Here is a 230,686-nt window from a genome sequence, read left to right as displayed (position 1 = left end):
CTCCGCATCCGGTTTCAGAAACCCGGAAATGTCTATGTGGGTCTGGTGCATCGATTGGATCGGCCAGTCTCTGGCGTGCTTTTGCTGGCAAAAACCTCAAAAGCCGCCAGCCGACTCTCGGCTCAGTTTCGTGATCGGGAACCCGACAAGACCTATCTGGCATTGACCGAAGGGAGCATCCACCCGGAATCGGGGGAACTAGTGGATTGGCTGAAGAAGGATACGGCCCGCAATCAAACTCAGGTGGTCAGACAAACCGACCCGCTTGCGAAGATGGCTCGCTTAAAATACCGCGTGGTCGAGGAGTTCTCCGCCCGCGAAGCGACGACTCCTCCACGCGGTGGCGTTCGCGCTCTTGTTGAGGTGCAGCCTCTCACCGGGCGGAGCCACCAGATTCGCGTGCAGTTGGCTCACGCGGGCGCGATCATTGTCGGGGATGTTCGCTATGGCTCGCTTCAACCTCTTGGCCCAATGATCGCGCTACACGCCCACTCACTCATCTTCGATCACCCCGTGAAACACGAACCTGTCACAGTGCACGCCCCACTTCCCGACAGCTGGAAAGCTCTGTTAGGAGAATCCCGCTGGAAGAAATTTCAGAGCTGATGCCGCTCCTTACCGAGTCGCCCCGGTTGAAATTCTGATTTCTACCGGGGCCACCCTTCAGGGGATCACCACGGGCGCCCGCGTTTGGCTGGTTGGCTGAGCTTGGCCCGCTCTTCCTTCGAGAGCGCCTTGGCGATCAGCTCGCGGATCAATTCCGCGCGCGTTGTCTCTTTGGCGGTTGCCAACCTGCCGACCGCCTCCCACCAATCAGCCGGCATCGTCACGTTGTAGGTGAGGTTCGCTCCAGCCTTGGGCGCGTCCCTGTCGCCGATCCCGCTCATGACGACAGCCCCATCGCCGTGAATTGCTCGGCATCGATCTCACAGCGGATGACCTGCAGGCCGGCAGCGGCCAGCGTGGCATGGGCGCTGCGGATCGCATCCTCCAGCGACGACGTGTCACGGTCGAACGCGACAAAGTCCTGGCCGTTGCTGGTGCCAGCCGTCGTATCATCCCCGCCCGCCTCGTACAGGGCGTTCGCCCATTCGTCCAGGTCGCGTTCACCCGCGTCCACCCACATTGTGAACTCGTAAGTCATGCTGCCTCCTATTCAAATGGGTTTGGAGAATTATGTACGCACTTGTCAACGAATCGGACAATGCGACTGGCGTGCTTCTGGGGGTTCGCGGGAGTCGACCAGACGGACATCTTGCAGGCACCACGCACACCAGCCGGGCAGTAGATCACGCAGAACGCATGACTGTTGCTCATGCGGATTTCCCAGCCAAGGCTGGCTGCATGCTCGAGAGCGGCATTGATGTGTTTGTTCGGATGACGCACGCGACTGCTCCCAGTGTTGGCTGCGACGCAGGCCACGATACCCGGAATACTCGTGTGTGCCAAATATAAATCCGGGTAGAAATACAAGATTCTCGCTGGGTGGCACAGGTTGCCCGTCTTCGGGCTACCTGTGTGCCGCAGGCAGAGGAGGTTTCCTTGCCAGAAAACCAGCCTTGTGAGGTGTTGAAGGTCTGAGAGGAAACCGATCGGACTGGCGGCACGAACTGAGTCCTCCAGTGGCCTGCCACCCCGGTAGAAATCGGAATTTCAACCAGGGCCACCCTGCGATCTGCGAACACCGCCGCGGCTACGAGCGGCATGAACGAGTCGATGCCGACCTGGCTGAGCAATGGACGCTCGGCGAGGTCAATCACGCCATTCGCAATCTTGAAATTCTCGGTAACCCAACTCCCCAAGAGGAAGCAGACAATATGGCCACAACCACGAAGCCTAAGGCCAGCAAGAAGCCTAAAGCCACGCCCGCAGCAGATACTGCTCCTGTGAAGCAGGAAATGATTGACCACTTGCTCCAAAATTTCTGGGGCAAGAGCTGTCCAAAGTCGATCGTCGACGCGAAAGCGAAAGACGCTCAGGGGAGGTGGGATTGAAAACTGGGGGCAATTGTTAGGGATTCAGTTTTCTTGAGATGACCGGAGACGACTTCCGCTACTAGGGTTCCCAGGAACGGATCTTTGAAGTGGAAGTCAGGGACTGGCGGAGGAGCGTCCACCCCTGGTGAATTTGCATTCGATCCATCCATTGAGGGTTGGTATATACAAACAGGCCTTCAGCTTCAGTTTGTTACTCGGTGATTCTGAAGGTTAAAACAGCTTCAGGACGCTCATTATCTGGCCCCCTGACGCAATCTGGCCAACAAAGATCTGGGGGGATTGTGGCCACCCACTCAGGATCAATCACTACGGTTCCTTCAATTAGGAATGGATCACATGAGACAGCAGTAAGCGTAGCAACCCTACTGTTGATTCTCACAAACCATTTCCACGGTGGTGTCGCTCCTTCAGGCCAGCACTTTAAGTACACTTCTCCTTTACATGTATTGTCGATAAGACCAAGCCATCGATGATCATCCGGCCCTAAGGGATCTACACCAAAGTCTAGATCTATTGACCGACCATCCCACTGATTAAAAACTCCGTCACCATAAATACACCGAGCCATCGTACATTCAAATGTAAGCTTCCTGGGTATCGGATCTTCACAACACTGCGTCTCCACTGGCGATTCTGGCTCGGAACATTCCTCGCACGGAATAACCTCAATCGTGGGTTCAAAGTCGCAGTCGTTGCCCAGGAGGCTGACGTCGAAGCTGAAGCTGACGTTGCCAGAACCGGCGGGGGTGGTCAGGTTGGTGGAACCCAGCACAACGCCCTTGTTCACCAACCGTACCGTGACCGGGGAATCGTCACCCGGATCGCGCGTGACGGTGGCAGTGACCGTGATCGGGCCACTGGCCGGAAGAATGGTCTTTGGCATCTGAGCGCTGTTGCCGGACGGGGAGGAGCTTGACGGCTTAATCGTGCGAGACATGGCGGGACTCTTTCCAACGCAAAAACAGAAACGAACGGGGACATGATGAGCACAAGGCTCCTACCCCAGCACGCCTTGTTGCGCGGAAACTGAGAGGCGAAATCAGGCCTTGCCGATTCTTGTGGAGATAGAGTGCAGAACCGCTAAAAAAGCGGCCATCCCTGCGGGAATCAGAAGTGCCACAAAGTTCAGACTTTCAAATGCAATCGCTCCCATGGCCGTTCCGCTGAGAAACCCCAGAATAAGGAGCCACAGTAGAAATGCCTTTCTTCGATCAAATCCATGACCTCGGAGACGATGACCAATCATGGTTCCCAGATCGGTAAACAAACCAGAGACGTGAGTTGTACGAATGACTGCTCCGCTATAGGTGCTGACCATTCCGTTCTGCAGCCCACAGGCGGCTGAGGCGAAAAAGTGTCCTGCGGTGGAACCGGATTGGAGCAAGGCCATTGCGAGGACAAGCAAGAGGGCTTCGAGCACCAGGGCCTGACTGTCTCCACGCCCCAATCGCAGGCTCACATTTTCGATGATCAGGCCGCTGAGCATCGCCCCGATCAAGAACGAAACCAAAATCAGCACGAGGTGGATTCCTTCCCCAGCTCGCAAGCTGACGAAAGAAAGACCGAGCAGGGACAAAGTTCCCGTCAAGTGAGAAACGGCCTGATGCTCGAATCCCAGAAGACCAATGGCATTCACAGCCCCCGCGATCGCTGACATCCAGAACGCGCCAATTTCGACCCAGCGAGGCAACTTTGTGAACATGGAGACCAACCGCAGGAAATCCGAATTTGCAGAGACGGAGCGTGTTTATACCACGAGAGCTCTCGACGTCGATGCCACAAAGAGAAAGTCCCTGAAAAGGTTTTTCTAGCGTCTCGAAAAGTGAAAAAAAGGAGCGATTGCTCCTCATTTCGCTGAAAATTGATGGGTTCTTGGCGCAGAAGGTCTGGTGCCGCTTGCCGAGGCCTGCCGCCCTGTTTACTCTAAACTTCTCACCGGTGAGAATTCTGTTTTCACCTGAACCCGCCCAAAACACACAGGCATCACCCCGAGGATCGCATCATGAACACATCTTTCCGGTCGCTTGTCTCGTTCGCGTGGACCGCACTCGCCATTACAACACTGGGGGCTGCTTCCCAGGCGGCTGATTGGGGAAATCTGTCAGGGCAGATCGTCCTGGATGGCGCTGTCCCCGAAGTGAAGGTTCTCGTCCGCAAGGGAGACTCCACTGCCCGCGACGCGGCTGTCTGCGCCAAGAACGACATTAATGACGACAGCCTGGTGATTGACACCGACACCAAGGGGATCAGCAATGTGGTGATCTATCTCACCAAAGCTCCCAAGACGATTCATCCTGATCTGAAGGCCGGCAAGTCGGCAACTGTTGAATTTGACAATCAGGCCTGCACCTTTGTGCCTCGCGTGATTGCCGTCCAGACCGGCCAGCCCATCAAGGTGCTCAACACTGACGCTGTCGCTCACAACGTGCACACTTATTCCACAAAGAACACCGCAGTGAACTTCCTCGTCCAGCCCGGCAACAAGACCGGTGTCCCCCTCAAGGGAACGGAACAGGAACGAATCCCTTTCCGGGTCACTTGCGACATTCACCCATGGATGCTGGGACACTGGATGGTTTGTGATCACCCTTACTTTGCCGTGACGGGTAAAGATGGCAAGTTCACCATCGAAAACCTTCCCGCTGGTGAAGAGTTTGAAGTTCGCATGTGGCAGGAACGTTCTGGATACGTTCAGAAGCCAGCCAAGATGACACTCAAGCCAGGTGCCAATGACCTGGGCACCATTAAGGTTCCTCTGGCCAGCTTTAACAAGTAAGCCAACTGGCGAAACTTATGGACTTGCAACAAAACGCCTTGAGAAGATTTCTCAAGGCGTTTTGTTGCGCCAGACTGATTTTTCTTGGCAAGGTGGCCTGCTCAGAATTCAAGACTCTTCTTGCCATGCTCACGGCTCTGAGCTGTCTTTTATACATAAATTTCTTATCCCCCTGAGCAAGCGCCGGGGCATTTACACCATCAAGGGTGATGACCAGATCAACCCACGGGAGTTCCGGCTTGGGATAAACCTGCTCATCGGAATGCCCCTTTGCGTTCTTCGCGTCTTTGCGGTGAGACAAAGAGTTTTTACCGCGAAGAAAAGAAGAGCGCGAAGGAATTCGGAAGAGATCGAAGGGAGACGAACGGTATGGGGCGGGAGCCTGCCCTGTGACTTTTGGACAGTATCAATCCCTTGAATTCCCTCGGCTGTATGCCAGATATTGAGGTAAGGGCCGCAAGGTGGTATGGGCCACCCATGCCAATTTCGTGGTGCGGTTCAGGTGGCGAAAAGTTGTGTATAAAAGACAGCTCAAAGCCGTGAGCATGGCACTTTGCTACAAGCAGGAGACAGGCATTAATGTCCGACGAGTTGACATTCATGATGGGTCAATTCCCGGCGAAAATTCTCACCGACCGGAAATATGTCTCTACACATTTCTGGCTGCTTGAGCGGGAAGCAGGGCTGTACCGTGTCGGGTTCACCGCTTATGCCGTGAGATTGCTTCAGGATGTCTATTTTCTGGACTGGTCGATTGGTGACGGAAGCGTCGTCGCAAAAAAACAGGCCATCGGGGAGATTGAAAGCTCTAAAGCACTCAGCACGATGTACGCCGCTGAAGCGGGTGAGATTGTGCAGTTCAATCCTGTTGTCGCCTCTGACCCCAGCGCCATCAATGCCGATCCTTATCGTGACGGCTGGCTCTATGAAATGCGCACGCCCGCCGAATTGCTCACCCCGGCTGACTATGTCGCAGTGCTGGCAACCAGCTGGGAGAAAACCCAGTCGCTCATCAAAGGCCAAATGAACCGGGATGACGGTTAATCCCGTCACTTCGCCCACCGCCCCCTTGCCTGCCATGCTGTTTCGCCACAACCTTTCTTGCCGGGATCTCATGAAGTGAGTGGCTACGGTTGTTCACGAATTGCAGGAGCACCAGAACTCCGCCATGATGGAACATGGTTTTTAATCGTTGAAGAGTGATTTGGCAGGAGAGTCTCGAATGGCTGCCGGCAAATTGACTGTGGTCATCTCACAGGCGCCAGGAAAGAATCCGATCAAGCGGGCCTTGGAGGAGGAGATTGCCGTCCAGCTGATGCTGGGGGGAAAGGTGGATGTTTCTGTCATCCCCAACCTTTACGACCTAGCCGCTGATCACACCGGTTTAATGTTTTTGCGATCGCTGCCCGGCGATGTGGTTGTGCTTTCCTGGCTGTTCCCGCGCGCCGCCCACTGGATTCTTGACCGCCAGCAGATTTCAGGCAAAGTGGGAACAACGCTTCTTGTCGATGATGACGATGAGAGCGAAGACGACGATGACAACTCCCGGTCAGCAATCCGTCAGGAGATGACCACTGAGGAGTCAAGTCCGGAGGAGACCTCAAAAAATCTGGCTCGCCCGCGAAGAACGATCTGGTCAATTGATTTGCGGGTACGGGAGAGTGCCCAGCCTTTCGTGGACGAAATTCACAGGATCGCTGCTGAACTCTCTCAACCGGTGATTTCGTTGGGTCTTTCGTTCGGAAGTGCCTCAACAAAAATAAAGCCCCAATCCGCCCCGTCACTGCCTCCGGCAACAACGGAAACGGGAATGACCACACCCAGTGAGTCCCCCACGAACATCATCGATATTCTGCAGTTGGGAACGGAACAACCAACAAAGCGGCGATGGTATCCGGTGATTGATTATAGCCGCTGCACCAACTGCATGGAGTGCATCGATTTCTGTTTGTTCGGTGTTTACGGCGTCGATGCCCTGGATAAGATTCTTGTCGAACAACAGGACAGCTGTAAAAAGGGATGCCCTGCTTGCAGCCGTGTGTGTCCCGCAAATGCCATCATCTTCCCGGAGCATAAAACGCCGGCGATTGCCGGGTCAGAAGGAGATGGCCCCACAGCTTTCAAGGTGGATCTTTCCAAGCTGTTTGGCGGCGGCAATGACTCCGCAGAATCGGCCCTGGAAATGGCGATCAAAGAACGTGACCATGAGCTGGTGGCCGATGGTCGCGGGGCAGTAGGAATGACCGTGGGAATTCCAAAACGCCAGGAAGGAAAGACTTCTCAGCCAAAAGACGATCTCGATGATCTACTCGACAGCCTGGACAACTTCTAGAATTGACTGGTGGAAAAGTCATCGCGAGCGTTCCATCAGTTCCTGACAGTGTGCCTCTTGCGGCTGAAGCTATGCCGCTAAAACCGTTGCATCAAGCGGGTACGCCAAGTGCTCTCAACTCACGTGCTCTCAAGTGACCTGCCTTCAAGTGACGAAAGTGTGGCGGTGGTTAGCCACAGGCATGCGCCAACCGACCCATCTCTGCCGTTTAACGCGGGACAAAACCACCGCCACATCACCTGCAACGTTGGGAAATATCGACATCGTCAGTGACAGCAGCTTGTCACACCTAATCAAAGTTCTGAAAAAAAACTCCAAAACAACCATCTCATATAAAACTTTATTCATATCTCATCATTCATCCATCAAAGACTCCACCACAACCAGATCCGATCCAGCAAATCGTGAAACCAGACATATCCCAAAGGAGCCTGGCCGCAATAAACACGGGGAACCGCCGTGGCACCAGGTCGTAGTCCGTTCACCGTGGCCTGATCGAACAACAAAATGATGCGAAGAAATGGCTGCCCCATTTCGTCCCGCTCCGTGACATCACTGATCGTTTCGACCCGGGCATGACACATCTCCTCAGGGCGCGTGGCTAACACGAATTTCGCAGGCAAATCGGCCTGATTCCGGGCTGCTCTCAGAATGTGGCCTGCGGAAAGGTCATTCACCTTCATATCAACAATCCACGGCCCTAGTGGTTGCCCCAGGGACAAAAGCAATTGGCCGCGCTCGACCGGCCTGCCAGCCAGATTTTGCTGAGGATCCCACGTCGTCACTTCCCCATCGACGGGGCTGCGAATCTCCAGTTCACTTTGTGCCATTTTGACCAGAACCAGCTCATCACGTGATGAACGCAGATGCTGTTCAAGCGACAACTCCTGAGCTGAAAGCTCAGCGGCCTGGGACGCCTGCTCGTTGTTTCCCGCATTGAGTTGAACACGAGCTGACCGCGTGGCATCGATTTGCTTTTCCAGCGTGAGAATTTCGCCCTGCAAGCGTGTTGCTTCCAACTCCAGCTGAGGATTGCGGAGCGTCATCAGCAAATCCCCCGCTTTGACGATCGCTCCCTGTTGGAGATAAATTTGATCCACCCGACCACTATTGGGAGCAAAAATGTGCCGGCGCTCCTTAGGCCAGACAGCCCCCTGCCCCGTCATCTCAAGATCTGCCGGAATGAGCAGCAGCGCAGCAACGACGCCCAGAATCCCACCTGCCACAACCAGACGGGTGATCAATGTCCTCAGCGACGTCGTCCGAAGACTACGGCTAAGCCCCAGCCAGGTACTCGCAAAGGGAATACTTTCGACAAGCAGTGCATGTCTGAGCGAGGATTCCACGTTGGGCGCAAGTTGTTCCCAGCGTCCCTGAATCTCTTCCCAGGTCACCATTCCCGCCGATTCTGGCTTGAACTGCTCCATGAGGACCGCAGCCAGCGGGATCTGGGTCGTCACATCACGGATCACCCGCACCTGCTGCGAGTGGGCTTCGGGCACATCATTCCCAAGTTCTTCCATGGTCTTTGATGGCAACGTCCGGGGGGACATCAACGCCGCTGCCACATCGTGCTCAATCGCCTGAATGGTGGGTGCTCGCCGGTCAATCGTGGCTGTCCCGGAAACGGCCAGCACCCTGGCCTGTGTTCCTGTCAATCGAATAACACTTAATCGGTCACACCCCAGCAGGCTGCGGGCTTCTTGCGCAATGATCTGTGCGATGGAATCTAATCGTTCCGATGCAGCCAGCCGTTGAAAGAACGCGAATTGCCGTTGTCGACGCTCAGCCGCTTCTCGCAGCTGCCTCACCTCTTGATCGAGCAACAGTTCAGCCAGCAATTCAGAAATAATGGCCGTGAGCGGAAGAGGATCAAAGTCGGCTCGTTCTTTAATAATTTCAAGAACCGCCAGCGTCCGGTTAGATTTCCGGACGGGGACAAGCCAGCGGACAACTGAAGAATGCGCATAGTCAACAGCAGCACTGGAAGAGACTGGTGCCACTGTTTGAGGTGCCGAAGAAGCATCCAGAGAAGCGACTTGCTGAAGATCACTCGCAACCGGCTCAGGAAATCGGGCCAGTTCAGCACCTCCCACAACGGCCATCGCCAGCGGTTGCGAGAGGCTCGGCATTGGTGACGTCTGAGCTGTCTTCTTATCATCTGAGCCGGAAGATAATCGCCAGATCCAAAGCCTTGCCCCACGCGCGCCAGTTAAGGGAACCAGACTGGCCAGCAACTGTTGCACCGTTTGGGCCAAAGGTTGTGATTGATGAACGGCTTCCGCCAGTTGATCAATCAATCTTTCAATCTGTGCGCGATCTGTCAGGCGTGCGGACATGATGAATGCTTACCAGTACGAATCAACTGATCTTTCGGGAAGATGAGACGTGACAGGTTGACCATTCTTCAACCGCTCAGGGTTTCCGTGTAATCAACTCCGTGACATGCAATTATCGCGGCTGTCTGACCAGCATTTTCGGAACTCAAGCACGACGCCTCATCCCCCATTCATACATCATGATGGCCATAGCCGCATTAAACAGCAGCCACTTCAACAGCCATCGCTTGCAGATTTTCCAGACCCTGTCGAACGCAAAAGTCACCAAAGCCTTCATCGGCCAGTCGATCTGCTTTGTAAGCTGTCAGCAGCGGAACCAGCGTCGGCACCAGACTGTCCAGAGGCACCTGATCCTTTAACAGAAACGCCAGCCGGGAACCTTCCAGATTCCCGCCAACGAAGATGGTGTACTTCCCCAGCGAACGCCCCACAAAGCCAATATCAGGGGTATAAGGCCGGGCACAGCCGTTATTACAACCGGTCATATGAAGAGAGATCTTTTCCGATTGCAGGCCGAGCTTTGCCATCTCAATATCGAATTGATCAATGAGGCCGGGAAGCACCCGCTCTGATTCCGTCAGAGATAACCCACAAGTGGGGAGCGCGGGACAGGCAATGGCAAAGCGGCGGAGAATCGTCAATTCTTCAGCAGGCTTAATGCCATGCTGCCGGAGCATGGCCGTGATATCTGCACGATCAGCGGGATCGATATCACACAGGATCACCCCCTGCATGGCCGTGGTACGCACCGGCATGCGGTACTTTTCAATGATCGCGCGCAGCCCTGACTTCACCCGCAAATCGCCGGTGTCGCGCACCCGACCGCACTCAACATTAATCCCCACAAACAGCTTGCCATCCCCCTGGGGGAACCAGCCAATGTGATCTTCGACCCCTTTGACATCCAGCGATGTCGGAGGCGAGAGCGGGCTGCCATAATACTCTTCAACAGTCGACCGGAATTTCTCCAGGCCCCAATTGTTGATGAGATACTTCAGACGAGCCACTTTACGGTCTGCCCGATTACCAAAGTCTCGCTGCACTTTAACCACGGCTTCAGCCACAGGAATGACTTGCTCTGGTGTGACATAGCAAAGCTTTTTCCCAACCGCCGGGAAGGTCTTTTCAGCGCTAGGCGTGCGCCCCATGCCGCCGCCGACCAACATGTTGTAGCCCACCACCCGGCCACCCTGCACATCGGCAATCAAACCCAGATCGTTGGCGTAGACGTCAATACAATTGTCATCTGGTAGCGCGATGGCCATCTTGAATTTACGGGGCAGGTAATGAGCACCGTAAATCGGTTCCTCCACGGGAGTAAATTCCGCCGCGTTGTGCGTATTCCCTTCGTCATCAGTCAGCCAGAGTTCATGATACGCAGTGGTTTTGGGTTTGAAGTATTCGGCGAGATCATAGGCCAGCTTCTGAATGGTAGCGTGCGGCTCATCTTTGATGGGTGCAGGACAGGCCATCACGTTGCGGTTCACGTCACCACATGCAGCCAACGTCGTCAACATGGTGTCGTTGATGCCGCGAACGACGGCCTTTGTATCCGTTTTGGGAACGTAATGAAGCTGAATACCCTGCCTTGTCGTGAGCCGGATCGCGCCGTTGGCATACTTTTCACTCAGGTCAAGAATTCCCAGAAACTGGTCGGCTGTCAGATTACCGCCGGGAATTCGGGCGCGAATCATGACAATATGAGTCTTCCCTTTGGGCGTCCCATCAGGATTTTTAGCTTTACGAACGTCGCGATCGTCCTGCTGGTACATGCCATGGAACTTGATCAGCTGCTGGCTATCGTCCCCAAATTCCGGCGAATCCGAATTCAGGTCGGCAAGGATCTCCCCTCGCAATTGCTGGCTGTTTTCTTTGATGATCTCGTTCTTGCTGCGCTCAACCTGTTCGGACATTCCTGCATTCCTGATGACTGAATCTAATGATCGGTGATGAGATGTTAGGGAATGATCCTGCCCTGACATCCATTTCCAGCGTCCTCAAGAGGACACTTGTCGGCCCGGCCGGTTCTGGCCTGTCCGAAATTTCCCTCGCCTTTGAGCGATTACAACATTCTAAAGACCATTCCGCACCACAGTGATCTCACCGCGATTAACCATTGACGATTTACAACTGGCGATTAACGACAGAAAAAAGCTCAAATGGAAAACGATGTCTTTCCCTGAAACATAAGCGAAAACTCATTATATCCGGGGAGCGGAAATGTGAGTAGTGCATTGTCAAAGTCTTAAATTCTGGCCTCGTCTGCTGTTAAGTCCGACATCGGAGGACGCTGCGATGTCATCAACCTCAAAACAAAGCCGTGACACGGCAGTAGTGCATTGTCAAAGTCTTAAATTCGGGTCTCGTCTGCTGTTAAGTCCTACAGCGGCAGACGCTGCGATGACATCAACCCCAAAACAAAGCCGTGTCACGGCAGTAGTGCATTGTCAAAGTCTTAAATTCGGGTCTCGTCTGTTGTTAAGTCCGACAGCGACGGACGCTGTGATGACATCAACCCCAAGACAAAGCCGTGACACAGCAGTAGGCCGAGGTCTTTCTTGCGGACTGATGTTCTTGATCTTCTTTGTCAGTAATATCTTGCGAAAATTTCAGTTCTACCGGAAGATCACCGGGGATGTCGCTGGTGATCGACTTGCGATACGCTCGTAAGAATGCAGGCACCACTGCTCAAGAGCAGAGTTCAACTCATCTTCGATCATATCGGCTGAAATGGGAGTACAAGCGATGAATGTCCTGGTCATTGAAGACGATCCCACAATTGGCAGGACTCTTCAGCAAGGATTCTCAGAAGCGGGACATCATTGCACCTGGCAGCAAGATGGGATCACCGGCTACGAAGCCGCCGTTTCTCAACAGGCAGACGCCATTGTGCTGGACTTGCTGCTCCCTGGCGAAAATGGACTTGATGTTCTGCAAAAACTGCGGGCAGGCGGTGTCCTGGCTCCCATCGTCCTGCTGACGGCTCTGGGATCTGTGGAAGATCGGGTCAAAGGACTCAAGCTGGGAGCGGATGACTATCTGGTGAAACCGTTTGATTTCGCCGAACTGATGGCTCGCCTGGAAGCAGTCTGCCGTCGCTCGGGGAATAAGCCCTCCATGATCCTGCAAGCAGCCGGTCTGACGCTGGATCTGACCACCAGACGCGTCGTCGCCAGTGACAACGGCAAGGAAATTGATCTGACTCCCATTGAATTCAGCCTGCTTGAACTTCTCATGCGTTATGCCGGGCAGGTGGTCACTCGCAAAATGCTGTGTGAGCATGTCTGGGGATTTAATTGGGATGGGACAACCAATGTGATTGAAGTGCACGTCAATCGTTTGCGTGGAAAGCTCGACAAAGATCGCGACCAATCTGTGATCAAGACGATCCGAGGACGTGGTTATGCCATTCCAGCAGCTTAGCCGCCGGCTCTCTTCACTCCGTTTCCGCTTGATGGTCTGGAATACGCTGGTGGTGATTCTGGCAGTTCTGGCCGCACTGATCAGTGTTCGCGAAGGACTGCGATATTCGCTGCTGGATGAAACTGATCGCATCCTGCTGGATGAAGCGCGGGCCTTGGAACTGGCTGTCAAAGAAAACTGGCCAGACGAAGAAGCGATCCGCAGCGAGATGGAACGCAAGGCGAACAGCAGCCAGGAAGTCGGCTGGCATGTGCGCTGGCTGAACGCTGATCGCAAGACGATCTTCGCCAGCGAAAGTGCTCCTGCCGAACCACTGGGAAATCAGGTGCGGCAAATAGCCGACGGACTGGTCTGGTCAATGAATGGTGTTCGCTCTGTTGAAAGGCAGATCAATATCAAAAATGGCCCAACCATGTACGTGCGCGTGGGACTCAGTACAAGTTTCATCGAGATCGACGTCGCCCGCATGACGCGGGTCTTACTGCCGATTGCGTTAGCTTTGTGTATTCTGGCCCCTTTGGGTGGTTACATTCTGGCAACTCAGGCCGTGATCCCCTTCCAGAAAATCCTGGCCTCTGCCGACATCCTGCGACCCCGACGACTGGAAGACCGGCTGAAAATTCGTGGCGTCGGCGATGAACTCGATCTCCTGGCCTCAAAGATCAATGCTTTTCTCGACGAAATTGCTTCGCAGATCGACAGAAACAATTCGTTTCTGGCCAATGCCGCTCATGAATTGCGTTCGCCTCTGGCAGCCATGATCAGCCAGATCGATGTGGCTCTTTCCAAACCACGTGACACCGCGGAACATCAGGAAATCCTTGAAACATTACTGGAGGAGTGCCAGCACCTGGCCACGCTGGTTCGGCAACTCATGCAGCTGGCAGAATCGGATATTCGCGGCACGGATATCGAACGATTGCCGGTGGATCTGAAACAGGTTGCCACCCGCGCCATTGAAATGTTTACGGCTGTTGCCGAAGAACGCTCGATCCTGCTCCTGCTAAAAACACCTTCTTCCGTTCATCAGGACTCACAAGGGGAACTGAGCCAGGAGTCGCTCAGCTTTCGGGTCATCGGCATGGAACGGGAGCTGCGGCAAGTCGTTACCAATCTACTCGATAACGCGATTAAATTTTCACCCCCCGGCGGCGATGTGGTCATTGGACTGGATCATCTTCCCGAGAAAGGCATGCTGCGGATGACGATTCAGGATCAAGGCGTGGGAATCTCTCCGGAAGATCTGAAACATGTGTTCGACCGCTTTTTTCAAGCCGATCGGTCTCGCCAGCGAGTTGAATCCCGCGGGATGGGATTGGGACTGAGTATCTGCGAAGCCATTATTAAACAGCATCAGGGAACCATCTCGATGACCAGCGAATTACGTCAAGGCACGACCGTGACCGTTCTGCTACCGATGGCCATCTGACACATGTTCCCCACCATGAGGCGTTGCAGAGGCCGTTCATGCCGAGAATCTCTTTGACAGAGCAAGCGCACTCCCTGCTGGCCAGCCACCTTCAACCGGGCGATGTGGCGATTGATGCAACAGCCGGCAATGGCCATGACACCGCCTTTCTTCTCCGTTGTGTCGGTTCGACAGGAACTGTCTGGGCTTTTGACATTCAGCAATCCGCCATTTCGGCGACGCGAGAACGAGTCTCACAGCCAAATGAACAAGTTCATAAAAACCAAGAGGCCCTTCAAAAGAATCTGAAACATCAGCCAGAGAATGTGCATCTCTTGCAGCGATCACATGCGGAATTGAAAGAAGCAATCCCCGCCTCATTAATTGGCCAGGTGGCAGCCATCATGTTCAATCTGGGATACCTGCCGGGAGGCAACAAGTCCGTCACCACGCTCGCGGCGTCCACAATAGCCGCTCTGAATCAGGCGTTAGAAATTCTTTCGCCAACAGGAATGATGACCATCCTGGCCTATCCAGGGCACCCCGAGGGCAAAGACGAAGCCATGCATATCTCTCGCTGGATTCAAGCACTGGAGCCAGCATGGCAAGTACAAGCCCTCAATTCTTCAGGCACCCCCGAGAATTCTCCCAGGCTCTATGTGATCCAACAACCACCCACAACCCCACGGCCCATTCATCACACCGGCACCACTTGAAACAGCCCTCACTGTCACTGGCTCTAAGTCTCACAGAAGATTAAAAAGGAGCCATGCAGCGATGGCCTGGAAGATCAAAGTCCCAGGTAATGACTTCCCCAATCGACGTTCACTACATAAAAATGATCCTATACTAATGTCGTGAGCGTAAAACGCAGCGCAATGCACTCTACGTAGTAAATGCTTGGCGATAGTAGCCGGTGGTGGTGTTTACAAGCACAGAGTGAGGGATATTGAAAGTTCGGCTCGCCCTCACCCCGCCCCTTTCCCATCGGAATGGGCGAGGGAGCAAATTCCTTGTTTCACGCTATCGTGGGAGTGCGGTTGTGTTGAAAATCTATCATCTTTTTGGCGGCGTAAGACCCATTCGTAAATGAACGACTGACTCCCATACGCCGCCACAAACCCCGACAGGGGACGCCCCAAACCCCGCAAGGGGAGCGGCCACAACGGGGCCGCGGATCTTTAGCCCACGACCCGGCCGATAGGCCCAAGACCCGCAAGGGGGTTAGAAGCCGCGAGCGGTGCGGATGTCCTGGAAGTCGCGTATGCGGTAACCGATGCCGATGTAATCCAGTTGTTTGCAAAGTGCTCTGACAGCGACGCCCATTCCGTCAGGCCCGCTGAAACCGCCAAACTGGCCGCCCCCTTTGAGATGAGGTTCCAGTTCAAGGAATGTGCCTGGCAGGCCGAGTTTTTGCATCTTTTTGTTGATTTTGGGCAGGTGTTCTTTCAGGTCGCGCAGAATGCGTTCGTGGCCTGAGTCGCCGACATCGGCTGGAACAAAATTCTTGAGGCGTTCTTCGTCGACCACTCCGTTCCACTGAAGATGAGGATCGATCTTGTAGTCCTTGATATGCATGTAGCCATAGGCGTTGCGCATGGCGAGGTATTCGGCGAAGCAGGCTTCAGGAGGCAGGTTCTGACTGGAGAGGTTTCCACCGTCAAAGATGCAGACCAGGTTAGGTTGCTTCACAGCCTTGGCAATGGCTGCCAGTGTCTGGCCGTTCTGCCCGACCAGATTGGCTTCCACTTCCAGGCCATAAACCAGTCCGGCTTTGGCGCAAGCTTCCACCACTGGCCCCAGAGCGTCAGCAGCGGCTTGGATGTATTTCAGGGCGTCTTCGCCGCGTGGGTGATAGAACGAGAAGCCTCGCACGATTTTAGCGCCAAGAGCGCCTGCCGCCTTGATGGTCGCGGCGACTTCAGTGTCGAGATATTTTTTGGGGGCGACGTACTTGTTGTGAGAGCCATCTTCCTGATCGAAGAGTTTTACTTTGCCAAGACGCGAGCCGATACTGCAAACATTCATGCCATAGCGAGTTTGCAGCGTGGCCAGATCTTTGAGTTGGGCTTTGTCGAGTTCTGTCACATGCTGCACCTGTCCCGTGCCCGCCACATCGACAAAGCGTGGGCTGTAGTAGCTCAACCCGAGGGCAGAAAGGGCAGAAAACTGTTCAACAGCCGACTTGGTGTTAGCCGCTTCATCAGCAAACGCAGAGAGAATCACAGCAGGTTCAGACATGGTTTGAGATCTTCAAAAGTGGTGTTGATATTTCTTTCGCTTCGATAACACTCGCCCCTTCGTCAAATCAAGCGAAGGAGAGGAAACTTTTCCGGCGAGATTTCCTGAATTCGTAGGCTGGGTCAAGACCCAGCACTTTGAGCATCGCTCCATCAATCATTTCACTCTTTGCCAGAAATGAGATCCCGCTGGAGTTAATCGCCTTGTTATCCGTCGTGTGTCATTATTCGGCGGCATCAAATTCGTCAAACGAGTTGGACAGCTGGCTTCCCCAGTCAGGCAGGTAAACACCTTTCGCCACGTAACGGTGGAACGATGACCAGGGCCAGTCGATGATTCGGTTCACAATGCCATGCTTCATTGGATAGTAGTGAATGTATTCTAAACAACGTTCGGCATCTTTCTCATCACGGCAAGTATGTTCGTAGAACCGTCTCTGCCAGATAGACCGTTCACCTTTATCGCGACGACTTCTGGTACTGATCGTCTCCGAACCACCTTCCCGAATCCACATCTGACTGAATTGTGATTTGATCAAACGCCATCGAATGGAGTAATCGTGATCACCGGAAGGCAATTCCCAGATCGTATGAAGATGATCAGGGAGAAGGACGATGCCGACAATCACAAACGGGCGATCATACTGCACTTTTCTAATCGCCAAACGAAGCGCTTTGCGTCCAAGTTCAGTCGTGAGAATTGGACGACGATCCAGAGTCACTAAGGTAAAGAAAAACATCTGGCCCAGACGATTTCGTCGATAGTTTCCCACTGGATCATAACTCCGAGAAAATGTGATCGGAGTGCATCATATGCTATTTAAAAAGCGTAGCCAAAAATGAGCTGTTTGTGCTGGGTCGAGACCCAGCCTACTACTAAATGCGACAGATAAAAAGTAAAGACATTACGGTTTCTTCCTTCTCTCGGCGTAAAGTTCACGGAATGATTTCTTTGGCATTGGCGGAAGTTCTCGTCGCTTGCCCCATTTATTGAGGGGGTTATAGACCATAAATCGGGGGAGCCACGGCCAGATGGTACGGCCGACTTTTCCCGCCAGTTCATAAAGCCGGGGGCGGCTGAACAACTTGCCGGCAAACCACATCCCCCAACGCTTGTCAAAAGGCAATAACCCCAAGGCCGCAATTTGCTTGCGCCAGGTGAGAAGCTGTAAATGGAGATCGATCTTCACAGGGCAAACATCGCTGCATGAGCCACACAGACTGCATGCAAAAGGAAGCGTGCTGTGCTGGGCGGGATCGCGAGAGGGAGCGAGGATTGAACCGATCGGGCCGGGAACAGTCGTGTCATAACTATGGCCGCCGCTACGTCGATAAACCGGGCAGGTGTTCATGCAGGCGCCGCAGCGAATGCAGTAGAGCGAGCGACGGAATTCGGGCGTTCCCAGAATTTTACTGCGGCCGTTATCCACAATGACAATATGAAGTTCGCCCCCTTCCATTGGCCCATGAAAGTGTGACGAGTAGGTCGTGATAGGCTGGCCAGTGGCCGAACGAGCAAGCAGCCGTAAAAAGACACCCAGATCGGCAGCGCGCGGGATGATCTTTTCCATGCCCATGCAGGCAATATGCAGTTTAGGAAGCGAGACTCCCAGATCGCAGTTCCCCTCGTTCGTGCAAACCACAAAGCCGCCGGTTTCCGCGATCGCAAAGTTCACCCCGGTGATCCCCGCCTCAGCTCCGAGAAATTTCTGCCGCAGTTCGTTCCGAGCCGCATTCACCAGGTAAGGCGGGTCTGTGGCGCCTTTCTCTGTTCCCAGATGTTTATGGAAAAGCTCACCCACTTCTTCCCGCTTGATATGTATCGCTGGCATGACAATATGGCTGGGCGGTTCATGCAGTAGTTGCACAATCCACTCGCCCAGGTCGGTGTCGACGACATCCATGCCGTGCCGTTCAAGAAAGGGATTAAGATGGCACTCTTCGGTGAGCATGGATTTGCTCTTGACCACCTTCTTCACGCCATGCTGCTGTAGCAACTTCAGCACAATCTCGTTGTGCTCAGCAGCATCCTTTGCCCAGTGAACGACTGCACCGCGTTTTGTCGCTTCGGCTTCAAACTGCTCCAGATACCCCGCCAGATTCGAGAGCATATGCATTTTGATCTGCGAGGCCCGTTCGCGCAGCTCTTCCCATTCGGGCAATGTCCAGGCGGCTTTGTCTCGTTTGGAACGGACAAACCAGATGGCCTGATCATGCCAATGAGCGCGTGGTTCGTTGTCGGTGAATTTCTTCGCATTGGCGGGATGGTCGTGCGTGGCGGAGATCATGATTGTCTTACCTAAAACTATTTGTCAGCTGCGAGTAAGGAGATTTTCCATACCCATCTGCGTCCTGACGGCATACCAGCAATTCGCTTCCAAACAACTGACTTTCATGCGCCGCACCAACCCCCGCAAGGGGACGGCCTAAGACCCAAACGTGGATCAACTACCGACCAGCAGACCAACGAGCCTGCGGGTCTTCGCCCGCGTCCCGGCCGATAGGCCCAACCCCCGCAAGGGGCTGACGGCGTGCCAGCCATTCGTTTCTCAACAATTGACGTTCATACGCCGTCCGAAACCCCGCAAGGGGACGGCCGATAGGCCCAAACCCCGCAAGGGGTCAAGGGGATCGGCCAGCGAAGATCTGGGCGAGGTGCATCACTTTCATGGGTTTCTTTTGCCGCACGAGTAATCCTTGAAGATGCATCAGGCATGACATGTCTCCCGCAGTCATCACCTGCGTCCCGGCTTCCTCATGATCGTGAATCCGGTCATTCCCCATCATACAGGAGACCGCTTCTTCATTGATGGCAAACGTTCCGCCAAAACCACAACATTCATCAACCCGCTTGAGTGGCACCAGTTCCAACCCTGGCATCGTCTTGAGAAGCTGCTCGGCTTTGCTATAGGCAGGAGAGACCAGTTCGCTGCATTGGCCCAGACGAAGTTCGCGGAGGCCGTGGCAGCTCTGATGTAATCCCACTTTGTGCGGGAAAGGGACATCGAGCCGATCCACTTTGAGAACGTCGACGAGAAATTCGACCAGTTCCAGCGTGTTTTTGGTGACATGGTGGAAAGCGGCTTGATCCACGCGACCAGCAACGATTTCATCGTGCAGCAGATGTTCGTAGTGGCTGCGAACCATGGCGACGCAGCTTCCCGACGGACAGATGATGTGGTCGTATTTTGCAAAAATTTCGATGAATCTGCGGGCGACAGGAACCGCGTCGACCGTGCAACCGGTGTTGGCCATGGGTTGGCCGCAGCACGTCTGGTTGACGGGAAAATCAATATCACAGCCAAATCGTTCGAGAACCTCACACGTGGCAATTCCCACGTCAGGATAAAGTTGATCAACGTAGCAGGGGATGAATAAACCGACACGAGGCATATGCGAGTTCCTGAAGGCGGAATTTCAGTCACCCGGATTGTAGACCAGTCGCGCGTTCACTGCATCCATACCCGTTGATTCGTAAGAGATTGACTGGACGCCCTTTCCGATCAACAGGACGGCGAGCCTGGGCTTCTCTCGCTTTTGATGATCGAACGACGAACTCGCCCTCTTCCAACATCTCCCATCTGAACAGGCAAGGAGCAACTAACCCTCGCCCGCGCAGGCGGGAGAGGGTGGCACGCAGTGCCGGGTGAGGGATTTTCCCAGTGTGCGTTCCCCATCAAAAAGCGTGACTGGATCTCTCTTGGTGGGTAGAGAGAATGACCGTTGTTTGAACTACGGCCCGCCCTCACCCAGCCTCTCCCATCGGAATGGGAGAGGAGCCAATCCATCAACCCCACAACCGCCATCTGGCGGCGTAAGACCCATTTGTGGATAAACAACCGACCTTCATACGCCGCCACAAACCCCGCAAGGGGCGGGTGAGGGATTTTCCAATCGACGTTCTCAATAGAGAATCGTGCCGGGGACGCTATTGATGAACCGGGCGGTGAATCGCTATCCAACCTGCAACCCGCCCTCATCCTGCGCTCCCATCTGAATTGTCGAGGAGCAAACTCGCACGATGGAGGCATGAACCGCCAGCAGGCGATCAGGGGCAAGATCGCTTTCAAAGACTGTTCAACCGGGACTTCGGAAAAAGAAAATCGCCTGTTGATTTCTATCAATCGACAGGCGACCAATCTTTAATGCCCGAAATGTGAAACAGCTCATTCATCACTGCTTGATCACAGCGAAGTGAGCGTTCCACTCCTGACTTCAACCCGGCTTTTCATGCCGAATCAAGCGGCTTCGGAAAGCTCTTCTTCGTCTTCATCGTAGACGAGGTAATAAACCGTATTTGAGACATCTTCGAGGTGAGCACGAATCGTTTCGCTAGTGAGGGAACCCATCAATTCCTCAAGAGCAGCCACGACACGATCAACTTCTTCGCTCGAGATTTCCTCGAATTCAAGATCTTCCGACACAGCTTTCTCCCTCCATTGAGACCACTGGCACTGGCCAGACCCCTTGACGGTGTCACTTGATTCCTAAGGGATCACGACCTGACGTAACACGGGTATCGGCAGGAATTTTTCCGGCCATCCATGCGAAACTCACCAGAAAATGACCTGCGGCAGAAATCCGGGGGAGTTCCTGTTTCATCTGGCAAAACAGTTTTAATTTGCCACAGACTGCGAGAGTTTACCGCTTATGTCGATTTTATTGACAAAGTTGAGGCAGCAGGGCTACTTCGACACCTTCGTCCCTTTTTTGCTAACGGCTTTCTTAGTCAATGGGGTTGTGGCTGATTTCTTCGTGGCTGCTACCGGGGGAGCTTGTTTTGCTTGCGCAGGTGAAGCGGAGGCTGCGGCCTTTTTCGATGCCGCCTTGGGTTTAGCGGGCTGGCCAGAGGCGGTTTTCGAGCCAAAAATCCGATCCCAGCCGTCAGAAAACCCTTCCGTGGAACCTGTGTGAACTGTGTAACCGGTCATGCAAAACTCTTTGAATCGTTACCAGGAGCGAATAGTTAAAGTGAGAACGCTCACAGCATAATCATCGTCTTGGGGGATGATCAACAATCCGGGAGGAAGACATGAATCGCCATTATTGAGACGGCGCTTCCAACGGCGCCATCTGCCGTAAATTCTGCCCAATATTGAGACGGTATCGCTGGTCGTTCACTCGCAGGATCACGTGTTGCCCTGCCGCTTCCTCCACAACAAATTCCACATCCCCCACCTGTTGCAGCGTTCCCGGTGCTACGGTGATTCTCAGGTTGCGGATGCGATCAAAGAACCAGACTTCGCTAGTGACAGGCTTATTCACCAACGGCGTCAAGCTGACCGCTTCCTGGGTCGTTCCTTCAACCGAGGCCGCTGAATTCACCAGACCGGTCGGACTTTCCCCAGCGCTGGCAGACGAATTGGCCTCAATGATCGCGATCAGGAACGTGAACTGGGGAAGATCCTCCACCAGTTCAAAGCGAAAGACCTGGTTGGTTGCCAGAGGAGGTGACGAGTCGTCAGTGACACGCAGTTCGATCGATTGAGATCCCGGTTCAATCGACGCGGGCGGCGTCCACTCAATACTTCCTGTAGAGGAATTGAGAATCATCCCTTCAATCAGCGAGACCGCCGACCAACGCAGTTTTTCACTGGAAGTCTCTTGATCGCGAGCCTTCGGCTGGAGTTTCCACTGTTTACCAACCACAGCCACAGGCATTTTTGCCGGTGGAGTCATCGTGGGAGCGGTGTTCGGGTCTTTCACCGTGAAACGCACTTTTCGCTGAACTGTCGCGTAGGCATCACCATCGGGCACGACATCAAACTCAAGCGTCAGTTCGTTAGAACGAGTTCCTTCTGATGAACCACGAGCGGGCAACGCGCCGCTGATGGTGCGGGATTGTGGATCGAACGTAATTCCTTCGGGCCAGGTGCCAATGGGTTTCATGACGGGTTGGGTACCGGCGGTTCCAGAAAGCTCAATCGTTTTCTTGAAAGCCGTTCGTGTCAGCAGTGTGCTTTCCCCTTTCAATTCCAGCCGGGGATCATACTTGGCAGGGGGAACGGGTTTAAGAAATCGCCATTGGCTCTGAATTTCCGCCGCTTTAGCGGTAATCACAGCAGAAGTCGGCCCGGAGGGAATCTCCACCGTGGTGCCCAGCGCATGAGAACCGGCTGTGGCTCCCCGTTCTACTTTCCACACGCCGGTGGTGGTGTTCACCGCCGTCACATTCACTCGTTCTTTTCCAATGAGAACTTCAAAAGGAAGAGGGCTACGAATGGCGAGAGGATCAGCCACGGTCAACTCTTTGGAAGCAGGTGTCATCGCCACCTTCAGAGTGGTTTCAGGAAAGAGCGTGTTTCGTGGCCGGCTTTCAGGGAACACAATCCCTTCTAATTCGATATCGATTTTAAACGGCGGGTTACCGGTGAGTTCTGTCGAATCGACGCGAACGCGATTGACGCGATGCAATAGCGAAGAAAGTTCAATTCGAGCCAGAAAATCAGCGATTTGTGCTGGCGTTCCTTCGCCCGTCAGCGAGACCGCGACACTGATATATAGCCCCGGCTTGGATTGCCGACGTTCAGGTGACGTTTTAACATTCTTTAGCTGACTGGCTTCCGCCACACTGGAAAGCCAGTTGAGATACAACCGCTGAGCATTGAGAGCATCAGGGCGTTTGGTATTAGGAGGATCAGCAGGCAGGGAAATCGCCTTCCATTGTCCTAACTGCTTACGTTCCTGAAGCAGTTGCATGACGGACTGCTGACTTTTTTCAATCTCTTCGCTAACGGAAGCAATCTCATTCTGTCGGCTGGTGATAGGCTCGATGAACGCTGGCAAGACATACATATAAGCCGCATAGAGAAGTGCCGTGCTTCCCAGGCCTATGACAAGATTCCGTTCGCGGGTATTCATGAGCGGCCTCCTTCCGTGAGAGACGACTCAGAGGACGTGGTCTTCACTGGTGGAGTCCCTGTTCCTTTGGCTCCAGAAGCTGAGGGTTTAAGGCCGCTTGAGTTTTTGGGTGGTGGCGCGGGGGGTAACAGCGTGGCGTCAATTTCAAATCGCTGTTTGTATTCAGGGTCTTTGCTGATCCCGGAAAGTTCACGAGGAACGAGACGATATTCTTTGCTCTCCGCCATGCGATTGCCCAAATCAGTCACATCAGCACCACTGCGAGCCAACCCTGAGGCCTGAAAACGACCAAACGCCTCACCGCTTCCAGCGGCAATCGACCAGCTGGTCCAGAGCAAACGCTGCGTATCAGGTAAAACTCGCGTCTGTCGCCCTAACTCCGTGGAGATTTGCGGTGCATGCTTTCGCCAGTCATCAATGGCGGCAAAAATCTTCTGGTCGGGAACCCCTTGCTTGATCATTTGGTTTGTCTCAACCTTCTGCACGTTGAGAGCCGTTAATTCGGTATCCAATTGGCTGACTTGATAGTTTTGCCAGGCGAGAATCAACGATGCAGCAACCAGTGCCGCACTTCCCCCGGCCACAATTTGAACCTTGCGATAATCCTGCTTCGGTGCCGGTTTTCTTGGATGCAGAAAATCGATGCGGCACTGTTCAGACAGCCCTCGCACAACACCAAGACAGCCGATCAGTCGCCAGATCGACTCCTGATCTGAAATCATTTGATAGAACGCTGGCTCCAGATTCGCACCGGCCAGCATCTCGCCAACTTCTTCAACCTGACATTCAAACTGAGAAGCCAGCGCGTCTTTGAGTTCCTCGCCAGTTTCACCAAGACACGCGGGCGAGGAGATGATCAGACGACGAGGTTGAAATTGTGGCGCGATTCGCCGAGCGGCAAATAGGCCACGGGTGATCTCGGCACCCATCGCCAATGGAGAGACCACACCCTGTTCATTCTTGGCGGCATGAGGGACACGAGCCGAATGGGCAAACAACAGTTGCCCATCCGCGATGGCTGTGGTTTCAATACGTCCGTCACGTTCGACCACAAATGCGACTTGGGCCGAGTTGCCAAGGATCGCTTGTGAGAGGTTCGCATGCCCGCAACTGGACAAGGTGACCTGCGTGACCTCAAGTCCCACTCCCTCCAGTAATCGGCTAGCGGTGTTCGCCAGATGAGATGGGATTGTCGCCACCAGCACATGGAGCGTGTCACTGGGAGGAGCCACAACGATCTGTGCCGCTTCGGCATCAGAAATCGCACGCATTTTCCCGCTGGCCGATAATTCGTCGACCAGAGGAAGCTTCACATGGAGTGGCAGGTAGTCGAGCATCACCTGATCAAGTGAGACCGACGACCGCATCGTGGTCTGCAAACGGACAACGTCCAGCACCTCTTCAGGAGGTGTCGGGGGTAACTCAAGATGACGCAGAATGGCGTCCTCTCGGGGGATCACCAGAATCGCTTTCTTTTCCTTTGACAGGAATTCTGACAATTCGGCTTTAAGCCAGGACACATGCCCGACATCAAACCCGGTCGGTCTTTGTCCATCTGTCCACGCCACGACTTTCGACGAATTTCCGTCGGTCGACAGGGCCGTCAGGTGGAATCGATCCCATTCAATAATCAGCACAACAGTCTCACATTTCCCGATGATACAACGAAAATATCAAGTGGCTCAGGCAAGAGAAAATCGACATTAGTCGTATTATAAATTCATGTTACGCTTGAGCCTTACCTTCTTTTTTTAGAGAATTCCAGCGGTTTCAATCTGGTCTTAAATCTGTTCTTTAAGAGAGGCAGACACGAATCAAACCCCGTTCTCGTCACCCATGTAACGCCAGACCTGCCTGTTTCGTGAGAACGGGCAAACTTTTGGAACAACGGAGGGTGAGAACCAGCCAGGCATGGCCCTGTGGATTGTATCGATCTTGCCGGGCAGATTGTTCGTGGAATTGTTTGTGGGAAAACAGGGAAATCGTCTGGAACTTGATGGCCCCCTGAAAGCCACCTGGTGGCCCGCTGATAGCTCCCCTGATGGCTCCACAGTGCTTCTGGATAAATCAATTAATGAGTCCTGCCGGTAGTCACTGTTGGTCAATAGTCCAAAATCGTATGCTACTACCCTTCGATTCATGCTCACCTCGTTCTGGAAAGTTTTGCCGTGCGTGCTCAGATTGCTCTACTGCCTGGGGATGGAATTGGTGTTGAAGTTGTTGCCGAAGCGGAAAAGCTGCTGGTAGCCGTGGCCCAAAAGTTTGGCCATGAGTTCACGTTTGTCACTGGGGCCATTGGTGGCTGTGCGATTGATGCCACAGGGGAAGCCCTTCCCGATGCGACGCTCGACCTCTGCCGAAACAGCCAGGCCATTCTGCTGGGAGCAGTCGGCGGCCCCAAGTGGGATAACCCCAACGCCAGGACTCGCCCAGAAGCGGGTCTTCTCAAGATTCGTAAAGAACTGGGGCTGTTTGCCAATCTCCGCCCGATCAAGGCGTCTCCTTATCTGGTGCAGGCTTCTCCATTGAAGCTGGAAATTGTGGAAGGGGTCGACATTCTCTTCTTCCGCGAACTGACGGGTGGGCTGTATTTCGGCGAAGCGGGGCGAAAAACCAATCCCGACGGCTCCGAAACCGCCTTCAATACCATGACCTACAGCACTCATGAGATTGAGCGAATTGTCAGGCTGGCAGGTCAGGCAGCGCGAGGCAGGCGCAAGAAAGTCACCAGTGTCGACAAGGCGAATGTCCTCGAAGTCTCCCGTCTCTGGCGGCAAACATTCGATCGTGTCATGAAGGCTGAATTCCCGGAGATTCAGACGGAACATGTGCTGATTGACGCCATGGCCATGCACCTGATTTCCAAGCCAAGGAACTTTGACGTCGTCGTGACGGAAAACCTCTTTGGTGACATTCTCACCGATGAAGGGTCAATGCTTCCCGGTTCAATGGGTTTGCTTCCATCAGCTTCACTGGGTGAAAGTGGCCCGGGCCTCTATGAACCGATTCACGGCTCGGCACCTGATATCGCCGGTAAGGGAATCGCCAACCCGCTCGCCACGTTATTAGCAGCCGCCATGTTACTGCGTCACTCCTTGCATCTTGAAGCCGAAGCAGTGGCTGTGGAAAATGCCGTCGACCATGTTCTAGCTAAGGGACATCGCACAGCAGACATCGCTGGCGGCGGCCCTTCGGTCAGCACAACTCAGATGGGGCAACTGGTACTCGACGCTTTTCTGGCGTAAACCCCAAACGTTGATGGTCTGCGAAAACTGATATCTTTCCCTGTTTCCAATCTCCCCTGCTGGGTTTTGTCATGATCACCGGGCCTTCAATTCGATCTCGTGAACTGCGGCTGTTCGTTTTGTCGGCGCTCGCGATTGTCGTGATCATGCTTCCCGGCGGGGGATTGGTTCCTGCCGCAGAAACGGCCCGGAGTACGGATTCCAAAGCCCGAATCATTCACGACGTGAATGTTCTGGCGGCTGATGAAATGGAAGGCCGTGGTGTTGGCACTGATGGCATCAACAAGGCGGCTGAGTTTATCCGTCAGGAATTTGCCAAAGCAGGCTTGGACGTAACGCGGGTCAACGGCGGTGCATTCCAGACATTCTCACTGCCGACAGGAACCAGGTTGGGAGAACCTAATTCTCTGAAACTGATCTCACCCAAAGGTGAAGAACTGATTCTGGAGATGGGCCGTGATTTTGAAGTGGGAGCGTTTGGTACCAGCGGAAAATTTGCAGGCGAAGTGGCCTTCATTGGTTATGGATTGGATGACAAAGAGGCCAAGTACGACGACTACGCTGGAATTGACGTCGCCGGAAAGATCCTGGTCTGCTTTCGTCGGACACCAGGACAAGGGCAGAAAGACGGCCCTTTTTCTCCAGCAAAAGGAGGGCGTCAAGGTGATCTGCGGGGCAAGATCATCGCCGCGATGTCTCATAAAGCCGCAGCCATCTTGTTTGTGAACGATCCTTACACTCTGGCTGAGAAAACCCGTTCTCGAGAAGCGGCCATCAATAAAGCCGAAGAGAAAGTTCTGGCCACGGCAGAACAACTGGTAGACGCCAGCACTGACGATCGGCCAGCACGAATGACGGCGATTCAGGATGCCGTCACGGCATTGCGACGTTCTCGCGAAGCCTCCAGCACCTCTGTCGACGATTTAATGCCGTTTGGATATGCCGCAGCCAATGATGGGGAAAGCCTTCCCGCGTTTCATCTTCGCCTGGAGTTTCTCAACCAGATGCTTCGCAGCGTGGGATCCAGCAACGCTGTTGAGCTGGCAGAAGAAATCGACGCCACGATGACGCCACGCAGTCGTGTTCTGACAGGCTGGAAAGCTATGGGTGAAACGAATGTCATTCGACAGACAGCCGATGTTCACAATGTGATTGGTGTTCTGGAAGGTGAAGGGCCACATGCTGATGAAACCGTCATCATTGGTGCTCACTATGATCATGTGGGCAGGGGCGGCGCGGGATCTTTATTGCCGGGATCAATGGAGATTCATAATGGAGCGGACGACAACGCTTCCGGGACGGCTGTTCTGATAGAAGTTGCCCGGCTGATTGCGGCCCATCCCCAGAAACCAGCACGACGGGTGGTCTTCATTGCCTTTACCGGAGAAGAATTGGGGCTACTAGGATCTGCCCGTTACTGCAAAGAACCCGTGTTCCCTTTGGATCAGACCGTGGCCATGCTCAACATGGACATGGTGGGTCGCCTTCAGGAAAACAAGCTCACTGTTTTTGGTGTGAAAACGGCCAAGCAGTTTGAAGGATGGCTGCGGGATGCCAACAAGGTGACAGGTTTTGAACTGATCGAAAAGCCGGAAGGCTTCGGCCCCAGTGACCACTCTTCGTTCTATGCCAAGAAAATTCCGGTAATGCACTTCTTTACGGGGCTGCACCCTGATTATCACCGTCCCTCGGACGACACCGATAAGCTGGATCTTGATGGCATGACCCGTATCGCAGCGATCGTGACGGACGTGGCCTTGGTCATCATCAACTCCCCTGCCCGACCGGAATATGTCGAAATTAAAGGGTCGGCAAATGTAGGCCGCGCGGGCAATCGTCCTTATGTGGGAACCATCCCCGATTTTGGCGTCCAAGACCCCGGCTACGCCATCAGCGGCACAGCACCAGGCTCCCCCGCAGAGAAAGCGGGACTCAAGCCCGGCGATTTGATCATTCAACTGGGAAGCAACAAAGTCACCAACCTCGACGACTTCGATCTCGCGCTGCGAAAGTTCAAAGCGGGCGAGAAAGTCGATTTCCATGTGAAGCGAAAGACAGAAACTCTCATTCTCCCCGTGGAGATGGCTCCCGGTCGTTAGATGCCGTGTCACGGCTTCGTTTTTTTGGGAGATGCACTGTCACGTCCTCCGTTGTCGGACTTTGCAACGGGTTCAACCCGAATTCTTGGCAGACGACACATTAGTGGGGCTTCGTGAGCGCACCATTTTCCATTAAAGTGTGTGTGTGTGTGTGTGAAGAATAGCCCAACTGTACGCTACCCGGCAGACTCAATGTGCCAAAACAGCCATCCGTATCCTGGAAACTCGCGACCACGAGTGATGGCAAGTGGAGCGGCCAGACAGGTTGCAATGAATTTCTCGCAGGACAATCGACATAAGCTGCCTGCTAGATTCTGGTTATGACCGGCTGGTTCAAACCGGCATTTCAAGAGAATATTGTTGGGGACGGTCTCTTATCTTCAAAATTCTTGGCCAAGCCCAATTTTTCCTCTTTTCTGTGGTATCCCAAAACATAGACTTCCTGTTGCGAAATTTACGACAAGCCGATGTTTGATGAGAAGCCCCATGTCGGGGACGTTTTTATTTCACTTTTCACGAACGATCTCGGTGAATTATTATTCCCATAACCAATCTTGCATTGATATCGGGAGGGCATACGACCATGACAGTATTGAGCCGAATCAATGGAGCAGGCGGTCTTCCGCTCTCGATGCAGGCATTTGAACGTCTTGGTTGTTTCACAGATGGCCTTGATGAAGTGGTTCGCAATATAGCCGAAGGATTTGCTCGGAAACGAGCCGAGAAATTCCTAGACTCTGCCGACATTCGAATTGAAGAAGAGGATGTTGTCAGTGCCGGGAACGCCGTGCATAACGCGATTTTGAGATTAGTTCAGGCGGGGGAAATTCCCGTCTCGGCAGCGGAACAAGTCAGCGCGATAAGTGATTGTTTGTCCCTGAAATAAGTGGAATCTTTCGCTGTGGTTGTGCGAAGACCATCTGTTGAAATGACGTCGACGGGAGAAGATCGACTGAAAAAGCTGGAGACGGCTTTCAGATTGGATATTGCCAAGATTGCCGAGACGTGTGTCAAACACGAAGGTGGAACCCAGGTTGAAGTGCGACACATTAATGCCGCTTTTGAAGCCTGGGACGGTTGGCATTCAGTCGACAACCTTGGTGGAGGCGGCCTGAACTCTTTGTCGGGTTTGGAGTAGGGATTGTGGGTCTGGCGCCCCAATTGCCTGGTTATGCTGATGGTATGTTTGGCCCCTTAACGCCGCCAACTCACGTCGCTTTTGTGTGCTTTTCTTGGTTGTTGATTTTTTTGGGTGGGGGAATCGTTGTTTTTGGGTGGATCTGCGCTCGATTTCTCAAGTGATTGTCAATTATCAATCAATAAAGCCAACCTTCATCGCCACACGTTCTTTGATCTGCGAACATCGAGGAAGAATGTTTGTCCAACGGATGAGGCAGCATTTCATTCCTGAGGGGTTCAAGACATGTCGACTGGTGATCAAGGTTTAGAAACGTCGGGGATCTCGTGCGGTATCGAGGCTGTTTGCTTCGATCTGGATGGGACGATGTTCAATACGGAACATCTCTTCTTTGAAGCAGGCGATGAAGTTCTTCAGCGTTATGATCGTCGCATGACTCACGATGTGATGGACGTCATTATTGGTCGCCGGCCGATCGAGTCGTTTACCCGTCTGGTGGAATACCTGAAGATCGATGTTGACCCATTCCACCTGCTGGAAGTCTCTCGAGATGCACATCACGCTCTGATCAGCCAGAAACTTGCTCCGATGCCGGGCGTCGTGGAACTGCTCGAAGCCCTTTTCGTAAAAGGGATCCCTTGTGCCGTCACCACCTCGTCGCCGCGTGATTATGCGGAGTCCCTGATTGAGCAATCCGGATTATCCAGGCACTTCCGCTTCTTTCTGACGTCTGGCGATGTCATTCAGGGGAAGCCGCACCCGGAAATTTATTTGAAAGCCGCCCAGACGTTCGGCGTTCATCCCGAGAAAATGGCGGTCTTTGAAGACAGTGCGGCAGGCACACGCGCCGCCGTGCTGGCCAGGTCAAGGGCCATTGCCGTTCCTCATGAATTCACGGCCGCTCACGACTTTACCGGAGCTGAATTAAGGGTCGAGGCGCTGACAGACCGCCGCATTTACGAACTGCTGGCGATTTGACTCACATAAACCTGACTCGCTGACTTTGAAATAGCGTTCTTTGTGCCATGCTTGCGGCTTTGAGAGCAAGCATGCTCTTGAGATCGTCAACGCGATATTTCAAGTTGCGATTCGTATCATTGAAAACTCGCAATTTTTGAGATGCTTATGACATTCTGGTTCACAACTTTTGTGATGCCCACCACATTGTAATGACCACTGTGTAATGCCACATTTTAGTGACCACTGTGCCCCGATTTTTAGGAGACTCTCATGACGATCAGCGAATGGCTGTTACCCGAGTTTGATTATGAAATGGCCACGACACGCAAGGTTCTCGAACGGATCCCGGAAGATAAGTATGAGTGGAAAGCTCATCCCCGATCCAACTCGATTGGGTGGAATGTGGCTCACCTGGCCGACATTGCTGGCTGGGCCGATGTCACCCTAAAGAAGGATTGCTGGGATGAGAATGGTGAGACACCCGGACTCAAGGCAATCAGCCGTGAGCAGATCCTGGGCGTGTTTGACGAAAACGTCAAGAAGGCCCGGCAAGCGATTGTAGAAGCCACGGACGAAGATTATGAGAAACCCTGGTCGCTGATTTTTTACGGCCAGACGATCTTCACCATGAAACGCCGCGAAGTCATGCGGAGCTTTGTTTTAAGCCACAGCATTCATCATCGCGGTATTTTGACAGTCTATATGCGACTCAACGAGATTCCTGTGCCAGCGGTTTACGGGCCATCAGGTGATGAGAACAATTTTGGCGGCTAACCGCTAAATGTGCTGCCTGACAAGAATCAAAACCTCCGTGCCGCGTTGGAACGATCCTGAGCGGCATGGAGGATTTGCAAGCCAAAGCAAAATCCACAGCGAATGCTGTGACTGATTCGGATCCCAGGATTTAACAGCGCTTTGTGTGCCTTGCTTGCGGCTTTGAGCAAGCATGCCCTAAGCATCTCACAACGCGCCGTTGATTTCGGGAAAGCGCATCACACGGGATGAGCGGCCTGTCGGCTCTCATGCCAGGAACACCTTCACCTCTGTTGCCCGCAAATAAGATCATGCACCGGGACGCATATGCAGGTAAGCTGAGAGGACGTCGTACAGGTCGTGGGAAATGGCCACTTCCTCGTCTTCGAAGTCATCAAGCCAGGCACGGTTTGAACGGGATGCGTCGGAAATGGCACGACGAATTTCGCCCAGGCGGACAGGAACGCGATCGTCCTCAGCCGTGAAGTCGCAATCATCACCAGTAAACAGACGGAGTCGATGTCGCATGATTCATCCTTGAAAAGCAGCGACCTGATTTTTCGGCAACCCTCACTTTGCCATTCTGATCGTTTTCGCGACCAGCAATGTCACCCTGATCGTCTCCACGGTCAGAAACGGGCTACCATGGGGCAGCTAACGGCAGTTTATTCCGTCATTTGCACCCTCTGATCTGTGTCATCGACCGGCGGGACCCGCCGAAATCACACATTTGTTCCGAAAAATCCGGTCACGCTGCGAACGTCAGTTACTCACGCAAAGCTTGCTCTTCGCAACATGCCTCGCATGCGGCATAAGCTAATCCGTCCTACGGATTCAGCGGTATGCCAGTTCTTCAGGCAGATTCGGCGTTCGGAGCGCCTGAACTCCATACTTGCCAGCAAAAACCGCCGAAGAAGACAATTCCTTGCTCCACCCATGAGAAGAATTGAAAGAATCGGTATTGTCTCATTTACTGAAAAAGCCTCTGCAGTCCTGACATCAGACCTTGCTGGTTTGTGCCCTTGGCAAATGCGCATCTTAATGATGGGCTGTGGATCCTCGATCTTTTTTCATCATCATTGGCCTTCAGAGACATCACGGATGCCGTCTCCTGTTCCACTGACCCAACGAATCGCCCAGAATCTTCAACTTAAGTCTCCTCAAGTCGAGGCGGCCGTACGGCTGTTGGATGAAGGGAACACGATCCCTTTTATCACCCGCTACCGTAAAGAAGCGACCGGCAATCTGGATGAAGAAAAGCTCAGACTCATTCATGAAGAACTGACCGATGGTCGCCAGCTCGAAGAGCGGGCGACAGCGATCACGCGACTGTTGCAACAGCAGGAACAACTGACTCCTGAGTTGGAAGCCGCAATTACGACGGCCACTTCATTGAAGCAATTGGAAGACATTTATCTTCCTTATCGCCCCAAGCGAAAAACACGGGCCACTGTTGCCAAGCAACGGGGATTGGAGCCACTCGCCACACGGATTTTTCGTGATGATCCGACACTGGGAGATCTTCAGCTTGCAGCCAGGGCCTTAATTTCAGCAGAAAACGGGCTACCGACTGGCGATGAGGTTCTTGCCGGTGTGCAGGATATTCTGGTGGAGTGGATCAGCGAAAACTCCATGGTTCGTGAAGCTTTACGCCAGGTACTGCGCCAGACAGGTCGCCTGCAATCCACCGGCATCGAGAAGGCCAGTGCTCAGGCACAGGCTGAGTACCGTGATTATCTGGACTTTGCCGACTTGATGATGCGTATTCCGCCGCACAGGTTGCTGGCGCTCAATCGCGGAGAACGGCAGGATGTGCTCCGTATCAAAGTGGGTTGGGATAAACATCGTGCTCAATTCGTGACAGAACGCACGCTGAACGTGGACGCTCGCAAGTATGCGGATTTCCTCCGGTCGGCGATTACTGAATCACTGGAGCGACTACTCCTGCCTTCCCTTGATCGGGAACTGCGGAAAGATGTGACGCTCAAAGCCGAACGTCATGCGATTGATGTGTTTGCCAAAAATCTGCGAAACCTGTTGTTGCAACCACCCCTTTCGCCACAACGTGTCTTAGCGATCGATCCAGGTTTGCGAACAGGATGTAAGCTGGCCGTGCTCAGCGAAACCGGTGATGTTCTGGCACTGGATGTGGCCTATATTACGGGCAATAACGAACGGCAGCTCGAAGCACGAAACAAAATCGTGCAGTTGATTCAAGCCCATCAGGTAAAGACAGTGGCCATTGGCAACGGAACCGCCTGCCGCGAGACGGAAGAACTGGTCGCAGCTGCCATTCGTGATGAACTGCCCGATGTTCGCTATATCATTGTCAATGAAGCCGGCGCAAGTATTTACTCGGCCAGTACGATTGCCCGCGAAGAATTTCCCGAGCTTGATGCCACAGCCCGAGGCACAATTTCCATTGCGCGACGATTGCTTGACCCACTCAGTGAGTTAGTCAAAATTGAGCCTCAGCACTTGGGAGTGGGAATGTATCAGCATGACATTCCCCCCAAGCAACTCAAGTCGGCACTGGATGGCGTCGTTGAATCGTGCGTCAATTATGTTGGTGTCGATCTCAATACAGCCAGTTCATCGTTGCTCAAGTATGTTTCTGGATTGAATCAGTTGTTGGCGAAGCGAATTGTGGATCGACGAAAGACCTCCGGCCCGTTTCGCAGCCGATCAGAGTTACTTGAAGTCCAGGGGGTTGGCCCAACGATTTTTACCCAGGCGGCAGGCTTTCTGAAGGTCAGCGGAACCGAACCACTGGATGGAACATGGATTCATCCCGAAAGCTACGCCGCGACGAAAACATTGCTGACAAGGCTCTCAGTTCCTTATACCGAGACTTCGGCAGAAGGCCATGGTTCCCGATGGCAAGGCGTATTGAGCCAGCATACCGATCGGCTCAAACAGGCCGTCAATGAAGTCTCGCAAATGACCCGGGAAATTGGTGTGGGTGAGCAGACACTGCGCGACATTCTGGAATCGCTGCTAAGGCCGGGACGTGACCCGCGGCTGGATCTTCCCAAGCCGGTCTTTCGGCAGGACATTCTGCGATTCGACGATCTGGCTGAAGGGCTGGAACTGCAGGGGACGATCCTCAATGTCGTGGACTTTGGAGCTTTTGTGGATGTTGGACTAAAAGATAGTGCCCTGATCCACGTTTCAAAAATGTCGACACAGTTTGTCCGAAATCCGCATGAACTGGTTTCTGTGGGTGATCGTGTGACAGTCTGGGTGGCTGACATTGATAAAGAACGTCGAAGGGTCGGATTAAGCCTGATCCCGCCCCAGTGATTCTTTGACAGGTCACATTGAAGACGGTCATGTCTTGTTGTTGGATTGCTCCAGAACCTGATGACCGACCATTGTGCAACAGGCCTCGATCAAAGCAGCGCGGTCAACTGGCTTGGAGACATAAAGATCACAACCAGAATTCAGGCAACGCTCTTTGTCCCATTCCATGGCATGCGCGGTCAGGGCAATAATCCGGTTGGGAAACTGCTTGTCTCTGAGAGAGCGAGCGAAGGTGTATCCATCCATTTCTGGCATCTGCATATCCGTGATCACCAGATCAAACAGGCGGTCGGGAGCAAGGGGAGAGGCAATCGATCCGTTCGTGGTCATCGCTTCCAGGGCCAGTTTTCCGTTATCAAAAACACTGACAATGGCTCCGGCTCTTCGCAGATGAAAAGCGATCAGTCGCTGATTGTCAGGCCCATCTTCTGCAAGGGCGATTTTCACGCCGTATAATGGCAAGGATGGTTCTTTCATTCCAACTTGAATGGGCGCTGCCTGGCATTCCCGGTGATTGGTCTGTGATGTTTGTGATGGTGAATTTGATGCGGAAAGAGAGGTCGTGAGAACGCCTCTTTCAGCCCCTTCATCAACCTCTTTGTCAGCCAACAATCCAGGGAGAATGTTCGTTTCAGTCTCACTGTCTTGTTTAAGGGAGTCTCCGGCTGCAATCGTGAGTTGAAAGATACTTCCCAGGCCAGGTTCACTGGAGACCGTGATGTTTCCGCCCAGTAATTGAGCCAGGCTGCGGCTGATTCGCAGACCAAGCCCTGTGCCCCCAAAACGGCGCGTCGTGCTCGTGTCGGCTTGGACGAAAGCTCCAAACAACTGCTCCATTTGCTGCGCAGTCATCCCGATTCCCGTATCGACAACATCAAACTGGATCATCGGAGTTGGCGTTTGCGACCGCTGGGAAACTCGAACAGAGATGCTCCCTTTCTGAGTAAATTTGAGCGCATTGCCCAAAAGGTTGACAAGAATCTGCTTCAGCCGAAGGGGATCCGATGGAATTTTCACAGGCAACGGTTGAACAAGATCTATTCTCAGCAAGACGCCTTTTGCCGAGGCTTTGACCTGCATCAGCGATTCAACATCGCGAAGCAGATTTTCCAGATGAGTCGGTATCGTCTCGACCGTCATCATCCCCGATTCAATTTTTGAAAGATCCAGAATATCGTTAATGATCGTCAGCAGATGTTCGCCATTACGACGAATCGTATCAACATATTCCCGCCGTTCACGATCAACGGCACTGGCCGCACACCTGTCCTCAATGAGCAGTTCAGTATAGCCGAGAATCGCAGTCATCGGAGTCCGAATCTCGTGGCTCATGTTGGCGAGAAAATCGCTTTTTGCGCGACTCGCTGATTCAGCCGCATTCCTCAGACGCACCATTTCAGCGGCATGGCGTTCCAATTCACGCTGGTGTTGATGCTGGTCGGTAATATCGCTTTCAATAGCCATAAAGCCGGTGATCTGTCCTGATTCGTCACGAAGGGGATCGATCTCGATTCGGACAAAATACTCACGGCCACTCTTCGAGTAGTTCATCAGTTCTTCAGTGACGGCTTTCCCTTGACGGATCGCTTCCCCGATACGATTCACAGCCAGCGGGTCGGTATTGCTTCCTTGAAGGACTCGACCAGGGCGTTTCCCGTACAGATCATCTAAGGTATATCCAGAGATCCGCGTGAAGCCTTCGTTGACCCATTCCACACAGCCGAATCGATCGGTAATGATGACTCCATTGGCCGTCCTGCGGGCGATTTCCGCCAGCCGACTGACTTCGGACGTGCGAATTTTCACTTGCCGCTCGAGGTCAATCGCGCGAGATTCGATGGATTCTCTGAGTTGTCGTTCCAAACGATTGGTGGAAAAGACTTTTCGAAATGCTTCCAGATTGGCGCAAAAACGCCACGAAAAAATGTTTAATGCCAACAGAAAGAAGGCCAATAACCGATAGCCCGGCCAGAGAAACATGAGCATGGACATGGCATAGCCGCAGATCGCGCAAAACAGGAAAATGCCAGCCAAATCAAACAGTTTACGATTTCGGTCTTCAACCCGCTCGCAAAAATAAGACCTCATCCAGAAGACAAAGATTCGTAAATAAGCGATGATCACCGTTCCGCTGAGCACCATGAGCATGATAATCCATGGCCAGTCGCTTCTTCCATCAGAAGTCATCAGGCAATGGGTACGAGGCATGTAGTAGCCTCCCCCCGTAAAGAAGTCGATCAGCGGCCACCCAGTTTGAGATAACGCTTGAATGCCTGCTCCTGACGCGGACTTAATGAGAGAGGCTGGCTGACACAATTCGTCATTGGTCAGGGCCAATAGGTAAGCACCATTGGGGCTAACAGAGATTGGCAGCGTTGTTGGTGGCAAAGCGGGCGACGCGGGAAGACTTTCACTTGTAATTGTCCGGCCCAGCGAACCCCAATGGGAACGATCCCACACAATGCTGCCCAGCAGCACCACAGCGACGGCCACGGCCCAAAGCCGCGGATCAGACATTCCTCCCACGGGGAGGCGAGGAGCAGGCAACACAGCGAAGCTCCTGAGTAAAAGCGGTCAACGACAAATTAATGCGAGTTCTATTAAAAAAATCATCGAATCAGGCCGACTCCGCCAATCAGGTGGTTGCGATAAGAAACGGTACATCGAGTGATAACCCTCATGAGCTAATTCGTATAAACGGAAAAGATGGCAGGGTGATGGCTTTACGAAATTCCGGGTTGCTCAACGAAATTGCCAAAGATTAGAGTCTCGCAGGGGAAGTCATTGACAATTGGTCAGATCGACTCGTTTGCCAACGCCCTCCCCTTCATCCTGAAAAATCATCGTGTGGAGACTGATATGCCTTCTTTGAAGTGGACAGATAACTCGGTGCCATCCCCCGCTTTCATTAGTCTCAGTGTGCTGGGGGTGATGACGATATTCTCTCTGATCGGGAACCAGGGACTGGCAAGCGAACCACTTCCCATGGCAAGTTTTTCCTGGAATGAGTTTGCCGTGCATACCGTTGATAGCAGCGGTCGGAAGGGAAGGATTGTCGCTCCAAAAGTTGACGCGAAAGTTCCTGACGGCCGGGGAAAGCCGTGGGTTTGGATTGGTGAGTTCCCGCATGTCGTGACTGATTTTGAAACGAGAATGCTGCGCGAGGGATATCACATCGTTTACCTCCCCACGCCAAATCAGTTTGGTATGCCGCCCGCGATGAAGGCCTGGGAAGAGTTTTATGACACTCTGACGACGAAGTACGGGTTCGATGCCAAACCGGCTCTGGTGGGGATCAGTCGCGGTGGTCTCTATGTCTATAGCTGGGCCGCACTACACCCTGACCGGGTGAGTAGCATTTACGGCGACGCACCTGTCTGTGATGTGTTGAGTTGGCCGGGTGGGAAGTCTCAGGGCGCGAAATATCAAGGCCCCGGCAGCGAACCCAATTGGAAAATGCTCAAGGAACTTGCCGGCTCTAAAAGTGACGCCGAGATGGCGACCGCCGGCCTGAGTCCGATCGATAAGCTGGAACCCATCGCTAAGGCCAAAATCCCTCTGCTGCATGTTTATGGTGATGCCGATGAAGTCGTGCCTTGGGAAGAAAACACCGGCGAATTGGTGAAACGCTATCAGGCGTTGGGAGGCCAGATCACCTTGATTGCCAAACCCGGCGTCAAACATCATCCGCACGGACTGACAGATTCGACACCAATTGTCGAATTCGTGAAGAAAAGCTGGGAACGCAAAGAGTAGAATACAAGAGATTTGTCTTCCATACGCTTTGATCTTTGAAGCCGTCGTTGCCAATTAGAACCGATCCGGAAAGACTCCCTCTCCCCTCGCGAGAGAGGCCAAGGATGAGAAAGCGGGGTGAGGGGCGATGATTCCTACAGTAAAGCTCCCTCTCCCCTCGCGCATTGGTCTCTACACATCTCTGAGTCAAGATTGAACTCGAAAAAACATCCTCTGAAAAAGTAGAAAAACGTCCTCAAAGAGATCGTTAGATTCACAGAATAGGCAAGACAGGATGGCTGGGTTTCAGGTGATGTCCCTCTACGCTTCTGGTTTTATCCTATTATTTTGGGGTTTTTGAGATGTGTAGAGACTAATGCCCCTCGCGGGAGAGGGCTGGGGTGAGAGGGAATCGATAAATAACCCGTGTTTCCAAAGCCAACACCAATCCCTTCATCCGGCCCGCAGCTACCTACCCCTATAAGCGAGATGAATTGGATGATTTTCGGACAGTCACCTAATGAAGAGGCCGAACATGAAACCATCCTGCAGCATTTCTGAAACGGCGTTCAAAACCACCAGCCTTGCGTCTCACTTGAGAAGAGGGTTCACGCTCCTCGAACTGGTGGTGACAATGATCATCATCGTGGTTCTCATTGCACTACTGCTGCCAGTGACTCGTTCGGCACGGCCTGCTGCCATGCGAACGCAATGTCGGAACAATCTTAAGCAGATTGGACTGGCGTTACATAATTATCTCGATCAGTACCAGTCGTTTCCACCTGCGTTTACGGTTGATAGTGAGGGAAAGCCGCTCCATAGCTGGCGGACATTGATCTTGCCGTATCTTGATCAACAGGCTCTTTACGACAAGATTGATCTCAGCAAGCCATGGGATGATCCGGTGAATGCAGAAGCCCGTGGCACATCCGTTCCCAGCTATCGATGTCCGTCATCTGTTGCAATGGCGGATCAGTCAACTTATTTGGGATTAGTGGGAGAGGAAGCCTTCTTTCATCCGCAGGATTCACGAAAAATATCTGACTTCAAAGCGGGAACCTCTTATACGATGGCAGTGATAGAGGTCGATCTCGATCATGCGGTGCCATGGATGTCACCCCAGGACGCATCACCCGAGTTCTTTCTGGCATTTGGCCCGAAGTCGAAAAAATCTCACCCTCTCGGACTACAAGCTTTGTTCGCGGACGGTTCTGTCAGATTCCTGAGCGAAGACACCGATGCGGTAGTGAAACAGCAATTACTATCGATCCTTGATGACGCCAAGCCGGAAATCTGAGCCAGGCTGATGAACGACAAATGTAAACCGAATGCCTCACTTCAAGTCGCAGGGATTCTTTTTCGAGAATCCGGGAAGATAGGCACAGCTCTTTATTGAATTGAATCACTCAGGCCAAACATCATGCGAAGAGGCAATCAAGAGATCATCGAGATATCTATCCAAGGCCATGAACGACAGGTGAGGTCACTGCGGAGAGGGAAGATAATTTTCAGAGCCACGCTGGCGATTGTGCTCGTTCTGGTGCTCGCGAGCTTTTTCCCTCTGCCTTCCCGAAGGAACCGCAAGTTGCCATGTCTTAATAATGTAAGAAACATTATCTTGGCACTTCATAATTACCACGTTGGTCATGGAATGTTTCCGCCAGCATATACTGTTGACGCCAACGGAAAACCTCTTCACAGTTGGCGGACACTGTTGCTTCCTTTATTGGATAATCAATCTCTCTATGAGAAGGTGGATTTGACGAAACCGTGGGATGATCCGGCGAACGCCGAAGCGCGAGCAGCGATGCCTCCGATTGTCTATGCCTGCACCGAGTCTCGTTTGTCCCCAGGAGAGACAACGTATCTGGGCGTTGTTGGTGAAAGCTCCTTCTTTCGCCCATCAGCGCCGCGATCACTGGATGATTTGATCGATTCCGGCAATGCCAAGGCCATCGCCATTATCGAAGTCAGCCCGAAAAACGCGGTGCACTGGATGTCACCGCAGGACATCACTCCCGAGCAGTTTCTCATCGCGGCGAAAAAATGGTCATCACCCCATCGGAGAGGGATGTACGCGGGTTGCGTAGATGGCGACGGCATCTTCATCGAGTCTGAGGAACTCAATCACGATGTTCTTAGCCGTCTCTCCATTCACAGGGATAATCAAGAGGCTGGCCGTCCTCCAAAAAATTGAACTTCAAAACTTCAGTAGATCTATTGAAACAGGCGGCGGTTACGCCACCAGACTTCGTAAATCGCCAGGGGAAGCAGCCAACTGATCCATGACACGAGGGGATCGAACCAGAGGGGATCAAGCCACAGAAAGTCGGCGTCAAGCGTGATCATGGTGCCGACCATCAGCCGCAAAGTGACAGCAGAACAGAGCAGGACATACGCGCGTTCCATCCAGCGTTGATGGAGCGCAAAGTGCCGGTTGACGGCTGCCCGCCAGCCAAGAATCAGGCAGCCTGCGGTGACCAAGGAAAGCGTCATAAACGAAATCGTTGCGAGAGGGCCAGACGCTGCCCACCACGACATGACCAATCCGCTGGGAACCATCACCCCCACCACGCTCACCACCTGCACTCGTCCCAACCAGCGATGAAACACCGGCCATCTGCGGCGGAGGCTCGCACTCATAAGCAATAGCCCGGCCACGAGCGCCAACGGCCCCGAAATGATATGGGTATAGAAGGCCCAGGCATATAGCCCGAAGAAATATCCCTCCCGGCTGTGGAGAAACTCAGAGTTGAAATTGGGCGGAAAATAGTCCCCATAGTTCGCTACGACGACGACCGTGACCCGCACAATCACCAACACCACCAGCCAGACCAGTGTTTGCTTTAGAATGTAAAGTGTGGAAGTGGCCATACACAGAAGCCATGAAGTCGCAAGCTGAAGTGAGGGGCTAATTGCAGTTTAGCAAGGGCGTTCAATGGGAACGAGAGGATTGTCTCGGCACATGGTCGGCGAACCCAGGCATTAAAATCTTTCTCATCCATCGCAAAAAAATGATTGACATTTCCTTCGAGACGGAGCTACTGTACTATCATGGTGGTACAGCTGGTGGTTTCAGGATGTCCTCATGCTGCTGCACATTGATCCTTCCAGCGGGATCCCGATCTATGAGCAGATTATCCGGCACGTGAAGTTTTCCGTGGCGAACGGGACTTTACGTGTCGCGGATCAGGTTCCTTCTGTCCGTGAAATGGCGACACAGGCGGCTGTGAACCCCAATACGGTGGCTCGGGCTTACCGGGAATTGCAGAACGAAGGCATCCTGCTGGCCATTCGCGGGATGGGGCTGGCGGTGACTGCGGAAGCCCCCCAGCTTTGCCGCAAAATGCGTCTGGAATTGATTCGGGAGCGTTTGCGTTCCGTGCTTCAGGAAGCGGCCCAATATCAGGTGGGGACGGATGAAATCCGCCAGCTTGTCGAAAGCGAACTTAAAAAAGTCTATCAGGGAAAATCCACGCCAGGCAAACCCTCTCAGGGAACATGACATGACTTCTGTAGTTTCCATGCAACAGGTTTCCAAGCGATTCCAATCAATCCAGGCGCTCGACAATGTCTCTTTTGAGATTCCCAAGGGATCTGTTTGCGCTCTGCTGGGAGCGAACGGAGCCGGGAAATCAACAACGATTCGAACGCTACTGGGATTAGAGCGGCCAGACAAAGGACGCTCTGAAGTCTTGGGAATGGAGAGCCAGAAGTATAGCCGGGAAATTCGCTCGCGCGTCGGATATGTCCCTGAAAAACCCACGCTCTATGACTGGATGACGGTCGAGGAAACCGGATGGTTTGCGGCAGGGTTCTATCCACCCGGCTATCAAGCCTCCTTTGAGAACTATGCTAAACGATATGGTTTGAACTCAAAACAGAAGATCTCGGAGCTATCTAAAGGAACGCGTGCCAAAGTGGCTCTCACGCTCGCACTTTCCCATCATCCAGAACTATTGATACTGGATGAACCGACATCAGGACTTGATCCGTTAGTCAGGCGGGAGTTTCTGGAAAGCATGGTCGATGTCGCCAGTCAGGGGCGAACGGTCTTCCTCTGCAGCCATCAAGTCAGCGAAGTCGAGCGAGTGGCCGATCTCGTTGTGATCTTGCTGGGTGGGCAGGTGATTTGTGCTGAAAATCTGGACGATCTCAAGCATTCTGTACGGGAAGTCATTCTCACATTACCAGAAGCAACTATCCCTGTGCCGCAACTTCCCGGCGTCGTGTTGTCTCAAGTCACACTGGGACACGAGCAGAGCATTATCATTCGCGATCTCGATGAACAGAAATTGGCAGAGTTGGCGTCATCAGGGATTCGCTACGAAATCCGGCAGCCCAATCTGGAAGAAATTTTACTGGGACTACTGAGAGAACACCGCCATGCCCCAGAAGGTGCCATCTCGTATGCAACCTAAGCTTCTTCAGAGGTGGTATTAAGTAGGGTGGGTTAAGGCTCTGCGCAACCCACCACAAATAAGATGTGGCATATTAAATAGTTAGAAGATGGTGCATTCCGTCGAAACTTCATGCACCCCACCGTCAAGAGTGTAGAGTTAGGCGTAGCTTGACTCCACCGGCAAGACAACACGAACTTAATCTTTCCAACTTCAGCGAGTACTCAGGACTTTTATCATGTTTTCTCGCGGGTATTTACGAATTGTCTGGAAAGAGTATCGTGCTCAGAAAACTCTCTGGCTCGCATTGTTGGCTGGGACTGCTCTGATACAAATCATGTTTCTTGGGTTTGCTCAGGATGCTCGGCAATCGATGCAAGACTACCCCTTTCACGTGGCCGCGGTGTTGAGCATCTGCTACGCCGTTGCTGGTGGAGCCATGCTTTTCGCAGTTGAACGTGAAGAAGAGACAGATCGCTTTTTATCGCAACTGGCTATACACCCCTTTGATCTGATCGCTGGGAAACTGACGTTCTCTTTTGTCAGCCTGGCCCTATTTTTCTTGCTGGCTTTGCTATTCGCTGGCTTGATCTGTGCAGCGCATCGAGGATTCCTTCAGGGCTTCCAGCTCCTGCCCATTAACGTGGGGATGGATTCTTATCTGCCGTATCTTTTACTGGCATATGCCTCAACAGCGTTCGCCTCATTTTTTGTTAAAAAAGTCACCGTCGCCGTAGTGGGAGGCGTCGGCTTAATGATATTCTCAATAGGAGTCATCACATACATCGAGAATCAACCGTCCATCGTCACACACTTTCTCCCCCGTGAATTATTATTAATGGTCATCATGCCTCTGTATGCCATGGCCATTCTTGCGGTGGCATGCGTCCTTGGATGGAACTGGTCTCGAAGGTCGATTTCGAGGGCCAAATTACTTTCTATGAGAAAATGGGACATCGCTACTTATTTACAATTCCTTACTTTGAAATGGTCAGCCCTGCGGGCCTCACCGTCACAGCGGATGCTGGGTGTGCTCTGCTGGAAAGAGTTTCGCGCGGCACTTCCGATGATTTTTAGCGGAATACTATTGCTGATTGCGTTTCATATGGCGTCACTCATTCCTGACAAGTCGAGCCTGATACACGGCTTCTCTCGTTATCTGATCGCGGGAGCTATCTGGGGTTGGATGAGTTTTATTGGACTCTTTGTGTTTAACGGAGACAATCTCCACCTGCGTAAAAGATTCTATGAGAACTATGGCATCTCCCCCAGTTTAATTTGGCTTGCCAAGCAGTTCGTTTGGGGGCTTTGCCTGGTGCTGCTGGCAGGATATGGCTTATTGATCGTGTGGATGAGCGAAGTCACCATCGGCTTTCCAATGCGACCTGCTCCTCATGAATCGTCAAACCCACTCCTTATTGCTACCACCGGTCTTGTTCTGTGCTACGCCTTAGCACAACTGATTTCATTATGGATTGAGAAATTGATAATGGCGGGTGGGATACTGTTGATAGCTTGCTTATCAGTTTTAGCTGGCTGCGCGTTGGTCTACGGACTCGAGATCCCGCTCTGGTTGAGTTTCGGGCCGCTCATTGCCGGTTATCTGGCAGCGACCTATTTCACGCTCGACGACTGGATAAAAAGTACGCGAACGTGGCTGCGATTGACTCGCCAGATTCTCTGGGGTGGCGTGCCAATCGTTGTGAGTATCACCGCGATTCTGGTATGGCGTGTCGTAGAAATTCCACTGGTGGATCCAGGATTTGACTGGAAGGCTCATGAATCACAAATGGCCCAATACGACCCGGAGTGGACTGAACTCTGGGAGAAACTCAATTCATCGAGATATTCTTACTATCACCTTGAATACGATAGTGACCCTGAAGCCGATGCCTTGCTTCTGACGATTACAGACCGCATTGCAGCAAGACGATGGCCGGGAATTGACCCTCAGATTTGGCTTGATACCAATGATTTCTGGAATTTAAGAGAGAGAATTCTGGAAAGACACTCTCAATTAACTCCCGACCATGAAGCTCCTTCTATTACAGAAGAATGGAACAAGCTACGAACAAAAATTTTACTGGCAAGTTATTTACGTATTGGTAGTATCGACGAGACTCACTTTTCACAGTGGGCTTATGGATTACTGGGACAGTATCATCTCGCACAGCATTGGGCACAACGTCCTGAGCAGACGCCAGAAATGTTGGGTCAGCTACTCGCATTCTGGAATCGCCTTATACTCCCGGAGCCGACAAGCATCGAAAATCAGTACATATTAATTCGCCAGGGGTATGAAAATCGTGGATGGGGGAAGCAGTATTTCGAGGAAAGACATGAAAGCCTGGTCTATCGGTTCAATCATTTCCCATATAATATATTGCCAGGAGAACGGACTCGTGCTGTCCGGCTGTTAAACCATCAAACGCGGTATCTGCTGGATCCTACTTATCGAAACTCCTCTACACTCAAGCAGATTCAAAGATGGGAAAACACGACACCACTCCTGATTTTTCAAACCGCTCTGAGAGGGAATAATATTCATGACATTAATCGTCGGTTGAGAAGATCAGCGTGGGAAACCGGCGCGATCGCCCGGCTGGAAAAATATCGGCTGGAACATGGCCACTATCCGCCTCGACTGGAGGATGTCTACGCTGAAAACGAGCGGACGCTCTTTGAGATTTCACTCAGTGAGTACCGCTATGAACCCCAAGGATTACCAGGGGTTTTGCTTGTCTCTGCGGATCAGGCACTGTCTCCGAGGCAACCTGTCCTCTTCCGAGAGACGCCCCTGCGGTTCACAGCGGGAAACCTGATCACAAAAGAAGATCAGAAGGCTTTAGAGAGATTGCCTGAGTTGGCTGAAGTCAAACTTTTATTTGACGAGAATAAAGTTCTATGGCCATATACACTTAATCATCGCCTGGATTCTGATGGTCGCGCATTAAATTATGAGCGGAAGCACGGCTCCTATTCTTCTTTTCTTGAAGCAATCAAGCAGCGATCTCCATTGACTAACCGCATCAAGCTGGTTCACTTTCGTGATTCAGTATATGGCTGGTAACTGAGAGGTGCCTTCGCTTTGCCAAAGTCACGATTGATGGTTCAATTGCCGTGATCCAATGACTGTTGTCAGGACGTCAGGTCTGCTTGAGTAGATACCAGGCAGAAGGGCAGCAGGCCGACTCGAAGGCAAAGCCAACCTGCTTCCAATTCCACTCTTTTACAAGTGCAGGAAGAGGAAGGCTTTCAACTCGTACAAAGTTCAGAAAACCAGGACACAGACGAGAGTGTACGTCGAAACCGAGAGCAGTGGCCTGCCCCAAACATAGCTCCTTGAGCACAACAACGCCCGCATTTTTTGCGGGCGGTTGCTCACCTCGGTTCCTTTGGCTCAATGCAGAACCGAATTAAGGAGCCGGTGTTTCTGAGGCAGTTCCATTGCGACCGGTGGTCAAGAGGACGCGTTGGCCTTCCAGCTTTTTGAAGCGGGAGACGGGATACATCCGGATGACGCGATTCTTATACATCAGGCGCCCATCTTGATCTTTGGTTAATTGTGCCGAGATTTCATCGGTGGCGTCGCCAGCATAGAGAGCAGCGAAAGTATAAGGATCAACTCCGCGACCCGATTCAAGATCAGCCACAACATCCAGGCCGCCGACCATCACGCTATAGGGGTTCAAGGATTTAGTGGCGGGAACATAGCGCTGTTCCAGCTTCAGACTTTCCATCGCGCCGCGCATCGAGTCGTAAGCGGCAGTGATTTTCTTGACGGTCTCATCAGTCGGGGCTTCAAACTGTTCGTCTTGAGCGGCGAGACGAGGTGAGGTTGCTGCCTGCCAGTTCAGCCCGATCCCCATGCCGATGGCTAAACAGGCCACCATCCCAATGAAGCGGCTGGAAATTGACATTCGACATTCCTTTTCAAAAGCTGAAACAACTGACCCGCCCGACCTGCACCGCCAAGGCAACCTCCTCATCAAACGGAAGGAGGGGATCACCATGAAATACCGTATTGGGCCAAGCTGGAACCTGAGGCTAATCCTTTGACTGGTACGGGTTCCGACCAGAACCGATGTTCGTCAACGCGGATGAGCCACGCAAGTCTTCCTGCGCTTGTCCAATCGTCTACTGGTCAAGCACGCGATGCAAGCCAAAACCTGTCGTTAACCCGGGTGCTTTCCGGAAGTTGGGCCAAGATCCGGAATGTGGCAAGCGGCCTAAATTTCTGGGAAACGGCCCGCATGGTAAGCTTTTGTAAGAACATAACCAAGCAACGACATGCTCGTTTGACCACTTCTTTTTCCGAGTGGCAACTGGCGAGGAGGTTTCAGACGGAAAGACGGCGGAGGTAGGTCACCAGCTCATTTGTCGTTTCCTGCACGGCAACAGGTTGCTGGTCATGGCAAGCAATTTCGACGCGAGCCGCGACTTCACTCAGGCCGGGAAAGCCGTAACCACCGCCGGCGCCCTTGAGCTGGTGTGCTTTTCGTTTCAATTCTTCGACATCCTGGCGCTGAATGGCCAGTTCCAGCTCTGTAATCCGCTCTGGGACAATCGATACGAACTCTTGAATGAGTTCCTGATAATCGGGATCAGATGCGAATTCTGACTGCACCGGATTCATCATCTATTCCCTGCGGGCAAAAACGTGGTGAGCCTTGCCAGAATAACACGAATGGTCGCCTGAAATCTCAACTGTTGGCCCAGCGACAACCGGTTTTGTCGGCCAATGCCGTTGAAAGGGTTTTAAGCGGCTTTTTCGTGCCAGTGGGCAGGTGTTGGAGAGCCTGTTGTATTGGCTGTAACGGGGATCATATCAGCGGGGAGTTGCCATCCATCTTCCCTGCAAGCTGTGCCGGACACTTCGGTCCGAAACCATCCTGCGACCTGCAGGCAGATCAGCCCCAATCCCAGCCCAGCGGCACAAAGAATCAGAGCGGCCAGGTCATCTCCCACGAATGCACGCAACTGTTCCATAATTCGCACCATCCCGAAAGAAGCAGGACGTCGATTTCACCAGTTCAATAGCCGTCAAGCTCTGGTGGCTGTACGTCGTAATTTCAGTGATCGGCTGCTTTTGGCGGCGAACTCAAGGGCAACTGCTTCACCCATGAAGGATCCCGGAGATTCCGAGGGGATGCCGGAAAAATCGGAGGTTTCCCAATTTTGAGTAAGGTGCGAAGTACTGGCAAATCCATGCAGCCCTGACTCCAAAGCAGACCTGCCTCCCCTTTGTGCCCAAATGGCTGAATGTTCGGGACGAAAACCGTTCTTGACGGATTTCCTCGTTTTCCCATAAAGAGAGAGGCTTTGGCACACTGCCGATGTTGTTGATGTTTGCGAACTGATCGTTTTAACGGTTCCTGCCTGTCGTTTTCCGTGTGCCTGATTGGCTGGAAGCGTCAGGTCATGCTTTTCAGAGATTTTACCAGGAGGTAACCCGACCGTGATGCCGCTGCTGCAGCGATACATCCTGGTCGATCTTCTGCGCGTGTTCGCCGTCAGTGTGACCGGCTTCACGCTGCTCTTGGTCTTTGCCGGCGTTTATGTGGAAGCCAAAGAGCATGGCCTGGGGGCGATGCAGATCCTTCAGATCCTGCCGTTCGTGATTCCGACGCTGCTCCCGTTTACGATTCCCACAGCGCTGTTGCTGACAGTCTGCGTGGTGTATGGGCGGCTTTCTGGGGATCAGGAGATTATTGCCGCCAAAGCGGCTGGTATCCATGTCTTTTCCATGCTCTGGCCTGCGTTTGTGATTGGTGCCGTTCTGAGCATCGGGACGCTGTGCATTACAGATCAGATCATTCCCTGGTCGGTCAAGCATATCCAGCGGACGATTGCTCTGGCTGTGGAAGATATTTTCTTTGATGTGTTGAAAGCTCAGAACCAATTGAACCTGCGCGATCAAGGTCTATCAATCACGGTGATGGATGTTCGTGATCGCACCTTGTTGATGCCGACGTTTCGTTATGCGCGGGGCCACAGCAAGCCTGTGACCATTCAGTCCAAGGAAGCCAGCCTCAAGTTTGATCTTGAACGAGATGTGGTCGTGATGAGCTTTGAGGAAGGCTATCTCAGCCTGCCTGATGGGACATTAACACGATTTAAGTCGGAGTTCCGTGAATTTCCCTTACCCACACGGAGCCAGAAGCAGAAGCCACGCGACATGACCTCGCGCGATTTGCTGGCTGAAACGCGTGCGATGGCAAATGGTGACGCTCAGGCAACGCGTAAGCTGGCCATTGAAGCGGCTCTCATTCTGTGCTCGGGGGATTTCGACCGTTTTGGTGATCGTGATTTTTCAAACAGTCGTCATCTGGTGGATGATGAGCGTGTTCGCGATCGCAAATTGACAACCGAATTACACAATCGTTTTTCAATGGCGTTCGGCTGCTTTTTCTTTGTGCTGGTGGGAGCACCCTTTGCCGTTTACATGGCAAAAAATCAGTTTTTGACGAGCTTCCTGTTCTGCTTTGTTCCCATTCTGGTGGTGTATTACCCGCTCTCGATGTTTGCACAGAATATGAGCAAGGTAGGAAAGCTTGATCCCACGTGGGCAGTCTGGCTTCCCAATGGGGCATTGACACTGGGGTTTATTCACATCATGCGTCAGTTGGTTCGCAACTGACGCATGGCTCTCTTCGGGGTCAGTGAGAAGACTTTTTTTCCCGGGGCTGGCCAAGAGAGTGAACTGAGGGTCGGGATTGCCGTGACCTGTTAAACACCTGCTGTTTTGCGCACCAGTCCCGGTTTGACATCCAGATCCCATGCGGCAAATCGTCCGCGATCGAAGTGTTCCCAGCCCAGACCACCCATGGCTGCGTTATCGGTACAGAATTCACCCGGGGCGACATGAAGTGTGAAGCCATTTTTTTTCGCCGCTTGTTCGAGCTTGTCGCAAAACGAACGATTGGCTGCAACTCCGCCGCCGACACAAAGCACTTCATAGCCCGTTTGACGGATCGCCTGCACGGCTTTAGCCACTAAAACATCGACAACAGCGGCTTGAAAACTGGCGGCAAGATCAGCCCGGCGCTTTTCATCCAGTGGCGGAGGTTGAACTCGGGCACCAGGAGTCCCGTGGGCTGCATAGAGGACGGCAGTTTTCAATCCACTGAAACTGAAATCGAGTCGTTCGTCGTTGAGGAATGTGCGGGGAAAAGGGAAGGCATCAGGGCGCCCGGCGTGCGCCGCAGCTTCAATGGCCGGCCCACCCGGGAAGCCGAGATCCAGAACTTTGGCGACTTTGTCGAACGCCTCGCCCGCAGCGTCATCAGTGGTTGTTCCCAGCAGTTCAAAATCAACGGGGGTTTCGCAGGCGTACAAATTGGAATGTCCGCCACTCACCACCATGCCCACGCAGGGATAAATGGATCCCCTTCCTGGCTGAACCGCTTCCAGTGCTAGTTGGCAGGCATAAATATGAGCCTGAAGATGATCAATCGCGACCAGTGGAATGCCGAGTGACCAAGCCAGTGTTTTGGCGGCTGTGAGACCGATCAGCAATGAACCCACCAGTCCGGGCGTGGTCGCGACGGCAACAACGGACAGATCATTCAGATTGATGCCGGCTCTGGCCAGTGCTTCATCAATCACGGGAAGAATCTGCTGGACGTGTGCCCTTGAAGCCATCTCAGGGACAACACCGCCAAATCGCCGGTGCAGTTCAAATTGACTGGCAACCACATTCGACAACACCTGGCGATGGCTGTTAATCACCGCGGCGGCTGTTTCATCACACGACGATTCAATCGCTAAAAGATAGCCGATCGGTCGCTCTGTGGTTTCCGTTTCAACCTCCAAGAGAACAACTTCCTTTGCAACAATTTGCTGATAAACAACTGCCGACAGGGCGAGGAGCGATGACTTGGAGTGACATCGGGAGTCTGCTTCAAGTCATCGACGTCTCATAAGTGCATTATCAAAGCTTAAAAGCAGGGCTGAACAGGTCGTCAAGTCCGACATCGGAAGACGTTGCGGTGACATCAACCCGAAAACAAAGCCGTGACACGGCGCTACCTCCGAAAGTGACCATGATTGAAGTCGATGGTCACTTTGCCCACCGAGAAGCTGCCAACGTTCGGATTATTTTTCGTCCGGCATCTTGGCATCTTCCTTTTTAGCATCTTCCCTGTTGGGATCTTTGGCAGGTGGTGAGTCTTTGGCGGGATCGGCAGTTGCCTCAGACTTCTCAACTGGTGGCGTGCTTAGCTTTGATTTGAGAAACTCCACCGCTTTGGCCAACTGAGGATCATCAAATGTCGCCACCGAGGCTTCTTTGCGGAGGACATCTCGCAGTCGGCGGTACTCCAGATATTTTTGAAGTTGCTCGGGAGTCAGTTTAACTTCATAGCCTTCGTTAGGCTTCACGCCCCATTCGTCGGATTCCTTGGAATTCGGGAACCGGTGAATGTTCTTGCCGCTGGGACGGTGATAGCTGGCGGTAGTCAGCTTGATAGCACTCTTGCCTCCATCGACATTGATCACGTTTTGTACGCTTCCTTTGCCCCAGGAACGCTCGCCAATCACGATGGCTCGGTCATGATCCTGGAGAGCCGCGCTCAGAATCTCACTGGCGGAAGCACTGAAACGGTTAATCAGAACCGCAACGGGGAAATTCCGGAATGTTCCGGCTTTGCGGGCTTTGAAAACCTGCTCCTCCGTGTTACGGCCACGGGTACTCACAATGACCCCATTGTCGAGAAACATATCTGCGATTTCAGTCGCTGCCGTCAGCAGTCCGCCTGGGTTGAACCGGAGATCAAGAATCAGGCCCTTCACTCCTTCGTGATCGAGAGCGGCCAGAGTCTGCTTGATTTCATCAGCACTGTTGCGTCCAAATTGCGACAGGCGGACATAAGCGATTTTGTCCTGCCCATTCAGAAAGAATGACCATGAGCCATCATCGTTGTATTTGTCACCCAGAACCGATGGTGTGCGGATAATGGCTCGTTCGACTTCCATTTCCACCGGAGTCGATTCGGTTTCATGAAGGACGCTCAGCTTAACGATTTCACCGGGCTTCCCCTTCATTAACGAAATGGCCGACTCCAGCTCTTTTCCATCGGTAAACTCAGCGGTGGGCTTTCCGCTGATGGAAACAATGCGATCACCTGCCCGAATTCCGGCCTTGTAAGCCGGTGTTCCCGGCAAAGGTGTCATGACAACCAATTGGCGTGTTCTGGGATCAAGAGAAACTTGAATTCCGATGCCACCAAATTCCTGTTCCACCTGCTGGGTGAAATCGGCCAGATCAGACTGATCAATGTAGGACGAATAAGGGTCAAGATCGGCCAGCATACCACGGAGAGCGGCTTCGAGCAGTTCCTTGCGATCGACCGGCTTGACGTAATTTCGTTCGACTTGTTCAAAGGAATCGACGAAGAGCTTCATCAGTTCATAGTATTCTTTTTCGCGTGCATCAGGTGGCGCCACTTCATCCGCAGCAAAAGACGATCCGTATTCGAGCCGCATGGCTGACGGACTTATCGAGATTGAGAAGGCCCCTAGGCCCATTGCCAGAACGATTGCAAGGCGGACGAGTTTTTGTCCTGTTGCCAAGCTGTCAGACCGATCCATGATTCCAGCCGTACCCATTCCAGTCCTCCGGAACATTGAGATTGCGTCCAGTCTCGTTGCAAGAGCCATTCCATCGGAGACTCTCCCTGCATCGAGCTTAGTCAGTCTGCGGCAATGCCGCCACGGTTGATTTCATTGCCGCGAGAACTTGAGGTTCGTTTTTTGGAAATTAGTGCCGTATCACGGCTTTCTCTTTGGATTGATGTTATTGCAACATCCGGAAAGACTCCCTCTCCCGTTGGCGGGAAAAGGCCGGGATGAGGGTTATTGATGAATGACCAGTGTTTCCACGGACAATAGACACCCTCTCATTCGCCTTGCGGCCACCTTCTCCCGAAAGAAGAAGGATTTGAGTGTTTCCAGACAGGCTCTTGTTTGCAACGTCCTTCGTTGTCGGACGAAACATTCAGGACACTTTGCCAGGAAGACGTCCGGGATGTCGCCGAAATTGTTGAAAACGGAAGAGTGGCCAATTGAGTGAACAGGATTTAGCAATCACGGGAATTTCGTGTGTTCTAGAACAAACTTTTGTTGGATTTGATGATTTGAATTCAGTGTTTCAAGAGAGAATCCCCGATCCATTCCCGAGCGAATTTATGGTTTGGTGATGTATTGGGGGAGTTAATGAATGAGGCAATTGATCCCGTGCTTCTGGACAGATCCTCTTCGGCTACCAGTCAAATTATCACTGATTATTGACAGGAAATCGAATGAATCCCCATAGAGCGGTTGAATTCCTTTGCATTGTGGATAGTCTCTCCCATTCGGGGAGCTTAAATACATTGATTTGAGTTCTTCGTTTAAGGCGATTCTGTTTTTGTTGAGAGCTTGGTGGGGAGCAGACGACTGTAAAGTTGTAACATATCCTTCAGGCAAAGCGGCTTGACCCTGGGCTTGTGCAGGTTTCATCTCCCGGCACGACTTCAGGCATTAATCTCTGAACACTTCAAAGGGGAAGTTCTCCGGGAAAGATCAGGGAACAGAATTATGAAAGAAATCGATCGATCGGGATTACGCGACATCTTCTTTTTCACTGATTTTTTGTTGCGTGATCGGTCAGGCTTACAGGCACCTGAATACTACGAAAGCAAGGCGTATGGCCGGATCGTCGGATGAACTGAGTGTTGCGCAACTTGAAAGGATCTTAGCCAGCCGCAAGCAGGAGTTAGCCTCGCTTGTCAGCAAGCGGGATATCCTGCAGAAAGAGTTGGCTGGTATCACGAACCGTATTCTGGAGTTACAGGGGGCATCTCACCCGTCGAGGGCCACCAATCTGGCTGATCGAACGGTCGCGATGCGTGGTCGCAATCCTGTTTCGCTCCGACAGACAGTGATCAGCCTGCTGGAGCAGCAGATCGAAGGTTACACGTTGGCGGAACTCTCTGACAAAATCATTGAGAGTGGCTACCAGACCGCGAGCAAGAACTTCCGCAATGTGCTCTATCAATGTCTGTACAATACCCCACAGATCTTTCACGATGCCAACTCCGGGACTTACCGTCTTGGCCCCAAAGCCTCTGACAAATAGCGTCTCTGATCACTGGCGCCTGTCGTGAGTAAAACCTGCGGGAAGCAAAGCCTGTCACGAGAGCCGTTGAATGACCTCGCCCGACTGGTCGCCCATGCGCGTCAATGCCGTGGGCAGATCTCCAGTCGGGTTCATCAGACATTCCCTGCCCACCCCGATGTCTTAGCTCCGGTCATCACTAGCCACAGCAACAAACCGTAGTTTCCCGATGAGGCCTTCATGGATGATTTCAGTGCAGATCACGCTCTTGAACTTCTTTTGAAACTACTGCCCATTGAAGGACTGAGCCGTCGGGAAGCCGATGTTCTTAAGGTCATCCGTCAGGAAATTCTTGCTACTAGCGGGGAGGAGAGCTTTTTGCATGATGACAAGGCCTCGGCGCGAATTCCGGGAGGAGGCAATGCCGGCAACCTGATCGTCAAGCTTCCTGGAACCATGAAAAAGCCCCGGCGTCTGTTGATGGCCCACGTGGATACGGTTCCGATTTGTGCCGGTTGTGAGCCAGCCATTGAAGGCGATTATGTGGTTTCCAAAAACCCACTGACCGGCCTGGGAGGGGATGACCGCAGTGGAACAGCGGTCATTCTGCACACACTCTGCGAAATTCTTTCCAAAGGGCTGCCTCATCCTCCGTTGACCTTCCTCTTTGCAGTCCAGGAAGAGATTGGTCTGTATGGTGCCCGCTTTGTCGATAAGAGCCAGCTTGGCAACCCAAAGCTCTGCTTTAACTGGGATGGCGGGAATCCGGCCAGTCTGTGTGTGGGGGCGACTGGCGATATCGCCATACAGATAACAGTTCATGGAATTCCCAGTCATGCGGGCGTGCATCCGGAACTGGGGGTGAATGCCATTACCATCGCTTCCCTGGCAATCGCTGACCTTCAGGCAAATGGCTGGTTGGGACTGGTTAAAAAGGGTCGGAAACGTGGCTCAAGCAACATTGGCATCATTGAAGCCGGAGCGGCGACCAATGTCGTGACTCCACTGGCTTCTCTCAAAGCAGAGGCCCGCAGCCATGATCCCGTGTTCCGTGTGAAGATCGTTTCTGAGATCCAGAAAGCATTCACACGTGCTGCCAAACAACTCATGTCGGCTGAAGGAAAGCGCGGGCGGATCGAGTTCCAATCAGAATTGAAGTATGAATCATTCCGGATGGAAGAGACCGAACCCGCGGTCATCGCTGCGGAAAAAGCACTGGAAGCCGTTGGGCTGACACCCGAAAAACATGTGGGCAACGGTGGGTTAGATGCCAACTGGATGTCGGCTCATGGGTTTCCCACGGTCACATTGGGTTGTGGCCAAGAAAAGATCCACACAGCCGAAGAACGGCTGCATCTCCCCTCATTCCTGAAGGCTTGCCAGACAGCCCGATTATTGGCGACAGCTCGCGTTTGAGCTTCGTAAGCGTGGTGAATTAGCGCCAGAGGAGCTTCCACTCTGATTTGACAGAGTCAGCTTTGACAGAGTCAGCAAAGAGTGGTGGGCAGGCCAACCAGCCTGCGGACAAACTCAACAACCTGCCAGGACAGAGGGTCGTACCACTATGCGGCCCCTGCCAGAGATTCCACACGCCCTGCCGTTAAACGGACAGTGCGGGCGGCTTCTCGCGCCAGATTCGCATCGTGGGTGACCATGACAATCGAAAGCTGTTCTTCGATATTGAGGCGATTCAACAGATCCATGATCTCGCGACCTGTTGTTTCATCAAGATTTCCCGTTGGCTCATCTGCCAGAAGGATCTGCGGCTGTGAAACCAGAGCGCGGGCAATGGCGGCCCGTTGCATTTCGCCGCCAGAGAGTTCCGATGGCTTGTGCGATAATCGGTGGGACAGACCGACCCGGTCAATTAACTGCTTGGCCCGGTCAATATAAGTGCGGCGGTTTTTCCAATAAGCCCAGATAGAGTGCCGAATCATCAGCGGGAGCACGACGTTCTCCACCAACGTTAATTCCGGCATCAGGTGGTAAAACTGGAAAACAAAGCCAAAGACGCGATTACGGATCTGATCGCGCGTGCGAGCCGGCAGGTCGTCGATCCGCTGACCATCGAGCAGCACTTCGCCCATGTCGGGGGCGTCCAGCAGACCCATCAGGTGCAGAAGCGTGCTCTTTCCTGATCCCGACTGGCCAATAATTGAGAGAAATTCACCCTTTTGAATCGCGATATCGACTCCCCGCAGTACCGAAACACGATGGTCTCCTTTGCGGTAGGCTTTATCGATTCCTGTTGCCACGAGTTGAGAATGGGGGGGGAGTGAAGAACTCAACAAGATCGTCTCACAAGCAGCTTCAAATGGTGGCGCAGATGTTGATCCACCTGAGGGATAATGGCCCTGATGGGCATTGGCAGTCGAAAGTGAATTCATCGCGGCGTAGCGATCCATGATGTTTTCTTTTCTGACAAGCAACAAATAATTTGACGATTGATACTTCTCTTCAGGAAAAACATCCTGGCGGGGCATCTGCTGTCGCGAGCGACAAAATCATTCGGAGCGCAGGGCCTGCACAGGTTGAAGCCGGGCGGCGCGACGAGCCGGCAGAATGCTGGCCATAACGGCAATCCCCATGGCTCCCAGCGCAACAGAAACTACCATCCACGGATCGACATACGTCGGAATCTCAGGGAAGTAGTAAATCCGCTCATCAAAAACTTTACGGCCAGTAATATAGGTGATCACCAGTTCGATCTGATTGATATAGCGGACAAAGAGGAGGCCACAGGCCACACCGCCGCCACTACCAACCACTCCCAGCGATAAGCCATAAAGCAGGAAAATGGCCATGACACCCGTAGAGCTGGCTCCCAAGGCTTTGAGCACGCCGATATCTCTGGTTTTCTCGACCACAATCATGAAGAAAATCGCGAGAATCCCGAAGCCAGCGACGGTGATAATCAGGAAAAGAAGCACGTTCAGAATGGAAGATTCCACATCAACAGCAGCTAGCAAAGGGCCTTGTTTCTGCTCCCAGGTCCGAATGGTATAGAGGCCGGGAGGAAATGCGGCTCGCAGCTTGTCGACCACTTCATTGGCATCGTTAAAGTCATGGAGCTTAAGCTGAATCGAAGTAATCGCCCGTTCGCCAGTCGTGGGATGAACCATGCCACGGACTTGCTGAAGGTATTCCAGATTACAGAAGACCAGCGAGGAATCGTATTCGCTCATCCCGCTTTTGAAGGTGTCAACGACGGTGGCATTGAAGTAGACGGGTTGGGGAGTTCCAGCAGTCACCGTGCTGATTTTGACATCATCTCCCGTACGAACCATCCATTGCGTGCGGATCTTCCCGGTTTCGTTTTCTTCAAAAGGGAAACTGATCAGGCCAGCGCCGATATAGAGCTTGCCGGGTAATGGTTCCGAGGGATCAACAGGCTGTGGAGGAACGGCGCGGGAGGCCTGGGCCGATTCCAAAGCAAAAGGGTCAACGATATCGCTGGTGGGCGGTGGCTCAGCGGCATCTTTTGTTTCTTGCGTCGTTTCTCCCCGTTGCATCAAATCATGCTGGCGTTGTTCACGAAAGAAGGCCTCTTGAGCGGCCCGTTCTCTGCGGTAATTTCGGGCCGATGAGGTGAGTGTCCATCCTGCGGGATTTTCAGACGATCGCTCGGCTTTCCTGACAACCGTCGTCCCCTCTTTTTCGTCCTGATAGCTTTGCAGATAGTTGACCAGTGGCCCGACTTCCGCCTTGCTCTTCGGGTCAATGCCAATCAAAGTCACGGGGCGGGTAATCCATTGGCCGGCGTATTCAAAACTCAGCATGCCATAGATTTCGACCGTAGTGGTCATGCCTGCGACATACTGACCAACGACTTTACGAACAAGCTCGGCATGAGCTTCGGGGTTCTTTTCACCATCCAGGCCGTTTGTCTCGATGACGACATCCGAGAGCAGACCCTTGATTCGATCCCGCATTTCGCTGGAAAAGCCCGCCATAACGCTGTTGACGACAATCATCGTCGCGACACCCAGCATCACGCTGACAACGCTGGCAAGAGCGATGTAGCGGGTTCGCAGATATTTCTGACAAAGCAGTAATTTGTACATTCCGCCAATCCTTTGGCTGACTTACGAGGCACGAGTTTTCCCGCCTCGCGGAGGCTCTTCCGTGATCGACTCTAAGGATTTCGGCAAAAACTGCCAAGGCCAAGACCTTTTGTTAACTCAGGAGGTTTAGCGAAGGCTGGGTTTCCGCACGATCAGTGGGTACAGCGTTGGGCTAATGTCCCTTTGAGGAACCGGGTGGAACGGCCTTGCGGAAGGAATGTTGCGGGCCTTTTGTCGGGTGCGATGCCGTCATCTTCAGATCAGTTTTCCTATGCAATTCTCAGGAATCAGCGTGCGATAAATTTCTGGAGGGCATATCATCTGCGCCGCTGTAGCCGTTCCGTCGAATGGTTGCGTTTGCTGTCTGCTGAGATGCGAGAGAACGACATGAAGCCACGCTATGCCTTGATTGTGATTGATGTTCAGAACGATTATTTCCCCGGTGGTCGCTGGACATTAAGCGGAATCGAGGCGGCGGCTGACAACGTGGCGAAACTCCTTGTGGCTGCACGAAACGACGGCCAGTTAGTGGTGCACATTCGGCACGAGTTCCCCACAGCTGATGCACCTTTTTTTGCGCCGGGCAGCGAAGGGGCACAGATTCATCCCACGGCAAAGAACCTGCCGACCGAAGAGGTCGTTCTTAAGCACTACATCAATTCTTACCGTGAAACAAAGCTCGGCGAGATTCTCGAGCAGCATGATATTAAAAATGTGGTCATTTGCGGTGCAATGAGCCACATGTGTGTTGATGCAGCTACCCGGGCATCCAACGATTTTGGCTATGGCTGCACGGTGATCCACGATGCGTGCGCGTCGCGGGATCTGGAATTTAACGGGGTGAAAGTCCCCGCCGAGCATGCCCACGCGGCCTTCATGGCAGCCCTGAAATTTGGCTATGCTAACGTGCTGTCAACAGATGAGTTTTTAACTATTTAATAGCTTTTCTATTAACTCCGCCTTCTTCCTCGAGAGTGAAAGCGGAAGATGGTTCTCAAACAGTCCACACTCTATTGCCCTGAAAATCCATGCCGATGGGAATGGATTGAGGGGATTTCAGAAGGCGTCGCGATGCAAGATCACTGTGCAACGGTGAGAGAGTTTTTGAATCTGTCCATTAATAAGGGTGAGATTGAATCTGCCAGCCAGTTCTTCTGGGAAGATATGGTGGAACAGGTTCCGTTACCCGGCCAGGGACCAGGTTTAGCGGGACTGAAAGACGTTCTACGTGGAATGCGAACTGCGTTTCCAGATATGCATTGGACGGCACAAGAACAAATCGCCGAAGGGGATAAAGTCGTCACACGCTTCGAGTGGACAGGGACTCATCAAGCAGATTTTTTGGGGGTGCCTGCCACCGGGCGATCAGTCAAGGTTTGGGGTGTCGTGATTGACCGCTTTGAAGGTCATAAAATTAAAGACACGCGAATTATCATGGATGCACTAGGACTAATGATGCAACTCGGAGCGTTTCCTACGACTTGAATTGATTTCCGGAACCCGGAAATGCTGCCGCCGATCTTTGATATTTCACAATCTCCTGGACTGCGGCAGTGTGAATGAAACATGGAATGGCCTATGAACCCTGATGAACCTGCGATCGTCTCTTCGCTAAGCCAGACGATGTACTGGCGTTTCTTCAGGTTGGTATTCTTGTTTGTTTTGATTCCCTATGTCGGTATTCATGTTCTGCTGATTGCAGTCCAGCGGCAGATGATTTTTGTCCCGACACAAACGGGGCCGCTTTCGGCTCATCTGGCTGGTCAGGGAAGTCTTGACGTTGAAGATGTCGTACTGACAACTTCTGACAAGCTCTCCCTTCATGGCTGGTATTATCGACGTCCAGAAGAGCCTAATGTTGATACGCCCCGCTGGCTGGTGATTTATTTCCCCGGTAATGCCGGGACACGACAGCAGCGGGAAGAGGATTGTCTGGAATTTTATCGGCTGGGCTTAAGCGTTCTGATTTTTGATTACCGTGGCTATAGCGAGAATCCCGGTTCACCCTGTGAAACAAATTTTGCCAGCGATGCTCAATCTGTCTGGAAATATGCAACCGAGACCTTGGGATATCGCCCCAATCAGATTGTGCTCTTTGGTGAGTCGATGGGTGGTGGAGTAGCGACGCGTCTGGCGAGGGAGCTATCTGAGGCCAACGTACCACCTGCCGCTTTAGTGCTGAACTCGACCTTTAAGTCAATACCAGCCACTGTCCTCTACCAATACCCTTACATGCCGCTTCTGCAATATTTCGTCTGGGATCGGTTTCCGTCGATTGAGCGAATTGGCAAGGTGACGTGCCCTGTTCTTCAATTTCACGGCACCGATGATACGCTCACGCCTTATGCTCATGCCGAGCAACTTTTTTCTGCGGCACGGGAGAAGTCAGTTTCGGGAATTCCCAAGAAGTTCGTGACGATTGAAGGTGGGCACCATAACTATCTGCCAGCAGAGGAACTCAGCCGACATTTCCGCGAGCTGAAATCCAGCATCACGCAGCACTCTGCGAATAAATAATGTTTGCGTTGGATGACGATTAGCGATCAATCGCGATTCGCAATATATGCAGGGTGTATGCAGCGCAGCGCAATACACCAATTTTTAGTTGGCAGTCAGGCTGGACTATATAAAAAGCGTAAACACTGGTGCATTCCGAAGACTCCATGCCATTTACTTAACTGCGATGTCTTTCGTTTCGGTGCATATTTTTTGATTGAAATGAGAGCCGATCACTTGTCCGGCAAGCGTCAGTAGAAGGAAAACCACGCTCGCAAAGAGAGAGATGGCCACGACTGCTGCGGGGAAAAGAGGCGAGTGATTTGTTTGAGTGGGATCGATAGCCCCTGACATGATGCGGCAAACGGCGACAAGCCCCAGCATGCTGCCGATCAACGTCCCACGTCTCGCATAAGTGAGCGGCACGTCTTTTGGTTGAATATCGGTTTTTTGATTTTTGTCTGCGGTCTCTTGTTGCATTCACTGATTGTATTAGTTGAGCTTTGGCAATGACAAGTTCTTGTCAGCGATTTGTCTGGGGAGCATTTTATTGGGGAGCATTTTATATAGATCTGCTGTGGCTTAATTAAGGCGTAATGGGGGTGCGGCCGTTGATGATATTGTCCGCCGAGTGATTTATTGGAGGCAGCGTGCGGAGAAAGAGTTCTCGATCACCGGCACAATAGCGGATGTGATCGTCGGTATGGGTGGCGCCGTGTACGGTAATGAATTGTTTTGAGCCTGGGGCCTCTTCAAAGAGCTTTTTCCCCAAGGGAAGAGGGATCAGTTGATCTGCTGATCCATGGCTTTGTAATAGCGGGCCGGGATAGCTTTTCAGCTTATCCACCGAGTTCAGCCGCTGGGTCATATTCCAATCAGGAAGAAGCCACGCGGCATGCTGTCTGGCGACGTCCGGCAAAGATGGGAAAGTACTCTCCAGAATCAGCCCGCGTGCGCCATCGGTTGAGGCCAGATCGACAGCGACGGCCCCTCCTAATGATCGCCCCATGAGAACAATGTCGGTCGATGCTAAGCCGTTTTCTTTAGTCAGCCAGTCTCTGGCCGCTTTGGCATCGATCAGAATGCCTTTTTCGTGAGGGAAGCCGGTGCTTCGGCCATAGCCACGGTAATCAAAAACCAGAATGGAGACTCGGTGTTGCACGCTCAAACGGGCGGCCAGCTTTCCCCATTGATCCACCGTTCCAACATTTCCGTGACAATAGAGCACCACGGCCTGAGGGACAGGGTGGGCAAAATAACGGGCGTCGAGAGTCTGGCGATCAGGGGTCTCAATCAGAACTTCTCTGCCTGGCGGCAAGACTTCACCCACTGTCGAATCTTGTTTAACCATGCGGGATGAGAAATTTGGATAAACAAAGACCTGTTCAACGGGCCTGAGAGGGGAGAGTGGCCCCAACATGCGGCAACCGGTGGCATTCAAGACGAGCGGCAACAGCAAGAACGACACCCATCGCATCTTGGCGTGCGACTCCCCAAACACAGCCAGGTTTGTGGCCGTGAAGTGTGAGAAACGTCAGGTTGAACAATTCCTGGGGCAAAGCCCCCATTCACCAGACGTATGGCAGGACGTCTGATGGTCTCCAGCTTTCTCATACTATGTCGGTCTTTGTTATGGGTTGTCTTTAACGATTTTGCGGGGTGTTGTGCCCCGGCTTTGCCATCGAAATCATGTCGCCGCAACGTCTTCTGCTGTCAGACTTAACAACAGAAGCGACCCAGATTTTATCCTTTAGCAATGCCGTAGAGGCTGCTGGTGCTTTGGGGAGTTGAGACGATCGCTACCTCGTTTGCACGAAACTTTGGTCACCAAATTGGAAGGTGTGGGCTACTCGGGACAGGGAGAGATTGGTGCGTTCACCCGTTGAAGTTTCAAGCCGCAGGTGAATTTGCGGCCATTCCTCAAGGATATCCCAAAGGCCGGTTTCGCGGTCGTCGCGAACGCGGCCCAGCGATAAACCGCCCCCACTGATGGAAGTGTGCCCTGTGATCCGCCGGAGATAGGTTCCATCAGATTTGAAAGAGAGGGTTTCTTCGTGCGAATTGCTATCACTCGAGCCAATGGATCGCTGGTAGTGATGTGCAGCGGTGAATGTCTTTCCACGAAGAACCTCTTCCCACTGTTCCATGCGAGGGCTGATGAAACGGAGGTATTTCACCAGTTGACCAATCGCACTTCGCAACTCTTTCTCTGTGAGCCGGGCATGATTGAACGGCACCAGAAGATAAAGCCGTGATGTATGCGGATTCCGGATGGCACCGATAAACGGCACCTCTGGATCCCGGCGATTGATGAATGTGGCGCCGTGTTCTCCCACCGGGCCGAGGGCCGCCATCAGTTCATATTGCTCTTCGAGGTTGCCCTGAGGGTCATCGCCCGGCCCGGGGGACATGATGCCTACGCCGAACTGGCCATGGAGCGGTGCATAAAGGGTGATACCGTTTTGTGTGGCCAGCCCGTGATCGTGCGGAGCATCGATCAACATCCCGAATTGAGGAATTCGCAGCATAGCGTCATCTCGATGTCAGATTTTTAGGAAATGAATGCGCTGGCGAGTGTCAGCCCAGGAGGCAAATGACTCAAGCCGAATTTCTGAAAGCGGCTGATATTTCACGAAGAGTCAGACTGGCTTATGTGGGAGATTGCTAATGCCGACGATCTATTGATAATACCCGCCATGAATACTATGATTGCGATTGCAATGAACACGGGGAGTAAAAAAGGTGCCAGCTGCATGAAAGTGACTAGAGAACAGGCGACAGCGAACCGTCAGGCGATTCTGGATGCCGCTGCCCGGCTGTTTCGCCGTCGCGGAATTGATGGTGTTGGAGTGGCTGAGGTCGTGCGGGAGGCGCGACTGACGCATGGGGCGCTCTACAGTCACTTTCCCTCGAAAGATGAGTTGGTGATTGAATGCTGCGAACATGCGATGGGTGAGACGTCGCGGTCACTGGAAATATTGATTGAAATACCTGGTGATGCCAGTTCTTTTTCGCGGATTGTGCGTTTCTATCTTTCACCAGAGCACCGGGATCAGCCTGAGAACGGGTGTGTGATGGCGGCGATGGCGGTGGATTTATCGCGTCAGAAGCCATCGACCCGGCAGCGATTTTCGCGGGCGATTGAAGGTTTTCTGGCGTTTCTCTGCCGGCATAGTGGGCAGCGCTCGGCTGAGAAGGCCCGGAAAAAATCGATCGTCGCCTTATCGACGATGCTGGGGGCATTGACGCTTGCGAGAGCGGTTGATGATCCCACTCTCTCGAATGAAATTCTGGCAGTGGTTACAGATGAATTACTGAGGTCGAAAACAGACGGTTCGACAAAAACATCCGAATGAGAAGACGGCCGATTGAATAGTTGTCGCGAGTCAGGTTGAGACATTGACGGAGAGTTCAACGATGCGTCGTCGAGTTGTGGTTACGGGGTTGGGATGTATTTCGCCGGTCGGTCATACCCCGGATGAGGCCTGGCAATCGCTTCATGCCGGGAGATCGGGTGTTCAAAAAATCACGCGGTTTGATGCGTCTCACTTTCCTTCACAGATTGCGGCTGAGGTCAAGTCGTTTGATCTGAAACGGTGGATCGCGCCGGAGATTGTCCCGTCATTTATGAAGTCAGGGCCTAACATCCAGTTTGGGGCGGCAGCGGCCATGCAGGCGGTCACGGATTCCGGTCTGGATATTGCGAAGTTGATCGACCCGACGCGGTTTGGAGTTTATCTGGGTTCGGGTGAGGGGTCGCAAGACTTTCTTTTGCTCATGCGGACGCTGCTGGGGGCTTCAACAACAGACAAAGGGATTGATCTTCAAAAGTTTTCAGAGTTGGGGCTGCGTGATTTTGACGCCGAGATGGAACAGAATCAGGAACCGAGCATTCTGGCGGGTCGTCTGGCGGGATTGTTCAATGCGATGGGGCCTAATCTGAACTCGTTGACTGCGTGTGCGGCCTCGGCACAGGCCATCGGTGAAGCGACCGAATTGATCCGCAGTGGGGAGGCGGACGTGATGTTGTCTGGCGGAGCACACAGCATGATTCATCCGTTTGGAATTACCGGCTTTTGCCTGCTGACAACGCTTTCAACCAGAAATGACTCGCCGGAACAGGCCTCGCGGCCCTTTGATCGTGAGCGGGATGGATTTGTGCTTGGTGAAGGGGCAGCCATGCTTGTCCTGGAAGAGTACGAACACGCCGCCCGACGAGGAGCCAGAATCTATGGGGAAGTCGTAGGGTATGGAGTCACGGCTGATGCTTATCGTCCCACAGATATTCCGCCTGATGGAGAAGGAATGGCGCGAGCGATTCGGCTTTCACTCAAGAATGCGGGGCTGAATCCTGATGCCATTGACTATATCAATGCTCACGGAACCAGCACGAAGGCCAATGACAAGACCGAGACTTACGCACTGAAAACCGTGCTGGGAAGTGATGTCCGCAAGATGCCGATTTCCAGCACCAAAGGGGCGACGGGCCATCTTGTCGCCGCTTGCGGTGCGTTGGAAGCGATGTTCTCGTTGCTGGCCATTCGGGATCAGCTGGTTCCTCCCACAGCGAATTACGAATACCCCGATCCCGAGTGTGATCTGGATTATGTTCCCCGCCATTCGCGAGAAAAAACGATCCGGCGTGTGATGTCCAACAATGCCGGCTTTGGAGGACAAAACGCGTCGCTGATCTTTGCCAGTCTGTAAGTCTTTTCTGTCGATATGCTTCAAGGACAGCAATGATGGAAGAACCGCCATACTGGCTACGCGGGATCATGTTTCACTTCGCTGGCGGCGATGCGTGGATTGTTGCGTTGCTCGCAATGGCGGGCATCTTGTGGCTGTTGCGGCCTTCCTGTTTGAAAGCGATTTTCGAGGGACGTGAGGCTTTCCGGCGGAGTGCTCAAGTGCGACTGGCGGCATTCTTGCTGGTCGTTTCCATCGTTTGGGGAGCTGCTTCAGGAGAAGCTTTTCCAATCATCCTGAGCTTGCTGCTGCTGGTGGCGGTTACCAGTCTGATCCTCAGGTCGCCCGCTGAATTTCGTCACGCAACGACCAGTCAAATGCCGGAGACTGAGGGGCGTGCTAACAATCCCCAAGCGTGGTGGCTTCAGAGATGTCTTTCCGTAAGTTATCGAACCCACTACTGGGGAAGTGTCTTGTGCCTGGTCGCCGTCTTGGCGTGGGCGGGGTGGAGTCGCCTGAATCCGCAGGCATGGCCTGAGCATCTTCGAGAGGGGCGATTGCTGGTCATCGGTGATTCGGTGACTGCCGGGCTTAACGATGACGACCTTGTCTGGCCAATGCAAATTCAGCTTCCCTGGAAGGTTGTGAGTGCTGCTCAACCAGGGGCTACTGTTCGATCAGCGATAAGGCAATTGGAGTCGCTACCGAATGAACCCGCGACACTGCTGATCGAGATCGGCGGCAACGATCTCTTGGGCCCCACAACCCTGACTGAATACCGTGAGGGGTTGGATCAACTTCTGCGAACTGCTTGTGAAAGACCTTATGACATTGTGCTGTTGGAACTCCCCTGGCCTCCTCTCCGGCACAGATTTGCCTGGGTGCATCGGGACTTGGCCAGTCAATATAGGGTTCGCCTGATTCCTCGCCGCCGGTTCATGCAAATTTTGAGTACGACCGGCGCGACCTTTGACGGTATTCACCTGACGAATGACGGGCATGCACTCTTTGCGCGATGGGTCGAGCAAGGAATTTTCAAAAGCGACTGACGTTTTCTTATTGTCTTAGCTGAAAGTAGCTACAGCGGAACCGGGATCATGGCACACAGTCCGATCTCACAAGCCCTAATCGTGTGGGGGCCGTCGGCGAAAGACTATCGGTCGCGGGGCCAGTTGGCGGTGTTGACGGGCATGTCCTGTGGAGCGGCACCGCCTGATGGAGTGGGGGCGGCATTGCTGTTGACATAGCTGCTCTGAATGATCGAATTCATGCCGATCGAACTGCCAGAACTGAGTGAACCACCGCCATTTACGGGCATCTGGCTCACTTGTGGTTGCAGCGTTGATTGATCCGGGAAGGATTGGATATTGGTGATCGTTTCCTTGATTTGCTGCAATTCGCGTCCGTCAGCGGTCTTGACAACCATCTCCAGCATGCTGGTCAGGCGGGAACTGGTGGGCAGGCCGGTGGCCCGATCGACATGACAGACACCGCTCTGCCGTCCGCCACGCACAGAGACTTTCATCCCTTGAGGGCCATACTGTGCCATGGAGGGAGCAATCGCTCCCACCACATCGATGACAACTTCTCGCGACCCTAATTCTTTCACCAGACAGCGTGTTTCAATAGTGAGAGGGATCGGGCCATCCAGCCGCTTCGGAGGCAGCACCCATGTTGATCCCAATTGAACGCCTTGTGCCCCTTGAGCTGGCAGCAAACCGATGGAGTTGTCGATAAAGTTCGCAACCCCTTCATCGTGCGGAAGAACGGCCAATTGTCCGATCACCTGAGCTTTGCGGTCATCCGGCACGTGAGCGACACAGCGATGTACGAATTCTTCAAACCGGAGCACTTCGGCCACCCGGCGATCAGGGCCTAGCCAGAAACCAAAACCGTTGCCGGGAAGTCCCGCATAGGCCAACGCTTCCGGTGGAATATTGCTTCCCCCATCGGCAGAGTTGTAATTGATGGTTTTGCCGCCCAGGGTCTGCTGGAACTGGACGCGGTGATACTGCACGGAGAAGCGGGTTCGGTCGTTCTGAACTTCATCAACTTGCAGAACCATCTGGAGTTCCAGGCGGCTGGCGCCGACAACCTGAGCGGGCTGGCCCTGGGAAACTCGCTGATCGACAGTTTTCAAGAGAGGAAAACGATCCCCGACCTTAACGTGAAGATCCAGTTTTTCTGTCTCTAATGCCGGGGCAGCAGGGGCTTGGAGTAATGCTTCACTGGTTGAAGCTTGCCCGACGCCCATGTCGCGCGCGACTTCCGACGTATCCCCAAAGTCCAATTCCAGATCGGACGAATCAACCGACCCGGAGGAACCACACCCTGCGGCGCAGAGCGAAGTGGTCAGCAGACAACCGCCAACCAGCCAGGCTTTTCCGCCTGCCATTAAGGACTGGATTAACGTGCCTGGTTGCATTCCCATTTGTGGCCAACATCCTTGTGTGGGATGAAAATTTCGCCCCAGAAAGACAAACAGCACACCGCCTTCACCCGTTATGAAGCCGATTCTGCTGCTGACTGATCGTTTCAATCCCTGATCTGACCAGTCGAACAACGGAGCATAGCAGCATTGTGGGGATTGGCGGAAGAGGAGGTTTTCCCCGCTGCTTTTGATTTCAGAGCCATGGCTTGCCACCACTTACGGCCTGATTTTGTCCTCACTCATTGGTTTTCTCGATGAGGTTTTTCATTTTCCCATGGCAGTGAAGGGCTGCGACGATCAGAATGGCATCCAGTCGGTACGCTCACCGATGGTGTCGACACTTCTGGTCAGGCCGCTGAGTGAATATGGGAATCCACCCTCCTTCCCGACGAGCGATTCAAAGCGTGTCCACATCGTTGGCACTGCACGCTGTGATCTTGTTGCTTCTCGGCTTGATTGTGCTCAAGGCAGAGGTTCCTCATTCCCTTCCCGTTTCTACACTTTGGGGGGCTGATGCTGAATCACATGACATCGTCACGGAAATCACGGATTTAGTATTCGACGATCATGAGGCAAAAGCGGATCCGGGCCAGATGCTTGACGTGTCCGGCGGATCCTCATCAGAAATGCTGGCCGATCTTCTTGACGATTCGTCCACAGCGCCCACTGATCAGTTTTTGATCGACCCTGCCTGGGATCCTCTGGGGACGCCTGCGACGGTGACTCCGGAAGTGGCATCCTCAAAAGGAAAAGCAACCCGCCCAGGCAAACGAGGCACAGGTCAGGGGCAAGGGGAAGGAACCGGCAAGGGAACTGGAAACGGCAAAGGAGGCTCGGGAATCTTTGGTAAGACTCAGGCCGGTAAGAAAGTCGTGTTCGTTGTCGATTGCTCGGGCAGCATGGAAGTCGTTCATCTCCCGTCGAGTTATCGAAACGGAGGGCGCACCACCCGCTTTCAACGAGTGAAACAGGAACTGGTGCAGGCCATTCGAGAACTTCCCGAAGAAACCCATTTTTACATCGTCTTTTTCAGTGATGTGGACTATTCCATGCCTTCCAAACAACTGGAACTGGCCACGAATGAAAACAAGGAGCGTTTCCTTCGCTGGGCTGGGACAGCGACGACCATGCCGGGGAACACCGATCCGCGATCATCACTTCAGTTAGCTCTCAGATTGCAACCGGATGTGATTCATCTCTTGACTGACGGCTCTTTCCCTCCCATCGCAGAGCAGGATCTGATGGGACTTCGGCAGGAGAAAACCATCATCAATACCATTGCACTGGGCGGGCAAGCGGGCGAGGTCGTGTTGAAACATCTCTCGCAACAGAATGGAGGAACATTCAGCAACATCCCCTGATCACGCCCGCCAGATGACGTGATCAGAAAACCCGCACGGCACACTGAAAATCGGCGCCAAAGACTTGTAACAAACTCAGTGCGCAGTCTTGGCAAATTGGCAGCCGGCATAGACGGTAGCTGCACACTGGATCGACTCAAGAATCGCTTCGTCACTCAGTCCCAGTTGCCGGGCTTTCGCAACGTGACCTTCCGTGCATGGCTTGCACCCGTTGACATCGCTCACGGTCACGTTGATCAGTTCCACGTCCCGGTCACTCAGGCTGGTGCCTGCAAACGTATGTGCTCGTAGTCCCACGGGCATTCCACTGAACAGATCACTCCCGCTTAAGTCACGGAACTTGAAGAAGACGTTGTACATGGCACAAGTCGCCTGGACAGCGAGGACGTCCGCCACGAATTGAGACTTTTCCTGCTCGGTTCCTTCGACCTGTGAACGCAACCTTTGGGCGAAATATTCGGTCAATGATTTCACGCCAGCCGTATGACTGACTGCCACGCTGATGAGCGCCTTTTCACGAACGGTGAGCTTGCCGTCGGTGTACACGAACTTTTTGAAGTTCATGTAATAGTCATTGAGAAACGCAGGGACGATACTCATCTGATGAAAGATTTCAGGGATCGGCTCTGCACCAAACAATTCTTCCAGCCGTGAGAGTGTTTGCTTCGCTTTATCGTCAATCTCGGCATGTGTTCTTGCAGGCCAGAGCGGGTGCATGATTCGTCTCCTGAATTTGTTTTATCATTTGAGTTTTGACAGCGTGAAAACAGCACAACCTGATTTCACGAGTGCCTGTGTGATCAGAAAATTTGGCTGAGCGGAGATAAGCTGAGTGAAGAAAAATAGCCGCAAGCGGTTCCTGAAATACAGAAACCGTTCGACGGCTACATCACCATGTCAAGCAATAGAAGAAACAGGGTCACGACTCATCATCTCGTCTGACCCATGCTCACATCGTATTAGTTAAGGGTCTCTTCGCCCTTCTTCCAGTTGCAGGGACAGAGCTTGTCGGTCTGAAGAGCATCCAGCACGCGAATGACTTCTTCAACGCTTCGGCCCACGGAAAGATCGTGCACAGCCAGCCAGCGAATAGCGCCGGTCGGATCGATCAGGAAAATGCCGCGATAAGCAATCCCTTGTTCTTCATCAAGCACGCCATAAGCGGTGGAAAGCGTATGAGCCGTATCGGCCAGCATCAAATGCTTCAGGCTGGCAAGATCCTTATGGCTATCGCACCAACCCTTGTGCGAAAAAACGCTATCGGTGCTGGCGGTCAGCAGAACGCAGTCACGATCAGAAAATTCGCCCACAGCCTTATCAAACGCGACGATTTCCGTGGGACAAACGAACGTAAAGTCGAGTGGGTAGAAATAGAGACAAACCCACTTGCCGCGCAGATCAGTCAGATTCACCTTGGTGAACTGGGCGTCGGTGTTGTCCTTGGTTCGGTCATAGGCCTGTACGGAAAAGTCTGGGGCAGGCTTACCAACGCGAGCTGACATGAAAAACTCCATCAAAGTGCAGAGAACAGGGGTGAATCATGCAGGTACTCACATCGCCAGAGGCTGACACGCTCTTGAACAAATGCGCCATTCCTGGCCCAGGGATACCTGCGACAAGGGAAGTATACCCCTCGTGAAGTCAGGAACAAACCCAGCCAGTACGATGCTTGGTATAGGCTGAACCTATGGCATGGCCTCCATCGTGTCGCAAAAGTTGATGTTGGTTTTTCCACTTGATTCTGCGATTTACGCACCTCCAATGTGCCGCACAATCCTTGAATCCATCGTGGCGTGGGAGCGTCACAAATTTCCCCTCGATGAATTCAGACCGCAACCGTGTGCCTTGTCGCAGACTTTACACCGCATGGTGAAGTGCCTGGCGGAAGCCCACTGGCTGAATCGTTTTTTGAATCAACAGGAATGCCAATTTGCAAGTCCATTTCACAACCTTGAAAAGGTTCGCGAAGAGTGTCACTCCGCTCTGGAAAAGTTGAGCATCACTTCGTTAGTGTGGAATGTGTGGAACACGATCACCTGCCTGTGCCTGGCACAGACAGAGTCTGAACCACATATCAACTCCGTTCTGTTTCACATCTGCTCGTCGTCAATCAGGCAATCAAACAAAACTGATATTAAGCTTGGTTGAATCATTGTGGTCTTTGAAGAAAGGTTGCCATGCGCGTCGATTCCGTCCGCCCCGACGTAACATCGCTCATGCTGCAGGTCACTCAGAAAGCCCCTCATCCGGAACTTTTGAGTGCTGTAGAAAAAGACGTGTTTCGCACGCACGACGTCACGGCAGAAATCTCCCTCACTCCCATGGGGCATGCCGTTGTCTGGAAACGCCAGGGGAGTGTTCTCTGCGAACTGATCGCCGAGCAGTCTTTAACAACAACGTCTGGTCGGTCATGCCTGATCCAGAAAATTCGCGGCTGCAAAACACATATGATTCGCCCCGCCTCTGGTCACTGGGAATACTCGGTGAGCAGCCAATTGGAGATGTTGGAACCAGATCAATTTCTCGGAGCACATGAGGATCTGCTCAGCGACCTCCATCGCGCGACACTCAGCCATGTCTTCCCCACACGCAATCGCCTCTGCCCTGCTCCACTCAGTCTGCTGATGTTTGAAGTGACCGGGCATGCCATTTCCGTCCACGCCTTCCACTCCTTCCCCGCTCACTGCGGCATCGTCCGCACCCAATCCCTCCTGGAACTCACTCCCTAACCCCCTTGCGGGGTTTGGGCCTATCAGCCGGGACTTGTACTAAAGATTCGCAGCCCCGTTGCGTCCCCTTGCGGGGTTTGTGGCGGCGTATGAGGGCCAGTCGTTCATCCGCGAATGGTTCTTACGCCGCCAGAGCTTCTCAAATCCTTCTCCTTGAGGGAGAAGGTGGCCGAAGGCCGGATGTGGGGATTGGTATTGGCTTCGGAAACACGGGTGGTTCATCAGCCCTCACCCTGCCCTGCCGCAAACGGGAGAGTGTTCTCGGACAGGCTTTCAGTCTTGAATCGTGAACTTGCCCAGCCCCCAATTCCCCATCGTAATAGACGACTTCTGGCGGGGTTTGGGTTGTGCCGATTGCATGACTCATTCGTAGGCAAGAAATGGAAATCACGTGGTGAGCCATCCCCCGCCGATGTTCCCGACGAAGGCGGAGGGCGCGGATTACGCGGGGGAATTGCCAAAATTGCTCGCCGTCTCTGATTATGAAGGAAGATTTTCCTTCAAACTGCTCCATTGGCGGCAGTAAACTTTGTGGGTTAGGAAAGCTGTTTGCCGTCCGGTGCCTCCGACCGGCGGTCACGTCTTAAAGATTCGGCTTGAAGTTCTGGAAAGCTCACAAATGCATTTCCTCTCTCATCGTCAGTGGTCACGATTCGTTCTTGCTGCCCTGCTGACGGGTTCTGTTTCTCTTCCTGTCGCCACATTTGCTGTTGTTCAGGCAGCGGAAGTCCCTGTCGCGAATGCACCTGTGGCAAAGCCGCAGTCTGTGAAGGCTCAGGTTCTCCGGCAGGTTGACCGTGATGGCTCAAGTTACACCGCGGTGGCGTTGCGGGCAGCATCGCTTCCTGCCGTCGCTTCGGCTCAGGAACTGGTGATTCTGGTTGATACGTCGGCCAGTCAGGTGGGGGCTTACCGAAACGGGGCTCTTAGCTTGGTGGCTGAACTTTTGAAATCATTACCTGGGGAAACTCAGGTTCGTCTGGCAGCGGTCGATGTGAAGCCCGAGCCATTGATGGACGGTTTTGCCGCTGCAAATTCGGCCGCTCTGGTTGATGCTGTCGAAGAGCTGCGGATGAGAACTCCGCTGGGAGCCACAAACCTTCCGCTGGCTCTTGAGAGTGCTTCAACATGGTTTACAGGGAACGGCCCCCGGCATGTTCTCTATATTGGCGATGGCTACAGCACTGCTGAGTTTATTCCTGTGGATCGGTTGCAAACGACCTATGACAAGCTTCAGCAGAAGCAGGTTGTTGTTCACAGTTATGGGCTGGGGCCGCGTTTTAATGGCAAGCTTCTGGGGTCGCTGGCTCAGCGGACTGGTGGTGCCCTCTGGATCACTCCGGCAGAAGCTCCTGGAAAAGAAGCCGCTGCGGTTGCCAATGCGGTGCTGGCTCCCGTGATGCAGGTCAATGAAGTCATTGTAGAAGGAGACCTGGGGCTTCAGTTGCTTCCGGCCAGTGGCCTTCCGCTTCGTACCGACCGTGAGACGGTTTACATCGGTCGCGGGACAGTCAATGGTGAAGAAGTGGTGGTGCATGGTTCGGCCGGCGGAAACCCCGTGTCCATGACCTTTAATGTCTCACAAATGAATGGTGAGTCAGCCTTCCTGCCTGCTTTTGTTCGCCAGGTGACGTCTGAAGGCGGTTTAACGAACTCGTTGGCAGGACTGGAAGTTGTTGGTCGAATTGGGGATGAATTCGAGCAGGCTTCTCAGTTACTGGTGGCCCGGGCTGAGCAGGCTGCCCGTGATGGTGATCAGCAGATTGTGGCCCAGATGGCGACTCAGGCTGAACTGATGTCTGTTCGGCCAGTCACACTCCAGCGCGTGCTGGCTGCAGGTCATGCCACAAAGGGTGGTGCTGTTCAAGCGACGCCCGTCAAGGCCAGCCGACTTCAATCAGAAACTTCAGAGCCTCCATTGGTGGAACGAACCGTTCCAGGCCAGGGGCCTTCACTGCTGGATGAACGCGAACAACTGATCCGTGTTCAAGCGGAAAAATTACGTCAGCAGGTCAGTTCGACCATTCAATATGCCCGCTCCTCTGATAATTCTGGTGCGGCACTTGATGAACTGAAGCGCACGATGACTTCGGTTCGTTCGGCAATTGATATCAATGCCGAAGAGCGTGGGAAACTTGAACGCGTGATCGGCTCAGAAATTCTGGCCATGACGAACCGGATTGAAAAAGAGAATCAGGATCGTGTTCGTGACCTTGAACGTGCCTCACAAATGGAAGCACAGCAGCGACTGGTTGAACAGTCCATGCTGGATGAAGAGCGTCTGGCCAATTTGATCGACCGTGTTCGGGCACTAATGAATGCGGGCCGCCATGGCGATGACGCGGCATTCTCTGAAGCTGAGGCTGTGGCCCGCGTGGCGGTGGATCTTGAACCCGACAGTGGTGCGGCGGCGGCGGCTCTGTTCAATGCCGAAGCGGCAACGCAACTTCGCCGGATGTTCCGCTTGCGTTCCAAGCGTGCGGATATGTTCCTCGAAACACTGTATCAAGTGGAACTTTCTCACATTCCATTCCCGGATGAACCGCCTGTTGTTTTCCCTCCCGCAGAAGTGTGGAAGGCTCTGACCGAGCGACGTAAGCGATACCAGTCAATCGATCTGCGTCAGAACAGCCCCAACGAACAGCGGATCATGTCGGCTTTGGATCAGCCTACGGATATCGAATTCATTGACACATCGCTCAAGGACGCTCTCGATTTCATTGAAGATCTTCACAAAATTGAGATCTGGGTCAATGAAGCCAAGATCATGGAAGAAGGGATTGCCATTGATCAGCCTGTTAATCTCCAACTTTCCGGGATCACGTTGCGAAGTGCCCTTCGTCTGATGCTGGAACCGCTTCAGTTGGGATACGTGGTTGATAACGAAGTGATGGAAATCACCACTGCGACTCTGGCTGGCGAACGCCTTTTCACCCGCGTGTATGCTGTGGGTGACGTGGCAGCGACGGTGCCAAACTTTGGTGGCGGTGGCGGTGTTGGTGGTCAGAACGGCCAGAACGGTATCAACGGTGGTCAGCAGAATGGTCAGAACCAGAATGGTGGTGGCGGTGGTGGCTTTGGAAATCAGTTCAGTCTGCCATCTGAAGTGATCGTTCCTGCGGTAAAAAAAAATCGCTGAACCTCGGTAAATTACCCGATCTCAGCGAAGACGGGTTGTCTGTAAAAAGAAGTGCGTCTGTTCAGAAGGACTTCGTAGCCGCTTCGCGGAAACGATGCCAGAATGTTCGCTCGGAAAATGTCCCTTCAGCACAGCCGACCACGGCTGCCGATTGGGATCGATTCGTCGCGGAAAAAGCCCCGAAGCCAGATCTTGTCAAAGAACTGGTGACGGGGTTTTCAGTTTCTGGCAAACACGCCAGCTCGATTGGTCTGATTGAAGCGTGCATTCGTGCGGGGCAGGTTCAGCCCTGGATGCATGAAGTGCTGGCACTTTCCATGCAAATGGATGGCAGGCCCAAAGAGCAGATTGAACGAGTGATGCTTTCAAGCGTGGATGTCGGGAACGGCGACGTGGCCTCTCTAGCATTTCTGGCGACTTACTTTGCGGGGATGAAGCGGCCTGAGCAGGCAATCACTTTGCTGGATCAGGCGGTGCGTATCGATCCGACACGCGAAGAGGTTTATGTTCTGGCCACACGCATTGCACAATCTGCCAAGCTGTGGGAGACGATCCTCTGGAGTGCACCGGGGATTTTGGAACATGCCTGGGGCCAAGACCGCCAGGAGATGGTGACATTGGCCGAATCTGCTGCTGTTGAAGCAATAGCGGCTCTGAAAAAGCAGGGCAAAGAGCCTGATGCCCTGCGACTTGAACGTGCGATGGAACTGGCACGCTATTGTGACCTTCAGGTCAAAATTGAATGGAACGGTGCTGGCGATGTTGATCTCTTTGTCGACGAGCCAGGCAATTATACGTGCTCGCATGAAACCCCACGAACACCTGGCGGTGGGCACCTCTCGCGAGATGGCTTCGGCCCGCGTCAGGAAAATTGTCAGGAAGAGTATGTCTGTCCGCGTGCCGATGCTGGCGAATACTGTATTCGGATCAGGCATGTGCATGGAGACATTGTTGGTAAGCGGGTGCTCGTCAATATTGTGAAGCGGCTGGGACGGCCCGACGCCGAAGAAATCACACGCACGGTGATTCTTGGTAAGGAAGACCAGGAAATCCGCATCAAGATGCGAGATGGTCGTCGACAGGAACGCGCGGTTGTTCCCGAGCAGTCCCGCGGAATTCGTCGACCAGAAACTGCTGGTAACAAGGTCTTTGCTGAACTGCGCGGGCATCAACCACAGGGCCGGTTGCAGCCGCCTCTGGCTCAGATCGGGAATGCTGGCGGCGTGGCCGTGGGACAGGGAGTGGCAGTCTCCACTCCCCAGGTCAGCCTGTTTTCTGAGGGAGTTTCATTGGCGGCGATGGCGGTTGTGTCAGGAGATCGCCGGTATGTCCGACTCTCTCTCCAGCCCCGTTTTTCTTCGATCACCGATGTGATTCAATTCAGCACTGCCAGTGGCCCTCTGGGAAGATAAACCACTGGAAAAAATCCTGTTATTTCAAACTGGAATGCGTCTTAAAACTGTTTGAGGAAGCGAAGGTCGTTTTCATAGAACAGGCGAATGTCGTCGATTCCATGTCGCAACATGCAGAATCGAGCGATGCCTAAGCCGAAGGCAAACCCAGTCACCGTTTCAGGGTCATAACCCACCGTTCTCAGAACATTCGGGTCAACCATTCCTGCGCCGCCCAGTTCAAGCCAGCCGTTTTTCCAGCGAACGTCCACTTCAACCGAAGGTTCAGTGAAAGGGAAGAATGACGGGCGAAAGCGAATCTCGACTTCCTCGCCTAAATAGGCCGCAGCGAACATTTTCAGCACGCTTTTCAGCGTCGCCATGGTGACCCCTTCGCCGACCATCAGCCCTTCCATCTGGTGGAACATCTGATGATGGGTGCGGTCAATTTCATCAGGTCGATAAACACGTCCCACAGAAACAATGCGAATCGGCGGTTGGGACTGCTCCATCACCCGGATTTGAACAGTCGATGTCTGGCTGCGCATGAGGATGGGTTGACCATTCGCGGTCTTGGCAGCCGCCAGATAGAAATTATCAAGCGGATCACGCGCAGGGTGATCGAGAGGGATATTGAGGGCATCAAAGTTATGATATTCATCTTCAAGTTCAGGGCCGTCTTCGACGGTGAAGCCGAATCGGGCAATGATTTCCTTGAACTCATTGATGGTCTGAGTGATCGGGTGCTCACGGCCAATTGTCGGCAGTATCCCCGGGAGCGTCACATCGAAGTCCCGTGGCAGGCTCTCAGGCTTCGCCAGTTGTTCGACCTGCGCGTCAAACACCTGCGTCACCCGGTTCTTCATCTCATTGAACGCTTGCCCCACAGCAGGACGATCGGTGGGTGCCGCTTTCCCCAGTTCGCTTTGAAGGTCTTTCAGGCGCCCCTTGCTCTTACCCAGATAGACAATACGAACCTGTTCAAGGTCAGCGTGGGATTTTGACTGATTGATCGCCGCAATCGCTTCCTGTTCAAACGACAGGAATGCCTGAAGTGCTGCATTCATGAGTGAATCACCTGGAACAGACTGGCGGAGAAAACCAGTCAAAGGAAGACAATCGCCTATCAACAAATAAAGGGGGCAGTGGAAATTCCACGCCCCCTTTGCGAGTCATTCTGACGGACCCCGCAGGATCTCGTGATTTCCAGCGATCATTAAACCGCAGCGGTTTTACGACCGAGATTGACGTTGTTGTTAGACAGCGCCGAACGAACCAGATTGGCCACTTCGTCAAAGACGGCAGGATGATGAATCGCCAGTTCGCTCAGCGACTTGCGGTTCAACTTAATGCCAGCCAGGTCGAGGCCGTTGATAAAGCGGCTATAGGAGATCCCACGCATCTGGGCAGCAGCCGTAATACGTGTGATCCAGAGTGATCGGAAGTCACGCTTGCGGGCGCGGCGATCGCGGAACGCAAAACAGCGATTACGAACAAGCGTTTCTTTGACCAGACGGATCTGCTTGCTGCGACCGCCAACCTGACCACGTGCTTCACGGAAGAGACGCTTGTGCGACTTATGTCGAGCGACGGCAAAACTGATACGCATGATAACCTGTCTGGCAATGAATTCTGAAAAAACGGGAGAAGGTGGTCTCGAAGAGAAGTTCAACCCACTGTTGACCAACCTGGCTTAGGATGCCAGGAAGAAAACAGAGTCTGAGCGGCTCGTTAGAGGCTAGGACGCAAACCTTCGATGATGTTCTTGGCATTAGGGCCGGTCACCACGTTGTCCAAACGAAGATGCCGCTTGCGGTTACCGCTCTTGTGAGAGAGCAAGTGACCACGAAAGGCACTGCGATGCTTGGCTTTGCCCGAGGCGGTGACTTTGAATCGCTTCAGCATTCCCTTGTGGGTTTTCTGCTTAGTCATAGTGATCTCTATCGAGCATGCAGTGTAAGGACAGGCCGAACTCCACAAAGTCTGAATGCTGGACAACCGGCAGCCAGACTGATGTTGTGGTTACGGATGATGTGAAACAACGGCAGACGTAATTAGCGATCTGCACCGGCGAACGGGCAGTATAGTTGACGCTGCCAAGAAATTTCCAGCGAACAGATCATTCTTGCCATCTGACTGGCAAGGATTCGCAGAAGTTATGACTTTGGAGCTAAAACAGCGATCATATTACGACCGCCTTCCAGCTTGGGCATTTGCTCCACTTTACCGAATTCTTGAAGTTGTTCGATAATGTTGGCGAGAATTTCTTTGCCGCGGTCATGGTGCGCATTTTCGCGACCACGGAAAATGATGTTCAGCTTCACTTTATCCTTCTGTGACAGGAATTCGCGGGCCTGTTTGACCTTGAATTCGATGTCGTGCTCGCCTGTTTTTGGGCGAAGCCGGATTTCCTTGATCTGAACCTGATGTTGCTTGGCCGAATTGGCGTGCTTCTTCTTTTGCTCGTACTTGAACTTGCCATAATCCATGATGCGGCAGACCGGAGGCCGCTCGCCCGGTGCCACTTCGACAAGATCCATCCCTGCTTCCAGCGCAATGCGCATGGCGTCGGACGTTGGGATCACTCCCAGCATTTTCCCTTCGTGATCGACCACCCGAATCGGGGACAAACGGATCTGGTCGTTGATACGATGCGTCGTTTCGATTGCCGTAATCTCCAGCAGTGTAATAGTTTGTGGCGTTCTGCGAGGTACTGTGGACGGATTCTCACCCATCAAAAGGTGAGAAAAGCAGCTCTGTGATATGGCCACAGGGCACTCGCACGGGACTTATGTTTATACCGGAAACCATACCACGTCAACAGGTTGCCACAATTCGGCCAATAAAGAAAAGGGAAGACGCAACGTCTAAGGCCGGTGGAATATCGGAGGCAGGGCTTGTTTCTATCACCCTCGCCGACTCGCCAATCGCATCAACCCATGCAAATTTGTTGTCGTAATCCACTCAAGTGATGCAGCATGGGACATCCGAAATTGGGGCCAAGCCGCAGCAGCGCCTGCCGTACAAACAATAGAGTGACTACTGACTTGAGGACTCATCAGGCCACTTTTTCTGCACCTGTGGAGATATCCCTTCAAGAAAACCAGGAGATGGAATTTTCTCGAGGCGCAATGCCTCTTGCAGACGAGTGAACAACACTTCGAGGTGAGCATGGATCTGCCGGCGGACCCAGCCGGAAAAGGTGGGGGCATTGGCAGCCATTTCTGCGAGTTTCCATTATTTCACGGGCGCGGTGGGAAGTTCGCCAATGGCTTTCAGTTTTTCTCGCAGGATGTCGCGACTATGGGCCAGCATGCTGACCACGCGAATAGCCTTTTTCCCTTTAACGGCCCCCGGTTTTGCCACAAACAATGGGCAGCCTTCAACCACAACCTCCAGCCCCTCTTCTCTGGGATGCTCGGTCATGATGACATCTCCTACTGCCAAGTGAGCGAGATCACGCGCAGTTAACGTGGTGTGAGCCAGATTGACCACCAGATTCACGCCAGCTTTTGACAGGCCGCTTTCCAGAATCACGCGCTGCCGGTTATCAAGCCCTTTCTTCTGATAGGCCGACCATGAATCTGCGGAAAGCTTGCCGGAAAGAGGTTCAATCGTATTGAACGGGATACACAGATTCATGATCCCGCGAACTTCCCCCATCGTGATTTCAAAGCTCACCAGCACAATCACTTCGTTGGGAGGCACAATCTGAACGAGTTGAGGATTACTTTCGATCTGAGTCACTCTCAGGCCCAGGCTGCAGACATTATGCCATGCGTTTTCCAACCCTTGAGTGACAAGGGTGGTGATCCGGGAGACCAGTTGCAGCTCAATTTCAGTCAAAGGCCGGCTCGGAATACTCGGAATGCTTTCCTTCCCACCGCCCAGCAATCGATCCACAATCGGGAAAATGATTGAGGGGCTGAGGTCGAGGATCAAATGACCTTCCAGCCCCTTGGATTCCAGCAGATTGAAGCAGGTCGGGTTTTCCAGGCTGAAGACGAATTCGCTATAGGTCAGTTGATCCACGCTGATCAGCTTGACTTCAACAATCGCGCGAAGCATCCCTGAAAGGGCTGCCCCAAACTCCCGACTGAATCCCTCATGCAGCGCCTGAAAAGCCCGCATCTGTTCTTTGCTGACACGTTCGGGACGCTTGAAATCATAAACACTGATTTGCGGGCCGTTTTCCCGACGGCGCACCGGTGATTGTGTCGCGGGGATCGGCGCAGCGGTGGATTTCCCGGGAGCTGTTGTACGAGGAGCCGGGTCAAGAGCGGCCAGAAGTGTTTCCACTTCAGACTGGCTGAGAACATCGCCCATGAGAAACTCTCACTTCCTTGTGGAGACAACTTGGGAATCGGGGGCTGTGTTGGTAGCCATTTGTCGCAGATAGTTTGTGTTTCAAGCCGCTGGTTTTATTGGTATCTCACGACGATCTCTCGGAATCAGCCTCGGATCTGGCCATTTCCCTGAACAATATATTTATAACTGGTGAGTTCCCGCAGCCCACAGGGGCCGCGCGCATGGAACTTGTCGGTGCTGATCCCGATTTCCGCGCCTAAACCCAATTCTCCCCCATCATTGAATCGCGTGCTGGCATTCACAACGACAGCCGCAGAATCGATCTGTGTGATGAAAGTTTGAGCCTGAGCATAATTACTGGTGACAATCGACTCCGTGTGGTGCGAGCCGTGACTTTCGATGTGCTCAATGGCTTCATCAATGGAGTCAACAACTTTGCAGGAAATGATCATGTCGAGATATTCAGTGCGGTAATCCGTGGCGGTGGCAGCTTTCGCGTGAGGGAGGGCTGCACAAGTGCGGGGGCAACCCCGAACCTCCAGCTTTCGGCGAGACATCAATTCTTCCAGCTTAGGGAAGAACATTGCAGCGGCTTCTGAATGAATGAGCACGCATTCAGCCGCATTGCAAACCCCCGTTCGCTGGCATTTGCTGTTTTCCAGAATGCTGGCAGCCATGTCGATGTCAGCGGAGGCGTCGATATAGACGTGACAGATGCCGTCATAATGCTTGAGTACGGGCATGGTGGCATCTGCCACTACTCGCTCGATCAATGATTTTCCGCCACGAGGGATGACGACATCAATCAGTGTGTTGAGCTTCAGCAATTCGCCCACAACATCACGGTCAGTAGTGTTCACCAATTGGACAATTGACGTGGGGAGTCCCGCTTCTGCCATTGCCAGTTGAACGATTTCGCCCAGCTTCGTATTTGAGTTCAAAGCTTCTTTGCCGCCGCGAAGAATGACGGCATTCCCGCTTTTCAGGCACAAGGCCGCTGCGTCGGTGGTGACATTGGGACGCGATTCATAGATAAAAAGAACCACTCCCAAGGGAACGCGGACTCGCTGAACGCGCAGGCCATTCGGGCGAATTGAGCCGTCGATGACTTCCCCCACGGGATCAGGCAGAGCGGCCACTTCTTCGACCGCTTTGGCCATCGACTCAATACGTTCGGGAGTCAATCGCAACCGGTCGATGGCAGCGGTGTTCAGGCCCAATGAAGGAGCCGCCGCCACGTCCTGCTCATTCGCTTCCAGCAGCGCCGCTTGATGGCGACGAAGCATGTGAGCGATCGCCAGGACGCCATGCGTCTTCCGGGCTGGCGAAACGCTTCGCAAAGCCATCGAAGCGGCTCGTCCTTTTTCACCCAACTCGTTGGCATATGCTTGCCAGGACATGAAACTCATTCCTCAGAAACGATGAGAGAAAAAACACCTGAAAAAACCGGTCGAGCTTGTTTGAAAATGCCAAAGGCTTCGTCAGATTCAGCCATATCAGAGGTTTTGTGAGGGGTGATAAAGTCACCGGCCAGACGGATCGCAAACGACAAAAAAAGCGACAATTGGAGAGATTGAGAGGCGTCATCAGAGGTACATCTGCTCCTGAATCATCACCCAAATCGTGAAATCGGTCAATTCCTTGCCAGAAACGTCACAGCAGGTTGTGAAAAAGCCCAACATCTGACGGGATGTCGGGCTTTGCTGTCTGCATTTAGCTGTGTGCATTAAATTAATGGAAATGACTCTCGAGGAAGCCAAAAGTTCGCGGCATCTTCAAGAGAAGTTGTCAGCTACTCAATTTCTTCGATCTGAGTGACTTCATAGTTGAGTGTGCCACTGGGCACCAGGACTGCGACCTTCTCACCCACTTTTTTCCCCAGCAGAGCGCTGGCGAGAGGACTGGTGGTCAGAATCTTCATGACATCGCTCATGTAATCTTCTTCGCCCGGGCCGACGAATTCATACATTTCGACATCGCCGTCATCGGTATTTTTGACCGTCACACGGGTGCCAAACGCCACGACGCCCTTGGGAAGCGACGATTTGTCGATGATGTAGCAGCCAGCCAACTTGGACTTCAGGGAATTGATGCGGGCCTGCATACGCCCCTGCTCTTCTCTCTGGCCATGATATTCGGCGTTTTCTTTGAGATCACCTTCAGCGCGTGCCTCAGCAATGGCTTCCGCGATCTTGGGCATCTCGTCGTGCTCCAGCTTTCGGATTTCCTCCTTCAGCTTGTCGTAACCTTCACGCGAGATCGGTTGCAATTCCATCGCAGACTCCAGCATGCGCCAGCACCAGGACGCATTTTCAAGGCATTTTCAGTAAGTAAGCATAATGACTTCATCGAGTCAGCATGCAGACAGGCTTCACCAGAAATGAAAAAGGCAGGACAGTTGTTAAGCTGCCCGCCTTCGTTCTGCATAGGATAACGTCCAAAGAACCGAATTTCCACCCGCCTGAACACATAGTGAACAAACGCATGGCGCGAATGGTTCAGGAACAACTCAGCAGCATCCTGTTTTCATGACACACAGGCCATCTTTCAGGATGCGCAGTTCCTCTCAAAACACGTCTTCAGTTTTTGTCAGCCTGGCACAATCACATCATCGCTAATGTCTCAGACGGTTTTCCAGGCTCTTTCTTTGGCACTGGACAAGACGGCGTCACAAACTTTCTGGGTCTCTAAAGCATCCCGGAAAGTCGGTGGACAGGGCTTACCTTCCTCCAGAGCCTTGAGGAAGTCGGCGACCTGATGAATGAATGTGTGTTCATATCCAATTTGCAAGCCCGGAACCCACCAGTTCTTCATATATGGCTGATCACCATCAGAAACGTGAACCGAACGCCAACCGCGAACGATCCCTTCATCGCTGTGATCAAACCATTGCAGGCGATGGAGATCGTGAAGATCCCATTTCAGTGAGGCGTTTTCACCATTGACTTCGAGGGTGTAGAGCGCTTTATGGCCACGGGCGTAGCGGGTTGATTCAAACAGGCCCAGCGATCCATTTTTGAAATGACAGAAGAAGGTGCAGGCATCGTCGATACTGACTTTTTCAATCTGACCAGTCAGAGTGTGCTTGCGTTCCTTGATGAAGGTTTCCGTCATGGCGCTGACATCAGTGATCGATCCATTCAGCCAGAGAGCGGTATCGATACAGTGAGCCAGCAAGTCACCTGTCACACCTGAACCAGCGGCAGCAGCATCCAGACGCCAGAGAGCAGCCCCCCCTTGAGGCAGATCTGCCGAGATTGTCCAGTCTTGCAGGAAGTTGGCACGATAATGGAAAATGCGGCCCAGCTTGCCACTATCAATCAGTTGCTTGGCCAGTGTGACGGCTGGAGCACGGCGGTAGTTGTACCAAACGGTATTAGGAACACCGGCTTTTTCAATGGCGGCGACCATTTCTTCGCCTTCTTTGGTGTCCATTGAAAGCGGCTTTTCACAAAGAACCATCTTGCCATTGGCAGCAGCAGCGAGAGCAATCTCTTTGTGCAGGTTGTTTGGCGTGCAGATATCAATGGCGTCGATATCCTTGCGCTCGACCAGCTTGCGCCAGTCGGTCTCAACGGACTCATAACCCCACTGATCCGCAAAATCCTGTGCCTTGTCAGCGTCTCGGGCACAAATGGCCTTAAGAACAGGCTTATATTTCAGTGGGAAGAAGTGATTAACCTGAGAGTAGGCGTTTGAATGGGTGCGGCCCATAAAGCCATAACCAACCATGCCGATATTCAGTGTTTTCATTGTGGCATTCATCTGAGAGGTCAAAATCAGGATGCCGGCCGACATCTGGCCGAACCCGGGAGTGAATGAGATAATAACTAAGGACTGATGCGTTCGCTGCGCCGCGGCAATGATTCCCAAGGAAGATGATCTCAAGGCGATTGTTGATGCGTTGGTGAAAGAAGTTTGTCAAACTTGCTGAAGGCCGTGAGTCGGTCAGTCGCTGAGGTAACCAAGTCGTAGACAACGACCTGGCGACATTTGGTCTTAGTGGGCGGGAGATTGATCAACTTGAGACGGAAACGCTGTTCATGACGACTGAATCGCGATGGATCTGGCCGTTTGAACTCAAAGAGAAGCTTGGCGAAGGAGGTATGGGGGTCGTTTATCGAGCCCGATACGTCGGCAACGATCGCGAAGTGGCGCTGAAGTTATTGCCAGACGAAGTCGCCACGAACCCCACGATCCTGGCCCGTTTTGAACGCGAGATGGAAGTTCTCAAGCAATTGAGGCATCCCAATATCGTGCATTGCTTTGGAGGTGTCTGCAAAACCAAAGAACGCTTCTACGCGATGGAATTGGTCGAGGGAGGGAACCTAGCGGAAGAGTTGCAGAAGAAGGGCCGGTTTTCCTGGGATCGGGTGATCGACCTGGGTTTACAGATGGCCGCCGGACTGGGATATGCCCATGAACAAGGCGTGATTCATCGCGATGTCAAACCAGCCAACTTCCTTCTGAACCGGCAGGGACAGCTTAAGCTCGCCGACTTTGGACTGGCGACAATCAGTTCAGGGCAAAAGATCACCAAAGCGGGAAAGACGGTTGGCACGTTTTTCTATATGGCTCCTGAGCAAATCCGTGGGAAGCCTCCGATTTCGCCCCGGACAGATCTCTATGCGCTGGGCTGTGTGCTCTATGAATTATTAACAGGGCATCCTCCTTTTATGGGTGAACACCCTGCCGAAACCTTGCAGAAACATGTCGATGCGCCCGTGCCTCATGTGGCCACCGAGATGCTCGACTGCCCCCCCGCTCTTGATGCGCTGATTACCGATCTTCTCGCCAAGAATCCTGATGCCCGGCCTGCCAGTGCCGAAATGGTTGCCTATCGGTTGGAGGCGATTGCGCTTCCTTCACGCGGGATGTCTTCACCGCAGTCGATTGATCATCAGTCGGTCACGCCTTCTGCCGAGAATTTTTTCCTCCGGATGGCGCAGGGAAGCAAATCCGCCACTCCCAAGTACAAAGGGGTGCAATCTTCAGTCAGAGTGGATTCGGATGAAGAGGTCGCTCAAACTTCATCGGGAACAACCCCCGCACAGCCTGCCGTCATTTTGGCACTTCTTCTTGTGTCGATCTTGTTGGTGGAATCTCTTTTGGGGCAGTGGGCCACGTCGGCCCAGATCTCTCGTATCGAAGGGGTCTGGCGTGAGCGGCTGACGGGAAGCGATGGCAGTGCCCGGCAGCAGGCTGTGGCCACATTGCTGGAATTCGATCATTTAAGTAATACGACAACGAAAGCTGCCGGTGAGTTGTTTGAACGCCCGGAAGCCGAAGCCCGCCTGGCTGGTTTACAATTACTGTCAAAGCCCTGGGCACAATCTCAGTCATTTACTGAGAAGGCCATTCGCTTGCAAAAGGGCGATCCAGAGCAGGAGGTTCGGTATCAGGCGGGGCAGTTCGCCGAGGCCCTGAAGAAACCTCTCCCAGAAAAATCAACATGGTTCTGGATGCGATTGATGTTCTGGCTGACGATCTGTGGAGGGGCTTATCTCGCTCTCAACGGTGGGTTGCCCTCACGAAAACGTCAAGAATAAGCCCAATAGATTTTGCAGAGGTTGGGGTAGCGCAGGAAGGCCGGTTGTTGCGGGATGGCGTACTCAGTTCTGCTGGCGTTCCTCACGGTCAAGCTCCATCAGGCGGCGATCAGCATCGAAGAGAGGGACAGGGAGTGATGCAGCCGCTTGAAAGGCCGCGGCGCTGTCAATATCTTCGCGACGCGTCGCGATTCCGCGAAAGACCGGCAACCCTTTTTTAGTGGCAAGAATTTCCCGTCGCGTGCGGCCGCGCGGTGCATCAGGCCAGAGTCCCGGCAGCGCATGCAGCGAAAAGAATGTGGGGACAACACTCTCCATGTACTTCCAATAAGCGGGATGGTCTGTTTGCAGGATGAGTTCACCGCCTGGCATCAGCGATCGATGAGCCATGGCGAGGAACTCCGGGGTGACCAAGCGTTTGCCAATCAGCCGGGGATCGTAATAGGGTTGTGGATGGTAGACGCAGATTTTTGCCACTGAACCAGGCGCAATATATTGCTCCAGCAGTTCCTTTCCGCTAATTACAGCGAATCGGGTATGATCTAGTCCCCGCTGATTGGCTCGCCGAGTGGCATATCGAATCACGACTGGCAGGACATCGATACCTAGATAGCAGAATTGCGGTTGGACAACCGCATGCCAGAGCGTGCTGCGCCCATTGCCGCACCCCAGATCAAGAACAACTCCCTGGCGACTCGAAAGAGAGTGGCCAAAAATTTCTTGCCAGTCCAGCGGCCCCGCAGGCGGCAGTTGTTTGATTGCAGTCTTGACCCATTGTTCAGGTGCAAGAATTTCTCCAGGAATTGGCACGCCAAATTCGCGTTCGATACGACGGGTTTTCTCCGGCTTGGGCGATTTTTCGACGATCTTGGGTGACGTGTGTTTGCTGGTTTCTGGCGAGGTGGGGAAATCGTCGGGCAAGTTCGAGGCTGACTCTGGCATGTTGATTCAAGAACCTCTCTCAGGACAGACCACACCACGTTCAAGGGCAGCGTTGAAGACTCGGCCCTGCCATAATTACTTGAGCATCCCCAACGATTTTTGGTGATGGTATCGAATGAAAGCCGGTTCTGCTGGTGAATGGACGGGGATGAGAGGTGGCAGAATGGAGTTTCTTCAAAGAATCCCATGGGGAAGGAGTTGGTTCAAGGTGCTGTAAAGGATAAGGTGACGTGTCTGTCTGGCTGCAAGAATCTGCCATTACCACATTGAGCGTATTCTACCACGAGGGACTTTCATGGCTGGTTTCTATCGATTGACCGATCATCGGCTTGAGTCTCATAGCCGTTGTCCCTGGACAAGACTGGCCTTACTGTTGGTGTTGGGACTGACAAGCGGGATTGTCTTGGCCGTTGAACCGCCCGCAGCGGGTGCAGTGGCGGATCCCGTGAAGCCGGCTACTCAGCCTGCCACCCCGGTTGCTCCCAAGCTTTCTTCCAGTGAGCGATGGAAAAAAGACATTGACGCCTTCAATAAGGACAACGCGATGAACCCCTCGCGGAAAGGTGGCATTGTTTTCAGTGGTAGCTCAACGATTCGGATGTGGAAACTCAAGAACTCGTTTCCTGATTTTGCCGCCATTAATCGTGGCTTTGGCGGTTCGCGTTTTGATGACTTGATTGCCAATGCCGAACGAATCATCAAGCCCTTAGAACCCGCCGTGCTAGTGATTTATTCTGGTGACAATGATATCGCAGCCAAGCAGAGTTCTGATGAAGTCTTTAACAACTTCGAGACTTTTCACCAGTGGGTTCGCCGTGAATTGCCGAAGACTCAGGTGGTGGTGCTGGGGATCAAGCCCAGCATCAAGCGTTGGGCGATGATCGAAACGATTCGTGAGACAAACAGCCGGATCGCTCAACTCTGCGCGAAAGATCCGCTATCGACTTACATTGATACCGAGACGGTGATGCTGGGCGAAGATGGCCGACCTGAAGCGAAGCTGTTTGTGGCAGATGGCCTGCATATGAGTGAAGAAGGTTATCGCCGTTGGGCCAGCCTGTTGCAGCCATATCTGGAACATCTGGCACCTCCTGCTGTTCGTCCCGAGTAATCTCTGAACACTTCTCGTGGAGCTTCTATTCTGATTTGACAGGTTGAGCAGTAGGTGATGAGCAGGCCAGCGAGCCTGCGGACAAATTCAACAACCTGTCAGGGCAGAGTGGTCGTACCACTAGTCATGTTGTGCGTAGTGAGTGTGTAAGGTTTGAGGTTCTCGCTTGTATTCCCCGCAAGTCGGTCGTTCTCCGTTGATGTTCTGAAACATCGTTAAGAGGCTATTGGCGATGATTTTGCCCACTGACATCGGTTGCGACTGATGTGAGTGGGTGAGCACTGCGATGAAATTAGCAAGTGAGAATTTAGTGACAGGCCATTCACCGTTGAAATCAGGGGCGTCGCCAGAAACGTCAGTGTCACCATTGCCCGACAGCCACGAATCATTGCACGACCCTGACCCCCAGATTGTGGTGGCGGTTCCTTCGCTGGAAGGCGAAGTTCCGATGCTCAACCCGGTCTCTCAACATGAGATGGCTGACGCAGACCGGACAGGGGCGACCATCAAGCCGGAAACACCGGCAAATGTCGCTGAAGAGGATCTTCGGCAGCACTCCACCTTGAAGTATGCTTTTGTTCTGGGATCGTTAACGGCCATCGGCGCGTTTGGCATTGATACCTACCTGCCCGCGTTTCAGATCATTGCTGAAAAGCTACATACCGATGAAGGGCGCGTGCAGCAAAGTTTAGTGAGCTATTTTATCGCTCTGGCGATCGGTCAATTAATCTATGGGCCTCTGTCAGATCGCTATGGGCGCCGAAAGCCGCTAATTGTGGGCTTCGTCTTATTTATTGCAGGATCAATCGCTGCCGCCTGCTCCACCACCATTGAGATGTTGATTATCACCCGCTTTTTTCAGGGTCTGGGAGCCTGCGCGGGAATGGTGGTTCCTCGTGCCATTGTGCGAGATTTAAGAGGTGGCGAGGCCGCTGCCCGTCTCTTTTCGCTGATGCTGCTGGTCTTGGGCGTCTCACCGATTCTGGCTCCACTGGTCGGGAGCATTATGCTGCATTATTTGCCCTGGGAGGCTGATTTCTGGTTCCTGGCTCTGGTTGGCCTGTTCTGCCTGGGGCTAATTTTATTCGCTCTGGACGAAACCCTTCCTGAATCGAAGCGTGTTAAAGGGAGCCTGCTGAGTACGGCTAGTAACTATCTGATTGTGATGCGAGACCTCCGTTTTCTCGTCACCGTCCTTGTGGGCGGTTTTTCTCAAGCCGTGGTCTTTACTTATGTCACAGGTTCGCCCTTTATCTATACGACACTCAATCAGATTTCTCCGACGTCCTATAGCCTGTTCTTTTCTCTCAATGGGCTGGGTTTAATTACTTTTGCGCAGTTCAACGTCTGGTTAATCCGTCGGATTGGAGCGCTGGCTCTGATTCGCTACGCAGCCATGATTCAAGCCGGGGCGTCGACCTTCATGCTGATCTGTGTGCTTTGCGGCATGACTGATGTCTGGATGTTTGCGGTATCGCTCTTCTGCTGTATTGGCGTGGCGGGACTGGTGGGGCCAGCCACCGGCATGCTGGCGCTGGAGCCTTATGCCCGCATGGCTGGTGCAGCTTCCGCCGTGATGGGAGCCATCCAATTCACCTGTGGTGCGCTTTCCAGCGGGGTGCTGAGTGCCTCGTTCAATGAGACAGCAGTTCCGTTTGCAATCGTCATGTTTGGAAGCGCCCTGGCAGGTTACCTCTGCGCTTGCCTGCTATTGCTCTGGAAGCCAGCGACCTGATCATGGTGGACCGCAACCGCAAATCTGAGATTGCGAAATTACCCAACGGCGCGTCAATTTGCCCAAGGTCAGACCGGTCGCGATAAGAACCATAGACAATTGCCAAAAAAAATGGCTGAGAGATATCAACTCAAGCAGCCATCCCTAAACACAGTCACGATACGGCACTAAAATTCACTCACAGGATTCCCGTCTGCCTTGTCTCCCAGGTTTTGCCAGGTTTGCAGGTTGATATTGTCACTAACAAAGCGAATTGAACCATCCGCCAGCAAAGCATGCACTCCACCGGTATGGGAGCTTCTGGCAGAAAATCCTCCTCCTCCAGAAAAGTTTGTGCAGTCATAGATGCCATTATCAGGCGAGGTTCGATTGAAGTTTGGTGTCCGTGCACACGAGAAGTACCAGGTACTCCATTCCCCAAAAAACCACGAATATCCTCGGTTATTGCTTGTTGAATCCGGAGCTGTTGCTTTTGCTGTATTACACAGGCTTTCATTACCTGCGTTACCGTAAATGCGTGTCCCCACCCGACATTCCGAAGCCAGCAACGTATTTGAAGAGCCATCCACAATTTCGCTCATGCGTGTATGGCTATTGGAAGAAAATACACCTCTCTGGCTTCCATTGTTTTGTACCACCGCTGACCAATAGCCATCGGGAGTGACTGAGTTTCCTGTCAGTGGTGTCGAATTACCGCCATCTCCACGAACATTGTCAGCACGGCCAACACTGACCATGTAGTTGAGTGGTGAATAAGCCGCTTGCGGACGAGTCCCTGGATCACTCGGACACCTGTAGCCGGGGATATCGACGCCAACAACAGTTGACAGATTTGTACCTTGATTTGAAGGATGTAGATTGAAATTGATTTTGTTGTAAAGCGGTGCCTGATCAATATAGGGCAGGATTCTGGCAGCCCAACTGATGCGGCTGCTGCCGTAAACTTGAATATTATTGATATTCCCATAGAGAGAACCAATGGGAAATGTTCCATAAGTGTCCAGGTAGTTGTGCATGGCCAACCCGATTTGCTTCAGGTTATTGCGGCATTGAGTCCTGCGAGCTGATTCTCGTGCTTGCTGGACAGCCGGCAACAAGAGGGCGATCAAAATAGCAATAATAGCAATCACGACCAGCAATTCGATCAGTGTGAACGCATGGCGGCGCCAGGGGCGGGAAACGGGATTCATCAGTTGCTCCATAGAAAAATGGAAAAAAGAGACAGGAGAGAAAAGACAATTTATTTTTTAAGATCAAAGTTGATCTCATTTTTCCCCAATTTAATTTCAGCTTTCTCTTGTGAAGCTTCATTATATTTTTTGGGTATGTATTGAACTTCTTCGGCAGACTTTTGGCCTTCAACGGTCAGAATACGCCCTGTCTTACGGGCGGCAATAATCTGGACGGCGTTTAATCCCACAGTCGGCCCGGACGATACCGAAGATTGATACCTCCCCTGTTCGATCATGACTTGAACAGGTGGCCCAACGACACCAGGCTCTGGAATGAACAGGATCATGCCGGCTTCGATCGGCTTGCCGTCAAACGTCACAGTTCCTTCCACAGACGCACGGACAACGTCGCTTCCAGAACAACCTGAGAGTGCCATCATCAGCACTGCTAATAAAAAGTATCGAGGACAACCCATCGGGCACGTTGTAGGAGAGTTCCGACGCTTCATCGAACATTCCACTGGTTTTTGAAAGGCTGTCTGCAGATGTGCTTAGACCATGAATGGCTGCTGATATGTATGCACTCTGATGCTACTGCTGCGACAGTTCGTTTGTCGAGCGAACTTTATGGATTCGCACCATGATGAGTGCAATGAATGAAGACGCATTAATTTTCACTTGGGCCAGGCGCAGTGCCGTGCCCAAGCCAGCCGGTGCCGATTTGTTCGGTGCATTCGTGGCGCAGACCATATTTTTCTTTTTTTGATCCCTTCAAAACACATGAAGGAGATCCTGCAATAGCTGCAAGACCTCCTTCATGTGGAAGATCACTGAGAGACCGGCACAGCGAAGATATCAGCACAGTGAATCGCTGCCGCCTCAACGGTTGGTAAACCGCTTAGAATTCACCTGTGACTTCGCCGCCAGACTTCGTTCCCAAGGCGCCCCAAATGCCATACGGGCTGGCGCCGCTCGGGTTGCCTGAAGTAGGGCCGGTTCCCAGATTTCCTGTGTCGATATTCTCGCTAATGAAGCGAACAGCGCCATCAGTCATCAAGGCATGCACCCCGCCCGTATGCCGACTGGAGGGTGGAATGATCACGGTGCTGGAGTCAGCATAAGGGTCAGCACCTTCAGCGCACCCGCCGCTGTTGGGAGGAAGAATCGTGCTGAACCCAGCCCGCTCCATTTGTCCATCTGTCCAGCGCGTTCCCGACCTCCCTTTGACGGTGAGGCTTGTATTCGTGAAAAAACTGCCAGATGCTAACGGGCGGCAGATTAAAGGAGAGGCCGCAATTCCTGTCTGCCCCATGGCAATGTACTGAAGAACGGATTGTGATCCGTTTGCGGTTCCAGAAGTATCCTGTCGGCATCGCTCAGACATGGCGATGGTATTGCTGGTTCCGTCAGTCACGTCACGAACACCATTGCAGCGGTTCCAGGCAAACAGACCGCGCACGTCAGTCAACCCATTCACATTATTCACGCTGTCTCCGGCACTGAAGACATAGTTGTGGTTGCTTTCTGACGTGGAAAAACTGTCTGAAGGACACAACAAGCCAGGAATTGTCACATTCCATACCGACCAGCCATCCCAGGCATGTGGCCCGCCGGGAGCAATTGCCAAACCCAGGTTGTTGGTTGTTGTGGAGTCTCCCGCTTCAATCTTGTTGTACAAAGGTGCTTGATCAAAGTAGGGCAGCAGGCTTACCAAGCCGCTTCTTCGTCCTGAATTTTGGCGAGGCGTGGCATTTGAGGCCCCTGTTCCGCCTTTGCGAAATACAAACATCCCAAACACATCGTGATAATTGTGTAACGCCAAGCCTAACTGCTTGAGGTTGTTGCGGCATTGTGTCCGACGTGCTGCTTCTCGGGCCTGCTGAACGGCGGGCAACAGTAAGGCGATCAAAATCGCGATAATGGCAATCACGACCAGCAATTCAATGAGAGTAAAACCTCGGCGTCGTAAATTCATAAGTGTTCCCACTGATCTGATCAGTTCGCTTTTCATGATAAGATATGGTGTGAAATAACTATTTGATAATAAAACACACTTACACATCAAAGAGATTTCACCTGACAATGTGAATAATAACCCACAAATCAGTCAACGACAAGTGCCTTTTTCACAGGAAATCGACGTAAAACATTCTCTTGAAATAGGTTACAGCTTTGTAATCTTCTCGGTTCTGCGAGAGTTTCTGTTGAGTTGTGAAACTCGATGTGGCGAAAAATGATTCTCCTGTCAGATTTTCGTCGCAGACAAATGGCGTAAAGTCATCATCAATAATGACTTACAAATCTTCAACACAAAGATGACCCTCAATCAAATCATTTTCTGATACGCGGGACAGGGAAAACCAGGTGTCGGTAGAAGCGTTCCCCATAAAACATGGCTCACCCCGACGGCAGAAAACCCGTTGCCGTGAAGAGAAAAAGGGGCATCTTCCTCTCAACCTGAGGTCGCGCGTTGACCTCACTGAGAGCTGGGCGTGTTAACCGAACGTCCTGCGCCGTTTTAAGTTCGGTGGAAACTGCGGCAGCCGTGCTGACAAGACGTTTCCTTCGGTATAAGCGGAGAAGTCAATTTGGCACCCCCGCAGAAAACTTCATGGTGAATGCTCTGCCGTGTCGTAATAATAGTGCGTCTACCATCGATAGGTGGAGCCAGCTCTGCCTGATGAAATTGATTGCCAATCACCATGGTTTAATTGCCGTGGGCTCGCCTTGGGAAAGTTCCCGCCATGCAGATTCGGAGCGTCCGTGCCCTCCGCGGACCGAATATCTGGTCTCGCCAACCTTGTCTCGAAGCGCTCGTCGATCTAGGCCCGCTGAAGGATCTGTCGTCAGAACTTTTGCCCGGTTTTAACGACCGGCTCATGGGCTGGCTTCCAGGCATGATCGAACACCGATGCAGTATCGGTGAGCGCGGCGGCTTTTTCGTCCGCCTGCGCCGCGGGACTTATCTCGCCCATATTCTGGAACATGTCACTCTGGAGTTGCAGACGCTGGCAGGGACAACTGTGGGGTTTGGCCGAGCCAGAGAGACCTCCGAAGAGGGGGTTTACAAGGTCGCTATCCGCTATGCCGAAGAGTCTGTGGGACGGGCGGCGTTAGAAGTCGCTCATCGGCTGTGTCTGGCTGCGGTTTATGATCTCCCGTTTGACTTGCCTTCTGAAGTGACCAGGTTGCGGGAACTGGTGGACCGGGTGTGCCTTGGCCCCAGCACACAAGCCATTGTTTCAGCAGCTCAGGCCCGCAATATCCCGATTCGGCGGCTGAATACCGGCAGCCTCGTGCAACTGGGGCAAGGCATTCGTCAGCGCCGGATCTGGACAGCAGAAACCGACAGCACCAGTGCCATCGCAGAATCGATCGCGCAGGACAAAGACCTGACCAAATCGATGCTGCGTTCGGCGGGAGTTCCTGTCCCCGAAGGCCGCGAAGTCATGAATCCCGACGATGCCTGGGAGGCATCTCAGGAGATCGATGGCCCGGTGGTCGTGAAGCCCATCGACGCCAATCATGGGCGTGGCGTGTGCATGAATCTTGAAACGGAAGAAGAGATTCGTCAGGCCTTTGGCGTCGCTTCTTGTGAAGGGAGCGGGGTTCTGGTGGAGCGTTTTGCTCCCGGCTCTGAACACCGCCTGCTTGTCGTAGGTAATCGTCTGGTCGCCGCTTCAAGGGGAGATGCCGCCAAGATTGAAGGTGATGGCACACACACTGTTGCGGAACTGATCCAACTGCAGGTCAACAGTGATCCAAGGCGGGGTGACGATGAGATTTTCCCGCTGAGCACAGTGCTGCTGGATGACCAGGTCGTGCTTCTGGAGCTGAAAAAGCAGGGCTACACCCCTGAGGCCATTCCTCCGCTGGGAGAAATTGTGATCGTCCGTCGCAATGACAATCTGTCAATCGATGCCACGGACGAAGTTCATCCGGTGAATGCAGAACATGCCGTTTTGGCGGCAAAAGTCGTGGGACTGGATATTGCCGGGGTTGATATCGTGGCCGAGGATATTTCCCGGCCGTTAGAAGAACAGGGCGGCGCGATTGTCGAAGTCAATGCTGGCCCTGGCCTGCTGATGCACTTGCGGCCAGCCGTTGGCAAACCCCGTCCCGTTGGAGAAGCGATTGTCGAGCAGATGTTTCCGGCGGGAATGAACGGCCGGATTCCATTGGTTTGCGTCACTGGGGTCAACGGCAAGACCACCACCACTCGTCTCATCTCCATGATTCTCAGGCAGTCAGGGCTGAAAGTCGGTACCGCGACCAGCGACGGCATTGTGGTCGATGATCGTTCCATCGAACTGGGGGATTGTGCCGGGCCTAAAAGTGCGCGGGCGGTGCTTCTGAATCCCACGGTGGAGGCGGCTGTTCTGGAAGCGGGCCGGGGTGGGATCCTGCGAGAAGGACTGGGGTTCGATAAATGTGATGTCGCCGTGGTGACGAACCTTTCCGAGCCTGATCATCTGGGTGACTATGATATTCAGTCTGTTGAGAAAATGTATTCAGTGAAGCGGACGCCTGTTGATGTGGTGATGCCTGGCGGTTTTGCCGTACTGAATGCTGCCGATCCCTGGGTCGCCAAGATGGCCAGTCTGTCGGCAGGCGGAGTCATTTTCTTTTGTCTTGATGAACGGAATCCGGTGCTCACCCAGCATCGTGGAGAAGGAAAGAAGGTCGTCTTCGTTCGTGATGGCTCCATCATGGTAGGTGATGGCGGATTAGAATCTCGCATCGTCAAACTGGCGGATGTCCCCTGTACACACGGAGGGCGAATTCTCTTTCAAGTCGAGAATGTCTTAGCCGCCACGGCTGCGGCATGGGGCCTGAAAATCCCCTTCACCACGATTTCGGCGGGGTTACAGCTATTTCAGGGAAATCTGTCCGATGATCCGGGGCGCTTTCACGTGTTCCATCTGGATGGACGCACTGTCGTCGTGACCGATGCTCGTAATCCAGCGGCCTTGAAAGCCACGCTGGACTCGCTGGCATCGTTTCCGTCGGCTCGAAAATTCGCAGTCTATGCGGCTGAAGACGACCGCCTTCCCTCTGAAGTGATCAGCCAGGGCTACATGTTGGCGGAAAGCTTTCAGAAAGTTTTCTTATACGAATTACCTCGGTCGGCTGGTGGCCAGGGAGATTCCCCCAGGGATTTGCTGGCTCGGTCAATCAGTGAATATAACGAAACTCCAGTCGGTAAAAACACTTGCGTTGAAAGTTGCCACAGCTGGACAGAGGCCGTTGATATCGCTTGGCACGAGTTTTGCCAGAATGATCTGTTATTGATTCAAGCTGCCTCGCCACTGGTTTTAACGGTTCGGAAACTTCAGCAGCTCTTGGGGCTGGAACTTGTTCAGAGATAGGTGGACATAAACACAACGACACACTTACGTCAGAAAATGAAACGTATCGGAAATCTGGAAGGGGGAGGCGACACAGAATCTCAAGGAATTTCTGAAGAATGAAATTACCTGACTTGCGTAACTTCCCATCAGCAGATTTCAATTGCTATCGATCAGTTGAATGTCGAAGACAAGTTCATGTGAGTTTCGGTTTTGAACCGGCGGTTTTGTATGAGCACTCCAAAGTTGATCATGAAGTCGACAAACAGCTGGGGCGTCTGTCAGAGCGAAATTGATGTTTCGCAAAACGGACGGCACCCTGCTGTCGGATTGACGACAGTTTTGAAGAGTCTGCTGAGAGACCTCATAAGCAGATGAGCATTGTTGAGAAAGATTTTTATGTTGTTACTGCCAGAGCCTTTCGGGCTTTTGCAACCAACCTGAAAATTGACTCTCTCTGTAGTAACAACCTTGATTTTGCATCTGGAAAAATACTCAGCCACCAGCAGCAGGACTGGGGCGAGGCGGCAGGATGTCGCCTGATCACGGAATCTGGCTTTTTTGTATGAGGGTGACCGGATAGCTCCTGAAGCGATTCAATCACCGGAGACTGGCCTGTGCCTTATCTCCTCTGGATTCCCCGTGATTTGCCGCGACACTGAAAAGGATGACGTATGGAGTTGGCGAATGTCCGCGCTTTGCGTGGGCCGAATGTCTGGTCGCAATCGACCATCATTGAAGCCACTTTGGATCTGCGCTCGGTGACCATGCAATTCCCCCTGGAACTCGCTAAGTTTCGGGGACGACTGGTGCAGCTCTTTCCCGTTTTGGCAAATGACGACGACGCTGAGGTTCTCGCAGATGCCCAGCAGGAGCGTTCCTCGCTTCTTGGCGTTGCCGAGGCGGTTGTTCGTGCGGCGGTTGGCTTGCAGAATGCCGCTGGCTCGCCGGTATCGCTCGGCCGCGTTGTCGAATCCAAAGAGTCTGGCGTTTTCCGAATTGCCTTCGAGTACCGGGAAGAGGACGTCGGCCGCCGGGCGCTCAAAGACGCGTTGCAACTGGCTCAGCAGGCTTTGACAGCCGAGGGGCTGATCTCAGGGATTGATACCAGAGAAACTCCTGCATCATCGCAATTGGTGGAAGAAATCCGCTCGCTTGACCAGCAGATTCGGTTAGGCCCCAGCACCAACTCCATCGTTCAGGCAGCGATTGCTCGCGGGATTCCTTACCGACGCCTTAACACGAGAAGCCTCGTTCAGTTGGGTTATGGCAGCAAACAGCATCGAATCCTTGCTGCCGAAACCGATCGGACAAGTGCCGTTGCCGAAGCGATTGTCCAGGACAAAGAACTGACGAAAAATCTGCTCGAAGCGGTGGGCGTGCCTGTTCCCAAAGGTCGGCAGGCCATCAATGCGGAAGACGCCTGGGCCGCAGCTCAGGACATTGGTTTGCCCGTCGTTATTAAGCCCAAAGATGGCAATCAGGGCCGGGGTGTAGCGGTCAATCTTTCGACTCATGAACAGGTTCTCTCAGCCTTCGCCGCAGCGCGTGAGGAAGGAACTGAGATCCTTGTAGAAAAGTTCGCCCCTGGTGGTGATTACCGCCTGCTGATCATTGGTTACAAGCTGGTGGCTGCTGCCCGCCGTGAACCTCCCCAGGTGATCGGCGATGGCCGACGCACGATTCGTGAACTCGTTCGCGAAGTCAACCTTGATCCCCGTCGCGGCGAAGATCATGCCACCCCTTTAAGTAAAATCCCGATTGATGACATTGCCATTGCCGTCCTGGCGGATCAGGGACTGATTCCTGATGCTGTTCCCGCAGCTGGCCAGCAGGTTCTCTTGCGTCGTAATGCCAACCTGTCCACAGGCGGAAGTGCGGCAGATGTCACTGAGCTTGTCCATCCCGAAGTGGCGGCACGCGTGATTGATGCCGTCCGTATGGTTGGGCTGGATATTGCCGGTGTCGATGTGGTGGCGACTGATATCAGCCGACCGTTGGAACAACAGGGCGGCGTCATTGTGGAGATCAACGCCGCTCCCGGATTGCGCATGCACTTGCAGCCTTCTGCCGGTCAGCCACGCGCTGTCGGCGAAGCCATTGTCTCGTCGATGTTTCCTCCCGGCGATAATGGCCGCGTTCCCATTGTGGCTGTTACCGGAACGAACGGTAAAACGACAACCACGCGGCTCATGGCGCATATCTTCCGCCAACTGGGCAAATGCGTCGGCATGACTTGTACCGATGGCGTTTACATCGATGACCGCCGGATTGATACCGGCGATTGCAGCGGCCCGCGCAGTGCCCGTACCGTGTTGTCAAACCCCATGGTTGAAGCCGCTGTCCTGGAGACTGCCCGTGGCGGCATGCTTCGCGAAGGACTGGGCTTTGATCGTTGCGATATCGCTGTGGTGACCAATATTGGCGAAGGCGATCATCTTGGCATGGCCGGGATCGAAACCGCCGAACAATTAGGCCGCGTCAAACGGATCATTGTCGAAAATGTCTCCGCCGATGGTCATGCCGTTCTGAATGCCGAAGACCCCATCACGTTAGCCATGGCAGACTACTGCCCTGGAAAAGTGATTCTGTTTGCCAAGTCGGGCGATCATCCCGCAATCCGCGCCCACTTGTCCAGAGGGGGGAAAGCCGTCTTCACGCAGCAGAACTGGTTGATTGCAGCAGAAGGAACTTGGAGCGCCCGGGTCGCTTCGCTGGAAAACGTGCCGTTGACGTTCTCTGGCCTGATCGGGTTTCAGGTCGAAAACACGATGGCCACGCTGGCGGCTGCCTGGGGCCTGGGGATTCCTTTTGAAGTCATTCGCTCTGCCTTGGAGACTTTCAGTAGCGATATCCGCAAAGCACCGGCCCGATTCAATGTTCTGGAAGCAGCCGGTGCCACGCTCATCATCGATTACGGCCACAACTCTTCGGCACTTGTAGCGCTTCTTGAGGCCATCAATCAGCTTCCACATGGCCGCCGCCGCATTGTTTATACAGCTGCGGGAGATCGTCGTGATGAAGACATTATTCGCCAAGCGGAATTGATTGCCTCGGGTTTTGATGAAATCGTGATCTACGAAGATCAGTGCACTCGCGGGCGAGCGGACGGAGAAGTGATCCGCCTGATGCGACAAGGTCTGGCATTGGGTGGCCGACTTTCCAGCATTCTGGAGACTCGCGGCGAGATGATCGCGATTGAAATGTGCCTGAAGCGTATGGAAGTTGGCGATTTAATCCTGGTTCAGGCCGACCAGGTGGACGAGGCCATCCAGTTCGTTCAGTCGTATATCTCCAAGCTGCCTCTAGCAGTCGCTACCCAGGCCAACCCGCACCGGTCGAAAAAATCATTTGAAGAATAAAACCTGCCCCCGCGCGGGGCTTGTTGTGGCGTATGAGGGCGGGTCGTGGGCTAAAGATCCGCGGCCCCGTTGTGGCCGCTCTTGGTGTTTGGAGGGGCGGCAATGATTCACGATTAGGCTTTGCGCCGCAAAAACGAGATCCACTTCGGTTTAACACGGATCTCAAGAACTAACGGTGATATATGCGTCATGCTTACGCATTTCTCAACACGACGTTGATTTCTGAAATACGTCTGGAGCATGACTTCTGAGGAATCGCCACATCAATTGAACGAGAGCAATTCCCAATTCCACGCCCACAGATTGAGAGAAAGTGCACTTAATGTGAGGAGTGAGAAATCTTCACTCGCGTGCCAGACTGGGACTCCTAATCAGTCCCTGCTTTCCGTGCTCTTGGCCAAGCGGGAGATGGTATATGAAGCCGCCATGCACAACAGTGCAAGGCCTTATTGGCAGCAAAATCTCCGGACATTATTAGTATTAGATTCACACGACAAACCTGACATGATTAATATTGCTGCAATCGCCCAACCCATCAATCAATGGCGGACTGCGACAATTTCGCTATTAACTCCTTCTCATGTTTTTCAAAGTGCTCTCTATACTTAGGCATTTTGAGAATATTGAATGGCATGCTTTGAAGTTGTCCAACCGCCTCCCTCACCCACTTCGGTGTCTTGTCAAAATAGGTCCAATACCACGTGCAACTTCCGGCACTTGCAGACGTTAATCGGCCATCAAACGTTACAACGGACATTACGTCATAACTATCCTTGGGACAAAAATGGTAGATAACACACTTGCCATACACCTCCTGCCAGAGACTAGGCTCGATTTTCAGCATTTCTTCAACCTTTGAACCCTGTCGAAGTTTCCCTGAATCTAAAGCCCACATGACAGGCGAAGCCGAAGATCGCATTGCCCAATAGTTTACAAGGTCGCTTTTTGACCAGATTCCTTTGGATACACAAAACCTCACAGGCAAGGCAATCACGATTGCGATCAACACAAGAAAGATCGTGATTCTTGGCTGACGATCGAATCTCATGGCTTACCTCTTTAACAACGACCTGTGCCAATCTGCATTCCAATTGATCAATTGACTCTCTACGATCAACAAATCCGTACGACACTGCCAATCAGCCTAAGACCCGTGCGCACATCCATAACCCCATGCTTCTTCGTCGCGAAGAGTCTCACTCAACAGAAAATCATCATGAGCAATCGCACATGGGGATGTGTTCCTTGCGGCAAAACATTTAGAAGATCTCAATCAACCCAGAATTTAGCCTGTCCGCAATGCCATGAAGCCTGCGAGTACGTCCACTGGAAAATACGTGTGCCACCAGCAAAACAGAAGAAAAGATGGATTGACTTTTGGCGACGTTACCGAGAAGAAAAAAGCCTGCTCGCCGCTTACTTCGCTGGCGAACTTCCTGCTGGCATGCACCTTGAACTATTGAACATGAATAGAGATATTAAACTTCACAAGTCATCAAGTAAACAATTATCTGCATTTAAATGGAAAACACAAAGACACCGAACCGACGCTGCAAAACGAAAATGAGGCAATCACTTTCAAAAATGTTGGCAACGATTAACTGACCGCACGAATCAAAAAAAACGACAGCCTCCTTATGTGCCGCTTTAATCTGTAAGACTGCAAAGTAGCATTTTCATCCCGTTACTGGCGACTTGTATGCCATAGAGAAACTTGCAGGGAAATCACATGCAGGGCACAGTTCAAGGTTCTAATAATCAAGTCGTTGTCAGGGATGTCGTACGTGCCCTTGAACAGATTGCCAGCCCGGAGTTGGCTGCCAGTTGGGATAACACCGGGTTGCTGGCCGGAAAACTGGATTGGCCTGCGACCAAAATCCTGACCTGTTTAACGCTGACCAGCGATGTGGCTGACGAGGCCATTCGTCTGGGAGTGCAGTTGATCGTGACCCATCATCCCGTCCTGTTCAAGCCCATCCAGCGAATCACATCGCATACACAGGAAGGCTCAATGCTGCTGGATCTGATCCAGGCACGAATTGCGGTCTATTCACCTCATACTTCGTGGGATGATGCCCCCACCGGGATTAATCAGCAACTGGCAGAGCGCCTGGGACTGACATCGATTGAGCCACTCCGTGTGAAGCCTTTAGAGGCAGCCTGCAAAATCATCACTTTTGTCCCGTCTACCTCGCGAGAACACGTGCAGAATGCTTTGTGGAAAGCTGGTGCGGGCACGATCGGTGAGTACGGACGCTGTAGCTTCTATCATTCTGGAACTGGAACATTTCAAGGTTCCGAAGCGACCAATCCCACCGTGGGACAAGCCGGAAAGTTTGAATCTGCTCCTGAAGAACGGTTGGAAGTGATTTGCCCTAAAAATATTCTGGAGAGTGCCCTTCAAGCTCTTCGTCAGGCACATCCCTATGAAGAACCCGCCATTGATGTCATTGCGCTGGAACCACTCAGCGGTTCGTGGGGAAGCGGCCGCAAAGGCCGACTCACCGAGCCTATGCCACTCAAACAGTTTGCTGAGATCTGCCGGGATGTTTTGAATGTCAGTCACACAATCGTTGTGGGCAAGGCTGATCGTCCTGTTCAACGCGTGGCGGTCGCGTGTGGTTCTGCGGCAGAATACCTTTCCGACGCACGCCGCGCGGGTTGCGATCTGTTCGTCACCGGAGAAGCACGCTTCCATGCCGGGCTGGATGCGCGAAGCCATCACATCACCATGATTCTCGCTGGCCACTATGCGACCGAGAAATTTGCCATGCAAAGCCTGGCCGAGCGACTCATGGCCACCTTCCCTGACCTTGAAGCCTTTTCCAGCAATGTGGAAACCGACCCTTTCTGGTTCTGTTGAGAGACTGTCACTCAGAATGCCAATGAGGGACATGACGCCTGCCACAAACGACAGGCATCATGTCCCTCGCATATCTCGGGTTGAGATGATCGGGCTTTATTTGGTGAGAAACCGGTCGAGCGCAGGCGTATTGCCAGCCTGTCGTTCAATCCCACGGTCAGAGTTCGCCGCCAGATGACGAAGAATGCCGTAGATGGCCTCGATCTGATCTGTCCCAGACTGCTGAGCAACTTCTTCGGCTGTGATCGCCGTTGAACTGGCTCGCAGAACTTTCACCGCCTGGGCCTGAAGATTCAGAATCGTGGCAGCAGCTTTCTTTCCCGCCTCAACCCCCGGCTGATGATAAGCGTTGATGTTAATCAACTCGGCATACAGGCCAACCGCTCGCTCATACAGCGCGATCAAGGCTCCAATGGTGCTCGCATTGACTTCGCCCACAGTGATTGTGATGGAATCACGGCCACTTTCATACAAAGCCGTGCGAGTTCCTGCATAGAAACCATAGAGATAGTCACCTGAAGTGACACCCGGATCAACTTCGATCGACTTGCCAGAACGGTCTTTCAGCACTTCGATAAATGTCACAAAGAAGTTATTCAGACCATCCCGCAATTGCTGCACATAGGCATGCTGGTCGGTCGACCCTTTATTCCCATAAACCGCGATCCCCTGGTTAACGATGTTTCCTTTGCGATCCAGTTCTTTCCCCAGCGACTCCATCACCAACTGCTGAAGATATTTGCTGAACAGCGCCAGGCCATCCTTGTAAGGGAGCAGCACCATGTCCTTGCTGCCCTTCCCTTGCCCGCAGTGATACCAGGCGAGGGCCAACAGCGCAGCAGGATTATCGTTGACAGCAGGAATCCGCGTCAGCGAGTCCATTTGGCCAGCCCCTTCGAGCAAGGCGTCAATATCCAATCCCTGCAACGCCGCAGGAACAATCCCCACGGTCGACATGACAGAAGTTCGTCCACCGACCCAGTCCCACATGGGGAAGGTTTTGAGCCAGCCTTCACTCTTAGCCGTCTGATCGAGTTTGCTTCCGTCTTGTGTGATGGCAGCCGCTTGTGGAGCGAAAGGAATGCCCGCAGTTTTGAATGCCGCCTGGACTTCCAACATCCCATTGCGGGTTTCTGGTGTGCCGCCTGATTTGGAAACCACGACCACCAGCGTCGTGGCCAATCGCGGCTTCAAATGTTCCAGCACCAGATCAATCCCAGCGGGATCGGTGTTGTCGAAGAACGACATTTTCAACTTATCGCCCGAACTGCTCAGTGCCGTCGCCACAAACTGAGGCCCAAGCGCTGATCCGCCAATTCCCACGAGCAGAACGTCAGTGTACTTGCCCCCTGCCCCTTGAATCTGGGCACTATGCACGGCCTTCGCAAACTCTTTCACATCAAGAATCGTGCCCAGAATGTCGGCTTCAAGCTCAGGTGTCGGAGCCAGATGAGGCGCCCGCAACCAATAATGACCGACCATGCGGCCTTCATCTTTATTAGCAATCGAACCTGCTTCCAGTTGGGCCATCGCACTGAAAGCCGTAGGAAACAGACCTGCAATCGCTGCCCGCTCAGCAGGACTCATCCGCACACGGCTAAGATCGAGGGAGAACCTCAGATCCTCATTTTGATAAAGATTGTCGCTGTACTGAGCCCATCGAGTTGCCGCGGATTCTTCTGCCATCGTTCGATCCTCGTTTTTCAGCCAGACTCTCAACATTTCCGACGATGGCGAGAATCGTACCAATCCGCATGGAAAACCTGTAGAGCCGGGTTTGCACAGATTGATGGCCTCACGAAAGATTTGCGGGAACCCGCAATCTTGAACGAGACGACGCATGGCCAGACTTCGAGCAGAAACCGCTCAGAACGAGAAACCTGTCCGGGAATTCCGCGTTCCCCTGAAAATGCGGAGTGAATGCGCGACAGAAAGTGTAATGGGACATCGCATTTCTGTGGGCGGTGTGTTGCGTGATGGAGAAGTTGTCATCGCTATTTAATCTCAGGGAACCCTTCCCAGAGTAAAGTTCCATCAGGGGCCTTGACCGTGAGGTTTCGCCACTTGGCAGAAGATCCGAAGGTGTTCAGTCCAAGCATTCCCTTAAGGAACGTGCGATCCCGGAAAGCAAACAGGGGGGAACCATCAACCGAAATGCGAACGAAGCCCCCCCGAGCCTGAATGTCAATGCGGTACCAGCGGTTGTTTCTGGTAGGAAAGTCCACTTGTTGAGCCACCAACGTCTTTTGTTCATTGACCGCTTTGTAAATGGCAGCCTTACCATCAGCTCCTCTGAGATAAAGGATATAGAAGTTGTGCGTGTCCTGCGCACCGCGAAATAAGATGTGCCCGGACTCCTGGCCAGTGAGAGTCATCATTTCGAGGCTCAGGTCGAAATCAGTCCAATCGGGACTGCCAAAGAAGAGCTTACTGTTCCCCGTTTTGGTTTGGATAAACTCCCCATTTTCCACGCGATATTCACCACGCCATGCGCCGAAAAAAGGTCGCGAAGGGCGCCGACTCACCGAGACGGGATCACGAAGTTTCCTCTGGGCAAGAACCGTATTGTCATCTTTTCTTTTGAGAAACTCGCCATCAACGTTGACCTCCACCGGAGTCCCACTGAAGAGATTGTCCAGGAGATACGTCGAGTGGCTCACAGGGCGCCAACTCATGGTCTTTTTGACAGGTGTACCGTTCTTGTCCATCCCTTCTGCGGAACCATCCCAGTGCAGATCGACAACCTCCCAGTCCAGGGAGGGTTGCTGTGGATTTAATTTCCAAAGCCCCACGATGGGCTTGCTGGAAGCCCAGGGACTGATCGGTTCATTGGAATCAATTTTCGTCCAGGTCTTTTCCCATGGCGGGACAGTCGCGCGGTTTCCATCCACACGCAAGCTATTGATGGATTTCCCTCCGCTGAAACGGATGGAATATGTTCCGTCAGAGGCCTTTGTCCAACGAAATGGCACGCCCTGATAAAGGAGGCCGTCGTTTTCAACACTGACTTTAATCTGTTTGAGCGCCTCGGAATCAACGAGACATACCCCTGTCAGATCTTCAAGGAACTGAAGCTTGGCCGGAACCTGGCGAGGGCTGACAAATCCGTTCCACGTTCCAACGACAGGCTCCATCTGGTGGCTGGAACTTTCCGCAGAAGGTGCGGAGGTGTTCTCATCTTTTTGTCGAGATACTGGCCTGCGGCGAAGCTCGCTGGAGTTTTCACCTGCCGTGGCGGGAATCGTTTCAGCGACAGAAGCCAACGGTTCCTGCGCCGCTGGTGTGGAGCGATTGACATCGCTGGTTTTCTTAAACCATGGCAACTGGAAACTCAGCAAAGCCATGCCTCCAAAGCCCAAGCATAAAATCACCATAACACCTGCAAAAGTCCGAGTAATGCCGCTCTCTTCCCCTACGACTTTCCCGCCTCGAGACTTGACTCGGGAGGGTGTCGCATAGGAATCGACACGGCGATTTTTCCGACGCTTTGCATAGAGGTTCAGTTGCTTGTCGTATTTTCTTCTCATGTCGTCATTGAGTAGCGTGAGTTCCGCTTCACTAATGCGATAGAGAATTTCTGCGACTAAAGAATCGTACCCCTCTCCTTTTCGGGACTCTACGTAACTCCGGCGCTGCTCGGTTGCCGCGCGAATAACGTCCGGATCTTCTTCATCCAACGAAATCGCCAGAAGGTCATAGTGTGTGGGAGGTCGAATTTTCGATGAGATCCCAAGCCATTTACGATAGGCATCAAAGTCATCCTGAGTTTGATGAGATATTTTCTTTTGCTTCGCGACATGATCTTGCGGCTCAGCAATTAAGTGATTGGGATTAACAGAAGGTTCAACCGGAGGGGCAATAGCATTGGGAGTGCCGCTGCGTATTTGCCGGTCAAGCAATTCAACGACTTCCTGTGCCGAGGCAATCCGTTCGGCAGGCTTCTTGACATGCAGTTTGGCAATCAGTTCGACCAGCCATTCGGGAGTTTCCGGGATGATCTGCGGGATTGGGCGCGGGGCGTCCAGCACGACCCGCTTTAACACTAAAATGATCGATGAGGCCCGAAAAGGTGGGCGACCGCTACACATGACGTAGAAGACGCTACCCAAACTGAAAAGATCGGATCGATGATCAATACTTTTTCCTTCGGCCTGTTCCGGAGACATATACATCGGCGTGCCGGCGATCACGCCGCTTTGTGTGAGGCTGGCATCATCGGCTGTTCGAGCCAGGCCGAAATCGGTGATTTTCACCTGATTGCGGCCGCTTTCCAGAAGAATATTTGCCGGCTTGATATCCCGATGAATCAATCCCTGGGCATGTGCTGCAGCCAGACCACTGGCAATCTGACGAGCAATGAGAAGTATTTCCTGAACATCCAGCGGCCCGGTGCGATCGAGTTTCTGTTGCAGACTTTCCCCATCGATGTATTCCATGACGAGAAAGGGCAACGGTTTTTCTTCGACGGCGTAGATACTGACCACATTTTCGTGGCGGATCGCTGCTGTGGCTCGGGCTTCTCTGACAAAGCGTTTTCTTGCGGGTGAGGTGGTTGATAACTCAGGCCGCATGGTCTTAATCGCGACAAGGCGATGCAGTCTTTCGTCAATCGCTTTAAAGACAATCCCACAGCCACCAAATCCTAAAACCTCTTGAATCTCGTAATGGAGCAGTCGGCCCAGTGAGCCGGGTTTTGAGGACTTTTGCAAAAATGACAGATCAACGTCCATCGGTTTCTTTTTCGCCCTCTCCTGATGATTCTGGCTATCGACAATCGGCTTGGCAGCGGCAATGCCAAGAAATTCGCCGGATTGCTCATGAGCGGCGATTAACCCCTGAATCTCTTGAACGAGGGCCTGATTATTGCCACAGGCTCTGGCGATATAGGCTGCTCGTTCCTGCAGATCAGAGATTTCGATTGCAGCGATAAATATCTCCTGAGTTTGCATCGACAGTGTCTTTCAAGGCAAGCAGGAAATGATCTACTCCATGATTCGTTCGCACTGAAAATCCCAATGCAAGCCATCACTATCGATAAATGTCCCTGACCATTCCCCTCGCTTGTCAGCCGAGAGCCAGGCACCTCCCTTGATGATCATCGGAGGCGCCCCACGTTCGGTAAAAACTCGGAAACTTGTAAACTCAATCCGTACTTTTTTCTTGTCTCCAGCGATTTTTTTCCCAACGACCATTTTATATTCTTCAGCGTCTCGGCTTTCTTTCTGATATAAGTTTTTTCCCATCACCCGATATTTCCCACGCACAGATTTTCCACCGCCAGCTTTGGGTGTCATCGAGAATCGCCAGATTGCGCCGTCGACCATTCCTCCATCAGCACCTTGCGCAAACAGACTTGTATTCACACCGACAGTGATCGCCGTGACAAAAGCGGCTAGACACAGAGTATTCCAAACAGTAGTCACACGAGTCTTCATAAAAGCGTTCTCCACAATACAAAATTAACACGTTCTGAGGGATCGGTGCCCAGGGCAGATGCCTCTGACAACTGACAGTGCGAGATTGTCACAAGAAACTGGCCACGCTTTTTGAGATTTTTCGGTTTTCGCGTTTCTCAAACTCAGAGGGCGACAGGCCGGGTGCCGGGCTTGTAGCATTGGGCAAGCATGTCTTACACATCCCTCAAGGCACCGTTGATTTTCTGGCAACAGGATAACCACTGACAACGCAGAGCCAATAGCTACGCGCCCCCATCAACCGAATGCAACACCTTCTCTCAATGGGAGAAGGATTGAACTCCCTCCCCCGTTTGTCGGGAGAGGGCTGGGGTGAGGGGCATTAGCCTCTGCATTTGAGATAGCTATCGATCAGACATCGTCGATGGCGATGTGCTCCCTTTCATCGAGAGCAACGCGTCCTCCTCATCCGGCCTGCAGCCACCTTCTCTCAATGGGAGAAGGATTTGGGAGCTTCCTGACAGACTCAAACACCTGACCTTCAAAATATCTTTGCCTTTTTCATGGATGAGGCAGATACTCAGAAAAGAGAGGTCGATCATCCCTGGTCGACCTGTCAGGATCACTCGCTCTCAATCACGCGCTTCTGGGGTCAATCCATGAATATCAATCAACCCTCCGATCTCTCCCAAAGCACGGTGGCTTCTGGCCAGAGCGGGCCAACTGACTCTTGTGGGCCAGCCTGTCGTTGTGATTCGGTGCCGCCGCTGGATTTGACGCAGCCCTTAGATTTGACGCAACCGCTGGCTTCAAGACGAATCTTTGTCAAAACAGCCGCCCTGGCTTCAGCCGCAGCCATGGTGACGGCAGGCGGAGCATCATCACAACTCTTTGGCGATGATCTCAAGGAAAAGACCACGCCCCAGAGCCAACAGGATCAACCGGGCCAACCAGAAAATCTGGTCAAGTCGCTCTACAAATCACTGACGCCCGAGCAGAAAGAAGAATGCTGTTACGATTGGGATTACAAAGACGATCGTGGCTTGCTTCGTGCCCATGTCTCGAACAACTGGCAAATTTCCGACGCCAATATCAGCGGCAAGCTCTTCACAAAAGATCAGCAGAACATGATCGAAGCCATGTTCTGGGGACTCTATCATCCTGACTGGCATGCGAAGATTAAAAAGCAACTCCAGGATGACGCTGGCGGATATGGCAAGCACCAATCGATTGCTCTGTTTGGCAATCCCGAAGAAGGCCCCTTCCAACTGGTGATGACCGGCCGCCACCTGACCATCCGTTGTGATGGCAACACAACACCTCATGCGGCCTTTGGCGGGCCTGTTTTTTATGGCCATGCGGCAGAATCATTCAACGAAGATCCCGGTCATCAGGGAAATGTCTTCTGGCCTCAGGCTCTCAAAGCCAACTCGCTCTATCAGATGCTGGATGGCAAGCAAAGAAAACAGGCCTTGATTGATCAGGCACCAGCAGAAGCAAAAGTTCATTTTGCAAAAAGCAATCAAGCCCCGACGGGCTTAATGGTCTCGGAGTTGTCTAAAGATCAACGGGGAGTGGCAGCCGATGTTCTGGCGACATTGGTCGAACCGTACCGACAGGTTGATCGCGATGAAATTGAGAAATGCCTGACTGCCAATGGCGGGTTGGATCAATGCCGCCTGTCATTTTACAAGTCGGGCGACTTGGGAAAAGATGGTGTCTGGGACAACTGGCGACTGGAAGGCCCGAGTTTTGTGTGGCACTTCCGCGGCGCACCACACGTGCATGTGTGGGTCAACATTGCCGATTCAGCCGACTTCAAGATCACAACACAGGGCTGATGAGATTGATCTGAAGTCTTAGGCGTAATAGGCTTGCCCGTTACGCCTCAGGGCCTCATAGTAGTCGTTGCCTGGAAGGCGTTGATACCCCCTCCTCACGCTGATCGCCGTGGCGTTTTTCACCCGAGTGTGAAAGCCTCCCCCGCGTTCAGTGCTTCACGGTGAATCACGAGTGGATATTCAGCATCTGTCGTCACATGCCAAACGCCTTCAACCAGGCGTTCGCCCGCTGGAGCGGGAATTCCCCAAGTTGGCCCTCAGCCAATTGACATTAATTCGCATGCCCTTTGAGGAAGCGATCCATCAATTCCGGGCTGAAGGGTTCCGCTCGATAGGACTCTGGCGGCCACGCCTGGAGGACTTTGGCGAAGAGCGCGCAGCACTGCTTCTCAACGAACAGGGAATGACGGTCTCATCCCTCAGCTTCGCCGGGGGATTCACAGGGTCTCACGGGTATCGCTACACAGAAGCGATCAATGATGGTTTTGACGCTTTGCGTCAAGCTTCGATTGTCGGAGCAGAAACGGTGGTTCTGGTGGCGGGTGGGCTTAACGGCCATATCACCAAGCATGCCCGCCGCAATGTGGTCGATGGCATCAAGGCACTTTCAGAACGAGCAGAGCAACTCAACATCAAGTTGGCGCTGCGTCCCATGCGACGCACGTTTCATCACACGTGGTCATTCCTTAACACCTGCGATGAAACGATCGACATCCTCGAGAAGATCCAATGCCCCCACGTGGGTCTGGCAATCGATCTTTATCATTGCGGCCTGGATCTGGACTGGCGGAAATCACTTCGGCAAATTGCTCCTTATACGTCGCTTGTCTTTGTGAACGATCTTCCCTGCCCCAACTCCACGGAATACGAAATGTGCCTTCCCGGCGAGGGGATTCTGCCGATCCGTTCGATTCTGGAAGAAATGGTCATCGGGGGATTTGATGGGAAGTTTGAAGTTCACATCTGGTCGGAAAAGCTCTGGGAGCTACCACCAGCAAATCTTTTTGCCGGTGTGCGAGAATCTTTGGCAAGGGTCTGGCCCGCGGCTTGGGAAAGTTGGGCACGAGCGTACCGCCAATCCTCGTCACTCAGTGGTCTGATCTCTCCACCTGACGAAAGTCCTATTCAACCCGCAATTCGTCCTGAGGATTAAGCCGTCGAAACCGAAATCAGGTCTGGAAGTCAGGGTAAACCGGTTCATGCCGGGAATTACTTGTTAAAAAAAAGAAAAAAGGGACTGTTCTGGCTCTGTGGCGTTGTTTACTCCCGCCTGTCTTGGTGAAATCCATGAAGACACACATGATCCACATTGATATGAAAAGTTGAAGAGATTCTGTCTAAAAACAATCTTTCTTTTTTTGTGGTTTCTCTGCCCGCCTGAACCTCCTGCCTTGGCCAGTGGAATGTCACGCGACTGGTATAGCCTTGACGAACTTGCCCGCCATCTGGGCCGCGACCGCCGCGAGATTGAAAAACTCGTGAACCGTGGACGGATACCGGGCCGTAAAATTGCGGGGGACTGGCAATTCCACCCGACGGAGATCACGCATTGGCTTGAGCAGGAAATGCGTGAGTACACGGATCGTGAGTTGGCCATTATCGAGCAATCCAACCGTTCGATTGAAAGCTCGAACGCATCTCCTATTGCCGCCCTGTTGAGTCTGGAGACGATTCAGGTTCCACTGGATGCCCGGACAAAACGATCTGTTTTGGAATCGCTGGTCGAAGTCGCTGGACGTACCTGGCAAATCTGGCAGCCAGCCGCGCTTCTGGCAGCGATTCAGGAACGCGAATCTGTCCTCTCGACAGCATTTGATTTTGGCGTAGCGATCCCCCATCCCCGCAACCCTCTGGCAGAAGCGATGGGCCAGTCCATGATTGCGATGGGCCGGACACAGACAGGGATTCCCTTTGGTGCCCCTAATCGTGGCCTGACAGATATCTTCTTTCTGGTGCTCTGCCGGGATTCACGCACACACCTCCATGTGCTGGCTCGTCTGGGCCGCCTGCTTCAAAAGCCAGGCTTTGTGAACGACCTGCGAGATGCTCCCGACAGCCAATCGACTTATGACCTGATTTGCACGGCAGATTCCCAGTTAACGGCCGGTTGAGAGATTCCGGGATCTTTCCCCTCAGGAACCCATTCGCATGTCTGCTGATGCCGCCGCTGACCATGATCGTCTCGACGTGATTGCGGTGGGAGCTCATCCCGATGATGTCGAGATTGGCTGCGGGGGAACCTTGGCCGCCCTGGTGAAAATGGGCTATCGCGTCGGGATTGTGGATCTCACCGATGGCGAACCGACTCCGCTCAGTCCGGGACGTCTCCATCGACTGGAAGAAGCCCGCATGGCGGCTGACGCGCTGGGCATCCACAAACGCATTAATCTGTTGATTACCAATCGTACGCTCTTTGATGGTTTTGGCCCACGGGTGGCATTGGCACGAATCTTCCGTCAATACCGTCCTCGAATTGTGTTTGGTATCGCTGGCAAGACGCCGATGGCTTCGCCTGATCACTGGCAGGCCGCCCAGATTACAGACGCGGCCGTCTTCTATAGCCGACTTTCCAAGTGGGATGATGAGTTTGGCGATCTGCCCGTTCATACCGTGACACGGCAGTTCTGGTATTCGCTGGCTCTCAGTTCGCTCGACAGCCTGAGTGGCCCGAATTCATTCGTCATGGATATTTCACATACACTGGCTCAAAAGCTCCAGTCGGTGCGTGCCTACCAGTCACAGTTCCCTCCTCAGAAAGACCGGGTTTTTAAGCTGGTGGAAGGAAGTGCCCGACTGGTGGGATCCAGTGCCGGGTTTGAAGCGGGAGAAGTGCTGTTCTCAACGACAACACTGGGTGTCCGTGACCCGATCACGGCCTTTCTCCCCGCTCCCGTGCCACAGATTCCATGAATGACCGCTGGCCTGAAAAAGAGGGCCGCGTTCAAAGTGAACACTGCGTACACACCTTTCTGAAAATCTCCTGTAATTCGACAGCCTGATTTTCAGCGTCAGGGGTTAACACGACGAGAGGGAACAAACGTCGAGCCTTCCCTACTGCATTGTCAAAGCTTAAAAGTAGGGTTGAACAGGTTGTAAAGTCCGACAACGGAGGACGTTACTACGCATGAAACTCTAAGACAAAGCCGTGACACGGCACTACTCTTCGAGAGATGTCGTGGCTTCTCTGTGAGTGTTTTTTCCAAACAGTGACCCGCTTCCTTTTCAACACCCATAACCTGCTTAACCGGAATTTTTCCAGACAGCTTGACTTTTGTCGGCTTCAATTTAAGAAACGCTGTCGAATGTGACCCGCATTGGCTACGATGATCCCAATGCTTACCCTGCGAGGTCACCTATCACCTTTTTTACGAACTGCCAGCGAGTGTTGACACCATGAAGTTTCGAGTCGGTGCCACGAGTATCAAGGGGAATTTTCGTGACAACAACGAAGACGCCCTCCATGTGGACCCGCAAGGACGCTTTTTTCTGGTTGCCGATGGCATGGGAGGCCAGTCCGCCGGCGAGCGAGCCAGCGCTTTGGCCATGGAAATCATCCCGCAGAAACTGGCCCAACAGATCCTGTTTAACGGAGCCACTTCCGAACAGGTTGTGAAAGTCATTGATGAGGCGATCGCCACGGCGAACACCGAAATCATGGCCCTGGGGGAACTGGACTCCAAGTTACACAACATGGGAACGACCGTCACCTTTGCGGTCGTTGTGGGGGAAACCATGTTTGCAGGAGGAGTCGGCGATAGCCGGACATACCTCCTCCGCGACAACAAACTTCAGCAACTCACCACCGATCACTCGCTTACTCAGGCACTGGTCGACGCAGGCACGCTGACGCCCGAAGAAGCATTGACACATCGGTATCGTAACGTGCTATATCGCTACCTTGGTTCCAAAGATGGAGCGCAAGGGGCAGGAGCCAAACCTTATCCGCTTCAGCCAGGGGATCGTGTTCTTCTGTGCTCGGACGGGGCCACCGGTGGTGTGAACGATCACGACCTGAAAACGCTGCTCTCCCAGGGGGATAATCCCGAGGTGATTGCCCAGGCAATTGTGAAAGCCGCTGAAGACGGTGGTTCAAAGGACAACATCTCAGTCATCGTCGTGCTTGTCGACGCCTGATACCGACCTCGCTGATCTCAATTCCCCTCACCAGATCAAGTAATGTCGCATCACTCCTCCCGCTTTTAAGCTTTGACAATCCACTCGTCATGGCCAATGTGCCATGCTTGCGGCTTTGAGCAAGCATACTCTGTGAACTGAGGGAAAATCGGCGTCAAATGAACATCCGGCATGCTCACTCAGAGCCGAGCATGGCACAGACATCGCTATTTCAAATTGTTGTGCGTCTCAGACCTTTTGACATCAGGTCATCTTTCTATCGCCCTGACAGGGCTTAATCCACGGGTACGTTGTGACGAAAGCGCCCGTCGTTGCTGGGCTTGCGTAATGGTTTACCCATGTTTTTAGTTTTAGCAAAGCACTAGCGACAACCGTTGGATTACTTCCAGAAGCTTGCCTCTCGCACTTTCGAGCGCTTCTGACAACATCTTCCAGCACGTCTCCCGCCGCGTGAAATTCAAATTCCGGGCGGTAATTCCCACGCTCTCAGCGGTTTTCTGCGTAAACCTGAGAGGCAGAGGCGGCTTTCCTGCCATTTTAGGCAGGATTTCTCAGAGATAACCTAAAGTCTACGCAACTGATCCATTCCACACGCCTCAGCGCAAGCTAGAATCATTAAGGAAAGCTGCCAAGCCTGGGCAGTATGAACAACCTACACAGATCGAATCGATTATGACTTTTCGAGGGAATGTTATGCAGCGAAATTGGTGGTTTGTCGCCGTCATGGCGGTCGCCTCAGCAACGATAACCGGTTCGATACCAACGCAGGTTCATGCTCAGGAAGCAGCGCCAGATAAATTCATGCTGGCAACCAAGGGGGCCAAAAAGGCGGAAGGACTCTGGACGGTTTACTCCAAGGATCAGCAGATCCTCGTCGAGTTCAAGCCTGCACAGCTTCAGCAGGAATATCTCATGCTGTCCTCCCTCGCCCGAGGTGTCAGCGGGGTGGGTGGTGGTTTTCTGAGCAGCGGCATGAGCTGGGGTGACGATGTCATCTGGACGTTCCGCAAGGTGGGGGACAAAGTCCACCTGCTGAAGAAGAATGTCCGCTTCAAGGCCAAATCTGGCACGCCAGAAGCCACTGCCGTCGCGTTGTCTTACAGCGACAGCGTGATGTACGCCCTGCCTGTTGTCGCTGAATCGGGCGGCAACGTGCTGGTCGATATGACCCGCGTCTTCATGAGTGACGACGAACAGATCGGCAAGAACTTCAGCGGCAACTTCGTGATGGATCGCTCGACCATTAATAAGGTCAAAGCGTTCCCCAAGAATATTGAAATTGCCGTCAATGCCGTCTATTCGACCTCGATGTCTATCGACACGGTTCCTGATTCACGCGGTGTTCAGGTGGGCGTGCATTACAGCATCAGCCAACTCCCTTCCACTGGCTACAAACCTCGTAAGGCCGATGACCGGGTCGGTTACTTCCTGACGGCCACCAAAGACTTCTCGGACAACAGCGACCAGCAACACTTCGTGCGCTACATCACCCGCTGGGATCTCCAGAAGGCTGACCCTGCTGCCAAGCTGTCTCCTCCGAAAGATCCCATCATTTTCCATATGGAACGAACCATTCCCATCAACCTGCGCCCTATCGTGCGGGCGGGGATTGAAGAGTGGAACAAGGCCTTTGAAAAGATCGGTTTTGCCAACGCCATTGAAGTTCGCCAGCAACGTGACGACGATGACTGGGATCCGGAAGACGTCCGATACAACACCTTCCGCTGGATCACCGCTGATGCTGGTTTCGCCATCGGGCCTTCACGTGTTAATCCACTGACCGGCCAGATTCTTGATGCCGATATTCTCTTCGATGCGGGCTTCCTGCGTTCCTGGAGCCGGGACTACAACCTGTTCGCGACACCTGGCGATAAGGCTCATGGCCTGTTCGATATTCATGCGGAGCAGGGCCAGACTCATCACACTCCCGGCAACGATCGTCTCTGCCAATTGAACACTGGCATGCAGCATCAAATGGGCTTTGCCGCCTCGGCCCTCTTTGCCCGCGGTGAGATGTCTAAAGAAGGAAAACTGCCCGATGAATACCTTGAGCAAGCCCTCAAGGAAGTGGTCATGCACGAAGTTGGCCACACCCTTGGTTTGCGTCACAACTTCAAGGCCAGTGGCTGGAAGTCACTCGCCGACATTGAAGACCCAGCTAAAGCCAACGAACCCACTGTCGCTTCAGTGATGGATTACTGCCCGGTGAATATTGCCCTGCCCGGCAAACCCCAAGGGGCGTATTACACCAAGACCATCGGGCCGTATGATTACTGGGCCATTGAGTACGGTTACAAACCCATCACAAGTGATGAGCCAGGTGAGCTGAAAAAGATCGCCAGCCGATCGGCTGAATCTGGCCTGGATTACGCCACCGACGAAGACACCCGTGGTGGCGATGCCGACCCTTATTCAAATCGCTTCGATATGGGCAACGACATGGCGGCTTTTGCGAAACGACAAATGTCACTGGTCAATGACCTGTTGCCCAAAGTCGTCGAAAAGGTTTCCAAAGAAGGTGATGGCTATCAGGATGTGCGCCTCGCGTTCAATCACCTGCTGGGTGAATACTGGAGGGCAGCAAACTTTGCGGCTCGTGTGCCTGGAGGCTTGCTTGTGGCACGTGATCACAAGGGCGATGCCAACGCTCGTGCTCCTTTCCGTGTTCTGGATCCCAAGCAGCAACGGGCAGCGACTCAACTGCTGGCTGAGATGGCTTTCGCAGCCCCGAAGCTGGATTCCAACGTGGTCAATTATCTTGCCACGAACAAGTGGTCGCACTGGGGAACTTCGATTCCTTCACGACAAGACCTGGCACTGCACCAACTGGTGGAAACCCAGCAACTCCTCCTGTTAAGCCGGATGATTTCCTCTCTGACGCTCTCGCGGATCCAGGATAACGAACGGAAGGTCGGAGTTGACGATGACGCCTACACGTTGGCCGAGCATCTGGATCTGATTGTGATTCCCGCATTCAGTGAATTGAATGATCCTGCTGCTGGTGATTACACGGCTCGCAAGCCATTGGTGGATAGCTACCGCCGCAATTTGCAGCGTGTCATGATCAAGGCACTGGGGGGAATGGCCACGCGACCGACAGGTGCTCCCGACGATGCCCGCGTTCTGGCACAGGTTCACCTTGAAGGCATCAAGTCAAAGATTGAAGCGGCTCAGAAGAAGGACGGGGTCAAGCTCGATCCGTACACTTCCGCTCACCTGGCCGATCTGAAGAGAAAGATCGAACTTGTCGAGAAAGCCCAACTGACCGTGAACTCGGTCGAGTAGCAGCGATCTCCCGATAAAGCCTTCGCCCCGAAAGTCAGTCTTTGCCGACTGGTTTTCGGGGCTTTTTCGTTTTCAGAAATGCCATGACGCTTATGTCGCCAGCGCCTTCAGTGCCTCTGCCTTCGTCTCATAGCGAGGCCAGACTTCATCGATATGTGTCACCTGCAAGACTTCAATGCAATAGCTGGAAACATGACAGAGGGCAAAAACCCCCTGCTCATCTTCCTTGATTCGATTCCAGCCGCGAACCAGCAGTTCAATAAACGACGAGCCAAAAAACTCGACACCTTCCAGATCAACGAGCACTCGCCTGGGGTCTGCCGACTGAACACTGGCCAGGAAAGTTGCCGCTATCTGCTCAACTTCCATTTCCCGTAATCGCCTCAACGTGGAGGGAAACGCGATCACAGTCACGTTCTGCTCATGAGTGACACGAACATCCGCCATCGCTGCCATCCTCTTCGGTGCTTCAAAAGAATTCTCGGCCACGCTGCAACCTCTCGATCAATGGCGGGTAGGCCCCGACCATTGCTGATCCGTGTGATTTCGGTGACACCGACCAATCAGGAAATCTCTCGAGCGCCAACCATTGATTGTGCCAGTTTCGCCCAAGCTTGCCAAACCTCTCCACCACACGCCACCTTATCTCTTACAGAAAACGATTTTCACCATTCCCAATGAGGCAAATTCACAATGCGTGTCGCTTACCTTGATTGTGCCAGTGGTATCAGTGGTGACATGACGGTTGCCGCTTTGGTTGATGCGGGCGTTGATCCTCGCGCTATTGAAACTGCTGTTCACTCGCTCCGCCTGCCGGGAGTCCGCATTGAATTTGAAACGGTCATGCGGGGGGGATTCCGTGCTCAGCACCTGAAGATTCATCATCCGCCCCAGCAGGCGCATCGCCATCTTTCCGATATTCATGAGATTCTGGATCGCGCCGACGAACTGACGATCAAACAGCGATTGCTGGCCAAGCGGATCTTTCATGAAATTGCGGTCGCCGAGGCTCATGTTCATGGCTCAACCCTCAATGAAATCCATTTTCATGAGGTCGGTGCGATTGATTCGATTGTGGATATCACAGCGGCGGCTGTGGGATTTGACCTTCTGGGAGTGGAGGAGATTCTAGCCAGCCCCACTCCCACAGGTTGCGGAGACGTCATGATTGCCCATGGCCGCTGTCGCATTCCGACACCGGGAACCGCAGAGCTTCTCAAGGGGATACCGCTGGTTCAGGAAAACATTCCCTACGAATTGACCACCCCCACCGGCGCTGCCATCCTCCGTGTTGTCGTGGATCGGTTTTCACTTTCGTTACCAGAAATGGTGATTGAGAAAGTCGGGCATGGCGCGGGAACCCGTGATCTCACGGAACGGGCGAATCTTCTCCGATTGTTTGTCGGAGAAACCATCGCTGATCCGGAGAGCGACACAGTCCTGCTGATGGAAACCAATCTGGATAACCTCAGCGGCGAAGTCATTGGTTTTGTACAGGAAAAACTCCTCTCGACGGGGGCCTACGATGTCTGGGCGACCTCCATTCAGATGAAGAAAAGTCGTCCGGGAGTCATCCTCAGCATACTTTGTCATCCCGCCGACGGCCCTGTTCTGGAAAGTCTGCTCATGACCGAAACGGGCACGCTGGGTGTCCGGCGGCAACTTTTGCGGCGGTCAAAACGCGCCCGCAAGCCGGTCACTGTGCAGACCGCTTTCGGAAAGATCGAGGGAAAACTGGGGTACGGTTCACAGTTAGCGCCCGTTTTCACTCCAGAATTTGAAAGCTGTAAACAGATCGCCCAGGCGTCAGGTCTTCCATTGCGAGAGATCTACCGGGCGGCTGAAGCCGCGTTTTTGCTCAATGGGGGAACGTCGCCGGAAGATATTCATACACCAGCACTTCCGTCTCACTCTCCCCACAGTCATGACCATTCACACGATCACAGCGATGGCCATTCACACGACCATAGTCATGACCACAGCCATAGCCATTCACACGACCATAGTCATGACCACAGCCACGACCATTCACATGACCGCGGCCATGATCACAGTCACGATCATTCACACGACCACAGTCATGATCACGGTCATGACCATGATCGTCCGGCAGAGAGTTCTGGAGATTCCCTGCCGCATGCTTGAAGCCAACGCTCCGTGCTGATAATCTTCCCATACTCAACGGTTATTCATGGATTTTCAGGCGCTGATTTTACGGAGCGTTAGGTCATGGGTGTCAAAAAGACGGGGCGTGGGCGCCGCAAAATTGGTCGTAAAAAACGTAAGATGCGTGCCCGTATTCGCCATCGCAAGTAATTGCCGCATCGAAAGTTCTGGCAACGTTCAGAACAATTGATTGCATTAAATGAAAAACCGGCAGGTTCACTTATTCGTGTGCCTGCCGGTTTTTTTGTTTGGCCTTCCAGTCTGACATTTCCCTTGTGGGTGGCACTTCCTTTGTGGCCTGTCACTTCAAAGAGACGCGCCGCTCCCTGCCGTCACGTTTTGCAGTCGAGCGAAAAAGTTGGGATCACCGATACTCCCGGCTGCGATCATAAGGCCGAATGACTTCGACTTTATCTCCCGGCTTACGCTCCGTCCCTTTCAAGTCCAGTTTGATGGGATCTGAGGCGCTGGCCACCGTGACCCGCAATTCACTTTTATCGTTGAATTTCGACGGAATGTATTGAAGTACGGTCGGGGTCTGAATCGCATCTCGTCCAGCTTCTGTCGCCACGTTTTCCCCAATCTGGCGAGTGGCAGTCACGCGGACAATTTTTTCGCCCGGCTGCATCCGGATCTGAAATTTTCCTCCAGTGACATCCACCCCTTCCACTGGCCCCTTCCCATCAGCCGGAAGAAACTGGATATTTCCCGAGGCCAACGACTGATCGTTCCAAAGCACGTCTCCCGTCGTCATCACCTTCCCATCCGAGCCACAGCCCAGTCCGGCCAGCAGGCTCAAACTCAACAAGGAGCGTTGCCAAATCTTGCGACTGACACGCTTGATAAAATTCTTTTGCGAGACTTCAAGGGAAGATGCGGGTTCAATCACCCGTGGAGATCTTTGATATTTTGAAGCAGTGGACATCGCCATGGGAGTTCTCCGGGCAAAAGGATGGGGGCCTCAACAGGGAAGCCAGGAGTCATAAAATCTGTACGTGACGGGGTGCTTGTGAGGCTCGCAAAAAACGCGACTTTATACGCATTCCAATTTGAAACAGCGCTCTGACAGCGTTCCTGGTGTCCTGCTTGCAGCTTGGGTCAAGCAGGTTTTTGATGAGTATCAACGCGCCATTTCAAATTGCGCTTCGTATTAAAAGTTACTGACTGTGCCGCCTTCGGCTCGGCCACCCAAATTCTGCCAGGTGGCAGTGTCGAGGTTATCAGAAACAAACCGCACGGCTCCATCGCCCATCACCACGTGAGCACCGCCGGTGTGTGCACTGCGCAAAGCAATGTTTTGAGCGCCCCAGTTGCTGTCAACGTCTTTGCCATTGCCTTCATCGGGAACAGCCGAGCAACGCGAGGTTGTGCCGGTCAGAATTGTATGGCAGCGAGCCACCGTGTCATTGGCGGTTGAGTTCGGGGTCAGAAAAGTCGTGAAACCAGCGCCCAAAGCTGTCTGAGTTCGTGCCAATCCGCCCCAGGTGGAATAGGCTTCAGGCGTGATAATTTCCCCCGCCAGCACCGTGTTCGAGAGACCATCAGAAGCATCTCGCATCCGAGCGACATCGTTTGGCACAAACAGACCCTTTTGCCCAATCACAGTTCCCAGTGTCCGTGCGTCAAATGTCGTATTCCCAAAGCAGACCACATAATTGTGAAGCGTCAGCTTCCAGTCCGCTGATCCTGCTTCGGTCACTATCGCTGTATCCGAAGGGCACAGCATGGCTGTCAGCGCGGTGCCAGTCAGCACGGCATGCCCCGCGGGCCGGCCGCCGCCATTGATCCGCACGCTCATGTTCAATGAATTGAAGAGAGGCCCCTGATCAACATAGGGCAGGATACGGGCATACCATGACCAGCCATCGCGGCCGTTGGTTCCCGCGTAACTGTTGCTTGTCAACCCCAGGGGAAGAGCGCTGAAGGTGTCATGATAGTTGTGCATCGCCAGACCAATCTGCTTGAGATTGTTCTTACATTGAGTCCGGCGGGCCGCCTCGCGGGCCTGCTGCACTGCGGGAAGTAACAGCGCAATCAGAATGGCAATAATCGCGATCACGACCAGCAATTCAATCAATGTAAAACCACGAGATTTCCGTACAGGTGCGAGCATCATAAAGACCTTCACGAGAGAGGACGGGGCAGAGAAAGGAAAAGAGAAACGCAATAAGCACCGAAAAGTGCCAGGAAATGCACAAGCGGAAAGGAGATTCATCAAGCTCAGGCCAAGCTCGACTGGAATCCATTATTCAGTGACATAAGCAACCGTCAATGAGTTTTTGAGCTACTTATTTGAGTTCTTTTGCGATTCCGTCTCGTTAAAAACCTCTGTTTTCCAAGTGAAAAAACACTGGTGATAGCGTTTACACCAATTTGTAACACAGAGTTATGTTTCGCGAGGCTTTCAAGAAAACGGCTGTCGCGCCGATCACTGAAAAACCGATTCTTCAGTGCGTTCCCGGCCTGGATCCTGCCTCATTCTTGGCAATGAACGGCCCCACCTCTAGAATTCCATTTCCTGAGTCCAACTGTCGGCCATTTCGTTGAGAACTGCCCTGCCGCTGGAGTTTTTTCTCAGGTCACTGACCCTCTGTTTCCTGTGGCTGGTTCCGTTCTCTGACTGAGACGAACAATAAATTTTCAGCCTGGACACTTCAAAAAAGATTGAGAACGGCATGTTTCAGAAAGTGGCAGAAGCGGAGTTCATCACCGGTGAGCACTCTGTCCTCAAGTTCTGGAACGAGCGAGGCATTTTCCAGAAGCTGCGCACCAAAAACGCGGGCAAGCAGCCCTGGAGCTTTCTCGATGGCCCCATCACGGCCAACAATCCCATGGGCGTCCACCATGCCTGGGGCCGCACTTACAAAGATTCTTTCCAGCGCTACTGGGCAATGAACGGCCGCGACCTGCGTTATCAGAACGGCTTCGACTGCCAGGGTCTGTGGGTCGAAGTGGAGGTTGAAAAGCAGCTTGGTCTCGGTGCCAAAAGTGAGATCGAGAAGTTCGGCATCGATAAGTTCGTGCAGGAATGCAAACGCCGCGTGCTGAAGTACGCCGCCATCCAGACTGAACAATCCATCCGCTTAGGCTACTGGATGGAATGGGATTGCCCGCTCGAACTCCGTAAGCTCGCCACGGGCATCGGCAGCAATGACCCCGTCACCATCACCACACCACGTGGCAATGAAGAAACCGGCCCCGCCGAAGCCCTCGTCTCGCGCCTCGGCAACCCCGACTGGGGCGGCAGCTATTTCACGTTCTCCACCGAAAACAACGAAACCATCTGGACGTTCCTCAAAAAATGCTTCGAACGCGGCAAGGTCTATCGCGGCCACGATGTCATGCCCTGGTCAGGTCGCGGCGGCAGTGCCTACAGCCAGATGGAAGTGGCCGACGGGCGTAAACTCACCACCCACCGCGCGCTGTTCGTGCGTTTCCCGCTCCTCGATGATGCCGGGAAAGAGACGAACGAAAACCTCCTCATCTGGACGACGACTCCCTGGACACTGACCAGCAACGTCGCCGCCATGATCAACCCCGAACTGGACTATGTGAAACTCCAGTCCAAGAAGGACGGTCTCGTCTACTACTTCGCGAAAGACAACCTCGAATTCCAGCGTCTCTCCAAAGAGTTCAAGGAAGGCTTTGGCCGCCCAGAATGGCAATGGCCCAAGGGGACTCCCAAGCTCAAAACGCTCTCGCAAATCTTCAAGGAATCCGGCGGCTATGAAGTCCTCGACACCGTCAAGGGAGAAGCGCTCGTCGGCCGCAAATACCGCGGCCCATTTGATGAATTAAAGTGCAACAACACTCCTAATCCTGAAATGTGGGCCTCGCAAGAATTATTCTACGAAGCTGTTATGGAGTTTGTTGCTAACGAGGAGAATCCCAATTGTTCTCAATTGAGTTCGATAGGCTTATTTAGTTGGATTAGAAAATCTTTCTCTGCATTTCCGGCAGAAGAGTTAATTCAAAAGAACGATCCAGAAGCTATCGCAAATACATTGAATAACTTTGGATTTAATAAGACTGCAAAACTTGCAAAAGAAACAATCGCTAATGTAGGGCTAGAAGGCCTTGTCCATAGGGGCGCAGTCACCCTCACCTTGATTAATGATCTCGACGACACGTCAAACAACAGAACTGTAGCAATATCACACGCCGTTATTAATGGCGGTCGCGACTTCAAAGGGGCAGCAAACGTCAAGGAGGGCGAAGGAACCGGCATCGTTCACAGTGCCCCTGGCTGCGGTGATGTTGACCATCAGATCGGCCTCGCCAATGGCCTCCCCACCATCGCTCCCCTCGGCCCTGACGGCAACTTCCTCGAAGGTTTCGGCCCTTTCACTGGCAAGAACGCCGTCCACCCCGAAACGGTGCAACTCGTCATCGACAGCCTCAAGGAAAAAGGTCTGCTCGTCGCCGAGGAAAAGTATCCGCACATCTATCCCTTCTGCTGGCGAACCGGCGACGAACTCATCTTCCGACTCGTGGACGAGTGGTTCATCAACATGGACTGGCGCGAGGAGATCATGGGCGTCACCCGGCAGATCCAGTGGCTGCCGGATTCGATCCAGGGTCAGGAACGCGAAGTCGAATGGCTCACTAACATGCGTGACTGGATGATCTCCAAGAAACGCTATTGGGGCCTCGCCCTCCCGATCTGGGTCGATGAAGTCACCGGCGACTTTGAAGTCATCGGCTCACTGGCTGAACTCAAAGAACGCGCACTTGATGGCGGTGAAGGCTGGAACGATTTTCAAGGCCATACGCCGCACAAGCCGTGGATCGATGGCGTGAAGATCCGCAATCCCAAAACCAACAACCTCATGACCCGCGTGGAAGACGTCGGCAACCCGTGGCTCGACGCCGGTATCGTCTCCTTCTCCACGATGGGCTACAACACTCATCCCGACATGTGGAAGAAGTGGTACCCCGCTGACCTCGTCACCGAATGCTTCCCCGGCCAGTTCCGCAACTGGTTCTACTCGCTGCTGTCCATGGCCACGATGATGGACAACTCACCGCCGTTCAAGACCCTGCTGGGCCACCGCCTCGTCATGAACGAACAGGGCCAGCCCATGCACAAATCCGACGGCACCGCCATCTGGTTTGAAGAGGCCGCCGAACAGATCGGTGTCGACGCCATGCGCTGGATGTACCTCCAGCAGAACCCTGCGTCCGACCTCCGCTTCGGCACCCGCCACCCGGAAGAGAAGGTCACGCTGGAAACCGTCCACGGCCCCACTCACACCACCATCGACGGCGTCCAGACCTGCAAAGTCACCAGCGGCCCTGCCGATGAAGTCCGTCGGCAGGTGCTGATCCCGCTCTGGAATTCTTACGCCTTCTTCGTGAACTACGCCCGACTGGATGAATTCGACCCTCAGGCTGAATTCGTGCCTGTGGCCGAACGTCCCGAGATCGACCGCTGGCTCCTTTCCAACCTGCAGGCCCTGATTCAGGAAGTGCGAACCGGCTTTGAAGCCTTCGATACCCCAAGGGCTTGCGCCGCTCTGGCCCGCTTTATTGATGACCTGTCCAACTGGTACATCCGCCGCAACCGCCGCCGCTTCTGGCGGTCGAAAGATACCGGTGATCTCGATAAGCGAGCCGCCTATCAAACGCTATATGAAACGCTGCTCACGCTCAGTAAGCTGATGGCACCGATGACGCCGTTCCTTTCAGAACGGATGTACGGCAACCTGACTTCCGGACAAACGAGCGTTCCTGAATCGGTTCATCTTTGCGATTATCCGACCGCCAATGAATCGCTGCTGGATGCCTCGCTCAACCGCCGGATGGTCTTGGCGCAGACCGTGGTTCGCGTCGCTCACAAGCTGCGGGAAGTGGCCGATCAACGCGTTCGTCAACCACTGGCCGAATTGCGTTTTGCCACACTCAGCAGTGACGATCTCGCTTCGATCAGTTCGTTGAAAGAAGTCATTGCCGATGAACTTAACGTCAAAACGGTGACCGGTTTTGAATCACTCGGCGATATCGTCAAATACACCTATAAGCCAAACCTCAAAACCCTCGGCCCGAAGTACGGCAAGCTTCTCAACGCCTTCCGCGAAGAACTGCCCAAGCTCCCGAGCGATGTCCTCGAATCCCTCCGTCGCGGCCAGACCATCAGTGCGACCGTGGGTGGCGAAAGCGTGACCATTGGCCCGGATGATGTTCTTATTGGTGCCGATCAAGCCGAAGGCTGGGTCGCTGGAGATGAATCCGGCATCCAGGTAGCCCTCTCCACCACCCTCACGCCAGAACTTGTGCAAGAAGGGATGGCCCGCGATTTCATCCGCCATATCCAGCAGGCCAGAAAAGACGCCGATCTGGAAATCCAGCAACGGATCGAAGTCCTTTATCAGACGAGTGACCCGATTGTCGGCGAGATGCTAACGACATGGTCAAGCCTGATCTCGGGAGAAACCCTCGCCGACCAGATTGTTCCGGCAGAGAACTTCACGGGAAAATCTGTCCAAGTGGGTGAGGCCGAGGTTATGATAACGATTGCAAGTATGAGATAGGGTGCATGAAGTCGTAGGGCAGGCCCCCGCCTGCCTTCCTACCGGCTTAAACTTCAGGGTGCATGAAGTTCCGACGAAACGCACCATCCTGATCGTTGATCACATTGACACCGAATTGGTGCATTGGCATGCACCCTACGGGAGAGCGAACCATGATGAGCCGCCAGCAACTGGAACGATACCGTGCCATGACGCCCGGCGAGCGCCTCGCCCTCTCATTAGAAATGACAGTCGGCAACCAACCCGCCCTCTATGATGGCGGCCCCGAAATGGTCGCGAAAAAATTCCGCTGGATCAAAACCAGCCACGAACTCGCAACGTCTCGACTCCTGACCGCTTTTTCACGCCTGAAAGAATCTCATGCAGCACGTCAAGGAAGCTCTCGTTGAGATGGCGAACCTGCTGGAAGAACAGCAGATCGAATACGCGGTCATGGGCGGCTTTGCTGTCCGCACTCATGGCCTCCCCAGAGCCACTTATGATCTTGACTTCGTGATTGTTCTGGATGACTCTCAACTGGAGCGCCTGGTCGAATGTTTTCCAGCTTATGGCTTTGAATTGCCGCCACCCTATGCAGAAGGTTGGCGTGATACCGTTGCCGACATGCCGTTGATTAAAGCCACATGCTACTTTCAGGGCGAATCATTTACGGCCGATCTCTTTATCGCAGACAACGCATTCCTGCGATCAACAATGCAACGAAAAATGTTCATTGAATGCGAGTCACAGAAGATGTGGGTGGTCAGCCCTGAAGACCTCATCCTGATGAAAGTGGTCGCTTCCCGCCCGCGCGATCTGGCTGACATCTACGACATCCGCGTCATGCAACCCACGTTCGACATGCCTTACCTTCGGGAATGGGCCGCCAGACTTGGCATTACTGACCAGTTTGAAAAAGCCTGGATCGACTCGACACCGACCGAAACCTGGTAATCGTCGAGACCAGTTTTACTTCAAGTGTTTTTAAGGATCGCGCGGGGTGAGAAGCCGCTCTCAAGTCGGGTGCGCTTTACGATATTGAGTGAGTTGCGCATTCAGTTGCCGATGAACCTCAGCTAATGGATCACGCAGTTCGGCTTCCCGCAAAACCAGAACGACCGGGCCGAGCGAGAGATCATCCCCGGCAGAACTCTGTCCCATAAACTCCAGCGTGATCCGTAACTCCGGTTGCAAATCATGGCCCGCGAGTTGGATGGAGCGAATCGATGGCCAGGGAATTCGGATCTCTTCATAGTCAAGAGACTTGGAGATCCACCGGGCTTCGAGGGATTCGCCCAAGTGAAGGATGGCCTGATCAATGTCTGCCGAGAGCGTGTGGTTGTATTGGCGAACAATGAGAGCCTCCTGATTCGCGACCAGTTGAGGCTCTTTCATCAAAGTGGCAAGTCGAAACAATGGCCTGGCTGATGCGAACCAGCGATAGGCCGCCAGCAACAGCAACGCTCCTACGCCGAACCAGACCACTGGACGGTTTGAATCCCAGAAGAACTCGGCAGCCAATAAGGCCACGCAGCCTACCAATGGCGGCCCAACTCTCAACCATCCCCGGCACAGGGTGATGATGCGGCGGCTATAAAACTCCACAGTGGTGTGATGCTCCTGTGTATGCAGTTCGGGGCCGTTCTGTTCCGGCGTGCATTGGGCACTTTCGATTCAGCATCATGACTTAACCCGCCAATCGGAAGAAAGCGACAATACTTCCGAGTCGGAACTTAATGGTCTGCATGTCATATGCCAAAGACAACACCACTGCTAAGTGCTGTTGCGTCCAACGAAAATGGCCCCATGCTGCCCCCTCTGTCACTTTTCGGCGACAGTCCTTCCCAAGAGGCAATAAATGACGCAAATCACTTAACATCATACACTTACGAAAACACAAACCCATCACCTCCATGATCAACAAACAGCTTCCGGCAAGAAATTTACAAAAATCCTGTCCACAAAAAGCAACGAATATCGATACATTGATTCGTTCTGTTATCATGACCCAAGTTAATGTTCACCAATACTTTTTTGACCATCAGTCCCGCACACTGCTCGATTTTATGCCACTTGTGAAGTTGCTTAGATCATAAGGCTTTTTGAACATGCACGCTTTCAATCTTCTGTCAGTCCTCAACAGTTCGCAAAGCTCTGGGTGGCGATACAACATTTGTCTACTGGCGTTCGGCGGGGCATTCAGTTTGATCACCGCTGGCTGTGAGGATACCAGCTACCGAAAAGCGACCGCATCTGTCTCGGGGACGGTCACGTTCAATGGTCAGCCGGTCACCTTCGGCGAAGTGACCTTTTCTCCCCTGGCGACAGGAGCCGATAGCGCGAAATCGGCGGCTGGAAGCATCGATTCCCAGGGACAATTCACCATGGGCACTTATCGCCCCGGAGATGGAGCTGTCATTGGCATGCACCGTGTCCTCGTCTCATCGTCAGATCCTGCCAAGAAGCTTCCCGGCAAATCGCCGAAGGATCTTCAGCTGGAAGTCAAAGCCGGCTCCAACTCCTTTGAAATCCAACTTGATCCATTGAAGTAACTCTTTTCTGACTGTGCATACAGGCACAGCCTCTCCTGTCTCTTCGTCATGTCTGCCACTCGTTCACGTTTATCTGCTCTTTCCCGTCTTCAAGGAGTCTCTCATGTTTCTCACAACGAAAACCCGTTCGATGACGCCCCCTCGGTCAAAAGGGTTCACCCTGATTGAGCTTCTCGTCGTGATTGCGATCATTGCCATTCTCATTGCGTTGCTGCTTCCCGCTGTGCAGCAGGCGCGTGAATCGGCGCGTCGCACGCAATGCCGGAACAACCTGAAACAGATCGGTCTGGCACTCCATAACTATCTGGATACACACCGTGTCTTTCCGGCGTCATGCTATAAGACCCTCGTTCAAGATACGTCTGCCACCACCGAGAACCGCCGGGCCACTCACTGGACGGCCATGCTCCTGCCTTTTGTCGATCAGGGGCCGCTCTATAACACACTGACTTTTGGCGAAAACTCCAGTTGGAACGCAGGAAACAATCTCACAGCGCGTCGTGCCCAGATGCCCGCCTTCCAATGCCCTTCAGCACCTGATCGCAAGGTCTATGACTATGACAGCACGACAGGTTTGGCGACCTATAACTACGGCGTTGTGATGTCTGGCTCAATTGGCAATCCCGCCACGACCAAAAGTGCAGAAGGCAAGAGTCAGATGGACGACAGCTACCCTGCCGATTCGCTGCGCCACAATGGCGCCTTCAACCAGAATACCGCTTTCAGTACGCGAGACATTTCTGATGGCACTAGCAATACCGTCGGCGTTGGTGAACGCTACCGCAGCGCGACAACAGATTCAGACAACAATACCTACCGTCGCTATGGCGGAATCGCTACTGAAAACTCCCAGGACGAACATGCTCAGTTTTCTGGATCAATCGGCACGCCGATCAACTCCACGATCAACAATCAAGTTGGCTATGCCGGCTTCTCCAGTAAGCATACGGGCGGCGCCCACTTTATGATGATGGATGGTGCAGTTCGGTTTATCTCCGAGAATATCGCCAACGAAACCCGGGCCGCCTTGGGCAGCCGGGGTAGCAACGACATTGCCGGTGAATTTTAATCGTTAAGTATCGCCGCCTGACAAAAATCGCCCGGGTCATGCAAGAAGAATTCCTGCATGGCTCGGGCTTAATAGAAGCCGTATGGCACCGCCTGAACGAAGCCCATTGACGATAATCACTATTTGAGAGACATCGTTACGGATGAGCCAGAGGATCCATGGCGGCTAAAGCATTTCGCAAATCTCGCAGAGTGACTGGTTGAACGAGGACTTTGCTGAAATTTGACGTGGGGAGTTCTGAGGCCAATCGGGCGCGTTTCGTCGACAAAGCCAGCACCAGAGGCGTTTCGGTTCGGTCGCAATAGACCTTCAGGGAACCATACTGACCTGCGACATCCTCAGCTATGGCCTCACAGGTCACTAGCACGCCAGCGACGCTCAGGCTTTCTAACCGCTGGAGCGCACGCGGCGTATCGCTCAGCATCAGCACGCGATAGCCATGCTTCGTAAAGTATTCACGCAAACGATCCTGCTGAGTGGGGCGGCCTTCAATACACAGAATCGTCGGGATGTTTGCTGTGACTTCCGGGATGACAGGATTCGCTCCGCTACGGCTTCCGGGAACTTCGTCACCACGAGCAGGAGTCGCTGCTCCCGACACCTTTCGCAGGTCACGCAATAGCTCGGTTGGGGATTGATATCGCTCATGAGGATTGGAACGTAGCAAACGGTCGATGATCTCTCCCACATCGCGGGGCAGTACGGGACAAACCGATTCAATCGCACGAATGTTGCGATACCGCGAGATTTGCCGCCGCTCCTCGATGTTTTTGGTGGCGGGATACGGGGGCTGCCCCGAGACCATTTCATAATACATACCGCCGAGAAAATAGAGATCGCTCCTTGGGTCTCCATCGGGAGCGCCGGTGAACTTCTCCAGCGTTCCGTATTCGACAGCACGATCCGCTTCGTCAGCAACTCCCGATGCTTCGCCGCCGGCCAGTCCGAAGTCAACGAGTTTGGCCACGCGCTGCGCTGAAAGCAGGGCATTCGACAACTTCAGATCACGATGAGTAAAGCCCATAGCAAGGGCATACTCCAACCCTTCCGCGAGATCGGTTATGTACCTTGTCGCTTCTTCCACAGGGAATTTGCCGCGAATCTTGAGAATGTCTTTAAGGTTGCCCCCTTCGACAAATTCCATGGTCAGATAATGCTGGCCACCATCGCTCCCGATTTCGTAGATAGGAACAATGTTTTTATGTTTGAGACGTCGGCCCAGTTCCCCTTCTCTCTTGAAGAGATTGACGGATCGTGGATCGTTGGCATAACGCTGCCGCAGGACTTTCAGCCCGATCATTTCACCGGTCTGGACGGAGCAACCGCGAAAGACGCGGGCAAAGCTTCCGGAGGCGTTGCGGTAGAGCAATTTGTAAGCTCCCACGCGCAGACCTTCGGTTTCTCCTTTAAGCAAGATTCCTGACTGGTAGCCGGTCAATTCCATCCGGCGTTCCAGTTCCTGAATCAGTTCCTTGATGGCCGCAGCCCCGGTGCCACGAAGATGGCGCGACGCTTCTGAAAGCACACTGGAGCTAACCAGTTGCTGCTGCACCAGATAATCTTCAAATTGACTAAGAGATGAGAACGTCATGCTTGTCCCTGAGGCCGGGGATTTGAGAAATTGTAGCATAACGCACCTCCACAACTTGCCACGAGTCAATCACTGACATTTCAAACCGGTGAGCCAATGAGTCCCTCGTCGCAGGCCATGCCACTCACTGGAAGAGGCCAGAAACACAGACCCTGGATTATCGACAAATCATCGGTTGGCCATGGCCAGCTGACTTTGAAAATCTGCGAGATCTGAACAAAGAAAAGCACGGCGTGTGCCAAGTGAGCGAATCGCCTCTCAATCGGGCCGAAATGAGCAGTTTTTGCGTCAAATTGGCAAAAGTGGCCTTAAACAGACCGAGTTCTCTGGAGCATTTTGCATCACCTCCCGTGCATTACTGCGTCAACACCGGAAAACACTCTGATGCCGTCGCACCGCCCGGCTGTCAGAAACCTGATCGTCCGTGCACACTGAAAAGGCGGCTGAATGAGGATTAAATCTTTCACGAAGGTTCGGAAAGTTTGCCATTCTGGTCACTGACAGGCGATTCAATCGCGGTTGGCGCTGACTCAGGAGGAGGTGGCAAAGAGGCGGGATGTTGAGCAGCAGCCGGGTCGTTGAAGATGAAATAGACGGCGCCCAACATGCAAAGACCGGCCCAGAGGAAATTCCATGTCAGCGGCCGGTTCATGTAATACACAGCGAACGGAACAAAGACTGCCAGCGTGATCACTTCCTGAAGAATCTTGAGCTGCCCCAGGTTGATGTGCTGTGCATTGCCAAAGCGATTGGCTGGCACCTGGATGGCATATTCAAAAAACGCCACGCCCCAACTCACCAGCACGGCGATCCAGAGCGGTTGATGAGCGTGATCCTTGAGATGCCCATACCACGCATAAGTCATAAAGAGATTGCTGATCGTCAGAAGAATCGCAACAACAACAATGGGCGGCATAGTCAGGCTTGATTCAGAAAGGAGCCACTGGAGTCATTTCGTCCAGCAGCACGAGTAGCAAAAAATGAAAACCAGGCGGCGGATGCGATGGGGTTCTCCGGGGAAACAAGTCGGCGGCACAGTCACGTACCGCCGACTTCCCGACCCCACTTATTTCTTCAATTCATAGCAAAGAATTGCGTCCTGCTCGCGGAGATAAAGCTTGCCATCCGTGATCACAGGATGCGACCAACTGGGGCGATCACCACTGCCAGGAATGCTGAAAGAGCTGATTTCGTTATATTTCTCGGGGTCAGCTTCAGCGAGCGCCATCATGCCATCACTGAAGCGGATATAGACCTTGCCATCGGCTCCTGCCACAGAGACAGAACCATTCCCGGCACCACGCCCCTGCCACATGACTTTGCCTGTCATGAGTTCTGCACAGTAAGGAATCCCGGCATCGTCAGAATCACCGTAGAGGTAGTCCCCCATGAGAATGATCCCGCCATGCTTGTTGGCCAGACGGGGGATCAGAGGATAAATCTCTTCAATTTTGACCGTCTGGTTTTCGCCGGGAACCTGACGAAGTAAAGCCCCGCCCCGCTTGTAGCCAGCCGCAAAGAAGACCAGATCATCCCGGACAATCGGCGTGGGAATCACAGCAGTCGTCTTATCAATCGGATATGACCAGAGCAGTTGCCCGTCACTGGCCCGAACACCCAATGGCCCGCTCCCCGTTGTCTGTACATAAACCTTTACGCCACCGATCTCTGAAGGGACAATCGATGCGTGGCCCGCGCCGCGGTCTTCTTCGCGCACTGTTGTCCAGATGGTTTCCCCAGTCTTCTTATTGAGAGCGGCCATCGTGGTCTTGGGGCCACCCGGTGTCACGATGACCCGATCACCATCCACCAGAACAGATTCGCTGTATCCCCACGAGTCGGCCTTTTTCCCGCCAAACTCTTCTTTCAGATCTTTTCGCCATTGTTCTTTGCCTGTTTTAAGCTCACAGGCCACCAGAACTCCCTGAGGCGAGAGGACAAAGACCTGATCTGACGTGACAGTGGGGGTGCTGCGGGAACTCTGCCAGGATTCCTTGCCTTCGTTCCAGGCGGGGCCAGTCCTGGTCTTCCACAAGAGCTTCCCATTTTTCCGACTGAAGGCGAGAAGGTATTCATCTTTGTCTTCAGCGACTGTCGGAGCATCGCCCAGCGTGAAGATCATGTCGCCGGCAATCGCCAGGCTCGAGTAGCCACGACCTGCCCCTTCGGCCTTCCAGAGCAACTTGGGGCCTTTGGCTGGCCATTTATCAAGCAGATTTTTGTCGGGAGCAACGGCAGTCCGATCGGCTCCACGGAACGTCGGCCAGTCCGCCTGAACTTCAGAGGCTGTCATGCTGCCGAAGAGTACCGCCGCGGGCGCTGCCATGGCACAGGTCATTCGAGTGAGTGATGTCATCGGCCAAAAGCGAAATGGCATAGCGAATCCTCGGGATTTGAAGTCGGCCAGGGACTGGCCGTAAGTAAGAATTGGGGATTTCTACTGACAAAATCCTACAGTGGATTGCGCATTATGGAAATTGCCTTTCCAGAAGATCTTTTGGTTTGGTGAACTTCGATCAGTGGGATTTTATGTCCAGAAGTGCATAAGAACGTCTGGCCACATTCACAAAATTGGCACAGAGATTCAGGTCTTTCACTCCCGGCGAGACTTCCACTCCACTGGCCGTATCGACCCCCTCGGGACGAACCTGACAAATCCCCTCTGCAACATTTTCCGGAGTCAATCCCCCCGCGAGAACCAATGGTGTCGCACCGAGGATCTGCTGCCAGTTGCCGAGTAATTCCCAGGGAGCCTTATGACCAGTCCCGCCATATAGCACCGTATTCTCTGACCCCTGGACAATGCTGGTGGCCGTGCTGGTGCCAGCGCTGGAGTTCTTTTCAAGGCGGGCATCGATGAAGATGCGGTCGTAGCGATGGCCTTGACTGGCCAGTTCCGTCAGATGCTCCTTGACGAGTGACAACCCTTCCGCTCCCACTCGAAACGCACGATATAGCCGGATCTTTGGCAGCTGCTTCCTTAATTCTGGAACAATGGTCGTCGGTTCGTCGCCGTGCAACTGGATGGCATGCAGTTTCACCGAGGTCGTCATACTCACCAGCGTTTCGACACTCTCATTCACAAAGACACCAACGGCTTCCACGCCTGGGGCCATCGCCTGCTGGATCAATCGGGCTTGTGACACACTCACTGAACGAGGTGATTTCGCATAGAAATTGATGCCGATTGCCGAAAGCCCCAGTTGAGAGATTGCAGCCGCTTGATCAGGCAACGTGATGCCACAGATTTTGATGTAAGGCATATTTTCAGGCATGTGATGATGATCAATCCGCTGAGAATGATTTGCATTCGCCTCAGTTATTTCCCACTTATCACAAAAAGAGGTGATAACAGAGTATAGGCAGATCACAGTCATCCGGGCAGATTCCCACGAAGGAAGCAACAAGAGTTTTTCTGAAGGGTCGGGCGTGGTGAGAGCGATTTAGCTCACTCAGTGCCGTGTCACGGCTTTGTCTTCGGGTTGATGTCGCCGCAACGTCCTCCGTTGTCGGACTTAACAACAGAAGAGACCCCAATTTTATACTTTGACAATGCACTCAGTCTCACACACCACTTGCCGATCTCGGCTATTTGTGCTTCGATCTGGGAGCATGTCATTGTTGCCCGCTTGAGATTTCCCAGGAAGTCTGCCAAGCCAGATCCCTTCAACCAGGTGCCGCATGAGCGATTACGAGAAACTGGGTGTCTTTTATCTGGGCCGCGAATACGACGTTGGCGAGGGCAAGCTCAGCGATACCCCGGTGCTCTACGATTCCCGTGATCTCACCACCCATGCGTTATGTGTCGGGATGACGGGGAGCGGCAAGACGGGATTGTGCCTTTCACTGCTGGAAGAAGCTGCCATTGATGGCCTGCCCGCCATTTGCATTGATCCCAAGGGTGACTTGGGGAATCTGCTGCTGACGTTTCCTCAACTCAAGCCAGCCGACTTCAAACCCTGGATTGATTCGGGCGAGGCAACCCGCAAAGGAATGACGGTCGACGAACTGGCAGCCAAGACCGCTGTTACCTGGAAAGAAGGACTGGCGGATTGGGATCAACCCCCCGAGAGAATCGCCAGGTTTCGAGACTCCGCCGATGTCTGCATCTATACACCGGGCAGCACGATCGGCGTTCCCTTAACGATTCTGAAATCCCTTTCGGCACCTCCCCAGATCATTCGCGACAATGCCGAAGCGTTCCGTGAGCGTATTGGCAGTGCTGTGTCGGGCTTATTGGCACTTCTGGGTGTTGATGCTGATCCCTTGCGAAGCCGAGAGCATATTCTGCTTTCCACGCTTGTCGAGCGGGCCTGGAAGGACGGGCAAAATCTGGAATTGGGCCGGCTGATTCGCGATATCCAGCAACCGCCGTTCGATCGGGTGGGCTTTCTTGATCTTGAAAGTTTCTTCCCGGCTAAAGATCGCTTCTCCTTTGCGATGACATTGAACAACCTGTTGGCATCGCCGGGATTCCAAGCCTGGATGACGGGGGAACCGCTCGACATTCAGCGACTGCTTTATACCCCCGAAGGCAAGCCACGCATTGCCATTCTCTCGATTTCGCACCTGACCGATGCCGAACGCATGTTCTTCGTGACGATTCTGTTGGGCGAAGTTGTCAGCTGGATGCGAGCACAGTCTGGCACGACTGCGCTACGCGCACTGCTCTATATGGACGAAATTTTTGGCTACTTCCCTCCCACTGCCAATCCTCCCAGTAAGCAGCCCATGCTGACGCTCCTCAAGCAGGCACGGGCCTATGGCCTGGGTTGCGTGCTGGCGACACAGAATCCGGTCGACCTTGATTACAAGGGACTCTCAAACTGCGGCACCTGGCTGATTGGCCGGCTTCAAACTGAGCGGGACAAACTCCGCGTACTGGATGGGCTGGAAGGGGCGTCGACTTCAACCGGGCACTCCTTCAACCGCAGCGCCATGGAAAAGTTGATTTCATCGCTGGGAAATCGCGTTTTTCTGATGAACAACGTGCACGATGATCGACCGACGGTGTTCCAGACGCGATGGGCGCTGTCGTACTTGCGCGGGCCACTCAGTCGAGAACAGATTCAACAATTGATGAGCGAACGGAAGGCCTTGTCTCTAACGGACGAATCGGCCTCCACCTGGCATGCGGATGCCATCACTGGAAGCCGGCCCGTATTGCCGCCGGAAGTTCCCGAAGTCATTGTCGAACGGCACGGATCGATTGGTGCTGGTGAAAAGCTCATTTACCACCCGGCTCTCTATGCCACCGCACGCGTCCATTTCACTCAGACATCCGGTGGAATTGATGAGTGGCAGACGGTATCGATGCTCATGCCGACTCATGAAGGGGATGCACTCAGTTGGGAAACCGCCGAAGAGCTGGACGAAGAACTGACGCTGACAAGCGAGCCTGAGGCCAGTGGGACGTTCACTCAACCACCGGCAGAGCTTTTCCGGGCCAAGAGCTATACCACACAAGGGACAGCCATCAAGGAGTTCCTTTACCGAACGAGAAAGCTCTCTTTATTCAAATGCACCGATCCCAAAGGGATTTCTTTACCGGGAGAATCAGAAGGAGACTTCCGTCAACGGCTGGATCAAGGGCATCGCGAACAACGAGAGCTGGAAAAGGCCAAAATTCAGGCGAAATATCAATCCAAACTGCAAACGCTGGAAGATCGCTTGCGCCGGGCCGAGCATGCGGCTGAAAAGCAAAAAAGCCAGGCCAATTCTCAAACCCTGTCAGCGGTGATCAGTTTTGGGACATCCCTGCTGGGAGCTTTGACCAGCCGCCGGAAATTAAGCACGACCAATCTGTCACGAGCCGCGACCTCTGCTCGGGCCGCCTCGCGCGTGATGGAAGAACGTGGGGATGTCGGGCGTGCTCAGGAAACCGTGGAAGCGGTTCAATCACAGATCCATCAACTGCAGGATGACTTTCAGCACGAACTGGATGAAGTGGTCGGCCTCGATCCTTCAAAGTATGTCGTGGACGAAACGCAACTCACCCCGAAGAAGTCCGACATGAAAGTGGAGCGGATGGTCCTGGCGTGGGTGCCGTTCAAGCAGGATCGGACAGGGAAGATTCTCCCCATCTGGTCGTAAGGCTAAACAATCATCCCCTCACGCACCGTCTGTATCAACACTCGGTACACGGCTGTGTGTGGAGGGGGAGGAAAACCGATATTTGCGGATGTGGCACAGGTGGTGCGTTGTACCAACTCTATTTCTGGTAGCTGACGGTCACGTTCGTGCGAATTCCGCCGCGAGGTGTAAATTGCGCCGTGAGTGTCATGCTCCGCGGTGATGTCACGGCGACCAGGTCGTCGAGGATCATGTTGGTGACCCGCTCATAGAAAGCTCCGTGATTACGGTAAGCCTGTAAGTACATCTTGAGCGATTTCAGCTCGAAGCATTTTTCATCAGGGACATAAGTGATGATTAGCGTGCCGTAATCGGGTTGGCCGGTCTTGGGGCAGAGTGAGGTAAACTCCGGGCAGACGGTTTCAATGGAATAGTCCCGCTCCGGACAGGGATTGGGAAACGTTTCGAGAATACCCAGAAACTCAGAAGTCATCGACTCAATCTCGCTACAGAAACTTCGCCCATGCGGGAACCTCTCCCACACTGAAGCGTCAGATCAACAACTTATTTTATGACGGCCGTCCAGAAAAAACATCAAAACCCGATTCAGAAGAAGCTCGGGAGTGGATGAACGGAAGGCTGAAAAAGATTTCCCATCCCCGAAAGCGGCCTGATTCGCGGAAAGAGGACTTACGCGGGAGGTTCAGAAGGTGGCGTGAATTTGGGAGCGCTGGCGACCACCGGTTCATCATCATCCGATGATGTTGGGCGTGAAGAGCGTGTCGGCTCAGGCTGAGAATAGACGGCACTTTGAACGTCGTCGGTAATGCCGGACATTCCCTTTTTGAATTCCGTCAGCCCCTTACCGAGGCTACGGGCCACTTCGGGCAATTTCTTACCGAAGAGAAGCAATGCGATGATCCCGACGACCATCATTTCCTGCCAGCCAGGTCCGCCGAACATATCGTAACCCTTTCCTGATTAATAGCTTAGAGTAAAAATCGTAATAACAGCTCAACGCCTCACCAAGTCACGGCCTTAAGCCTTAGCTTCGCGATCATCGAGCTTGTCAGATTCTTCTTCGCCTTCTTTGGTCCCCTTTTTGAATTCTGTCACACTCTGGCCCAGCGAGCGCATTACGCTTGGAAGCCGGTTGCCAAAAAGCAGCAGCACGATTGCCAGGACAATCAAAAGTTCCCAACCACCAGGGATTCCGGGCATGATTTTCTCCACTTCAAAAACCAGCGTCTTTTCGCCGGTCGGGCTTCAAAAACCCTGTGTTGTTTGCGAGTGATGTCGTGAGTCTTGGCCGTGATTCTTCTGAATGCTGATCAATTTCCGGAAGATCGTTGCGGGACGGGATGGCGCCATTTCTTACTGAAGAAACCGCGCGGGAGTTCCCGGACGAGCAAAGAATTCCTCTGGTGCAAAGCCTCTTGATGCAAAGACAGTGATAACTCAGTACGTGTCTTGCCACAAATCAGGAGGAGGATTCTTGCAACAAATTGTTGCCGTGCCTTTAAGCAGCATCAGATTCAGACGTCACCAGAGAGAGAATCGGGGGAGATATCCACCAAAACCCTTCTCTTGAATCGTTTTATGACGTCAGGCCAAGCGTATCAACAGCCTTGGTCACCACTGAGTCGCGCGGCTGCTTCAGCAACACCACCAGCGGAGTAACTCCCATGATCACATCTTCAAGAGCCAATGTCAATTCTATCCATTGATTCATGCCCACTTGAGGGCATCACAACTCAGATACGGGATTGACGGCATTGTACGTGGCGGAAACCCACGTTTATTAAAAATGATGTTGGGGTTTTGGTGAGGTAAAAAAAATGGGCACCGGTATGATACCGGTGCCGCGGGGATTGGGGGGGACTTTAACACGAACAGAGGGGACAGGCTGGGTTGCCTGGGTTAGCGATCCGTATCAACCAGGGAGATGGTCGAGGAGACGGCCGCAGGAGGGGTTTCAGTGTTCGATGAGCGAGCGACCCAACGGTGAGTTCGCACAATCGAAGGTGTTTCAGTGGGTGCCGCCAGTGGTTTCTGTGGCACAATACGAGGTTCTTCCTGATCAAAAACGGTCTTCAGCGAAGCGGTCATGACCACCCCCTTAGACTTGGTTGAGTTCGGTTCTGATCCTGATGGCTTGGGGGCATCAGCCGTCGGCCCGTTAATTGGCGTGGGCTGCGACTGAATCGGATGACTGATCTTGCTGGCGGGAAGTCCGCCACCGGCTGACCGGCTATTATCGGGCCGATCCGGATCGGCCCGATTGAGTTCATCGCGATTGGCACTGCGGCTGCGAATATCAGTCGCTGAGCGTGAAAAGTTAGGATCAACTGTCGGTGCCAGCACCGTTTGGTTCCCCCATACTGGGGCACCCCAGGCGGTTGCTGTGCCGCCGCCCATCGGAGCGAAGGCCATCTGGCTGCCGATAGGTACTGTTCGCATGACGGTGATTGGCCGCATGGCTGTCACTTCTTCGTCGACATAGCGGACATCGTTCACAGCGACTTTGCGGGTCGACTGCTTGGCCACCATGGTGGTGACGTTGTAAGCGACCTGACGTGTTCCCTGAATCGCCACCTGACGAGTCACAGGAACGGTCTGCACGCAAGTCTTGGCAACATATTCCCGACGTGCGGTGTAGGGAGGAGTAAACGTATTGCTGACCGTTTGAGTAGTGCGGTTCCACCAGCCGGCCATGCCAGGGCGGCTATCTCGTTCGCAGGGAGACGGCCGGCAGTTTGGCTCATACTTGGTGACCCAGTAACCCATGTTGCGGGTCTGAGTTCGCATTTCCGTCACGTTCTGATACGAAACCGTCGGAACTTCGCAGGTCTTCTGCTCAGTGACAGGAACGTACTCAGTGACGGGTTGGTCGACGTAACGAGTTTCGACAATCGGTCGGCGGACAGTCTGCTTGACCTGTTGAAACTCGGTGACGGGCACCGTTTGATAACAGGTCTGCATCACAGGCTGCTGAACCACTTCGCAGCTTTGAACTGGAGCACATGTGCCACAGTTGTTAAAGCTGGCCGATTGGAACATCGGCGGTGGCGACCAGCTGGAAGCCCCTGTGTTGCAGGTACTACAATTTGAATTGCCTCCAAACCATTGTGCGTTAACACTGGCCTGTGGGGCGAGAACAGCAAGCGAAGCCCAGAGGGCAATTGAAAAACGAGGCATGGGCGCCTTCCTGTGACGGAAAGAACAGATCTGTGCCGGAATAGCGAGACAGGTATCGCGAGGGGAGGCGAGAGTTGACGTTGACTACTCGCAAGAAGAATGCACGCGACCAGATACGAATCCGGCCTGCGACCCCACCACGAGTCATCAAGTCCACACCACTGAAGATCACCCGTTGTCATCCATGACTCTTGGCGTCGGCGTTGTGTGTGGGCGGGTTGTAGGTGAACCCGCAGAACAGGTCAAGATGTTCCGGCAAGAACCGCCAAACTCTTAAATATCGCCTGTTTTACAGCGAAAACATGAATCTTTTTCTCCGATTGTCTTTCGGCAGAAACTGCAAAATGGCAAAAATTATCGCAGTTTTTTCCGGTCGTTTGCCCAATCCCATTGGCGCTCCCCACAATCAGTTCAAGAAAACAAAATTTCACTCGCTGCGACCTTCAGCAACCGATCATCAGCCGGGATGTTGCGGGGTCGTGCTCTTGATGACAGGTCAATTTGATGAAGCCGTTACGGATTGCATTCCTGGGTGCCGGGCCTCTGGCGCTGCCAGTCTTTCAAGGCTTATGTGCTGCTGGCAGATATGATGTCGCTGCGCTGGTGACACAGCCCTCCAAGGTCGGGAAAGGGCATCATCATCACGAAAACCCGTTGATCACAATCGCTCAGGAGTATGACGTTCCTGTTTATCAGCCTGATCGCATTCGTGATGCCGAGCATGTGGAATGGCTGCGACAAAAAGAACTCGAGCTGTCAGTCGTGGCTGCATACGGCCAGATCCTTTCTCAAAAGGTGCTGGATCTTCCCAGGCTGGGGACGATCAACGTGCATGCCTCGCTGCTACCCAAATACCGCGGGGCCACCCCGATTCATGCGGCTGTACTCGCGGGGGATGAAGAAGCAGGCGTCACAATCATTCAACTGGTGTTGAAGCTGGATGCCGGGCCGATGCTGGGTGTTGAGCGTCTGGTGCTGGGGCCGCTGGAAACGACTGGCTCGCTGGAACGTCGACTGGCGGAGTTGGCTGTGCCATTGACCTTGAGAGTGATCGATCAACTGGGTGCCGGGACATGCACGCCGGTCATACAAGATGAGGCACTGGTGACCCATGTGGGCAAGCTGACTAAACAGGATGGCTTGATCGACTGGTCGAAGTCAGCCATTGAAATTGAACGTCATGTTCGGGGAATGCAGCCCTGGCCCGGGCCTTTCACCTGGCTTCATTCCGAAGGAAAACCACCCGTCCGTATCGTGATTCTTCAAGGGGCACCTCACGATGCGTCTTCATCGCTTAATACCTCGAGAAAAACATCTCAAACGACGATTGGCGAACTCCACGTTTGCGACCATTCTCTTCTGGTGACGACGGGAGCCGGTTTGCTGGAAATCATCACGCTGCAACCCGAAGGAAAACGGGCGATGGCGGCGAGTGATTACCTGCGCGGCCGCCCGGTGCATTCCGGCGACCGTTTTGGCAGCCAGTTGCCATAGGCGGCTTATTAAGAGAAACGGAGATGAACCCCAGTGTCGCATGGTCTTGGCATAAAAAGCGGCTGAACCCATTGAGAACAACAGGTTCAGCCGCCATGACTTATTTCAGTTTGATATGTGCGATGACCTTCGAGAGTCACTTACTTCGCGGCTTTTTCGGGTTCTACAAAAAAGCGGTGAATCGTCGTCTGGCGATATTCTTCGCCGGGTCGCAACACTGTGGAAGGGAACTCGGGACGGTTCGGTGAATCGGGGAAGTGCTGGGCTTCCAGGCAGAACGCCCCCTGCTTGACGGCGTTGCCAGTTTCTGCGGAGCCATTCAGGTGATTTCCTGTATAAAGCTGAATCCCGGGTTCTGTCGTTTCAATCTCCAGACCACGGCCTGATTTGGGATCATAGACGCGGGCCGCTTTCCTGAGTTCACCCGGCTTGCCATTGATCACATAGCAATGGTCATAGCCTCCACCGCCGTTGACGGTCTGACCAATCTCATTACCAATCGCATGAGGCTTGCGGAAATCCATCGCGGTTCCAGCCACAGGGGCAACCTCACCCGTCGGAATGGCCCCTTCATCAACGGGCAGATAGCCATCACAATTCAACTCCAGCACTTGATCCAGCACCGTTCCATTCCCTGCTCCTGCCAGATTCCAGTAGCAGTGATTTGTCAAATTGAGAACGGTGGCCTTATCGGTGCTGGCCGTATAATCAATGCGAAGCTCATTTTGAGGAGTTAATGAGTAAACCACGGTCGTTGTCAAAGCACCGGGGTAACCTTCATCGCCATCGGGACTGGTATGAGTGAAACTGACACCAGCCGCCTCATTGTTGCTGAATGCCTCACCTTTCCAGATGGCTTTATTGAAGCCGGCTTTTCCACCATGGATGGTGTGCTGCCCATTATTCCTGGCCAGAGAATATTCTACGTCATCCAGTTTGAAGCTGGCATTGGCAATCCGATTGGCATAGCGACCGCAAGTGACACCAAAGTAGGGGCCGTTCTTGAGGTAACCCGACAGATCAGGAAAGTTCAACGTGACGTTCGCCAGTTCACCATGACGATCTGGAACTTCGACGGAAGTGACAGTGGCCCCCAGATTGATCAACGTCACCTTCATTCCCGCTTCGTTGAGCAGGACATACGAAGTGATCGCGTCACCTTCGGGTGTCGTTCCATAAGGTTCAGCTTGAGCAGTGAGCATCGGAATCCCTTTCGTCGCGGCCGTTTCCGCAGGATCAATAGATGTGGTTCCTGATTCCAGTTTTCCGCTGGAGTCAGGGGAGGTCTTCAGTGGTGTTCCGGGGCAACCTGCAAGAAATATCAGCGAGAGTAAGGCAGTGCTTGTGAATGTCGTCCGTGGCATTTTCTGCACCAACGTCACCAGCCACTGACGAACAGGAAAAACCTCTCCACGACCGGTCGCAAAGAGAGCAGCAGACAAGCGGTAGGGCCAATTCATGTTTCTGACTCCGGTTGATCGACGATGGAAACGACATCTTGAATGCCCTTCGGTCGCAAAAGGTTGCCAACCGAAGGATCCGCTCGTTGAGAGAAAGAGCAATGATTCGTCGTGATTAATGCGGCATATCCTGTGGATAAGTCACGGTTTCCGTCAAGTGGCTGAAAAAAAGAGCCTCGTGCCGTGTCACGGCTTTGTCTTCGGGTTGATGTCGCCACAACGTCCTCCGTTGTCGGACTTAACTATAGAAGAGACCCGAGTTTTAGACTTTGACTATGCACTTGTGATAAGGCTGAAAGCCAGAGAAGACCTCTGGCATGACTGCTTATTAGAAAAAACCATGGCCCACCTCTCACGGAATGTCACAACTCCGCAGGCATCAAACGGAGTGGAAATACGCTTTCGATCCAAGAAGGGGGAGAGCGACAATTCGGGTACGAAAATTCATCAAGTTTTTTTTGCGGGAATCGGCTCGCAGCGCAGTAATATGAATGACTGGTGAATTCGCAACAGATTCACCAGAAGTTCACACAGATTCCAAGGCCCCTATCGCTTTGCGAATGAAGGTGACGGTAATCTTTGAGAGGAGGTTCAGGCAGGAACATTCATGCAGAGTCTGTGAACTGATTGTGGCAATTTCCCTGGTTTTTCGCTGATTTTTCCGGACTGTGGGATGGAGCCTCCCCAAAAGTTGACGATTAAGAAATTTTTTGACAAACATTCCCCCCATTTTGGCGTTCCTGCTCGTATCTGTTGAGAGAGTGAGGAAAGCCCATGAGCCCAACCATGCCGCGGATTGACGTTCCGCAAGACACGAGCGACGATTTTGATTCCATTGGGTGTGAAGCCCGTTTGGTGGAGTCGGCGCGCACGGGATGTGAGGACGCCTTTGCCGAACTGGTGCATCGCTACCAGCGGCGGGTGCAGCGGGTCATTGGCCGCTTTGTTTCGGACGACGAAACCGTCGCCGATTTGACGCAGGAAACTTTCCTGCGATCGTTTGTGCGGCTTTCTCAGTTTGACCCCTCGCGGCGGTTTGGGCCATGGCTCTTTCAGATTGCCGTTAATTTGACTCTGGATCATCTGCGGCAACGAAAACGCCGCATCTGGTGGTCACTGTTCAGCCAGACATCTCAGGAGCGTGCTCCCGATCCCGAGATGGCAGACCCACGGGCCAAGCTGGATTTACAGCAGGAAGTTCAGGCTGTTCTGGAGCAGATTCCCGAGAAATACCGGACAGTTCTGGTGCTGAGGGATCTGGAGAACTTTTCGACATCGGAAATTGCCGCAGTTCTGGGACGGACAGAAGCCACCATTCGCTGGAGATTGTCGGAAGCGAGACAACGCTTCAGTGTGTTGTGGGCGAAACGGGGAGCCGAGGCGGGGATTTCCTCACCATGGGCCAAGGCTGATCCCTCCACAGAAGATGACCAGTCCCCCGGTAGAATTGATGACTGAGCGGGATCGATGATTGAACGGGATCGATAACTGAAGAGGGTCTGACTCAAGTGAAATCAGCTTCTCGGAATAATTGAGCAAGCGTCGTTTTGAAGATGTGCAGGTGCGATGATGGATTGTAAACAACTCAAATACACTCTAGCCCTTCTTGTGGGCGGAGATGAGGATGCCAGTGAGGGAACACCCTCCACTGAGCAATCTCCACTGCTTGAAGAACCACAGGCTGATGAATTCACAAACCTGGCCAAGACCAAACAAAATATCGTGGCAGGATTGCCACCCGAGGCTCTGGATCATCTGAGCCATTGCGAATCATGTCATGAATGTCTGGAGAATCTCCTCTCCGGGATCGCTTCCTTGCGAACACTGGCCAAGCAGGGGCAGTTAGCTGACGCCTCTTCAACACGCCTTATTCCGCCAGTGGTGTCTTCTCTTCCTTCGATGGAATCCAGCCAGGGAAATCACGTGCAGATTCCAGTCACACTCCAGTCTCTGGCCAATCGATTGCCCGAACGAACGTCGTCCGCTCTGGCGCTAAAGACCTGGGCAGAGATGAAACAGAGTGCGGCTCAGGGATCTGCCGGTACACATCGATGGCAATCCTCGGGACGGATGGCGGGAAAGCCAGTGACGGGAAAAGCAGGTTCTTATCAACCAGCCAGTTCCGGGTGGTATCCGGCGATGGCGGCCTTAGCTGCCAGCATGCTGGTAGCCGCCACATTGTCGAATCCTCTCTGGCAATCCGACGGTGGTTCTGGCGACATTGTCTCCACCCGCAACCTGTTCGGTGATCCCGCGTTCCAACATGCGAGAGGTCTCGCAACGGGTCAAGGCGTGCGTTCCGTCAGCATGGAACCGCCTTCTTCAGTGATCGAAGAACAGATGCCTCCCGTCATCCCTCAATTTTCTGAGGAGCCAGAAAAAGAAACGCCATCGCGCGAGTAGTGCACTCAGAGACATCCGCATCGCTAAAAGATAAGGCGGTCTGAAGCAAAAGTAGAATTGATCGTATCAAGACATCTGGCAAGCCTCGCTTGCAGCATCGAAAGAAAGTGTCGGCACGTGACCGACCAACGGGAGAGGTGGGCGGCCTTTGGGTCGCCCACCTTTTTTTACGCACTGACTGATTGTCACCAAACAATCTGTGAACGACGACTGATACGAATCGCAACTTGAAATGGCGCGTTGATGATCGCAAAAATATGTTTGCCAAAAGCTGCAAGCACGGCTCCCGGCCATCTCAACAGTGCCTAACCACCACAAGACGCGCTGGGAGGGTCGAATGCTCAAGCGATTTTTTGCGATGCTTAAAACTCTCCGATGACGTTTCCGTCGCGTCGATTGGCGATGTTTTGCCATGTCGCGCGATTAATGTTGTCGCTGACGAACCGCACCGCACCATCTGCCAGCAGCAGGTGGACACCGCCGGTATGTTTACTGCGGGCAGCACTCGCCCCACCGATCGCATTGTTGCTGCAATCGTAGATGCCATCCGGATCACTCGGGGCGGCTGAACGTTTGAAGTTGGGTGTGTTGAGGGACGAATAATGCCAGGCGGGATCAATCCCTCCAAAGAACCAGGAAAAGCCCCGGTTCGTGGTGCGGGTGGCCCCGCTGGCAATCCCCGTACCGTTGCAGTACGTTTCACCTGCCGGGCTGGCCTGATGATAGAGTGTCGAGCCGACCAGTGATTCCGAAACCAGTGATGTATTTGATGTTCCGTCGGTGATGCCAGCAATAGTCGAATAGCTGTTGGAGGCAAAGACGCCGCGCTGAGTATCGTTGTTTTGCAGGCACGCATACCAGGTGGTGTTACCATTGGGATTTGGGTTAATTGGTGTAGCTGTACTTCCGCCCCCGCCGCGAACGTCGTCGTCCGAGCCTCCGCCGCCAACACTGGCGACGTAGTTTGTCGGGGCATAGGCCGCATAACCTGTCATGCTGCGATTTCCCGGATCACTTGGGCAGCGATAACCGGGAATCTCCGTTCCAAAGACCGCGCTGTTGGCAGCGTTGTTACTTTGAACCAGGGAGAAATTGATCTTGTTATAGAGAGGGGCCTGATCGATGTTCGGCAGAATGCGTGCCAGCCACGCCGATTGATGACTGCTGTAAATCGGATAGGCCACATCGTTTCCATAGAGAGAGCCAATCGGAAACCGTCCGTACACGTCATGATAGTTATGCAGGGCAAGTCCAAGTTGTTTCAGATTGTTGCGACACTGGGTCCGTCGGGCCGCTTCGCGCGCCTGTTGCACCGCCGGGAGGAGGAGTGCAATCAGGATGGCGATGATGGCAATCACCACGAGGAGTTCAATCAGCGTAAAGCCAGACGATGGCCGTCGGCGAGCCAGGGACTGAGACATAGAACGACCTTAAAACAATGGAATAGGCTAAAAACGAACAGGAAACCGTGCATAATCACGGTGGAAATTATTTTTTGCTATCTAACAGAAAATCAAAGGTGTTCTGAGCACCCTTTTTCACATCGGCTGTTAAGGTCGTTTTCGCGTTATATTTTGCGGGCAGATACTGCTCGACCTCATCGACTTCTTCACCCATGATGGTTTTCGTTTTCTTGCCGCTCTTTCTTGTGGCGGTGATTTGCACGACATTGATGCCGGCTGTGGGGCCATTGCTGCCAGAAGCGGAATAGCGGCCATCCTTGATCGGGACTTGTACGGGGGGGCCAGTCACACCTGCTTCAGGGATAAACTGAATCAGCCCTTCTGAAACAGGCTGACCATCCAGAGTTACGGCCCCCTGCACCGCCGAGCGGACGACACCATCGCCCCCGCCACAGCCGCTCAACGCCAACATCAGCCCCATGAGCAATATCCGGGGCGGTGCCAGAAGAAGTCCCCTGAAATTTCTGCTTGGAAACGTCATAAAATCGACCTTGTTCCTACAAACCGTTCCATGCCATATCTCCTTAGGAGACAGGCTTTTTCTGACGTCACCGGTCTGAGTTTATCACAAAGGTTCATTGATCGAATGATCAGAATCGAAGGGATCTTTTATACAGTCTAGCCACGCCACATCCCTACCGCAAGATCTGCAATCATGCGCGCGAGTTAGTATTAGCACGCGTGAGCAGCGCGGTCGTATTGCCGGCTCCCCCTTGCTTTTACGCTTCTAAACAACGTCAACGAGGGGAAAAAGCGGCTCCGAAAGGCCAGCCTTTTTGACAGCAAACGCCACCAACGAATCTATCGCCTTCTAGCGGCGCAACACCTCAGACTTTACCACCAGAGCGAAGCCAGTTGATATGTGACGAACGCACCGGCATAAGCCAGCAGCGTCATGTACACAAAGGAAAAGACGGCCCATTTCCAACTGCCCGCTTCCCGACTGATCACCATCAGCGTGGCGGCACATTGAGCACACAGCGCAAAGAAGATCATCACGGAAAGGGCGACGGGGATGTTGAACACCGGAGTCCCATCGGCGTGAGTCGAACGGCTCAATGCGTCGTGCAGCGGCACGGACTCTTCGTCAATTCCCTCGCCCAGATTATAAATCACCCCCAGCGTGGCCACGATCACTTCACGAGCCGGGAACGAAGCCAGCACACCCACGCCAATCCGCCAGTCCCAACCGAGTGGCCTCACCACAGGTTCAATGGCATGGCCTGTCATCCCCAGAAAGCTCACTTCCTGCAAGTGGCCCTGCTCTGCATGTAACGCCTCAACGATGCCATCGTAATCTTTAAGCTGTGTCTGTAACTCTTCGAGTCGGAACTTGACGGCGGCAATCTCAGTGGCTGGAGGCACTGGATCTGTTTCCAGTGTCACCAGCAATTCTTCCGTCTCCGTCCGATCAGAAATTTGCTGGGCATACTGGCTCTCAGCGGCTTCCATCTCACCGATGAGCTGACGCTCCTTAGTGCGATCGCCGGGGAAGTAATTGAGTCCCCAAATGACAATCGACGTCATGAGAATGAGAGTCCCCGCACGCACCACGAAAGCGGCGGCTCGATCATAGACCCGTTGAATGACCGTCCAGGGGGATGGCCACTTGTAAGCCGGCAGTTCCATCACGAAAGGCGGGGTCGCTCCGGGAAAGAGCGTTTTCTTGAGAATCCAGGCGACGGGAATCGCCACGATGGCGCCTAATGAAATGAATCCCATCAACACCAAAGAGCGAAGATCGACCCAGCCATTGAAATAGGTGATTGCGGGGATAAACGCACCAATGAGCAGACTGTAAACCGGCAGGCGGGCTGAGCAACTCATCAGCGGCGCCACCAGAATCGTGACCATGCGATCACGGCGATTCTCTATCACACGGGTGGCCATCACTCCGGGAATCGCACACGCGAACGAGGACATGAGGGGGACGAACGATTTGCCGCTGAGACCGACACGGGTCATTAGTCGATCCATGAGGAAGGCGGCGCGTGCCAGATAGCCGCAGTCTTCCAGAATCGAGATGAACAGAAACAGCAGCACAATTTGCGGCAGGAAGACCAGCACCCCGCCCACTCCCGCAATAATTCCATCAGTCAACAGACTGCGAAGCGGGCCGCGAGACATCTGCGAACCGACAAGCCCCTGAAGCCAGCCAAACGTTTCTTCAAGGGCACCCATCATGGGGTCAGCACCTCGGAAGAGCATCTGAAACATGACGAACATGATCATCACAAAGATCACGAGGCCAAAGACGCTGTGAGTCAGCCAGGCATCGATCTTTTCCGACAACTGCCCCACTTTGCGTTCGGGCCGGGTTTCCAGACCACTGAGCCACTGGCGAATCGCGGCGTATCGGCAACGCGGTTCAATTCCACTCATTCGGTAGCCGGTCGCGGAGACTCCCTCTCGCAGGCGCAACAGATGGCCAGCCAACTCGGGCCAACGGGCCACTTCACTCTGTTCAATCTGCCCCCCCACATCGAGCAGCAGCCGGGAAATGAACGGGCGTTGATAAGTCGGAGAGCGCTGCCTCATCAAGGCGAGCAGTTCATCAACGGCGGCTTCAAATGCTGTGGGAAAGATGGACTCAGGGGATGTGGTTGGGGGCGAAGTCGCTGGCCCACTGCTGGCTGAGTTGGCCGTACCAGACACAGCGGAAGAGAATTCAAAGATGGCGGCTTCTACTCGAGCCACACTCTCACGCCGGTGAGCATTGCAGAAGACCACAGGGACATGCAGTCGTCGCGAAAGTTCCTCGGCATCGAGTTTGAGGCCGGCCTTGTCGGCCATGTCGATCATGTTCACAACCAGCAGCATGGGCAGGCCAAGGTCGCGAACCTGTGAGAACAGATACAAATTTCGCTCGAGGTTCGTGGCATCCACGATGCAGACCACGCCCTCCAGGTGCCCCACTTCGGGTTGCTGCCCCAAAAGGACATCGACCGTGACGCGCTCATCATCTGAACGTGCCGACAGGCTGTACGTGCCGGGGAGATCGATCAGCATCACCTCATGAGGTGCCCGCCTGAGCCTGCCCAGCTTCATCTCGACGGTCACGCCGGGAAAATTTCCCGTTCGTGTATGCACGCCCGTCAAAGCTGAGAAGAGTGTGCTTTTGCCAATGTTGGGATTCCCGACAACAGCCAGATGCGGCAATCGATCAACGACCGGAGGCATAATTCAGAGCACCTTCCCACGGAGTGGCTTCAGTTGATGAGTCGCAGGGTCGAAGGTCAGCGGGCTGACCGGTCAGCCGCATGACGGGCAAGAGTTTCAGGCAAGTTCAATCGTCACACGCTGGGCCTCAGCCTTACGCACCGACAGGTGATAACCTTGCAGGCGAATTTCGAGCGGATCGCCAAAGGGTGCCCGGCCGATGTATTCAATCGATGCGCCGGGGAGTACCCCCATTTCCATCAGACGCAGTGCCAGGGCATCGTCACCCGTCACATCACTGACGAGAGCTTTCTGGCCAATTTCCAGCTGATCAAGAGTCAGAGACATCAGAGTGTTATCGCCCAAAGGTGAAGGAAATTCTGGAGGTCAAAGGAGATTCGACCTTTTCAATACGCATTGCAGGCGGGTGTGAACGGCGTCATGGCGGTGATCCTCAGTCGCAGCCTTCACTCAGGCAGTCATCACTCAGTAAAGGCCATGACAGGGAACACTGTGATCTTGCCATCACGGATGCAACTCAACCAGCACTGTGGCCAATTCCGTTGTCCTTAAAGAAATCTGATGACCATCCGTCGCGAGAATACAGGGAGAGCCAGCACGCACCATTCGCACATTGGCACCAATTGTCAGGCCAATTTCCTGCAACCGTGTCAGAAACGTGGTATCACCGTCGACATCGACAATTCGGGCCGATTCGCCTACCGCTAAACAATCCAACGGAACCACATAACTCATGGGACTTCCTTACAGACCGCCAGTCATTGAGACTAAATCTCAAGATAAGGCTATAATAGGGCGATGGCTGCGTCTTCGGTAGATCTGCCTGTCAGGAGTTACTGCAAATGTGGGAAACAATTTTCGTGGTCGGCATTGTTCTGGGGGCGGCCGGATTACTGCTGCGAACTTTTATCCGCGGGGTGACAAAAACCGAAGCCGGCTGCGGGAGTTGCCGGGGCTGCGGATCAGGGACATCCGACCAGTGTTTTTCGTGTCCCCCTGATTCTTCCGACAATTCCGCTGGCTCCCCTTCCGTCGAAACACCCAATGGAAAACGACTTCCTCTGGTTTCGCTGGACATCTCACCAATTTCACAGAAGTGAACGGCATCGACCCGTCTTTGTGTGATTCGTGCTCTGAAGCTGGCCATTCCCATCAGCCAGCCCCTCTGATAGTCAATCCCCGATTGATCCATTGCACATGCTTCTCGCAAGGGAGATCACATGGCAAGGATCGGCCCAGGCGATAACCGGATCGCTCTAAGTCTCTGAAATGACTATCGCTGCGGAAATCACTTCTTGACACCTCGCAAGTTCTTCTTGGGGTAATCATCAACATTCTGACAATAAGCACACGACCTTATTAGTGGGGCCTCCTGGAATGTCGAACGAGGCCATCGCCTCTTATCGCCTTTTGAAATGATGAAATTTCGAAAAATATTCAGACACAACAAAAAGGCTGCGATTTGCGACGGAGTGTCAATTTGTCGTCGCCCCCTTATTTTTCAAGGAGAATCTTGACAAGTCTTATCCGCCCCCTATTCTAAAGCAATCCAATTGGCCGATATCCGCGTAGTTGTATTATTTGAAATTGCGATAGAGGGGTTCCGGGTGCTGGAGCTGCGGGAAATTGAGATCTTTTGCGAAGTCGCTTTTCAGCGCAGCTTTTCCAAAGCGGCGCGGGCGCTTGGCATTTCTCAGCCTGTCGTCAGCGAAACCGTCAGGTCTCTTGAAGGTCGGTTGGGCGAACAATTGATCGATCGCACAACACGTCCCCTCGATCTGACTCCTGCGGGTAAGCTGGTGGTGGATGCTGGACGCGATTTGCTCGATCGCGCCCGCCGCCTGGATGACAGCGTGAGACAGCTGAAGGATAAAGTGGTTGGCACCGTTCGTGTGGCAGCCATCTATTCAGTCGGCCTGCTGCAAATGGGGGCTTATGTTCGGCAGTTTGAACGGCTCTATCCCGATGCCGCTCTCGAACTTCGATATCTCCACCCGGCGACGGTGATTGAAAGCGTGGCCGAGGAATTGACCGATCTGGGGATTGTTTCCTTCGCCCCCCGTCGGCCGGAAATCACCTGCATTCCCTGGCAGGAACAAGAGATTGCACTGATTGTCTATTCCGGGCACCGCCTGGCGAACCGTGCCAGAATTCGTGCTCGGGAACTGGACGGAGAATCTTTGGTCGCTTACACACCGGAACTTCAGGTGCGTAATGAAATGGATCGCTGGTTGAAGCAGGCGCGGGTCTCGGTTGAAATCAGTCACGAGTTCGACAACATCGAGAACATCAAGCGGGCCGTAGAAATCGGTTCGGGCGTGGCGCTTTTGCCACTTCCCACCGTGCGTCGTGAATTGGAAATTGGTTCGCTCAAAGCCATCCCGCTGGAGGATGTGCGGTGGGTTCGACCGCTGGGCATCATTCATAAAAAGCATAAACAACTGACAACCGCAGCTCAGCGATTCCTCGATTTGCTGCATCAAAACCCTGAAACTTTTCTGTTTGGCAATTCTGTTCAAGCCTCCTCGCTGGCCACGACTGGCCTTCTGGGAAGCACTCACAATTCTAAATCTTCGGCAGTCATTGCGCCCGCATCTGTCGGAGGCCCCCCTGCCTCGGGGGGGATTTCTCCAGTCACTGTCTCAACCTCAGGAGGAGTTCCCTCTGAGGAGAAAGCGGCTGCGGCTGTCACCTCCAGTAAATAATGTCCGTGTCTTTTGAAATGGATTGGCCACACTTCACCGGGGTCACATTCCTGTCCGTTTGCGTCATCGATCTGTGTTTTTTGCCAGCTGTTTTTTGATGCCATCTGAATATTCGCGATGGAACAGTCCGTGTCTGAATTCCGTGTTTAATACGGAGTTCAAAACGGTGGGTTCCGTATCAGACTTGCTTGTTTTTGAACTTTTTTGTGAGAGTTTCTGAGATGAATGACTTCCTGGACGCCTCCTGCGATCTTGCCGGCTCCTCGGCATCTATCCACGATCTGGGGCCGGTCGCAGCAAGTTCAAAAATTGCGTCACCTTACGACGAAAGCATCTTCGCGCCCGGCGGGATCCCCAAGGCCAACGGCCTCTATGATCCTGACAACGAGCACGATAGCTGCGGCGTGGGCTTCGTCGCGCACATCAAGGGACAGCGGTCTCATCAGATTGTGGTGGATGCTGACCGTATTCTGCGGCACATGGCTCACCGCGGTGCTTGCGGTTGCGAAGAAAATACGGGTGATGGTGCCGGGATGCTCACCGGCATCCCTTACCAATTCCTCAAGCGCGTGGTTCGCAAGGATCTGGCGACTGAACTTCCTCCCGAAGGCCGTTTTGGTATCGGGCTGGTCTTCCTGCCAACTGATCCTGAACAGCGCCGGGTTTGCAAGGAAACCGTCGCTGAGATTATCCGTCAGCAAGGACAGACGCTCATTGGCTGGCGTAAGGTGCCTGTTGAACCGGATAAGGCTGATATTGGCCCATCGGCTCGCGCTGTGATGCCTGTTTTTGAACACCTGATTGTCGGGGCTGCTGAGGGCGTTTCCGAAGAAGCATTCACCCGCCAGTTGTTTGTGATTCGCAAGCGGGCCAGTCATGCCATTCGCGAGGGTTCTCTCCCTCAGGCGCTGATGTTCTATATCTGCTCACTTTCTCCCAAAGTCCTGATTTACAAGGGAATGCTCACTCCCGAACAGGTCTGTAACTTCTTCGTTGACCTGTTAGAAGAAGATTACGTCAGTCATCTGGCGATGGTACACTCGCGGTTCTCGACGAACACCTTCCCCAGTTGGGATCGTGCACATCCACAGCGTTACGTGGCACATAACGGCGAAATCAATACCGTCCGCGGCAACGGCAACTGGATGTTCGCACGCCAGGGGATGATGAAGAGTGAACTCTTCGGCGACGACCTGGAAAAACTCTTCCCGCTGGTCGAGCCTTACTGTTCTGATTCAGGCAATTTTGATAACGCGCTGGAAATGCTTGTTGCCAGCGGCCGCAGCCTGCCTGAAGCCGTCATGATGATGATTCCTGAAGCGTGGCAGAACCACGATTCCATGCCCGAAGACAAGCGGGCGTTTTATGAATACCACTCCGCATTGCAGGAACCATGGGATGGGCCGGCTTCGGTGAGCTTCACCGATGGGGATATCATCGGCGCCACGCTGGATCGTAACGGCTTGCGTCCCAGCCGGTTCTATGTCACTCACGACGACCGCGTGGTCATGGCCAGCGAAGTGGGCGTGCTCGAAATTGAACCAGAAAACGTGAAGATGAAGGGACGCCTGCAACCCGGCAAGATGTTCCTCGTCGATTTCCGTCAGGGACGCCTCATCCCTGATGAAGAACTGAAGCGCGATTACGCCAACCGTCGCCCTTATCGGCAATGGCTGGAAGAGCAGCGCATTCAACTCAGTGAACTCCCTCCATTCCCGGCGTTTGATCGCCTCAGCGGCCAGACGCTGCTCTCGCACATGCAGGCGTTTGGTTACACCACGGAAACGTTGCAGTTCATGCTCGTTCCGATGATCAAAACCAAGAAGGACCCACTGGGTTCGATGGGTGATGACACCGCCCTGGCCTGCCTGAGCGATCAACCTCGTCTGCTCTATGATTACTTCAAACAACTGTTCGCCCAGGTGACCAATCCTCCGATCGATTCGACTCGGGAAGAGGTCATCATGTCGCTGGAATGTTATATCGGGCCGGAAGGGAACCTGCTGGAAACAACGGCCCAGCAGTGCCACCGCCTGGCTGTGCCACATCCGATCCTGACTAACGAAGAACTGGCTTCATTGGCCCATCTCGATTACCGGGGCTGGAAGTCCAAGATCATCGACATCACTTATCCCAAGAAGGACGGCGTGAAAGGGCTTAAACCCGCTCTTGATCGCGTTCGTCAGGAAGTTTCCCAGGCGATTCAGGATGGCTTTGGGCTGGTCATTCTTTCCGATCGTGAAATGGGTGCGGATCGTCTCCCGATCAGTGCGCTGCTCGCCACCGGTGCCGTGCATCATCATCTGGTGCATAGCGAAGAACGAACAAAAATCGGCCTGATTGTTGAAACGGGCGAAGCGCGTGAAGTCCATCACTTCTGCCTGCTGGTGGGATATGGTGCCGACGCCATCAATCCTTACATGGCCTTTGAAGCGCTCTGGCAGCTTCAGGACGAGGGGGAACTGGAAGGTGACTGGACTCACGAGCAGATCACTGCGGCTTATCGCAAAGCCACCAAGCAGGGGATCCTCAAAGTCATGGCCAAGATGGGGATCTCCACCCTGGCCAGCTATAAGGGTGCCCAGATTTTTGAAGCGGTGGGAATCTCGGATGAAGTCATTCAGGAATGCTTCCGGGGAACAGCCAGCCGCATCAAGGGGGTGAACTTTGAAATTCTGGCCGAGGAAGCTGTTCGCCGTCATGAACTGGGTTACCCCAGCCGTGGCAATGAGAAGCTGCCTGTGCTGCCAAACTTTGGTTTAATGCACTGGCGGGCGACTGGTGAAAAGCATGCCTGGAACCCTCACAATATCGCCAATCTTCAGCGGGCCGCCCGACAAGGTGACAAGCAGGCGTACAAAGACTTTTCCAAGATGGTTAACGAACAAACGGTTCGTGAATGTCATCTGCGGGGACTGCTCAAGTTCAAGGCCAGTACGCCTGTGCCGCTGGATGAAGTCGAGTCCGTGGCTTCTATCGTCAAACGGTTCTGCACCGGGGCGATGAGCTTTGGCTCGATCTCGGCTGCTGCCCATGAATCGCTGGCAATTGCCATGAACCGCATTGGTGGCAAGAGCAACACGGGCGAAGGGGGCGAGGACTACTCTCGTTTCCTGCCGATGGAATCTGGGGATTCCAAGCGATCTGCCATCAAGCAGGTGGCTTCGGGACGGTTCGGTGTGACGAGCTATTACTTGACCAACGCCGACGAAATTCAGATCAAGATTTCGCAGGGTGCCAAGCCCGGTGAAGGGGGAGAACTGCCCGGCCACAAGGTCGATCAGGTCATCGCCGCCACCCGGCACTCAACACCGGGCGTGGGTCTCATCAGTCCGCCGCCACATCACGATATTTATTCGATTGAAGATCTTTCGCAGTTGATTTTCGATCTGAAGAACTCCAACCCTTCGGCACGCATCAGCGTGAAGCTGGTTTCGGAAGTGGGTGTGGGAACGATTGCTGCCGGTGTGGCGAAGGGCCATGCCGACAACATTCTGATTTCAGGCGATAGTGGTGGTACAGGGGCTTCTCCGATCACCAGTATCAAGCATGCGGGGCTGCCCTGGGAACTCGGGATTGCCGAAACCCATCAGACGCTGGTGCTTAACAACCTCCGCAGTCGTGTGCGATTGCAGACCGACGGTCAGATCAAGACCGGTCGGGATGTTGTGATCGGCATTCTGCTGGGGGCTGAAGAAATCGGCTTTGCTACGGCTCCGCTGATCGCTCTGGGTTGCATCATGATGCGCAAGTGTCATCTGAATACCTGCCCCGTCGGGATCGCCACTCAGGATCCGGAACTCAAGGCCAAGTTTACTGGTGAGCCAGAGCATGTCATCAACTACCTGTTCATGGTGGCTGAAGAAGCTCGTGAAATCATGGCGGAACTCGGCTTCCGAACTGTCAACGAGATGGTTGGTCGCAGCGATCTTCTGGAATACAACAATTCCGTGGATCACTGGAAAGCCAAACACCTCGATCTGACTCCAATTCTGACGCTGGCCCGCAAGCCTCATCCCGATGTTGAAACCTATTGCACCATTTCGCAGAAGCATGGAATGGAACTGCAACTGGACAATGAACTGATCCGTGAGTGCAAGCCCGCACTGGAGGATGGGAAGCGGGTTGAACTGGCGATTGGTGTGCAGAACATTGACCGCGCTCTGGGCACCATGCTCAGTCACGAGGTCTCCAAGAAGTGGGGGGCCAAGGGCTTGCCCGATGGCACCATTCACATTCGTTGTAAAGGTTCAGCCGGACAGAGTGTCGGGGCCTGGCTTGCTCATGGGATTACCATCGAAGTGGAAGGCGATGCCAACGATTTTGTTGGTAAGGGGCTTTCAGGTGGTCGGGTCATCATCTACCCACCCAAGAATTCCACGTTTGTCCCCGAAGAGAACATTATCATCGGCAACGTCGCTCTCTATGGGGCGGTTCAAGGTGAGCTGTTTGTGCGGGGACGCGCTGCCGAACGATTCTGTGTCCGTAACTCAGGGGCCATCTGCGTTGTCGAAGGGGTGGGCGACCACGGTCTGGAATATATGACCGGTGGACGTGCTGTCATCCTCGGGCCAACGGGACGCAACTTCGCTGCGGGGATGTCCGGCGGTGTGGCTTATGTCTACGACCCGAACGATCTGCTGCTGGGGAACTGCAACCTCGAAATGGTCGAGCTTGAAAAAGTGGAGGAGGAAGCGGATCGGGCAGAACTGCTGGATCTGGTTCACCGACACCTTGAGCACACGGAATCGACTGTTGCTAAAGCTCTCATCGCACGCTGGGAGTCAGCCCTGGGACAATTCAAGAAGGTCATGCCTGTCGATTACAAGCGGGCATTGGCCGATCGCAAAAAACTGGCTCAACAGGAAGTTCTCGCAACTCCCGCAAGTTAAGCAGAACTCCATTTGAAACCCTCTGCGAGAGCCACCTGCTGTCGCAGAGGGGAACTTGGTGCCACTCTGCGTTTTTCTGGTGAATTTGCCTGATGTCGGTCATGTGGCCAATTCCAATGTGACCGACTTATCACCATCCTTTGACTCAAATTTTGCTGTGGCCAGTTGTCGAGCCGGCCACGTTTTTCGGGAATGATCAATCATGGGTAAGCCCACCGGTTTCAAAGAATTCACACGTCAGGTTCCTGCGGATCGTTCGCCAAAATTACGCATCCTCGATTGGAATGAATTTCATGATCACATGCCCGAAGGTGACCTGCGCAAGCAGGGTGCCCGCTGCATGGATTGTGGCGTGCCGTTCTGTCATACCGGCCAGTTGATGGCAGGCATGGCCGCCGGTTGCCCGATCAACAACCTGATCCCTGAGTGGAATGATCTGGTTTATCGCGGCCATTGGCGCGAAGCACTGGATCGTCTTCACAAGACCAACAATTTCCCGGAGTTCACTGGCCGGGTTTGCCCTGCTCCTTGTGAAGGCTCCTGCGTGCTGGGGATTACCAATCCTCCCGTCACTATCAAGAACATTGAATGTTCGATTGTCGATAAAGGTTACGAAGAAGGCTGGATCACGGCCAAGCCGCCGCGAGTGCGCACTGGCAAGAAAGTCGCTGTGGTTGGTTCCGGCCCGGCTGGTCTTTCCGCCGCCGCCCAATTGAACAGCGCCGGGCATCTCGTCACGGTCTTTGAACGGGCTGATCGCATTGGCGGGCTGCTGATGTACGGCATTCCCAACATGAAGCTGGAAAAGCATGTCGTCGAGCGCCGCGTCAAACTGCTCGAAGAAGAAGGCGTCACCTTCAAAACTGGTGTTGAGATCGGCAAGGACATCCCTGCTGACCAACTGAAGAAAGAATTCGACGCTGTCGTTCTCTGTATGGGAGCCACCCGTCCGCGCGATCTCCCCATTCCCGGCCGTAACCTCAAGGGCATTCACTTCGCCATGGAATTTCTCCATGCGAATACCAAAAGCCTGCTTGACTCCGAGCTTTCCAATGGTCAATTCATCTCTGCCAAAGGCAAGCATGTGATTGTCATTGGTGGTGGCGATACCGGTAACGACTGCTTAGGGACATCAGCCCGTCACGGTTGTGCCAGTCTGCTCAATCTGGAAATCGTGCCCAAGTCGCCCGAGGCTCGGGCTGCGAACAACCCCTGGCCTCAATGGCCGCGAACTCACAAGGTTGATTACGGTCATGCCGAAGCGGAAGCGGTCTTTGGGAATGACCCCCGCAGCTATAGCACCACCGCGCTGGAATTTATTGGCAACGAAGAGGGTCAGCTCAAGTCGATCCGGATTGCTCAGGTGGAACCAGCCCCTCCTTTCAAGCCGATTGCCGGCACCGAACGAGAAGTTCCCGCGGATCTGGTCTTGCTGGCCATGGGTTTCCTCGGGCCAGAGTCTCCAATCTCGGCTCAATTGGGTGTCAATCTGGATGAGCGGTCGAACTATAAGGCCGATCACGGGAAGTACACCACAAATGTTCCAGGCGTCTTTGCCGCTGGCGATTGCCGCCGTGGTCAGAGCCTTGTCGTCTGGGCGATCAATGAAGGCCGCGGTGTCGCCCGTGCGGTTGATCTGCACCTGATGGGGAAAACCGATCTGACCGCCTAGATGAGTTTGATCCCAGGCGAGTTTCCGTTGAGTTCACTCCTATGAAAAGAGCACTGCTGGTTGATCAGCAGTGCTCTTTTCATAGGGCATTGCCAGACGCTCCTTGATGGCGATGCCATTTGGCCCGCCACTCAGAAGCGAATCTTTTAAGATGCAAACCACTGTTAACCCGCGCAGGCGGGAAACGGTGGCACGCAGCGCCGGGTGAGAGATTCTCCAGTGAGTGTTCTCTATAGAGAAACGTGCCTGGGTCGCTATTGACGAGCCGTTGCCTGAGATGCCTCAAGATGGTGCGTTTCACGCACCCTACCAATACTGCCAAATGTGTGGCGTGTGAAGGCTTTGTGACAAAGGTTGCTCTTCGACAATTTGCCCTCGTGCCGTGTCACGACTTTGTCTTCGGGTTGCTGTCGCCGCAACGTCCTCCGTTGTCGGACTTAACGACAGAAGAGACCCGAGTTTTAGACTTTGACAATGCACTCGTTTATCCCAACACTTTTTGGATGGTGGCCAGAGGCAGGTAAAGATGTTTCAGGTTGTCTAGCAGCGGTGTAAAGCCGTACTTGACGTAAAATGCGACAGCGGAGTCGTCGAGGGCGTCCACTTCGACTGCGTGCGTCCCAAGGTTACTGGACAAATCCAGCGAGCGTTGAAGGGCGTCGAGCAGCAACCCTTCTCCCAATCGCTGGCCCTGTGCTAAGGAATCGACGGCAAGGCGGGCGAGGATAATAACGGGGACTGGATGCTTCGGAAGTTTACGTGATGCTTCAACCGGCAGATGATCAAATACGACGGATCCAGCCGCGAGGGTGTAGTAGCCGATGACCCGATTTTCGCCTTCAGGCACAGCCACGAAGGTCTTGCCCAGGCGTCGCTTTTCATACTGACTGACGCGGGTGCGGATGAAGTCATCGAGCGATGGCTTCCCACAGGTGAAGGCGGATCGGTCGTGGGCCTTGCCGAATGGTTCGATGATCCAGTTAGCCACGGCGAGCCTTGTGGCGAGAGGCAGCTTTCTTGAGGGCCGGCGCCGGGCCTGGAGGCTTCGTAATCAGAGAGAGAAAACGGTCGCGATCCGCGTCTGAGAGGGGGGCGGCGGATTCCTCGGCAAAAGCAAGGTCGTCCTCGGCGACTACTTTGGCTCTGCGTACGCGCAGCTCGGTCTCACTCACCTGTTCGATAATAACTGTCGAGTTGGCGAACGTTTTTGGCAAAACCAGCCGGGCCTTGGCATCGGTCGTCCGCGTTTCAATGTGCATGGAGACTCCTTCTTTCAACAGGAAGTGAAGTCTAGCACAAACCCACTCGAGCATCCAGTGGGATTTTCCCACTGAATACTCAAGTGGGTTTATAGAAAGAAAGTAACGCGTTCTCCCCTGTGAGATCTGCGGGACTAATATCGAGGAGTTGCGCTCTGAATCTCTATTGGCAATGGTGGCCAGGTGCTGAGTTGATGGCGGGGATCCATTGGCGAGGTGGCGGGGACAATGACTGGCAGTGGACGGGCTATTCCCGAAGTCATGGGGAGCACACGGGGCGCAGGTTCCTGATTGAGGACCTGTTCAAGCCGTTCGGTTTGTTCGTTCGTTGCTGCGGCACGGGTGACTGCCGTTATGCCGGGAAGTTCAGGCAGAGTTGATAACGCTGGCGGCAAGATCAGGCTTGAGGGCTGAGCAGACACCCTGTTCCCGGCATATGCTTCCTGACGAGGCACAATGACATCATCAAGGAACTCTGGCGTGCCCAACTCGATCATCGGTTGTGCTTGAGAGGTCATAATGGGTGTCGTTCCCGCTCCGAACCCATGGGAAACTGTCTTTGCGAATGGAGCCGACCAATCACGTGATGCCCCCAACGCTCCGGTAAGTCCGGGCAGCAACGGGCCATCACTCAGGGGAGCAGTCTCAGGGCGGTTATGCGCGTAGGGGCTTTCCGCCACGTTGGTGAGGGTGTCATCCGCTCTATCTGTTCGGGACTCTGCCTGAGATGGGAGAACGGTTTCCACTGGCGTTTTCGCAAAGTGTTCCTGCATGGATGTCTCTGCAGGCGGGGCCTTGGCAGGAGATTTCCCGGCAACAGAAGCATTCGTCGAAGCCCAGCTTGGCCGATCCAGTCGCCCTGAGGGAGAAGCACTGCGCGAAGTCGTCTTGGCGTCCGTGATCGGCTTAGGCTTGGGCCACGAAGGGAGCCAGTCTTTCGCCTGATCGAGCAGTTTTTGTGGGGCGGTCACATCATTTTTGGGAGCCGTTTTTGACTTTGCTCCCACGCCCGGCAAAGGAGGAATGTCTTCAGTCGCAGGGGCTGGTGCCGATCCTGGACTCTCGGCAGGACTTGGTGTTGGTATTGGCGTCGGAGTGAGATACTCCTGTGAAGGCAAGGAATGACCACCGGGGAAGGAAGTTCCCGGAGGCAACTGACGCATTTCCACATCGGGCAACGATGACTTCCAAGGAGTCGCGTCACCCTGCGAAAAATCTCCGGCATTACCTGGAGAACAGGAGACTTCGGGAGTGGTACAGGCGGGAGTCTCGTAGACTGGCTTTCCCACGGAAATCGAACAGCAACCCGTCGCAGAGAGCAACGCACTTGCCACACATGTTCGCCAGTGGAATGGAACCATGCTGCCTACCGTCCTTCTAGTCGCCTCGTCACAGGCCATAACACGGAAGGAAGACATCGGGAAAAACCAGCGTATCGCACCAAATGTTGAGCGAGCCGCCGCCTGATCCTTCAAGACCATCCGTGAAAAAAGAATCCTGAAAGGGAGCACGTCATTAGCCGCATGAGCGGAAGTTCAACGGCAGTTCCCTTGTCTGTGACGTTCATCGAACGATCTTGCGGCATTAAAGCGGCAAAAATGACCGCGAGTGAACAAACCTGCCAGAGTCTCGCCCATGCTGCAAGATGTATGCAGGAAACCAGTCGTGCGGGCTATATGCACACGTCAAATACTGCGGGCCTGGAAGACTTCAAGGCTTGTTAGGGTCGTAGCGCCTCGGCAGGCTGGCTCATCAGGAGATGGCAGGGATCCGCGAGGCAGCGGTATCTTCTGGTGACGTTTCGTCGGCAGGCAGGCTGTCTTCTCGTGGGGGATAAGGCCGGCTGACCAGCCAGGTGAGCAACGTCATTGTCACGAGGCCACAGAAAACCAGCAGCAGCGGACGGAACGTCAGTTCTCCCTCTGAGAGAGAAATCAGCAATTCGTGGGGGCCGGGCTGAGCCAGGCTGGACGATTGCCGGCTCAATACGACTTGCATCCCATTATGAATGAAATGGTAGATGATCCCCGGCAAAATGCTGCGGCTCTGCACCGCCAGCAAGCCGATGACCATCCCCAGGAGAGCTGCATTGAAGACCTGCTGGGAGACCATGTGAATCGCGCCGAAGCACAGGGCTGAAATCACGATGGCCAGCCCGTGGCGTCCTCCTTGTCTGAAGCCACTGAGCATGAAGCCGCGGAATGCCAGTTCTTCGCAGATGGCTGGTGCGACAGCAAAAGCCAGGACTAATAGCCAGAAAGGTTGCTCTTGGGTGGAGAGGAGTTCAGCGACGACTTTCATGCTTTCGGGAAGTGGCGGAAAGAACCATGCCAGTCGATGAGACAGTTCCAGTGAGAGCGGGAAAATCGCCAGCGCTAACACAGGGGCAGCCAGGAGATAGCGTAATTTGGGAAGTCGAAACTGAAATGTCTGACGAATGCTGGTTGTCAGCATGATCCCCATGATCAGCGCGGGGGTCGCTACAATCGCGATCTGCTGAATGATCAGCAGCTTGAGCATGACACCGCCCAGTTCCTCGGGTTTGGCGTTACTGAGTGGTTGCTGGAACATCTTCAAAGCTGCGAACTGCAAAAGCATCAGGACGACAAAGCAGACTCCAGCTTCTGCAAACGATGGTGTGGGTGTTTTGTCGCGGAGAAGTTGCTTCAACCACAGTTTGATCTCGAACCGCTCCGACTCGCGGAATAGCACTTCTTCCCGATTGAACTGGTCAATCGCCCACCAGAGCGCCAGGAGACTATATCCCGCTGAGGTGATCAGTACGGGGATCGAATAGAGCCATAGCAATTGCGAGTCAGCTGTGCCCAGCAGTCGCTCTTTGAGTAACAGCGCGGGGCCGACAACTGGGAGCACACTGTAAAATGGCTGCATTTCAACAGCAGGAGAGAGACAAAAGACCGTTAAACCCAGTGTCACCATCAACAAAGGAGTCAAATAATACTGCCCTTCTTTGGAACTGCGGGCAAATGTCGCCAGGGCCAGGCAGAGCGCACTGAAGAGAGCCGCTATCGGCAGCAGCAGAATCGCGACCCAGATCAATGACGTGAACGGCGGTAGTGTTAAATCAATGCCTCGCGACATATTTCCTGCCGCCAGTGACGACACGTATTTGCCTGTAAAACTGAGACTGAGCAGATTGAGCACTGCTGTCGCGATGCTGAAGCACATCACGGTGAAAAATTTCCCGAGCACAATTTCCGTACGGCTGGCGGGGCAGATCAGCAGGGTCTCCATGGTGCCGCGTTCTTTTTCCCCAGCAGCCAGGTCGATGGCGGGATAAAACGCTCCCGTGACCGACATGATGATCAGCATGGCAGGGAAGAGTTTGCTCCAGATGTTGTTGGCCACCTGCTGCGAATCGGCCAGTTCCATGACGTTTGCGCGAACCGGCCTTGGCAACTGCTCGGGCAGGCCACCGGCACGAAGTTGCTCACGCAAAATCTGTCGTTCCCACGATTCCATCACTTCGACAACTCGTGTATAGGCAATAACCGATTTGTCATCAGCCCGATTACGAATGATCAGGGGGCGCGGGTAATCGAGAAGCTCTTTCTTTGTGGAAGCATTCTGTGCCCCGCCACTATCACTCTGACGTGCCAGTTGCTGCTTGACGTTATCAATGTTTTTGGCGAATCCCGGAGGAATCACAATCAGGACTTGAATGCCGCTTTGCTTAAAAAGCTCACTCATTTCCTTTTTCAGCGTCTGTTGCTTCTCCTCCTGTTCGGAGGAAAGCACCGCTTCAGGAAGATGGCGATCAATCGCAGCCGGGTTGATGGCCCGCAGTTGTTCGATCAATGACCGGAGCCTGAATGCCTCTGTCAGAATCTGCTCACGACGTTTGTTTTGCTCGGTTGTCAGTGGTCGACTGCGTGTGGTGCTGGCGGCTTTCGGGGATCCTGCGGTCTTCAGGGATTCAGCAGATGGTTCGTTAGAAGCCGTTTCCGCTGGGTTATCAGTAGCAGATCGTTTCAAACTGGTGGGCGGGAGGGGAAGATCATTGATGACATCCAGTTTGCTCTGGCTGTCGACATTGGTTTCAAACCAGGCGCGAGCAAAGCGGTTGCCATCAAGTAGTTCAGGTGGTGGCAAATCGGCAGCCCCCAGCACAACCACTGTGCGGGGTTGCTCACTGAAAAGCACTGTCAGTTGCATCATGCCGATCCCGAGTGAGGGATAAAGCAGCAGAGGCAGGACAGCCACCATGAACAACGTGCGGCGGTCTCTCAATTGATCGAGGACTTCGCGACCGAAAATCAGACGAATGTTACGCCAGTTCACGACGACACCTCATTGGGGAGGGCGTTCTCATTGATGCCGGGATTGATGGAGTCTTCGTTCTCGCGCAGTCGTTCCGCTTCTGCGGCGTCACACGCAGAAATCAGCTCAAAGAACAGTTCTTCAATGTCTCGCTGGTGGTGCGTATCCCGAAGTTCGTCAATGGTGCCGCAGGCTAGAATGCGGCCACGATAGATGATCGCAATACGGTCGCAGAGTTTTTCCACTTCACGCATGATGTGTGTGGAAAAAATAATGCACTTCCCTTCGTCTCGCAGTGATTCCACAGCATGAATCACTCTTCTGGCCACCAGAACATCCAGTCCACTGGTCGGCTCATCAAAGATCATGACCGGTGGATCGTGCACAATGGCCCGAGCAATAGAAACTTTCTGTTTCATCCCCGTCGACATCTTGGAACCCAACACTTCACGGATTTCATTCATCTGAAGTGTTGTGAAGATGGTATTGAGACGTTGTTCCAGGCGTTCTTTTGGGATGCCATAAAGGCGGCCATAATATTCGACCAGTTCCCACGCCGTCATCCGGTCATAGATGCCGGTATTGTTCGACATAAAGCCAATACGGCTGCGAACTTCTGCGGGATGAGTGGCAACGTCATAGCCCGCGATCAATGCCGATCCCGAGGATGGTTTTAAGACGGTGCTGAGAATACGCAGGCACGTGGTCTTGCCGGCCCCGTTGGGGCCTAGCAGACCGAAAATCTCTCCGGGTTTGACCTCAAAGCTGACATGATCAAGCGCCAGCCGATCGCCCGTCTTCAGATCCGAGAATTTTTTGGTGAGTTGTTCCAGTTGAATCATGAAAGCCAACTGACTGGCAAACAGTTAGTCATTACGGAGTCCCTGAAAGTCGATTCAGGCGATCTCCAGAGGAAGCCAACTATTCGTTAAGGATGTTATCTTCGGCATGTGGGGTGTGCGAAGTGAGGTACGATACGAATCCACACGCCCACCTAATAATTCACGCGTCTTCTGCCGTGTCACGGCTTTGTCTTAGGGTTGATGTCGCCGCAACGTCCTCCGTTGTCGGACTCTACAACCTGTTCAACCCTGCTTTTCAACTTTGACAATGCACTACTCAGTGAATCGAAATGGAAGCAATCTGGCGCAAGTCTACATCGAAAGTGGCACTCTTGTGGCGAGAATTCCCCAAGAGAATCCGTTTCACTTCAATTCCGATAACGGGTCAGAACGCTTGTTCCGAATCGCCCGCCAGAAGGATCCGGAAAACGGAAACCAGAGCCGAGATGAAGCCCTCACTCTTGCCAGCCTGATGCCTACCAGTCGATGGCCAGCATCAGACAATTCAGGCCACTCCCGATCCCCAGGAACGCGACACGATCACCGGGTACGAGGAACCCCCGTTCATCGGCCAGAGCCGCTGTGATGGGCAATGACACCGTGCCTATGTTCCCTAAAAACGGAAAGGTCGCGAAATCTTTTTCCAGAGGGATGCCCAATGATTTTAGCACTTGCTCGCGATGGCCTTTACCCACCTGATGGCAGATAACCTTATCGATATCCTGAGGCTTCATCCCGAGTTTGGCCAACAATGATGTCCAGGTCTTCATCCCCAGTTCGACACCGTATTTCATCACAGAAATGGAGTCTGTCTGCATGAACTGATTAAACGCATGCGAAAGTTTCGCCGGGAGTATTCCGCTCACCTTCTGCTGCACCAACTGTGGCATCAGCGATCCCAGCTTTGTGTGAGTAACAGCATTGGGCAGCACCTGTTCGACCTTGTTGACAGCTGCCGGCAGCAACGATTCAAACCCCCAGCGACAGAGTTCGTGATGCTCGGGAGCCGCCAGCAGGCTACCGCCCAGCAATCGATGGCCGCGCCCTTTGGAGAAGGATCCATCGGTGAGGATGACCGCAACGGCACCGCTTCCCCCCGTCAATGTGGCGAGCGACTTCGTCAGATTCTCCATCGTGGGATCTTCATGCAGACGCTGAATCGTGTATTCAATGATCTCTCTGGCCGACTCACAGGAAACAACCATTCCGGCACGAATCTGGCCCAGTTCGATTTTATTCGCGATGTCGACGATGCCATTCAAAACACCCAGGCAGGCGTTGCTGATGTCGTAAACTGCGATGTCGTCTGCCAGGCGTAAGTTGGCTGCCACGCCACAGGCTGTGGCGGGTTCAAACTGTTCTCGACAGACGCCGGCATAGATCAATGCGCCCAGATCGTGTGTTGAGACATTGGATTGCTCCAGCGCCCGACGGGCGGCGGCCGTTGCCCCTTCCGTCAACTTGTAACCTTCCGGCCACCAGCGGCGCTCCGAAATTCCTGTCCAGGCTTCAAGCTGCCCCATGCTGACCTTGAGCTTGTCATAGACTGCCGCCAGCCGCTCTTCAAGCTCAACCGATGTCACCACCACGGGCGCCAGTTCGTAGCCGATGGTTTCAATTTGGACTTTTGTGTATCGCATAGGAAGAGTGGGTATTTGGTGATGGAAGTTGGGGGTTTGTCAGCCAGTTAGGTTCACGGGTGGTACGACCACTTTGTCCCGGCAGATTATTCAACTTGTCCGCAGGCTCGTCAGGACTGCTCGCTGTTCCTGTTTCGCGGCTTTTCGCAGCTCTTAAAGAATCGCAGGTGACCTTCGCCCTGACAACTCCCCAGACCATAATCCCATCAGATGCGACTCGGTTTTGATTGTTTTGAGGTTCATCGGCCGGACGTATGTGGTCATTTTTGGGGCTTAACACACAGTCGCATCCTCCATTGCTGGAGAGGTTTTGCAAGTGGTTTACCCCTTCTTTAAAGATGAGAAGCCCTGACAGGGCATTTCAGAGCTGTGAGATTATCCATGGTTTGAACGGCTATGCAGTGGCAACGTCACTACTCGGGCTTTGGATAACAAAACGAGTTCCCTTCGGGTTGCGACCTTGGCAACTCACTTTCCCCCCCATGCTCTGAACAATGGCCATGACGAGAGAAAGCCCTAAGCCTGTTCCTTCAATTCCCGCTTTACGAGCCAGAGGAGATCGATAAAACGGCTCAAAGATTGCCTCGCGTTCTGCTGGCTCAATGCCGCAGCCTTCGTCGTCGATTGCGATCTGAGTCGATCCATTCCGGGATTTTGCGGAGATCATCACTGGAGTACCTGCCGCGCTGTACTTAAAAGCATTCCCGATGAGGTTATCAAGGGCTTGATTGAGAAGGGCCGACGAAGCCCGAATCATCGTGCCAGGTGCAACATCAGATGTGAGATCTTTCGCACGGGGATGCTCACTCCAGCGTTTCAGATATTGCGGCAACCAGATATCAAGTGGCAGGAGTTCCAAAGCCGGTGGCAAAGACTGTCCAGCCGCTCTGGCGAGATAGAGCAGTGTTTCGACAATCTGTTGCAGTTCATCCGTTTGACTGCTGAGTTTTTTCAGTATCTGTCGATAATCTTCGCCTTCCCGCGGACGTCTCAACGCGACGTCGATCTCTCCTCTTAAGATCGTTAGCGGTGTCCGCAATTGGTGGGCAGCATCACCCGTGAACCTCTGCTGCTGCTCAAAAGCTCGCTGTAATTGAGCCAGCAACCTATTAAACGCGATTGCCAGCGTGGAGAGTTCATCACGGCGCGCAGCGACAGGCAATCTCAAGTGGAAGTCGGCATTAGTCATTGAGGCTGCTTGCCGTGACATTTCGCCCAGCGGTGCCAGTGCTGCCCGGCAATACCATCGTCCAATGATGGCCGCCATGATCCAGAAGAGCACAGGGAGAAGCGTGACCAGCGCCAGCAACCTCCAAAGGTTTATCTGTAGATCATGTTGATTTCTGGCGACAAAGATTGTCAGCGAAGAGAATTCATCAAATTCCATTTCGGAACTGACTTTGGGTTCCGTCGCCGCCAGACGTTTTTTCAGAACGCGCCAGAGGTCGGAATTGAATTGCTGTGATGGGTCTGGAGCATTTTCTGTCCAGAAGGCAATCAGTGCCAAATCCTGAGGATCAGCGATATTCAGGTTACGTGAGTGATCGACAATTCCTCCATGTGGAGCGATCAGCACCCAACGGACATCATCCACATTATGTTCATCACCGAATTCAATAGTGTGTTCAGTTGGCTGCCATTTAATCGCATCGCTCTCTGCTTCGATGGCTGCCACAAGTCCATTTAAGGCGTTGGTCATGGGCTGATCAAACTGCTGAAATAGCGACTCGCGAATCAACAGGTTGACCATGAGCGAATAGCCTGCCAGACAAATCGCTAGTGCAACCAGAAAGAACCAGGAGACACGGTGGACGAGAGTCATCAATCATCCCCGCCACTTGGATCTAATTCAAAGAGATAGCCACGTCCGCGACGTGTCTGAATGACGCGGGAACCGAAGGCTTCAAGCTTTCGACGCAGTTCTTTGACATGGACTTCAATCGTGTTGGAAAGCCCATCAAACTGATCTCCCCAGACACTGTCAAAGATCAGCGTTCTTGAAAGAATTCGCCCTGGGTTTCTCAGAAACAGGCAGAGAAGCATGAATTCTTTGGCCGTCAAATCCACCAGGTTGCCATCACGCGTCACTCGTTGTGTCCCCAGATCGGCCCGAATGCCTAACTGATCAAGAATGAAGCCGCCCTTCTCCTCTGGCTTACGTAGCAAGACACGAATGCGGGCAAGAAGTTCCTCAAAAGCAAAGGGTTTGCAGAGATAGTCATTTGCTCCGGCGTCTAGCCCTTGGACCCGCTCGGCAATGGCATCACGAGCGGTCAAAAAGAGAACCGGCGTGATCCGATCCTGAGCACGAAACTGTTTTAATAAATCGATGCCATCGGCCCCGGGCAACCACCAATCCAGAATGACAAGATCCCATCTCCCCTGTTCCAGCAGGAGTGCGCCAGAGAAACCATCAGCAGCATGTTCAACAACATACCCTTCTTCTGCCAACCCTCTCAGAAGAAAGTCGGCAATGCGCTGCTCATCTTCAACCACTAGAATCCGATATCCCATGGCGTGACCTATTTCAAGTCTTGGGAAGATTATCTTCTGAATGACAAGCAAATTGAAATATTTCGGGTTTTGAATTCCCCCCTATTCAATCTTACTCAGTACATACATTACACAACTGACCGTTATTTATTACGAGTGTATCATCAGTCAGAGAGATTATCATTTCATTACATGGGCTGCTGCCCCCCTTCTTTCCTGCTGAACTGAAACAGCAGGACAAGATCGCCCATTTGTATACCACTGAGGTGGAATCTGTCGTTGATGGGATGAGTCACATGGGATATCACTGACAACTGAAGTTGATCTCAATGAATGATCCGATTCCTTATTTTTCGGCAATTGCGAGATCTGCTCATTCAGAGCCTGAGCTATATCAGATAGTAGACTCAGTAAGCCCATTGCCAGATAGAGGGTGCCAGCGACCAGCAAACCGTCCAGCATAATCGTTCCTGGCCAGCAGGCGTCGATCATCCAACCAATGGCACCAGGAATAAAGAGCACCATGGCAATGAGAAAGGCGATCTGAGATTCAGTGGCATTATCTATTGAATCAGAAATATGGATCTCGTCGGTATTGTGTTCCATGATAGACTCCAGAATCGGAATTGTGTCGGTAACGTGGTGTTACGTTTTCAATCCTATGGAGTCGATCTAAAGCCACGGTGAGCGGAAGATAAAATCGGCTTTATCTTCCTTGATTAATGGCCAAACAATTTCCTCAAGCAACCCAAGGGCACTTACCTGAGGCCTGTCTGCTTCAGCAGTTCATTGGTGTTTTCGTAGGCCTCCTGAACCCAGCCTTCAATCGCATCAGGATCGGGGCTGTATTCCAGTTCAATGGAGATGGCTCCCGGGACATTGAGTTCTCGAATTGCCTGGAGGTAAGGGACGAAATCGACCACGCCACGACCGGGAGGGAGGTCGCCGTGAATCTGGCCATCGCAGTCACTGATATGGACGTGAAAGGCCCTCCCTTTGAGCTTTACCAGTTCGCTGGCGGGAACCTTGGCAAGGCAAAGGTGGGAGATGTCAATGTTCGCGCCGACAGCCGGCTCATTGACGTCTCGCAGAAAGCGATCCATCGCATCGACACTATTGAGAAGTGAAAGATGAAAAGGTTCCAGCTCAAGAGCGATTTTCAGTCCTAATTCGCCGGCGTAAGCTCCCAAAGCCCTGCAGGCATCTACGGCGCTGGCCCATTGTTCATCAGGCGGGATGACTTCGCGATTCCAGATGTATTCGCCAAGCACCAGCAACAGATTTTCGCCGCCAAGCTCATAGACAAGATCCAGATGGCGGGTGGCTCGTTCAAGGTGGAACTTCCGCACGCTGGCAAACGGATCAATCAATCCGGCTGCGACGCAGCAAATGGAAACCAGAGGCAAATCGAGCCTGGCCAGTTCATTTCGGATGGCCCGTTTTTCAGTCACGGGGAGTTCGAGAGGGTCAACCAGCAGGTCGACAGAGTCAAAACCGATCTCTTTGGTTTTCTGAAGCCCCCAGACCGTCTCCCGGCCAGCTTGTCCCCAGGCGGAATTAATCAGTCCGAGTCGCGACATCGTGTTTCTCCGGTGGATGAACGTCGTTATGCTGCCCGCAGGATGATGCCGGAAGCCAAGGTTTGTCAAATCGTACCGGATGTCCCGAATCACGGCTTCGTTTGAAAGAATTATTTGCAGTCATGTCTTTTGTTGTCGGACTTGATCACCGTTTTGACTCGACTTTTTTACTGTGTCTCACTTGAGTACCCCCGGAATTCTTCGTTCAGCCTGTATTCTGAATAGCACAGCCCAGGAGCCAACCCATGACTCAATTGGATCGTTTCGATGGACTCTCCGTGGAAGAACTTCGCGGAAAACTGGCGAGTGCTTCGACGCCTGAGGCTCGGTTTCGTGCCATGGTAGGTTTATGTGCTCTACAGGAAAATGAGTCTGCTTACGCTGATTTGGCAGCGGCTCTGGAAAGTTCAGACGTTTCATTAGCGGCCTATGCCTGCAAGCAGGTGGCTCGTCGGGCGAGCGTATTTTCGCAAGAGCAGATGGAGGCTCTCCAGCCGAAGCTGGATCAGTGCCTGTCACATGAAGACCCTGACATCCGTTTTGAAGCGGCCCGCGCGTGGGTCTATTTTCCGTTCGACCAGAAGAAGGTTCATGAGTTGTTGAGAGCATTGCTCTCCGATTCAGGAACGCAGCCTCTGATGATTGGGCCGGTTCTGAAAACGTTGGCCAAGTCGCACGCTCCAGCCGAATATCTGGCCGATAAACTGCATGAACTGGCAGATCATGAGAAGGAAGATTTGCGGGAAGCGGTTGCCGAATCGATTGGACTTTCAGGAACAGCGGGGAATGTTTTCACACCTTTGTTGCTGAAACTTCTCGATGATGACGATCCCTTTGTACGCGAGCGAGCGACTCACAGTTTGGCCCTCGTCGGTGCCAGTTCGCCAGAAGTGATTGCAGCACTTGAAGAAGCGTCTCATGATGAAGACGAGGATTGTGCTCAGGAGGCGGTGAAATCCCTGGAGCAGATCCGGCATTTGCTTTCTCAGAAGTTACCATAGCTTTCTTGATGCTGACATGTCCTAATATGACCTGACTAATGAATCGAATTGGTCATCATCCTGCACGAGGTCATCAGGAAGACGTTTTATTTTGAAGGAATCAAAGAAGGCGTGAGTCATCAGCTTCTCTGTGGGTCGCACAAGGCCTGGATTGATTGAAGCCGTATCACTTGGCATTCATCAGTTGCGTTTCAGGCCAAGATCGCAGTCCCCCGCAGCCAGCAAGCCGCATCGACATTGGTGATTATGAAAGGTCAGAGGCAAGTTGTGCTTCCGACAAAAGATCATCCAGGACGGATGTCGAAAACGGTATTGGTTCAAGGCGCTTCAAATGGAGAACGTCATGTTGGGACTCTCGACCGCTGATGTGGATCTTTCGAGTGATCATCTCAATAATTCTCCCGCACGCTCCATGCTGAGATTTGCGGTCTGTGCGGTCGTGGTGTTTATGGCTGCCGGGTATGCCTCCAGTTTTACGCCAGGTGATTGGTACGGCACACTGCGGCACCCTGTGGGCACGCCGCCTAATTGGGTCTTTCCCCCCGTCTGGTCAGTGCTTTATTCGTTGATGGCCATCACGGTCTGGTGGTTTTGGGAGCAATCCGAAGAGACAAGCGCCTCTTCAATGCGGCTGGTTCGCTGGGGGTTGGCCTTGTTTCTTGTTCAGTTGGCCATGAACGCGTTTTGGAGCCAACTCTTCTTTGGATGGCACTGGATGGGGGCTGCGTTAGTCGATATCTCTCTGCTGTGCCTTTCGATTTCTGCATTGATTGCGATTATCTGGCAACTCTCACCGTTGGCGGGTGCCCTGCTGATCCCTTATCTGTTCTGGGTTGGCTACGCCACATATTTAAATGCCAGCTTTCTGGCACTCAACCCCTCGTGAGTATTGAGTGTTGCTCATCGAAAGCTGCTGCTGAACCGGCTTTCCACTCCCTAATCCAGAGCCGGAAGTGTAGGCTAACAGCCTCCTTCAAAGATCCTCTCTTGCTTGAGAGGGCTTTGAAAGTCTCTTTCATCAGTGGAGCCACCAGATGTCACTTCTCCCTGCGATTCAATCCTATTCTCATACGAACTTTCTATTGGCATGCCTGCTGATTCTCATGAGCCAGATTTCGGGCGCAGCGATAGCGCAAGAACTTGCCGCAGAACCCGGCTCTCAAGCTGTTGAGAAAGCTCCGCCGCGCTATAGCTACCGCAAAAACCATGATCCCAATGGAACGGGTAAGTTCTATATGGGACGTGAGATTGCCCAGGTGATGAGCTTCCATGGGGCGCCCTGGCTCGAACGTCCTGAACGTGAGGAAGAAGAACGCCTCTCCAAACTGGTTGAACTGCTGGATTTGAAACCCGGTGAAGTGGCGGCCGACATTGGGGCGGGCTCCGGCGTGATCACGATGCTGATGGCCGAAAAAGTCGGGCCAAAAGGGAAGGTGATCGCCGTCGACATTCAGAAAGAGATGCTTGATCTTCTCGCAGACAAACTGAATCACCGCAATTTACTGAATGTTGAATTGGTCTTGGGAACGGAAAAGTCACCTCGTATTCCTGCCGGGACTCTCGACCTGGCACTCATGGTCGATGTTTATCATGAGCTTGAGTTTCCCCATGAAATGATGGACGCCATGGTGAGTAGCCTGAAGCCCGGAGGACGGCTGGTGTTTGTCGAATATCGTCGGGAAGATCCAGAAGTTCCGATCAAGTTGATTCATAAAATGAGTGTTGCCCAAGTTCGGAAAGAAGCCGAGCAGCCTGAATTCGGCCTGAAATGGCAGACAACCCACAAGAGCCTTCCACGGCAGCACGTCATCGTTTTTGAGAAACCAGCCAAGTAATATCTATTTCTTATCAATTGACACAAGGCGATATCTATTCCCTTTAGCCGATTGCGATGAGATTCCCTGCCAAAAGCCATGCAAGTAAGTTCTCTCGAGAGTGAGATCTCGCCGAAACGCTTCTTTGCCCCGTCCAAGAAGACACGCGGTGGTTCGTCACACTGAGGCGTAACCGTGTCCGTGAAACTTGAGCTTTTGAAAAACTGGGTGAAGTGGATGTGGGGGGGTGGGTTAGCTGGCGGCGGCCAGGGTGGTGGTGGCCTCATTTACTGACAGATCACTCACCCGCAGATCCAGAGCGGCTTCGGCGACCAGTGCCAGTCGTTGTTCTGCCAGCTCTCCCCGCAGCACGGCCACTTCCCGGGGAGCTTCAATACCGATCTTGACCGCCCCGGTGCTTGTGTGGATCACACGGATTACAATATCCTGACCAATCTGAATCGTTTCGTTTCGCTTGCGTGTGAGTACCAGCATGATCATCTCCCTTTGTCAAACTGTTTGATTCTGCGAAGCTCCTTGCTGATCGCATGGAACAGACTCCTATGCAGAGGCCGTGCCATTCGTTCTGGCACACCCATTTTCTTCCATTACCCCTGCAATAAAGGCCTATTTCATGTGTTTACCGGCGGATGTCGCCGGTCGCTTCCTCCTCCCTTGTAAGTTTGGAATCATGATCAGCAAAGCCCTGAAAGAATTACGAACTGGCCTCAAACTGGTGTTGTCGTAACGATACACCACAGATTCATCGCGATGTATTTTCGACAGTGCCGTCTGTACTTTTTTCAGGGCACTCATAACGAAACGGCAATCTGGGAAAAGATTGACGGCCGCTACTGCCGCCCAGAAGAGAAATCGATGTGATTCGCACCATTGGCACGGGTGGTGCATAAGTGATTCACCATCGCCAACGCTGACGCTCAGTCAGTCGCGGTGAGCAGGTGATCCGCAACGGCTTGTGCTGAGTCATAAGGAGCGGGTTGCCGGGACATCCTTTAAGGATTATGAATCATGGCTTTCAAGACACTGCTTTCTGCTGCGGCTCTGGCTCTCGGTTTGGCGGCCTCTTCGGCTCAGGCACAATGGTTGCCTAACCTGGGGCTGGGGATTCTGCAGGCGCCTCCTGCCAACAACTGCAACACCGGGTACTGCCCACCTGCCACAACCACACGCTATCAGCCTGTGAACTACACCACTCCCAACTATGGAACGACGTATGGCAACAGCTACACCCGTCCTGTGAGCTACTCACCTGTTTCGTACCAGAATAATTATGGGGTCAACAGCAACTGCCCCGGCGGTGTCTGCCCTCCCATGAACTGCGTCAATGGGCAATGTTTCCCCAGTACCAACAGCTATGGGCAGCCCGCTTATACTCCTGTGGGCTACAGCCGCCCTGTCCAGTACCAGACACCCGCTTCCAACTATTATCCTTCACAGCCCGGCTACTACGGCAACGACCGTTACCGGAACTCTCCTTCAGCAAACAACCATTTTCGTTCTTCTGCCAGCAACCTGAACAGCCCGTTCTATCCATAACCTGAAGAGGGCATCACGCCGGACGAGAGGGGGAACTGCCGTAAGGAAACATGGCCTATGAATGGAAATGAACGCTGATCATTCACCTGTGACACATCTCTGAAAACGCCCCACGGCCGATGCCGTGAGGCGTTTTTTTCATGCGCCGGGCAGGCTGTGAATGCCAATGGGGAAATCACTCACCCACACCCTTAACCTTCAAAGTCGTCGCGGGATGACACATCAGAATCCAGGAATTCGTGATCTGCGGTTGGCGAGTCAGTGGGTCGGTTTGCAATGGCACGGGGGAGTTGGTGCATTGCGCTTCGCTTCATGCACCCTACTAGTCCTCCTCGTCTAAAGTTGTGGGTATGAGCATCCTTCCCTGACTGTTTTCAAGGAAATCGCTGAGATCAGAACCCACATGATTAGTCGAGGTGAAACACTACGTGACTCATTCTACATGATGCCGCGCAACAAGGGGGATTAGGTTAGAGGGGATTCGCTGGGCGCGCCTCGTCGGTCAGGGCCATCAATGGGCCAGCCTGCGATCCGGAAGATGACCCTCGTCAGCGGCTTGATCAGGGCCGTGTTGTGCCGGCGGTGTCGCAAGATGCTGCCAGCTTGAGAGGCCTGTGGCGCTCTCAACTCGAATTCGAGAATTCCGACTGGTTTTCCGACTTGTTGGCCGCAAAGGATTGTCAGCGGCAAAGGAGTGATTCCTTGCCGCCAGGATGATTCTCTGGAATGTCAGGTCATTTTCTGAGCTTCACAACGGCTTCCGACAACAATTGGATCCCCGTGATTCTCAGGAAAAGCAAAACTGGTGGGACAGGTGCTTAAGTTCGCAAGCGTGGTTCTCACGAAGGAAACTTCGTGACGGCAACTCTCTGCGCGGCCCTGATCGGTCGTGGACTTTTGAAAGCAATCCCTTGAAGGTAGCAATGCGCAATTATGGATCGAAGATGCTGCTGTTTCACCTCGATTAAAATTGCAAGTTCCGATTTCAACGATTAGCTTAAATCTAGCCAGAAAAGGATACTCATACCCATAATTTTAGCCGAGTCGGACTACTACTGACGATAGAGATTTAACATCTATTTAAATGCGGCTCGCCCTCACCCCAACCCTCTCCCATCGGAATGGGCGAGGGAGCAAATGCCCCTTGCGGCCCCTTGCGGGGTTTGGGCGGCGTATGAGGGGCGGTTGTTGATTCACGAATGGGTCTTACGCCGCCAGGGTGGTGGTGCTCGTTGGGTTGTCGATAGGCAGTTGGTTGGTCAGTGGGTCGGGTGGCAAAGGTATGGGGGAGTTGGTGCATTGCGCTTTGCTTCATGCACCCTACGTGAATGCGGTATTTGATCGTGCGGGAATGCTTGCTCAGAGCCGCAAGCATGGCACGGAAAGCGTTGTGAGTTGGTGAAAAGTCAGGAAGTGAGTTCTATGACGGAGGGGTGTTAGCTGTTGCGTTTTGTGGCGTGAGAGTCGGAAGTAGTCGGCTGACGAGACTGGGTTTCACCACTTGGCGCTTAAGCAGCACGAGGCTGCGGCCCTGCAACGGATAAAGCTGTCCTGGCCAGACTTTCCTGGGCAAGCTCTGATCGTCGAATGTCGTGTCGATCAGTGGCTTCCAATACATTCGCCTTGATTCAGAATGCTCTGTCGCCTCCTTGCCCTGCTGCTCACGATCAATGGGGGAGATGGGGCGAGATGCTGCGTGATCGGCAGATGTCCCTTTTGATGCCGGAGTTTCTGCGGCGGTTGTCTGTTGAGTCACTGAAGGCATTGCAGCAGGCATCGACGTTGAAGCAGAGTTTGACTTGGGAGTAGAACCATTCGTCGTTGCTGCGTCTGATGACATGGCTGCGGTTTGAAGTGGATGAAGAGCAGTTGCCGCGGCCTGGAATTGCGTCGCTCGCAAAGCTGATGGATCTGCGAAGCCGTACTCGGGCATCCGGAAAGAAATCTCTTCGTGGTGGGCGTTAATCAGGAGGAAGAGTGTGTCCCCGACGATCCGCTCTCCGCGTTCACTCATTTCCGGGATCTGGCTGCCATCAAGAATGACGCCCAGGCAGCGGGCATGGCCGGCGTTCCAGTCGGAATCGCCCATCTCCAGCCCTTCTGGAGTGAGCCAGACGATGTCCTGAATTCCCTGCCCGCGCAGTTCACGCCCCTGAAAGAAGTTTCTTCGCTGTAAGACGGGTTGCGACTTCCAGAGCTTGATGCATTTCTTGGTGAATTCGAGGAAACGCTCTTCGGTGGGATCGAGACGCCAGTTGAGCCAGCTTGTGGCGTTGTCCTGGTTGTAGACGTTGTTGTTTCCCCCCTGGGACTGGCTCAGTTCATCGCCAGAGCGGATCATGGCCACCCCTTGCGAGAACAGGAGCGTGGCCATCAGATTCCGTTTCTGTCGTTCGCGTAAAGCGAGAATCGCCGGGTCGTCGGTTGGCCCTTCGGCGCCGCAGTTCCAGCTATTGTTATGGCTGTCGCCATCTTCACCATTCTGGCCGTTGGCTTCATTATGTTTGTGGTTGTAAGTCACGAGATCTTCGAGCGTGAAGCCATCATGGGCCGTAACAAAGTTGATACTGGCGTAAGGGCGGCGGCCATTGTGTTCATAGAGATCGCTTGATCCGCAGATGCGCGTCGCCAGTTCAGAAACGGTGTGTCCGTCTCCTTTCCAGAAGCGACGGACGCAATCGCGATACTTGCCGTTCCATTCCGTCCAGAGAACCGGGAAGTTGCCGACTTGATAACCTCCTTCGCCCAGATCCCAGGGTTCGGCAATCAGCTTGACCTGCGACAGCACGGGATCCTGATGAATGATGTCGAAGAAAGCGCCCAGTTTATCGACAGCGTGGAGTTCACGAGCCAGCGTGGCGGCCAGATCGAAACGGAAACCATCGACGTGCATTTCCAGCACCCAGTAGCGGAGGCTGTCCATGATGAGCTGCAGGACGCGGGGGCAAACCATGTTGAGGGTGTTGCCGCAACCGGTGTAGTCGAGGTAATACCGCCGATTGTCAGCAACCTGGCGGTAGTAGCTCATGTTGTCAATCCCTCGTAAAGAGAGCATTGGCCCCAGATGATTCCCTTCCGCCGTATGGTTATAGACCACATCGAGGATGACTTCTAACCCGTGCGAATGCAGGGTTTTGACCATCTTCTTGAACTCAACGACACTTCCCTGAGGCGAGGGATCAGCGGCATAGCGGATGGCGGGTGCCAGAAACGCGAGTGTGTTGTAACCCCAGTAATTACGCTTCTCTTGCTGAACAAGAAAATGGTCGTCGATAAAGTGATGAACCGGCATCAATTCAACGGCAGTGACACCCAGCTCCTTCAGATGCCGAATGGAGCCTTCACATGCCAGACCGGCGTAAGTGCCTCGCAGTTCTCGGGGAACCCAGGGACTCAGACGAGAAAACCCTTTGACGTGAAGTTCATAGATCAGAGTTTCATGCCAGGGAATTTGCGGCCGTTTATCGCGTCCCCAGTTGAATCTTCGATCAACGACGGCAGCCAGTGGGGCAAAGGGGGCGTTATCACGTTGATCAATGACCAGATCCTGCTGATCCTGACCAATGACATAGGGGAACATTTCGTCTGACCAGACCACATCACGCGCTATGGCCAGTGCATAAGGATCGAGAACGACCTTATGAGGGTTGAAGCGATGCCCTTGATGAGGTTCGTAGGGGCCATGCACGCGATAGCCGTAAATCTGTCCGGGTTTGATATCGGGGAGGTAGCCGTGCCACACGAAGTCGGTCTGCTCGGGGAGCATGATCCGGTGGGTTTCTTTGGTGGCGGTGGGAGAATCGAACAGGCAAAGTTCGACCTTCTCGGCAAATTCCGAGAAGAGTGCGAAGTTGACTCCGCGTCCGTCAAAACTGGCACCCAGCGGTGCGGGCGATCCGGGCCAGATTCTCATGGGAGATCCTTTCCCGAGGTGGTGATGTTGAGGTTTGGTGGTCGTTGGGATCGTGAAGAACTATTCAGCGGTTTTTACTCCCAGTCCGCTGGGAGCGTTTCTGCATGTTTGGACAGTGATTCAGAGACGATTTTGCATCTGCCAGTTGGTCTGCCGGGGAACATTGTTTGACTGACCAGATCCCCCGGGAAGACTCTCACCCGGCCTTGCGGCCACCCTCTCCCGGAGTACCGGGCGAGGGTTAAAGTCTGGCTTATTTCCCTTCTCTTAATCCCCTTCCTTACTTCTCATCTTTCTGGCTTTACGGCTTTGTTGCTTCCCCGTTTTCTGTCCTCTCTGCCATCACCCCGTGGTTCTCAAGCCAGCAGCGACGCCCTGGATGGTCAGGCGGACGGATTGTTGCAACCGGGAGGCCTGAGCCGCTTCGATATCGGCTTCGCGCGCCCGTTTGAGCAACTCCACCTGAATCAGGTTGAGCGGGTCAACATAAGGGTTACGTTCCTGAATGGACGTCTGCAGCCAGGGCGTGTTGGAAAGTAAAGACGATTCGCCCGTGATCATCAGCACTGATGCCCGGCTGCGATCGTATTCTTCATGGATCATCGACCAGAGTCGTTTGGCCACTTCGCGATCTTCAACGAGGTCTGCATAACGATTGGCGATCTGGAGATCGGCTTTCATCAGGGCGAGTGTGGCGTTATCGATAATGGCCTGGAAAATTGGCCAGGTGCGATACATCTCCTGATAGCGCGACCAGTCTTCGTTATTGGCAGCAACGGCCTCATGCAGCGCTTTTCCCAGCCCGAACCAGGCAGGGATCATGTGCCGGCTTTGTGTCCAGGCGAAAGTCCAGGGGATGGCTCTCAGATCGGAAAGGCTTTTGCGCTCACGGCGGCGGGCAGGCCGCGAACCGATTGGCAGACGTTCGATTTCGGAAATCGGCGTGGCCCGGTCGAAGTACATCAGGAAGCCGGGATCATCGACCAATTGACGATAGTGCAGGAACGATTGTCGGGCGAGATCATCAAGATGCGTAAACCAGTCTTCTGGCCAATGCCCTTCATGGTTGCTACTGACCAGCAGCGTGGCCCAGGTGACCTGCTCCAGATGGCGATAGGCGATTTGTGGTTCGTCGTACCGCTCTGCCAGCACTTCTCCCTGCTCGGTGACTCGCAGCCCGCCATCGACTGAGCGCGGAGGGAGCGAAAGAATCGCTCGTGCGGCTGGGCCACCACCGCGACCTAATGCACCGCCCCGGCCATGGAAGACACGTAACCGGACACCTTGACTGGAAAGAACATCGGAGAGCTGCTCCTGTGCACGGTACAGGCCCCAAGAAGCAGCAAGGTAGCCGCCATCTTTCGTGCTGTCAGAATAGCCCACCATAACGTTTTGCAGTGGCTGCGCTCCCTGGTCTTTCTTGAGATACGTCACGTACTCAGGAACCGAGAGCAGATCCGTCAGGATGGCGGGGCCTTGCCGCAAGTCGTCAATGGTTTCCAACAAAGGCATGAGAGGCAGGTGAGGAAGCTCTGCGGTTGAGGCTCCGGCCGTGGCCTTCCAGGCCCATTTCCAGAACCAGAGGATGGCCAGAATATCGCTGGCATAATGGGTCATACTGACAATATGGCCGCCAAAACGTTCGATGCCCCCTGCCCGCACTGTTTCGGCCATCAGCTTATAAAGCGACAGCGTTTCGAGTCCCATATCGGAAAGGTCTTGTTCAAGAATCTCTGCCCCCAATTGATGAGGGAGCGTGAGATACTTCTGGCGTGTTTTTTCGTCGGCTTTGGCATAATCACCAGTGACACCGGCCTTCGCGAAAATCTCCTGGAAGACTTCCACATGCACACGGGAATCCTGCCGGACGTCGAGTGCTGAAACCTGCAAGCCAAAGGTACGAATCTGATCCATCCAGGCGGAAAGGAACGAAGTGTAGATCCGCTCTCCCTGACGACGATTCAGGCTCTCAACAATCAATTGGGCATCGTCTTCCAGTTCCCGTGATGTCTGATAAGCCGGAAGTGGAGAAACAAAAGTGGGATCCAACCGCTTCTTCAACCGGAGTTCAATCACTTTGATCCAGCGGCGATAAGGCTCGGCTTCGGGGGCATCCCCCACAAGCTGCTCCAGTTCGGGATGAGCTGCGAACGTTTTCTGAAGGACAGCAAACACCGGGTCATCGGGAGTCATGCCACGATCAGAAATAACCAGCAGATCAGCCAGTTCCTGTGTCGTTTTCAGGTGTCGTTCGATCGCGGTTGATTCCAGCAGCTTGAGCGTGGCGCCTGTTACCTCAGCGGTGACGAAGGGGTTGCCATCGCGGTCGCCGCCAATCCATGATCCAAATTTCAGGAAGGGAGGAACATGGAAGTTGAAGCCGGGATAATGCTCGGCCAGCGCACTTCGCAGGTCGAGAAAAATCAGCGGGACGATATTCCAAAGCCCATCAAAGAAGAAGAGACCTCGCTCGACTTCCTGCATGACTGTGGGAGGCTGCGGCCGCATGGGGTCAATCTGCCAAAGCAGAGTGAGTGACCCACGAATCCGCTCCTGGAGGGCAGAGCTTTCTCGCGGGAGAAGATCTCCCTGATGAGCCGTCGTTAAATCAGAGCGGAGTTGTCTCAGAATCCGCCGGGTGGTGCGACGCTTGGCTTCTGTCGGATGAGCCGTGAAAACCAGCCCGATATGCAGTCGGTCGAGCAGATTCTGAACGGACTCAGGTGATGCTCCCTGCTTCTTAAGCTGAGCAATGGCATCGCCCAGAGATTCTTTGCGGACAGACCCTTCCGCCTGGCGCTCACGCTGACGAATCACGCGAATGCGCTGGAGGTCTTCGGCAACGTTCGCCAGATCAAAATAGATGCTGAGTGACTTGGTCAGCAGATCCAGCTGGTCTTCCGTTAACCCGGCCAGAAGCTCCACTAATCGTTCGGCAGCGCCGGGCAACCCAACACGCCGTTCGCGTGACAGTTGACGAATGCGCATGAGCAAAGAGGCCAGATCACTTCCCGCCTGTTCGACAATGGCTCCTCCCAGTAAGGAGGTCAAGGTCTCGACGTCGCTGCTCAACACGGGCTTCGCACTCATATCGTTGCCTGTCATGGGGATCGTTAATTCCATGAAGAATCACCGAATCCCGGATTACCTGATGTTGTGAACTCTCTTCATCGAGTGACGACTCCGTTCAATCTTTGATTTGCCTGTTTGGGTCGTCACCCATTGATTGTCAGCCGCTCTCAAAAAATCACCACTGCCGTGTCACGGCTTTGTCTTTCGGGTTGTTGTCGCCGCAACGTCCTCCATTGTTGGAAGTAACAACAGAAGAGACCCGAATTTTATACTTTGACAATGCACTACGCCATTTCTTCCGTTTCTCAAAAGCCAGCTCATGAGTTGCTGGTCGAAAAGTCAGCGATCTGCCTGCAAAGCGTGCATTTCACTAAAACGACTGGCTGCCCATGGGGAATTTGCGATGAGCATACACTGTGGAGGTGATGGTAAGCACCCGCCGTGCCAACAGAATTTCTCAAGCGAGCCGATTTGTGATCAGTTCGTGGGGATTTCGGAGTTGACGGCGGAATTGTGGCCAGCCAGTTCTCTGCGGGGTGTCAGTGAGTACGAATCACAACCTGGAATCGAGCGACGAGAATCGCAGAAGCATGCTTGCTCCAAAGCTGCTGCAAGTATGTCACATCGCAGCAAGTCGCCTCATGAAAGTCGTTCGGTGAGGAGATTGCAGGGTGATTTTAATCACTGGGCCAAGCCTTCTGGATGTCCGGAATCTGGACTGATCCCTTGTTAGGAGAGTCGCGTCATCTTGTGGGGAATTCGCCCAATGAAATAACCCTCAAAGATCGCGAATTTGAGAAATCCCTAAAAACCGGAACAAATTGCTTTGAAGTCACAGGCACCTCTGGGTAGGATCTTCGCACATGTGGGTTTTCAGCCCAATTGATCTTTGAAATACTGTTTTTTGTGGATTTTCAGCCCAACTAGTTAGTGGCGCAGGTACGATTTCTTTGTTCGCTTTTCTGTGCATACCGAGTCTTCGGGCTTCGTGAGGTTGTCTTGGTCAGTTCGTCATCATCTCGTGAGTCGGATGCTTCCGGAGAGGATTCGGAATCCTCTCGTGGCGAAGCTTTCGACGGCACCGCGATGGTGGTCGGCGGGATGATTTCGGGCGAAGTCTCGCGAACGATTGATGAACGCTTTCGACTGACGCTACCGCCTGAGTTTGCTCGGGCTGTTACGGATGAAGAGGGGTTCGCAATCCTCGCCAAGGAACGGGCCGGATGCCTGAGCCTTTGGCGGGCAAAGGACTGGAAGCAGAAACTCGAGCAAGGCGTGCAACTGATCCATCAGAAGATCCAGGCGGGTCGGATGGAACAGCGTTACAGCGAAGTGCAGCGGTTAGGCCGCCTGCTTTCGACACGCTTTCGTACAGTGCAATTCACCAATCGATCTCGCCTCTTGCTGCCTGATGGCTTCCGGGAATTTCTGGGAGCGGCGGCGAACCAGGAGATCGTGGTCGTGGGTGCTGTGATCTGTGTCGAGCTATGGCATCCTGTGGCATGGCTGGAGCACCTCAAGGCCGAGATGCCTCATTTCAACCCCCTGTTTCAGGAATTAAGTCAGTAGCGAGCTTTTCATGGCAACACTGCAATGGGCCATACTGTAATGGGCCTTAAGTCATGCGGGTTGACATTCAGCCAGGCTCAACCGACTGAAAGATCATGCGGCTTTTGAAGCGACTTGATCTTTTGAAAATCCACAACATCGCACCAGACGCTTTGTTGCCAGTAGAACGCGATGCACGTTAAGTTTGCACTGCGTGTGAGAGAAGGACAGGCCCTTCTCGATCCCTCTTTCCCACCACTATGAGATCCCACGGATGGTCTGTCGGCATGGATGCCACTTCTCTCACGCAGTGTTTTATGCAGCAGCTTTATACTGCTCACGGTCAGAAATGATTCATTCATCACGACTGTCTACCGCGAGGTAGAACGTCTCATTTTTGACCAAGTACGGTCTCTCCGGGAATCCTCAATCCGCCCGGGCACAGAATACTGAATGGCCCGGTCGTCATTGCTAAACAAAAACGACCAGCGAGATATTTATCATATTCGACGCTGTGCTTTATCACGGCTTAGCTATGGGGTTGGGCTTGCGTAACGGAGGACGTTACAACCTGTTCAACCTCGCTTTTAAGCTGTGACACACACTATTCCTGGCCAATCTCTTCCAGCTTACCGAACATGATACGTTCTTTACGGCTGGGGTCGTTGTCACCCTGGGTCACGGCGACCCAGATGGCACCGTGATGCTGGTGGAAGGTTGGATACTGAAATGACATGGGGGTTTCAAAGCGGTATTTGCGTTGCCATGTCTTTCCGTCGCGGGAGACATCGATGTTGAACACGCTGCGGCTTGCGCCATCAATCTTCTTAGCGTCCTGCCAGCCAAGGTAATAGACGTCTCCAAACTTATCGAATGTGGGTTTCGAGTTGCTTCCGTTAGTGACGAAGGGGAGTTCTCGTCCGACACTCCACGACTTTCCGTCGGGACTGGTCGTGAAGTGATAATTCCCCTGATCGTTGCGGCAAATGGCCATCCATGTTCCATCGGGAAGGCGGTTTACTGCCGATTCGCTGAGGGCTGCCGACTGCGGTTCGTTGTAGTGGCCAATGACTTCAAATGTGGCCAGATCGTTATGTACAATTGCTAAAGCATTCTGCCGGGCGGGATAGTTATTTAGCGCAATATATTTCCGACCATCAATGTCCTTGAATGAGTCGAACAGGTAGAGGCCATAATCCCTGGCCGGTTTCCTGAATCCTTTGGCAGCAGCATCTTCGTAAAATTCACGAGGCTGCATGTCGAAGGTTCCTGCGGCGGTCTTTAATTTGGCCCTGTGGATTGACGGGTCAAACAGCCGCTGATTCAAATCAAAATCCCGATACCAGGTTTGAGCCTGACGCTGGCCGGGTTGCTCACTGGCGAAATAACATCGCAGCGTGTGATCGTCTTTCTGCAGGATACGGGGAACGAAGCAGGCTCCCACCGGGAGCGTTTCGTTCTCAAATTTTTGTTCACTGCGGGCAAAAGGAATGATGGTTTCAAGGGTGAGTGTTTTCAGGTGGACGATGGAGAGGGTGCAGTAAATTTCCGGCCATCCTGCACTTTCCCCGGCCTTGGTCGCATTGACCTCAGCGACGATGTAAGCATGATCGCCGACGCAGACAAACTCGGCATCGTGTGCCCCTTTAATGTCTGGCCCCGTCACCTTTACAAGGCCTTGCATGACATGATGACCCGCCCGCACAGCGTCCCAGTTTGGAGGAATGAGTTTTTTAACATCATCCAGCGAATTCACCTTCTGCTTGAGACGCACCTGGCCGGAAACATTTTTCCCTGCGAGCACATCTTCCTCACGGAATGTCGCGAATAAGATGTCTCCCGATTTCTGACGATCACGATCATAGGTGATCCAGAGGAGTCCGTTACGGTCTTCCACGCCATCGGGATAAGAGACGTCGCGACGTTCATCCAGCAACAAACCTTCGTTCCAGGTCGCTCCGTCATCTTTGGAGATCTTAGCGGTCAAATGGCTGCGGCCTTGATACTTGTAATGATTAACCAGCAACAGGTGGCCGGATGAGAGTCGACGAATGAAAAAGCGGGAACCGGGATTGGCGATGGTCGTCTTCTGGCCTTCGCTCCAGGTGCGGCCTTTATCGGAGGAGTGACTTTCCCACAAGACACCACTGCCGGTACGGATCAGCATCCATAACCGCTGGTCACGTAATTCGGTGATCATGCACTCCAGCGCCCATTCGGGAGCTTTGATGGCTCCGTGCAGCTTCCAGGTCTTTCCTTCATCGGTTGAAATCCCGACGCCCTGCAATTGCCTGGGGCCGGCAAACCAGGCGGGGATGGGTTCCTGTGCGAGCGTGACCGGCATGATCCATTCGCCAGATGACAGAACCGTGACCTTGTTCATGCGGAAGGCATAGGGAGCATCGTAGCCGACACGAAATTCCTTTCCGAAAACGGGAGGATTGGCATCGGGATCATCGCAGATGCGAGCATGCACGTCATGGACGGCGGTTGTCTGATTCCCTCGATTGAAGATGTACCACAGTCGACCGCGGGGATCGATCCACAGTGTCGGATCAAAACACCGCGTGCCATCCGAGGGGAGTGCCATGGCTTGAGGTTTGGTAAACGAGTTTCCCGCATCATCACTGTAAACCAGCACCACGGTATTCTCTGGAGCCGGTTCTTTGGCGCCACCGGTGAACCAGGAGACGAAGACACGGCCACCAACGGTTCGTTCCAGCCCCGGGATTCCCTGCCAGGTTCTTTCAGGAAGAGGGAGTGGGGCGTCGGCCGCCTCCGCCCGTCCGACAGAATATCCGGTCATCATGGTCATCAGCAGAGCGATGGCGACAAATTGTTTCGTCAGTTGGCACATCATTGTTGAGCACTCTCAGGTTCAATAGCCGACTCTCCCCGGCAGACCGCTCGTGCAGGGCACAAACGCCGACAGGGATTTTCCCGATGTTGATTCAACATACTTTGACCTGATCATGCTGTTCAGGCAATCAACTGATTGGGTCAGGCAATCAACTTCCCAAGCTTGATGGCTGAAAACAACAATGACTGTCCTGCTCAAGCCTGGAAGCATTCCGGGTGGTCAGCCGGTTCAGGCGTCAGGGCAAATCTGCTTCAACTTGACGTTTTTGAAGCAGATAATGCACGCAGAGAGCGCGGCCGGTGTTCGCTTATTTCAAAAGCGAATAGTCGCCCTCGTCCAGATCGTAAGCCTGTACCGCACGGACGCCTGCTGTGAGGTCATCACCATAGATCATCTCACCCATGCCTCCAGCTGCCAAAACACGATCCCTGTGCATTAAGATCCCGAGGCCGTGGTCACGATCCCAACCGGTCTGAAATTCAAAGGAGCTGAAACCGCACTCGTCGAGTCCGTGATCAGCCAGGCCTATGCCGACCAGTTTGAAAAGCACATCGATCGCAGACGCATCCGTCGTTGATATCTGGCTCTCTATCTGTTTCCAGTACTTCTGCAGCGAGGGGTCGTCTGGCAAATACTCCTCATGAAACTGAACCAGTTGTTTGTTATGCCAGGCAAAAAGCTTGCGGCGCAACGCGGCTTCGACGGCCGCTGTGTTGGTCTGCAAGAATTTCCAGGCGTTCTCATGAACGTCGCCGAATCCCTCCCGAGTTCTGGCGTATAAGGCCACTTCCACGTCAGAACTTGCATTCCGGGCCGAGGGGCAAGCCGGCCCGCTGTCGGGGCCAAGTGATTTTGAAACCTTCATTTTGGGATAATCAGAATACGGCGGCGCAAACGCGACGACCGCATCCTTGAGCAACGGCTTGTCTGTTTTCCACAGTCGCCGCAAGCCATCCAGTTCCGGATCCGAACGAAAGTGATTCAGGAATGCACTCATCGAGGTCTCCTCAGTGGCACGTGTGCGGGCACATTGCCTCGGATCGCGAGGATCGGATCTATACGGAGAATGGTTAGGCGTTTCGCCACGCTGCCGCCTCAATACCGAAGTCATTAAGTCCGGCTTGCTCTGCTTCAGCAAGTGTCTGATACCAACCGTCACCTGCGCACGTCGAGTCGCGAACGAGCCAACAAAGCAAGAAGCCGCTTGAGTCAGACTGAATTTCAACATCCAGCAGAACGTCCTCAATCGGCGTTGGAAGCGGATGTGCAGCCCCTGGAGGAAGCCAACCGGAATGCTCCTCACCGCCGAATTGAAACGGCAAACCGACAACGCGTTTAACGACAGACATAATGCCACCACACCTGTGATTCTTAACAGACGAACGACGTTGAGAATACAGCACGGTGTTCGTGTGTCAATTTCTATATTGCCGCTTGGGTGGTTTACTCATCAGTGTCGGCGAGAAGAAACGGCTTTGGTTTTCTCTCATTTTGCATTGGAAAGTGCAAAGTCAATGGTTTGGTGTTCTGCCCAGACTTCTGCCGTAAGGGTTCCCCGCTCCTTGTATTTTTTAGGGAGGCGAATCGTGCGTTGCCCCGGCTTGGCGATGGGTTCTCCATCGCGATCGGTGGGCGCTTCGTATTGAATTTTGACATCATGGCGACCAACAAGCACTCCTTTTTTACCAATCGTATATATTAACTCGTAGTGACCCTGAGCATCTGTCACGCCGGTTGAAGTGGTTCCTGTGGGGTCTGTCGGCACGAAGGTGATGATGGCACCTGCCAATGGCTCGTCATTGAAGGTGACATGCCCATCTACAAACCCGAGTATTGGCCCGGACGGCCCACAGGATGTTGAAGTAAACACCAGGGGAGCGAGAAACAGGCAATAAATGATCGACCGGATATATCGAACCGGAAAAGCTTTCGTCGCAGTTATGTGCTTCATAGTTCTTCTCCGCAAAGTTTGATATTGCGTTGCTACTGATTAGAATTCGCCGAGAGCCTGGCCGTCATTGATATCTGCCATTCTCTGGTAGAGACCCCAGTTGGAAGCTGGATCACTGGTGTCCGAGTCGGTGTGCTGGATATTTTCGCTGACGAAGCGGACGGAACCGTCGATAAACAGAAAATGCGCTCCTCCCGCGTGCAGGCTATGGAAGCCGGTTTGTGGCCTGAGTGGATCAGGGCCGTTCAGTTTCAGCCGGGTCGTCCGGAGTAATCGCCAGGTGGGCATATCAACAGCGGTGCCCACGGAATTGGCGTGGCAGTGAGCACCGCCCTGGTGCATGATTGCTCCGTAGAGGACTTGTTTTGTCGAGATCGCCCAGGTGGCTTCTCCAACGGCGATGGTATTGGATGTCCCATCCGTGATGTCATGGATTTTTCGAACACGATTCGCTGTAAACAGACCATTCGCCAAAGGGTTGTGATCTCGGCTCGACTGGCTGACACACATATTCTGGATAAATGCTCCCAGAGATCCGACGTAGCTGGTGGTCGCAATTTTTTCGACATATCCCCGATCACTCGGATTATGCAGTGTTGTGACTTCGGGCTTAATGTCCGAAGGGCAATTGAACACACTTAAGGGTGTTCCCACAGCTTCGATATTCTCTGAGCTGCTATTAGCTCCAAAGGGATGAAGACTCAGATTGAATCGCTCATATTGATTTTTCTGATCGAGATAAGGGAGGATTCTTGTGCTCCATCCCCAGCCATTGTCTTGTACTGTTCCGTTGCTGATGGTGCTGCCGTCAATATAGCCTTGCGGGAATGCCAGAGAGGCATCGTGATAATTGTGCAATGCCAGTCCAATCTGCTTGAGGTTATTTCGGCATTGTGTGCGGCGTGCGGCTTCTCTCGCTTGCTGAACTGCTGGTAAGAGCAACGCAATCAGGAGCGCAATAATGGCAATCACGACCAGGAGTTCTATCAATGTGAAGCCGCGCCGGGCTGTGACTTGCCGCATTATCCACCTCTGTATTGAAGTCAATCGTGAAGGCCGGGCGAGAACTGACGATCCTGCGCCGATGTGATCCACAGGCCCTCGCGGCCACCTTGGTTTCCGACGGTTAATCTTTCATGAAGTTCTTCGCTATTTTCATTCAATTTAACACTGTTTGATGCGTTGTTTCAGAGATCGTGTCGCCTGATTGCTCAATGAGAAATCCTTAAAAGCATCCTGTCAGATTGACGGCACTATTATCCGTTTGATGGCAGTGACCTTGCCGGAAATTCTGGCTGTAACTGCTGTTCCAGCAGCTATTTCTGCCGATTCATCACTTTTTTGGCGATCTGGCCCCTCGCTTGCGACTCAACAGGAAGTATCAGCACCCACCCGAGTTTGTGGGTGTGGCAGTGAAGACCTCTCTTCGGCTGCTTTGACTTCCGTCTGACTCGAAAGGGATTCCGATGAAAACGCTCATGGCCATTTCTGCGGCAGCGCTTCTGGCAGTAGGACTCAGCTCAAACGCATTGGCTGGTGGTCATCATCACGGTCATCACAATCATGGCCACAATAATCACGGCCATCACCACAACCATCATCAGCATGGTTATTATGGTTCAGGCTTCCGTGGAGGTTATTACAACACGGCACCCTATTACGGCGGCTATCGTCCAGGATTCCAGCTCAATATCGGGACGCCCTATTATGGGAATGGCTACTACTACCAAAGCGTGCCATCACCCTATGTGGGCGGATATTACTACGGCCGATAAGCATTGCTCATTATTGATGATTAACGACATGACGGAAGATCGCTCAGGCACGGCGCACCATTCTTCATGGAGCGTTGCCTGAGCGAATACCGTCTGCTTCCGCGAGCTTGATTTTTACCGTGACAGCCCCCACGTTGTCCTGAAGTGCTCCCCAGCCTTCATGGCAGCGAAGAAAGAGTATGCCGCTGGAAGGAGCTGTCCAGCCCTTTTCAATATCAATGAGAAATGGCTTGGAAAGCTCATAGTCATTAAAGAGAATGCCAGCCAACTGGCCATCCTCTTTTCCGCTCACTGCCATGGGCGAGACCGCTTCGCTCTCGGCTGAGAGCTTCCATGTTCCCGTCGCGGTGAACTGATAGGTTTCACCTTCTTTGGCCTGAAGCCGCGAAGCTTGCCAGCCTTTTTTTGCTTCGATTTTGGTTTGAACAACCCCCGTACTGCGTAGAGGAATGGCTTTGGTCTTCCAGTCCCAACTACAAAGATCAGTCCGATAGCCTTGCTCAAAGTTCTCGAGAAAGAACTGATACTCGAAGGCGATTTCCCGTGCAGCGGGGCCATAGGTCTGCTCAAAGCTTCCCGGACGACTGGAAAGTAAAGACAAACCTAATGGCCGGAAGCGGGCAGAGTAATTTGTGTTGTTAGCGAGAAGCTGGCAAAGCGCCCAACGCCAGGCATAATTCTGCCAACTGTCGCCGGTCGTTTGTCCGGGAGCGATAATTTCATCCAGAGATTTCGGAGGGGTACTTTTCAGGTACTCAAAGACACCGGGATGAATGGAAACGGAGATATCTTTTTCCTTCCAGTATTGCCCCATTTCCGCCATCCCTTCAGCATACCAGACCGGCCCGGTTCGACCAAAGTTGAGCATGCAATAAGCGTGGACAGCTTCATGCTGGGGAGTCCCTCGACTGGCGACGGAATAAACCACCGCTTTTGAATCAACGGCCTCTCCAGCCATGAACGCTGTCTGACCAATAGTGACCCCGCCCCCCTCTTCAATGCTGGCTAGCCCTGAAGGATGAATGGAGCCAGGTGGCCAGATGGAGAGATCCTTAACGACATACATTTCAATCGTTGTACGGTTTGGCTTTCCCCAATACCTGGAGATGAGCACGAGCATATTTTCCAACCGCTCCAGCAGATCTTTGGCCTCATCGGGGGGAAGGTCGGTATGGACAAGAAAGTTCCGTGAGGAAAAATCGCGCACTCCCGGTTGCACAGGCACCTTGCCCCGCTTTGTTCCCAGATCCTGATCCCGAGGACGCCTGGTCTCGTCTTCCTTTCTGGTGGAAGATGTTTTCTTGGGAGAATCGACCGCGGCTCCCTGCGCCATGGCCTGTTGCCCATTCCCCCAGTCGCCGAACAGCGCCAGAACCATGCCTAGCAGCGTCGCCCAAAGTGAAGTTGTCCAGAGGGATATTGTCCGTTGCCTGATCGAAAGCAGGAACCCCACGGGTCGATGACCTGCATAAACCATGGACATTCGGAACTCCTTGAACAGTCAAATCAGCTTCAGCAGGGAAAATCTCTGCAAACGACAATGTGATACTAACGCCCATCAAATGCGGCAGATCACAAGTTCCCCCAACAATTGGTTTTACTGAAATCCCCGTTGAACTGCGAGAATTCAATTTCTTGAAGCGGCAATCTGTAGAAAATTAAGTTTCTCCTGATGTCTCGCCGAGCACAAACGCTCCCTTTATTGATGTTTAATCCGATTGATCGTTGCAATCGTTGTTTCAGGAAAAGTCGGCAATGCCGCAATGTTTCCGTAAATTATCGAATCGTTAAGGGCATTGAACTCAGCCTGATCGTGAAAGATATAGGCATAATCGAGTACCCCTAAGTGCCTGCCTGATGTTTAGCGTGGCACATTCCCCCTCAATTCTCAGGAATTTCCCCAATGCCTCGATCTGCGACCCTTGATCCCGCCAAGATGAATGCGATTGCCAAGACGGAGCAGCGAAGTCGAAATCGCCGCGTGGCTGGTGATCGTCGTTCTAAGGTCGAGGAAAAGCTGGCCAGCGAAAAAACAACCGTTGAAGAGCGACGCCAGCCTTCCACTCCCCGCCGGAAAGTTGAACGTCGGCGGATGATCGATCCCACCACCTGCGAGCGAGACTACTCAGGCGACGAAGTCGAATTCATGAAGGCCATGGACGAATACAAGCGAAAGAGCGGACGCATGTTCCCCACCTGGAGCGAAGTCCTCGAAGTGGTTCGCTCACTCAACTACACCAAACCAGAACACCGCGAACCCGTCGGCCTCACCCTCGAATCCTTCATCAACTAACCCCCTTGCGGGGGTTGGGCCTATCGGCCGGGCAACTGGCGAAAAGGCGCAGGCTCGTTGGCCTGCTTTCCACATGCTCGCAAGAAGATACCCCTCTCGGGGCTTGTGGCGGCGTATGAAGGTCAGTCGTTCATCCACGAATGGGTCTTACGCCGCCAGGATGCGGTGCTTTCGTGAAAGAGTTTTACTATTAGCCTGTCAAACCTGAAGAGTGGGGTTAAGCAAATGGTAAAGTCCGACAAATGAGGACATTGCAGCGATTTGCCCCCCAAGATAAAGCCGTGACACGGCACTCTCCCGATTGATCATGATCTCCAGCGACTGGCTTAACGTGGGCCAGACTGTCTGCTACAGGGAAGTGGCATCGCGTTTGAGATTGTGCCGTAGTCGGTGAATTCCAGCGGGCTGGCTCGTCATTGAGCTGGCCCGCTGGTGTTTTCAAGGCTGTCAAAATCTCGCAATCGATCGATCTCCTGCACAAGATGTCATGAATCGATGATGGCGCCCATGGCTTCAGACTCGGCAACACTTGTCTGCTCATCAGAAAACATCCATGCTTTAAGCCATCAGAAAGTTGTCTTGGTTTCCGAGACGAAGGCTTCGGGTTAGGCGTAGGTTTTCAGGGGAGCAAACGATGGCTGCTTGTGGTGGTCAACCGCGCTGGATTGAACAGACAGCATCAGCCGCCCGATTTTTGACCGCCTTCTGGTTAGGAGCCGCAGCTTTGTTTGTTGTAGCCGGTATCCGGGAAGTGACGACACCCTCACTGGAAGATGCGGTGAAGGACGTTCTGGTCGAACGGCGATTCGCCGCGTTTTATGCGTTTCAATTTGTTTGTCTGGCAGGCGCCTGGACATCAACTCTGGTACTGGCATGGCGCCGTCAGTGGCGACGCGACTACTTAATTCTGGCGTTACTCACACTGGCCATTGCGATCGCCATGTACGATTACTGGCAGGTTTATTTGCCATTGCTCAAGGCGATTGATCCACCGGGGCAACCCCGAAGTGAAACGTTTGACACGCTGCATCAGTATTCCGAATACCTGAACTCGATCAATTGGGTTTTGGTCTTCGTGGCTGCGTGCCTGCTGCACGCCTGCCCGCAAGCGTTTGGGCGAGGGAAACAGGCCACCAGCATGATCGTTCCTCTGATGCCGCTCTCTCCGAAAGCCGATTGAGTCTGTTTTTGTATCCCTGTAAAAATCACTCCTGGCAGATTCTCCCATCTGCCTCCAGGGAAAAGCAGGACTCTGGACACGCACATCTGCACAAATCACTACAACTTGAACGCAAAAACAGGTTCAGAGAGAACCAATCCCGAAAACCCTGGTCTGAAGTCCCGGATGTCCATTGTTGAGCCTGTTTTTCATGAGTAGGCTAAGAGGACGGATCATTATTTGTCGATGGGTCATGGCAGAGGCTCTCCTCATTGCGGGCAGGGCTGGTTACTGACACTGACAGATTGCTGATCTTGCGCCTGTGGATTTCCCGCCTGCCCCTGATTGATCAGACTTCGTGAAGGGAACACGTCATGTTCCGCCGACGATCGGCTATTGCTGACCATTCCACACAACGCAAACCCTGGGTTTTGCAAAAGCTGGCTCGGCTCTGCTGTCTTTCCCTTGTGTCTCTCGCGGCATTCGGAGGGAGCCTCTTCGGGCCTGACTTGATGGCCGAAGAGACCAACGTGCCTCAGTTCACTCCTGAAGCGATCAACTTCTTCGAGAAGGAAATCCGCCCGCTGTTGGTGGAGCACTGCCACAAATGTCACTCAGCCGACAAACAAAGCGGGAACCTGCGGCTCGATAGTCGCGACTTCCTCATTACCGGCGGAGAGTCAGGAACAGCACTGGTTCCCCATCAGCCGGCTGAAAGCCCGCTGATTGATGCCATCAATTACAACGGCTACGAGATGCCCCCCAATGGGAAACTCTCGGATCAACAGATTGCCGCCTTAACAAAATGGGTGGAAATGGGGGCACCCTGGCCTCCCGGTGAACAAGTCAAAGCCGCTGGGCGCCGACCGGGTGTAATCACGGACGAAGATCGCCAGTGGTGGGCCTTCCAGCCTCTCCCTGTGATTGATCCAAAGCCAGCCGCACCGCTTGATGAGTCTGCCAGCGCTGTGATTGATGCCCGCATGCAGGCCCAGCGGGACGCAGTCGGGTTTCCTCTTGAACCCGCTCAGGAAGCCAGCCGACAGGCATTAATCCGCCGTGTCACATTTGACCTGACAGGCTTGCCTCCAACCTGGGAGGAAGTCGAGTCGTTCATGAGTGACTCATCCCCAGATGCTTATCAAAAATTGATTGACCGATTACTGGCCAGCCCGCGCTATGCCGAACGCCAGGCACGTTTCTGGCTCGACCTGGTGCGATATGCAGACAGCGATGGCTACCGGCTGGATGCACCCCGGCCGCATATCTGGCGATACCGTGACTATGTCATTAAGTCGTTCGCTGAAGACAAGCCCTATGACCGGTTTGTGCAGGAGCAGTTGGCGGGTGATGAACTCTTTCCCAATGACCCGCAGGCCATGATTGCCACGGGGTATCTGCGCCATGGGATTTATGAATACAACAGCCGTGATGCCCGCACGCAATGGAATCTGATTCTGGATGATATCACTGATACCACTGGCGATGTCTTCCTGGGGTTAGGGATGCAGTGTGCGCGTTGCCATGATCACAAGTTTGATCCGATTCTTCAGAAGGATTATTTCCGGCTAAGGTCCTTCTTTGCCGGGATTCGTCCTCATGAAGAATACCCTGTACCGACACCCGAGCAGCAGGCCGCGTTTGATGCGAAACGCCCTCAATGGGAAGCTGCGACCGAATCGATCCGCAGCCAGATCACTCCTTTAGAAGCGAAGTATCGTGATCAGGGACAAAGGCAGGCCGAAGGCCGTTTTCCACCGGATATTCAGGAAGTGCTGTCGCGTCCTCTTGAAGAGCGAACACCACTGGAGAAGCAACTCGCAGCATTGGCCTTCCGGCAAGTGGAATATGAATGGGATCGACTGGATGGGCGTCTGAAAGGTGAGGACAAAGAGCGTGTCCTGGCGCTGAGAAAAGAACTGGCCAAGTTCGACCATTTGAAACCCTCTCCCCTCCCGGTCGCCACCTGTGTGACCGAATGGGGGACAGAATGTAGCGAAGTCGTGATCCCCAAAAAGGGCAAAGAACCGATCGAACCCGGCTATCTCACACTTCTTGATCCTGAAGTTGCCAAAATTACACCTGTGGAAACACCACGCGGCCTCTCTTCGGGACGACGATCGACTCTTGCCCGCTGGCTGACCAGACCAGATCATCCGTTGACGGCCCGTGTCATGGTTAATCGGATCTGGCAACAGCATTTCGGACATGGTTTAGCTGCCAATGCGAGCGATTTCGGACGGCTGGGGTCATTGCCCACACATCCGGAACTGCTGGATGAACTGGCCTCGCGGTTTGTGGCGGACGGATGGAAACTGAAGCCTCTGCACCGGGCGATCCTCCTGAGCGAGACTTATCGCCGGTCGTCGTCACATCCCCAGTTGGCTGAAGGTCAGAAGCTCGACCCTGAGAACCTGCTTTACTGGCGGGGTGATGTGCGTCGGTTGGATGCCGAGCAGTTCCGCGACAGCACTTATTATGTCGCGAATGAATTGTCGCTCAAAACAACCAGTGGTGCGGGTGCTCCGGCAGAAGCCCCTGTTCGATCGATCTTTTTGCGAACCATGCGGAATACGCGAAACCCGGTACTCGACGCCTTTGATGCCCCCTTCTGGATCACCAGCAGTGCTTCGCGTCACTCAACCACGACGCCCGTTCAATCGCTGATGCTATTCAACAGTCAGTGGGCACTGCAGCGCTCGCAAGGGCTGGCAAATTCTCTTGCCAAACAATTAGCAAACGACCCGAATGCCGATGACAGAAAGGTGATCACGTTGCTCTATCGAACAGCTTTGGGACGTGATCCCGAATCGTTTGAGGTGGACGCTGCGATTGAATTTCTCAATGCCCAGGCAAAAACGATTGACCTGGCTGCTGCCAATTCGGCCAAGGCAAAATTCCTGCACGATAAAATTCCCTTCCGTGATGGTCATGCGGCTCTTGTCTCAAACAAGCAGCTTCCTCTGGTCGGCCCGGTCATCAGTCCCCCCGAAGCCAGTGACTTCACCATCGAGTCCTACTTTGTTGTGCGATCGATTTTTGAGTCGGGATCTGTCCGGACAATTGCCTCCTGCTGGGGCGGAAGCCTGGCCGAGACGGGATGGAATTTTGGAATTACGGGGAAAGGAAGCCGTCGCAAGCCACAAACGATTGTCATGCAGATGGTGGGCAAAACGGCTGATGGTCGCGTGGCAGAAGCCGCCCTGTTCTCGGATCACCATATTCAATTAAACCAACCCTATTATGCGGCTGCCGCCGTGAAGCTGGCTCGTGATGGTCAGCCCGGCAAAGTCACGTTCTACCTTAAAGATCTGGCGAATGACGATGAGCCGCTTTTGACTGCGACGGTTCCTCATCAACTGGTGGGTGGAATCTGCGGGAATGGAAAACGGCCCATGATGGTGGGAGGCCAGGCCCGATCGGAATCAGCACGGTTTGACGGTCTGGTCGATGATGTCCGCGTCAGTTCTGAGGCGCTGACGGTTGATCGTCTGCTCTTCACGAGCGAAAGCGTGAACCCCAGCACGATGGCCTTCTGGCGGTTTGAGCCAACACCTGGCCCGTTCGCTGACCTCTCGGGGCATGAGCGCCACCTGGCAGATCATCCGCAGGCGGGGGGTAGCAGCAAGTCAAACACGGGGGGCGCACAAAAAACCGCCGTTCGTGAAGTTCTTATCGACTTTTGCCATATCTTATTGAATTCGAGCGAATTCATGTACGTGCAATAAGTCCCGAGTTTTTTGTTTCCTCCCTCTGATCCAAAGAGGTGCCTCGATGTCTGCTGATTCATTTTCACAAAAAAGCTCGTTCTGTCACCGTCAGGATCAGCCATTCAGTCGCCGGGGTCTTTTGGCCAGTGCGGGGATGGGATTTGGTGGGCTGGCGCTGTCGTCGCTGCTGCAAGACTCGCAGCGGGCCAAGGCGGCTTCCGGCCCGGCAACCGGTACGGCGCCTGGTAGCAAGTCGCCGCTCGCAGCCAAGCAGCCGCATTTCAAGCCACGGGCCAAGAACTGCATTTTCCTGTTTATGGAAGGTGGGCCAAGTCATCTGGATACCTTCGATCCCAAGCCGCTGGTCAATCAGCTGGCGGGTCAGCCCTTGCCCGAGAGTTTCGGGAAAGTGATTCTGGCGATGGGCGAATCCAATGCTCCACTGATGGCTTCGCAGCGAAAATGGGCACAGCATGGGGAATCAGGACTGTGGATTTCCGACTGGTTGCCTCACACCGCTAAACATGCCGATAAGCTGGCGGTCATTCGTTCCTGCTGGGCGGATGGGATCAACCATTCAGCGGGTGTCTGCCAGATGAATACTGGTTCGATCCTGGGCGGGCGGCCCTCGCTGGGAAGCTGGGTCACCTATGGCCTGGGGACAGAGAACACCGATCTTCCCGCGTTCGTAGTGATGCAGGACAATGTCTCACAAGTCGTCAACGGCCCCCGCAACTGGAGCGCAGGCTTCATGCCCGCCCTCTATCAGGGAATTCGCATTGAAGGAGGACAAGACCCCATTCCCAATCTGATGACGCCGGCAGGAAAAACGGCACGTCAACAGCAGGGAAAGCTGGAATTGCTCAATGCGATCAACCGGGAGTTTGCCGGTCGCAATCCCCAGCAAAGCGAGCTGGATGCCCGCATTGAAAGCTATGAACTCGCTTTCCGCATGCAGGCCCGTGCGCCCGAAGCCATTGATCTGGGAGAAGAAACGCAGGCCACTCAGGATCTTTATGGTCTCAACCAGAAGTCGACCGCCTCGTATGGCCGGTTGTGCCTGCTGGCCCGCCGGCTGGTCGAACGCGGCACCCGCTTTGTACAGCTCTACCACGGAGCGGGTAGTAAATGGGATGCACACTCCAACATCGAAAAGAACCACACCTCGCTCTGTGAAGCGATGGATCTGCCGGTGGCGGGACTCTTGCAGGATCTGTCAGATCGGGGACTGCTCGATGAAACACTGGTGGTCTGGGGTGGCGAGTTCGGCCGCACGCCCATGAGCGAACAGGGGAATGGCCGCGATCATAACCCGACAGGATTCACCATGTGGATGGCCGGTGGAGGCGTGTCAGGTGGTCAGGTGATTGGCGAAACGGATGAAGTGGGTCTTCATGCCGTTTCACAAAAAATGCACGTTCACGATCTGCATGCCACGATTCTCCATCTGATGGGTGTTGGCCATATGGATCTGGTTTATCAATACAAAGGCCGGCCCGAACGTCCGACCCTGAACGAAGGTCATCCGTACGTGAAGATTACGGGATAGCCCGACTCCGGAGTCAGGATTGCGGCGGGGGTCAGGATTGCAGCGGGAGTCAGGTCTTCGTCCTGAAAAGTCTGTTTTTTACGCCTCCCGAACGCGACACTTTCTGGGAATGTGCACTGGTTTAAGAAATGCGCATTAATGGAGTGAGAAACTTCAATACCGGAGGCTACACGAAGGTGGCGTATGAAGTCTGTTATTGAAACCAGCGTCCTTTGATTGATTGCCAGAGTCTGGAGAGAAGCGGCGTTTTCTTGCGACGTTCAATCAACGTGTCAAAGAGTGCCGGATCGCGCTGCATCGCGGCTTGTTGAAGCTCATCTTGTGCTGTCGCTAAAAGTTCGGAAAGCCGTTCCTGGCAAGCCTGACGACTGGCGGGTAATTCTGAAACGTTGCAAGGCGTGCCGACATGTATCAGGATTTCCGGAAGACTTTCGTTCCAGAAGACATATTCAATAGCAATCGGTTGCACGACTCCTGTCTCTAGCGAAGTCAGTAGCTGAGCCAATCCCGATTTCAATAGTGGAGGTCGCTCGCGGATGTCGGCAAATCGCCCTTGAGGCGTGATCCACAATGCTGTCAAAGGCATTCGGGTCATAGCCTGAGCCATCTTGAGAAACTGGCGTGCCCCACGAGCAGAATCACGCTCGACGCCAAAAAAACCCAGGCTTTTGAAGAACTTGTATTTTTCTAGCGACAAGTAATCCATCGCGGCGAAATGCGTTCGTTCACGCCATCTTTGTCGGGCCAGAACCAGACCCACCAGAGGATCCCACCACGAGGGATGATTCATGTAAATGATCAATGGCTCTGACGGGGAGCTTTTGATGCGATCCGTTTTGAGCAGACGAATGGCCTGAAAATGCTTGACCAGATAACGCTCGACATACCACGAAAACCAATTCAAGCGGCTTTGATTCACCCGTGGCAAAGGGGGCGAGTCGTTGGCCCGAGTGTGTTTAGAAGAAGTGGATTCAACAACCACACAGACTCACTTTGAATTTGAGGTTTCTCGGGATTCGTGGAGATCACGACCGGTTGTGCGAACACGGTCACCGACGGGTCGGGAAAAATCGACGCAGCCTTTGCCCGAGAGTTGATTCTGTAAGCCATTCTTTGCCCGGTGAGGCGGCAGCATCTTTGCGGCGTTCTCCAGGAGATGGCCGCCGGACTGACCTTCAGTTGGATCGGGCATTGGCGACGCTTCATCAACGACTGCGAACGTCACACCGTCAACAGCGAAACCCCGATCCAAATCCGCATGATCCACCTCATGTCCAAACGACTTACCGTCGCAAAGTCATGGTTTGAAAACAGTCTCTTAGAATATGCCAAGCTGATCGCGGGCTTCGTCGGTCATCCGGTCGGGAGTCCATGGTGGTGACATGGTCATCTTAATGGTCGCCGTTTCCACGACTTCCAACCGCTCCAGGGCCATCCGGGCTTGGTGGACAATTTGAGGGCCAGCGGGGCAAGCGGGACTGGTGAGGGTCATTTCCACTTCGACATTCCCGCCGTCCAGCGATGTGACACCATAGATCAGTCCCAGATCGACAATGTTGATCATCAGTTCTGGATCGATGACGTCTCTCAGTGCCGTGAGATATTGATCCTGCACGTCGGCTTCTGCCAGAGCCGTCTGGGCTGCGGTGAGTGCGCTACCATCAGGATTGCCACCAGAGACAGACGCCACAGTCGCTGTCGCAGCTTCTGTGGTTGTTACCATCGCAGCAGCAGTTTCTGGTGCCTTGGCGGGAATGACCGGTGCCGATGATGAGACATAAACACCATCAGCTCGGACTTCGACGGCATAGGTGCGAATGCCGCTGGTGGCGGGCATGCACATCGCTTTGCCGGTGGAAATCTGAAAGCGTGCCCCATGGCGCGGGCATTTGATTTCATCGCCGATGATCGGGCCATCAGTTAATGGCTGACCATCATGAGTACAGAGGTCTTCAACCGCATAAAAATGATTATCAAGCCGAATGAGCAAAGCCGGGACTTCATCCACTTCGATCGACAGCCGGCCCCCTTCAGAGATCTCATCCACACCGGCAACACGTTCAAATTCCATCAGAGGCACTTTCTTCAGTTGGCTAACCGCACATCAATTGGCGAATTGTGTTCCAAATTTAGGTGTCGCGGCCGAGTCCCAGTTTGCGTTCAACGGCCTGGCTCAAGGTTTCTTGAACGGCAGGAACAGGAATTCGGTCATAGACGCTCTGGAAGAAGCCTTCCACGATCATGTGCATCGCTTCCTGTCGTGAAAGACCGCGGCACATGCAGTAGAGAACCTGATCCTGATCGACTTCACCCACGGTGGCACCGTGGGTGCAACGGACGTCGTCGGTTTCGATTTCCAGGCCGGGAATGGCATCGGCACGGGCCGTGGGCGAAAGGAGCAGGCCATCGTTCCGCTGGTAACCGTCAGTGCGTGGAGCACCTTTTGCCACCTTGATCATGCCACGCCAGACCACACGCGATTCATCCCGCAGGACATCTTTATACAAGAGATCGCTGCGAGTATCCGGAGCGTTGTGCGTCTGTTGGGTATAGTAAGAAATGATCTGCCGGTTAATGGCAAACGTGACGCCATTCACCTGAGCCACCGCCCCGCGACCATCCAGTGAAACGTCCTGATGAGTATGAGCCAGGCGACTGCCCAGTCCCCCGACCGTCCATTGCAGGAAGGCATCCCGTTCGACATGGCCGGCTTGTGTGGCAAGGTGCCAGGTGCGGTGGTTCCAGTTCTGCAACTGGACATACCGCAGGCGGGCTTCGTTTCCGAGCAGCAGTTCAACGCCTCCCACATGCAGCCCCGGATGCGTGGGATGAAGTGAGGACGTTTCTTCGAGCAACGTGGCTTCTGCACCGTCTTCGAGAATGACCAGTGTATGGCTGAGGTCAGCGGCTTTTTCAGCGGCTAAAGCAACGAGGCCATACAACGGCGCTTCAACACGGACATTTCGTGGAACATAAAGGACTGTGCCACCCGTCCAGAAAGCGGCATGCCAGGCACTCATGCGGTCATTTTCCGCTTTGACGCCCTTCTGCATGAGATAAGGACGCAGCAACTCTCCGTGTGTCTGCACTAACGCCGATAAGCTGCCGAAGAGAACCCCTTTGGCAGAGAGTTCTTCCGAAAGTTCCGAGACCACGGCCTGACCATCGACATGAATCACACGGCCTGCGAACTCGGCCCGGTCAGCCAGAAGTGTCCCGATCGACGCCTGATCGACGGGAGAGGTTCCCGTCGCCAGTTGAAATTGTCCCGGCTTCATCGCCCGCAGATCAATGCGTTTCCATTCCTCAGGGTTGAGGGGCTGTTCCAGAAGTTCAGTATATTTCTGGAACGCTGCTCGACGGAGGTCTGTCACCCATTGCGGTTCGCTACGGGATGCCAGAAACCGCTCAAAAGATTCGGCCGAGAAGCCGGTAATCGGTGCCTGAGCAGAAATCTGGGCAGAAAGAGAAGAAGCGGCTGTAGTCACAAAGGCACTCATTACAGAAAACGGGGAAGCAATTCGGAAACAAAAAATGCCATGTCGGAAGGTGTTTGTGAGTGGTTAACCCACGCTGCCTTCCATCTGGAGTTCAATCAGTCGATTCATTTCCACGGCATATTCCATCGGCAACTCTTTGACGAGCGGCTCAATGAAACCGGTGACAATCATGGCCGAGGCTTCGGCTTCGGTCATGCCGCGGCTCATGAGATAGAGCAACTGTTCTTCAGCGATTTTCGAGACCGAAGCTTCGTGCTCAATCGCGACGTGCTCCTGCTCGATTTCGATGTAAGGGTACGTGTCGCTTCGGCTCTCGGGGTCAAGAATCAGAGCATCACAGACCACGTTGGATTTACAACCGGTCGCATGAGGTTCGACTTTCACCAGTCCCCGATAGCTGGCCCGTCCCCCTGATTTAGAAATGCTCTTGGAGACAATCCGGCTGGATGTATTCGGCGCACAGTGCACCATCTTGGCCCCGGCATCCTGATGCTGGCCTGTGCCGGCAAAGGCAATGGACAACGTCTCGCCACGGGCACCCGGTTCCATCAGATAGATGGCAGGATACTTCATGGTCAACTTGGAGCCAAGGTTGCCATCGACCCACTCCATCAGGGAGTCACCATAGGCCATGGCCCGCTTCGTCACGAGGTTGTAGACGTTCGACGACCAGTTCTGAATGGTTGTGTACCGGCAGCGGGCCTTCCTCTTGACGATGATTTCCACCACCGCCGAGTGCAGGCTTTCGCTACTGTAGGTGGGAGCCGTACAGCCTTCGACATAATGCACCGAGGCCCCTTCATCGACAATGATCAGGGTTCGCTCGAACTGGCCCATATTTTCCGAATTGATACGGAAGTAAGCCTGAAGCGGGAACTCGATTTCGACTCCCTTGGGGACATAGATGAACGATCCCCCCGACCAGACAGCCGAGTTGAGTGCAGCGAACTTGTTGTCGTAGGAAGGGATCACCGTACCGAAATGCTCACGCACCAGTTCGGGATAATCGCGGATCGCTGAATCGGTGTCAGTGAAAACGACCCCCTTCTTAGCGAGGTCTTCCTGCAGGCTGCCATAGACCACTTCTGACTCGTATTGAGCCTTGACCCCTGCGAGATACTTCTTTTCTGCTTCAGGGATACCGAGGCGGTCGTAAGTCTTGCGGATGTCATCGGGAACATCGTCCCACGATTGTTCCTGACGATCCGACGCCTTCATGTAGTAATGAATATCCTGGAAATCGAGATGTGACAAATCTCCGCCCCAGGTGGGCATGGGCTTGGCAAGGAAGATGTCGTACGCCTCGAGACGGAAGTCTCGCATCCAGGCGGGTTCTTTCTTCATTGCTGAAATCTGCTCGACCATCTCACGATCCAGCCCCTTGCGGCTTTTGAACGTGTAGTTTTCAGTCGAGTCGTGGAAACCATATTGATAATCACCAATTCCGATTTCTTCGGAGGTGGCTGTCAGATCTGTGGCCATGATCATTCCTTCGTCTGTCGTGCGGGCTTGCCGCTAACGCGAACAGTGCTAATCGATCTTCATTGTCTGGCTTATTGGCCTGCCTGCCACTCTTGGGTTGGTAGGCCTTCGTTTGTTGAACTCTCGACTACACGCCTGCTGGCTCAGCGGCACGTCCCTGAGCACGGGCGGCCTCTTCAGCGGCTTCTTCAGGATGCCGGAGGCGAACCTTGGAGTATCCTTCGTTGTGAAGTTCGCGGGCGAGGCTCGCATCGCCTGTTTCCACGATCTTTCCGGCCAGCATCACATGCGTGAACTGAGGGACGTTATATTCCAGCAGTCGTTCATGGTGAGTGATGATCAGGACGCCCATTTGCGGGCCAGCCAGCTTTCGCAGCCCTTCGCTCACCACCCGGACGGCATCGCTGTCCAGGCCGGAATCGGTTTCGTCAAGCACGGCAAATCGTGGCTTGAGCATGGCCAGTTGCAGAATTTCCATCCGCTTCTTCTCGCCGCCCGAAAAGCCTTCGTTGAGGTAACGGCGGGCAAACTCGCCATCCATCCCTAGTTCATCCATCATAGCTTTGAGTTCTTTGCGGAACTCGCGCATGGGGATGAGACCTTCCCCCTCTTTGCGATGAGGGTTACGGATGTTAGTAATGGCATGTCGCAGGAAGTCAGCGACCTTCACGCCCGGGATGACCACCGGATACTGGAAGGCAAGGAACAGTCCCAGACGCGCCCGCTCGCAGGCATCAAGCTCATTGAGCGGTGTGCCGTCGATCTCAATAGAACCTTGGGTGATCTCGTATTTGGGGTGACCAACCAGCGTGTAAGCCAGTGTGCTCTTGCCGGAACCGTTTGGCCCCATGAGGGCATGGATTTCCCCCTGGCGGATTTCAAGGCTGACGCCACGAAGAATGGGCAGCCCTTCAACGGAAACATGCAGGTCATTGATCTTGAGCGATGCGGTCATGAAACTCTCGGCTTGAAACAAAATAAGTAGCAAATTCAGATGAAAAATCTGCCAGCGGTCAGGTGGCTTTCTGGATGTCACTATCCTGCATATCACTGTCCTGTGTGCCACTGTCCCGTGTCGAAGATCGGCAAGGAGCAGTGGTGTTGAAGCAGTGTCATTGAAACAGTGGCGTCTGGAAGTCAAACAGTTCTGAGCTATCGGGAGGCTGATGCAGCTCCATCGGGAATCGAAACCAGTGGAGCCAATTCCCCATAACCCGTCCGGTGAGGGATTGGTAATTGGGAGACGGTATTTCGCCCGAGCTTCCTTGCTCGAATTTTGTCTTGAATTCTCATCACGCCTTCGAGAAGCGCTTCGGGGCGAGGAGGACAACCGGGGATATAAACATCCACCGGAACGACCAGGTCGACCCCCTTAACAACGTGATAGCCATACTTGAAATAAGGGCCGCCGCCGATGGTGCAGGCACCCATGGCGATCACATATTTAGGGTCAGGCATTTGATCATAGAGACGACGGATGCGGCTGGCCATTTTATAGGTCACTGTGCCAGCCACAATCATCAGGTCGGCCTGACGTGGTGTGGCTCGAAAGGCACCCGATCCAAACCGATCCAGGTCATATTTGCTCATCCCGGTGGCCATCATTTCAATGGCACAGCAGGCAATACCAAACGTCAGCGGCCAGACACTGGAAAGCTGGCCCCAGTTCATGGCTTGTTCCAGCGTGGTGACAATGAGGTTTTCTTCAAAACGACCATCAACCCAAGGCTCGCCGTGCTGGCGACTGGAGGGAGAATAATGGCCGGCTGTTGAATGTGTTGGCGTCTGGAATGAAGAGCGGGCGTTGTTCATCGTGCCATCTCCTCATGCAGCGTGTTGCGAGCATACGAGTGAGTGACATTGTCAGCAGTGAGGTGAGTGTCGATCACGTTGGCCGTTGGGTGAAACTCGCAACGACCATCCCCATTACGACAGCGATGAGTCACGGTCAGCGGCACACCCAGTACCCGCTCAAAAACCTGTTGCTCCAGGTCGCAGATCGATTGGTCTGTGGCAGCCAGTTCGTGATAAGGACAATTGTTTTCCCGCAGGACGGGCAGCAATGTGCTCCCTTCTGAGGGGATATTGATCGCGTCGACGTTAAAGCCGCTATTTGCCAGCAACGTGGCCAGCTGCTTCATGCGTTCACCCAGGTTTTCGGCATGAACCGACTTGGAATACTGCTCGACGAGAGCATCACGAATCCGGGCTTCCAAAAGCTTGCGAAGTTCAGAATCAGGGATATTCCGCAGTTCTTTCCACAGAATCTGGGCAAGATCTGTGTAATTGTCACCCAGTTCCCGAAGACCAGCGGGAGAGATATTATATGTATGGAAAGGTCGCCCCCGGTGAGCTTTGACAGTTTGCCGGAGAATCCAGCCGCCGGCTAAAAGCCGGTTTAATCGCTGGCGAACGGCGGTCTGAGTCACGCGGGTGGCATCGCACAGATCCTGAATGGTCACAGAACCCAATGGCTGCATCCGTTCGAGGAACTCGCGATCCCCGGGGTCCAGCATGGGTTTCATGGTCATTCTCCTGAGGAGCAATAGTCAGCGAGCGTTGTGTTCAATGCGCCTATGATTCCAGAACGCCACCATTCTTCTGCGTTGGTGCACTCCGCCGGAACTCCATGTCCCCTAACTGGCGATGATGGGGAGTCCGGTTGGAATTCGACTTGGCGGCAGAGGTTCGATATGAATGACGCCTTACGAATGTCATGCTAGACCTCGGAAAGCCTTTTGACAATCATTCATGTGTAAAATTGAAAGATGAGATTTAATCTCAACTTATGGCGTGGAGAACTGGCCGTGATTTCTCCTCACAGACCATTTAGTACGGCCAGCTGGAAAGTTTATCTGTGGAAGCAGTTACGCTGGAAAAGATGTCAGACGACGGGGTTTTTCTTGTGCTGAGTTGGGGGGATGGAGTCACTCAACGAATTTCCTGGGCAGCCCTGCGAAAAGGGTGCCCTTGCGCCGTCTGCAGTGTCGAACGGGAGAAACCACCCGTCCCGGCAAACCCCTTTCAGGTGATTGATGTGGCGCAAACTCTCCCGATTCGCCCGACGTCGATCCGATCCGTGGGAAATTATGCGTACGCCATTGCTTTCAGCGACGGCCACAATTCGGGCATTTATTCACTGGCCACACTTCGCCGGTTGGGTGAAGAGCAAAAGGCCGAATAGCAGAGATCCCGGATTGAGCCAGTTCGTTATCGTGCCGCTGCTGGCAATTCCTCGATGGTGATCTCTTTGAACCGAATTTCTGCAATCGCTCCGCCATGAATCTGGAGGGCCAACCGGCCAGTCAGGGGAATCTCTTTGTCGGTTTCCGTGTAGTCGACGGTCGGCACGCCATTGAGCCAGAGCTGGACGCGCGGGCCTTCGCAGCGGATCCGGTAGTCGTTCCACTCGCCGGGCTTTAACGCTTTTTTCAGAACTTCGGGATCAGGCTTAGCCAGCATTTTGTTGCGGCGGCTTTCATCGTAAAGTGCTCCGTCGTAGCCTTGGCCAATATCCGCCTGATATCCAATCATTTCGTGATGGTTTGGGATTCGTTCCGAACGGATCTGAACGCCGCCATTCACAAAGCCTTCGGTTCCTTCCAGCTTATATTTCAAGCGAAGATCAAAGTTGTCGTAGCGTTTGTCTGACGCCAGAAATTCATTGCGAACGACTTTCTGAGTCAATGAGCCACCGACGATCACACCGTCTTCAATCCGCCAGGTCTTGGCGGTGTCACCTTCCCACCCGGCAAAACTTTTGCCATCAAACAGAGTCGTGGGTTCAGCGGCAGTGACAGGGATGGCATTCACCAGCCACGCCCCTAGTACTGCCACCGAAAAAAGTTGAACAGCCACAGCGGAAAAAAAGAAGTAGGTCGGGCGACTCATGGCAATGTCCATTGATCAAGAAAGTGAATCGTCGAGCAGTGAGGAGCTGGCATCATGGCATCCACATTATCACATACGTCGTTTGTTTTCTTGGGTTGGCAAGGAGATTTTAACCCTCGGCCATGCAGATGGCACACAGAACCGGGTGAGAGATTTCCCAATGGGTAATCTCTATAGAGAAACGTGCCTGGGTCGCTATTGACGAGCAGTCGCTTGGGACGCCTCAAGATGGTGCGTTTCACGCACCCTACCAATACATAAAAATTTAACATCGACAGACCTACGGCTCGCCCTCACCCCAACCCTCTCCCATCGGAATGGGAGAGGGAGCTATTTACCCTCGCCCGCGAAGGCGGGAGAGGGTGGCACGCAGTGCCGGGTGAGGGATTTTCCGGTGGGTGTCCCCTATAGAGAAACGTGCCAGGATCGCTATTGACGAGCAGTCGCTTGGGACGCCTCAAGATGGTGCGTTTCACGCACCCTACCAATACATAAATATTTAACATCGACAGACCTACGGCTCGCCCTCACCCCGGCCCTCTCCCATCGGAATGGGAGAGGGAGCTATTGACGAGCAGGATACCCGGAACGCTATATCAAACGGGAAGGCGTCAGGCGGGCTTTATTGCTATTTATCTCGCTGATGTCTTGAGTCGATAGAGATCGAAGGTCTCGGCCCTCGTTTGCGATTCATCATCCCGGCGTACAATATCACTGACAACAGCGGGCACGACCATTTCCTTGACGAAAGAATCTCCCGATTTAGCCCACTGCTCACGAAACTGAGGGCTTCGCCAGGCATGTGGCCCGACCACCAGCCAGATCTCGGCAATGGAGTCTTTGTCGACGAACCCGAGATCCTGCACAGGCCCGGTCAGGTCAAAGCCTTGTGCGCGATACTCCCAGAAAACAGCCGGTTCGCCGTAGATATAGGCAATGGCCGGTTGACCGCGCGGGGTCTTATCAAGAATAGTCTTCAGTTGAGTAGCAGCGACCTGTGCCAACCCCGTTCGGCTTTGCCATGCGCGATAAGTTTCACCCGCAGAAAACAGGTAGAAGGCCGACAGACTCGACAGCACGACCAACGACATCAGCCAGACGATTCCTGCCCGTCTTATGAGAGGTTGTTCAATACGCACATCCCGCGAGGCCAGCCAGGCGGCCCAGGATTCAATCAACAGTCCGATGGCCAGAAAGACCGGTGGGAGTAGCGGAAGCAGCAGCCGGGGATAAGCCCGATACATGGGAATGCTCACCAGCAACCCGCTGATCCAAACAAGTAGAAACAAACTTGCCAGACGTCTGGTTGACGTATTATTAGCAGCAAGTTCTGAAGACGTCGGTGCGACGTTGTTCGTGCCGGCTCTGGGTGACCATAGAACGATACGGATCAGCTCCAGTAACCCCAGAATCAGCCAGAAGGTCACATCTCCCAGAAGCCAGCCGCCCATGGCCAGACCGCCGGCAATGGCGCAAGACCATGGTGTCAGGTCGGCCATTTTCCACCGGCTGGCCCATCCCATTGCGCCAACCAGCATGGCCAATGAAAATGGCGTCGCATACCGCCACACATGACTTGCCTGATGCCCCAGTTGCCAAAACCACTCTCCAGGGCCAGTCACATATTGAGCGTGATTGGCAGAGACAGCCGCATACCCTCCTGTGGCTTGTAATCCCCATAGGACGGGAAGCCAGAGAACAACGGCAATCGCACAGATCGTCAGCGTGATTTTCTGAACACGCGCCACAGGCAGCACATGACATTTCAAAATCCAGCCAGCGAATTCAGCCGCGAGAAGAATCGCCAGCGGTAGCCAGCCGGAGTATTTGATACTCCATGCCAGAGCTGTCCAGGCTCCCGCCGCCATGATCGTGTTCCAGCTTGGTGACGTCATTGAACGAATCATGGATCGCACCGCAAGCAGCATGCAGAGAGTGACCGGGGTATCGGTGAGGGCTGTGCGCGAATAGCTGGCCAGCAGATCCGAACTGGCCGCCATCAAACCGGCGATGAACCCGACCTGCTCTGAGAAAAACTCTTTGCCGAATTGATAGATGACCCCGCACAACGCGATGCCACACAGAATGCCGGGGAGCATGACGATCCAGCCAGCGTGTCCCAGTCCCAGCATTCCGGCAATCAGTTGCGTCCACTCCAGCACCAGCGGCCAGACGGGGGGAGCATAATACTGACGTGCGGGATATTCGTAGCCTTGATCGGCTCCAAACCAGATGTTGGAAGCGTAAACCCCTTCGTCAAAGTGTTCGACGCTGAGATTCCACAACCCCCACAGCCTGACGAAGGCCGCCAGACCGATGACCAGCCAGAAACTTTGAGGAAGACTTTTGAACCACGACAACAGTCCTCCCTCATGCCCGTGGGCAGTGGAAGCCATCATGTTTTTGGTCGTTTTGGTCTCTTTGCGTGGAGTCAAGGATTGGGCTGCTTTATAGGAACCAGACAAGACCGATGATGTCTATTTGAAGGTAATGTCAGATTGAAGGTGATGCCCGTTAAATGGGAAGTCATCATGGCCCTTCCTGAGGGAGAAAGGCAAGTGTCGATGACGTTCTCACGTCATGTGAAGTCCCTTGACGACGTGGAAGCCGCCGTGATTTTCGCCAGCAGAGTTTCCAATCGTCTGGCTGCCATTCCGATATCATATTCTCTCGTGATCATGGGCCTGGCCCGCTCGGCTTTGGTCATCAGCTCAAGGGGCGAAGCGAGAAACGCTTCAATGGCATGGCTCAAAGCTGCTGGCTGGCTGACTTCCACCAGTTGGCCATACTCCCCATCGCGCAGAATTTCTTGCGGGCCACTTGGGCAGTGAGTGCTGATGACGGGGCATCCCAACGCCAACGCCTCAATTAACACGTTGGGCGAGCCTTCGCTGTGTGAGGGAAGCACGAAGAGATCTGCCAGGCGATAAAAGGGAAAGACGTTTGCCTGCTGTCCCCAGAAATGGACATGAAGATTTTCTGGTGAGGTCTCTTCCGTTTGTTTCTTCATCTGAGATTCGAGCGGGCCGGTGCCGACTATGTGCCAATTGAGCTGCTTTTCTGGATGACGACGAGCCACGTCGTTTAAGGCCAGCAGCAGATCGGGATATCCTTTGGCGGCATCAATCCTCCCAATCGTCAGTATCTCGCAGGAAGGCATCTGTCCCAAAGACATTGCGTCGGACGGATCGGGTTGATCCAGTGATGCGGGATGATCCGTCAGCGGCAAACGTTCGCAGGCCAGTTGCTCAATGTCTGTGAAATCCAGTCCATTTGGTAAAACTTCAATCTGATCCAGCGGGAGTTGGAGTTGTGCAGCGACTTGTGCTTTCAACTCCTGTGAATTAGCCGCCACGATACTCGCCGAACGATAAGCCCAGCGGGCAAAATGCCACGACAACCGGGGATGGATGCGGGCGTATCGCTGAATTTCCGACTGTTGATCGGCCACACAAACCGAGATCCGCGGTATGCCCCGCCACCATGTGGGGATGGCCATATCGAGGGTCAGATTATAGACCCGGTTGTAAACCACATCGATGGCTGACGACTTCAGAATGTGGTTGAACATCAGCCCTCGCACCAGGCGGCCGCAACCTGGTAAGCGAGAGACCCGGCTCAGCCACCAATGACGGTTGATCATCGCACTGATATCAAAGACCGGAATCCCATCGGGCAATCGGGGCCTGAGTGACCCCTCATCTTTTAATGTCGCTACAAAGGGTTGGAAATGGGAATGATCGACGTGCCGAATCAGTTCGAGCGTTTGTCGCTGGGCACCTCCCGCCTCAAAAGACTGAATCACCCACAGGATTCGTAACGGTCTCCCAGCACCCGGCTTTTCAGAAACCAATGAGTCCGTAGAGAACGGGTCGGTACACGACTTGTCATTGACGATGTCTGGTCTCATGCCTCGCCTCGCGGAGACGCACTCCGTGCGAGTTCTGATTCTCCCCTGCCCCGAAAGTGATGTTTCAAGAACTCTGCAATAATCGACGCATGGCGCATCAGTTCCTGCTCTCTGACAAGGAAGGAATCTTGCCCTTTCCAATGTGAGTAAGGCAAAACTGAGAAGAGATACACTTTCAGCAGCGGCTCTGTTCCCGAAGGACGAAGAGCCAGCGTGACCTGTGCACCATCTAGCGTCTGACCATAAAGCCAGCAAATGTCGGCGGTGGGAAATGCCGAATCCAGTTCGCTGACGACCGTTTTGCCGACGACTGGTTCGCCAGCAGGATTTTGTTCGCCTCTCCGCAAGGTCTGACGCAGCAGCAGGTCGTCCATCTGCTGCCAATGCACAGTTCCCGAATGGGGTTCATTCGGAGGAACGATCTCCTGCGGTGAACTCAACGGAGGGTGTGATCTTAACGCCGCCATTCGCAGCCGGATTTGCGAGACCACGTCTGGAGATGATTGCAACGGCTCGTCTGATTCCGTCTCTGAACCTGTTGGCAGAAACTGACGAATCGGCCAAAGCGACTCCACATGGAGTCCATGCCCCGCATAGATTTCCTGAAGTCGATCCAACAAGGTCATTTCGCGTGATTTCAACCACGCCGCCAGTTCCGCCACCCAGAGAGCGGCTAATGCGGCATCCTTGTCGCGGGCATAATTTCCGGCCAGATATCCCAGCGATTCTTCAGCACCGAAGATGAATCCTTCCGCCCCTTCGGCATCAATCGTTTCACCAATATATTTGAATCCGACGGGGAGTTTGTCGATGACTCGCACGCCTTTCGTGCGGGCAATCCGACTGATCAGCGGCGAGGTGACCATGGTCTGCACGACATACGCCTGCTCTGGCCAGTTCTTGTTCGTCAATGCAAAGTCGACCAGTAAAGCCCCTAACTGATTTCCGGAGAGAAGCCGCCATTTCTCCTCTGAGTTTGATTGGACTGGATCATGGCCAGTCGAGCCGCCTGTTGAACTTGCCTGCTTTCCCGTACGAACTGCGACTCTTAAGCGATCTGCATCAGGATCGGTGGCGAGGATCAGATCAAATTCACGTCCCGCAGCAAAGGCGATGGCCTCAGTGAAGACTTCATCACGCTCAGGATTAGGAAGATGATCCCGCACATTGGGAAAGCTTCCGTCCAAAGAACTCTGGCATTCCAGCAAATGAAGGTTTTCAAAGCCCACACGCGGCAATATCTGCCCAACAGAACTCGCCCCAACACCATGCAAAGGGGTAAACAGAAGCTGCAAGCCGGCACGCTGTGAACGGCTCAGACTCATGACCGACTGCTGAGCAAGAGCGTCCAGGTATGCTTCGTCAATTGAGTCATCCAGCAGTTCAATCCACGCGCTCTGACCCACCCGCTCTGTAATAGCCGGCAACGATTGGATCTCGGCAATTCGTTTCAAAATTTGCTGATCGTAAGGAGGAACGATCTGCCCGCCATTAGCCCAATAGGCTTTAAATCCATTGTCGCCAGGCGGATTGTGTGACGCCGAGATGACAATCCCCGCGTCGGCCTTCAAATGGCGAACAGCAAAAGACAGCTCAGGCGTCGCCCTTGGTTCGGGGAACAGTTTCACCCGGCAGCCCGCACTCGCGCACACTTCAGCAGACATCGCGGCAAATTCACGGGATCTGTGGCGCGAGTCACAAACGATGACAACTAATGGTGGCTGGTCATCCGGTCGATCCCTGTGAACATCTTTGAGAGTGAGAGCCAAACCATAGGCGGACTCTGCAATGGTGCGGCGATTGATATTGGCTGTCCCATATTCTCCCATCGGCCCCCGACGTCCGCCCGTTCCGAACGCAAGGATCGTGTTGAACGCAGCGTTCAGATCATGCCATCGCCCCGCGCGGATATCCCGAGCCAAAGCCGGATGGTGTTCGGCAAATTCCGGCTTCACCAGCCAGCGTGTGACTCGTGCCAGACTGGCAGTTGAAAGGAAACCTCGCTGGGCCGCTTCCTGGCAAGCTGCGATCAGCGAGGGAATCGACCAATCCTGTTCCATCATCACGAGGTTGTCAGCCTTGCAAGTCGAATGGAGAAATCATGAAAACAACCACACAGCACCATGCCCAGCCTGAATCAATCATGCCGTCAGGACATCCTGAAACATTCACAGATGGCGAAGCTTACGGTCAACATCAGAAGTCATGCGCTGCGCGAGCGTAACTGGCTGGTAATCAACAACACGAGCACCGCCCCAATAATCGACATGATCCACTTGGAAGGTTGCAGCGTGGGGCCGTTGCCGAAAAGGACAGAGTTCAGAAGACCTCCCGCAAATGAACCCACAATCCCGAGCGCGATCGTCAACATCAGTCCCAGACGCTGTCGTCCCGGAACGAGCAGGCGGGCAATGAGTCCGATGACCAATCCGAAAATGACCCAGAGAAAAATGTCTATCAGGTTCTCGAACATGTCCCAAGACTCCGGAAAATTGTGGTATGAGGTGCGCGGGGTGACAGGCGAGTGAGATGCACGCCAGTCAACGTTGCCAGAACGATGATAGCGTGCGAAGTGTGGCCCTCGTTGTCCACAAGCAAGCATTTCAGTCACACAAATTATTCACCTTCACCTCGCCACATGACGAGAGACGGTCTTCGCAAGTTGCGGGCCATGTCGTCATATCGGAAAAAACCGCCGGGTTATGCACGTTTTATTGCTTCCAAATCGACCATTTTTCTCTCGTAGCGACAAGTTCGGCTGATCAACGTCCACCTTCCGTAATCGACCTTGATTGAAGTGCGATCAGAATTTGATGCCGCCACTTTCAGAGATCATTTTTCTTGCTTCTTAAAGAGTTCTGCGGCAATCACTTAAGCTGCGCCACTCACACCACGACAGATAATTGGCATCACTCTTGCTGTATTTGATGGTATTCACCGATTGGCAGGTCTTCTCACATTTCTTGGCTTACCTGCTTTCTCAATTTCAAAATAATCAGGCAGCGAAGGAGAAGATCATGCTCCAGTGGGCGCTCACATTTTTTATTATTGCCATCATTGCGGCGGTGCTGGGTTTCAGTCAGGTCGCAGGAACTGCCACGTGGATTGCCCAAGTCTTATTCGTGGTTTTCCTGATCCTTGCGATCGTTTCGCTAATCAGCGGTCGCCGTCCTGCCGTGTAGGGTGAGAGTTCATAACGAATTTATGAGCCAAATCTCGTCGCCTGTTGAGAGTGGCCACCTTGATTGGGGACTTCTCAAGCAGCAGGTTTCTATCGGGCCAATTTCTGTCGGGCCGAAGTGTTTTTTAGAGTGAGTGCTTGCGGGCAAGTCAGTGACCGGGACTTCGCAGCTCAGCCACAACACACAGCCGCACAACTCACGGCCACACTCTGTCTGACCGCGTTTTTGTCGTGTCTTGCGAATCAACCTTGGCGTTGGCCAAAAGGCTCGACATCTCGCCTCACCCCTTTCTTCCGGATGCCCAATATCAGGATAATTCGCTATGGCTAGCGTACTTATGGATCCCAGGATGTCATCCCACTTTGAACCTCAGACACAATCAATTGCCTTGGCGATGGATTGTGCGTTACGTCGGTCACCACACAAAGAACTACGCAAACTTGGCGTGACTTGCGAAAACGGCGTGGCCCGCCTAACCGGAGTTGTTGGAACTTACTTCACGAAACTGATTGCCGGAGAAGCCATTCAAGTAGTGACACCGGCCGGTTGGCGCGTGTACAACGAAGTGGTCGTCCAGAAGAAATCTGGGGATTCTCTTCATCGCTGAGCGCCAAAACTGACACCTGTCCTTCTCCACGGCTTTTCATTAAGTCAGGAGCGTTCAGGATGCGAGTTGTACCGGCAGAGAATTCCAGGTGATTTCGACTGGGTAGTCGTTTTTCCCTACATGGCCATCGGTCTCGCCTCTCTTCAGATGAAAACTGACGAGAGAAACTGAGACGAGATTGTCCGTTGCACCTGGAGTTTTGTGAACATGCCCAAGCACACACTGTCGTCCTCGGTTTCAGCTTTGCTCTGTGGATTCGCTCTGATTTCGGGCTGTGCCGATAAGCCGGCCGCTACGATTGATAAGGCTGCCGAAGCCAGCAAGGTTGCTGTTGATAAGGCTGCTGAAGCCGCCAAGGAAACTGTTGAGAAGGCTGGTGAAGCTGCTGAAGCTGCCAAGGAAACTGCTGAAAAGGCAGCGGAAGCCGTGAAGGAAAAGACCACAGAAGCGGTTGAAGCGGTCAAGGGTGCTGCTGACACCGCCGCCGACAAGGCGAAGGAAGGTGCTGAAGCCGCCAAGGACGCCGCTGACAAAGCCGCCGACGCCGCCACCCCCGCCCCCACAATCCCAGAACCTGCCAAACCCGAGTAATGGCAACACTGAGTGAGCCAATACTGGCGTCTCTTCATCTTGTCGAGATGAGCGATCCGTGATGGCCTCACTTTATTGAAGCATCAATCAGAGGTGGTCAGGATATTCTTGACCACCTCTGATTTCATTTATGAACCGGGAAAATCTTCACCTGAGTCATCACGAGATGAAGACTTTCGGCTGAGTATTAAAAAACATCCTCTTGCAAATATTCCCGCCGCAATACACAACAGACCGATCCAAAGAGCCCAGGAAACAATAAATGTCCACGGCCCCGCGACCACCTGTTTCATAAATTCCGGCTCAGACAATACAACTGGCGCAACTCGAGAAACTACGGGAAAATCGATTGCGATATCGTCGCACGGGGGATCTGAAGAAAGATTGAAGTGTCCACCCTGGTCGACCCCATCACTTCCCAAGCTGTAAATCATGAGGCGGGTACCACGATCGATAAATCGAAAATCGCTTCCATTGAGGGGGTCATGGCCAAGAGTCCCATCACCGTCCTTATTCAAATCGTCTTGACTGTGTGGCCAGCGACCGTGCACATCTCGATAATTCAAAGCTGACACCATCACCGGTAGCATGGTCTCGCGGACTTGCAAACGTGTATGAGCCTGACTGACGCCACTAGCATCAGGCATCAGGAGGCAGGCGAGCAATTGCCCACCACGTTCCCCTCGAAGCCTCCGGTTTTCAATTTTGAATGCCTGAATAATTCTCTTGGAAAAAATGGCACTCAAATTGGAACCAGGGTCATTTGAGAGTCCAAGCATTTCTCGCAATTCGAGCCGATTTGCATCTAACGCGATTGCCTTTGCAACTGAGTCCTGTATTTCCAAGCATTTAGCTATAACTTCGTATTCCGCTTTAACCCCTCGTTGAACATCATGCCAGTCAATAAATGCACCATTCAAAACTCGCAACCATAAACGATAAATATTCTGAAACAATGTTGTTTCATGCTTTGGCTGGCTTATATTGGTGTTCCCAAATCGAAATTCATCAATGGTATGCAACATTGATATGTATTCGGCATCCATATAAATCGTGCGAATATCTCTCATCGGAGCAATCAACTTAATTTCCTGGAGATACCTCTCTCGGTCATCTGCACTAATATCCCGCATTGCCAAAAATGCGGCCTGAGGGAATTGCAAAACACTTTGAATTTCATAGGCGCAAATTAATTGAATCAGACAACCAGATTGACCAATGTGGCTCGAAAGACGATTGATTGCGATCAGATCATGTCGGGCTTTCTCAAGCTGACCTTGTTGCAGGAAAAGCATCACGCGAGCGCAAGCGAGCTTTCCAATCTGCCGTGAAAGCTGAATATCCGGCAAGAGGGTGTTCAGAAATGGCATCCCGGAGGGCGGAACCAAAGGACGATAAGCAAATGGGCGGCCTGCTTCAGCGAGAATGTAGTCAAGGGATGCTTCGTTTGTTTCGATCCATGCTTTTGCTAAAGGAAATTGTGCTTCATTCCAGAAAGACACCGTTGCCTTTGTGCACTCTGCGCGGACTGCATCTATTTCAATAACGCCAGAGAACTGATCGAACGAAGGCATACGAAACTTCAATGATTGCTGATCAGGGTGAACACAACCAATCTCTTGACACAATCGGTCGACCCACTGCCCCTCTGACTCGTCGAGTTCTTCGAGCGCGACCATTGGGAACAGTGCGGTGAAAAAGTTGTTCTCCGCGTTGGCGGTGCCTCGCAACGGTGCGTTGACCATCTCGACATAATCGGGTGCGGGAGACGGCTGGATCGCTTCCATGACGCCCCGGATCACGGCGCGCGGATCGTCCGCGAAAGCGATACTGGCTTTCGGAACAATGCCACAGAGGGCAACCATCACCAGAACATGAGTGAAATCAGCCTTGAAGGATGATAGAAACGAGCGTCCTACCCCTCCTCCACAATAGTTAGCCATTCGCTTCCCCGATTGAAGCTTTCGTTGAAATTTATGATAGACAAGCATCACCATTGTGTGGTGGCTCTAATGACATGTCCATGGCTAAAGATCCCATGAATGTGTCAGGATGCCTTGGGACAGCACCGGCAAGCATCCGGTCTTGACTTCGGGGATTGTCTCAAAATGCCGAGTTGCAAACGAAAGCCCGGCGTTTGTGGGAAACGCCGGGCTTTGACGGGTGATCATCAACTGGCAACTGACAACTGACAACAAGTCCCCACTACCCCGCTTGTCCCAGGTACTGATTCTGCGGGGCGTAGCGCTTGGCAATCGTGTCGGCCATGCTGCGGGTATTGGAGTCTGTGGCCAGTTTCACCGCAGCCTGCATGTCGTAGTCAGACGTGTCCATCGGGTTCTGGGCGACAGGAACCGCCACGTCAGGAATCACGCCCTGACCTGCCATTTCCCGTCCCGAAGGAGCATAAAACTTCGCGGTCGTCAGCTTCAATCCTCCATTGACGGTCTTCATCGGGAACTGAGTCTGCACCGAGCCTTTCCCATAAGATCGCTGACCCACAACCACTCCTCGTTGATGATCCTGAATCGCAGCGGCGAAGATCTCGCTGGCACTGGCACTATTGTTATCAATCAGCACCACCAGCGGCGTCTTCCAGGTGTTGGGGTGGTTCGCGACTTCTTGCGAATTATCGGTCTGGTTGCGTCCTTTCGTACTGACAATGGTTCCTCCGGGCAGAAACTTGTTGGTCACTTCAATCGCAGTGGTGAGCAAGCCGCCGGGATTGCCACGAACATCGAGAATCAGTGATTGCATCCCTTGCTGGTGCAGGCTCATTAATGCCTGATCCAATTCCCGGCTGGTCGTTTCAGCAAATTTGTCGAGCTTGATATAGCCCACCTTGTTGACCTGATCTTCCATACGAACTTCAGCGACGCTTTGAATCTGGACTCGTGAGCGAACCAGAGCCATGTCCGCGATCATGTCGCCACGCTTCACCTGAATCTGCACCGTGGTGCCAATCGGCCCCTTAATGAGATTAGCCGCTTCATCAAGATCCACCCCCGCGATTGAGCGGCCACTAATCATCGTGATCAGATCTCCACGCTTGATAGTCGCAGCAGCCGCTGGCCCACCGGTGATAGCCTTGATGACTTTGAGTCCTAACTGATGAGCTTCGATCTCGACACCGATTCCAACCAGGCTTTCGCCAAGTTGTGTGCTGGGGCCGCCGCTCACTTCGTTAGGCATAAAAGTTGAATATTCATCGAGGGTTTCCAGAGCACCATAGGTAAATTCCATGGCAACTGCTTGAGGACGCAAACCAACCATCTGCTGCCCCATCTGTGCCGTTTGACGCATGACATTGATGGCTTCCTGAGCATTTCGCGGCTGAGATTGTCCTGCAATCTGCGAAATAGCCTGCTGGAAAGCCGCTCGTTGCTGTGGGGCCACTTGCAGCCGATTAGCGTTCACAAAATCCTGGTTATCAATGGCAACATAGAGATTTTCTAAAGCCTTGGCGGTTCGAGCTGGGTATGCCGATGGTGCTAAAGACCGGGCATCGATCAGTTGTGCTGTTTCCAGATAGAACGATTCAGCAGCCTGTGGTGACAAAGCGTTGAGTGTCTGCAAAATTCGCTGGTCACGGTATCGACGTGTAATCAACTGCTGAGCTGACGGCTTGTTCTTCTGAAGTGTGGAAGGAGCTGGTTCAAGTCGAGGATCCTGCGGCCAGTTGCCGCTGTTGTTCCAGTTGCTATTTCGATCCCAACTACTGGGAGTTGTTGGTAGATATTCACGGCTGCGATCACGGGCATCGTAGGAGCGTGGATCAAGTGCTGGACTGCGTGAATAGTCGTCACGATATTGCTCACCACGATAGCGGGTCTCATAGAGGCTGTTGCTATTGCGCCCCGCATTGTAAGGCTGTGTACTATAGGGAGATGAATCACGTTCCCGATAGCGGATATCATTCAGACGATCCGACTGAGGGAGACGGGCTGGCTGCTGCCAGTTATTTGATCGGACTGGGTCATTCAATCCTCCAAAGTTCCTGCGATCGTCGAACAAGCGGTCTTCGATCTGCATGCGGGAGAGAGAATTGCCGGGTTCGCGATCCCAGGGAGAATAGCGATCATCAAACCCACCAGGGATCAGCGGCTGGCGATCTCGGTAATCATAGTTATCAATTCCATTCCGGCTATTGGATTGATAAGCGGGGTAAGCTTCCTGGTTCCAGTTGTCATAAGTTTGCGAACCGGGTTGAGCCTGAACTCCGGAAGAGAGTGCTGTAAATACAGCCCCAAGAACAATCAGTGGAGTCGCGATCATCTGGCGAGCACTAAAGGTGACGTGAAACAGCTTCATGATGCATCTTTCCTTGTCATTGATGGCTCGTCGATCCCGACGGCCGTGATTGAAAATGAGAGTCAAAAACAGTGAGTCGAACGGGTTAAGGTGTTGCGTGATGCCGGGATTAGCCGGCTGCTGAGAGGCTGAGGGATGCTTCGTTGGGAGAAAGATCCAGGGCGGCTTCCGCCACCAGTGCCAGTCGTTGTTCTGCCAATTCCCCCCGCAGAACGGCCACTTCCCGGGGAGCTTCAATACCGATCTTGACCGCCCCGGTGCTTGTATGGATCACACGGATTACAATATCCTGACCAATCTGAATCGTTTCGTTTCGCTTGCGTGTGAGTACCAGCATGATCATCTCCCTTTGTCAAACTGTTTGATTCTGCGAAGCTCCTTGCTGATCGCATGGAACAGACTCCTATGCAGAGGCCGTGCCATTCGTTCTGGCACACCCATTTTCTTCCATTACCCCTGCAATAAAGGCCTATTTCATGTGTTTACCGGCGGATGTCGCCGGTCGCTTCCTCCTCCCTTGTAAGTTTGGAATCATGATCAGCAAAGCCCTGAAAGAATTACGAACTGGCCTCAAACTGGTGTTGTCGTAACGATACACCACAGATTCATCGCGATGTATTTTCGACAGTGCCGTCTGTACTTTTTTCAGGGCACTCATAACGAAACGGCAATCTGGGAAGAGATTGACGGCCGCTACTGCCGCCCAGAAGCGAAATCGATGTGATTCGCACCATTGGCACGGGTGGTGCATAAGTGATTCACCATCGCCAACGCTGACGCTCAGTCAGTCGCGACGAGCAGGTGATCCGCAACGGCTTGTGCTGAGTCATAAGGAGCGGGTTGCCGGGACATCCTTCAAGGATTATGAATCATGGCTTTCAAGACACTGCTTTCTGCTGCGGCTCTGACTTTAGGTTTGGCGGCTTCTTCGGCTCAGGCACAGTGGTTGCCCAATCTGGGGCTGGGGATTCTGCAGTCGCCTTCTTCAAGCAACTGCAACACCGGGTACTGCCCACCCGCCATAACCACACGTTACCAGCCTGTGAGCTACAACACTTCCAGCTATGGAACGACGTATGGCAACAGCTACACCCGTCCTGTGAGCTACTCACCTGTTTCGTACCAGAACAATTATGGGGTCAACAGCAACTGCCCCGGCGGTGTCTGCCCTCCCATGAACTGCGTCAATGGGCAGTGTTTCCCCAGCACCAGTAACTATGGACAGCCTGCTTATACTCCTGTGGGCTACAGCCGCCCTGTCCAGTACCAGACACCCACATCCAACTATTATCCTTCACAGCCTGGCTACTACGGCAACGACCGTTACCGGAACTCTCCTTCAGCGAACAACCATTTTCGTTCTTCCGCCAGCAACCTGAACAGCCCGTTCTATCCATAACCTGAAGAGGGTATCACGCCGGACGAGAGGGGGAACTGCCGTAAGGAAACATGGCCTATGAGTTGAAATGAACGCTGATCATTCACCTGTGACACATCTCTGAAAACGCCCCACGGCCGATGCCGTGAGGCGTTTTTTTCATGCGCCTGGCAGGCTGTGATGTGAATGCCGATGGGGATACCACTCACCCACACCCTTAACCTTCAAAGTCGTCGCAACATGACACATCAGAATCCAGGAATTCGTGATCTGCGGTTGGCGAATCAATGGGTCGGGTGGCAATGACACAGGGGAGTTGGTGCAAAGTCAGGAACTGAGCTTTATGCACCTTACGCGACTAGAGATCACAGGTCAGAGCCGGTTTGAATTTGGGCGGCTCGGAGGGTGTTTTTCAGCAGCATGGCAATGGTCATGGGGCCGACGCCGCCGGGGACTGGTGTGATCGCTGCTGCTTTTTGCGAGACCTCAGCGAAATCAACATCCCCCACAAGCTTTCCTTCGTGGCGGTTGGTTCCCACATCAATCACCACAGCTCCTTCACGAATCATGTCAGCCGTCACAAAATGAGGCTGGCCAATCGCTGCCACCAGAATATCTGCCTGGCGCGTGAAGTTGGCGATATTTTTTGTGCGGCTGTGGCAGATCGTCACGGTCGCATTTCCCCCGCGACCTTTGAGCGCCAGCAGATTGGCCAGTGGCTTACCGACAATTTCGCTGCGGCCCAGAACGACGACATGGGCGCCGTCGGTCGAAACATTGGCCGACTCCAGCAGAACCTGAACACCATGAGGCGTGCAAGGTAGATAGCGGGGTCGCCCCTGAATCATCAGGCCGACGTTTTCCGCATGGAAGCAATCGACATCCTTGAGCGGGTGCGTGGCATCGAGAATCGCTTCCGGATTGATCTGCTTTGGCAGTGGTAATTGAACCAGAATGCCATGCACTGTGGGATCATGGTTGAGCCGGGATACCAGATCCAGCAGTTCTTCCTGAGTGGTTGATTCGGGAAGCCGGTGAAGCTCACTGGTCATGCCGACCGAGGTGCAGGCTTTCTGCTTGTTGGAGACATAGACATCGCTGGCGGGGTCGTTCCCCACCAGGACGGCGGCCAACTTGGGAGTAACGCCAGTTTTTGCGGTAAAAGCGGCGACGTGCACAGCCAACGCCTCACGGGACTGCCTGGCCACCAGTTTTCCATCAATAATCTGCGCAGGCATGGCATTTCCGATGTGAGCAGGGCAAGTGATTGTCAGCCGCCATGTTCTTGGAATTCCGGTGGGGCGTCAATCGTGGCCGATGCCGTGTCACGGCTTTGTCTTCGGATTGATGTCGCCGCAACGTCCCCCGTTGTCGGACTTGACGACCTGTTCAACCCTACTTTTAAGCTTTGGCAATGCACGAGTTTTGCTATGAGTGATCATGTGGCTCAGCGACATGCGCCAGAGCGTTAGTCACCAGATCTTTCACATGATGATCCGAGAGGCGGTAATAAATGTGTTTTCCATCCCGGCGGGCTGACACGATTCGTTCGCTTTTGAGCAGTTTCAACCGCTGGGAAACAGCCGAGAGATTGTCACCCAACGCATCAGCGATTTCCGAAACACACAGTTCGTCATGCACGAGCATGGACAGCATTCTTAGGCGGCTGGGATCGCCCAATGCACGAAAGATATCCGCTGCCAGCTGGCAAGTGGCCAGATCCGCGATGTGCAATTTACGGGGACTATGAGCATGATCAGAGCATGCGATATCCACTTCGGCCATGGCTAAGATCTTCATTTGGACGGTTTGTCGTCAGTATCAATTGGTCGCCTGAACGTCTTGTTCACATCGTACGTGGAGCCATGCCACACGTCGAGCCAGCTTCAACAATCACTCTCCTCGCGGGGTTGGGGGCGGCGTATGAAGACCAGTTGTTTATCCATCAGGGGATCTTACGCCGCCAGATTGCCCCTCGCAGGCATGCTGGTGCAGAGCCGCGTGGCACTTGAGCGATATTTCAAATGGGAATGTGCCTGACTCACTGGCAATTCTTCAGGTCAACAGGCAAGCTCAACTCTCGAAACTTCAAACCGTCTGACCTATTGATGGATGGGCGAGCGACAGGAGCTTTTTAATGACCGTGACAGATCCCTCGCATGCGAACCCTGGATTGGACGTGGTTCAGTTGACTCGGGAGTTCACCAATGGTGACTCATCGCTGGTGATTTTGAAGGGGGCGTCGCTCAAGATTTCCGCCGGAGAAGCCGTGGCGATTACCGGCCCGTCGGGTTGCGGCAAAAGCACATTTCTCCAGATTCTGGGAGTGCTGGATCATCCGACTTCGGGCACAGTCACTCTTGATGGTACGGATCCGTTTTTGCTGGATCAGGCGGCTCAGGCGAAGTTTCGCAACGAAAAAGTTGGCTTCGTCTTTCAGGATCACCACCTGCTTCCCCAATGCACGGCCTTAGAAAATGTTTTGCTACCCGCCCTGCCTTACCGGGGAATTACGACAGATGTGACCGAGCGTGCGATGGAGCTTTTGAAACGTGTTGGCCTGGAGTCACGCCTTCATCACCGACCAGCCCAACTCTCGGGAGGCGAGCGGCAACGAACAGCCGTCTGCCGGGCGTTGATCAATCAGCCCCGGTTGCTTCTGGCGGATGAACCCACGGGCAACCTGGATCCCCACACGGCGGAGATCGTTGGCACACTGCTAAGGGAGTTGGCCACTGAATCACAAAGCATTCTGCTCTGCGTGACACACAGTTTGAGTATCGCCCAAGCCTATCCCCGACGCTGCACATTGACCGAAGGCGTGCTGGTCGAAGGTTGAGCGGATTTCAACAGTTTTGACAGCCCGCGCGGACAACGTCGTATGAGCTGAATAACAGACAAAAAACCAGAAGAACCCAGGTTTTTCCCCTGAATTCTTCTGGCTTGTCTCGTCATTTCAACAATCAGTCCCGGTTAGGGAATCATGTAGATGAATCCGACCACAGCACCTGCCTGAACAGCCGCGGCTTTAGCATTCCAGGGGATCTGATAGCACAGTTTGGGTGCACATTCACCGGGCCGATAATAACCCAAAGTGTATTCGTGCGAAGTGGGGGGATGGATGGTGGCCTGGTATGGGAATCCAACCAATTGCACACCAAACTTGCTTAGTGAAACGACTGACTGAATGCCTGGTGGATAGTGATGACCGTATCGCTCAAGTGCTACGTCTTCAAAGTAAAGCGGCAAGTGGTAGAGGTTGGGCGGCTCCCATTGTGCGAGTAATCCGGGGAATTCTCGTGGGGGAACAGGACTGTTATCAATTTCCAGGCCGGCTGCGACCTGTTGTTCGCGAGCGTAATTACGGATGTCCTGATCTTGCGACAGATCATTGAAGGGGACAATCTGATAGATCGCCCGAATGCCTGCATTGGGAGGCAAGACGGGAATCTCTTCATCGGCGATCTTTGTCCGCTCAGACTCTGGTGGCAGAGGGGGTTCCTCCAGCGGTCGAGAGTTAATCGGCGGCGCGGTGGGTGTTGGCAATGGAGCCGTATTTTGAACCGGCGCGGGTGTTGATTCGATCAGAGTTGGCCCGTTCTGGGCGACTGTCGGATGGGTCACTGAAGGGTGCATGGTGGCAGCGACCACTTGTGTGGCCCCTGGTGAAGGGAGAACCCACTGGTGATCCCCTTCCACCAACACTTCCGGATGATCGAGGAATGGATAGGCCGGAGGTGTGACCGCCGCAGTGCTGGACGGTGCTTCTGGCTTGCCGGAAGCTGGCAAAGAAACCACGGTTTTAGAAGATGCCGTGGGAGCTGCATCCGCAATGGAAGCGGGCATTTCTGGAGCAGTGGAAGCGGGAGAAAGCGTCGCTGGGCGAATGCCTGATGATGCCGATGATCCGGTTACCAGAGTATTGGCTGACGCTTCAGCGGAAATCACCTCTTGCTGAGTGGATTTCAATTGAGAGTCATGGGCCTGCACCTGAGCCCAGCGCTGTTCGGCTGATCGCTCCCGCAAGGCATCCAGCGGGTTGCTGGTCTGATCAGCCGCCTGGCAGGCGCCGCCGACCACCAGACTGGCGAGAGCCAGGCGAGTGATCACCGCTCTCAGCCAGGCTGGCCGATAAGTCGACAAGCTAGCTCCCTTCGCGAGGGGCGTGTTCGACAGTGTAGTTAGGCGATTCTTCGACAATTGTAATGTCATGGGGATGGTTCTCCCTCACCGTGGCAGCCGAGACTTGAATGAACCGCGTTTTTGTCCGCAATCCCTCAATCGTCGGTACTCCGCAGTATCCCATGCCGGCCCGAAGGCCACCGATCAACTGGTAAACCAGATTGTGTAGAGAGCCCTTGTGGGCTACCCGTCCTTCAACACCTTCAGGAACGAGCTTCCCTGCTCCACGCCCTGGACTGTTTTCGTCAATTTTCCCCTGGCGGTATCGCTCGCTGCTTCCCTTGACCATGGCTCCCATGGAACCCATGCCGCGGTACCGCTTGTAACTTCGGCCCTGAAAGAGGATGACCTCACCGGGGCTTTCATCAACACCTGCGAGCAAACTGCCAAGCATCACACAATGACCACCAGCGGCCAGCGCCTTGGTAATGTCACCGCTATACCTGATGCCACCGTCAGCAATGATCGGAACTTCCGTTCCTGCCACCGCCAACGAGGCATTGTGAATCGCTGTCAGTTGAGGAACGCCCACACCCGCGATAATTCGGGTGGTACAGATCGAGCCTGGCCCGATCCCCACCTTGACGGCATCTGCACCGGCTTTCACCAGATCACGGGCACCATCTGTTGTTGCAACGTTCCCAGCTATGACATCGATTTCTGGCCAGCGTTTCTTCACCTCACGAACGGTCTGGAGCACGTTTTGGCTATGTCCGTGCGCACTGTCGACACAAAGCACATCAACGCCACGTTCGATAAGGGCGGCAGCACGCTCAAAGTCAAACACGCCTACCGCCGCGCCAACGCGCAAACGTCCACGACTGTCTTTGCTGGCTTTGGGAAAACGCAGGTTCTTTTCAATGTCCTTGATGGTGATCAGCCCTTTGAGCTGAAACTGTTCATCCACCAGAAGGAGCTTTTCCACCTTGTTTTCGAGCAAAATCCGCTCGGCGACTTCTAAAGTGGTGTCCTCTTGTGCCGTTACGAGGTTTTCCTTGGTCATCACTTCCGAGATGGGCGTGTCTTTTGAGGCCAGAAAACGGAGGTCGCGGCGGGTCAGAATCCCCATCAGGCGACCATTTCTCGTGACCGGAACACCACCGATGTTCCTTTGTTCCATAATTTCCCAGGCTTCCAGAGCCGTGGCTTCCGGCGGAAGTGTCACGGGATCAACGATCACGCCGTGTTCGCTTCGTTTGACCCGCTCAACATGGAGGGCTTGTTGTTCAATGGTGAGGTTCTTGTGAATGATCCCCATGCCGCCCTCTTGAGCCATGGCAATGGCCATGTCACTTTCCGTGACGGTGTCCATCGGGCTGGAGACCAGCGGCACATTCAGCCGGATATTTCGCGTCAGATGAGTGGCGGTTTCGACATCGGCGGGTACCAGTTCGCTGTAACCTGGTTCCAGCAGAACGTCATCGAAGGTAATTCCCTGATAGGCAATGCGATCAAGCATGGTCTGATTCTCCGACAAAGCGATACTGGAAAGCGATATTGGGAGCGAGTCTTTGACCGTCGGTCAGTGACTGGCTGCCGATGTGGTATGAATTTCGTGATAGAGCAGATTGGCCATGGCGACGTGGATATCCGTTGGCAATTCTTCACCGCGGGCCTGGGGAGCAATCCCCGCTTGCTGAAGAAGTGCATCGATCCTGGGTTTGGCAATCTGGGAGTAAGCACTGCACAGGACACCACGCAATAGCTTTCGCCGGTGCATGAAGATTGCCCGCAGGTAATCGTGAAAAAACTCGGGGTTCGTAATCCGGTCACGTTTGGCAGGTGCCGGTGTGACCAGCACAATGGCGGAATCAATTTTGGGTCGGGGCCAGAAGACATCCGGCGGCAGTTTCCTCAGGATCTCCACATCACACTGAGCCTGTAACCAGATGGAAAGCCCGCTGTAGTCTGAACTTCCCGGCTGTGCCTGCATCCGCACCGCCATCTCCCACTGCACCGTGACCACCATGCGCGACCAGGGCCAGTCACTTCCGACAATCATCGAAATGACGGGCGTCGCCACGTTATAAGGAAGGTTTGCAACCAGCTTTAAGGTTGAGCCTGGCAATTTGGCCAGGGCCGTATTTACCCCTTCAACCAGCAACGGATGAAGCTGATTCTTGTTTTTCAGGGCATCGGTATTGACCCATTGAACATTTGTCAAAGCGGCATGCTGTCTGGTCGCAACGGCATGCATATTGGGATCATATTCAACAGAAACGACTTCGCCGGCTTCCGCAGCGAGGAAGATCGTCAGCCCGCCAGTCCCGGTTCCCACTTCGAGAACAACATCATTCCGCGATAACTGGGCCTCACGGGCCACCAGTTCCACCAGATTGATATCAATGAGAAAATTCTGGCCGAGATCACCGCGCGGATTAAGCCGGAGCTTATGAAATAGCTCCGTAAGGTGTGTACGCGTTTGGCGGTGGTCTTCGCTCATAGGCTCTGAATGGGGGCTCTGGCCACTCGCGGTGAGCGGCGAAGGATCAATTAATCAAGAATACCCGAGAGACTCCTGTTTGGCGAATCGTCGGCTCGAAAAATTTTCTGTGAACTTCTCCAGAATCCTCTGATCTCCTTGAAAACGTGGCCATCCTCCCGAAAACACCACTCAATTTCCCTCCAGATCACCAAACATCAGGTAGCGACCGGTTTGAATCGGGTGTTAGGATGAAACACAAATCAATCAATTTGCACATAGGCCAATTGACTGACACCATTGAGCCATCACAGGCATCATCATCTCTGGATCCTCACAAGGGAATCCGGGTACTGACAACTGGAAAGGATTTTTTCCATGAGCAAGCATCAGCTTTCCCGTCGCACGTTTCTGGCGGCATCGGCAGCCTTCGCAGCGCCGATGATCATCCCAGCCAGGGCATTTGGCGCGAACGAGCGAATCGTGACCGCACACATTGGCATCGGCGGCCAGGGATCTGGCAATCTGAACGCATTCATTGGCAAGGGTGTTGCCCCTGCTGCGATTGTGGATGTTGATTCCAAGCGTCTGGCTGGGGCACTCAAGAACGTTGCAGCAAAAGGCTTTAAGGCCGATGGTTATGATGACTATCGTAAAGTTCTGGAACGGAAGGATATTGATGCCATCGTGGTTTCAACTCCTGATCATTGGCACGCCCTTCCGACCGTGCATGGCTGCCAGGCCGGGAAAGACGTCTATTGTGAAAAACCGCTTACACTAACGATCGCCGAAGGCCGGCGGATGGTAGAAGCCGCCCGTGCGAACAACCGCATCGTTCAGACCGGTTCACAGCAGCGTTCTGATGCCAAGTTCCGCAAAGCCTGTGAACTGGTGCGTAACGGCAAAATTGGAAAAGTGAATAAGGTACTGGTCGGCCTGGCCAAATCAAACTTTGGCGGGCCACCCGTCCCTGATTCTGAACCACCAGCAGAACTCAATTACGACATGTGGCTCGGGCCAGCGCCGCAGCGGCCCTATA

189 protein-coding genes and 1 pseudogene (2 of these 190 running past the window's edge) are annotated in these 230,686 nt (G+C 53.5%); 83 read left to right on the top strand and 107 right to left on the bottom strand.

Going from position 1 to position 230,686, the window contains the following annotated elements; translation table 11 throughout:
* On the top strand, positions 1–606 hold the 3' portion of the coding sequence (locus tag SH287x_RS02805) for an RluA family pseudouridine synthase (RefSeq protein WP_479516925.1). Its footprint begins 123 nt before the window's first position; the window shows 606 of its 729 coding nt (coding positions 124–729); its start codon lies beyond the left edge, outside the window; the stop codon is at positions 604–606.
* Positions 607–671: 65 nt separating this feature from the next.
* Here SH287x_RS02805 and SH287x_RS02800 read toward each other — a convergent pair whose 3' ends face one another.
* From SH287x_RS02800 to SH287x_RS02790, 3 genes are read right to left on the bottom strand one after another with little or no spacing between them, the layout of a single operon-like run.
* Positions 672–887 (bottom strand): ribbon-helix-helix domain-containing protein, encoded by a 216-nt coding sequence (locus tag SH287x_RS02800; protein WP_479516924.1) that lies wholly within the window; start codon positions 885–887, stop codon positions 672–674.
* Positions 884–1,144 (bottom strand): hypothetical protein, encoded by a 261-nt coding sequence (locus SH287x_RS02795; protein WP_479516923.1) that lies wholly within the window; start codon positions 1,142–1,144, stop codon positions 884–886. Before SH287x_RS02795 ends, SH287x_RS02800 begins: the two co-directional genes overlap by 4 nt.
* Positions 1,145–1,152: 8 nt before the next feature.
* Entirely contained in the window at positions 1,153–1,386 is a 234-nt protein-coding gene (locus SH287x_RS02790) for a hypothetical protein (RefSeq protein WP_479516922.1), read from the bottom strand.
* A 236-nt stretch (positions 1,387–1,622) separates the two neighbouring features.
* On the opposite strand from SH287x_RS02790, the gene SH287x_RS02785 reads away from it, so the two are divergent.
* The gene (locus tag SH287x_RS02785) at positions 1,623–1,994 is read left to right on the top strand and encodes a hypothetical protein (protein WP_479516921.1); all 372 of its coding nucleotides are present in this window, start codon (positions 1,623–1,625) and stop codon (positions 1,992–1,994) included.
* A 674-nt stretch (positions 1,995–2,668) separates the two neighbouring features.
* Positions 2,669–2,884, top strand: coding sequence for a hypothetical protein (locus SH287x_RS02780; RefSeq protein ID WP_479516920.1), 216 nt, complete (start codon positions 2,669–2,671; stop codon positions 2,882–2,884).
* 152 nt (positions 2,885–3,036) lie between these two features.
* On the opposite strand, the gene SH287x_RS02775 is transcribed toward SH287x_RS02780, so the two are convergent.
* Positions 3,037–3,699, bottom strand: a complete 663-nt coding sequence (locus tag SH287x_RS02775; protein ID WP_479516919.1) for a YoaK family protein — start codon at positions 3,697–3,699, stop codon at positions 3,037–3,039.
* Between the two features lie 300 nt (positions 3,700–3,999).
* On the opposite strand from SH287x_RS02775, the gene SH287x_RS02770 reads away from it, so the two are divergent.
* Entirely contained in the window at positions 4,000–4,773 is a 774-nt protein-coding gene (locus tag SH287x_RS02770) for a cupredoxin domain-containing protein (protein WP_479516918.1), read from the top strand.
* On the opposite strand, the gene SH287x_RS02765 is transcribed toward SH287x_RS02770, so the two are convergent.
* Complete coding sequence (locus tag SH287x_RS02765; RefSeq protein ID WP_479516917.1) at positions 4,763–5,074, bottom strand: hypothetical protein; 312 nt, start codon at positions 5,072–5,074, stop codon at positions 4,763–4,765. The genes SH287x_RS02770 and SH287x_RS02765 overlap by 11 nt on opposite strands.
* Positions 5,075–5,352: 278 nt before the next feature.
* Here SH287x_RS02765 and SH287x_RS02760 point away from each other — a divergent pair, with 278 nt between their 5' ends.
* Both SH287x_RS02760 and SH287x_RS02755 read left to right on the top strand, forming a co-directional pair.
* The gene (locus SH287x_RS02760) at positions 5,353–5,817 is read left to right on the top strand and encodes a glycine cleavage system protein H (protein WP_479516916.1); all 465 of its coding nucleotides are present in this window, start codon (positions 5,353–5,355) and stop codon (positions 5,815–5,817) included.
* A 178-nt stretch (positions 5,818–5,995) separates the two neighbouring features.
* Positions 5,996–7,105 carry an ATP-binding protein gene (locus tag SH287x_RS02755; protein ID WP_479516915.1) on the top strand — a complete coding sequence of 370 codons (1,110 nt, stop codon included), beginning with the start codon at positions 5,996–5,998 and terminating at the stop codon, positions 7,103–7,105.
* A gap of 365 nt (positions 7,106–7,470) precedes the next feature.
* Here the strand turns inward: SH287x_RS02755 and SH287x_RS02750 are convergent, their stop codons facing one another.
* Positions 7,471–9,444, bottom strand: a complete 1,974-nt coding sequence (locus tag SH287x_RS02750; RefSeq protein ID WP_479516914.1) for an HlyD family secretion protein — start codon at positions 9,442–9,444, stop codon at positions 7,471–7,473.
* Between the two features lie 197 nt (positions 9,445–9,641).
* Positions 9,642–11,357, bottom strand: coding sequence for an NADPH-dependent assimilatory sulfite reductase hemoprotein subunit (locus SH287x_RS02745; RefSeq protein ID WP_479516913.1), 1,716 nt, complete (start codon positions 11,355–11,357; stop codon positions 9,642–9,644).
* Between the two features lie 832 nt (positions 11,358–12,189).
* On the opposite strand from SH287x_RS02745, the gene SH287x_RS02740 reads away from it, so the two are divergent.
* From SH287x_RS02740 to mnmM, 3 genes are read left to right on the top strand one after another with little or no spacing between them, the layout of a single operon-like run.
* Positions 12,190–12,867, top strand: coding sequence for a response regulator transcription factor (locus tag SH287x_RS02740; protein ID WP_479516912.1), 678 nt, complete (start codon positions 12,190–12,192; stop codon positions 12,865–12,867).
* Positions 12,848–14,296 carry a sensor histidine kinase gene (locus tag SH287x_RS02735; protein WP_479516911.1) on the top strand — a complete coding sequence of 483 codons (1,449 nt, stop codon included), beginning with the start codon at positions 12,848–12,850 and terminating at the stop codon, positions 14,294–14,296. The genes SH287x_RS02740 and SH287x_RS02735 overlap by 20 nt, the downstream gene beginning before the upstream one ends.
* Before the next feature lie 38 nt (positions 14,297–14,334).
* Entirely contained in the window at positions 14,335–14,991 is a 657-nt protein-coding gene (gene mnmM, locus SH287x_RS02730; protein ID WP_479516910.1) for a tRNA 5-(aminomethyl)-2-thiouridylate-methyltransferase MnmM, read from the top strand.
* Positions 14,992–15,499: 508 nt separating this feature from the next.
* Here the strand turns inward: mnmM and SH287x_RS02725 are convergent.
* From SH287x_RS02725 to SH287x_RS02690, 8 genes are all read right to left on the bottom strand, one after another.
* Entirely contained in the window at positions 15,500–16,516 is a 1,017-nt protein-coding gene (locus tag SH287x_RS02725) for a sugar phosphate isomerase/epimerase family protein (protein WP_479516909.1), read from the bottom strand.
* Positions 16,517–16,739: 223 nt separating this feature from the next.
* The gene (locus tag SH287x_RS02720) at positions 16,740–17,288 is read right to left on the bottom strand and encodes an REP-associated tyrosine transposase (protein ID WP_479516908.1); all 549 of its coding nucleotides are present in this window, start codon (positions 17,286–17,288) and stop codon (positions 16,740–16,742) included.
* Between the two features lie 132 nt (positions 17,289–17,420).
* Complete coding sequence (locus tag SH287x_RS02715; protein WP_479516907.1) at positions 17,421–18,803, bottom strand: lactate utilization protein B; 1,383 nt, start codon at positions 18,801–18,803, stop codon at positions 17,421–17,423.
* A gap of 334 nt (positions 18,804–19,137) precedes the next feature.
* On the bottom strand, positions 19,138–19,908 hold the full coding sequence (locus SH287x_RS02710; RefSeq protein ID WP_479516906.1) for a (Fe-S)-binding protein: 771 nt from the start codon (positions 19,906–19,908) through the stop codon (positions 19,138–19,140).
* 845 nt (positions 19,909–20,753) lie between these two features.
* Entirely contained in the window at positions 20,754–20,939 is a 186-nt protein-coding gene (locus tag SH287x_RS02705; protein ID WP_479516905.1) for a hypothetical protein, read from the bottom strand.
* 261 nt (positions 20,940–21,200) lie between these two features.
* Positions 21,201–21,446 carry a hypothetical protein gene (locus SH287x_RS02700; RefSeq protein WP_479516904.1) on the bottom strand — a complete coding sequence of 82 codons (246 nt, stop codon included), beginning with the start codon at positions 21,444–21,446 and terminating at the stop codon, positions 21,201–21,203.
* Between the two features lie 112 nt (positions 21,447–21,558).
* Positions 21,559–23,376 carry a putative Ig domain-containing protein gene (locus SH287x_RS02695; RefSeq protein ID WP_479516903.1) on the bottom strand — a complete coding sequence of 606 codons (1,818 nt, stop codon included), beginning with the start codon at positions 23,374–23,376 and terminating at the stop codon, positions 21,559–21,561.
* Positions 23,373–25,013 carry a hypothetical protein gene (locus SH287x_RS02690; protein ID WP_479516902.1) on the bottom strand — a complete coding sequence of 547 codons (1,641 nt, stop codon included), beginning with the start codon at positions 25,011–25,013 and terminating at the stop codon, positions 23,373–23,375. The genes SH287x_RS02695 and SH287x_RS02690 overlap by 4 nt, the downstream gene beginning before the upstream one ends.
* Before the next feature lie 274 nt (positions 25,014–25,287).
* On the opposite strand from SH287x_RS02690, the gene SH287x_RS02685 reads away from it, so the two are divergent.
* The 7 genes from SH287x_RS02685 to SH287x_RS02655 all read left to right on the top strand — a co-directional run bounded on the left by SH287x_RS02685 (position 25,288) and on the right by SH287x_RS02655 (position 31,592).
* The gene (locus SH287x_RS02685) at positions 25,288–25,467 is read left to right on the top strand and encodes a hypothetical protein (RefSeq protein ID WP_479516901.1); all 180 of its coding nucleotides are present in this window, start codon (positions 25,288–25,290) and stop codon (positions 25,465–25,467) included.
* A 77-nt stretch (positions 25,468–25,544) separates the two neighbouring features.
* Positions 25,545–26,621 carry a 3-isopropylmalate dehydrogenase gene (gene leuB, locus SH287x_RS02680; RefSeq protein WP_479516900.1) on the top strand — a complete coding sequence of 359 codons (1,077 nt, stop codon included), beginning with the start codon at positions 25,545–25,547 and terminating at the stop codon, positions 26,619–26,621.
* A gap of 71 nt (positions 26,622–26,692) precedes the next feature.
* Positions 26,693–28,720, top strand: coding sequence for a M20/M25/M40 family metallo-hydrolase (locus SH287x_RS02675; protein WP_479516899.1), 2,028 nt, complete (start codon positions 26,693–26,695; stop codon positions 28,718–28,720).
* Between the two features lie 583 nt (positions 28,721–29,303).
* Positions 29,304–29,606, top strand: a complete 303-nt coding sequence (locus SH287x_RS02670; protein WP_479516898.1) for a hypothetical protein — start codon at positions 29,304–29,306, stop codon at positions 29,604–29,606.
* Complete coding sequence (locus SH287x_RS02665) at positions 29,607–29,858, top strand: hypothetical protein (protein ID WP_479516897.1); 252 nt, start codon at positions 29,607–29,609, stop codon at positions 29,856–29,858.
* A 285-nt stretch (positions 29,859–30,143) separates the two neighbouring features.
* Positions 30,144–30,836, top strand: coding sequence for an HAD family hydrolase (locus tag SH287x_RS02660; RefSeq protein WP_479516896.1), 693 nt, complete (start codon positions 30,144–30,146; stop codon positions 30,834–30,836).
* 252 nt (positions 30,837–31,088) lie between these two features.
* Entirely contained in the window at positions 31,089–31,592 is a 504-nt protein-coding gene (locus SH287x_RS02655; protein ID WP_479516895.1) for a DinB family protein, read from the top strand.
* 288 nt (positions 31,593–31,880) lie between these two features.
* Here SH287x_RS02655 and SH287x_RS02650 read toward each other — a convergent pair whose 3' ends face one another.
* Positions 31,881–32,099 carry a hypothetical protein gene (locus SH287x_RS02650; protein WP_479516894.1) on the bottom strand — a complete coding sequence of 73 codons (219 nt, stop codon included), beginning with the start codon at positions 32,097–32,099 and terminating at the stop codon, positions 31,881–31,883.
* A gap of 573 nt (positions 32,100–32,672) precedes the next feature.
* On the opposite strand from SH287x_RS02650, the gene SH287x_RS02645 reads away from it, so the two are divergent.
* On the top strand, positions 32,673–34,874 hold the full coding sequence (locus tag SH287x_RS02645) for a Tex-like N-terminal domain-containing protein (protein WP_479516893.1): 2,202 nt from the start codon (positions 32,673–32,675) through the stop codon (positions 34,872–34,874).
* A gap of 27 nt (positions 34,875–34,901) precedes the next feature.
* On the opposite strand, the gene SH287x_RS02640 is transcribed toward SH287x_RS02645, so the two are convergent.
* Positions 34,902–37,424, bottom strand: coding sequence for a PAS domain-containing hybrid sensor histidine kinase/response regulator (locus SH287x_RS02640; RefSeq protein WP_479516892.1), 2,523 nt, complete (start codon positions 37,422–37,424; stop codon positions 34,902–34,904).
* 309 nt (positions 37,425–37,733) lie between these two features.
* On the opposite strand from SH287x_RS02640, the gene SH287x_RS02635 reads away from it, so the two are divergent.
* The 3 genes from SH287x_RS02635 (at position 37,734) to SH287x_RS02625 (ending at position 40,806) form a co-directional block, all read left to right on the top strand.
* On the top strand, positions 37,734–38,630 hold the full coding sequence (locus SH287x_RS02635; protein ID WP_479516891.1) for an alpha/beta hydrolase family protein: 897 nt from the start codon (positions 37,734–37,736) through the stop codon (positions 38,628–38,630).
* Positions 38,631–39,144: 514 nt separating this feature from the next.
* The gene (locus tag SH287x_RS02630) at positions 39,145–39,906 is read left to right on the top strand and encodes a DUF1559 family PulG-like putative transporter (RefSeq protein ID WP_479516890.1); all 762 of its coding nucleotides are present in this window, start codon (positions 39,145–39,147) and stop codon (positions 39,904–39,906) included.
* A gap of 123 nt (positions 39,907–40,029) precedes the next feature.
* Complete coding sequence (locus SH287x_RS02625; protein ID WP_479516889.1) at positions 40,030–40,806, top strand: DUF1559 family PulG-like putative transporter; 777 nt, start codon at positions 40,030–40,032, stop codon at positions 40,804–40,806.
* Between the two features lie 20 nt (positions 40,807–40,826).
* Here SH287x_RS02625 and SH287x_RS02620 read toward each other — a convergent pair whose 3' ends face one another.
* Positions 40,827–41,483 carry a DUF2306 domain-containing protein gene (locus SH287x_RS02620; RefSeq protein WP_479516888.1) on the bottom strand — a complete coding sequence of 219 codons (657 nt, stop codon included), beginning with the start codon at positions 41,481–41,483 and terminating at the stop codon, positions 40,827–40,829.
* Between the two features lie 214 nt (positions 41,484–41,697).
* Here SH287x_RS02620 and SH287x_RS02615 point away from each other — a divergent pair, with 214 nt between their 5' ends.
* The 3 genes from SH287x_RS02615 (at position 41,698) to SH287x_RS02605 (ending at position 46,079) form a co-directional block, all read left to right on the top strand.
* On the top strand, positions 41,698–42,114 hold the full coding sequence (locus SH287x_RS02615) for a GntR family transcriptional regulator (RefSeq protein WP_479516887.1): 417 nt from the start codon (positions 41,698–41,700) through the stop codon (positions 42,112–42,114).
* Position 42,115: 1 nt separating this feature from the next.
* Positions 42,116–43,030, top strand: coding sequence for an ABC transporter ATP-binding protein (locus SH287x_RS02610; protein ID WP_479516886.1), 915 nt, complete (start codon positions 42,116–42,118; stop codon positions 43,028–43,030).
* A gap of 352 nt (positions 43,031–43,382) precedes the next feature.
* Entirely contained in the window at positions 43,383–46,079 is a 2,697-nt protein-coding gene (locus SH287x_RS02605; protein ID WP_479516885.1) for a hypothetical protein, read from the top strand.
* Between the two features lie 346 nt (positions 46,080–46,425).
* On the opposite strand, the gene SH287x_RS02600 is transcribed toward SH287x_RS02605, so the two are convergent.
* The 3 genes from SH287x_RS02600 to SH287x_RS02590 all read right to left on the bottom strand — a co-directional run bounded on the left by SH287x_RS02600 (position 46,426) and on the right by SH287x_RS02590 (position 47,998).
* Complete coding sequence (locus SH287x_RS02600; RefSeq protein ID WP_479516884.1) at positions 46,426–46,929, bottom strand: hypothetical protein; 504 nt, start codon at positions 46,927–46,929, stop codon at positions 46,426–46,428.
* Between the two features lie 419 nt (positions 46,930–47,348).
* Complete coding sequence (locus SH287x_RS02595; protein WP_479516883.1) at positions 47,349–47,636, bottom strand: Hpt domain-containing protein; 288 nt, start codon at positions 47,634–47,636, stop codon at positions 47,349–47,351.
* 131 nt (positions 47,637–47,767) lie between these two features.
* Positions 47,768–47,998 carry a hypothetical protein gene (locus tag SH287x_RS02590; RefSeq protein ID WP_479516882.1) on the bottom strand — a complete coding sequence of 77 codons (231 nt, stop codon included), beginning with the start codon at positions 47,996–47,998 and terminating at the stop codon, positions 47,768–47,770.
* A gap of 472 nt (positions 47,999–48,470) precedes the next feature.
* Here SH287x_RS02590 and SH287x_RS02585 point away from each other — a divergent pair, with 472 nt between their 5' ends.
* On the top strand, positions 48,471–49,649 hold the full coding sequence (locus SH287x_RS02585; RefSeq protein WP_479518759.1) for an LptF/LptG family permease: 1,179 nt from the start codon (positions 48,471–48,473) through the stop codon (positions 49,647–49,649).
* A gap of 89 nt (positions 49,650–49,738) precedes the next feature.
* Here SH287x_RS02585 and tsaD read toward each other — a convergent pair whose 3' ends face one another.
* The 3 genes from tsaD to SH287x_RS02570 all read right to left on the bottom strand — a co-directional run bounded on the left by tsaD (position 49,739) and on the right by SH287x_RS02570 (position 52,674).
* Positions 49,739–50,824 carry a tRNA (adenosine(37)-N6)-threonylcarbamoyltransferase complex transferase subunit TsaD gene (tsaD, locus tag SH287x_RS02580; protein WP_479516881.1) on the bottom strand — a complete coding sequence of 362 codons (1,086 nt, stop codon included), beginning with the start codon at positions 50,822–50,824 and terminating at the stop codon, positions 49,739–49,741.
* A 282-nt stretch (positions 50,825–51,106) separates the two neighbouring features.
* Positions 51,107–52,495, bottom strand: coding sequence for a S41 family peptidase (locus SH287x_RS02575; protein ID WP_479516880.1), 1,389 nt, complete (start codon positions 52,493–52,495; stop codon positions 51,107–51,109).
* Positions 52,496–52,527: 32 nt separating this feature from the next.
* Complete coding sequence (locus SH287x_RS02570) at positions 52,528–52,674, bottom strand: hypothetical protein (protein WP_479516879.1); 147 nt, start codon at positions 52,672–52,674, stop codon at positions 52,528–52,530.
* A 1,022-nt stretch (positions 52,675–53,696) separates the two neighbouring features.
* On the opposite strand from SH287x_RS02570, the gene SH287x_RS02565 reads away from it, so the two are divergent.
* Together SH287x_RS02565 and SH287x_RS02560 are read left to right on the top strand one after the other, a co-directional pair.
* A complete protein-coding gene (locus SH287x_RS02565) occupies positions 53,697–54,128 on the top strand; it encodes a hypothetical protein (protein WP_479516878.1) in 432 nt (143 codons plus the stop codon).
* A gap of 219 nt (positions 54,129–54,347) precedes the next feature.
* On the top strand, positions 54,348–55,523 hold the full coding sequence (locus SH287x_RS02560; RefSeq protein WP_479516877.1) for a M20/M25/M40 family metallo-hydrolase: 1,176 nt from the start codon (positions 54,348–54,350) through the stop codon (positions 55,521–55,523).
* A gap of 146 nt (positions 55,524–55,669) precedes the next feature.
* Here the strand turns inward: SH287x_RS02560 and SH287x_RS02555 are convergent, their stop codons facing one another.
* A complete protein-coding gene (locus tag SH287x_RS02555) occupies positions 55,670–56,512 on the bottom strand; it encodes an ABC transporter ATP-binding protein (protein WP_479516876.1) in 843 nt (280 codons plus the stop codon).
* A gap of 99 nt (positions 56,513–56,611) precedes the next feature.
* Positions 56,612–58,171 carry an ABC transporter permease gene (locus SH287x_RS02550; protein ID WP_479516875.1) on the bottom strand — a complete coding sequence of 520 codons (1,560 nt, stop codon included), beginning with the start codon at positions 58,169–58,171 and terminating at the stop codon, positions 56,612–56,614.
* 387 nt (positions 58,172–58,558) lie between these two features.
* On the opposite strand from SH287x_RS02550, the gene SH287x_RS02545 reads away from it, so the two are divergent.
* From SH287x_RS02545 to SH287x_RS02535, 3 genes are all read left to right on the top strand, one after another.
* Positions 58,559–59,110 carry a cysteine hydrolase family protein gene (locus SH287x_RS02545; protein ID WP_479518758.1) on the top strand — a complete coding sequence of 184 codons (552 nt, stop codon included), beginning with the start codon at positions 58,559–58,561 and terminating at the stop codon, positions 59,108–59,110.
* A 48-nt stretch (positions 59,111–59,158) separates the two neighbouring features.
* Positions 59,159–59,656 (top strand): ester cyclase, encoded by a 498-nt coding sequence (locus SH287x_RS02540; protein ID WP_479516874.1) that lies wholly within the window; start codon positions 59,159–59,161, stop codon positions 59,654–59,656.
* Between the two features lie 93 nt (positions 59,657–59,749).
* Positions 59,750–60,688, top strand: coding sequence for an alpha/beta hydrolase (locus tag SH287x_RS02535; protein WP_479516873.1), 939 nt, complete (start codon positions 59,750–59,752; stop codon positions 60,686–60,688).
* Positions 60,689–60,841: 153 nt separating this feature from the next.
* On the opposite strand, the gene SH287x_RS02530 is transcribed toward SH287x_RS02535, so the two are convergent.
* From SH287x_RS02530 to SH287x_RS02520, 3 genes are all read right to left on the bottom strand, one after another.
* Positions 60,842–61,147: a hypothetical protein gene (locus SH287x_RS02530; RefSeq protein WP_479516872.1), complete on the bottom strand. Its 306-nt coding sequence runs from the start codon at positions 61,145–61,147 to the stop codon at positions 60,842–60,844.
* A gap of 106 nt (positions 61,148–61,253) precedes the next feature.
* Positions 61,254–62,144 (bottom strand): alpha/beta hydrolase, encoded by an 891-nt coding sequence (locus tag SH287x_RS02525; protein ID WP_479516871.1) that lies wholly within the window; start codon positions 62,142–62,144, stop codon positions 61,254–61,256.
* A 322-nt stretch (positions 62,145–62,466) separates the two neighbouring features.
* Positions 62,467–63,195 carry a hypothetical protein gene (locus tag SH287x_RS02520; RefSeq protein ID WP_479516870.1) on the bottom strand — a complete coding sequence of 243 codons (729 nt, stop codon included), beginning with the start codon at positions 63,193–63,195 and terminating at the stop codon, positions 62,467–62,469.
* A 225-nt stretch (positions 63,196–63,420) separates the two neighbouring features.
* Between SH287x_RS02520 and SH287x_RS02515 the strand changes: the two genes are divergently transcribed.
* From SH287x_RS02515 to SH287x_RS02505, 3 genes are all read left to right on the top strand, one after another.
* Entirely contained in the window at positions 63,421–64,023 is a 603-nt protein-coding gene (locus SH287x_RS02515) for a TetR/AcrR family transcriptional regulator (RefSeq protein WP_479516869.1), read from the top strand.
* 61 nt (positions 64,024–64,084) lie between these two features.
* Positions 64,085–65,374, top strand: coding sequence for a beta-ketoacyl-[acyl-carrier-protein] synthase family protein (locus tag SH287x_RS02510; protein ID WP_479516868.1), 1,290 nt, complete (start codon positions 64,085–64,087; stop codon positions 65,372–65,374).
* 32 nt (positions 65,375–65,406) lie between these two features.
* Positions 65,407–66,402: an SGNH/GDSL hydrolase family protein gene (locus tag SH287x_RS02505; protein WP_479516867.1), complete on the top strand. Its 996-nt coding sequence runs from the start codon at positions 65,407–65,409 to the stop codon at positions 66,400–66,402.
* Positions 66,403–66,506: 104 nt separating this feature from the next.
* Here SH287x_RS02505 and SH287x_RS02500 read toward each other — a convergent pair whose 3' ends face one another.
* Positions 66,507–67,784: a DUF6263 family protein gene (locus SH287x_RS02500; RefSeq protein ID WP_479516866.1), complete on the bottom strand. Its 1,278-nt coding sequence runs from the start codon at positions 67,782–67,784 to the stop codon at positions 66,507–66,509.
* A 404-nt stretch (positions 67,785–68,188) separates the two neighbouring features.
* Here SH287x_RS02500 and SH287x_RS02495 point away from each other — a divergent pair, with 404 nt between their 5' ends.
* Entirely contained in the window at positions 68,189–69,145 is a 957-nt protein-coding gene (locus SH287x_RS02495) for a vWA domain-containing protein (RefSeq protein WP_479516865.1), read from the top strand.
* A 75-nt stretch (positions 69,146–69,220) separates the two neighbouring features.
* Here SH287x_RS02495 and SH287x_RS02490 read toward each other — a convergent pair whose 3' ends face one another.
* Positions 69,221–69,862, bottom strand: a complete 642-nt coding sequence (locus tag SH287x_RS02490; RefSeq protein ID WP_479516864.1) for a carboxymuconolactone decarboxylase family protein — start codon at positions 69,860–69,862, stop codon at positions 69,221–69,223.
* A gap of 242 nt (positions 69,863–70,104) precedes the next feature.
* Positions 70,105–70,647, bottom strand: a complete 543-nt coding sequence (locus SH287x_RS02485; protein ID WP_479516863.1) for a peroxiredoxin — start codon at positions 70,645–70,647, stop codon at positions 70,105–70,107.
* A 675-nt stretch (positions 70,648–71,322) separates the two neighbouring features.
* Here SH287x_RS02485 and SH287x_RS02480 point away from each other — a divergent pair.
* From SH287x_RS02480 to SH287x_RS02470, 3 genes are all read left to right on the top strand, one after another.
* Positions 71,323–71,874 carry a DUF2617 family protein gene (locus SH287x_RS02480; protein ID WP_479516862.1) on the top strand — a complete coding sequence of 184 codons (552 nt, stop codon included), beginning with the start codon at positions 71,323–71,325 and terminating at the stop codon, positions 71,872–71,874.
* A 619-nt stretch (positions 71,875–72,493) separates the two neighbouring features.
* Positions 72,494–75,013, top strand: a complete 2,520-nt coding sequence (locus tag SH287x_RS02475; RefSeq protein ID WP_479516861.1) for a vWA domain-containing protein — start codon at positions 72,494–72,496, stop codon at positions 75,011–75,013.
* 35 nt (positions 75,014–75,048) lie between these two features.
* Complete coding sequence (locus SH287x_RS02470) at positions 75,049–76,425, top strand: DUF2135 domain-containing protein (RefSeq protein ID WP_479516860.1); 1,377 nt, start codon at positions 75,049–75,051, stop codon at positions 76,423–76,425.
* A gap of 41 nt (positions 76,426–76,466) precedes the next feature.
* Here the strand turns inward: SH287x_RS02470 and pheS are convergent, their stop codons facing one another.
* From pheS to SH287x_RS02425, 9 genes are all read right to left on the bottom strand, one after another.
* Positions 76,467–77,471, bottom strand: coding sequence for a phenylalanine--tRNA ligase subunit alpha (pheS, locus tag SH287x_RS02465; RefSeq protein WP_479516859.1), 1,005 nt, complete (start codon positions 77,469–77,471; stop codon positions 76,467–76,469).
* Between the two features lie 149 nt (positions 77,472–77,620).
* A complete protein-coding gene (gene rplT, locus SH287x_RS02460) occupies positions 77,621–78,013 on the bottom strand; it encodes a 50S ribosomal protein L20 (RefSeq protein ID WP_479516858.1) in 393 nt (130 codons plus the stop codon).
* A gap of 122 nt (positions 78,014–78,135) precedes the next feature.
* The gene (rpmI, locus tag SH287x_RS02455; protein ID WP_479516857.1) at positions 78,136–78,336 is read right to left on the bottom strand and encodes a 50S ribosomal protein L35; all 201 of its coding nucleotides are present in this window, start codon (positions 78,334–78,336) and stop codon (positions 78,136–78,138) included.
* A 224-nt stretch (positions 78,337–78,560) separates the two neighbouring features.
* The gene (gene infC / locus SH287x_RS02450; RefSeq protein ID WP_479516856.1) at positions 78,561–79,175 is read right to left on the bottom strand and encodes a translation initiation factor IF-3; all 615 of its coding nucleotides are present in this window, start codon (positions 79,173–79,175) and stop codon (positions 78,561–78,563) included.
* Between the two features lie 268 nt (positions 79,176–79,443).
* A complete protein-coding gene (locus SH287x_RS02445; protein WP_479516855.1) occupies positions 79,444–79,626 on the bottom strand; it encodes a hypothetical protein in 183 nt (60 codons plus the stop codon).
* Between the two features lie 15 nt (positions 79,627–79,641).
* Positions 79,642–80,730 carry a flagellar motor switch protein FliM gene (fliM, locus tag SH287x_RS02440; protein ID WP_479516854.1) on the bottom strand — a complete coding sequence of 363 codons (1,089 nt, stop codon included), beginning with the start codon at positions 80,728–80,730 and terminating at the stop codon, positions 79,642–79,644.
* A 125-nt stretch (positions 80,731–80,855) separates the two neighbouring features.
* Positions 80,856–82,112 carry a glutamate-5-semialdehyde dehydrogenase gene (locus SH287x_RS02435; protein WP_479516853.1) on the bottom strand — a complete coding sequence of 419 codons (1,257 nt, stop codon included), beginning with the start codon at positions 82,110–82,112 and terminating at the stop codon, positions 80,856–80,858.
* Positions 82,113–82,504: 392 nt separating this feature from the next.
* Positions 82,505–82,987, bottom strand: coding sequence for a GreA/GreB family elongation factor (locus SH287x_RS02430; RefSeq protein ID WP_479518756.1), 483 nt, complete (start codon positions 82,985–82,987; stop codon positions 82,505–82,507).
* Positions 82,988–83,334: 347 nt separating this feature from the next.
* Positions 83,335–84,465 (bottom strand): Gfo/Idh/MocA family protein, encoded by a 1,131-nt coding sequence (locus tag SH287x_RS02425; RefSeq protein ID WP_479516852.1) that lies wholly within the window; start codon positions 84,463–84,465, stop codon positions 83,335–83,337.
* A gap of 290 nt (positions 84,466–84,755) precedes the next feature.
* Between SH287x_RS02425 and SH287x_RS02420 the strand changes: the two genes are divergently transcribed.
* The gene (locus tag SH287x_RS02420) at positions 84,756–86,261 is read left to right on the top strand and encodes a serine/threonine-protein kinase (protein ID WP_479516851.1); all 1,506 of its coding nucleotides are present in this window, start codon (positions 84,756–84,758) and stop codon (positions 86,259–86,261) included.
* Between the two features lie 63 nt (positions 86,262–86,324).
* Here the strand turns inward: SH287x_RS02420 and trmB are convergent, their stop codons facing one another.
* Positions 86,325–87,203 (bottom strand): tRNA (guanine(46)-N(7))-methyltransferase TrmB, encoded by an 879-nt coding sequence (gene trmB / locus SH287x_RS02415; protein ID WP_479516850.1) that lies wholly within the window; start codon positions 87,201–87,203, stop codon positions 86,325–86,327.
* A 295-nt stretch (positions 87,204–87,498) separates the two neighbouring features.
* On the opposite strand from trmB, the gene SH287x_RS02410 reads away from it, so the two are divergent.
* Together SH287x_RS02410 and SH287x_RS02405 are read left to right on the top strand one after the other, a co-directional pair.
* Entirely contained in the window at positions 87,499–88,314 is an 816-nt protein-coding gene (locus SH287x_RS02410) for a GDSL-type esterase/lipase family protein (RefSeq protein ID WP_479516849.1), read from the top strand.
* 358 nt (positions 88,315–88,672) lie between these two features.
* Entirely contained in the window at positions 88,673–90,049 is a 1,377-nt protein-coding gene (locus SH287x_RS02405) for a multidrug effflux MFS transporter (RefSeq protein ID WP_479516848.1), read from the top strand.
* A 167-nt stretch (positions 90,050–90,216) separates the two neighbouring features.
* On the opposite strand, the gene SH287x_RS02400 is transcribed toward SH287x_RS02405, so the two are convergent.
* From SH287x_RS02400 to SH287x_RS02390, 3 genes are all read right to left on the bottom strand, one after another.
* Entirely contained in the window at positions 90,217–91,239 is a 1,023-nt protein-coding gene (locus tag SH287x_RS02400) for a DUF1559 domain-containing protein (protein WP_479516847.1), read from the bottom strand.
* Between the two features lie 50 nt (positions 91,240–91,289).
* A complete protein-coding gene (locus tag SH287x_RS02395) occupies positions 91,290–91,601 on the bottom strand; it encodes a hypothetical protein (protein ID WP_479516846.1) in 312 nt (103 codons plus the stop codon).
* 518 nt (positions 91,602–92,119) lie between these two features.
* Complete coding sequence (locus SH287x_RS02390; protein WP_479516845.1) at positions 92,120–93,196, bottom strand: DUF1559 domain-containing protein; 1,077 nt, start codon at positions 93,194–93,196, stop codon at positions 92,120–92,122.
* Between the two features lie 769 nt (positions 93,197–93,965).
* Here SH287x_RS02390 and cphA (SH287x_RS02385) point away from each other — a divergent pair.
* The 3 genes from cphA (SH287x_RS02385) to cphA (SH287x_RS02375) all read left to right on the top strand — a co-directional run bounded on the left by cphA (SH287x_RS02385) (position 93,966) and on the right by cphA (SH287x_RS02375) (position 99,931).
* Positions 93,966–96,590, top strand: coding sequence for a cyanophycin synthetase (gene cphA, locus SH287x_RS02385; RefSeq protein ID WP_479516844.1), 2,625 nt, complete (start codon positions 93,966–93,968; stop codon positions 96,588–96,590).
* Positions 96,591–96,943: 353 nt separating this feature from the next.
* Positions 96,944–97,138 carry a hypothetical protein gene (locus SH287x_RS02380; protein WP_479516843.1) on the top strand — a complete coding sequence of 65 codons (195 nt, stop codon included), beginning with the start codon at positions 96,944–96,946 and terminating at the stop codon, positions 97,136–97,138.
* A 105-nt stretch (positions 97,139–97,243) separates the two neighbouring features.
* Positions 97,244–99,931 (top strand): cyanophycin synthetase, encoded by a 2,688-nt coding sequence (cphA, locus tag SH287x_RS02375; protein ID WP_479516842.1) that lies wholly within the window; start codon positions 97,244–97,246, stop codon positions 99,929–99,931.
* Between the two features lie 535 nt (positions 99,932–100,466).
* On the opposite strand, the gene SH287x_RS02370 is transcribed toward cphA (SH287x_RS02375), so the two are convergent.
* Positions 100,467–100,979, bottom strand: coding sequence for a hypothetical protein (locus tag SH287x_RS02370; protein ID WP_479516841.1), 513 nt, complete (start codon positions 100,977–100,979; stop codon positions 100,467–100,469).
* A 168-nt stretch (positions 100,980–101,147) separates the two neighbouring features.
* Between SH287x_RS02370 and SH287x_RS02365 the strand changes: the two genes are divergently transcribed.
* Both SH287x_RS02365 and SH287x_RS02360 read left to right on the top strand, forming a co-directional pair.
* Positions 101,148–101,498: a hypothetical protein gene (locus tag SH287x_RS02365; protein WP_479516840.1), complete on the top strand. Its 351-nt coding sequence runs from the start codon at positions 101,148–101,150 to the stop codon at positions 101,496–101,498.
* Positions 101,499–101,660: 162 nt separating this feature from the next.
* Positions 101,661–102,794, top strand: a complete 1,134-nt coding sequence (locus tag SH287x_RS02360; protein ID WP_479516839.1) for a Nif3-like dinuclear metal center hexameric protein — start codon at positions 101,661–101,663, stop codon at positions 102,792–102,794.
* Between the two features lie 96 nt (positions 102,795–102,890).
* On the opposite strand, the gene SH287x_RS02355 is transcribed toward SH287x_RS02360, so the two are convergent.
* Positions 102,891–104,480 carry a glucose-6-phosphate isomerase gene (locus SH287x_RS02355; RefSeq protein ID WP_479516838.1) on the bottom strand — a complete coding sequence of 530 codons (1,590 nt, stop codon included), beginning with the start codon at positions 104,478–104,480 and terminating at the stop codon, positions 102,891–102,893.
* Positions 104,481–104,634: 154 nt separating this feature from the next.
* Between SH287x_RS02355 and SH287x_RS02350 the strand changes: the two genes are divergently transcribed.
* A complete protein-coding gene (locus SH287x_RS02350) occupies positions 104,635–104,796 on the top strand; it encodes a hypothetical protein (protein ID WP_479516837.1) in 162 nt (53 codons plus the stop codon).
* Here the strand turns inward: SH287x_RS02350 and SH287x_RS02345 are convergent.
* Both SH287x_RS02345 and SH287x_RS02340 read right to left on the bottom strand, forming a co-directional pair.
* A complete protein-coding gene (locus SH287x_RS02345) occupies positions 104,789–107,743 on the bottom strand; it encodes a protein kinase domain-containing protein (protein WP_479516836.1) in 2,955 nt (984 codons plus the stop codon). The two genes, SH287x_RS02350 and SH287x_RS02345, sit on opposite strands and share 8 nt — an antisense overlap.
* Positions 107,744–107,776: 33 nt before the next feature.
* Positions 107,777–108,229, bottom strand: a complete 453-nt coding sequence (locus tag SH287x_RS02340; protein ID WP_479516835.1) for a hypothetical protein — start codon at positions 108,227–108,229, stop codon at positions 107,777–107,779.
* Between the two features lie 638 nt (positions 108,230–108,867).
* Here SH287x_RS02340 and SH287x_RS02335 point away from each other — a divergent pair.
* From SH287x_RS02335 to SH287x_RS02310, 6 genes are all read left to right on the top strand, one after another.
* Positions 108,868–110,049 (top strand): DUF3500 domain-containing protein, encoded by a 1,182-nt coding sequence (locus SH287x_RS02335; RefSeq protein ID WP_479516834.1) that lies wholly within the window; start codon positions 108,868–108,870, stop codon positions 110,047–110,049.
* A gap of 172 nt (positions 110,050–110,221) precedes the next feature.
* Positions 110,222–111,202 carry a sugar phosphate isomerase/epimerase family protein gene (locus tag SH287x_RS02330; protein WP_479516833.1) on the top strand — a complete coding sequence of 327 codons (981 nt, stop codon included), beginning with the start codon at positions 110,222–110,224 and terminating at the stop codon, positions 111,200–111,202.
* Between the two features lie 250 nt (positions 111,203–111,452).
* On the top strand, positions 111,453–112,160 hold the full coding sequence (locus SH287x_RS02325) for a PTS sugar transporter subunit IIA (protein WP_479516832.1): 708 nt from the start codon (positions 111,453–111,455) through the stop codon (positions 112,158–112,160).
* A gap of 37 nt (positions 112,161–112,197) precedes the next feature.
* Positions 112,198–112,959 (top strand): PIG-L family deacetylase, encoded by a 762-nt coding sequence (locus SH287x_RS02320; protein ID WP_479516831.1) that lies wholly within the window; start codon positions 112,198–112,200, stop codon positions 112,957–112,959.
* A gap of 483 nt (positions 112,960–113,442) precedes the next feature.
* Positions 113,443–114,183: a PP2C family protein-serine/threonine phosphatase gene (locus SH287x_RS02315; RefSeq protein ID WP_479516830.1), complete on the top strand. Its 741-nt coding sequence runs from the start codon at positions 113,443–113,445 to the stop codon at positions 114,181–114,183.
* 693 nt (positions 114,184–114,876) lie between these two features.
* Positions 114,877–117,468 (top strand): zinc-dependent metalloprotease, encoded by a 2,592-nt coding sequence (locus tag SH287x_RS02310; protein ID WP_479516829.1) that lies wholly within the window; start codon positions 114,877–114,879, stop codon positions 117,466–117,468.
* Between the two features lie 90 nt (positions 117,469–117,558).
* Here SH287x_RS02310 and SH287x_RS02305 read toward each other — a convergent pair whose 3' ends face one another.
* Entirely contained in the window at positions 117,559–117,915 is a 357-nt protein-coding gene (locus SH287x_RS02305) for an STAS domain-containing protein (protein ID WP_479516828.1), read from the bottom strand.
* Positions 117,916–118,161: 246 nt separating this feature from the next.
* On the opposite strand from SH287x_RS02305, the gene larC reads away from it, so the two are divergent.
* On the top strand, positions 118,162–119,613 hold the full coding sequence (gene larC / locus SH287x_RS02300) for a nickel pincer cofactor biosynthesis protein LarC (RefSeq protein ID WP_479516827.1): 1,452 nt from the start codon (positions 118,162–118,164) through the stop codon (positions 119,611–119,613).
* 385 nt (positions 119,614–119,998) lie between these two features.
* On the opposite strand, the gene SH287x_RS02295 is transcribed toward larC, so the two are convergent.
* A complete protein-coding gene (locus SH287x_RS02295) occupies positions 119,999–120,565 on the bottom strand; it encodes a hypothetical protein (protein WP_479516826.1) in 567 nt (188 codons plus the stop codon).
* Positions 120,566–120,784: 219 nt separating this feature from the next.
* Positions 120,785–121,750 (bottom strand): DUF1559 domain-containing protein, encoded by a 966-nt coding sequence (locus tag SH287x_RS02290; protein ID WP_479516825.1) that lies wholly within the window; start codon positions 121,748–121,750, stop codon positions 120,785–120,787.
* Between the two features lie 559 nt (positions 121,751–122,309).
* Here SH287x_RS02290 and SH287x_RS02285 point away from each other — a divergent pair.
* The 3 genes from SH287x_RS02285 (at position 122,310) to SH287x_RS02275 (ending at position 127,097) form a co-directional block, all read left to right on the top strand.
* On the top strand, positions 122,310–126,164 hold the full coding sequence (locus tag SH287x_RS02285) for an isoleucine--tRNA ligase (RefSeq protein ID WP_479516824.1): 3,855 nt from the start codon (positions 122,310–122,312) through the stop codon (positions 126,162–126,164).
* A gap of 152 nt (positions 126,165–126,316) precedes the next feature.
* Positions 126,317–126,553, top strand: coding sequence for a hypothetical protein (locus SH287x_RS02280; RefSeq protein ID WP_479516823.1), 237 nt, complete (start codon positions 126,317–126,319; stop codon positions 126,551–126,553).
* Positions 126,525–127,097 (top strand): nucleotidyl transferase AbiEii/AbiGii toxin family protein, encoded by a 573-nt coding sequence (locus SH287x_RS02275; protein WP_479516822.1) that lies wholly within the window; start codon positions 126,525–126,527, stop codon positions 127,095–127,097. Before SH287x_RS02280 ends, SH287x_RS02275 begins: the two co-directional genes overlap by 29 nt.
* A gap of 60 nt (positions 127,098–127,157) precedes the next feature.
* Here SH287x_RS02275 and SH287x_RS02270 read toward each other — a convergent pair whose 3' ends face one another.
* Positions 127,158–127,748, bottom strand: coding sequence for a hypothetical protein (locus SH287x_RS02270; RefSeq protein ID WP_479516821.1), 591 nt, complete (start codon positions 127,746–127,748; stop codon positions 127,158–127,160).
* Between the two features lie 503 nt (positions 127,749–128,251).
* Here SH287x_RS02270 and SH287x_RS02265 point away from each other — a divergent pair.
* Positions 128,252–128,695 (top strand): hypothetical protein, encoded by a 444-nt coding sequence (locus SH287x_RS02265; protein WP_479516820.1) that lies wholly within the window; start codon positions 128,252–128,254, stop codon positions 128,693–128,695.
* 103 nt (positions 128,696–128,798) lie between these two features.
* Entirely contained in the window at positions 128,799–129,764 is a 966-nt protein-coding gene (locus tag SH287x_RS02260; RefSeq protein WP_479516819.1) for a DUF1559 domain-containing protein, read from the top strand.
* A 136-nt stretch (positions 129,765–129,900) separates the two neighbouring features.
* Here the strand turns inward: SH287x_RS02260 and SH287x_RS02255 are convergent, their stop codons facing one another.
* The 4 genes and pseudogenes from SH287x_RS02255 to SH287x_RS02240 all read right to left on the bottom strand — a co-directional run bounded on the left by SH287x_RS02255 (position 129,901) and on the right by SH287x_RS02240 (position 134,630).
* Complete coding sequence (locus tag SH287x_RS02255; protein ID WP_479516818.1) at positions 129,901–131,355, bottom strand: serine/threonine-protein kinase; 1,455 nt, start codon at positions 131,353–131,355, stop codon at positions 129,901–129,903.
* 580 nt (positions 131,356–131,935) lie between these two features.
* Positions 131,936–132,271, bottom strand: a pseudogene (locus SH287x_RS02250) (DMT family protein); the annotation flags it as partial.
* A 150-nt stretch (positions 132,272–132,421) separates the two neighbouring features.
* Entirely contained in the window at positions 132,422–133,732 is a 1,311-nt protein-coding gene (locus SH287x_RS02245; RefSeq protein ID WP_479516817.1) for a PQQ-binding-like beta-propeller repeat protein, read from the bottom strand.
* 139 nt (positions 133,733–133,871) lie between these two features.
* Positions 133,872–134,630: a phosphoribosylanthranilate isomerase gene (locus SH287x_RS02240; RefSeq protein WP_479516816.1), complete on the bottom strand. Its 759-nt coding sequence runs from the start codon at positions 134,628–134,630 to the stop codon at positions 133,872–133,874.
* Positions 134,631–135,036: 406 nt separating this feature from the next.
* Between SH287x_RS02240 and SH287x_RS02235 the strand changes: the two genes are divergently transcribed.
* Entirely contained in the window at positions 135,037–137,448 is a 2,412-nt protein-coding gene (locus SH287x_RS02235; RefSeq protein ID WP_479516815.1) for a helicase HerA domain-containing protein, read from the top strand.
* A 118-nt stretch (positions 137,449–137,566) separates the two neighbouring features.
* On the opposite strand, the gene queF is transcribed toward SH287x_RS02235, so the two are convergent.
* From queF to SH287x_RS02215, 4 genes are all read right to left on the bottom strand, one after another.
* A complete protein-coding gene (gene queF / locus SH287x_RS02230) occupies positions 137,567–137,920 on the bottom strand; it encodes a preQ(1) synthase (RefSeq protein ID WP_479516814.1) in 354 nt (117 codons plus the stop codon).
* A 197-nt stretch (positions 137,921–138,117) separates the two neighbouring features.
* Entirely contained in the window at positions 138,118–138,390 is a 273-nt protein-coding gene (locus SH287x_RS02225; RefSeq protein ID WP_479516813.1) for a Sec-independent protein translocase subunit TatA/TatB, read from the bottom strand.
* Between the two features lie 75 nt (positions 138,391–138,465).
* Positions 138,466–138,648 (bottom strand): twin-arginine translocase TatA/TatE family subunit, encoded by a 183-nt coding sequence (tatA, locus tag SH287x_RS02220; RefSeq protein ID WP_479516812.1) that lies wholly within the window; start codon positions 138,646–138,648, stop codon positions 138,466–138,468.
* A gap of 699 nt (positions 138,649–139,347) precedes the next feature.
* A complete protein-coding gene (locus tag SH287x_RS02215; RefSeq protein ID WP_479516811.1) occupies positions 139,348–140,625 on the bottom strand; it encodes a hypothetical protein in 1,278 nt (425 codons plus the stop codon).
* Between the two features lie 504 nt (positions 140,626–141,129).
* Between SH287x_RS02215 and fmt the strand changes: the two genes are divergently transcribed.
* Positions 141,130–142,119 (top strand): methionyl-tRNA formyltransferase, encoded by a 990-nt coding sequence (gene fmt / locus SH287x_RS02210; protein WP_479516810.1) that lies wholly within the window; start codon positions 141,130–141,132, stop codon positions 142,117–142,119.
* 140 nt (positions 142,120–142,259) lie between these two features.
* On the opposite strand, the gene SH287x_RS02205 is transcribed toward fmt, so the two are convergent.
* A complete protein-coding gene (locus SH287x_RS02205; protein WP_479516809.1) occupies positions 142,260–143,579 on the bottom strand; it encodes an aldose epimerase family protein in 1,320 nt (439 codons plus the stop codon).
* Positions 143,580–144,353: 774 nt separating this feature from the next.
* Between SH287x_RS02205 and SH287x_RS02200 the strand changes: the two genes are divergently transcribed.
* Together SH287x_RS02200 and SH287x_RS02195 are read left to right on the top strand one after the other, a co-directional pair.
* Positions 144,354–145,037 (top strand): RNA polymerase sigma factor, encoded by a 684-nt coding sequence (locus tag SH287x_RS02200; protein ID WP_479516808.1) that lies wholly within the window; start codon positions 144,354–144,356, stop codon positions 145,035–145,037.
* Positions 145,038–145,145: 108 nt separating this feature from the next.
* Positions 145,146–145,982 carry a hypothetical protein gene (locus SH287x_RS02195; RefSeq protein ID WP_479516807.1) on the top strand — a complete coding sequence of 279 codons (837 nt, stop codon included), beginning with the start codon at positions 145,146–145,148 and terminating at the stop codon, positions 145,980–145,982.
* 362 nt (positions 145,983–146,344) lie between these two features.
* Here the strand turns inward: SH287x_RS02195 and SH287x_RS02190 are convergent, their stop codons facing one another.
* From SH287x_RS02190 to SH287x_RS02170, 5 genes are all read right to left on the bottom strand, one after another.
* On the bottom strand, positions 146,345–147,403 hold the full coding sequence (locus tag SH287x_RS02190; RefSeq protein WP_479516806.1) for a DUF1559 domain-containing protein: 1,059 nt from the start codon (positions 147,401–147,403) through the stop codon (positions 146,345–146,347).
* Positions 147,404–147,470: 67 nt separating this feature from the next.
* Entirely contained in the window at positions 147,471–147,866 is a 396-nt protein-coding gene (locus SH287x_RS02185; RefSeq protein WP_479516805.1) for a hypothetical protein, read from the bottom strand.
* 413 nt (positions 147,867–148,279) lie between these two features.
* A complete protein-coding gene (gene feoB / locus SH287x_RS02180; RefSeq protein WP_479516804.1) occupies positions 148,280–150,625 on the bottom strand; it encodes a ferrous iron transport protein B in 2,346 nt (781 codons plus the stop codon).
* A gap of 96 nt (positions 150,626–150,721) precedes the next feature.
* Positions 150,722–150,952 (bottom strand): FeoA family protein, encoded by a 231-nt coding sequence (locus SH287x_RS02175; protein WP_479516803.1) that lies wholly within the window; start codon positions 150,950–150,952, stop codon positions 150,722–150,724.
* 177 nt (positions 150,953–151,129) lie between these two features.
* Complete coding sequence (locus SH287x_RS02170) at positions 151,130–151,360, bottom strand: FeoA family protein (RefSeq protein ID WP_479516802.1); 231 nt, start codon at positions 151,358–151,360, stop codon at positions 151,130–151,132.
* A 107-nt stretch (positions 151,361–151,467) separates the two neighbouring features.
* Here SH287x_RS02170 and SH287x_RS02165 point away from each other — a divergent pair, with 107 nt between their 5' ends.
* From SH287x_RS02165 to SH287x_RS02150, 4 genes are all read left to right on the top strand, one after another.
* The gene (locus tag SH287x_RS02165; RefSeq protein ID WP_479516801.1) at positions 151,468–151,725 is read left to right on the top strand and encodes a FeoB-associated Cys-rich membrane protein; all 258 of its coding nucleotides are present in this window, start codon (positions 151,468–151,470) and stop codon (positions 151,723–151,725) included.
* Between the two features lie 453 nt (positions 151,726–152,178).
* The gene (locus SH287x_RS02160; RefSeq protein ID WP_479516800.1) at positions 152,179–153,330 is read left to right on the top strand and encodes a LysR family transcriptional regulator; all 1,152 of its coding nucleotides are present in this window, start codon (positions 152,179–152,181) and stop codon (positions 153,328–153,330) included.
* A 221-nt stretch (positions 153,331–153,551) separates the two neighbouring features.
* Positions 153,552–158,222 carry a glutamate synthase large subunit gene (gene gltB, locus SH287x_RS02155; RefSeq protein ID WP_479516799.1) on the top strand — a complete coding sequence of 1,557 codons (4,671 nt, stop codon included), beginning with the start codon at positions 153,552–153,554 and terminating at the stop codon, positions 158,220–158,222.
* Between the two features lie 202 nt (positions 158,223–158,424).
* Positions 158,425–159,894 (top strand): glutamate synthase subunit beta, encoded by a 1,470-nt coding sequence (locus SH287x_RS02150; protein ID WP_479516798.1) that lies wholly within the window; start codon positions 158,425–158,427, stop codon positions 159,892–159,894.
* A gap of 484 nt (positions 159,895–160,378) precedes the next feature.
* Here the strand turns inward: SH287x_RS02150 and SH287x_RS02145 are convergent, their stop codons facing one another.
* The 10 genes from SH287x_RS02145 to SH287x_RS02100 form a co-directional block, all read right to left on the bottom strand.
* Positions 160,379–160,882 (bottom strand): GNAT family N-acetyltransferase, encoded by a 504-nt coding sequence (locus SH287x_RS02145; RefSeq protein ID WP_479516797.1) that lies wholly within the window; start codon positions 160,880–160,882, stop codon positions 160,379–160,381.
* A complete protein-coding gene (locus tag SH287x_RS02140; RefSeq protein ID WP_479516796.1) occupies positions 160,875–161,153 on the bottom strand; it encodes a type II toxin -antitoxin system TacA 1-like antitoxin in 279 nt (92 codons plus the stop codon). The genes SH287x_RS02145 and SH287x_RS02140 overlap by 8 nt, the downstream gene beginning before the upstream one ends.
* 134 nt (positions 161,154–161,287) lie before the next feature.
* Entirely contained in the window at positions 161,288–162,514 is a 1,227-nt protein-coding gene (locus SH287x_RS02135; RefSeq protein WP_479516795.1) for a hypothetical protein, read from the bottom strand.
* Positions 162,515–162,905: 391 nt separating this feature from the next.
* A complete protein-coding gene (locus SH287x_RS02130) occupies positions 162,906–165,455 on the bottom strand; it encodes an ABC transporter permease subunit/CPBP intramembrane protease (RefSeq protein ID WP_479516794.1) in 2,550 nt (849 codons plus the stop codon).
* Positions 165,452–166,276, bottom strand: coding sequence for an ATP-binding cassette domain-containing protein (locus SH287x_RS02125; RefSeq protein WP_479516793.1), 825 nt, complete (start codon positions 166,274–166,276; stop codon positions 165,452–165,454). Before SH287x_RS02125 ends, SH287x_RS02130 begins: the two co-directional genes overlap by 4 nt.
* Positions 166,277–166,752: 476 nt before the next feature.
* Positions 166,753–167,916 (bottom strand): 3-oxoacyl-ACP synthase III, encoded by a 1,164-nt coding sequence (locus SH287x_RS02120; protein WP_479516792.1) that lies wholly within the window; start codon positions 167,914–167,916, stop codon positions 166,753–166,755.
* Between the two features lie 394 nt (positions 167,917–168,310).
* On the bottom strand, positions 168,311–169,738 hold the full coding sequence (locus SH287x_RS02115; RefSeq protein WP_479516791.1) for an ATP-binding protein: 1,428 nt from the start codon (positions 169,736–169,738) through the stop codon (positions 168,311–168,313).
* Positions 169,738–170,430, bottom strand: a complete 693-nt coding sequence (locus tag SH287x_RS02110; RefSeq protein WP_479516790.1) for a response regulator transcription factor — start codon at positions 170,428–170,430, stop codon at positions 169,738–169,740. Before SH287x_RS02110 ends, SH287x_RS02115 begins: the two co-directional genes overlap by 1 nt.
* 159 nt (positions 170,431–170,589) lie before the next feature.
* Positions 170,590–171,015: a hypothetical protein gene (locus tag SH287x_RS02105; RefSeq protein ID WP_479516789.1), complete on the bottom strand. Its 426-nt coding sequence runs from the start codon at positions 171,013–171,015 to the stop codon at positions 170,590–170,592.
* Positions 171,016–171,167: 152 nt separating this feature from the next.
* Positions 171,168–171,989, bottom strand: coding sequence for a sugar phosphate isomerase/epimerase family protein (locus tag SH287x_RS02100; protein WP_479516788.1), 822 nt, complete (start codon positions 171,987–171,989; stop codon positions 171,168–171,170).
* A 245-nt stretch (positions 171,990–172,234) separates the two neighbouring features.
* Between SH287x_RS02100 and SH287x_RS02095 the strand changes: the two genes are divergently transcribed.
* The 3 genes from SH287x_RS02095 (at position 172,235) to SH287x_RS02085 (ending at position 174,825) form a co-directional block, all read left to right on the top strand.
* Positions 172,235–172,990: a HEAT repeat domain-containing protein gene (locus tag SH287x_RS02095; protein WP_479516787.1), complete on the top strand. Its 756-nt coding sequence runs from the start codon at positions 172,235–172,237 to the stop codon at positions 172,988–172,990.
* A 343-nt stretch (positions 172,991–173,333) separates the two neighbouring features.
* On the top strand, positions 173,334–173,876 hold the full coding sequence (locus SH287x_RS02090; protein WP_479516786.1) for a TspO/MBR family protein: 543 nt from the start codon (positions 173,334–173,336) through the stop codon (positions 173,874–173,876).
* Between the two features lie 148 nt (positions 173,877–174,024).
* Positions 174,025–174,825 (top strand): class I SAM-dependent methyltransferase, encoded by an 801-nt coding sequence (locus tag SH287x_RS02085; protein WP_479516785.1) that lies wholly within the window; start codon positions 174,025–174,027, stop codon positions 174,823–174,825.
* Positions 174,826–175,056: 231 nt separating this feature from the next.
* On the opposite strand, the gene SH287x_RS02080 is transcribed toward SH287x_RS02085, so the two are convergent.
* Positions 175,057–175,299, bottom strand: coding sequence for a carbon storage regulator (locus tag SH287x_RS02080; RefSeq protein WP_479516784.1), 243 nt, complete (start codon positions 175,297–175,299; stop codon positions 175,057–175,059).
* Positions 175,300–175,833: 534 nt separating this feature from the next.
* Here SH287x_RS02080 and SH287x_RS02075 point away from each other — a divergent pair.
* Positions 175,834–176,361: a hypothetical protein gene (locus tag SH287x_RS02075; RefSeq protein WP_479516783.1), complete on the top strand. Its 528-nt coding sequence runs from the start codon at positions 175,834–175,836 to the stop codon at positions 176,359–176,361.
* Between the two features lie 1,420 nt (positions 176,362–177,781).
* Here the strand turns inward: SH287x_RS02075 and glgX are convergent.
* Both glgX and ppc read right to left on the bottom strand, forming a co-directional pair.
* Entirely contained in the window at positions 177,782–180,274 is a 2,493-nt protein-coding gene (gene glgX / locus SH287x_RS02070; RefSeq protein WP_479516782.1) for a glycogen debranching protein GlgX, read from the bottom strand.
* 342 nt (positions 180,275–180,616) lie between these two features.
* A complete protein-coding gene (gene ppc, locus SH287x_RS02065; protein WP_479516781.1) occupies positions 180,617–183,397 on the bottom strand; it encodes a phosphoenolpyruvate carboxylase in 2,781 nt (926 codons plus the stop codon).
* Between the two features lie 948 nt (positions 183,398–184,345).
* On the opposite strand from ppc, the gene SH287x_RS02060 reads away from it, so the two are divergent.
* Entirely contained in the window at positions 184,346–184,915 is a 570-nt protein-coding gene (locus SH287x_RS02060; RefSeq protein WP_479516780.1) for a division/cell wall cluster transcriptional repressor MraZ, read from the top strand.
* A gap of 583 nt (positions 184,916–185,498) precedes the next feature.
* On the opposite strand, the gene SH287x_RS02055 is transcribed toward SH287x_RS02060, so the two are convergent.
* The 5 genes from SH287x_RS02055 to SH287x_RS02035 form a co-directional block, all read right to left on the bottom strand.
* A complete protein-coding gene (locus SH287x_RS02055; protein WP_479516779.1) occupies positions 185,499–187,754 on the bottom strand; it encodes a sialidase family protein in 2,256 nt (751 codons plus the stop codon).
* 307 nt (positions 187,755–188,061) lie between these two features.
* Positions 188,062–188,703, bottom strand: coding sequence for a DUF6985 domain-containing protein (locus tag SH287x_RS02050; protein ID WP_479516778.1), 642 nt, complete (start codon positions 188,701–188,703; stop codon positions 188,062–188,064).
* Between the two features lie 121 nt (positions 188,704–188,824).
* The gene (locus SH287x_RS02045) at positions 188,825–189,103 is read right to left on the bottom strand and encodes a hypothetical protein (RefSeq protein ID WP_479516777.1); all 279 of its coding nucleotides are present in this window, start codon (positions 189,101–189,103) and stop codon (positions 188,825–188,827) included.
* Between the two features lie 137 nt (positions 189,104–189,240).
* Positions 189,241–189,705: a carboxypeptidase-like regulatory domain-containing protein gene (locus tag SH287x_RS02040; RefSeq protein WP_479516776.1), complete on the bottom strand. Its 465-nt coding sequence runs from the start codon at positions 189,703–189,705 to the stop codon at positions 189,241–189,243.
* A gap of 39 nt (positions 189,706–189,744) precedes the next feature.
* Positions 189,745–190,728, bottom strand: a complete 984-nt coding sequence (locus SH287x_RS02035) for a DUF1559 domain-containing protein (RefSeq protein ID WP_479516775.1) — start codon at positions 190,726–190,728, stop codon at positions 189,745–189,747.
* 443 nt (positions 190,729–191,171) lie between these two features.
* Between SH287x_RS02035 and SH287x_RS02030 the strand changes: the two genes are divergently transcribed.
* Positions 191,172–191,480 (top strand): hypothetical protein, encoded by a 309-nt coding sequence (locus SH287x_RS02030; RefSeq protein WP_479516774.1) that lies wholly within the window; start codon positions 191,172–191,174, stop codon positions 191,478–191,480.
* Between the two features lie 64 nt (positions 191,481–191,544).
* Here SH287x_RS02030 and SH287x_RS02025 read toward each other — a convergent pair whose 3' ends face one another.
* Positions 191,545–192,963, bottom strand: a complete 1,419-nt coding sequence (locus SH287x_RS02025) for a hypothetical protein (RefSeq protein WP_479516773.1) — start codon at positions 192,961–192,963, stop codon at positions 191,545–191,547.
* A 420-nt stretch (positions 192,964–193,383) separates the two neighbouring features.
* Here SH287x_RS02025 and SH287x_RS02020 point away from each other — a divergent pair, with 420 nt between their 5' ends.
* From SH287x_RS02020 to SH287x_RS02005, 4 genes are all read left to right on the top strand, one after another.
* Positions 193,384–193,773, top strand: coding sequence for a hypothetical protein (locus tag SH287x_RS02020; RefSeq protein ID WP_479516772.1), 390 nt, complete (start codon positions 193,384–193,386; stop codon positions 193,771–193,773).
* 634 nt (positions 193,774–194,407) lie between these two features.
* On the top strand, positions 194,408–194,953 hold the full coding sequence (locus tag SH287x_RS02015) for a hypothetical protein (protein WP_479516771.1): 546 nt from the start codon (positions 194,408–194,410) through the stop codon (positions 194,951–194,953).
* A gap of 353 nt (positions 194,954–195,306) precedes the next feature.
* On the top strand, positions 195,307–198,660 hold the full coding sequence (locus SH287x_RS02010; protein WP_479516770.1) for a PSD1 and planctomycete cytochrome C domain-containing protein: 3,354 nt from the start codon (positions 195,307–195,309) through the stop codon (positions 198,658–198,660).
* Positions 198,661–198,706: 46 nt separating this feature from the next.
* A complete protein-coding gene (locus SH287x_RS02005) occupies positions 198,707–200,191 on the top strand; it encodes a DUF1501 domain-containing protein (RefSeq protein ID WP_479516769.1) in 1,485 nt (494 codons plus the stop codon).
* Positions 200,192–200,384: 193 nt separating this feature from the next.
* On the opposite strand, the gene SH287x_RS02000 is transcribed toward SH287x_RS02005, so the two are convergent.
* From SH287x_RS02000 to SH287x_RS01965, 8 genes are all read right to left on the bottom strand, one after another.
* Positions 200,385–201,095, bottom strand: a complete 711-nt coding sequence (locus SH287x_RS02000) for a lysophospholipid acyltransferase family protein (RefSeq protein WP_479516768.1) — start codon at positions 201,093–201,095, stop codon at positions 200,385–200,387.
* Between the two features lie 84 nt (positions 201,096–201,179).
* Entirely contained in the window at positions 201,180–201,383 is a 204-nt protein-coding gene (locus SH287x_RS01995; protein WP_479516767.1) for a hypothetical protein, read from the bottom strand.
* 126 nt (positions 201,384–201,509) lie between these two features.
* A complete protein-coding gene (locus tag SH287x_RS01990; RefSeq protein ID WP_479516766.1) occupies positions 201,510–202,262 on the bottom strand; it encodes an iron-sulfur cluster assembly protein in 753 nt (250 codons plus the stop codon).
* A gap of 58 nt (positions 202,263–202,320) precedes the next feature.
* Complete coding sequence (sufD, locus tag SH287x_RS01985; protein WP_479516765.1) at positions 202,321–203,679, bottom strand: Fe-S cluster assembly protein SufD; 1,359 nt, start codon at positions 203,677–203,679, stop codon at positions 202,321–202,323.
* 75 nt (positions 203,680–203,754) lie between these two features.
* Positions 203,755–205,173: a Fe-S cluster assembly protein SufB gene (gene sufB, locus SH287x_RS01980; protein WP_479516764.1), complete on the bottom strand. Its 1,419-nt coding sequence runs from the start codon at positions 205,171–205,173 to the stop codon at positions 203,755–203,757.
* 127 nt (positions 205,174–205,300) lie between these two features.
* Complete coding sequence (gene sufC / locus SH287x_RS01975) at positions 205,301–206,128, bottom strand: Fe-S cluster assembly ATPase SufC (RefSeq protein WP_479516763.1); 828 nt, start codon at positions 206,126–206,128, stop codon at positions 205,301–205,303.
* A 197-nt stretch (positions 206,129–206,325) separates the two neighbouring features.
* Positions 206,326–206,985, bottom strand: coding sequence for an NADH-quinone oxidoreductase subunit B (locus SH287x_RS01970; protein ID WP_479516762.1), 660 nt, complete (start codon positions 206,983–206,985; stop codon positions 206,326–206,328).
* A complete protein-coding gene (locus SH287x_RS01965) occupies positions 206,982–207,698 on the bottom strand; it encodes a helix-turn-helix transcriptional regulator (protein ID WP_479516761.1) in 717 nt (238 codons plus the stop codon). The genes SH287x_RS01970 and SH287x_RS01965 overlap by 4 nt, the downstream gene beginning before the upstream one ends.
* A gap of 332 nt (positions 207,699–208,030) precedes the next feature.
* Between SH287x_RS01965 and SH287x_RS01960 the strand changes: the two genes are divergently transcribed.
* Positions 208,031–208,357: a DUF971 domain-containing protein gene (locus SH287x_RS01960; protein ID WP_479516760.1), complete on the top strand. Its 327-nt coding sequence runs from the start codon at positions 208,031–208,033 to the stop codon at positions 208,355–208,357.
* A gap of 26 nt (positions 208,358–208,383) precedes the next feature.
* Here the strand turns inward: SH287x_RS01960 and SH287x_RS01955 are convergent, their stop codons facing one another.
* From SH287x_RS01955 to SH287x_RS01935, 5 genes are all read right to left on the bottom strand, one after another.
* Positions 208,384–209,064: a 3-keto-disaccharide hydrolase gene (locus SH287x_RS01955; RefSeq protein ID WP_479516759.1), complete on the bottom strand. Its 681-nt coding sequence runs from the start codon at positions 209,062–209,064 to the stop codon at positions 208,384–208,386.
* Positions 209,065–209,696: 632 nt separating this feature from the next.
* Positions 209,697–211,463, bottom strand: a complete 1,767-nt coding sequence (locus SH287x_RS01950) for an ArnT family glycosyltransferase (RefSeq protein ID WP_479516758.1) — start codon at positions 211,461–211,463, stop codon at positions 209,697–209,699.
* Between the two features lie 179 nt (positions 211,464–211,642).
* The gene (locus SH287x_RS01945) at positions 211,643–212,974 is read right to left on the bottom strand and encodes a glycosyltransferase (RefSeq protein WP_479516757.1); all 1,332 of its coding nucleotides are present in this window, start codon (positions 212,972–212,974) and stop codon (positions 211,643–211,645) included.
* On the bottom strand, positions 212,971–215,037 hold the full coding sequence (locus SH287x_RS01940) for a phospho-sugar mutase (protein ID WP_479518755.1): 2,067 nt from the start codon (positions 215,035–215,037) through the stop codon (positions 212,971–212,973). Before SH287x_RS01940 ends, SH287x_RS01945 begins: the two co-directional genes overlap by 4 nt.
* Before the next feature lie 140 nt (positions 215,038–215,177).
* The gene (locus tag SH287x_RS01935; RefSeq protein WP_479516756.1) at positions 215,178–215,447 is read right to left on the bottom strand and encodes a GlsB/YeaQ/YmgE family stress response membrane protein; all 270 of its coding nucleotides are present in this window, start codon (positions 215,445–215,447) and stop codon (positions 215,178–215,180) included.
* 544 nt (positions 215,448–215,991) lie between these two features.
* On the opposite strand from SH287x_RS01935, the gene SH287x_RS01930 reads away from it, so the two are divergent.
* The 3 genes from SH287x_RS01930 (at position 215,992) to SH287x_RS01920 (ending at position 217,354) form a co-directional block, all read left to right on the top strand.
* Entirely contained in the window at positions 215,992–216,156 is a 165-nt protein-coding gene (locus SH287x_RS01930) for a DUF1328 domain-containing protein (protein WP_479516755.1), read from the top strand.
* A gap of 322 nt (positions 216,157–216,478) precedes the next feature.
* Positions 216,479–216,763, top strand: a complete 285-nt coding sequence (locus tag SH287x_RS01925; protein ID WP_479516754.1) for a BON domain-containing protein — start codon at positions 216,479–216,481, stop codon at positions 216,761–216,763.
* Positions 216,764–216,970: 207 nt separating this feature from the next.
* Entirely contained in the window at positions 216,971–217,354 is a 384-nt protein-coding gene (locus tag SH287x_RS01920) for a hypothetical protein (protein ID WP_479516753.1), read from the top strand.
* Between the two features lie 128 nt (positions 217,355–217,482).
* On the opposite strand, the gene SH287x_RS01915 is transcribed toward SH287x_RS01920, so the two are convergent.
* The 3 genes from SH287x_RS01915 to SH287x_RS01905 all read right to left on the bottom strand — a co-directional run bounded on the left by SH287x_RS01915 (position 217,483) and on the right by SH287x_RS01905 (position 222,002).
* Positions 217,483–219,297: a hypothetical protein gene (locus tag SH287x_RS01915; RefSeq protein ID WP_479516752.1), complete on the bottom strand. Its 1,815-nt coding sequence runs from the start codon at positions 219,295–219,297 to the stop codon at positions 217,483–217,485.
* Between the two features lie 262 nt (positions 219,298–219,559).
* Positions 219,560–221,665 (bottom strand): S41 family peptidase, encoded by a 2,106-nt coding sequence (locus tag SH287x_RS01910; protein WP_479516751.1) that lies wholly within the window; start codon positions 221,663–221,665, stop codon positions 219,560–219,562.
* A gap of 109 nt (positions 221,666–221,774) precedes the next feature.
* A complete protein-coding gene (locus SH287x_RS01905) occupies positions 221,775–222,002 on the bottom strand; it encodes a carbon storage regulator (protein WP_479516750.1) in 228 nt (75 codons plus the stop codon).
* A gap of 534 nt (positions 222,003–222,536) precedes the next feature.
* Here SH287x_RS01905 and SH287x_RS01900 point away from each other — a divergent pair.
* Positions 222,537–223,064, top strand: a complete 528-nt coding sequence (locus tag SH287x_RS01900; protein WP_479516749.1) for a hypothetical protein — start codon at positions 222,537–222,539, stop codon at positions 223,062–223,064.
* 344 nt (positions 223,065–223,408) lie between these two features.
* On the opposite strand, the gene SH287x_RS01895 is transcribed toward SH287x_RS01900, so the two are convergent.
* Both SH287x_RS01895 and SH287x_RS01890 read right to left on the bottom strand, forming a co-directional pair.
* Positions 223,409–224,281 (bottom strand): bifunctional 5,10-methylenetetrahydrofolate dehydrogenase/5,10-methenyltetrahydrofolate cyclohydrolase, encoded by an 873-nt coding sequence (locus tag SH287x_RS01895; protein WP_479516748.1) that lies wholly within the window; start codon positions 224,279–224,281, stop codon positions 223,409–223,411.
* Between the two features lie 190 nt (positions 224,282–224,471).
* Positions 224,472–224,828: an ArsR/SmtB family transcription factor gene (locus SH287x_RS01890; RefSeq protein ID WP_479516747.1), complete on the bottom strand. Its 357-nt coding sequence runs from the start codon at positions 224,826–224,828 to the stop codon at positions 224,472–224,474.
* Between SH287x_RS01890 and SH287x_RS01885 the strand changes: the two genes are divergently transcribed.
* Both SH287x_RS01885 and SH287x_RS01880 read left to right on the top strand, forming a co-directional pair.
* Complete coding sequence (locus SH287x_RS01885) at positions 224,807–225,055, top strand: hypothetical protein (protein WP_479516746.1); 249 nt, start codon at positions 224,807–224,809, stop codon at positions 225,053–225,055. The genes SH287x_RS01890 and SH287x_RS01885 overlap by 22 nt on opposite strands.
* A 125-nt stretch (positions 225,056–225,180) precedes the next feature.
* Complete coding sequence (locus tag SH287x_RS01880) at positions 225,181–225,882, top strand: ABC transporter ATP-binding protein (RefSeq protein WP_479516745.1); 702 nt, start codon at positions 225,181–225,183, stop codon at positions 225,880–225,882.
* 134 nt (positions 225,883–226,016) lie between these two features.
* On the opposite strand, the gene SH287x_RS01875 is transcribed toward SH287x_RS01880, so the two are convergent.
* The 3 genes from SH287x_RS01875 to rsmA form a co-directional block, all read right to left on the bottom strand.
* Positions 226,017–227,186, bottom strand: coding sequence for a hypothetical protein (locus SH287x_RS01875; RefSeq protein ID WP_479516744.1), 1,170 nt, complete (start codon positions 227,184–227,186; stop codon positions 226,017–226,019).
* 1 nt (position 227,187) lies between these two features.
* Positions 227,188–228,684 carry an IMP dehydrogenase gene (gene guaB, locus SH287x_RS01870; RefSeq protein WP_479516743.1) on the bottom strand — a complete coding sequence of 499 codons (1,497 nt, stop codon included), beginning with the start codon at positions 228,682–228,684 and terminating at the stop codon, positions 227,188–227,190.
* A gap of 63 nt (positions 228,685–228,747) precedes the next feature.
* Positions 228,748–229,668 carry a 16S rRNA (adenine(1518)-N(6)/adenine(1519)-N(6))-dimethyltransferase RsmA gene (rsmA, locus tag SH287x_RS01865; protein ID WP_479516742.1) on the bottom strand — a complete coding sequence of 307 codons (921 nt, stop codon included), beginning with the start codon at positions 229,666–229,668 and terminating at the stop codon, positions 228,748–228,750.
* Between the two features lie 357 nt (positions 229,669–230,025).
* Here rsmA and SH287x_RS01860 point away from each other — a divergent pair, with 357 nt between their 5' ends.
* On the top strand, positions 230,026–230,686 hold the 5' portion of the coding sequence (locus SH287x_RS01860; RefSeq protein WP_479516741.1) for a Gfo/Idh/MocA family protein. It continues 605 nt past the right edge of the window; only the first 661 of its 1,266 coding nucleotides appear in the window; the start codon lies at positions 230,026–230,028; its stop codon lies beyond the right edge, outside the window.

This window comes from Planctopirus sp. SH287 (genome assembly GCF_056500625.1).
This window is presented reverse-complemented; position numbering and strand designations above follow the sequence as displayed.

Coding starts and splice junctions, on each gene's coding strand:
- SH287x_RS02800 (WP_479516924.1), bottom strand. CDS start 887: ATGAGCGGGATCGGCGACAGGGACGCGCCCAAGGCTGGAGCGAACCTC.
- SH287x_RS02795 (WP_479516923.1), bottom strand. CDS start 1,144: ATGACTTACGAGTTCACAATGTGGGTGGACGCGGGTGAACGCGACCTG.
- SH287x_RS02775 (WP_479516919.1), bottom strand. CDS start 3,699: ATGTTCACAAAGTTGCCTCGCTGGGTCGAAATTGGCGCGTTCTGGATG.
- SH287x_RS02770 (WP_479516918.1), top strand. CDS start 4,000: ATGAACACATCTTTCCGGTCGCTTGTCTCGTTCGCGTGGACCGCACTC.
- SH287x_RS02760 (WP_479516916.1), top strand. CDS start 5,353: ATGTCCGACGAGTTGACATTCATGATGGGTCAATTCCCGGCGAAAATT.
- SH287x_RS02755 (WP_479516915.1), top strand. CDS start 5,996: ATGGCTGCCGGCAAATTGACTGTGGTCATCTCACAGGCGCCAGGAAAG.
- SH287x_RS02750 (WP_479516914.1), bottom strand. CDS start 9,444: ATGTCCGCACGCCTGACAGATCGCGCACAGATTGAAAGATTGATTGAT.
- SH287x_RS02745 (WP_479516913.1), bottom strand. CDS start 11,357: ATGTCCGAACAGGTTGAGCGCAGCAAGAACGAGATCATCAAAGAAAAC.
- SH287x_RS02740 (WP_479516912.1), top strand. CDS start 12,190: ATGAATGTCCTGGTCATTGAAGACGATCCCACAATTGGCAGGACTCTT.
- SH287x_RS02735 (WP_479516911.1), top strand. CDS start 12,848: ATGCCATTCCAGCAGCTTAGCCGCCGGCTCTCTTCACTCCGTTTCCGC.
- mnmM (WP_479516910.1), top strand. CDS start 14,335: ATGCCGAGAATCTCTTTGACAGAGCAAGCGCACTCCCTGCTGGCCAGC.
- SH287x_RS02725 (WP_479516909.1), bottom strand. CDS start 16,516: ATGTCTGAACCTGCTGTGATTCTCTCTGCGTTTGCTGATGAAGCGGCT.
- SH287x_RS02715 (WP_479516907.1), bottom strand. CDS start 18,803: ATGATCTCCGCCACGCACGACCATCCCGCCAATGCGAAGAAATTCACC.
- SH287x_RS02710 (WP_479516906.1), bottom strand. CDS start 19,908: ATGCCTCGTGTCGGTTTATTCATCCCCTGCTACGTTGATCAACTTTAT.
- SH287x_RS02700 (WP_479516904.1), bottom strand. CDS start 21,446: ATGACCGGTTACACAGTTCACACAGGTTCCACGGAAGGGTTTTCTGAC.
- SH287x_RS02695 (WP_479516903.1), bottom strand. CDS start 23,376: ATGAATACCCGCGAACGGAATCTTGTCATAGGCCTGGGAAGCACGGCA.
- SH287x_RS02685 (WP_479516901.1), top strand. CDS start 25,288: ATGGCCCTGTGGATTGTATCGATCTTGCCGGGCAGATTGTTCGTGGAA.
- SH287x_RS02675 (WP_479516899.1), top strand. CDS start 26,693: ATGATCACCGGGCCTTCAATTCGATCTCGTGAACTGCGGCTGTTCGTT.
- SH287x_RS02670 (WP_479516898.1), top strand. CDS start 29,304: ATGACAGTATTGAGCCGAATCAATGGAGCAGGCGGTCTTCCGCTCTCG.
- SH287x_RS02660 (WP_479516896.1), top strand. CDS start 30,144: ATGTCGACTGGTGATCAAGGTTTAGAAACGTCGGGGATCTCGTGCGGT.
- SH287x_RS02655 (WP_479516895.1), top strand. CDS start 31,089: ATGACGATCAGCGAATGGCTGTTACCCGAGTTTGATTATGAAATGGCC.
- SH287x_RS02650 (WP_479516894.1), bottom strand. CDS start 32,099: ATGCGACATCGACTCCGTCTGTTTACTGGTGATGATTGCGACTTCACG.
- SH287x_RS02645 (WP_479516893.1), top strand. CDS start 32,673: ATGCCGTCTCCTGTTCCACTGACCCAACGAATCGCCCAGAATCTTCAA.
- SH287x_RS02635 (WP_479516891.1), top strand. CDS start 37,734: ATGCCTTCTTTGAAGTGGACAGATAACTCGGTGCCATCCCCCGCTTTC.
- SH287x_RS02630 (WP_479516890.1), top strand. CDS start 39,145: ATGAAACCATCCTGCAGCATTTCTGAAACGGCGTTCAAAACCACCAGC.
- SH287x_RS02625 (WP_479516889.1), top strand. CDS start 40,030: ATGCGAAGAGGCAATCAAGAGATCATCGAGATATCTATCCAAGGCCAT.
- SH287x_RS02620 (WP_479516888.1), bottom strand. CDS start 41,483: ATGGCCACTTCCACACTTTACATTCTAAAGCAAACACTGGTCTGGCTG.
- SH287x_RS02615 (WP_479516887.1), top strand. CDS start 41,698: ATGCTGCTGCACATTGATCCTTCCAGCGGGATCCCGATCTATGAGCAG.
- SH287x_RS02610 (WP_479516886.1), top strand. CDS start 42,116: ATGACTTCTGTAGTTTCCATGCAACAGGTTTCCAAGCGATTCCAATCA.
- SH287x_RS02605 (WP_479516885.1), top strand. CDS start 43,383: ATGCAAGACTACCCCTTTCACGTGGCCGCGGTGTTGAGCATCTGCTAC.
- SH287x_RS02600 (WP_479516884.1), bottom strand. CDS start 46,929: ATGTCAATTTCCAGCCGCTTCATTGGGATGGTGGCCTGTTTAGCCATC.
- SH287x_RS02590 (WP_479516882.1), bottom strand. CDS start 47,998: ATGGAACAGTTGCGTGCATTCGTGGGAGATGACCTGGCCGCTCTGATT.
- SH287x_RS02585 (WP_479518759.1), top strand. CDS start 48,471: ATGCCGCTGCTGCAGCGATACATCCTGGTCGATCTTCTGCGCGTGTTC.
- SH287x_RS02575 (WP_479516880.1), bottom strand. CDS start 52,495: ATGCGGCTCGAATACGGATCGTCTTTTGCTGCGGATGAAGTGGCGCCA.
- SH287x_RS02570 (WP_479516879.1), bottom strand. CDS start 52,674: ATGGAATGGCTCTTGCAACGAGACTGGACGCAATCTCAATGTTCCGGA.
- SH287x_RS02565 (WP_479516878.1), top strand. CDS start 53,697: ATGGCCGGATCGTCGGATGAACTGAGTGTTGCGCAACTTGAAAGGATC.
- SH287x_RS02560 (WP_479516877.1), top strand. CDS start 54,348: ATGGATGATTTCAGTGCAGATCACGCTCTTGAACTTCTTTTGAAACTA.
- SH287x_RS02555 (WP_479516876.1), bottom strand. CDS start 56,512: ATGGATCGCTACGCCGCGATGAATTCACTTTCGACTGCCAATGCCCAT.
- SH287x_RS02550 (WP_479516875.1), bottom strand. CDS start 58,171: ATGTACAAATTACTGCTTTGTCAGAAATATCTGCGAACCCGCTACATC.
- SH287x_RS02545 (WP_479518758.1), top strand. CDS start 58,559: ATGAAGCCACGCTATGCCTTGATTGTGATTGATGTTCAGAACGATTAT.
- SH287x_RS02540 (WP_479516874.1), top strand. CDS start 59,159: ATGGTTCTCAAACAGTCCACACTCTATTGCCCTGAAAATCCATGCCGA.
- SH287x_RS02535 (WP_479516873.1), top strand. CDS start 59,750: ATGAACCCTGATGAACCTGCGATCGTCTCTTCGCTAAGCCAGACGATG.
- SH287x_RS02530 (WP_479516872.1), bottom strand. CDS start 61,147: ATGCAACAAGAGACCGCAGACAAAAATCAAAAAACCGATATTCAACCA.
- SH287x_RS02525 (WP_479516871.1), bottom strand. CDS start 62,144: ATGCGATGGGTGTCGTTCTTGCTGTTGCCGCTCGTCTTGAATGCCACC.
- SH287x_RS02520 (WP_479516870.1), bottom strand. CDS start 63,195: ATGCTGCGAATTCCTCAATTCGGGATGTTGATCGATGCTCCGCACGAT.
- SH287x_RS02515 (WP_479516869.1), top strand. CDS start 63,421: ATGAAAGTGACTAGAGAACAGGCGACAGCGAACCGTCAGGCGATTCTG.
- SH287x_RS02510 (WP_479516868.1), top strand. CDS start 64,085: ATGCGTCGTCGAGTTGTGGTTACGGGGTTGGGATGTATTTCGCCGGTC.
- SH287x_RS02505 (WP_479516867.1), top strand. CDS start 65,407: ATGATGGAAGAACCGCCATACTGGCTACGCGGGATCATGTTTCACTTC.
- SH287x_RS02500 (WP_479516866.1), bottom strand. CDS start 67,784: ATGGGAATGCAACCAGGCACGTTAATCCAGTCCTTAATGGCAGGCGGA.
- SH287x_RS02490 (WP_479516864.1), bottom strand. CDS start 69,862: ATGCACCCGCTCTGGCCTGCAAGAACACATGCCGAGATTGACGATAAA.
- SH287x_RS02485 (WP_479516863.1), bottom strand. CDS start 70,647: ATGTCAGCTCGCGTTGGTAAGCCTGCCCCAGACTTTTCCGTACAGGCC.
- SH287x_RS02480 (WP_479516862.1), top strand. CDS start 71,323: ATGCGCGTCGATTCCGTCCGCCCCGACGTAACATCGCTCATGCTGCAG.
- SH287x_RS02475 (WP_479516861.1), top strand. CDS start 72,494: ATGCATTTCCTCTCTCATCGTCAGTGGTCACGATTCGTTCTTGCTGCC.
- pheS (WP_479516859.1), bottom strand. CDS start 77,471: ATGAATGCAGCACTTCAGGCATTCCTGTCGTTTGAACAGGAAGCGATT.
- rplT (WP_479516858.1), bottom strand. CDS start 78,013: ATGCGTATCAGTTTTGCCGTCGCTCGACATAAGTCGCACAAGCGTCTC.
- rpmI (WP_479516857.1), bottom strand. CDS start 78,336: ATGACTAAGCAGAAAACCCACAAGGGAATGCTGAAGCGATTCAAAGTC.
- SH287x_RS02445 (WP_479516855.1), bottom strand. CDS start 79,626: ATGGCTGCCAATGCCCCCACCTTTTCCGGCTGGGTCCGCCGGCAGATC.
- fliM (WP_479516854.1), bottom strand. CDS start 80,730: ATGGGCGATGTTCTCAGCCAGTCTGAAGTGGAAACACTTCTGGCCGCT.
- SH287x_RS02435 (WP_479516853.1), bottom strand. CDS start 82,112: ATGTCCTGGCAAGCATATGCCAACGAGTTGGGTGAAAAAGGACGAGCC.
- SH287x_RS02430 (WP_479518756.1), bottom strand. CDS start 82,987: ATGGAATTGCAACCGATCTCGCGTGAAGGTTACGACAAGCTGAAGGAG.
- SH287x_RS02425 (WP_479516852.1), bottom strand. CDS start 84,465: ATGAAAACACTGAATATCGGCATGGTTGGTTATGGCTTTATGGGCCGC.
- SH287x_RS02420 (WP_479516851.1), top strand. CDS start 84,756: ATGACGACTGAATCGCGATGGATCTGGCCGTTTGAACTCAAAGAGAAG.
- trmB (WP_479516850.1), bottom strand. CDS start 87,203: ATGCCAGAGTCAGCCTCGAACTTGCCCGACGATTTCCCCACCTCGCCA.
- SH287x_RS02410 (WP_479516849.1), top strand. CDS start 87,499: ATGGCTGGTTTCTATCGATTGACCGATCATCGGCTTGAGTCTCATAGC.
- SH287x_RS02400 (WP_479516847.1), bottom strand. CDS start 91,239: ATGAATCCCGTTTCCCGCCCCTGGCGCCGCCATGCGTTCACACTGATC.
- SH287x_RS02390 (WP_479516845.1), bottom strand. CDS start 93,196: ATGAATTTACGACGCCGAGGTTTTACTCTCATTGAATTGCTGGTCGTG.
- cphA (WP_479516844.1), top strand. CDS start 93,966: ATGCAGATTCGGAGCGTCCGTGCCCTCCGCGGACCGAATATCTGGTCT.
- SH287x_RS02380 (WP_479516843.1), top strand. CDS start 96,944: ATGAGCATTGTTGAGAAAGATTTTTATGTTGTTACTGCCAGAGCCTTT.
- cphA (WP_479516842.1), top strand. CDS start 97,244: ATGGAGTTGGCGAATGTCCGCGCTTTGCGTGGGCCGAATGTCTGGTCG.
- SH287x_RS02370 (WP_479516841.1), bottom strand. CDS start 100,979: ATGAGATTCGATCGTCAGCCAAGAATCACGATCTTTCTTGTGTTGATC.
- SH287x_RS02365 (WP_479516840.1), top strand. CDS start 101,148: ATGAGCAATCGCACATGGGGATGTGTTCCTTGCGGCAAAACATTTAGA.
- SH287x_RS02360 (WP_479516839.1), top strand. CDS start 101,661: ATGCAGGGCACAGTTCAAGGTTCTAATAATCAAGTCGTTGTCAGGGAT.
- SH287x_RS02355 (WP_479516838.1), bottom strand. CDS start 104,480: ATGGCAGAAGAATCCGCGGCAACTCGATGGGCTCAGTACAGCGACAAT.
- SH287x_RS02350 (WP_479516837.1), top strand. CDS start 104,635: ATGGCCAGACTTCGAGCAGAAACCGCTCAGAACGAGAAACCTGTCCGG.
- SH287x_RS02345 (WP_479516836.1), bottom strand. CDS start 107,743: ATGCAAACTCAGGAGATATTTATCGCTGCAATCGAAATCTCTGATCTG.
- SH287x_RS02340 (WP_479516835.1), bottom strand. CDS start 108,229: ATGAAGACTCGTGTGACTACTGTTTGGAATACTCTGTGTCTAGCCGCT.
- SH287x_RS02335 (WP_479516834.1), top strand. CDS start 108,868: ATGAATATCAATCAACCCTCCGATCTCTCCCAAAGCACGGTGGCTTCT.
- SH287x_RS02325 (WP_479516832.1), top strand. CDS start 111,453: ATGTCACGCGACTGGTATAGCCTTGACGAACTTGCCCGCCATCTGGGC.
- SH287x_RS02320 (WP_479516831.1), top strand. CDS start 112,198: ATGTCTGCTGATGCCGCCGCTGACCATGATCGTCTCGACGTGATTGCG.
- SH287x_RS02315 (WP_479516830.1), top strand. CDS start 113,443: ATGAAGTTTCGAGTCGGTGCCACGAGTATCAAGGGGAATTTTCGTGAC.
- SH287x_RS02310 (WP_479516829.1), top strand. CDS start 114,877: ATGCAGCGAAATTGGTGGTTTGTCGCCGTCATGGCGGTCGCCTCAGCA.
- SH287x_RS02305 (WP_479516828.1), bottom strand. CDS start 117,915: ATGGCGGATGTTCGTGTCACTCATGAGCAGAACGTGACTGTGATCGCG.
- larC (WP_479516827.1), top strand. CDS start 118,162: ATGCGTGTCGCTTACCTTGATTGTGCCAGTGGTATCAGTGGTGACATG.
- SH287x_RS02295 (WP_479516826.1), bottom strand. CDS start 120,565: ATGGCGATGTCCACTGCTTCAAAATATCAAAGATCTCCACGGGTGATT.
- SH287x_RS02290 (WP_479516825.1), bottom strand. CDS start 121,750: ATGATGCTCGCACCTGTACGGAAATCTCGTGGTTTTACATTGATTGAA.
- SH287x_RS02285 (WP_479516824.1), top strand. CDS start 122,310: ATGTTTCAGAAAGTGGCAGAAGCGGAGTTCATCACCGGTGAGCACTCT.
- SH287x_RS02280 (WP_479516823.1), top strand. CDS start 126,317: ATGATGAGCCGCCAGCAACTGGAACGATACCGTGCCATGACGCCCGGC.
- SH287x_RS02275 (WP_479516822.1), top strand. CDS start 126,525: ATGCAGCACGTCAAGGAAGCTCTCGTTGAGATGGCGAACCTGCTGGAA.
- SH287x_RS02265 (WP_479516820.1), top strand. CDS start 128,252: ATGCACGCTTTCAATCTTCTGTCAGTCCTCAACAGTTCGCAAAGCTCT.
- SH287x_RS02260 (WP_479516819.1), top strand. CDS start 128,799: ATGTTTCTCACAACGAAAACCCGTTCGATGACGCCCCCTCGGTCAAAA.
- SH287x_RS02255 (WP_479516818.1), bottom strand. CDS start 131,355: ATGACGTTCTCATCTCTTAGTCAATTTGAAGATTATCTGGTGCAGCAG.
- SH287x_RS02245 (WP_479516817.1), bottom strand. CDS start 133,732: ATGCCATTTCGCTTTTGGCCGATGACATCACTCACTCGAATGACCTGT.
- SH287x_RS02240 (WP_479516816.1), bottom strand. CDS start 134,630: ATGCCTGAAAATATGCCTTACATCAAAATCTGTGGCATCACGTTGCCT.
- SH287x_RS02235 (WP_479516815.1), top strand. CDS start 135,037: ATGAGCGATTACGAGAAACTGGGTGTCTTTTATCTGGGCCGCGAATAC.
- queF (WP_479516814.1), bottom strand. CDS start 137,920: ATGACTTCTGAGTTTCTGGGTATTCTCGAAACGTTTCCCAATCCCTGT.
- SH287x_RS02225 (WP_479516813.1), bottom strand. CDS start 138,390: ATGTTCGGCGGACCTGGCTGGCAGGAAATGATGGTCGTCGGGATCATC.
- tatA (WP_479516812.1), bottom strand. CDS start 138,648: ATGCCCGGAATCCCTGGTGGTTGGGAACTTTTGATTGTCCTGGCAATC.
- SH287x_RS02215 (WP_479516811.1), bottom strand. CDS start 140,625: ATGCCTCGTTTTTCAATTGCCCTCTGGGCTTCGCTTGCTGTTCTCGCC.
- fmt (WP_479516810.1), top strand. CDS start 141,130: ATGAAGCCGTTACGGATTGCATTCCTGGGTGCCGGGCCTCTGGCGCTG.
- SH287x_RS02205 (WP_479516809.1), bottom strand. CDS start 143,579: ATGAATTGGCCCTACCGCTTGTCTGCTGCTCTCTTTGCGACCGGTCGT.
- SH287x_RS02200 (WP_479516808.1), top strand. CDS start 144,354: ATGAGCCCAACCATGCCGCGGATTGACGTTCCGCAAGACACGAGCGAC.
- SH287x_RS02195 (WP_479516807.1), top strand. CDS start 145,146: ATGATGGATTGTAAACAACTCAAATACACTCTAGCCCTTCTTGTGGGC.
- SH287x_RS02190 (WP_479516806.1), bottom strand. CDS start 147,403: ATGTCTCAGTCCCTGGCTCGCCGACGGCCATCGTCTGGCTTTACGCTG.
- SH287x_RS02185 (WP_479516805.1), bottom strand. CDS start 147,866: ATGGGGCTGATGTTGGCGTTGAGCGGCTGTGGCGGGGGCGATGGTGTC.
- feoB (WP_479516804.1), bottom strand. CDS start 150,625: ATGCCTCCGGTCGTTGATCGATTGCCGCATCTGGCTGTTGTCGGGAAT.
- SH287x_RS02175 (WP_479516803.1), bottom strand. CDS start 150,952: ATGTCTCTGACTCTTGATCAGCTGGAAATTGGCCAGAAAGCTCTCGTC.
- SH287x_RS02170 (WP_479516802.1), bottom strand. CDS start 151,360: ATGAGTTATGTGGTTCCGTTGGATTGTTTAGCGGTAGGCGAATCGGCC.
- SH287x_RS02165 (WP_479516801.1), top strand. CDS start 151,468: ATGTGGGAAACAATTTTCGTGGTCGGCATTGTTCTGGGGGCGGCCGGA.
- gltB (WP_479516799.1), top strand. CDS start 153,552: ATGAATGACTTCCTGGACGCCTCCTGCGATCTTGCCGGCTCCTCGGCA.
- SH287x_RS02150 (WP_479516798.1), top strand. CDS start 158,425: ATGGGTAAGCCCACCGGTTTCAAAGAATTCACACGTCAGGTTCCTGCG.
- SH287x_RS02140 (WP_479516796.1), bottom strand. CDS start 161,153: ATGCACATTGAAACGCGGACGACCGATGCCAAGGCCCGGCTGGTTTTG.
- SH287x_RS02135 (WP_479516795.1), bottom strand. CDS start 162,514: ATGGTTCCATTCCACTGGCGAACATGTGTGGCAAGTGCGTTGCTCTCT.
- SH287x_RS02125 (WP_479516793.1), bottom strand. CDS start 166,276: ATGATTCAACTGGAACAACTCACCAAAAAATTCTCGGATCTGAAGACG.
- SH287x_RS02120 (WP_479516792.1), bottom strand. CDS start 167,916: ATGCGATACACAAAAGTCCAAATTGAAACCATCGGCTACGAACTGGCG.
- SH287x_RS02115 (WP_479516791.1), bottom strand. CDS start 169,738: ATGACTCTCGTCCACCGTGTCTCCTGGTTCTTTCTGGTTGCACTAGCG.
- SH287x_RS02110 (WP_479516790.1), bottom strand. CDS start 170,430: ATGGGATATCGGATTCTAGTGGTTGAAGATGAGCAGCGCATTGCCGAC.
- SH287x_RS02105 (WP_479516789.1), bottom strand. CDS start 171,015: ATGGAACACAATACCGACGAGATCCATATTTCTGATTCAATAGATAAT.
- SH287x_RS02100 (WP_479516788.1), bottom strand. CDS start 171,989: ATGTCGCGACTCGGACTGATTAATTCCGCCTGGGGACAAGCTGGCCGG.
- SH287x_RS02095 (WP_479516787.1), top strand. CDS start 172,235: ATGACTCAATTGGATCGTTTCGATGGACTCTCCGTGGAAGAACTTCGC.
- SH287x_RS02090 (WP_479516786.1), top strand. CDS start 173,334: ATGTTGGGACTCTCGACCGCTGATGTGGATCTTTCGAGTGATCATCTC.
- SH287x_RS02085 (WP_479516785.1), top strand. CDS start 174,025: ATGTCACTTCTCCCTGCGATTCAATCCTATTCTCATACGAACTTTCTA.
- SH287x_RS02080 (WP_479516784.1), bottom strand. CDS start 175,299: ATGCTGGTACTCACACGCAAGCGAAACGAAACGATTCAGATTGGTCAG.
- SH287x_RS02075 (WP_479516783.1), top strand. CDS start 175,834: ATGGCTTTCAAGACACTGCTTTCTGCTGCGGCTCTGGCTCTCGGTTTG.
- glgX (WP_479516782.1), bottom strand. CDS start 180,274: ATGAGAATCTGGCCCGGATCGCCCGCACCGCTGGGTGCCAGTTTTGAC.
- ppc (WP_479516781.1), bottom strand. CDS start 183,397: ATGGAATTAACGATCCCCATGACAGGCAACGATATGAGTGCGAAGCCC.
- SH287x_RS02055 (WP_479516779.1), bottom strand. CDS start 187,754: ATGATGTGCCAACTGACGAAACAATTTGTCGCCATCGCTCTGCTGATG.
- SH287x_RS02045 (WP_479516777.1), bottom strand. CDS start 189,103: ATGTCTGTCGTTAAACGCGTTGTCGGTTTGCCGTTTCAATTCGGCGGT.
- SH287x_RS02040 (WP_479516776.1), bottom strand. CDS start 189,705: ATGAAGCACATAACTGCGACGAAAGCTTTTCCGGTTCGATATATCCGG.
- SH287x_RS02035 (WP_479516775.1), bottom strand. CDS start 190,728: ATGCGGCAAGTCACAGCCCGGCGCGGCTTCACATTGATAGAACTCCTG.
- SH287x_RS02030 (WP_479516774.1), top strand. CDS start 191,172: ATGAAAACGCTCATGGCCATTTCTGCGGCAGCGCTTCTGGCAGTAGGA.
- SH287x_RS02025 (WP_479516773.1), bottom strand. CDS start 192,963: ATGTCCATGGTTTATGCAGGTCATCGACCCGTGGGGTTCCTGCTTTCG.
- SH287x_RS02020 (WP_479516772.1), top strand. CDS start 193,384: ATGCCTCGATCTGCGACCCTTGATCCCGCCAAGATGAATGCGATTGCC.
- SH287x_RS02015 (WP_479516771.1), top strand. CDS start 194,408: ATGGCTGCTTGTGGTGGTCAACCGCGCTGGATTGAACAGACAGCATCA.
- SH287x_RS02010 (WP_479516770.1), top strand. CDS start 195,307: ATGTTCCGCCGACGATCGGCTATTGCTGACCATTCCACACAACGCAAA.
- SH287x_RS02005 (WP_479516769.1), top strand. CDS start 198,707: ATGTCTGCTGATTCATTTTCACAAAAAAGCTCGTTCTGTCACCGTCAG.
- SH287x_RS01995 (WP_479516767.1), bottom strand. CDS start 201,383: ATGCCCGATCCAACTGAAGGTCAGTCCGGCGGCCATCTCCTGGAGAAC.
- SH287x_RS01990 (WP_479516766.1), bottom strand. CDS start 202,262: ATGGAATTTGAACGTGTTGCCGGTGTGGATGAGATCTCTGAAGGGGGC.
- sufB (WP_479516764.1), bottom strand. CDS start 205,173: ATGGCCACAGATCTGACAGCCACCTCCGAAGAAATCGGAATTGGTGAT.
- sufC (WP_479516763.1), bottom strand. CDS start 206,128: ATGACCGCATCGCTCAAGATCAATGACCTGCATGTTTCCGTTGAAGGG.
- SH287x_RS01970 (WP_479516762.1), bottom strand. CDS start 206,985: ATGAACAACGCCCGCTCTTCATTCCAGACGCCAACACATTCAACAGCC.
- SH287x_RS01965 (WP_479516761.1), bottom strand. CDS start 207,698: ATGAAACCCATGCTGGACCCCGGGGATCGCGAGTTCCTCGAACGGATG.
- SH287x_RS01955 (WP_479516759.1), bottom strand. CDS start 209,064: ATGAGTCGCCCGACCTACTTCTTTTTTTCCGCTGTGGCTGTTCAACTT.
- SH287x_RS01950 (WP_479516758.1), bottom strand. CDS start 211,463: ATGATGGCTTCCACTGCCCACGGGCATGAGGGAGGACTGTTGTCGTGG.
- SH287x_RS01945 (WP_479516757.1), bottom strand. CDS start 212,974: ATGAGACCAGACATCGTCAATGACAAGTCGTGTACCGACCCGTTCTCT.
- SH287x_RS01940 (WP_479518755.1), bottom strand. CDS start 215,037: ATGATGGAACAGGATTGGTCGATTCCCTCGCTGATCGCAGCTTGCCAG.
- SH287x_RS01935 (WP_479516756.1), bottom strand. CDS start 215,447: ATGTTCGAGAACCTGATAGACATTTTTCTCTGGGTCATTTTCGGATTG.
- SH287x_RS01930 (WP_479516755.1), top strand. CDS start 215,992: ATGCTCCAGTGGGCGCTCACATTTTTTATTATTGCCATCATTGCGGCG.
- SH287x_RS01925 (WP_479516754.1), top strand. CDS start 216,479: ATGGCTAGCGTACTTATGGATCCCAGGATGTCATCCCACTTTGAACCT.
- SH287x_RS01920 (WP_479516753.1), top strand. CDS start 216,971: ATGCCCAAGCACACACTGTCGTCCTCGGTTTCAGCTTTGCTCTGTGGA.
- SH287x_RS01915 (WP_479516752.1), bottom strand. CDS start 219,297: ATGGCTAACTATTGTGGAGGAGGGGTAGGACGCTCGTTTCTATCATCC.
- SH287x_RS01910 (WP_479516751.1), bottom strand. CDS start 221,665: ATGAAGCTGTTTCACGTCACCTTTAGTGCTCGCCAGATGATCGCGACT.
- SH287x_RS01905 (WP_479516750.1), bottom strand. CDS start 222,002: ATGCTGGTACTCACACGCAAGCGAAACGAAACGATTCAGATTGGTCAG.
- SH287x_RS01900 (WP_479516749.1), top strand. CDS start 222,537: ATGGCTTTCAAGACACTGCTTTCTGCTGCGGCTCTGACTTTAGGTTTG.
- SH287x_RS01895 (WP_479516748.1), bottom strand. CDS start 224,281: ATGCCTGCGCAGATTATTGATGGAAAACTGGTGGCCAGGCAGTCCCGT.
- SH287x_RS01885 (WP_479516746.1), top strand. CDS start 224,807: ATGCGATATCCACTTCGGCCATGGCTAAGATCTTCATTTGGACGGTTT.
- SH287x_RS01890 (WP_479516747.1), bottom strand. CDS start 224,828: ATGGCCGAAGTGGATATCGCATGCTCTGATCATGCTCATAGTCCCCGT.
- SH287x_RS01880 (WP_479516745.1), top strand. CDS start 225,181: ATGACCGTGACAGATCCCTCGCATGCGAACCCTGGATTGGACGTGGTT.
- guaB (WP_479516743.1), bottom strand. CDS start 228,684: ATGCTTGATCGCATTGCCTATCAGGGAATTACCTTCGATGACGTTCTG.
- rsmA (WP_479516742.1), bottom strand. CDS start 229,668: ATGAGCGAAGACCACCGCCAAACGCGTACACACCTTACGGAGCTATTT.